Source organism: Corynebacterium mycetoides, assembly GCF_900103625.1.
GTDB lineage: Bacteria > Actinomycetota > Actinomycetes > Mycobacteriales > Mycobacteriaceae > Corynebacterium > Corynebacterium mycetoides.
In genome coordinates, this window is record NZ_LT629700.1 from 111687 (window position 1) to 339013 (window position 227327).

The following is a 227327-nucleotide window of genomic DNA, read 5'->3' on the forward strand; positions in this document are numbered from 1 at the left end:
CGTACTTCTTCAACGTGATACGGTCCGGGTTGTTGCGCTTGTTCTTGCGGGTCACGTAGGTGAACCCGGTGCCCGCGGTGCTCTTGAGCTTGATGATCGGGCGGATATCGTTACGTGCCATTAGACCTTCTCACCTCGTGCGCGGATAGCGGCGACGACGGACTCGATGCCGTCGCGGTCGATGATCTTCAGGCCCTTGGCGGAGACGTTCAGGGTGATGGTACGGCCCTCGGAGGGCAGGTAGAACCGCTTCTTCTGCACGTTGGGGTTCCAACGGCGGGAGTGGCGGCGGTGCGAGTGCGAGACAGTCTTGCCGAACGACGGCTGACGTCCCGTGACCTGGCAATGTGCCGACATGGGTTGACTTCTTTCTCTTCTGCCGCCCACGCGCTGATTGCCTGTGAGGGTGGCACCGCGCTCGAGGCGTGAGGTTCCGTCGAGGGTGCCGGTGGCAATCGGTTGACGCAGGCGTAAACGTGTACTTCGACAACAGCGTGAATAAACACTACAGGCCCGTCCCCGAATTTCCTAATCGTTCGCTGTCGATTACCGCAGCGCGGCCCTATTCCGTTCCGCCTAAACTCGGACGCCCCAACGTGCGCCTGAGAAGCCCGAAATCGCGCACGTTCGGGGTGTCCGAGTTTAGGGGGAGGACACTAGGAGCACTCCCGTCGCTCCCAGCACCGCCACGGGCGCGAGCACGAGCCCGCACGCGACGTAGGTGCGCCACGGCACCGGCTCCCCGGCGCGGCGGAGCTGGTCCGCCCACAGCAGCGTGGCCAAGGACGCCCAGGGGGTGACAACCGCGCCGGCGTTGACGCCGATGAGCAGAGCAAGGAGCTCCACGGGCCCGGAAACCGCGGGCTCGAGCACAAAGAACGCGGGAATGTTGTTCACCACGTTGGCGCCGAGCGCGCCGGCGGCGGCCACAGACCACACCCCGGACACCTCCACCCCCGCGCCCAGGCTCAGCGCCGCGGTGGCGGAGGCGGACAGGGCCAGGGTGAGGGAAAGTGCCGACCAGGGGATAAGCGCGGGAGTGAGCGAGGCGCGGCCCACCGCAACAGCCATCGCCACCGCGGCGGCGGTGCTGGTTGCCCAGTAGGGCACCGGGCTGAGGAGGGCGACCATGGTGATCCCCACGATGGCGGGTACGGCGGGAGGCGGGGCAGGGGGAGGTGTGGGGGAGGTTGCGGGGCGTAAGCGGTGGGCGTCGACAAGCAAAGACGCGATCAGGGCGAGCGTGATCAGGGCGAGACCGGGAGGCAGGGCGGCGCGGATGTAGGCGCGGCTGTCGGGGAAGGAGTCGAGGGCGAGCAGGTTGGTCAAGTTCGACACCGGCAGCGGCAGCGAGGCGAGGTTGGCGATCCACACCACCGCCAGCGCCAGGCCGGCGACGGGCGCGCCGCGGCGGCGGGCGAGGTGGACGGCGAGCGGGGTCAGCATGATCGCGGTGGTATCCAGCGAGAGGAACACAGTGGAAATCGCACACAGAAACAGGAAACCGGCGCGGTTGAGGCGGGCGGCGACCCACCCGAACAGGCCGGCGCCGGCGGCGAGGTTGACCACGACGGACATGCCCGCGGCGAAAGTGAGCACGGGGAGCAGCCGGCCGAGCAAGGTGGCCGCCGCGGCGGTGTCGACAGCGGTGAGAAACGCGACCGCAGTCAGCGCCGCGGGGATCGCCGGGGAGATTAGGTATTTATGCACGTCACCTGTAGGATACTTCGAGTTGTCCTGCGCGAGCCGGACGAGAGACCATTTTCGCACCCAACTCAGGCACGATCCTCGACCAACTGCGGGGAACCGACCTGAAGTTCAATCCTGAGGGAGACGAATCCGAACATGAAGAATGATATTCACCCGGATTACCACCCGGTGATCATCCAGGACGGTAACACGGGAAACAAGTTCCTGACCCGCTCCACGATGACCTCCGATCGCACCGAGCAGTGGGAGGACGGCAACGAGTACCCGCTCATCGTCGTCGACGTGACCGCCGAGTCCCACCCGTTCTGGACTGGCGCGCAGCGCCTCATGGACACCGCCGGCCGCGTTGAGAAGTTTAACCAGCGCTTCGGTGGCATGGCCCGCCGCAAGAAGAAGTCCGCAAACTAACAGGTCGAAGGAGGAGAATACGACATGGCTGTACAGAAGTTCCGTAAGTCCCGCGCCAACACCCACGCGCGCCGTTCGCAGTGGAAGGCCGACAATCCCGACCTGCAGACCGTCAAAATTGACGGCCAGGAGGTGCGCATCCCGCGCCGCCTGGTCAAGGCCGCCAAGGCAGGCCTCATCGACGTCGAGCAGTTCTAACGCACTAACACTCTTAGCCGGGTCCCCGCTCGCGGGGCCCGGTTTTCGCGTACAGAAAACATTCAGGAATTGTTACGCTTGGCGCGTCGTGAAGCGCAGTCGCACCGCAGGCGAGCCGGGCACAATGAGGGGCTATGAACAATCCCATACAGGCCACGCCCCGCTCGGCTGTCGGACCCGCCGTTGCCGTCGCGCTGGTCACCTCGCTGCTCGCTGGCGCCGGGGCCGGTTACGTCGCCGGAAAATCCGCGGGCGGCTCGGCATCCGCGTATGTAAATGAGGCGCTCGACGCCCAGCCAGCGACGAACCCCGACCCCGCGCCGGAAGGCTCGGTGGAGGAAGTGGCGGCCACAGTCCTCCCCGCGGTGGTCTCCATCACGGTCACGGGCCCGCGCGGGAGAGCGGAGGGTTCGGGGTCGATCATCTCGGGCGACGGCTACGTGCTGACGAACCACCACGTCATCGCCGAGGGGGAAAACGGTGCGGGGATTTCGGTCACGCTTAACGACGGCTCCACGCACCCGGCAACCTACGTCGCCTCCGATGTGAACACGGACGTCGGCGTGCTGAAGATCGAAGGGGTGGACAACCTTCCCGTCATCCGGTTCGGCGACTCCGACGAGCTGCAGGTGGGCCAGGAGGTCGTGGCGGTGGGTTCCCCGCTCGGGTTCTCCGCGACCGTGACCAGCGGGATCATCTCCGCTCTCAACCGGCCGGTCCGCGCCTCCCAGGGTGGGGGCGAGAGCTCGCTCATGGACGGCATCCAGACCGACGCGGCGATCAACCCCGGCAACTCGGGCGGCCCGCTTGTGGACATGAACGGCAACCTCGTTGGAATGAACTCGGTGATCGCGTCGATGTCGTCCGGCCCGAAGGGCGGCGCGGGCTCGATCGGCCTCGGGTTCGCCATCCCGTCCAACTTCGCCCAGCGCGTGGCCAAGCAGCTCATCGAGACGGGCGAGTCGCGCCAGCCGATGCTCGGCGTGCAGGTGAGCATCGTGGACCCCACAAGGGGCGCGGCCGTCGCCGCGGTGGAGCCCGGAAGCCCGGCGGATCAGGCGGGGCTCAAACCCGGCGACGTGATCACCCGACTCAACGATCGCCCCATTGATTCGGCCGACGCGCTTATCGCTGCGACCCGGTCGCGCGATTTCGGGGAGACGGTGACGCTGCAGGTCCAGTCCGAGGGGAGTGACAGCCCCAGATCGGTAGATGTCACGCTGAGTTCGGAGTAAGTTCTTAAGCGCACAGCGCACATTCGCCCCCGGAAACAAAGAAGGAAAGCCTTATGTCAGACACACTTGACGCGTTGGAGCTCACCGAGCCGGACGACGCTTTCCTGCTGGCCACGGAGATGCAGGACAACGCGCCCGTGCCGCCGTGCGCGCTGGTGGTGCTGGTCTCCGACCACAGCTTTGAGGACCCGGAGGACGATACCTACCGTCTCGTGGGTGAGCTCCTGCTCGAGGCCGGGTTCCAGGTGGACGCGGTGGTCCGGGTCAAGTCGAAGAAGGCCGACATCCGCAAGGCCATCGAAACCGGCGTCGTGGGCGGCGTCGACCTGGTCCTCACGGTCGGCGGAACCGGTGTCGCTGCCCGCGACAAGACGCCGGAAGCCACCCGCGCGGTCATCGACAAGATGGTCCCGGGGGTGGGCCAGGCGATCCGCGCCTCCGGCCAGGCGTGCGGCGCGGTCGATGCCGCGACATCGCGCGGTATCTGCGGGGTTTCGGGCTCCACCGTGGTGGTCAACCTGGCGGCGAGCCGCCAGGCGATCCGCGACGGCATGTCCACCCTTCAGCCGCTGGTCACGCACCTCATCGCTGACCTGAACAAGCACAGCGTCTAATCCGTCTCAACTGGGGCCAGAGTGAAGGATCGCAAAAGGCGGCGCGCCAAGCGCACCGCCGAGGTGGACTACGACCGCGACGCGGACATCGCGGTACCGCGCGAACGGGGCGACGACCGGTTCGTCGTCTTAGATGAGGACGCCGCGCCCCCGCTTGACCTTCTGGAATATTTGGAGGACGAGCGCCCGCCACACTACGGGGCTTGAGTCGGGTTCTTTCCTGCCAGCAGGTCGCGGATCTCGGTGAGCAGCTCGGTATCGGTGGGAGCGGGCTCGTCCTCGCTGATGCCGCGGTGGCGCTTCTGCATCTCGTCGAGCTTGTTCATCGGGGCGACGATGAAGAAGTAGACCACGGCGGCGATGAGCAGGAAGTTGATGATTGCGGTGAGCAGCGCCCCGAAGTTCAGCGTGGTGGCCTCGTTGCCGGGGATGATCTGGTAGCCGAACCCGAACTCGGCTCCGCCGATGGTGGAGATGAGCGGGTTGATGATGTTGTCGGAAAACGCGGTGACGATGGACGTGAACGCGGCGCCGATGACGACACCGACCGCCAGGTCGATGACGTTGCCGCGCATGATGAAGTCTCTAAAGCCTTTGAGCATAAGGGCAAGTGTAGACGGTCAACCGCCGCGAGGAGGGCTAAGAACGAGCGTCAGCGGCGAGGACAGTGACGCGGCGGCCACCGCCGCGGCGTCCGCGTTTGGTAGCAGCAGCATCACCGTGCCCTCCTCGCCGCCGGCGAGGACAACGCGGCCGCCGGACGCGATCGTCGCGGGGCGGGTGCCGTCGGGCATGACGGTGATAACGTCGACAGTGGCGCCGTGGCGCAGCATGGGGATGATGTCGGGTTCGGCCAGGGCGACCGGCACCATGGAATAGGACTCGGGTGGCTCGCCGGCCACGAGCTCGCGCGTGAGATCGGGCCCGACCAGGCGCGTCGACGTCACCACCTCCCCGCGGGATGCGGGGGCGGCGAGGATCTGCCCCTCGGCGGCGCTGAGCTCCCGCAGGGCGTTGTCCGGGATCACGCCGCCGGGCATCCGGGTCAGCTGCAGGTGGGCCGCGCCCACGACCTCGCCCGCGCCGACCGGTTGCGCGAACGTGACCACGAGGGGGTCGGCGCCGCGCTGGTGCGCCACGTTGATGCCGGCGGCCACAACGAGCCCGGCGGCGATAACCCGGCGGACCGCGACGTTTCGGCGGTAGCCCGGTTCGCGCGCCACCTCGAGCGCCCTGTCAAACCCTTTCACAGCCCTATTTGACGGCCGCGGGGCGCGGACGGTTCCCTAGAGCTGGCGGACCCCGGTTTCCGTAATCACGGCGGCGACGGGGATGTCGTGGGATTCGTGGGGGACCACGTCGACGAGCTCCCGCTCGTAGACGACGGCGACGGTGGGGGCTACCACGCCGTGCAGAGCGCGGTCGTAGTACCCGGCGCCCTTGCCCAGCCTCATGCCCGCGGCGTCGACGGCGAGCGCCGGCACGATAATCGCGCTCATCGAGTGCAGCACCCGCGAGGTAAAGCGGGCGCCCCCCGGCTCGGCGATGCCGAACGCTCCGGCCACCGGGGCGCCGGTGTGCGGCGACCAGCGCAGGGTGCCGTCGTCACGCGAGACGGGCAGGAACACGCGGCGGCTCGCCCGGGCCAGGGCGGGGAGGAAACTGTCGCCCCCGGGTTCGAGCGGCAGCGGCGCGTACGCCGCGACGTTCCCGGCGCCCAGCGCGGCGAGGTAGCGCGCCGCGTGCCGGGTGATCGCGGCATCCAGGTCGCGCTTGCGGGCGGGGTGGGCGCTGAGGTGGCGTCGATAAGCGAGGTGCTCCTCGCGCAACGACTGTTTGTCGGACATAGGGGAATACTCTCACAGCGACCGCGCCCGGGTAAGCTGCTATCTCATGCGGACAACCAGTGAGAACCTTTCGCCCGGCATGAGGACTGTCGTCGTTCCGGCCGCCGGCATGGGGACCCGATTCCTCCCGGCGACCAAGACAGTGCCGAAGGAGTTGTTGCCCGTGGTGGACACGCCGGGCATCGAGCTGATCGCGGAGGAGGCCGCCGAGGCTGGTGCGCAGCGGCTGGTGATCATCACCGCCCCCGAAAAGCAGGAGATCATGCGCCATTTCGGCGAGTTCGAGGCGCTGTGCGAGACGCTGTCCGAGCGGGGCAAGACCGCCCAGGTGGAAAAGGTCGCGCGAGCCGCGAAGCTTATCGACGCCGTCTCGGTGGTTCAGGAAAAGCCCCTCGGCCTCGGCCACGCGGTTGGCTGCGCGGAATCCGCGCTGGATGACGACGAGGATGTCGTCGCCGTCATGCTGCCGGACGACCTGGTGCTGCCGACCGGTGTGATGGAGAAGATGATGCAGGTGCGCGAGCGCCTCGGCGGTTCCGTGCTGTGCGCGTTCAACGTCACGCGCGAGGAGGTGTTCAACTACGGGGTGTTCGACGTGGAGGAGATTGATGCCGGCTTCGACGGTTTCGCCGTGAAGCGGGTCCGCGGCATGGTGGAAAAGCCCGCCCCGGAGGACGCACCCTCAACCCTGGTTGCCACGGGCCGCTACCTGCTCGACCGCGGGATTTTCGACGCGCTGCGGCGCATCACCCCGGGGAAGGGGGGCGAGCTGCAGCTCACCGACGCCATCGAGCTGATGATCCAGGAGGGCCACCCCGTGCACGTCGTGGTGCACGAGGGGAAGCGCCACGACTTGGGCAACCCGGGCGGCTACATTCCGGCCAACGTCGATTTCGGGTTGCGGGATGAGAAGTACGGGCCGGCGCTCTACACCGCCATCAAGGCGATCCTGCGCGAGTACGAAGCCGAAATGTAGTCTGCCTGGTATGTCCCCTATGCGCAGTGTTGAGGACCAGTTGGCCATCGTGGTCGACGCCGCGCCCGTCCCGGAGCCCATCCGCGTCGGGATCACGGACGCCCTGGGGCTGATGTGTGCCGAGGAGGTCGCCGCCGCGCACCCGCTCCCCGGCTTCGCGCAGGCGGCTGTCGACGGCTACGCGGTGCGCGCGGTGGACGTGGGTGGCGAGGCGCCGCTCGGTGCGCAGCACGTCCCCCCGGAGCGCTCGCTGCCCGTCGTCGGCGAGGTGGCCGCGGGCTCGCAGAAGCCCTTGCGCCTGCAGCCGAAGCAGGCGGTGCGCGTCGCCACGGGCGCGCCCCTGCCCACGCTTGCCGACGCCGTGCTACCGCTCCAGTGGAGCGACCGCGGCCGCAAACGCATGACGCCCACGCGGCCCGTGCGCACCGGCGACTTCGTGCGCAAGGCGGGCGACGACATCCAACCGGGCGACGTCGCGGTGCGCCAGGGTTCCGTCATCGGGCCCGCGCAGATCGGGCTGCTGGCCGCAACGGGGCGCGACAAGGTGCTGGTCTACCCGCGTCCGCGCGTCACGGTCATGTCCTACGGGCTCGAACTCGTCGACATCGAGCGCGACCCCGGCCTGGGCCAGGTCTTCGACGTCGCCTCCTACGCCGTCGCGGCCGCTGCGAGGGAGGCGGGCGCCGCTGTCACCCGCGCCGGCATCATTAACGCGGAGCCGCGCGCGCTGAAGGAGACGGTCGCCCACCAGGCGTCGAGAAGCGAAATGCTCATCATCACCGGCGCGGTCGGCGGCAGCGGGGCGGAACCCATGCAGGAGGTGCTGCGCGAGCTGGGCGACCTCGACACCACGCGGGTGGCCATGCACCCCGGCTCGGTCCAGGGGTTCGGGCTCATCGGCGAGGAGCGCGTGCCCGTCTTCCTGCTGCCGTCGAACACGGTGAGCTCGCTGGTGATCTTTGAAACGCTCGTGCGGCCGGTCATCCGCATGTCGCTGGGCAAGGCGGTGCCGACACGCAGGACGGTCAAGGCGCGCTCGCTCGGCCGCATCGAGTCGCTTCCGGGGCGCCTCGGTCTTGTGCGGGGACGCCTCATGCGCGACGCCGACACCGGCGACTACCTGGTGCAGGGGCTTGGCGGGGCGGAGGGCGCGCCGGCGCACCTGTTGGCGGGGTTCGCCGAGGCCAACGCGCTCGTCATTGTCCCGGTAGATGTCACCGAGGTACGCCCGGGTGACCTCGTGGACGTCGAGTTCCTCCAGCAGCGCTAGCGGCGTGCACACAGTGCTCACTCTTTTCGGCTTCGGCTCGCCCGCCCGCCCGCCGGGCTGGCCGGAGGCCACCGCGCAGGTCACGCTCGCCGCGGGAAACACGGTGCGCCTGCGGCCCCTGCGCTCGAGCGACGGGCGCGACTGGTCGCGCTACCGCCTCGCCGACGAACGCTGGCTCAAACCCGTCGAGCCCACAGTGCCCTCGACGTGGGCGGCCGCCCACACCCCGGCGGCGTGGCGCGCCACATATGCAAACCTGCGCGGGCTCGCCGGCGACGGCGCGGTCGTCCCGCTCGCGATCGAGGTCGACGGCAGGTTTGCCGGTCAGGTCACCCTCGGCAACATCCAGCACGGCTCGGTCGGGGAGTGCTGGATCGGCTACTGGGTCCACTCCGCCTTCATGGGCCGCGGTGTGGCCACGGCCGCGTGCGCGCTCGGCACCGACCACGCCTTCGGCCGGGTGGGGATGCACCGCGTGACCGCGACCTACCTTCCCTCCAACCCCGCCTCGGGCCGGGTTCTTACGTCCTGCGGTTACCGCGCGGAGGGCTACATGCGGGAAAACCTCCACATCGACGGCCGGTGGCGCGACCACCACTTCGTGGCGCTCAACGTGGACGACTACGCCACCACCGCCGTGGAGAGACTGAAGTCCGCCGGGAAAATTCGGCGTGCCTGAGCGTGTCGCGGTCGCCGGGCAGATAGCCTGAACACGGATTTTCCCGTTCGCCCCGCTGCAGAAAGGTGGCCACCCCTATGGGCAGCCTCAGCCTGATCATCGTGCTGATCATCGTCGTCTGGGTCATCGTGCTAGCGCCCATCGTCATGGACAGCACGAAGCCGATCCGCCACTCCGGCGACGGCTACGACGCCACGCGCGTGCTCCACTCCGGTGGCAGCGAGCCGGTCGCGCCCCGCCGCCGCCCGAAGCTGTCCACCGCCGACGTGCACCAGCACGATCATGACGACGCCGGCGACTTCGAGGTCGTCGAGGCCGTCGAGGTTGTTGATGCGGTGCAGCCCTCCCGGGAAACCGTGCCCGCCGTGGCGGACAACCTCGTCGAAGGCGAGGTCGTTGGCGAGGTCGTTGCCGAGGAGACGGGTGGCTCCACCGCCCTGTCGGTGCTGCGGGAACGCGACGCCGCCGATGCGGAACACGTCGAGCCCGTTGAGCAGGGCTACTACGACCTCGCGGAGTCCTACTCCTCGCCGGCTGATTACGGCTACGGTGACGACGCGGTAGAAAATGCGGTGGAAGATGCGGTAGAAGCCCAACCAGAACCCGACACCGAACCCGACACCGTCCCTGAAATCGAGTCCGAGGGCCAGGACTCCTCCGGCGAGCTCACGGAGGAGGAGATCGCCTTTGCCCAGAACCGCCGCGGGCGCGGCGGCTGGGATCCCGTCCGGGAGCGCGCGGCGCGCGCGGACCGGTTCCAGCGCCGCCAGCGCACGCTGCTGGGCCTGATCATCGCCGACGTCCTCGCGTTCGTTGCGGCGTTCGTGGCGGGCGGCTGGGTGTGGGCTCTGCCGGCGCTGACGATCGCCCTGACGGTCTGGTACATGGTGGCGCTGCGTTCCGTCGTGCGCCAGGAACGGGCGTTGCATGCACGCCGCGTGCGCCAGCTCCGCCGCGCCCGCCTGGGCGTGGTCACCGCGCAGCCCGGCCAGCGCCGCGTGCCCGGCGCGATCATCGTCGAGCTTGATGATGAGAGCCCGGATTTCGCCAACCTCGCGAGCAGCCAGCGCGCCGCCGTGCAGTACGAGTACGACGACTACCACCGGGCGAGCTAGTGCGCCGCGCGGTTTTAACGGCTGCGCTTCTCAACCTCGCGTACTTCATCGTCGAGTTCGCCGCCGCCCTCGCCCTCGGGTCGGCGGCACTGTTCGCCGATTCTGTCGACTTCCTTGAGGACACCGCCATCAACCTGCTCGTGTTCTTCGCCGCAGCGTGGCCGCTCGCCCGCCGGCAGGTGGCGGGGCGGGTGCTGGCAGGCCTGATCCTCGTGCCGGCGTTCGCCGCGCTCGGCATGGCGGTGTACAAGATCGTGCACCCCGTGCCCCCCTCGGCCGAGGGACTGACGCTCATCGCGGTGGGAGCGTTCGCGGTCAACCTGCTGTGCGCTGCCATTCTCGCGCAGGTGCGCGGCACGGGCGAGTCGCTCGCCACCGGGGCGTGGCTCGCCGCGCGGAACGACGCCCTGGGCAGCATCTTGATCATCGCCGCCGGCCTGCTCACCTTCGTCTATCCCACCGCGTGGTTCGATATCATCGTGGGGCTGATCATCGCCGCGGTGAACTTCTCGGCCGCCAAGGAAGTGTGGGAAGAAGCTAGCGCTACTGAACGTCTGAGCTAGGCCCACACGCCGGAGGCGCCGCGGCGCCACGTGCCTATCAGGTTGGTGTCGACAATGCCGGTGGACTCCATCAGCGCGTACATGTTGACGGGGCCGACGAACGTGAAACCGCGCGCCTTGAGATCCTTTGCCAGCTTCTCCGACTCGGGGGAAAAGGTCGGGATCTCCTCCACGGTGCGCGGCGCGGGCGTGTCGGCCGGCTGGTAGGACCACACAAACTCGCCCAGATGCGTGCCATCATCCCGCAGCGCGACCGTGGCCCGCGCGTTGCGCACGGCGGCCTCGAGTTTGCGCCGGTTGCGTATCAGCTTGGCGTCGTCGATCAAATGCTCCACGGAATCCATGGCCGCCACCGCGTCGGGGTCGAAGCCGTGGAAGGCCGCGCGCAGGGCGTCGCGTCGTTGCAGGACGAGGCGCCAGGACAGGCCGACCTGGAAGCCTTCGAGGCACAGCCGCTCGAACATGCCGCGCTCATCTCTCACGGGCATGCCCCACTCGGTGTCGTAGTAGTGGCGCAGCAGGGGGTCGGTGGCCGCCCACGGCGGGCGGGCGAGGCCGTCCTCGCCGATGACGGGACCGGAATCAGGAAGTGTCATGTCCTATCTGACTGTAGTTCGCCCCCGCGGGTTCCGCGGGTAATCTGGTGCGCATGAACAGGCCCGCGGTCCGCGACTTCGCACTTCTCCTGCTGCGCGTGGTGCTCGGCGCCGTCTTTGTGGGGCGCGGCTACCGCCGCTGGTTTGAGACCGGGATGGGCGAGACCGCCCGCCAATTCGCGCAGTGGGCCGTCCCGCAGCCGCGGGTAAGCGCCTACCTGGCGGGAACGGTGGAGCTCATCGGCGGCTCCCTGCTCATTATCGGGCTGCTGACCACCCTGGTCGCCGGCGTGCTGGCGCTGTTGGCGGCCTCTGCGGCGTACTTCGTGCACATGGGCAACGGCTTTTTCGCCGAGGCCGGCGGCGTGGAATACCCGCTCGTGCTGGTTGCGGCGCTGTTTATCGTGGTCGTGTTCGGCGCGGGGCGGGCGAGCCTCGATGGGGTGCTGACGCGTGCTTAGCCATGAGGAGGTGCGGGCCGCGCTGTCGGCGCGCGTGGACGGGGAAGACACCGGGCTTGATGATGACGTGGTCGACGCCCACGTCAGCCACTGCGCCTCCTGCCGCGCCTATTACGACCGCGTGCTGTCGCTGTCGCACAACTTGCGGTTCGTGGAGGCGGACGGCGGGATGGCCCCGCCGGAGGACTTGTCACAGCTGATCTTGGACGGGGTGGACGACGAGTGGCGCAGAATCTCCCGGCGCCGCACGGTGTGGCTTGCCCTGGGCAGGGTCGCGCTCGTTGTTCTGGCGCTCGTGTGGGGCGTGTGGGCGGTTGACGGCCTGGTCCAGTCTCCGGCCCAATCCCTCGGCGCGGTCGAGCAGGCGGCGGGCAAGCTCGGGGTGGCCAGCGCGCTGCTGTTGTCGGCGGCCCGGCCGGGCCAGATCCCCGGTGTCGCGCTCGTGGTGGGGACGATGTTCACGTTCAGCCTGGGGTTCGCGATCCTTGATGGCGAGCTGGCGGGCCACCTGCTGGTCCTGCTGCCCACCCTCGTTGCGCTCGTGGGCATGCTGGCGGTCGACCGCTGGCACCGGGTGAGCCACGTCTGGCGGATGCTCGGGGCGGACCCCAGGGGCTAGGTCCAGCTGGGAAGCCACATGATGGCGTTGTAGGAGCTCTCCGGGATGCGTAGCCCGTAGAGGATCGGCGCGAAGTAGACGAACATGCCGATCACCAGGGCCATGTAGCCGATCACGGCGAGGTGGCCCGAGGTGATGGGGTAGCCCGCGGCGCGGCGCACGAGTGCGCTGCGGACGGGGCGGCCGAGGCCCGCCACAGCGCCCAGCGCAAGCGCGATGAGCACGATGGAAAAGGGTGCGAGAGCAGCGGCGTAGAAGAAGTACATCTGGCGGTCGAACGCCGCGAGCCAGGGGATAAAGCCCGCCGCGAAGGCCACGACCGGCACGATGACGCGGTAGTCCCGCCGGGTGAGCCACACCCACCCCGACCACGCCAGCACGGGCACGGTGACCCACCAGATCGCGGGCGTTCCGAAGAGGAAGATCATCTCGCGGCATGTCGAGCCGCCGCACTCGATGTCGGTGGCGGAGGAGTACAGGATCGGCCGCGCGCCCACCAGCCACGCCCACGGCTTCGAGTCCCAGGGGTGCGAGTGCCCGCTTGACGACGTCAGGCTGGCGTGAAACTCCGCCACCGAGAGGTGGTAGTACAGCCAGCTGGCCACCGCGTCCGGCAGCGCGCCGAGCCAGGGCCAGTCCGACCCGGCGACGGTGCCGTCGACGGCGGCGTGGCGGTACACGGACGTCTCCGAGGCGAACCAGGCCCGCCAGGACCAGATGTAGAGCAGGGCGGGGACGAGCACGATCGAGGCGAGCGCCGGGGGGACGTCGTGAAGCAAGGTAGACCTGACGGGTCGGGCCTCGCCGCGGCGCCGGCGGAGCCACAGGTCCCAGAACGACGAGAGCAGGCCGAAGAACGCGATGTAGTACAGGCCGGACCATTTCACGGACAGCGCGAGGCCGAGGAGCACCCCGGTGGCGAAACGCCACCAGCGGACGCGGCGCGGGGCGAACGCAGCCTGCCGCATGTCGCCGGCGAGGGTCCACGCGGCGGCGACGACGAAGAAGACCTGGAACACGTCGAGCATGCCGAACTTGGAGGTCACCAGCAGCACGCCGTCGAATACGGCGAGAAGGCCGGCGAGAAACGCCAGTGTGGTGGACTGGCTCAGCCGCCTGGCCAGCAGGAAGGTAAACACCACGATGCCGACCCCGAACAGCGCCGGCATGACCCGCCAGCCGAGCGGGGTGTAGCCGAAGAAAACCTCACCAATGGCGAGCAGCTGCTTTCCCAGCGGCGGGTGGACCACCAGCCCGAAGGCCGGATTGGACTCGATGCCGCCGATAACGGGGTTGCCCGCCGAGCGCACCACGTCCCACGCCTGGGGCACGTAGTGCTTCTCGTCGAAGATCGGGGTGCCCCCGGCCGTCGGCTGGGTCAGGCCCAGAAATCGGGTGAACAGCGCGAAGCCGGCCACGATGGCCAGCGCCACGGTGTCGCGCCGCGCCCACCGCACCGCCGCGGGCAGGATCACGGGTCTGGGGGAAATAACCGGAGTCACCCCCGGGATATTACCCTTGGACCACATGGGTATCGTTCTGGCGGCCACGCCGCTCGGCAACCTCGGCGACGCCTCCGCCCGGCTCGTCGAAGCCTTGGAGTCGGCCGACGTCATCGCCGCCGAGGACACGCGCCGCACGCGCCAGCTCGCGGCCGCCCTCGGAATCGAGCTGAAAGCCAGGGTCGTCTCCAACTTCGACCACAACGAGGACAGCCGGGTCGCCGAGCTTATCGACGCCGCCCGCACCGGCACCGTCGTCGTTGTCACCGACGCGGGCATGCCCCTCGTCTCCGACCCCGGCCACTCGGTCGTCTCCGCCGCCCACGACGCCGGCGTGCCGGTCACCTGCGTCCCGGGGCCGTCCGCGGTGACCACCGCGCTGGCGTTGTCGGGCCTGAACGTGGGCCACTTCATCTTCGACGGCTTCGCCCCGCGCAAGGCGGGCGCGCGTCGCGCCTGGCTGGAAACGCTCCAGGGCGAGCACAGGGCGGTGTGCTTCTTCGAGTCCCCGCACCGGATCGCGGCCACGCTTGCCGACGCCGCGGACGTCCTGGGGCATGCGCGGCGCGCGGCCGTGTGCCGGGAGCTGACGAAGACCTACGAGGAGGTCCGGCGCGCGCCGCTGGGGGAGCTCGCCGCGTGGGCGGCGGACGGGTTGCGCGGCGAGATCACGGTGGTGATCGAAGGCGGGGAGGCCACCACCCCGGACAGCGCCGCGCTGACCGACCTCGTTCTCGAGCGGGTCCGCGCAGGTGAGCGGCTCAAAGACGCGGTCAAGGAGGTCGCCCGGACCCACGGGGTGAAAGCCGGCGAGCTCTACGATGAGGCGCTCGTCACCCGAAACTCCAATTAGCTTTCCCCTATCTTTCGGGTAACCTGCCTATCGCCTGAACACCGTCAGAAGGAGAGCAGGAATGTCAGAAAGAGTTTCAGAGACAGGAGAGGCAAGCGCCACCAGCGAGCTGGCTGCGCTCATCGAGGCGGACGGCCGCGGCGACACCGGGCCCGTCGCGCCCGAGGGCACGGTAGAGCTGGCGGCCGAGGACTCCAACGCGCCGATCGACTACAGCATCGTCATCCCGCTGGTGCTCGTCGTCGCGGCCGTGGTGGCGTGGGGCCTGCTCGGCACCGCCAACTTCTCCGAGTTCGCCGATGCCTCGTTTACCTGGGTGATTGAGAACTTGGGGTGGGCCTTCGTCCTCTTCGGCACCGTGTTCGTCGGCTTCGTGATCGTGATTGCGCTGTCGAAGTTCGGCTCCATCCGCCTCGGCGGCGCCGACGAGCAGCCGGAGTTCTCCACGACCTCGTGGGTCTCCATGATGTTCGCCGCCGGCATGGGCATCGGCCTGATGTTCTACGGCGCCTCCGAGCCGCTGAGCATGTACCGCGACGGCGTCCCGGGGCGCCCCAACCACGAGGTCGGCGTGTCCATGGCGCAGACCATGTTCCACTGGACGCTGCACCCCTGGGCCGTCTACGCGGTCATCGGCCTCGCCATCGCCTACTCCACCTTCCGCCTCGGCCGCAAGCAGCTGCTGTCCAGCGCCTTTGTCCCGCTCATCGGCCAGAAGGGCGCCGACGGCGTCCTAGGCAAGGTGATCGACGGCCTCGCCATCTTCGCCACCATTTTCGGTACCGCCTGCTCGCTGGGTCTCGGCGCGCTGCAGATCACCTCGGGCCTGAAGGCCTCCGGGTTCGTCACCTCCCCGTCGACCCAGCTCACCATTGGCATCGTCTCGGTGCTCACGCTGGCGTTCCTGCTGTCCGCCGTTTCCGGTGTCGGCCGCGGCATCCGCTGGCTGTCCAACTTCAACATGGTCATCGCTGCGGTGCTGGCCATCTTCGTCTTCGTCGTCGGCCCGACCGTGAGCATCCTCAACATGCTGCCGACGGCGGTCGGCTCCTACATCGACCAGTTCTTCGTCATGGCGGCACGCACGGCGGAGAGCGCCGACGGCGAGGCGGGGGAGTTCCTCTCCGGGTGGACCATCTTCTACTGGGCGTGGTGGATTTCCTGGTCGCCGTTCGTCGGCATGTTCCTCGCCCGCATCTCCCGCGGGCGCACGATCCGCGAGTTCTGCCTCGGCGTGATGCTCGTGCCTTCGGTGCTGTCCACCATCTGGTTCTGCATCTTCGGCGGCTACGCCATCAAGCTGGAGCAGGAGGGCAACTCCATCTACGGCTCTGGTGCGGCCGAGGAGCAGCTGTTCAACCTGCTGCACACCTTGCCGGGCGGCTTCTTCATGGGCGTGTTCGCGGTCATCTTGCTCGGCACCTTCTTCATCACCTCGGCTGACTCCGCCTCCACCGTGATGGCCTCGATGTCGCAGAGCGGCAAGACCAACGCCAAGCCGTGGCTGGCCGCCATCTTCGGGCTGGGCACCGCCGCTGTCGGGCTGATGCTGCTGGTCAGCGGCGGCAGCGACGCGCTCAACGCGCTGCAGTCCGTCACCATCGTGGCCGCCACCCCGTTCCTGATTATTCTGGTCGCGCTCATGGTGGCGATTGTCAAGGACGTGTCCAACGACACCATCTATCTGGATAAGAAGGAGCAGGAGCGTTTCGCCCGGCAGCTCGCCGTGGAACGCCGCCGCCACCGTGAGCGCTTGGCGTCGCGGAGGCGTCGGTAAGCTTAGGTGCCATGACTACTGATGAGACCTCGGTGAACGTCCTCGTCTGCGTGGCCTGGCCCTACGCCAACGGCCCGCGCCACATTGGCCACGTCGCCGGATTCGGCGTCCCCTCCGACGTCTTCGCCCGCTACCAGCGCATGGTGGGCAACAATGTGCTCATGGTGTCGGGCACGGACGAGCACGGCACCCCGCTTCTGGTCCAGGCGGACAAGGAGGGCGTGACGGTCAAAGAGTTGGCGGACCGCTACAACGCGCAGATCGTCGAGGACCTCGCGGGCCTCGGCCTGTCCTACGATCTGTTCACGCGCACGACAACGCGCAACCACTACGCCGTCGTGCAGGAGCTGTTCAAGGGCCTGCACGCCAACGGATACATGGTCAAGGAGACCACCAGCGGGGCGATTTCCCCGTCCACGGGCCGCACCCTGCCCGACCGCTACATCGAGGGCACCTGCCCGATCTGCGGAGCAACCGACGCCCGCGGCGACCAGTGCGACACCTGCGGTAACCAGCTCGACCCGGCGGACCTTATCAACCCGGTGTCCAAAATCAACGGGGAGACGCCCGAGTTCGTGGAAACCGAGCACTTCATGCTCGATCTGCCCGCGCTTCACGACGCCTTGAAGGCGTGGCTGGAAACCCGCGAGGACTGGCGCCCCAACGTGCTGAAGTTCTCGCTCAACCTGCTCGAGGACATGCGCCCGCGCGCGATGACCCGCGACATCGACTGGGGCATTCCGATCCCGGTCGAGGGGTGGCAGGACAACCCCTCGAAGAAGCTCTACGTGTGGTTCGACGCGGTGGTGGGCTACCTGTCCGCCTCCATCGAGTGGGCGGCGCGCTCCGGGAACCCGGACGCCTGGAAGGCGTTCTGGCAGGACCCGGCCACCGAGGCCTACTACTTCATGGGCAAGGACAACATCACCTTCCACTCGCAGATCTGGCCGGCCGAGCTGCTCGGCTACGCCGGCAAGGGCGCGGCGGGCGGGACCGCGGGGAAGCTCGGCGAGCTGAACCTGCCCACTGAGGTCGTGTCCTCGGAGTTTCTCACCATGTCGGGTTCGAAGTTCTCCTCGTCGAAGGGCGTGGTGATCTACGTCAAGGACTTCCTCGCGGAGTTCGGCCCCGACCCGCTACGCTACTTCATCGCGGTCGCCGGGCCGGAGAACAACGACACGGACTTCACCTGGGATGAGTTCGTCCGCCGTGTGAACAACGAGCTCGCCAACGGCTGGGGCAACCTGGTCAACCGCACCGTGTCCATGGCCCACAAGAACTTCGAGGAGGTCCCGGCGCCCGCCGAGCTCACGGAGTCGGACCAGCGCATCCTCGACTTGGCGGAGAGCACCTTCGCCGAGGCCGGCGCGGACTTGGGCGAGGCGAAGTTCAAAAACGCCATCACCAAGGTTATGCACGTGGTGGGCGAGGCCAATGCCTACATCGCGGAGAACGAGCCGTGGAAGCTGGCCAAGGACGCCTCACAGCGCGACCGCCTCGCCACCGTGCTGTGGACGGCGCTGCAGGTGGTCTCGGACTGCAACGCCATGCTCACCCCGTTCATCCCGCACACCGCGCAGAAGGTCCACGAGACCCTGGGCCGCGACGGCGTGTGGGCAGCGTCCCCGCGCGTGGAGGAAGTAGTCGACGATGTCCACGCGGAGGGCGTCGAGCTCGTGGGGGTGGGCCTGCCCGAGGAGGGCCAGACCTACCTGACCATTACCGGCGACTACGCCGGGCAGAAGGCGACGTGGGGCCGCGTCGAGGTGACGCCGGGCACGACGCTGCCCAAGCCGCAGCCGCTCATTGCCAAGCTCGATCCGGAGCTGGGGGAGACCGGCCCCGCGTGGGCGCCGGTGCAGTAGCGGCGATGTCGATCGTCCTGCGGTTCGTGGCGGTGTTTACCGCCGCGATCAATCTGCGCGCCGGGATGGCGTCGATAGGCGCCGTGCTCGACGACGTCGTGGCCCACTACGGCGCCCCGGCGTCGCTCGGCGGGGTGATCACCGCGATGCCGGGCGCCATGTTTTGCATCTTCGGCCTCGCCGCGGTGCCGCTGGCCCGCCGGGTGGGCCTGTCGCCGACGCTGCTCGCCGCGGGCGTGGCGACGGCCGCCGGGCTCCTCCTGCGCCCGTTCGCCCCGCTGATGTCCCTGTTCATTCTGGGCACGGTGTCCGTCGCCGGCGGAATCGCGATGGTCAACGTGCTGCTGCCGGCGTGGATCAAGAAGTACGGCGGCCGCCACATGGTGGCGATGACCGCCACGTACTCCGTCGCGCTGTCCCTGTCGGCGGCGTTGGGCCCGCTCAGCGCCCTGTTCACCGACTCGTGGCAGGTCGCGCTGGGAGCCTGGGCGTCCACCGCGCTGCTCCAGGTCGCGGTGTGGGCGGTGGTGGTTGGCCGCGCAGGTGACGACCGCCCCGAGCAGACGGGCGCCGCCGGGGCGGCGGGGATGCACCGCTCGCCGACGGCGCTGGCGCTCATGGTGTTCTTCGGGCTGCAGTCCATGAACGCCTATGTGCAGATGGGGTGGCTGCCCTCGATGCTCACCGAGCAGGGCGTGTCCGCCTCGACGGCCACGCTGGGCCTCGCGCTAATCGGCCTGCTCGGCGCCGGGGGCGGCCTGCTCCTGCCGGCCGCGGTGGCGCGAATACGCACGCTCACGCCGCTGGTCATCGCGTTCGGCCTCGCCAGCGCAGCGGGCTACGTCGGCATCCTCGTCGCCGCGGAGGCCGCGCCCATCGTGTGGTGCGTGCTGCTGGGGTTGGGCGGCTGGTGCTTCCCGCTCGCGCTGGCTCTCATGCCGGCACGCACCCGCACGGTGCTCGGCACCGCCCGCCTGTCGGGGTTCGTGCAGCCGGTCGGCTACGTGCTCGCGGCCGCGGGACCCCTGCTCGTGGGCGTGGCCTACGGCCAGCTCGGGTCGTTCGGCCCCATCCTCGTGGTGCTCGCCGCGCTGTCGCTGGTCATGGGCGCGCTCGGGATTGTCGCCTCGCGCAGGGTGTTTATTGAGGACGAGCTCGCAGGAAATGAGTGAGGAAAGCGGTGAGCCGCCCCGGCTCGTCGTCCTCGAAGCGGGCGTCCACGACGACGATGGGGGCGGTGTAGCGCTCGGGGCTCTCGGCGACCACGAGGTCGGTGCCGTAGTCGTCGCTGAGCAACTGCCAGGCGAACCCGTAGTCGCGCACGAGGCTTTCCCCGAGCGCGGTGCCGTAGACGCGGGCGACTTCGCCCCGGGAGAAGGTGCGTTTGAGGTCGGGGTCCCGGGAGAGGTACTCCGTGATCACGGTCTCGAATGACGCGGCGACGGCGTAGGCGTCGCCGCCGATGCCGCGGGCGGCGGCCTCGTCGAGGTCTCTGTCAATCTGGGAGCGGGTGGCGGAATCAATGTCGGTGAAATTTTCGGATGCCATAAGCTTCATCCTATGAGCAGAAAGCCCCGCCCGATTCCCGTTCCCGCCGAGCCCGTCGCCGGGCTTGTCGACGCCCACACGCACCTCACCTCCGTCGGGGACGCATCCCGGCTGGCAGGGCTGGTGGAGCGCGCCGCCGCGGCTGGGGTGGAGCGCATGTGCACCGTCGGTGACGGGCTGGAGGAAGCGGAGGCGGCGCTTCAGGCCGCCCACGACAACGAGCGCGTGTGGGCGGCGTGCGCGATTCACCCGACGCGCGCGGGCGAGCTGGACGCCGCCGCCCGCGAACGCCTCACCGCGCTGGCCGCCGACCCGCGCTGCGTGGCCGTGGGGGAGACCGGCATCGACACCTACTGGCTCACCCACGACCCGGAGAACACAGCCTCCCTCGAGGTGCAGGAGGAGGCGTTGCGCTGGCACATCGATCTGGCGGTGTCCACCGGCAAGGCGCTCATGATCCACAACCGGGAGGGGGACGCGGAGCTGCTGCGGATTCTGGCCGATTCCCCGCGCCCGCGCGAGGTGATGCTGCACTGTTTTTCCTCCCCGGTCGACGTGGCGCGGGAGGCCATTGACAGGGGTTACGTGCTCTCGTTTGCGGGCAATGTGACGTTCAAGCGCAACGCGCACCTGCGCGAGGCGGCGGCGCTGGCACCGGCGGGGCAGCTGCTCATTGAGACGGACGCGCCGTACATGACACCGGAGCCGTTCCGCGGCGCACGCAACGAGCCCGCGCTCATCGGGCACACCGCCACGGTGGTCGCCGCCGAGCGGGGAGTGGCGCCCGCGGAGCTGGCCGCGCAGCTGGGCGAGACCTTTTCACGGGTGTTCGCGGTCTAGCCGGCGGCTTGTAAACACCCTTTCGTTACCGTATTGTTACAGCGACTGCCGTACCAAGCACCAACCTGAGGGATATTTTTCATGGCTGCGAAGCGCATCAACTCCACCACTGCTACCTCCTCCGCCGCGTCCGCCGCGCGCCGCGTGCTCGCCGGGAGCGTCGCGGGGGCCGTCGTCGTCGGCGGCGCGTCCGTCGCCGTCGCCGCTCAGAAGAACGTCACTGTGGACGTCAACGGCGAGGCATCGACGGTGCGCACCTACTCCTCCGACGTCGAAGGCGCATTGCAGGCCGCTGGCGTGCAGGTCGGGGCCGCCGACCTCGTCTACCCCGCGCCCTCGGACGCGGTGAAGTCCGGCGACACCGTCACCGTGCGCACGGCGAAGCCGGTCGCGCTCGTGGTCGACGGGGTGGAGCGCCAGCTGACCTCCACCGCGGCCACCGTGGCAGACCTCGTCGATGAGGCCGGCCTCACCGCCGCCTCCGCCGTCGACGTCAACCCCGACCAGCCGGTCAGCGACGGGATGACCGTCGACGTGACCACGCCGAAGATCGTGTCCATCAACGACGGCGGCACCGTGATCTACACCTCGGAGGCCGCGAAGTCCGTGGGCGACTTGCTCGCCGCGCGCGGCATCACCTTCGATACGAACGACCGCCTCAACCACCCGCTGGACGCCCCGGTGGAGCCGAACATGCAGATCGTGCTCGACCGCGTTGACGTGTCCGAGCGCGCCGAGACGGTGGAGTTCGACGCCCCCGCCACCTACGTTGACGACGCCAACCTCGCCGCGGGCACCGAAGAGGTGCGCAAGCAGGGGGTCAAGGGCGTCAAGCAGGTGATCCACCGCACCGTGACCGTCAACGGCGTCGTGGAGTCCACCTCCGTGGCGAAGGAGAAGGAGACCCGCCCCGCGGTGCCCGCCACAGTCGCCCGCGGCACCAAGGTTGCAACGACCGCCGCATCCCAGCCCGCAGCAGTCGCATCTGCGTCCGCGCCCGCCGTCGCAGGCGGGTCCGTGTGGGACACGCTCGCGCAGTGCGAGTCCGGTGGCAACTGGTCCATTAATACGGGCAACGGCTACCACGGCGGCCTGCAGTTCAGCGCCGGCACGTGGGCGGCCTACGGCGGGACGCAGTACGCGCCCACCGCCGACCTGGCGACCCGCGAACAGCAGATCGCCATTGCGCAGAAGACCCAGGCAGCGCAGGGCTGGGGCGCGTGGCCGGCGTGCACGGCGAAGATGGGGCTGCGCTAGTAGTGGCAGATTCCCACCTGCTCGGCCCCGTCGAGGTGCGCCAGCTCGCCGGGGAGCTCGGGGTCACGCCCACGAAGAAGCTCGGGCAGAACTTCGTCCACGACCCGAACACGGTGCGCCGCATCGTCGCGGCGGCGGAGCTGACGGGCGACGACGTCGTCGTCGAGGTGGGCCCGGGCCTGGGCTCGCTGACCCTCGGCCTGGTGGACACCGTGTCCCACGTCATCGCCGTCGAAATCGACCCCAGGCTGGCGGGGCGCTTAGCCCAGACCGTCGGCGAGCGCGCCGCGGAGTACGCCGGGCGCCTCGAGGTGGTCACCACCGACGCCCTGCGTGTCACGCGCGCGCAGGTATCCCGAATGCCCACGGCGCTGGTGGCCAACCTGCCCTACAACGTATCCGTGCCGGTGCTGCTGCACATGCTGGAGGAGTTCCCCACGATCCGCCGAGTCCTCGTCATGGTGCAGAAAGAGGTCGCGGACCGGCTCGCCGCGGAACCCGGCTCGAAAATTTACGGGGTGCCCAGCGTCAAAGCCTCCTTCTACGGCCGCGTGAGCCGCGCCGGGGTGATCGGCAAGAACGTGTTCTGGCCCGCCCCCAACATCGAGTCGGGGCTCGTGCGAATCGACGTCGACGCCTCCGTCGACCGTTCACTGCAGCCCCGGGTTTTTCCGCTTGTCGACGCCGCGTTTGCCCAGCGCCGCAAAACCCTGCGCTCCACGCTGTCCGCCGCCTTCGGCTCCACCCAGCGCGCCGAGGAGGCGCTGACCGCCGCCGGGATCGACCCCGGCCTGCGCGGCGAGCGGCTCTCGGTGGATGACTTCGTCCGTCTCGCCGAGGCGGGTGTGAACAGGTGATCGTCGAGTTCGCTGCGTCGGCGCCCGCCAAGGTCAACCTCCACCTGGGCGTGGGGGACGTCCGCGCGGACGGGTACCACGACCTGACAACCGTGTTCCAGGCGGTCAATGTGCGCGAGACCGTGCGCCTGACGGTGGACACCGAAGCGGAGCGGGTGACACAGGGTCCGGTTGTGACCGGCATGTCGACGCGTTTCCGGATCCGCGAGCCCGGCGAGGACATTGACACCGAGAAGAACCTCGCGTGGCGCGCCGTCGAGGCGGTGGCGGCCGAGCACCGGCGCACGTTTTCCGCCCCGCTGCCGCCGGTGCGGATCGCGGTGGACAAGCGCGTGTTCGTCGCGGGAGGGATGGCCGGCGGTTCCGCGGACGCGGCCGCGGCGCTCGTGGCCGCCAACGAATTCATCGCGGAGTTCGGCGGCGGCCGGCTCACCGATGACACCCTCGTGCGTCTCGGCAAAACGCTCGGCGCGGACGTTCCGTTCTGCCTGATGGGCGGCACTGCGCTGGGCACGGGCCGCGGAGATGACCTCGTGGAGATGATGGCGCGCGGGGAGTACGCGTGGGTGTTTATCAACCCTGGCCTCGCCCTGCCGACGGGGCAGACGTTTTCGCGTCTCGACGACATGCGCCACGACAACCCAGCGCTGGTTCCGCACATGGACACCACCGCACTCGCGCAGGCCCTGGTCACCGGCGATCCGCGCCGCGTGGCCGCTGCGCTGCACAACGACCTCGAACCCGCGGCCGTGGCGCTGCGCCCCCAGCTGCGGCGCCTGCTTACGGTCGCGTCCGAGTACGGTTTGAACGCGGTGGTCTCCGGCTCGGGCCCGACGGTGGCGTTTTTGGGTGCCGACTTCCTGAAGGCGTCCAACGCCTGCAACGAGATCCTGGACAACTACCACGAATACGAGGCGGTCGTGGCCGCCGGCCCGGCTGAGGGAGCCCATGTCGAATCTGATTAACCTTGAGAACGTGTCCAAGTCGTGGGGGCTAAAAACCCTGCTCGACTCCGTCTCGCTCGGCGTGCAGACGGGCGAGCGCATCGGCATCGTCGGCGTCAACGGCGGCGGCAAGACCACCCTGCTCGAGGTGCTCACCGGCATCGAGGCACCCGACGCAGGGCGCGTGTCCCACACCTCCGATCTGCGCATGGCCGTGGTCACCCAGCGCTTCGATCTCGACGAGGACCTGAACATCGGCCAGGCCGTGGTCGAGCCGCTCGGTGTGCACACCTACCAGTGGGCCTCCAACGCCAAAGTGCGCGAGGTGCTCGAGGGCACCGGCGTGGCCGAGCTCGGGCTGGACACGCGGGTGGGGGATCTCTCGGGCGGCGAACGCCGCCGCGTCAACCTAGCCGCGGCCCTCGTGCAGGATCTCGACCTGGTGGTGCTGGACGAGCCGACGAACCACCTCGACGTGGAGGGCGTGCAGTGGCTCGCCGAGCACCTGCTCGCGCGCAAGATCGCGGTGGTGGTGGTCACCCACGACCGCTGGTTCCTCGACACCGTGGCTACGCTGACGTGGGAGGTCCACGACGGCACCGTCGACGTCTACGAGGGCGGTTACAACGATTGGACGTTCGCCCGCGCCGAGCGCGCCCGCCAGGCCGACGCCATCGAGCAGCGCCGCCAAAACCTGGCCCGCAAGGAGTTGGCCTGGCTGCGCCGCGGCGCTCCCGCGCGCACCTCGAAGCCGCGCTACCGCATCGAGGCGGCCGAGGCGCTCATCTCGAACGTCCCCGCGCCCCGCGACACCGTCGAGCTCATGGCGTTTTCACGGCAGCGGCAGGGCAAGATCGTCATCGAGCTCGAGGACGCGCGCGTGGAGACGCCGGACGGCCGGATGCTCGTCGACCACCTGACGTGGCGCCTCGCGCCGGGCGAGCGCATCGGTCTCGTCGGCGTCAACGGCTCCGGCAAGACGACGCTGCTGCGCACGCTCGCCGGGGAGTACCCGCTGGCCGCCGGCAGGCGCGTGGAGGGCAAAACCACCCGCATCGGGTGGCTGCGCCAGGAATTGGACGATCTCGACCCCTCCCGCCGCGTCATCGACGCAGTCGAGGACGTGGCCAACTACATCCAGCTGGGGAACAAGGAAATTTCCGCCTCCCAGCTCGCCGAGCGCCTCGGGTTCTCGCCGAAGCGCCAGCGCACGCCCGTCGGCGACCTCTCCGGCGGTGAGCGCCGCCGCCTGCAGCTCACCCGCGTGCTCATGGGCGAGCCGAACGTTTTGCTTCTCGACGAGCCCACCAACGACCTGGACATCGACACGCTCCAGGAACTCGAGGACCTGCTCGACGGCTGGCCCGGCACGCTCGTGGTGATCTCGCACGACCGCTACCTCATCGAGCGCGTCACGGATGTCAGTTACGCGCTGTTCGGCGACGGGACGCTCACGAACCTGCCGGGGGGAATCGAGCAGTACCTCTCCCGCCGCGCCGCCGACGCCGCGCAACCGGTCCCGGCCGATGCCGGGGAGAAAGAGCGCGGGGCGGGCGTCGAAAAGCACAAGCACGAGCTGCGCAAGCAAATGAACGCGGTTGAACGCAAGATTGCCAAGGCCGATGGCCAGGCGGAGGCGATCGAGGCGGAGATCGCGCAGATGTCGGCTCTCGCGAGCCCGGACTTCGCGGCGATCGGGGACAAGACCGCCGAGCTTTCCCGCGTGCGCGCCGAGCGCGAGGAGCTGGAGACGGAGTGGCTGGAGCTGGGCGAAGCGCTGGAGGCCTGAGCCGCCCGCGTACGCTTGGCACCATGATCCTGATCAACGTCAAGTTCCAGCCCCTGCCCGAAAACGTGGACAACTTCCGCGAGCTCGTCACCGACTTCACCGACGCCACCCGCGCCGAGGACGGGTGCCTGTTCTTCGACTGGTACCGCAGCGAGGAGAACCCCGCGGAGTACATCCTGGTCGAGGGCTTCGAGGACGACGCCGCGGAGGCCCACGTCACCTCCGCCCACTTCAAGCGGGCGCAGGAATACTTCCCGACGATCCTCGCGCGGACCCCGCAGATCATCAACACGCTCATCGAGGGCAAGCGCGACTGGGACACGATGGCGGAGTTCACGGTTGAGTAAGCTTTCACGACAGGCATACGAAAAGGAGCTGGCGCGGCTGCAGGCCGAACTTGTGGCCATGCAGCACTGGGTTGTCACCACCGGCGCGCGCCTGGTCATCGTCATGGAGGGCCGCGACGCCGCCGGCAAGGGTTCCGCCATCAAGCGCATCACGCAGTACCTCAACCCGCGCACCTGCCGGATTGAGGCGCTGCCGAAGCCGACCGAGCGCGAGCGGGGCCAGTGGTACTTCCAGCGCTACGTGGAGCGGCTGCCCGCTGCCGGGGAAATCGTCATCTTCGACCGCTCCTGGTACAACCGCGCCGGGGTCGAGCGCGTCATGGGCTACTGCACCTCGCAGGAGTATCGCCGTTTCCTCCACCAGGCCCCGATCTTCGAGCGCCTGCTCGTCGAGGACGGCATCATGCTGCGCAAATACTGGTTCTCCGTGTCGGACGAGGAGCAGTACGACCGTTTCGTGGCGCGCCGCGACGACCCGCTGCGCCGCTGGAAGCTCTCCGCGACGGATATCGAGTCCATCTCCAAGTGGGAGGACTACTCGCGCGCGAAGGACGAGATGTTCGTGCACACCGATATCCCGTCCGCGCCGTGGTACACGGTGGAGTCCGATGACAAGAAGCGCTCCCGGATCAACGTCATCTCGCACCTGTTGTCCACGATCCCCTACGAGCACCTCGAACAGGACCTGCCGGAGATCCCGCCGCGGCCGCCGTCACACGGGTACGAGCGCCCCCCGCGCACTGAGTTCCGTTACGTGCCCGACGTCGCGGCCGAGCTCGAGGCCAAGAAGAAAAAGAAGAGCTAGCGCCGCCGGGGCCCGGAGACCGTCGGATCCCCCGGGATCCAGAACCGCAAGGGGGCGTCGGCGTTCTTGGAGATGCCGATGCGCGGGCCGGCGACCCACTCGGGCTCGGCGGTGCGGGGCAGAAGGGTGACGGGGGTGCCGTTGTCCTCGAGCGCGAGCCCCAACGCCTTGCCCAGGTTGCCGGGGCCGCGCGCCAAGTTCTCGGCGCGCTGGCGTCGGGCGAGGGCGAGTTCCACGCCGTCGACAACCTCCCCCGCGCGCATGAGGCAGCCCTGGCCCGTGCCCTCGGGGGCGCACACGATGTTGCCGTTGAGGTGGATGCCGTAGGAGAGGTAGACGTAGAGCCGGCCGGGCGGGCCGAACATCGCGGCGTTGCGCCGCGTCATCCCCCGGAAGGTGTGGGACGCCTCGTCGCCCGCGCCCAGGTAGGCCTCCACCTCCGTCAGACGCACGGTGACCCCCTTGTGCTGGATGTAGCACCCGAGCAGCTGCGGGGCGACGACGTCGGCGCTGCGCGAGAAGTCGATCACTGCTCCAGCCACCGCCCGATGCGCCGCAGCGCGCCGTTCTCGTCGTTGGTCTCCACCACGTCGTCGGCGATGCGCTTGAGGTCCTCGTGGGCGTTGCCCATCGCCACCGCCCAGCCGGCGGCCTCGAGCATGGCGTAGTCGTTGAGGTAGTCGCCGATCGCGGCGGTGTCCTCGCGGCGCACACCCAGCTTCTCGGCCAGCGTCCGGAGCGCGACTCCCTTGTTCACCTCCGGGGGCATGATGTCGATCCAGTGCTTCGAACTGACCACGGGGTTGAGCTCGGGGACCAGGCGCTGGAGGTCGGGCAGGACGTCGCGCTCCGCGTCCCCGGCGGCGTAGACGGCGATCTTGACGGTGTCGTCCGGGTCGCCTGCCAGGGCGTCGGCAAGCGAGCTCACCTGCTGGTTGGCCAGGTAGTATTTGTCCACCTCGGCCTGGAACTCCGGCGGCATGCCCGCGCGGGTGTAAGACACCTCCGGCTTGCACAGCACCGCCTGCTCGAGCGCGTCGACGACGCGGCGCACCGAATCGACCGGCAACGGCCGCACCGACACGATCTCTCCGCGGTGCCACACGACGGCGCCGTTCTCGGCGATGAAGGTGTCGGGCTCATCGCGGGAGAACATGGCGCGCAGCGTGGCCAGCTGGCGCCCGGAGGCGGGGGTGATGGCCATGCCCGCCTCCCGCGCGCGGGGGAGCAGATCCCAGAACGCATCCGGGATAGATCCGGTGGAGTCGAGGAGTGTTCCGTCCATGTCGAGTGCGACGATTTTGGGTGCGGGCATGCCCACCTTTCGTGTAACACTGGTGATTATGAACCAGCCTGTGATAACGGACGTTGTGAACCATACCGGAGTGCTCACCCTCGACCGCCCCAAGGCGCTGAACTCGTTGAACCACGAGATGGTGCGGCTGATCGCGGAGGCGCTGGAGCGCTGGCGTGACGACGCCTCCGTCCACCAGGTCGTGATCCGCTCCTCGAGCAAGCACTTCTGCGCCGGCGGCGACGTCCGCGCGGCGCGCGACGGCGTGCTCTCCGGCCGCACTGACGAGGTCGACGCCTTCTTCAGCGACGAGTACGCGCTGAACCTGGTGATAGCAAACTACCCCAAGCCCTACATCGCTCTGGCCAGCGGCGTGATTATGGGCGGCGGACTCGGCGTGAGCGCGCATGGCTCGCACCTAGTTGTCACCGAGGACGCGTTCGCCTCGATGCCAGAGATGAACATCGGCTACATCACGGACGTGGGCATGAGCTGGAAGCTGCAGCACCTGCCGAAGATGCCCTCGCAGGCCCTGGGTACCTATCTCGCGCTGACGGGCTACCGGCTCACGCCCGACGACATGCTCGCCACCGGGCTGGCCACCCACAAGGTCTCAACCCTCGACGGGCTGGTGGAGCGCATTGCCGACGAGGGCGTGGGTGCGCTGGACGCCGTCGCCCTCGAGCCGGGGCACTCGGCGCTCACCGACCGCCTCGGCGGCATCGAGGAGCGCTTCAGCGGGTCCTGGGCCGAGATCTCCGGCCGCCTGAACGACGAGGACAAGGAGCTTCTCGCGCAGGCGTCCCCGTCCGCGCTAGTCGCGGCAACCCAGCTCTTGCGGGCCAACGCCACGCTCGACCTCGCGCAGGCCCTGGACAACGAGCGCGCCCTGGCCGCCGTGATGTACCGGGAGCCGGATTTCGCGGAGGGGGTGCGGGCGGTGCTGGTGGACAAGACCAACGACGCGCGCTTCGCCCCCGAGCCGAGCCCGGAGAAATACCGCGACGCCCTCGTGCACGGAGGTAGCAATTAAGGGGTAAAGGAAGGGGTAAAGGCCGTCTCACCATGCCCGATTGGCTAGACTAGGGGGGGTCTCAACCGTACCCCCGCTACCACCAAAGGAAACCGCGCCGTGACTGCACCTGCCGCATCGACCGCTCCCCAGAACGATTGGAACCACAAGCTCACCCTCGCTCAGGAGATGCTGCCGCTGATCAGCCAGCTCCACCGCGAGAACAACGCTGTGACCTCCATCTACGGCCGCATTCTGGTCGGGGTGACCGACGTCGACATCATCAAGGCCCACCGCTACGCCCGCCGCATCGTCGAGCGCGAGCTGTCCCTGGATGAGACGCTGCCGATTTTGAAGGAGCTCGTGCAGCTGGACCTGGGCACCAGCTCGATCGACCTGGGCCGGCTGGCCAAGAACTACTCCCGCACGAACGGCGCCGACCTGCGCTCCTTCCTGGAGGAGGAGCTCGCCGGCGCGATCGGCACGGCGAAGAAGACCGAGCCGCGCGATGTGGTGCTCTACGGTTTCGGCCGCATCGGACGCCTCCTGGCGCGCATCCTCATCGCCCGCGAGGCCACCTACGGCGGCGTACGCCTGCGTGCCGTGGTGGTGCGCAAGAAGGGGGACGACGACATTGTCAAGCGCGCCTCCCTGCTGCGCCGCGACTCGGTGCACGGCGCCTTCAACGGAACCATCACCGTCGACCACGACAAAGAGATCATCTGGGCCAACGGCACCGCCATCCAGATGATTTACTCGGACGACCCGGCCTCGATCGACTACACCGCCTACGGCATCCACGACGCAATCGTGGTGGACAACACCGGCAAGTGGCGCGACCGCGAGGGGCTGTCCAAGCACCTGGAGTCCAAGGGCGTGCAGAAGGCGCTGCTCACCGCGCCGGGCAAGGGCGACGTGCGCAACATTGTCTACGGCGTCAACCACCAGGACATCACCGACGATCCTTCCGACAACGTCCTGTCGGCCGCCTCCTGCACCACCAACGGCATCACCCCCGTGCTCAAGGTGATCAATGACCGCTACGGCGTGCGCCACGGACACGTGGAAACCGTCCACTCCTACACCAACGACCAGAACCTGGCGGACAACTACCACAAGGGCCCGCGCCGCGGCCGCGCCGCAGGACTGAACATGGTGCTCACCGAGACTGGCGCGGCTAAGGCCGTGTCCAAGGCGCTGCCGGAGTTCGAGGGCAAGCTCACCGGCAACGCGATCCGCGTCCCCACCCCGGACGACTCCATGGCGGTGCTGAACCTGGAGTTGGACAAGGAAGTGGAAAAGGACGAGGTCAACGAGTTCCTCCGCCGCGTCTCCACCGATTCCAACCTGCGCCAGCAGATCGATTACATCAATTCCCCCGATATTGTCTCGACCGACCTGCTCGGCTCCACCCACGCCGGCGTGGTCGACGGTTTGGCCACGATCACCTCCGGCAACCACCTCGTTCTCTACGTCTGGTACGACAACGAGTACGGCTACTCCAACCAGGTGGTCCGGATCGTGGAGGAAATCGCGGGAGTGCGCCCGGAGATCTACCCCGAGCGCAAGGATCCCGCCGACATCCGCTAGCGGGTTCGCGCGTTCCTGTTGTTCAGCAGGGCGTCCACGCTGTAGAGGCCGGCGCCGGCCGCCGCGAGCGCGAGCGAGGCCGCGGCGATGGCGCCGACGAGCTCGACGGTCGCGGCGATGGCGCTGGTGAGGCCCGGTGCGGGCACGCCCATTCCGGCGAACGCCTCGCTGGTGCCGGCCAGGGTCCACTCGTTGAACCTCTGCCAGCCGTGGGGGATGAGGATCACGCCCAGGAGGACGCGGGAGAGAAGCAGGGAAATATTCTTGAACGTTGTCATGTCGACAATAAAGGCATGTGACGTGTCAACGATCAACTTGGCGGGCCGCGATGGCCTTCCCGTACAGCTCCACCAGGCGGTTCGTGGACGCGGCCCACGACCAGCGCAGCGCCTCCTCGCGCGCCGCGCGGGACATCCGGGCGCGCAATGGGGCGTCGACAAGCAGATCGCCCAGCGGCCCGGCCCACGCGGCGTCGGGCAGCTCTGGGTCGACGAGAAACCCGGTCACGCCGTCGGCGATGACGTAGGGCAACCCGCCCGCCCGCGCGCCGACCACCGGCACCCCGGAGGCGAACGCCTCCAGCGCGGCGAAGCCCAGCGTCTCGGTGGTGGAGGGAAACAGCAGCGCGTCGCCCGAGGCGTAGGCCTGCTGCAGTTGCGCCCCCGACATGTAGCCGGTGAACGTGATCCACTCGCGGTTCATGGTCTTTTTTAGCTCGTCGAGCTGCGGGCCCGCGCCGATGACCGCCAGGTGCGCGTCGGGCACACGCTCGCGCAGCGCCTCCATGATTCCGAGCGTGCGGGCCGTGGATTTTTCCGCCGACACCCTGCCCACGTAGGTGACCAGGGGGGCGTCGGGATGGCCGTCGGTAAGCATGGCGCGCATCTCGCGCGTGCGCTTGGCCGGATCGAAACCATCGGTGTCCACGGCCTTGGGCCAGATCTCGACGTTGTCGATGCTGTACTCCGCGGCCTTGTCCAGCATCGGCGCGGACGTGACCAGGTTGACCTGCGCCCTGCCGTGGAACAGGCGGATGCCCCACTTCGCCGGGCCCGACAGCCACCCCGCCCCGAGGCGCACCGTGTACTCGGGCACGTCGGTGTGGAAGGAGGCGAGGATGGGGTAGCCTAGGCGGTCGGAGACGAGCGTGGCCGCCCCGGCCGTCCACATCGGATTGACCGCGTGCACTACGTCCGGGGCGAACTGCTTCAGGCGCCGGAATACGCCCGGGGTGGGCAGGCCGACCAAGTTTTCCGGGTAGATGGGCCAAAACGGCACCGCGGGGATCCGCACGACCTCGAAGCCCGCGTACGTCGTCGGGCCCGTGCCCGGCGCGAACACCATGACCTCGTGGCCCATCTCCGCCAACTGGTCGAGCGTGCGCGTCACGCGCGTGACAATGCCGTCGATCTTCGGCAGGAAGACCTCCGTGAAGAGGGCGATGCGCATTGACTACTTCTCGCCGGAGGGAACGCCCTCGGACTGGTTCTGCGTCCACAGGGAGCGCGCGGGGATCTTCGAGCGGTCGACGCGGTCGGCGTAGCGCTTGGCCACGTCTTCAACCTCCTGCAGGAGGCCCTCCGCGAGTTTCGTCGGCTTGAGCCCCAGGTCGAGGAACGTATCGTTGCTCACGTACAGCTCGTTCTCGGCGGCCTCCTTGCGGGGGTTGGGCACAAGCGCAAATTCGGTGCCCGAGATCTTCGAGACGAGCTCGGCGAGCTCGCGCACGCGGTGGGTCTCGGTCATCTGGTTGAGAATCATCACCCGCTCGCCGCGCGCCGGCGGGTTGTTCAGGGCGATCTCAATGCACTTCGCCATGTCGCGGATGTGGATGAACGCGCGCGTCTGCCCGCCGGTTCCGTGCACCGTCAGCGGGTAGCCGATCGCGGCCTGCATGAGGAAGCGGTTGAGCACGGTGCCGTAGTCGCCGTCGTAATCGAAGCGGTTGATCAACCGCTCGTCGCGCTCGGTCTGAGGGGTGTGGGTGCCCCAGATGATGCCCTGGTGCAGGTCGGTGATGCGCAGCTCGTCGTTCTTGGCGTAGTAGGCGAAAAGATTCTGGTCGAGCACCTTGGTCAGGTGGTAGACCGAGCCCGGGTTGGTGGGGTAGAGGATCTGCTGCTCGACGGTCGTTCCCTCGTCCGTGTCCACCGTGATGTCGAGGTAGCCCTCCGGGATTTTCATTCCGGCGGTGCCGTAGCCGTACACGCCCATGGTGCCCAGGTGCACGACGTGGATGTCCAGGCCGGATTCCACGATGGCGACCAGCAGGTTGTGGGTGGCGTTGACGTTGTTGTCGACGGTGTAGCGCTTCGTGCGCTGGTTCTTCATCGAGTACGGCGCGGCGCGCTGCTCCGCGAAGTGGACGACGGCGTCGGGCTGGAACTCGTTGATAAACGCGGAGAGAGCCTCGTAGTCCCAGGCGACGTCGACGTTGCGGAAGCCGATCTCCTTGCCGGAGACCTCTTTCCACGCGGCGAGGCGCTCCTCGATCGACGCGATCGGCGTCAGCGACTCCGCCCCGAGCTCCTCATCGATGCGGCGGCGCGACAGGTTGTCCACGATGACGACGTCGTGGCCGAGGTCGGAGAGGTGGAGGGACGCGGGCCAGCCACAGAACCCGTCTCCGCCCAGAATCGCAATCTTCACTATTGACAACCTTTCTCGTCACACACACGCGCCCGGGACGGGGCGCGGGTTTCCCGTCAACGTTACCCGGGGTAGGTGCGGGTCGCCGGGTGAACCCGAGGCGCGCCAGGTGAACGTCTGATTACATTTCCAATTCGCGGACAGATGACATTTCCGCTGGGTATCGTGTGTCACATGAACCCGGGCACAGCAAGAGATGTCACTCCTGACGCTAACAAGGTCATCATCGTCGGCACCGGCCTGGCCGGCCTCGTCGCCGGCTACGAGGCCCAAAAAGCCGGACGCCATGTCATCTTCGTCGACCAGGAAAGCCGGGAGAATCTCGGGGGTCAGGCGTTTTGGTCGCTCGGCGGCCTGTTCATGGTCGGCTCTCCCGAGCAGAAGATGATGCGGGTCAACGACTACGAAGAGCTCGCGTGGATGGACTGGGAGAACTCCGCCGACTACGACCCCGGCGACAACGACACGTGGCCGCGTAGATGGGGCCGCGAGTTTGTCCGCTTCGCCACCCACGAGATGCACGGCTACCTCAAGGGCCTCGGCCTGCGCGTGCTGCCCACCATCGGCTGGGCCGAGCGCGGCTCCGGCGACGCCTCCGGCCACGGCAACTCCGTTCCCCGCTTCCACGTCACCTGGGGGACCGGCCCCGAGGTCGTGCGCGTGTTCCGCGAGCCGCTTCTTCAGGCCGAGAAGGAGGGCACGGTGGAGTTCCGCTTCCGCCACCGCGTCGACGACATCGTCGTCGAGAACGGCCGGGCGGTGGGGGTGACGGGCGTCGTGCTTGCCGACGACCCCGCCGTGCGCGGCGCCGCCTCCAACCACGACGAGACAGGCGCGTTTGAGCTTCGGGGCGCGGGCGTCGTCATCGCCACCGGCGGAATCGGCGGCAACCTGGACAAGGTGCGACGGATGTGGCCGGACGACCGCTGGGGCCCGTGCCCGGAGAATCTGGTCACCGGCGTGCCGGATTGCGCAATGAACGCGCGGGTGACGGTGGTCGAGGTGGAGGAGATCGTGCCCCGCGGCGCGCTGGACCCCGCGAGTATCCACACCCCGTCCATTTACGTCGACCGGATTGTCCCGCTGACGTACGAACAGAGCCAGTACAAGCCGATTGAACAGGTGACGCTTTACAGCGAGGACGAGGACACCCACACCCCGGACTCGCAGTCTGGGCCCGGCTGGTCGCGCGAGCAGATGGCGCAGCGTGCAGCCCACGAGCTGCGCGACGGGGAGTACGTGAACCTGGGGATCGGCTTGCCCACCCTGGTTCCGTCGTTCGTGGACGACTCCACGGGCGTGTGTCTGCAGAGCGAGAACGGGATTCTGAAGACAGGCCGTTTCCCCGCGACTACGAGTTGGACCCGGACACCATCAATGCGGGGAAGCAGACCGTGACGGTGCGTCCGGGAGGTTCATTCTTCAGCTCGTCCTCGAGCTTCGCGATGATCCGCGGCGGACACATCGACACCGCCATCCTTGGCGCGTTCCAGGTGAGCCAGTCCGGGGACATCGCCAACTGGGGAATCCCCGGCAAGAACATGCGTGGAATGGGCGGCGCGATGGACCTCGTCGAGGGCGCGCGCCGGGTGATTGTGCTCATGGAACACACCGCCCCCGACGGCGGCTCCCGCGTCCTGCCAGAGTGCACCTACCCGCTGACCGCCAAAGAGGCGGTATCGAAAATCATCACCAACCTCTGCGTGTTTGAGGTGGACCCCGGAGCGGGGGCTCACCCTCGTAGAGCTGGCTCCCGGGGTCTCCGTGGAGGACGTCGAGCGCGCCACCGAGGCGGATTTCGTCTCCGCCCTCCACTAGCCCTCCACTAGCCCTCCACTAGACCTCGACGACGAGCGCGAGGTGGATGCTGCTCAGCTCGTACTCGCCGGGCCCGGCGGGCAGCTCCGCCAGCTCGGCCGCTGTGGCGCGGCTGACGGGGATGACCCACCCGCGGGCCGGGTCGAGCACGGGGACGGCGTCGCGGCCGGCGCGCTCAAAGGTGACGGCGCGGCCATCGGAGGGAAGCAGGCGCAACGGGGCGTCGAGACGCGACAGGCGGGCGAGAGCCTCGGCGGTCAAGGTCACGATGACCAGCTTCTCGTCCGTGTCGGGCGACAAGTTCGCGGTACGCACCTCGACCTCGGAGGGGAGGTCCACCGGTGCGGGGCCCACGAGGGCGCGCAGAGAACCGAACAATCCCATGTCCCAAGGGTATAACCTCACAGTCATGAGCAACAACGACGCTAATAACCTGACGGTAAGGCCGCCGAGGTAATGGGCTCTCACCGCGCGGAGCTCGTGTTGCCCTACGGCCCGGGCGAGGCCGTCATCCTCGAACCCCCGCACAGCCACGAGAATCCCCTGACATTGCGAGCCAACCGCCTGAATGCCCATGGCTGGAAGCTGGTGGGCAAGCGGGTGCTTATGGACTTCGGCATGGACGCCATGGTGGACCGCGCCGCCGCGTTGACCTACTACGCCATTTTGTCGGCCGCCCCGACCGTGCTCGCGCTGTACTCCATCGCCACACTTCTCCTGCCGCGCGACAGGGACGATGCCGCCGAGTTGTTTACGGAGTTCGTGGCGCGCTACGTCCCGGACGAGCTCGAAGCCGATGCGGTTCAGTTTCTCCTGAACGTGGTGGGGACGCCGTCGCAAAGCACAGTGGCCCTCGTTGTGTCGGTCCTCATCTCGCTGCTGTCAGCATCCGCCTACGTGCGGTCGTTTTCCCGCAACGCGAACGTGATCTACGGCCGGGCGGAGGGGCGCACGCTGCCCGTTATCTGGCTGACCATGTGGCTGCTCACCATCGTGCTGGTCAGCGGCGTGGCCGTGCTCGTTTTCGCTTCCTTACTGCGCGAGCCCCTCGTTGTCGGCGTGCTCCGCCCCTTCGCGGAACCCTTCGGCCTGACCGGAACGGTGGAGTACCTCACGGAGAAGTTCTTCCCCGTGTGGCAGTGGCTGCGGCTGCCGGTCATCGCCGGTGTGTCGGTGCTGCTCGTGTCGTTGCTGTATTACTACGCGCCGAATGTGCGTCCCGGGCGCTACCGCCTGCTCACGCTCGGGTCCTTTCTCGCGCAGCTCTTCATCGCCGGTGTGTGGCTGCTGTTAGGGCTTTATTTGTCCGCCTTCGGGGTGCGCAGCGCCTACGGGGCGTTCGGGATCGTCCTGGCCGTTTTGGGTGTCGTCTGGGTGATGAACGTTGTTCTGCTGCTCGGGCTGAAGATCGACGCGGAGATTCTGCGCGCGAAAGAGCTGCAGGTCGGCCTCGATTCTGAGACGACGATCCAGGCCCGGCCTCGGTCGACGGAGGCCGTGAAGTTCCGGTTGCAACTCAAACGCTGGGCCGGCCGCTCCGCCCGGGAGATCAAGGGGCGCAACGCATAACGCAGTATTAACGCGTACCCTCGTGTCACATGACACTTACAGATCCGCGTAAAAAGTACCCAGTTATCTCCCCGCCCGAGCAGACCCAGGACAACCCCGGCCTCGACGCCGACATGGTGCCTACCGCTGACCACGGCGAGGATTCCTACTCAGGCTCCGGCAAGCTCGAGGGGCGTAAGGCCCTGATCACCGGCGGCGACTCCGGTATCGGCGCCGCCGTGGCCATCGCCTACGCCCGCGAGGGCGCCGACGTCGCCATCGCGTACCTGCCGTCCGAGGAGGAGGACGCCAAGAACATTGTCCGGCTCATCGAGGACGCCGGCCGCACGGCCGTTGCCCTCCCCGGCAACCTGGAGAGCCGCCAGGAGTGCTTCGACACCGTCGACAAGGCCGTGAGCGCGCTGGGCGGCATCGACATCCTGGTCAACAACGCCGGCCGGCAAATCGCCCACGAGGACTTCCTCGACATCACCGAGGAGGAGTACGACAAGACAATCAAGACCAACATTTACGCCCCCTTCTACCTCGTCCAAGCGGCCGTGCCCCACATGGCGCCGGGCAGCTCGATTATCTTCACCTCCTCGATCCAGGCCTACGAGCCGTCCCCGCACCTCGTGCACTACGCGGCGACCAAGGCCGCGATGAACAACATGTCCAAGGGTCTGTCCATGGCCCTGCTGGGGGATAAGGGCATCCGCGTCAATGCGGTGGCACCCGGCCCGATCTGGACCCCGCTGCAGCCGTCGCACGGCCAGCCGGTGGACAAGCTGGTCCAGTTCGGCCAGGAGTCCGAGATGGGCCGTGCCGGCCAGCCGGCCGAGCTCGCCGGGGCGTACGTCTTCCTCGCCTCCGAGGCCGCCTCCTATGTGTCGGGTGAAACGCTTGCCGTGACGGGCGGGGCGGTAACCCCGTAATCTGTAGGGCATGATTGACGCCCGCGACACCGCCCTCATCATCGAAGGGGGCGGGATGCGCAATTCGTACACGGCCCCCGCCATCGTCAAGCTCATTGAGGAAGACGTGCAGTTCGGGTGGGTCGGGGGAGTCTCCGCCGGCGCGACGCACACGCTGTGTTACGCGTCGCGCGACGTCGACCGCGCGAAGTGGTCGTTCACTGAGCTTGCCGCCCACCCCGAGTTCGGCGGGTGGCGCTGGTTCGTGCGCGGCAAGGGGCTCCTCCACTCGGATTTCATCTACGACGGATCCGCCAAGGTCAAGCCCCTCGACTTCGACTCCTTTTCCACCACCACCGAAGAGCTCCACATCGAAGCGACCCGCGCCGACACGGGTGAGACTGTGGTGTGGAACCGCGCGGACCTCGCCGAGATCGACTCGCTGACCTTGGCGGTGCGCGCGTCCTCGACACTGCCGGTGATTATGCCGCTGACCGTCATCGACGGCGTGCCCTACGTCGACGGGGCGCTCGGCTCTTCCGGAGGCCTGCTTATCGACGCCGCTCGGCGCGCCGGGTACGAGAAGTTCCTCGTCCTAGCCACGCGCCCGCGCGACTATGTGAAAGAGGCGCCCTCGCGCCAGAAGCTGCTGCGCCGCGTGCTGCGCAGGCACCCGGCCGTGGTGGACGCCATGATGGGGCGCCCCGACCTCTACAACGCCGCGAAGCGCACGATGCTGGAGCTCGAGGCCGCGGGACAGGCACAGATCTTCTTCCCGGACAACATGTTGGTGGAATCCACGGAGATGGCGGTGGACAAGCTCAACGCCAATTACGCCACGGGCGCGCGCCAGGTGGCGCGCGAGTGGCCGGCGTGGCAGGACTTCCTGCGATGATCGACGCCCGCGACACCGCGCTCATTGTCGAGGGCGGGGGAATGCGGAACTCGTACACCGCGCCAGCCATCGTCCGCTTCATCGAGGAGGGGCTGCATTTCGGCTGGGTGGGCGGCGTGTCCGCGGGCGCCGTGCACGCCGGCAACTACGCCTCTCTGGATGCGCAGCGCGCTACCGCGGCGTTCACGGATTTTGCGACGCACCCGAAGTTCGGCGGCTGGATCAAGCTGGTCCGCGGCCAGGGATATTTCAACTCCGAGTTCATCTACGGCGAGTCCGACGACCTGCTGCCCTTCGACTTCCCCGCGTTCGAGGCGGCGGGCATCGAGCTGCACATCGAGGCGATGCGCGCCGACACCGGCGAGACCGTGAGCTGGACGCGCGACGATTTCCTGCGGGACCCGGCGCTGCTGCGCGTGGCCACGCGGGCGTCCTCCACCGTGCCCAAGGTCATGCCGATAACGCTTATCGACGACGTGCCCTACGTCGACGGCGCGCTGGGAGACTCCGGGGGCCTGCTTTTCGACGCCGCACGGCGCGCCGGCTACGAAAAATTCGTCGTCCTGGGCACGCGGCCCCGCGACTATTGGAAGAAACCGGTTGCCCAGCTGCCCGCCGTGCGCCGCTTCTTCCGCAAGCACCCCGCCATCGCGGATGCGCTGGCGATTCGCGCGGAGCGCTACAACGTGGCGAAACGCGCGATCTTGGAGGCGGAGGAGTCGGGTCGGGCCGTCGTCCTGTTCCCCGAGCACATGCAGGTGGAGTCGACCGAGCGCCGGCTTTACCGCCTCAACGCCAACTACCTGGCCGGGAAGGCCCAAGTGGACCGCGAGTGGGATGCCTGGGTCGACTTCCTCGCCGGATGAGTCGGCTCAGTCGGCTCAGTCGGCTCAGTCGGCTCAGTCGGCGATGAGCGCCTCGATGGTCAGCTCCGGATGCTCTTTCTCAATGAAGGCGAGCTTCCACTTGTCGCCGAATAGTGCGATGAGCTCACCGTCGGAGCGTGTGAACACCTCCACGCCGCGCTGGCGGCCCAGCTCCACGGCGGAGTCAGCGTCGGTGCGCCGGGCCACGGAGTAGGGGACGGGTTCGGTAACGGTTTCGACGTTGTACTCGTTTTCCATGCGCGCCTGCATGACCTCGAACTGCATGGGGCCGACGGCGGCCATGACGGGCGCGGCGTCCCCTCTCAGATCGTTGCGCAGGATCTGCACCACGCCTTCGGCGTCGAGTTGCTCGAGCGCCTTGCGGAACTGCTTGTACTTGCCCAGGGACTTCGCGCGCAGCGTGCGGAAATGCTCGGGCGCGAACTGCGGCATGGGCTTGAACTGCACGTTGCGGCCGGCGTAGATCGTGTCGCCGGGGGCCAGGGACCCGGCGTTGACCAGCCCGATGATGTCGCCCGGGTAGGCGGTTTCCACGGTGTCGCGGGTGCGCCCGAACACGGTGAGCGCGTACTTGGTGGAGAAGGTGCGGCCCGACTGGGCGTGGGTGACCTGCATGCCGCGGTCGAACTCGCCGGAGACCACGCGCATGAACGCCAGGGTGTCGCGGTGGTTCTTGTCCATGCCCGCCTGCACCTTGAACACCACGCCGGAAAAGTCGGCGTCAAGCGCTCGGGGTTCGTCGAGCGATTCGCGCGGGGCGGGGGAGGGGGCGATGGCGCACAGGGTGTCCAGGATCTGGTGCACGCCGAAGTTGAGCATGGCGGAGGCGAAGATCACCGGGGAGGTGACGCACTGCTCGAAGAGTTCCTGGTTGTGCACAGCGCCGTCGGCGGCGAGCAGTTCGGTTTCTTCGACGGCTGTTTCCCAGGCGCCGCCTTCCTTGGCCAGGGCCGCCTCCGGGCCGTAGTGCTCTTCGGGGGCGATGGTGGAGCCGCCGGCGGTGCGGATGAAGTGGATGTAGTTGTCCGGTTCTCCGTCGTCGCCGATGTGCGCCAAGCCGCGGAAGTCGCCCGCCTCACCCACCGGCCAGTACAGAGGGGTGGGCTGCAGGTCAATTTCGGTCACGATCTCGTCGATAAGCTCGAGCGGCTCGCGGCCGACGCGGTCCCACTTGTTGATCACGGTGACGATCGGCAGACCGCGGGCTTTGCACACGCGGAAGAGCTTGAGGGTCTGCGGCTCGAGGCCCTTTGCGGCGTCGATGAGCATGACGGCGGCGTCGACGGCGGAGAGCACGCGGTAGGTGTCCTCCGAGAAGTCGGCGTGGCCGGGCGTGTCGACGAGGTTGATCACGTAGGGCTCGATCGTCTCTGCACCCTCCGGCAGGTACTCGAACTGGAGCGCCGACGAGGCGATCGAGATTCCGCGGTCTTTTTCCATCTCCATCCAGTCGGAGACGGTCGCCTTGCGGTTGCCCTTGCCGTGGACCGCACCCGCCTCCGAGATGACGTGCGCGTGCAACGCGAGCGCCTCGGTGAGGGTGGACTTGCCGGCGTCGGGGTGCGCGATGACGGCGAAGGTGCGGCGGCGTGCGGCCTCGGAAAGGGTGCTCATAGTTGCACAACGATAGTCTGTGTATAGTGAAACCCGATAATTGTAGATACATCAACAAGAGGGGTTTACCATGACCATCGGCATCATTCTCGGTTCCACCCGCGGCGGCCGCGCCGGCGAGGCAGTCGCCCACTGGGTGGCCGACGCAGCCCAGAACCGCGAGGGCTTCGACTACCGCCTTCTGGACCTGAAGGACTTCCAGCTGCCGCTGAACGAGTCCGAGACGGTGCCTATGGCGGCGAACAAGAACTACGACTCCGCGGAGATCACCCGCTGGTCCGAGGCCATCGACGCCTGCGAAGCCTTCGTCTTTGTCACGCCCGAGTACAACCACTCTGTCCCGGCCGCCTTCAAGAACGCCGTGGACTCGCTCGGCTCCGAGTGGGCGGGCAAGCCGGTCGCCTTCGTCGGCTACGGCGCGAACGGCGGTGTGCGAGCCGTCGAGCACTGGCGCCAGATCACCGCGAACTTCCAGATGCCCAACGTGCGCAGCCAGGTCGCGATCTCGATCATGACCGAGTTCCCCGAGGGCCGCTTCACCCCCGCGGACTTCCAGGCAGGGAGCCTGAGCGCCCTGTTCGCCGAGCTCGAGGCCCTGCTCACCCGCCTGCGCTAGCGCGAGTGGATCTCGTTTTGCGCCTTCGCCAGGCCGTCCGCGGTAATGAGCCGCACGGCCTCGGCGGCCAGCGCGATCTGGCCTGAGATATCTCCCTCGACAGGGGAGAGCACCCAATCCACCACGGTCGTCCCCTGCGGGGGGCGGCCAATTCCGATGCGCACCCGCAGATAGTCACGGGTGCCAAGGTGCTCTGTAATCGACTTCAACCCGTTGTGCCCGTTCTCGTTTCCGCCGCGCTTGATGCGCACCGTTCCCGCCGGCAGGTCGAGCTCGTCGTGGCAGACGATGATCCGCTCCGGGGGAACACCCAGTTTGCGCGCGCGGGGCGCGACGTCCTCGCCCGAGGAGTTCATGTACGTCGACGGCTTCATGCGCACCACACCCTCCAAGCCTTCCGGGCCCTCGAGCTGATCGATAACCATGTAGCCCACGTTGTGCCGGGTGTCGGCGTACTCGGCGCCGGGGTTGCCCAAGCCGACAACGAGCCAGTCGGCGGTTTCGGTTTGCGGCTTCCAAAACTTCCACACGCAGGACGACTATAGCGCCCTGACTCCCTAGACCACGCGTGTGGTGTTCTCGATCGCGCCCAGCCCCGCGATCTCGACGCGAACCACGTCCCCGTCTTTCAGGTACCGCCTCGGCTCGCGCGCGTGCAGCACGCCGGCGGGGGTGCCTGTCGCGATGACGTCGCCGGGGTTCAGCGGGTAGAACCCAGAGATAAAGGAGATGAGCTCGGCGGGGCTAAAGACGAGGTCGTCGGTGGGGGCGGACTGCATGAGCTCGCCGTTGAGCCAGGTCTTCAGCTCCGGCCCCGGTCTCCACTCGGTGTCGATCCACGGCCCGAACCCGGAGGTCTTTTCCAGTGATTTGCCCTGGTGCCACTGCTGGGTGCGTTTCTGAAAGTGTCGCTGGGTGTAGTCGTTGATGATCGAGTACCCGGCGATGCAGCCCGCCGCCTCGGCCTCGCTCGCGTGGCGCGCCCGGGAGCCGATCACCACCGCCAGCTCCCCTTCGAAGTCGAGGGTCTCTGCATTGACGGAGGGCACCTCGGCGTCGTCATGTGCCCCGATGAGTGCGTCGGCGAATTTCACGAACAGGGTGGGAACATCCGGGCGCGCATGCCCCATCTCCGCGATGTGCGCGGCGTAGTTCAGGCCCACGCAGATGATTTTCTCCGGCCGCGGCACCACCGGCGCCAGGTCGGCGGGGGAGTAGGCCACGCCCTCGCCCGGCTGCGCGGCGATCGCGCGCCAGTCGGCGTGACGCAGGAGCGTGCCGACGTCCGCGTGGCCGGGGATCAGCGTCGCCGTCCCGGGGGCGTCGATACGCGCTGCGGACGTGCCGGACGCGGTGCGCACTGTAGCGAGTCTCATAGGGCAAGCATAAGCGCGTCGACCGCGTCGGCGGCGATGATCGGCAGCTCCTCGGATTCCTTCTTGCTGAAGGGTTTGAGCACGAAGTCGGCCGGGGACATGCGCCCTGGCGGCCGGCCGATGCCGACGGCGAGCTTGTTGTACTCGCGCGTGCCCAGCGACTGGGAGATGGACTTCAGCCCGTTGTGGCCGTGGTCCCCGCCGCCGGGGCGCAGCGCGACCTCGCCGAACGGGAGGTCCAGCTCGTCGTAGACCACGTAAATGTCGGCCGGGGCAACCTTGAAATACCCGGCGAGGGCCCTGACGGGGCCGCCGGATTCGTTCATGTACCCGCGGGTGCGGGCGGCGACGCGCCCGCCGCTCAGCTCGGCGACCTCGGTGTTGGTTTTCTTGTGCGCGCTCAGGCGCGCGCCCTCCCTCTCCAGAAGTTCCGAGAGGACGAGCACGCCCGCGTTGTGCCGCGTGGCGGCGTAGGAAGGGCCCGGGTTGCCGAGCCCGACGATGAGAGCAGTCACACGAAAGAGACTACTCGGATGCGCCCTCGTCGCCCTCGCCGCCATCGGCGATCTCGACGTCCTTGGCGTTGTCGGCCTCAGCCTCGCTGACGTCGGTCTCCGGCTCCGACTCCTCCTGGAAGAAGGTGACGTTGACCAGGAGCGTCTCGGGGTCGGTGATGAGCTCCGCGCCGGACGGGAGGGTGACGTCGGCGGCGGTGATCTGGTCGCCGATCTCCTTGCCCTCGATATCGACGGTGATCTCTTCCGGGATGTTCAGCGCGTCGACCTCGATCTCGAGCACGTCCGCCTCCTGGAGGACCACGGCATCCTGGGCGGCCTCGCCGACGGTGACGACAGGCACCTCGACGGTGACCTTCTCGCCGCGCTTGACACCGAGCAGGTCGACGTGGTCGATCTCGAGAGTGAGGATGTTCTGGTCGACGTGCTTGACCATGCAGAGCAGCTTGTCGCCGTCGATGTCGAGCTGGAGGATGGCGTTGGTGCCTTCGTTGCGCACGAGCGCGGTCAGCTCAATGCGGTCGACCGCGAAGTGGACGTTCTCTGCCCCGGCCTCGTAGAGGACGCCGGGGACCATGCCGTCGCGGCGCAGGCGGCGGGATGCGCCCTTGCCGAACTCTTCGCGCTTCTGCGCCTTGATGACGGTCTGGGTGGATGCCATGTGAAACTCCTTGTACGTGAGTCGGCCACAGGCAAAGCCTGCGACCACGGGGGACGAAATATCGATCTCGCCGAGTGATCGCAGGCTTAGAAAATCAAGTCTGGTAATCGCAATCGCGTCGATAACGGCCCGCATGGCGGACCCTCGCCGAGACTGCTACATCCTAACAGGAGCTTTTTGCCAGACAAAATGGCCGGTGGCCTGCTCGTCTTCGTGCTCGTGGCCCAGCGGGATGCCGGTTCGCTCCCGGATGAGCAGGGAGACGATGAACCCGATGACTGTCGCCGTCATGAGGTAGACCGTGATCGCCCCGGTGGAGCCGGTGGCCTCGCGCAACGCCGCCGCGATCGTCGGCGCGAAAGCACCCCCCAAAATCGCGCCGATGGCGTAGGTGATAGACGCCCCGGACGCACGGATAGAGGCGGGGAAGAACTCCGCGAATAGGGCGCCGACCTGGCCGTAGGTCAGGCCGAGGCCGACGGCGAGGAAAATCAGCGCCGCGTAAAGATTCGGCAGCTCGGCTGTGTTGACGAGCGGGAACAGCAGCGCCACGGCGATGCCCTGGACGATGAAACCGATCACGAGGGTGCGCTTGCGTCCGATGTAGTCCGAGATCCAGCCGGTGAACGCGGTGGAGATCATCCACGCGGCCCCGGAGGCGGTAACGGCCCAGAGGACGTCCCCGCGGGGCATGCTCAGCTCACCTGTGGCGTACTTCTGAATGTAGCCGCCGGTGGTCATGTACCCCACGGTGCCGTTGGCGGCGAAGATCAGCGCGCCCGTGAGCACCAGCGGGCTAAACCTGGCAAAAAGCGTACCGATCGGGTTCTTCGCCTCCCCCGCGCGGTCGGCCGCCATCTCCTCATAGACGGGGGACTCGTCCACCCCGACGCGGATCCACCAGCCGATGAGCATGAGCACGAAGGAGAAGAGGAACGGCACGCGCCACCCCCATTCCATGAACGCGTCCCCGGGCGCGACGATGTTCATCACCGCGAGCGCGGCCGAGGAGAGCAGCAGGCCGGCCGGCGCGCCGACCTGGGGACCCGCCCCGTACAGGCCACGCTTGTTGCGCGGGGCATGCTCCACCGACAGCAGCACCGCCGAGCCCCACTCTCCGCCGGCGGACACGCCCTGGATGATGCGCAAAATGATGAGCATCACCGGCGCCGCGATCCCCGCGGTGGCGTAGGTGGGGAGCAGACCGATCAGGGTCGTGGCCGCGCCCATCATGATGAGCGTGACCATGAGCACGGTGCGCCTTCCCACCCTGTCGGCGAAGTGCCCGGCCATGAACGCGCCGAGCGGTCGGAACAGGAAGGACAGCCCCACGGTGAGGAAGGAGACGATTGTCGCCGCGGCGGGCCCGATGGGCCCGAACATGAGATCCTTGAACACCAGCCCGGCGACTGCGGCGTACAAGAAGAAGTCGTACCACTCGATAGCGGTGCCGATGGTCGTGGCGGCGATGGCCCTGCGCCGCTCTGTGGCCGTGGCGTTCATTGGGCTTACGCCTGTCCCTCGAACAGGGTGGTCACGGAGCCGTTTTCGAAGATCTCGCGGATCGTCTTGGCCAGAAGCGGGGCGATGGACAGCACGGTGAGGTTGTCCCAGCCCTCGGTGTTCTGCGGCAGGGTGTCGGTGGTGATGACCTCCTCGGCACCGCACTGGCTGAGGCGCTCGCGCGCCGGGTCCGAGAACACGCCGTGGGTGCAGGCGATCAGCACCGACTTCGCTCCCGCGTCCTTGAGAACGCCGACGGCGCCGGCGATGGTCCCGCCGGTGTCGATCATGTCGTCCATGAGGACGCAGTCCTTGCCCTCCACGTCGCCGACGACGCGGTTGGAGACGACCTTGTTGGCGGCATCGATGTCGCGGGTCTTGTGCACGAACGCCATGGGGGCGTCGCCCAGCGTGTTCGCCCATTTTTCCGCCGTCTTGACGCGGCCGGCGTCGGGAGAGACCACGCACAGGTTGTCCATCGAGTACTTGGACTTGATGTACTCCGTCAGGATCGGCATCGCGTGCATGTGGTCGACGGGGCCGTCGAAAAAGCCCTGGATCTGGTCGGTGTGCAGGTCGACGGAGACGATGCGGTCCGCGCCCGCGGTGGCGAGGAGGTCGGCGACCAGGCGGGCGGAAATCGGCTCGCGGCCGCGGTGCTTCTTGTCCTGGCGGGCGTAGGGGTAGAACGGCACGATCGCGGTGATGCGCTTCGCGGAGCCGCGCTTCAGGGCGTCGATCATGATGAGCTGCTCCATCAGCCACTTGTTCAGCGGCTGGGCGTGCGACTGCATGACGAAGCAGTCGGCGCCGCGCACGGACTCCTCGAAGCGGATGAAGATCTCGCCGTTGGCGAAGTCGCGGGCGGTGGTGGGAACGAGGTCGATGCCCAGTTCAGCCGCCACCGCTTCCGCGAGCTCCATGTGGGCGCGGCCCGAGAAGACCTTGAGGTCCTTGTGGTTTTCGGTGGTATATCCGGTCATAGGGGATCCTTTACTTCTCGTGCGTGGCGGCGGCCGCCGCTCTTGCCGCGTCCGTGCCTGGGCGGTTGTGCTCCACCCAGCCTTCGATGTTGCGCTGGCGCCCTTCCTTGATGGCCAAGGCCCCGGGGGGCACATCTTTCGTGACAACAGTACCCGCGCCGGTGTAGGCGCCGTCACCCACGGTCACCGGGGCGACAAAGGTGGTGTCGGAGCCGGTGCGGACATTGTTACCGATGGTGGTGTGGTGTTTGTTCACGCCGTCGTAGTTGGCGAAGACGCTGGAGCAGCCGATGTTGGAGTTGTCGCCGATGGTGGCGTCCCCCACGTACGTCAGGTGCGGGATCTTCGAGCCAGTCCCGATCACGGCGTTCTTGGACTCCACGAAGGTGCCGAGCTTGCCGCCCGCGCCCAGTTCGGTGCCCGGGCGCAGGTAGGTAAACGGGCCGACGGTGGCGTCGGCGCCGATGACGCTGAGCGATCCTTGGGTGCGCGTCACCGTGGCACCCGGGCCGACCTCCATGTCGGTCAGGGTGGTGTCGGGGCCGATCTCGGCTCCGTTGCCAATGACGGTGGAGCCCCAGAGCTGGGTGTTCGGGTGGATCACCACGTCGGAGCCAATCTCCACCTCCACTCCGATCCATGTGGTGGCCGGGTCGATGACGGTAGCCCCTCCGCGCATGGCGCGCTCCACGAGGCGGCGGTTGAGCTCCTTGCCGGCCTCGGCGAGCTGGACTCGGTCGTTGACGCCGGCGAGCTCGCGGGCGTCGGGGGCGGTGAAGGCGGCCACGGTGCGGCCGTCGGCGCGGGCGATGCCGAGGACGTCGGTGATGTAGAGCTCGCCCTGGGCGTTGTCGGAGGTGATCCGCGTCAAGGCGTCGCGGAGCACGGCCCCGTCGAACGCGAAGACGCCGGAGTTGACCTCGGTGACGCGCTTCTGCTCCTCGTCCGCGTCCTTCTCCTCGACGATCTCGACGACGCCGCCGTCAGCGTCGCGGATGATGCGGCCGTAGCCGGTGGGGTCGTCGAATTGGAGGGTGAGTACGGTCACCGCGGCGTGGGCGTCCTCGTGAGCGTGGATGAGTTTCTCAATGGTCGCCCCCCGCAGCAGCGGCACGTCACCGTTGGTGACCACGACGGTGCCGTTGAAATCCGGCACGGCGGTAAGCCCGACCTGCACGGCGTGGCCGGTGCCCTTCTGCTCCTCCTGCACGGTCTGCAGAATCTCGATACTCATCTGCTCCGCGATCTTCTCCACTTCGGGGGAGACCTGGTCGCGCTGGTGGCCCACAACGGCGATGACGTGTTGCGGGGACACCTCCGCGGCCGCGTGCAGTGAGTGCGACAGCAGGCTGCGCCCGCCGATTTCGTGCAGCGTCTTCTGCTTGGCTGATTTCATGCGGGTGCCGGCGCCGGCCGCGAGGACGACGACGGCGCAGGGGGTCTGCTCATTCATGCACACAGCATAACGCCAGACATCTCGCTAGGCGGAGACGTCCTTGAGGTTCCACGCGCCCACGACGCCGGCCGCGCCGAGGACCGCCAGGAAGAGGAGCGCGGCCTGAGTGCCGTAGGCGGCCACGGCGGAACTGATCGCGCCCACGACCAGCAGCACGACGCCCATCACGGTGTTCGAGGCGCCCGTGATCAGGGTGCGCCGCTCTCCCTCGGCCATGTCCACGAGGTAGGTCTTGCGGCTCACACGCACGGCTGTGTGCGCGAGGTTGACGGCGAAGAATCCGGCGGGCATGACGAACGCATTCACGCTTGTCGACGCCACATTGGCGCTCACCACCAGAAGAACAATCACCACCGAGGCCGCGGCGGCCGCCCACGCCATCGTGAGCCGGGAGGACCTGTCGGACCAGATGCCCGAGATGCGCCCACCCACCAGCGCGGCCCCGCCGGAGGCGATAACGAAGGCTCCGAGATTGGACAAGTTGGCACCTTGCTCCTGGGCCAGAACGACGATGAACGGGGTTGACAGGGCGGTGACCAGCATCAGTGAGCGGACGAGAAGGAAGCTGCGCAGCTGAGCGTCTTGGGACACGAGATCCCAGGTGACCTTGATCCAGTTTTCGTCGGGGGCCTCCGCACCGTCCTCCGGTTCCGGTTCCCGAATCCCCTGGAACACGAAGGAGGCGAGGGCCCACGTCGACGCGCCGGCTAAGAGGAGGGCGACCACGACCCACCGGGGGAGGTCGTTCGGCAGAAACGCCAGGGCGAGGCCGATCGCCAGGGTGAACGCGCCGGAGAGGGCGGTGGCGCGGCCTGTGATGAGGCCGCGCCTGCCCTTGTCGATGGTGCGGCCCTGGACGTCCTTTCCGGCAATGGAGCACAGCGCGCGGAAGACGCTCAGCGCGGCGAGGCAGGCGATGACCCCGACGCCCAGCGCGACACCGCTTAAGGTGGCAGCGGCCACCGCGATGCCCACGGCGGAGATCGCCTGCCCCCAGGAGCCGATCAGCCACACGCGCTTGCGGCTCGACTGCGAGCTGACCCAGGGGCTCAGCGCGGCCTGGGGGAGCATGGAGCCGGATTCGCGCACGGGCACGAGAAGGCCGGTGAAGAAGGCAGGGACACCGGCGACGGTGAACAGCCACGGAAGCAGGGTCTTCGCGGCGACGATCTGATCCCCGATGCCTTGCAGCCCGTTGGCCCAGATGAACCGTTTGGCATTGTATTCTTGGTTCTCCACGCCCACAGACTACTCTTGGACCCGACTTAACCTGGTAAGAGAGCTTCTGGTGGCTGCTTTCCCGTTGACGCGTCTGGCCAGAGCTTGTCTATTCTTCGACGTCCCTAGAAGCTGCAACAGGATGCTCGGATGAAGACTTCTGCTGATCACGGTTGAGGAACGTCCTCACGAGGGGTGTGAGAGATGCGAGACCTAGGATCGTCGCGCCGATGAGCGACTCTGGAGGATCTAGGAAGAACAGACAGCAGAGAATCCCGACGATTGAGCCGATCGAGATGGTGGTCGCGACTATAAAACCCGCTTTGGCTTCCCAGATGGCGTGATCAAATGCCTTCCGCGCTATGCGGCGATCCTCCACGGTGTCGTCATGTGCATCATCGAGAATGCGTTTGCCGAGCCCGGGTTGAATGCTTTCGTAGCCCTCAATGATGTGGGGCGGGGGAACAGGGCCCGAGTAGGAGTGACCAATGATGTGGCCGCGATCGGTTAATTGCCCTTCAATCCCCGGGATTGCTGGCTGATTCGGCGGCTGATATTGCCCCCAACTTGGTTGAACGCCCGGATTTGTCTGGTCTGGGTACTGCGACGGGCGGTCCTCAGGGCCTTGTCCACTTGGCTCGAATGGGTGAAAGCGATCTTGTCCATCCCGCGCATTGTGGAGTGGAACATCGTCATGGCTCATACCATACCTTTTCTGAGTTCTATCTGTCTCATTTGCACAGTGTAAGGCGAGATCTGGCGGGATGTGCACCGCAAGATATGGGGTTACGACAGCGCAATCGTCTTTGTATCCGGCACGCCACTATCTAACCGTTTTAGAGCGAGGCTTCTTGGGAGGGGAACAATTTTGCGTTACCAGCCGTATTGCTCGGCCTTCTGAGCGACAGCCGCGCATAACTCTTGGTCATCGATGTATCCCTGTTCGCATCCGTGCATGGTTTGAAGCTCGCCGGAAGACGGGTTCGGGTTTCTGTTGGCATCGTGGCCGTACCCGCACTTGTACGCCGGGCACGTGCCCCCGTCCGCCATTGGTATTTCGTCGAGGCGTTGTTCCTCCTCCAAGGCGCGAAGTTCTTGCTGAGCATTAATGGCTGCAGCGGGCCCGAATTGGGTGTCGTAGCTCGGGTCTGCACCGAGGTTTGCCGCGGTGCAGTTGGCCGGATCCAAGACGTATGCATCCGTGCCGGCGCATCGGTACCCGTTCCCGGGGGTTGTGAAGATCGGGGCAGTAGCCACGGTCTCGGTGGCAGACGCCTTAGTTCCCGTCTCCACGCCTGAGGACGATATCTCCGTCGTGGTTGTGGCCACGGCGGAGGTGGTCGGTCTCGTAGTGGTCGGGATCGAAGATGGCGGGGCCGTCTCACTCGTTGCCGAGGTGGAGTCGCTCTCCGCGGAGCCACAGGCCGCGAGTGCCCCTGTAAGAATGACGGTGCAGAAGAAATGCAGGACGCGTTTCACGATTGTGTCTTCCGGTTCAAGGTCTTTTGAGTGTGCGCATTGTAGGCCACAATAGCGCCCCTGCAGTACTGGCCCCGTACTCCGCACCGTCATCAGATGTTCCAGGCAGGGAGCGTGTGGCGACATAAAAGCCCGAGGCACGCGAGTAGCAAGACTTGCCTCTGCCCGTGGTGGGTGGGGCGCGAGGCCACGACATTTCCACGACATATGGTGTGGAAACGCGTCAAAATCGACCTAAATCGGGGTCTGAGCGGAGCCTTCGAAAACCGTCTTTCACCAGCGAAAATGCCACTTACACGAACACAGCAAAAAGCTTCCCCACCAGGACTCGAACCTAGAATGACGGTACCAAAAACCGTAGTGTTGCCAATTACACCATGGGGAATTATTAGGCGATAGTGTAGCGCACGGGGACGCAAGTAAAGTATCGGGTATGGCTCGTCAGCGAATGACCGGTACGCAGCGCCGGGAGCAACTTGTCGGCGTGGGCCGGGCCGCCTTCGCGGAGCGCGGCTTCGACGGAATTTCCGTGGAGGAGATTTCCTCACGCGCCGGGGTGTCCAAGCCCGTCGTCTACGAGCACTTCGGGGGCAAGGAGGGGCTGTACTTAGCCGTCATCGAGGCGGAGCAGGAACGCCTGCTCACCTCCATCATGTCCTCCATCGGCGAGGGCCGGTGGCGCGAGCGCATCGAGCGGGGGATCGTGGCTCTGTTGTCGTATGTGGAGGATCACACGGACGGTTTCGTCATTCTCGTGCACGGCCAGGTGCCGGGCGGGGAGCAGACGTACTCGACGCTTCTGAGTACATTTACTGCCCAGGTGGCGGATTTGTTGGGGAGGCGTTTAGCCACCGCGGCCTCGACCCGGAGCTGGCACAGCTGCACGCCCAGGCGATCGTGGGCGCGGTGTCGATGACGGCGTTGTGGTGGCTGGACCAGCGCTCGCCGGACAAGTACGCTGTGGCGACCCATGTGGCCAACCTGTGCTGGAATGGGTTGTCTGGGCTGGAGTCGCAGCCGAAGATCATTGAAACGGTGGGGGGAACAAACGTGAAGGGATCTAACTAGTGTCCGATACCGCTCCCGCGTTAGGCGGGTTGCTTACCCGTGCCCTGGCCGACCCGAAGCTGAAAGGGCTGGTCAACAACATTGGCGCTGAGCGCCTGCATGTCACGGGCATCGACCAGTCCCGCGCGTGGGCCGCCGCGGCGTTGGCGCGGGAGGTTCCGGTCTTGGTGGTCACCGCCACCGGGCACGAGGCCGAGGATCTCACCGCGGAGCTGAAGGCGTTGCTTGGCGTCGATAAGGTGGCTCATTTCCCGTCGCTGGAAACTCTGCCGCACGAGCGGTTGTCCCCGGCGGCGGACGTTGTGGGCGCTCGTTTCAAGGTGCTGCATGACCTTCCCCGCGTCATCGTCACTGCCGCGCGGGGTGTATGCCAGCCGGTGCTGCCCGCAGTTGACCCGATTTCCGTGGTCCGCGGCGCGGAGTACGACTTCACGCAGCTCACCCAGGACGTCACCCACTTCGCCTACGAGCACGTGGACATGGTGACCAAGCGCGGGGAGTTCGCCACCCGCGGCGGGCTGATCGACATTTTCCCGACCACCGCCGAGCACCCGGTGCGCATCGAGTTCTGGGGCGACGAGGTCACCGACATCCGCGCGTTCGCCGTCGCTGACCAGCGCACCTTTGAGGGCGAGGACGGCGACGTCACCGAGGTCGAGCTGTTCCCCGCCCGCCAGCTGCTTATCGACGCCCCCGTGGCCCAGCGCGCCGAGGAACTCGCCCGCAACCACCCCTCGAATCCGACGCTCGTGCAGATGCTGACCCGCGTTTCGGAGGGCCACCACGCCGACGGGATGGAGGCGCTCATTCCGGCGCTGACGGACAAGCCTTTCCGCGTGCTGCCGGAGCTCATGCCGTCCGGCTCGGTGGTGCTGGTGACCTCGCCGGAGAAGGTCCGCGCCCGCATCGCGGATTTGGAGGCCACCGACAAGGAGTTCTTGGAGGCCGGGTGGGAGGCAGCCGCGATGGGGGCGGAAGGCCCGGTGGCCGTCGAGGGCCTCGACGTCTCCGCGTCGGCGTACCGTTCGTTCGAGTCGCTCGAGGTCTCGGCGCTCAAGGCGGGCAATTCCTGGTGGACGTTCGCCCCGCCGGGGATGTTCGCCGCAGACGATTCGCAGACTCTGCCGCTGGAGTTCGACGCGGCGCCGGCGCCAAAGGGCGACCCGAAGGCCATCGAGCAGCTCTACGCCACGCTGAAGCTCCACGTGCAGAAGAACAACGGCACCGCGGCGTTCGTCGCCCCGGCGAAGGGGATCGTGGAGCGCTTCGCGGAACGCCTGCGCGAGCACGGCGTCTCCGCGCGGATTGCCACGCCGGGGCTGGAGCCCGTCGACGGCCAGGTCACCCTCTACCAGGCACTCTCGCACGCCGGCCTGGTGTTTCCGGGGCCGAACCTGGTCGTGGTCACCGAGACGGATGTGACGGGCAACCGCGTCGGCGACATCGCCGGCGCGAAGCGCCGCGCCCCGAGGCGCCGCAACAGGGTGGACCCGCTGGCTCTCACGCCCGGCGATTTCGTGGTGCATGACACCCACGGCATCGGCAAATTCGTCAAAATGGCGGAGCGCACCATCAAGGCGGGCGACGAGGACTCGCGGCGTGAGTACATCGTGCTCGAGTACCAGCCTGCGAAGCGCGGCCAGCCGAATGACCAGCTGTGGGTCCCCATGGAATCTCTCGACCTGTTGTCGAAGTACTCGGGTGGGGAGCAGCCGTCGTTAAGCAAAATGGGCGGCTCCGATTGGAAGAACACCAAGAAGAAGGCCCGTGCGGCGGTGCGCGAAATCGCCGGGGAGCTGGTGGAGCTCTATGCCAAACGCCAGGCCGCGCCGGGTCACGCGTTCGCCCCGGACACTCCGTGGCAGGCGGAGATGGAGGACAACTTCCCGTTCGTGGAGACGGAGGACCAGCTCGCCGCCATCGAAGCGGTCAAGGACGACATGGAAAAACCCGTGCCCATGGACCGGGTGATCGTGGGTGACGTGGGCTTCGGCAAGACCGAGGTCGCGGTGCGCGCGGCGTTCAAGGCGGTGCAGGACGGCATGCAGGTCGCGGTGCTGGTGCCCACGACGCTGCTCGCCCAGCAGCACCACGCCACCTTCACTACCCGCATGGACGGTTTCGGGCTGACGATCCGTGAGCTCTCCCGTTTCACCTCGTCCAAGGAGTCCAAGGAGATTCTCGCCGGGCTTGCCGACGGCTCCGTGGACATCGTCATCGGCACCCACCGCCTCCTGCAGACGGGTGTGCAGTGGAAGAACCTGGGCTTGATCGTGGTGGATGAGGAGCAGCGTTTCGGCGTGGAGCACAAGGAGCACATCAAGGCGCTCAAAGCGCACGTGGACGTGCTGACCATGACAGCGACGCCGATCCCGCGCACGCTCGAGATGTCGCTGACCGGCATCCGCGAGATGACGTCGATCACAACCCCGCCGGAGGACCGCCACCCGGTGCTGACGTATGTGGGGCCGCAGGAGGAAAAGCAGATCGCCGCCGCGATCCGCCGCGAGCTGCTTCGCGACGGCCAGGTGTTCTACATCCACAACAAAGTCTCCGACATCGAGAAGGCGGCGCGCCGGATCCGGGAGCTGGTGCCGGAGGCGCGCGTCGTCGTCGCGCACGGGCAGATGTCGGAGCAGCTGCTGGAGCAGACGGTGCAGGGCTTCTGGAACCGCGAGTACGACGTGCTGGTGTGCACCACGATCGTCGAGACTGGTCTGGACATCGCCAACGCGAACACCTTGATCGTGGAGAATGCCCAGAACATGGGCCTGTCGCAGCTGCACCAGCTGCGCGGCCGCGTCGGCCGTTCCCGCGACCGCGCGTATGCCTATTTCCTGTACCCGAAGGACAAGACTCTCACGGAGACCTCCTACGACCGCTTGGCCACGATCGCCCAGAACAACGACCTCGGATCCGGCATCGCCGTGGCGCAGAAAGACCTGGAGATGCGCGGCGCCGGCAACGTGCTGGGCGCCGAGCAGTCCGGGCGCATCGCGGGCGTCGGGTTCGACATGTACGTGCGCCTGGTCGGGGAGGCCGTGGAGACGTACAAGGCGTTGATGACCGGGGAGACCGTCGACGCTACCGACAAGGGGCCGAAGGAGATCCGCATCGACCTGCCTGTCGACGCCCACATCCCCGAGTCCTACGTCAACTCCGAGCGCCTGCGCTTGGAGATTTACCGCAAGCTCGCCGAGGCGCGTGACGACGCCGACCTGCGCACCGTCGCTGATGAAATGGCCGACCGCTTCGGGCCACTGCCCACCGAAGTCGAGCGGCTCCTGGCGGTCGCCCGCCTGCGCCATCAGGCACGCCGGGCCGGGGTCACTGACATTCTGGTGCAGGGCACCCGTATAAAGTTCCAGCCCGTCGAGCTGCCGGATTCCAGGCAGGTGCGGCTCAAGCGCCTCTACCCGGGTGCCACCTACCGCGCGGCGGCGAAGGTGCTGCAGGTGCCGTTCCCGCGCGCGGCCAAGGGCGTCAACCAGCCGAATCTGCGCGACACGGAGCTGCTGCAGTGGGTTTCGAACTTCCTGTCCGACATGTTCGACGTGGAGAATGTCAAGGTGTTCTCGGTCAGCGAGTAAGGTGTCAGGGCACGCCCCTATAGCCCAATTGGCAGAGGCAGCGGACTTAAAATCCGCGCAGTGTGGGTTCGAGTCCCACTGGGGGCACCGCGCGGGGCCGCCCGCGGTGCGTACACTGGCGCCCATGGATACTCACGAGATGACCAAGAGCGACATTGTCGAGATCATGCGCGGCAAGTCCATCGGAATGCTCACGACCGTGGGCGGCGACGGCGGGCTCTACTCGCACCCGATGGACACCCAGGAGGTCACCGACGACGGTGACGTGTACTTCGTGGTGGGCAAGGACAGCGAGCAGGGGCGCTGGCTCAAGGACACTCCCCAGGCGAACATGGCGTACTCGGACGCGGGATCTTGGCTGTCCGTGGCCGGCACGGTCCGCTTCCTCGAAGGGGAGGAGCGCGCCGAGAAGATCGACCAGCTCTGGGACGACTCCATGTCCTCCTACTTCGACGGCAAGGAGGACCCGAACTTGGGCGTGGTGCTCCTCGATTCCGAATCCGCCCAGTTCTGGGGCCACAAGGACGGCCGGGTCGCGGCCCTGTTCGATCTCGTCCGCACCCGCGTGACCGGCGAAGAGTCCGGGGACGGCACCGCAACGGTCGAGCTTTAAGCCCGTTCAGCGCTCCGGGGGGCGCTTTTTTCGGCCCGTTGTCGCATTCGAACGTGTCCACTAAATTGCACCTGAAGAATCTGGCAAATACCCTTGCTTGCGATTGTGTGTTCGATTGTTGTGGGTGGTGATCGAAGGGGGGATCATGGTTGACGGTACACATGGGGTGGTCATGCCCGAACGTTTCTTCCGCACGCAGCGCCCGGGTGATGCTGTGTGCGCGCTTGGGCAGCGCAAGCGCGACGCGGAGTACGAGTTGTATGGCGTGTGGGCGGACCCGGCCTACGACGTGTCCGATTTCGAGTGCGAGGTCACCCGGATCGCGGAGGCGGCGGGCGAGTCGCGCAGCGGGGTGGAAAAGGCGATCTTCGCCTACCGGCGCCTGGCGGACCTGCCGTGGCTGCGCGCGGTTCACGACGCCACACGCGTGCTCGACGTGCGCAGGCTGATCGCCGTCGACGCCGCGATCGCGGAACTCGGCCCGGATCTTGCCGGTGAGATACTCACCGCACTCGACGAGTTCGCCGCGGCGATGTTCACCCCGACAAAGGCCAACCAGCCGCTGCCGACGCCGAAGGCGATCACCCACCGGATGCGCAGGTTCATCGCCACACTCGACGAACAGGTGGGCTACAACCCGGCGGACAGGAAGCGGCGCACCCGCGACAACGACGCGTTCGCGGTGCACGATTTCACCGCCGGCACCCGCTCAGGTGTCACTATCGAGTGCGATAACGCCACCCACGCGGCGATCAGGCAGTTCCGCCGCCAAATCGCCCGCGAGCGCAAGGTCAGCGAGGAAGAAGCCACCAGGCTCATCCTCACCGGCCGGCTCACCTGCGATATCACGGTCACCCTCTACGGCTACGCCCCACTGACACCCGACAAACAGGTGGTGGCGGGCGCGGCGATGTTCTTCCCCGGCAGCGGCTGGACCGATAGCGCGGCAGGCGCAGTCCTCGACGACATGACAGGCGGTACCCCGCCGCGCATCATTGATCTGGACAGTGTCGCCGATGATGAGGCCGCAGGCTACACCCCGACTGCCGGGATGCGCGCTTACGCCACCGCCCGCGACGGTGTGTGCATATGGCCCGGGTGCACCACGCCTGCGCAGCACTGCCAGCTCGACCACCGCGTGCCCTACCGCGACGGTGGTGCCACCGTCGCGGGCAACCTGTACTCGCTGTGCCAGACGCACCACAACGCCAAGACCGACCGGCGGGCCTACTACCTTGTCGACCCGGCCACCGGCGATGTCGTGTGGCTGTTCGCCGACGGGACCTACCACTTGTGCGAACCCGAAGGGTTCATCGGCTCCCAACTCGGCGTATCCACCCCGAGGTGGAACACCGATGTGGATACCCGCCGTAAGAAACGCGACCGGATGAGCACCTTCTTCGCCCGCGGCCACGCATTACTCGACACCTACGACACCACCCACGATTACCCCGCCTGCGCACGCGCCCTGACCGAGCTGGAAGAAGAATACGGCATGACATTTCCCTACCCGCCCGAACCACCCACACCACCCACACCAGTGGTCCACCACAACGCGGGACTAGCAGACGAATGCACCGAACCCCTCGACCACTACGAAGCCCGAATCGAACGCCTCATCGCCAACGACCCCTACCTCACACACGGAAACACGATCTACTGAGGCGGGAACACGAAGAACAGGACCGAAACGGTGATCACCCCTCCCGTGGCGAAGTTCAGCCAGAGGAACACCCGCCACGCGCGGTTGACCGAGGCCGAGGTCTCGTCCGTGACGTTGGCAAAGCGGGCGGTGTTCACCGCGTAGCCCACTCCCAGCAGCGCAACGACCCAGCCGGGGAAGGGCAGCGCCAGGCACAGGGCCGCGGAGACGAGGTAACCCGCGCAGGCGAGGCGAGTGGTGGTGCGCGCACCCAGGCCGGTGGCAACCGAGCTCAACCCGCCCTCCCTGTCGGCGACGACATCCTGGACCGCGCCGAGCGCGTGGCTCGACATGCCCCAGAGGAAGAAGGCGGCCGCGGCGAGCCAGAAGCCGGGTTCGACGCGCGGGTCCGCGAGGGTTGCGCCGACAATCGCCGGAAGGGTGAAGTGCGAGGACGAGGTGATCGAATCGAGGACAGGCACTTCCTTGAAGCGCAGGGGCGGGGCGGAATAGGCGTAGACGGCGAACAGCGCGAGGCTGAGCCACAGCGCCGAGGTGGCGGTGCCGTGGAGGTAGAGGAAAAGCGCTGGCGGGAGCGTCGTTAAGCCTGCCGCCAGGAGGAGGGGCCTGTGCAGCGATTTTGGCAGCACGGCGCCCTCGATGCCGCCCTTGCGCGGGTTGCGGATGTCGGATTCGTAGTCGAAGACGTCGTTGATGCCGTACATCGCGATGTTGTACGGCACGAGGAAGAACAGGAACCCGAGCCAGAACAACCCGTCGAAGCGGCCGGTGTCCAATAGGTACGCCAGGCCGAACGGAACGGCGGTGTTGACCCAGCTGATCGGGCGCGAGGCGGCGAGGATCGAGCGGATCATGGCTTCCTTCCGGGCCACAGCGCGGACACGGCGAGGCAGGCGAACACCGCGTAGAAGAGGTCTTCGACCGGGATGAGGCCGAGGTAGATCCCGAGGTTGTTCGCGGCGGCGTACCCCATCAGGCCGGCGGCCACCATGAGGTTGTCGAAGAGGATGGTCAGAGTGAGCAGAACCGCGGCGACAATCGCGGTGGCCTTGGTCTGCGAGGCGTACGCGTGACGACGCGCCCACCACAGGCCCGCCGCGCCCACCAGGAACGGCAGGCTGATGAGCAGGTACGTCACGGCTGCACCACCTTCCGGGCGGCAGAGGTCAGGTTCATGGTCAAGTACGTGAGGAAGAACAGGAAGATCGGTTCCTCGAGCGGCATCTCCGGGGCGAGCTCGACGCCCGTCATGTAGGGGGAGTCGCCCCGGTAGAACGTGCCCGTGGCGATCCCGGCCGCGTCCCACGCGAGGAACAGGGCGACGAGGGACAGCGAGAGCACCGCGGCGCGGCGCGGGTCGAGAAAGAAGGCGAGCCGCCAGCGCCGGTCGCACAGCACCATGCAGGCGATGCTGAGCAGGAGGAACGCGAGGTAGAACAGGTGCATCATCGTTCCTCCGCGAGCGGGCCGGGGGAGCGGTCGCCGCGCAGGCGCTTGACCACGTTCTCCGCGGAGATCAGGCACATCGGAACCCCGACGCCGGGCAGCGTCGTGGCGCCGGCGTAGTAGAGGTTGCCGAGCTTCTTCGATGCGTTGCGCCCGCGGAAGAACGCCGACTGCCGCAGGGTGTGGGCGGGGCCGATGGAGCCGCCCGACCACGCCCGGTAGCGCTCGGCGAAATCGGACGGGCCGAGGGTGCGCATCACGGTGATGCGCTCCCGGAAGTCGTCGATGCCGCACCACCGAGCGATCTGGTCGACGGCCGCCTGGGCGACCGCGTCGACGGCGGGCGACGCCTCGGGCTGGTAGAGGTCGCCGTGGCCGAAATCGGTGGCGGCCGGCACGGGGACGAGGACGAACAGGTTCTCGCACCCCTCGGGGGCCGTCGACGGGTCGGTGGCAGAGGGCATCGACACGTAGATGGAATGCGAAGAATCGAGCGGGCGTTCCGCGACGGGGCCGTCGAACACCGCATCGAAATCGGTGTCCCAGTCCTCGCCGAACAAGAGGTTGTGGTGGGCCAGCTGCGGCAGCTTCGAGTCGGTGCCGAGCATCACCAGCACCGTGCCCAGCCCGGGGTCGCGGGCGCCGAACCACTTCTCGTCGTAGGTGCGTTTCTCCGGCGGGAGCAGGCGCGTCTCCGTGAAGTGGAGGTCCGCGGCGGAGACGACGACGTCGGCGCGGAGGAGCTCGCCGCCGACAAGCCTGACCCCCGTGGCGCGGGAGCCGGAGTACGTGATGGCGCCGACGTCCGCGCCCAGCCGGAACTGCGCCCCGTTCTCCCGGGCGAGCTCGGCGAGCGCTTCCACCACGGCCGCGAAACCGCCCTGCGGGTACTTCACGCCCTGCACGAGGTCGGTGTGGCTCATCAGGTGGTACATCGACGGCGTCCGCGCGGGATGCGAGGACAGGAACACGGCCGGGTAGGTGAGCATCTGGCGCAGCCGGGTGTCGGCGAAGCGAGCGGCGACGAACGAGTCCAACGGGACCGTGAGCAGGCGGGCGAGGTCGAGGTAGCGGCGCCGCAGCCCGGGGGCGACGAAGGGGCGCGCCGAGCTGAACGTCGTGTAGAGGAACCTCTCGACGGCCATGTCGTAGGTGTCGCGCGCCGAGTCCAGGTAGTCGGCCAGGGCGGCGCCGGCGCCGGGCTCGAGGGCGTCGAACAGCGCGATCGCCTCCCCGCGGCCCGATTCGACGTCGATGGGGTCGCGGCCCTCGGGAAACAGGCGGTAGGCGGGGGTCAGATCGACGAGGTCGAGCACATCCTCGGTGCGCTTGCCGAACAACGCGAAGAAGTGGTCGAAAGCGTCCGGCATGAGGTACCAGGACGGCCCGGTGTCGAAGCGGTAGCCCGCCACGACTTCCTCCCCGGAGCGTCCGCCCAGGGTGTCGAGGCGCTCGACGACCGTGACGCGGTACCCCTCGCGCCCGAGCAGGGCGGCGGAGGCCAGGCCGGCGACGCCGGCGCCGATCACGATGGCGGATTTATCGGGCACGGGACCTCCTCAGGGCGCGGGCGGTTACGTAGAGCTTACGGTGGCGGGGAACGGAAATGCGGGTGGTGGTCACGGTGGCGGCGGGGGCGGCGTCGATACGCGTCGCGAGCTCGGAGAACAACGCCTCCGCGGCGGCGACGGCGCCGCGGGCGGAACCGGGGATCAACGGGATCGCGCGGCGGGCGCGCTCGAGGTCGCGGCGGATGTCGGCGACGAGCGCGGCCTTGGTTTCGCTGGTCAATTCCCCCGCGTCGAGCTCGGGGAAGTAGGCGCGACCCAGTTCGCCGCGGTCCTCCGCAAGGTCGCGCAGGAAGTTGACCTTTTGGAACGCCGCGCCGAGCGCCCGCGCCCCGGCGTCGAGTTCCGCGCGATCGGCGGCGGAAACCGGTTCCTGCGCGACGAAGGCCGCGACGCACATCAGGCCGATGACCTCCGCAGACCCGTAGACGTAGGCGTCGAAGTCCGCCGGCGTGTACGCGAATTGGGTGACGTCGCGGCGCATGGAGTCGAAGAACGCAGTGACGTGGGCGTCGTCGAAGCGGCAGCGGCGTGCGCTGTTCGCCCAGGCGTGGATGACCGGGTCGGTGTGGAACCGGGTGGCGGGGGCGGCCAGGACCTGCGCCTCGTAGGCGTCGAGAAGCGGCGCCGCGTCGCTGCCCGCCGCGCCGTCGACGATTTCGTCGGCGATGCGCACCATCGCGTAGAGGTTGCGGATGTCGGTGCGCACGCGCGGCGCGAGAAAGCGCGTGGCCAGGGAGAAGCTCGTCGAGTACTGGGCGATCACCTGCGCGGCGGCGCGGTCGCACATCCGGTCGTAGAGGGCCAGTGCCCGGGGGGATTCCATGCCGCCCAAGCCTAGACGCGCTCCACCAGTCGGCGGTGCGGGGGCGAGACCGCGAACCCGCGCCGCATGGAGTGCGTCCCGCGCGCGAAGCGGCGCGCGAGCTGCCGGGCTCCGTACAGCGCGCGGGGATCCATGCCCACGGCGAGCTCGGGGCGGAACACGACGGTTTCGTGCGGCCGCACCGCGAAGGAGAGCTGGATATCGTCGTGCGACTCGGTGTCGGCGGGGTCGAGGGCGCCGCGAATATCGCACCACCACGAGGTGGTTAACGAGCAGTTGGTGCCGAAAAACGGCGGGTGGCCGAGCGCGGCGCCGACGCTTAACCGGTAGGCGCCCAGGTAGGCGCGGCTTGCGATGCGGCCGCGCCAGCCGGGGATGTCGAAACGCGCGGAGCCGGTGATCCCGACGACCTCCTTGCGCGGCGCCCGCGCCTGATCCCACGCTTGCAGCAGCCGCGCCGTGTACGTCGGGTCGGCCCACGCGTCGGCGTCGGTGCGCACGATCAGGTCGAGGCCCAGGGCCGCGGCCTCGTCGTAGCCTGCGCGGGCGGCCCACGTGATGCCGCGGCGCGCCTCGGCGACAACCGTGGCACCCGCGCTGCGCGCCACGTCCGCCGACTCGTCGGTGGACCCGTTGTCCACCACGATCACGCGGTCGAACGGGCGCGTCTGGCTGGTGAAGCTGTCCAGACAGCGGGCGAGCAGCGCAGCGTCGTTGAGGCACGGGACGACGAGGCCGATCGTTGGCTGGGGCTGGCGGAGCACAGCCGAAGTATAGCGCGGCCGCGAAGCCGCGGCGTCGTTTTCGCGTACCCTCGGGCCAATGGCATCCAAGAATTCCCGCGAGACCTCCCACAAGATCCTCACCGACGGTTACATGTACGCAGCCAACCAGCGCAAGAACGCGGGCGTGGCGCCCGAGTCCATGTGCCCCGTGTCCACGAAGCTCCTCGGCGAGGGCGCGACGATCGTCCGCGGCAGCGAGGGGATCGACCTGTTCTACAACGAAGACCTGGTCAAGCGCGAAGGCGCGATGCCGTCCGTAATCGGCGATGCCCTCGTGGGCAAGGGCGCCGTGCACAACCTCGACGGCGAGGCGCACAAGACCCGCAAGGCGCAGATGGCGGCGATGGCGTACGAGGACGAGCGCGTCGCCGAGTTCGCCCCGCTCGTAGCGGAGGAAGTCGAGCGAACGGTGGCCGCCTGGAAGGGCACCGAGGGCAACGTCTTCCACGACATGTCGCTCGCCTTCGGCCGCGCGGCGTTCCGCTGGGCGGGAATCGACCTGCCGCAGAAGGAGACCGACGAGAAGGTCGAGCGGATGATTACCCTGCTGGACACCTTTGGCAAGGCCGCTGGCACTCCCAAGGCGTTCTGGCAGCGCCGCCAGCTGGACAGCTGGGCCGGAGAGCTGATCACCGAGGTCCGCGAGGGGCGCGTCACCGCCCGCCCCGACTCAGTGCTCCAGCACATGGCCGACTTGAAGGACGAGAACGGCGAGCTTGTCGACGCCACCACCGCCGGCATCGAGCTCCAGAACCTGACACGCCCCACCGTCGCCGTGGGCATCTTCGCCTCCTTCGCGGCGGTGGCCCTGGCGGAGAACCCGCAGTGGCGCGAGCGCGTCAACCACGCCGAGACCGACCGCGAGGCCATCGCGTTCGCCCAGGAGGTGCGCCGCTTCTACCCGTTCGTGCCGATGTTCCCGGCCAAGGCCATCAAGGACACGGAGTTCAAGGGGTGCCCGATCCACGAGGGCGAGCGCGTCATTCTGGACTTCACCGGCACCCTGGGCTCGGACGAGGAGTGGGAGAACCCGGCCAGCTTCGACCCGGAGCGCTTCATGCAGTTCGCCAACCAGTCCGAGGCGGAGTCCGTCAAGGCCTTCATCCCGCAGGGCGGGGCGGACGTGCGCACGGGCCACCGTTGCCCGGGCGAGAAGATCGCCGTCACCGCGCTCTCGACCGCCGTCGCGGCGATGGCGCGGCCCGAAGTGAAGATCTCCACCGAGGCGAACGACATCAACTACTCGCTGACCCAGATCCTCACCCGCCCGGAGACCGGCGTGCGGGTGACGGTGACGCAGTAGCGCCTCTGCCGCGGAGCTAGAAGAACAGGGGGAGGATGCAGAGCATCCCCACGCTCCACGTCAGATGCAGCGCGATGGGGGAGAGCAGCCTGCCGCTGCGCACCACCTCGTAGTGGGCCAGGGCGCCCACGCACGCGGCGGCCAGGAGGAGCAGCGGGACGCCCATCGCCGCGGTCACCGCGCAGTACAGGGCGACTGAAAAGACCCCTGCGGCGAGCGGGCTGGCAACCACGCGCCGGGCGAGGAGTTGGCTCGGCACCACGTCGCGGTAGACCAGTTCCTCGCCGATGCCGTTGATGACCAGCACCGCCAGCGTCGGTATCCACCCGCCCTTGTCGGTGGTGGACAGCAGCTGCTCCACCGGCTCGGCGAGGAAGGGGATCCGGCTGACCACGACGGCGCCCGCCACGAACAGGGCGGCCAGCGCCGCGCCGAGTGCGATACCCCGGGCGATCTCGCGGCCCCGGCGCGGGCCGGAGAACGAGGCGCGGGAGCCCCACGCCCACCACGCGGCGAAGTAGATCGCCGCCGTGACGACGGTGGCGGCGTAGAAGCCGGGCGTGCCGTCGCCCGCCTGGCGCGCCACGAAGAGCCCCGCCGCGCCGGCGGCGCAGGGGAGCAGGAACGCGAATGCTGAGGGTGCCATCGCCGTAAAGTGTAGGCTAACTCGTATGAGACTCGCTCTGGTTACAGGCGCAACCGGATTCATCGGACAGCGCGTCGTCGTCGAACTCGTGGACCACGGGTGGGAGGTGCGCTGCCTGTGCCGCAGCCGCGATAAGGCTATGGCCATGCCGTGGGCTGACCGGGTGGAGTCCGGGGAGGTCGAGATCGTCGAGGGCGACGCCGGGGAGCGCGCTGACGTCGAGCGTGCCCTCGACGGCGTCGATTGCGCATGGTACCTGCTGCACTCGATGTCCTCCGGCAGCGGGTTCGCGGAGCAGGAGGCGGCGATGGCGCGCCAGTTCGGCGAGGTGGCGGCGGAGAAGTCGGTGAGCCGCATCGTGTACCTGGGCGGGCTGCACCCCGAAGGGCCGGAGGCCGAGGGCATGTCGGAGCACCTCGCCTCCCGGGGCCGGGTCGGCGAGGAGCTGCGGGCGGCGGGCGTGCCGACGGCCGCGCTGCAGGCCGGCGTCGTCATCGGCGACGGCTCGCTCTCCTTCGAGCTGCTGCGCCACGTGTCCGAGCGCGTGCCCGCCTTCGCGGCGCCGCGCTGGATCACCAACCGCATCACGCCGATCTCGGTGCGCGACGCCGTGCACTACCTCGTCGCCGCGGCCGATTTGCCGCCCGAGCACGACCGGGCCTTCGACATCGGCGGGCCCGACACGATGCCGTACGTGGACATGATGCAGCGCTACACGCAGGTCGTGGGGGTCAACCGCCGGCCTTTCCTGGCCGCCCCGATCATGACGCGGCGGCTCGCCTCGTTCGGCCTGTCTCTGCTCACGCCCTTGTCCATGCGCGAAATCCTGCCGATCTTCGACAGCGTCTCCTCCGACACCGTGCTCAAGGAGCGGGACCTGGAGGCTCTCGTGGGCACCCCCGAGGGCGGCAACCAGACCTTCGACGAGGCCGTCGCGGTGGCCGCGCAGGGGACGAACCCGGGGCGCTACGGCAAGATCGCCACGACGGTCCACCTCGCCGTGCTGGCGACCGCGATCGCGGGCTCGCTGCTCACGGACCCGGATTCGCGCCGCTACAAGCGCCTGAGAAAGCCTTCCTGGCAACCCCCGGCCGCGGCGTTTCCCCTCGTGTGGACCCTGCTCTACGTTGACCTCGCGGTGATCTCGTCGACGACCATCGCGGACTCGCTGGAAGCGGGCGAGCCGGCTGCGGCGCGGGCGGACGCGGCGGCGCTGGCCGGCAACCTGGTGCTCAACGCCGGGTGGAGCGGGGTGTTCTTCCGCTCCCACAGGCGGGGTGTGGCCGCCGCGTGGGCGGCGGCGCTCACCGCGTCCTCCGCAGACCTGGTGAGGCGCGCGTACCGGCGCTCACCCACCCGCGCCGCGCTGCTGGCGCCCTACCCGCTGTGGTGCGCGTTCGCGACCGCGCTGACGGCGCGGATCGCGCGTCTCAACCGTTCCTGATGTCGTCGTAGGCGGCCAGGGCCGCGCGCCGCGACTGCGCGACGTCCACCATCGGCTCCGGGTAGAGCGGGGTGTTGACCTCCGGGACCCAGCGGCGGACGTAGTCGCCGTGCGGGTCGAACTTCTCCGCCTGGGTCAGCGGGTTGAACACCCGGAAGTAGGGGGCGGCGTCGTCGCCGGATCCGGCGACCCACTGCCAGTTGAAGGCGTTGGAGGCCTCGTCGGCGTCGACAAGCGTGTCCCAGAACCACTCCTCGCCGTGGCGCCAGTGGATGCCCAGGTTCTTCGTCAGCCAGGAGCCCGCCACCATGCGCACCCGGTTGTGCATCCGGCCGGCGGCCCACAGTTCGCGCATGCCGGCGTCGACAAGCGGGACGCCGGTGCGCCCCGACTGCCAGGCCGCGAGGTCGTCCGGAACCTCGCCCGGCGTCCACTCCCAGTCGAAGCGGTCGAACTGGGGTCGCACGTTGCGCGTCGCCATATCCGGCACGTGGTAGAAGCGGTGCCACGCGAAGTCACGCCACACGAGCTGGCGCAGGAAGGACCACGCCCCGGCTTCCGCGGCGGCGTGCCACACGGCGGCCGGGCTGATCTCCCCGAAGCGCAGGTGCGGTGACAGCCCGGAGGTGAGCCCGGCCAGCGCGTCGTTGTCGTAGGCCTCTCCCGCCGCAATCTCCGCCAGGAAGGCGCTGAGGCGCTGCTCGGCGGCGGACTCGCCTGGGGTGTTGTGCTCAGCGAGCGAGGCAGCCCACGACGGTACAGCGTCCCGCGGCGGCGCGACCGGTTCGACGCCGGCCGGGGTCAGGCCGGGCGCGGGCTGGGGCGTGGGAGGGGCGTCGCCAAGCAGCGACTGCATAGCCTTGAAAAACGGGGTGAAGACCCGGTAGGGCCCGCCGGCGCCCGTGCGGACCTCCCACGGCTCGGCGAGGAGGAACCCGGGGTGCGTCACTGCGCCTGTGGCCTCCTTGATCTCCGCGTCGACCTCGATGAGGCGGTAGCGGCGGTTCCACGTCACCTCGGCGCCCAACTCGCGGGCGAGCGCCGGCACGACCTCGCGCGGGTCGCCCGCAACCTCGATGAGCGGGGCGGAAAGGGATCCGCGCAGGGAATCGAGGCTGCGGCGCTGCCACCACGCGGCCGCAGCGCCCAGGGGACGCCCGACAGTCTCGTGGACGAATAGGCAGACCACCTCACCGCGCTCCGCCGCCCATGTGAGAGCCGCGTTGTCGGCGATCCTGAGGTCGTCGCGGAACCAGACGAGAGTGCGAGTTGCCATCGGGAGACATCTTAGGCGCCCGGCGTTAATGTACGGCACTGGGAACTAAAGCTGCTCCCGCGTCGTTATAGAGCGTGTACTGAAAAACAAAGGAAAGGAAACCGGGGATAGTGAAAAGCAACAACCCTGTTTTGACCCGCCTCCCGCAGGCGGGTGCCGAGGCGGGCTACGGGTACCAGCAGGGCTACCAGCCTGGATACCAGCAGCCTTACAATCCGGCCGAAACAACCCGCCCGATGACGGTCGATGACGTTGTCACCAAGACCGGCATCACCCTCGCCGTCATCGTCGCGTTCGCGCTGCTCAACTTCGGCATCGCGCTTGCCGGGCGCCCCGACCTCGCGGTCATCCTCACCTTTGTCGGAGCGATCGGCGGGTTCATCACCGTGCTCGTCCACGCCTTCGGCAAGAAGTTCGGCTCCCGCACCGTCACGCTGGTCTACGCCGCGTTCGAGGGCCTCTTCGTCGGCGGCTTCTCGCTCATCCTCTCCGGCTGGATGGTGGGCGGGACGGATGCCGGGGCGATGATCTTCCAGGCCATCCTCGGCACCGTGGGCGTGTTCATGGGCATGCTGTACGTGTACAAGACCGGCGCCGTGCGCGTCACGCCGCGCTTCAACCGCATCCTCACCGGCGCCATCTTCGGTGTCGCGATCATGGCCCTGGGCAACCTGGTGTTGTTCCTGTTCACCGGCGCGAGCCCGCTTCGCGACGGCGGTCCGCTGTCCATCGTCTTCGGCGTGGTGTGCATCGTCCTCGCCGCCCTGTCCTTCCTCCAGGACTTCGACCTCGCTGACCGCCTCGTGCGCACCGGCGCGCCGGCCCAAATGGCGTGGGGTGTCGCCCTCGGCCTCGCCGTCACCCTCGTGTGGCTCTACACCGAGATCCTCCGCCTGCTGTCCTACGTCAACCGGGACTAATCCCGCGGCAAGGCAAAAAGAATCCCGCGCGGTCTGCACGACCTGCGCGGGATTTTTGCTGCCAGGGTGTAGCCCGGCAGTACTGGCTGGACCTAGTACTGGCTCTCCGGGTTCACGGAGATGCCGTCGACGGTCACGGTGGTGAACTGCATCTTGCCGTTGACGTCCTGCGGGTTGCTCAGCACGATCTGGATGTCCTCTTCGCGGCGGTCCGGGTCGACGGTGACGCGGGTTCCGGTGCCGGAGGCGATGGAGTCGGTCCACTCGGTCCAGGAAATCTCCTCGACGAAGTCGTTCTCATCCTGGCACGCGAGCACGATGCGATCCGGCTCCGTGCCTTGATCCTTGCCGCAGTTCGTGTAGGTCGGCTGCTCAGCGCCCGCCGCGGCGGTGCTCGTCGCGGCACGCGCGGAGGATGCCTGCGCGACGTTGGAGCGGGTCGCCGACGCCTGCGTCTCCTGGCCCGAGCCCGCGAGGGAATCGGGGTTCTGGCTGGTCGCGGTGTCGACCTTGTTGCCGGAGTCGACCTGGTGGGGAGGCGAGCAGGCGGCGAGGCCGAGTGCGGCCAGAGCGAAGAATCCGGCCGCCGTGGCCTTACGGGTGGTGCTGATGTTCACGGGTGTGGGTGTCCTTTCCTAGGATCGCGCGCGCGGGGTAGCAGCCTTGTCTGAATCATACGGCTCGGCGGAGACAATGGTGACCGAAATCTCGCGGCCGTTGGGTGCACTGTAGGTGCGGGTCTCGCCCTCGGAGGCGCCGATCAGGACGGAACCGAGGGGGGAACTCTCGGAGTAGGTCTCCAGATCCTTGTTGTCGGTCGAGGCCGCGCGGGTGCCGATGAGGAAGGTCTCCTTATCGTTTTCGTCACCGTTGTAGTAGACGTGGACGACGGAACCCACCTGAGCTACGCCCTCGACGACGCCGGAGCGCTCGGTGGTGGCGTTAGCCAGGATCTCGGAGATCTGCTTGATGCGCGCCTCCTCCTGATCCTGCTGCTCGCGGGCGGCGTCGTAGCCGGCGTTCTCCTTGAGGTCGCCCTCCTCGCGGCGCTCGTTGATTTCTGCGGCGATGACGGGGCGATTGTCAATGAGCGCCTGGAGTTCGCGCTCGAGCTTCGCCTTCATTTCCGGGGTGATGTACTGCTTTTGGGTCTCAGCCATATGTTCCAAACCTTCCGTCACGTGCCAATACTGGGCCGAATTCTATCACGCTCACCGGGCCGAATACGCCGCGGTGTAGGTCTGCGAGGTGTCCATGTAGAAGGGGATGTCCTCCGAGCAGCCGTAGATCCGGCCGGACACGGCGGGGTGGCGCACCGGCAGGTCAACGCCGACGTGGATGAGCTCCTCGCCGCCCGCCGGGACGATGACTTCTCTGCGGCCGACCTCGGCGAAGTCGTAATCCACGGCGGTGACGATGCAGTAGGTGGGCACGGAGGTGTCGCGGCGGGTGACGTCGATCCACAGGCGCGTGGTGTGGTCGTCGATAGCCTCCTGCGTGACAAAGCTCGCGGTGACCGGGACCGCCTGGCGCTGCATGTAAGTGCGAGCCCCGGCGACGATGACCAACAGCAGCATGAGCGCCGCCGCGATGGCGAGGACTTTGCCGCCGATGCCTGAGGTGGGGTTGGGCGTTGTGCGGTCCCCGTAGCGGCTGGCGGGGCGGTCGAGCTCGTTGGTCACGGTGGGGAACATCCTCGGCTTGTGGCGGTAACGGCGGTAATGGCGTTAATGACTTTCCCGTCGATAGTACTAAGATGGGCCCGAGTTCAAGGAATACTAGATGGTTGGAGATGCCGAATGCGCCTGATGGCAGTCCACGCCCACCCCGACGATGAGTCCTCGAAGGGCGCGGCGACGATGGCACGCTACGCGGCGGAAGGCCACCGCGTGAAGGTGATTACGTGCACCGACGGACAGCGCGGCGACATTCTTAACCCCGCGATGGATCGCCCCGGCGTGCTGGAAAACATGATGGAGGTGCGCAGGGAGGAGATGGCGCGCGCGGTCGCCGCGCTGGGGATCGAGCACGAGTGGATGGGCTACCAGGATTCGGGGCTTCCCCAGGGCGACCCGCTTCCGCCGTTGCCCGAGGGGTGTTTCGCGCTCGTCGATACGCGTGAGGCGACGACGTCGCTGGTGGCGGCCATCCGCGAATTCCGCCCGCACGTGATCATCACCTACGACGAGAACGGCGGCTACCCGCACCCCGACCACCTCAAGGTGCACGAAATTTCCATGGAGGCGTGGGACAAGGCCGGGGACCCGGAGTTCGCGCCGGAGGCGGGCGAGCCATGGACCCCGCTGAAGCTGTACTACTCGCACGGGTTCATCCTGCAGCGCATGATGCTGCTGCACGACAGGCTGCTCGAGCAGGGAAAGCCCAGCCCGTACGGGAACATGATCAAGCGGTGGCAGGAAAACGAGGCCGACGTGATGAGCCGGGTGACCACCCGGATCGAGTGCAGCGCCTACTTCCCCAACCGTGCCGAGGCGCTCACGGCGCACGCCACGCAGATCGACCCTGCCGGGGCGTTCCTCGCTAGCCCGGTGGAAGACCAGCAGGCGGTCTGGCCGACTGAGGAGTTCGAGCTCGCACGCACGCGCGTGACAACGCACCTGCCGGAGGACGACCTGTTCGCGGGCCTGGAACAGATGGAGGATGACCGATGAGCGACATCGCATCCGCCACGATCGCGGTCGTGGCGCAGGCGCCACCGCAGACACCGGTGGGGCCGGAGTTCGGCAAAGCGTCCCCGATCGGGATGCTCATCATCGTCGCCTTGGCGGTGGTGGTGCTGAGCCTGGGGTACGCTTTCCACCGCCGGCTCTCGCGCTTCAACCGGCGCCGAATGTTCGCCGAAACCCACGGTATTGACCCCTTCGACCAGGAGGCTGTGGACAAGGCAATGGCGGAGGCGGGAGTGTCGGACCGCCGCCGCACGCAGTACCTGTAAAGACCTGTACTTCACGGGACATCACATATGCGCAGAAAAGTAGAGCGGAGGGGTGAGCGTGCTGGAGAAAGTCCTCTACCCTCTCTACGAGGCCCGGCTTAAGCGCGAGCTGCGCGGCAAGAAGCGGCCGCGGCACATCGCCGTGATGGCGGACGGCAACCGCCGCTGGGCGCGCGAGGCGGGGTACACCGATGTGTCCCACGGCCACCGCGCCGGCGCCGCGAAGATCGGGGAACTGGTGCGCTGGTCCGCGGAGATGGACATCGACGTCATCACCATCTACCTGCTGTCCACCGAAAACCTGCAGCGCACCACCGAGGAAGTCGAGCTTCTCTTCGCCATCATCTCCGATGTGGTCAAGGAGCTCGCGGCGGAGGACTACTCCTGCCGTATCAAACTCGTGGGCCACCTCGAGCTGCTGCCTGACGACGTCGCGGCGGGCATGCAGCGCTCCGCCGCGGCGACCTCCGAGAAGGGCGGGCTCAGCGTCAACATCGCGGTAGGCTACGGCGGGCGCCAAGAGATTGTCGACGCCGTGCGCACCCTGATCGCCGACGAAATCGCCGCCGGCACCCCCGCGGGCGAAATCGCCCGGAAAGTGACCGCCGAATCGATCGGCGACAACCTCTACACCTCCGGCCAGCCCGACCCCGACCTGGTCATCCGCACCTCAGGCGAGCAGCGGCTGAGCGGCTTTTTGCTGTGGCAGGCCGCCTATTCCGAAATCTGGTTCACCGACACGTACTGGCCGGCGTTCCGCAAGATCGACTTCCTGCGCGCGCTGCGCGACTACTCCCAGCGCTCGCGCCGCTTCGGCAAGTAGCCCTTCACATTTTGCGCATCCGCACCCGCTCGACTGAGTGGTCGGCGCCTTTGCGCAGCACCAGCGAGGCGCGCACGCGGGTGGGCAAAATGTTCTCCACCAGGTTCGGCAGGTTGATGGACTGCCAGATTTCGCGGGCCTCGCGAGTCGCGTCGGCATCGCTCAGCTCGGCGAACCTGGCGAAGTGCGCGCCCGGCTCCTTGAAAGCCGTGGTGCGCAGCTCGAGGAAGCGGTCGATGTACCACTGCTCGATGTGCTCGGTTTTCGCGTCCACGTAGACGGAGAAATCGAAGAGGTCCGAAATCATGAGCGTCGGGCCTGTTTGCAGGACGTTGAGGCCCTCGATGATGAGGATGTCGGGCTTGTCAACGAGCTGGTGCTCGTCCGGGATGACGTCGTAAAGCTTGTGCGAGTAGACGGGCGCCTTAAGCCCGCCCGCGCCCGATTTGACGTCGGTGACAAACCGCATGAGGTTGCGGCGGTTGTAGGACTCGGGGAAGCCCTTGCGGCCCAGCAGGCGGCGCTCGCGCAGCACCGCGGTGGGGTAGAGGAAACCGTCGGTGGTGACCAGGTCCACCCGCGGATGGGAATCCCAGCGCTGGAGCAAAACCTGCAGCAGGCGGGCGGTGGTGGACTTGCCGACGGCCACCGAGCCGGCGATGCCGATGATGTACGGCACCCGCATCGATTCGCCCAGGAAAGTCGCGGTGGCGGCGTTGAGGCGCTGGGCGGCCTCCACACGCAGGTGGATGAGGCGGGAGATGGGCAGGTAGATGTCCGCGACCTCACCTAGATCGATGTTCTCGCCGATGCCGGCGAGACGGGCCAACTCCTCGGAGGTGAGCACCTGGGGCATCGCCGCGCGGCGCTGGCGCCAGTCGTCGCGGTGGAAGTCAACGTACGGGCTGGAATCGACAGCGCGGGACATGGGCACCATTGTGTCACCCGCTGCATATACTAGCTCGAAAGGCTCCCCGAAAGAGACTCCCGAACAAGAAGAAAGGACCCGGATACCGTGTCTGAAGATGTGCGCTACCAGGACCTCGCCTCGCTCGACCCCGAAGTCCACGCCGCGATTGTCAGCGAGCTCGGCCGCCAGCGCGACACGCTGGAAATGATCGCGTCCGAGAACTTCGTCCCGCGCGCCGTGCTGCAGGCGCAGGGCTCCGTGCTCACCAACAAGTACGCGGAGGGTTACCCGGGCCGCCGTTACTACGGGGGTTGCGAGTACGTCGACGTGATCGAGGACCTCGCGCGCGACCGCGCGAAAGAGGTGTTCGGCGCGCAGTACGCCAACGTCCAGCCGCACTCGGGTGCCCAGGCCAATGCGGCGGTGCTCATGGCCCTGGCGGAGCCGGGCGATACCATCCTCGGCCTCGACCTGGCTCACGGCGGCCACCTCACCCACGGGATGAAGATCAACTTCTCCGGCCGCCTCTACAACGTCGCCGCGTACCAGGTGGAGGAGGACACCCACCTGATCGACATGGACAAGCTGCGCGCCCAGGCCCGCGAGGTGAAGCCGAAAGTGATCATCGCCGGTTGGTCGGCCTACCCGCGCCAGCAGGACTTCGCGGAGTTCCGCTCCATCGCGGACGAGGTTGGCGCCTACCTGTGGGTGGACATGGCGCACTTCGCCGGTTTGGTCGCCGCCGGGCTGCACCCCTCCCCGGTGCCGCACGCTCACGTGGTGTCCTCCACCGTGCACAAGACGCTGGGCGGACCGCGCTCCGGTTTCATCCTCACCAACGACCTGGAGCTGTACAAGAAGCTCAACTCCGCCGTGTTCCCGGGCCAGCAGGGCGGCCCGCTCATGCACGCGGTGGCAGCGAAGGCGACCGCCTTCAAGATCGCGGGCACGCCCGAGTTCAAGGACCGCCAGACCCGCACGCTGGGTGGCGCCCGCATCCTGGCGGAGCGCCTGACCCGCGAGGACGCGAAGGCGGCCGGCGTGGATGTCGTCTCCGGCGGCACCGACGTTCACCTCGTGCTGGTGGATCTGCGCAACTCCGACATGGACGGCCAGCAGGCGGAGGATCTGCTGCACGCGGTGGGTATCACCGTCAACCGCAACGCCGTGCCGTTCGACCCGCGCCCGCCGAAGGTCACCTCCGGCCTGCGCATCGGCACCTCCGCGCTGGCCACCCGCGGGTTCGGCGACGAGGACTTCACCGAGGTCGCCGACATCATCGCCGAGACGCTGATCAAGGGCGAGGGTGCGGACCGCGAGGCGCTGGGCGCGCGCGTCGACAAGCTGGCTAAGAAGTACCCTCTGTACCCGAAGCTGGAGAGCTGGAAGATGCTCTAGCTTCTCGGGCGGCGCGCAGCCACTCGGGCTGGTCCTGCAGCAGCTGCGCGATCTCCTCGGTGGTCAAGGGCTTGTCCATCCCGTTCTTTTTCAGGGCGGTGATGGAAATCCCCAACTTGCGGGCGACCTCGGGGCGGGGGTGGGGCCCGGTCAGGCGCAGCTGCCGCAGCCACTCCGGCGGGTTGTTCTGGAGCTCACGCAGCTGCGCGTGGGTGACCGCGCTGTCGCGGAACTCCTCGGGCGCGGCCGGCAGATAGATCCCCAGCTTGTCCGCAGCGGTCGACGGCTTCATGGCGGTGCCGGACGGTGCGAGCCTGGTGGGCTCGGTGGGCTCAGTGGGCTTGTCAGTCATGGCTCCGACGGTAGCATTCAGGCATGCTCACACTCGCTTTCGCAACCGGCACCGAGCCCGGCAAATGGTTCCGGCGCTACCTCGAGGCCACCGACCACGGCTTGGACGCGCGCGGCGCGGACGACCCGCTGTCGCTTCTTGAGGCCGGCGAGTGCGTCGTTGCCTTGATGCGGCTTCCGGATGCGCGCGTAAGCGAGGAGCACCACCGGGTGATCCTCTACGAGGAGGCCCCCGGGGTCGCGGTGCCCAAAGGGTCGCTCTATGCGGAACTCGGGGAGCGCGTGCTTATCGACGACCTTGCCGACGAACCGGTGAACTTCGCCTACGCGCCGGGGGCCGAGATAGACCAGTTGCGCGCTGCGCTACAGGTGGTTGCCGCGAATGTCGGGGTGGCGTTCGCCCCGAAGCCGCTGCTCAAGGCGCTGTCCAAGAAGCAGGTCACGGTGCTGGACGTGGAGGGTGAGACGACCCCGGTGGCGCTGGTGTGGCGCAAATCCGACGACGGGGACGCGGTGCAGGACTTCGTCGGAATCGCGAAGGGGCGCAGCGTCAGATCGTCGCGCAACGCCCCGCGAAAAGCGCGGACGAGGAAATATCGTTAACCTGGAGTTCGCACAGTGTTCTTCTAATAAGAAAGGCTTGATATATGACTATCAACCGCAAGCTCACAGCAACCCTCGCGGCCGCCGCCCTGGCCACCGGCCTGACGGCGTGCTCCACCGAAGGCGGCTCGGAGGAGACGACCGTCGCAGAAACCGCCACCGAGACCAACACCGAGACCAACACCGAGACCACGACTGAGGCTCCGGAGGGCACCGAGACCACTGCGGGCACAGTGCCGGTGACCACCGCCGACGGCGCGCAGGCAATGGTCCCCGCCGGGGTCAAGGAGGCCATGGACACCCACGCCCAGCCCGAGTGGGGCGAGCCGCTCAGCGTCGAGGAGACGGAGGGTGGCTGGATCGTCGCGTACGACGACGGCCACTACGTCACGTGGAACGAGAACACGGGCGGCGCGCCGACCTGGGGCGAGATCGCCAACAACTGGCTGACCACCGTCGAGCCCGAGCAGGGGCTCGGCTTCCCGGTCGCCGCCGAGACGCAGCTCCCCGACCAGTCCGGCTGGGTCCAGGAGTTTGAGCACGGCACCATCGAGTGGACCCGCGGTGAGGACGGACTGTTCCAGGCGAACGTGAACGTCACCCACTAGAGTTAGGCACCATGTCAGATCCGACACGAAACGGTTTCCAGCTCCGCCCCATCCGCCCCGAGGACTACCCGCAGGTCCGGGAGATTTATGAAATGGGCCTGCACTCGGGTCACGCGACGTACGAGACGAAGGGGCAGAACTGGGAGGAGTTCCGCTACAAGAAGATTATGGAAACCGTCTTCGTTGCCGTCGACGTCGAGGACGACGCGCGGATCCTCGGCTGGGTGTCGGCCGCCAAGGCGTCGACACGCAGCGTGTTCCACGGGGTGGTGGAGGATTCCATCTACATCCACCCCGACGCGCGCGGCAACGGGGTGTCCGGCGCGCTTTTAGACAAGCTGATTGAGACCTGCATCGCCCTGGATAAGTGGTCCATACACTCGTGGATTTTCCCGGAGAACGAGGGCTCGGCCCGGCTGCACGTCTCCCGCGGCTTTGTGAAGGTGGGGACGTTTAGCCAGATGGCGAAAATGACGTACGGCGAACTCGAGGGCCAGTGGCGCGACACCGACGTCTACGAGCTCCTGCTGCCGACTCCCGACGAGAAGAGCCGGCAGGCTTCCCAGTAACCCCCTTTTAAGAAAGGGTCTCCTTCAGCGGCTCTTCCTTCACCGGCAGGAGGAGCGCCAATGCGAAGAGCGTCATTGGCACCATGAGCAGGAAGACGGGTGTCAGGCCGTCGTTGTAGCTCGAGACCACGGCGGTGTGCAGCGGCTCCGGCAACGCCGCCACAGACCCGGGGGTGAGGCTGTTGAACCCCCCGCCGGAGGGGAGCAACTCGGCGGGCAGCCGCTCCTCCAGGTTGCGGCGCACGTTGTGGATGAACAGGGAGCCCACCAGCGAGGCTCCCACCGCGGAGCCGAGCTGACGGAAGAAGTTGTTCGTCGCGGTCGCCGTGCCCACCACCGCGAGCGGGAACGAGTTCTGCACGATGAGGACGAGCACCTGCATGACCAGGCCGAGTCCGAAGCCGAAGATGAACATGTAGGTTCCCAGGACGACGAGGCTCGACGAGGCGTCGAGACGCGAAAACAGGAACAGGCCGAGCGCCATGATCCCCATGCCGACGATCGGGTAGATCTTGTAGCGCCCCGTGCGGGCGATGACAAACCCGATGGCTACGCCGACCACGAGCAGGCCAATGACCATGGGGACCATCATGAGGCCGGCCTCCGTCGGGGTCAGGCCGTGCACCATCTGCAGGTAGGTGGGCAGGTAACCCAGCGCGCCCATCATGGCGAAGCCGAGGACGATGCCCGCGGCGGTGGTCAGAGCCATGTTTCGGTTGGCAAACAGCTGCATCGGGATGAGCGGGTTCGCCGCGCGCAGCTCCACGAACACGAACAGGGCGGAGGACACGATGGCCACGATGATGAGGCTCACGATGGTGGCCGAGCCCCACTCGTACTGCGTTCCGCCCCAGGTCGTGGTGAGGATCGTGCTCGTCGTTGCCGTGACCATGAGCAGGGTGCCCAGCCAGTCGAAGTGCAACGGCTCGTCGCTGCCCGTGCGCAGGTGGAGCACGATCGTGCACACCGCGATCGCGGCCAGGCCAAGCGGGATGTTGATCCACAGACCCCAGCGCCAGCCCGGGCCGTCGGTGAACCAGCCGCCGAGCACGGGGCCGAGCACCGAGGCCACGCCGAACACGGCGCCGATCGCTCCCATGTACTTGCCGCGCTCACGCGCCGGGACGGTCTCGGCGATAATCGCCTGCGAGTTGACCATCATGCCGCCGGCGCCGAAGCCCTGGACGGCGCGGCCGACGATGAGCAGCCCCATCGTGTCGGCGAAGCCGCCGATCGCGGAGCCGATGACGAACAGGGTGATGGAGCCGATGTAGAGCCACTTGCGGCCCAGGCCGTCGCCAAGCTTGCCGTTGAGCGGCATGGCGATCGTCATGGTGACCATGAACACCGAGATGACCCAGCTCATGTGCTCCACGCCGCCGAGCTCGCCGACGATGGTGGGCAGCGCGGTGCCGAAGATCATCTGGCCCAGCGAGCTCATGAGCATCGTGAGCATGAGGGCGCCGAAGATAATTCCGATTCGGGGTTGTTTGGTTACCATGCGAGCTCCTTGCACAGGTCTGAATAGATGCGGGCTGCACTGCGCAGGCTCGCGAGCGGGGCTTCCCCGTCGGTGGGGAAGTGGGGGTTGGTCAGGTACAGCGACAGGGCGCTGCGGTACATCTCGATGATGGCGTGGATTTCGACCTCCACGGGCACATCCGCCAGTGTGCGGTCGTCGGGGAAGTGCTCGAAATGCTTGCCGACGCTCTCCGCCAACGCGGTCAGTCTCTCCACCCGCCGCGTGTGCACGGCGTGGGCCAGCGACGGGTCCTCGGCCAAGAGAGTGCGGCGGCGCGCGGACAACTCCGGGTCGTGCCTCTGGTCGCGTTCGCGCAGCTGGGAGAGGACAAGTTCCACCACGTTGTCTGTTTGGGTGGTGGCGATGGTGTCCAGGGCGGCGTCATCAAGCTCGAACGGGAAGGTGCCGATGACGGCCTCGTCCTTGGACGAGACGTAGTTGAAGAACGTGCGCCGCGAAATGTCCGCGGCGTCGCAGATATCCTCCACGGTCACGGAGTCGAACCCGTGCCGTTCGACGAGCTCCAGGGCTTCGTCTGTGATGCGGCGCTGCGTTGTCAGGCGCTTGCGCTCGCGTAAACCTGACGATTTTGTCACGGGGTGCAACATTACACCCCGTGCAAAATTAGCGCATTAGTTGCGGTCGGTGTTCGCCATCGACAGCACGTCCAGGCGGCGGTCGAGCTCCTCCTCGGTGAGCTTGTCGCCGTCGACGAAGCCCAAGTCGATCACCGTCTCGCGGATGGTCTTGCCGTCCTTCAGCGCGGTCTTGGCCACCTTCGCGGCGTTTTCGTACCCGATCGCGGAGTTCAGCGGGGTCACGATCGACGGGGACGACTCGGCCAGGGTGCGCATGCGCTCGACGTTCGGCTCGATGCCGTCGACAAGCTTGGTGGCGAACTGGCGGGCGGTGTTCGCCAGCAGGCGGGCGGACTCGAGCACGTTGCGCGCCATCACCGGGATAAACACGTTGAGCTCGAACTGGCCCTGGGTGCCGGCGAACGCGACGGTGGCGTCGTTGCCGATGACCTGCGCGGAGACCTGGGTGGCGGTCTCGCACAGCACCGGGTTGACCTTGCCCGGCATGATGGAGGAGCCCGGCTGTAGGTCCGGCAGGTGGATCTCGCCGAAGCCGGCGAGCGGGCCGGAGCCCATGAGGCGGATGTCGTTGGCAATCTTGTACAGGGAGACGGCCACCGAGCGCATCGCGCCAGAGAACTCCACGAGCGCGTCGCGGTTGGCCTGGGCCTCGAAGTGGTTCTTCGCCTCGGAGAGCTCGTTCACGCCGGTGAGCGACTTGAGCTCGGCGGTGACTTTCGCGCCGAAGTCGGCCGGGGTGTTGATGCCGGTGCCCACGGCGGTGCCGCCGATGGCGAGCTCGCCGAGGTGCTCGAGGGTGGACTCGATGCGGCGGATGCCCAGCTCGATCTGGCGGGCGTAGCCGGAGAACTCCTGGCCCAGGGTGACCGGGGTGGCGTCCATGAGGTGGGTGCGGCCGGACTTGACCACGGTGTGCCACTCGCGCGCCTTGGCCTCGAGGGAGGCGTGGAGCACCTGCAGGCCCGGGATCAGGTCTTCGACGGCGGCCTCGGTGGCGGCGACGTGGGTCGCGGTGGGGAAGGTGTCGTTGGAGGACTGGCCCATGTTGACGTCGTCGTTGGGGTGGACCTCCACGCCGTTCGCCTTCGCAATGGAGGCGATGACCTCGTTGGCGTTCATGTTCGAGGAGGTGCCCGAGCCGGTCTGGAAGACGTCGATGGGGAACTGGTCGTCGTGCTGGCCCTCGGCGATCTCCTTCGCCGCCGCGATGATCGCGTCCGCCTTGGCGGCATCCAGGTTGCCCATGTCCTTGTTCACCTGGGCGCAGGCGGCCTTGAGCAGGCCGAGGGCGCGGATCTGCTGCGACTCCAGGCCGCGGCCGGAGATGGGGAAGTTCTCCACGGCACGCTGCGTCTGGGCGCGCCACAGCGCGTCCACCGGGACCTTGACCTCGCCCATGGTGTCGTGCTCGATGCGGTATTCCTGTTCAGCCATTGTGACTCCTTTTCGTGTGTTCGTTTCGCTTCTCGGGGTTTCTTATTCTGTCGGATCAGAGTAGTCGACCACGGAAAACTCCTGCAGCTTGGAAAGCTGGTGGAGCGACTCCACGTAGCGCACGGTGCCGGAGGTGCCGCGCATCACCAGAGAGCGGGTGGTCGCGCCGTTCTTGCGGTAGGACACCCCGCGCAGCATGTCGCCGTTGGTCACGCCCGTGGCAGCGAAGTAGCAGTTGTCGGTGGAGACGAGGTCGTTGATGGTGAGCACGCGGTCCAGGTCGTGGCCGGCGGCCAGAACACGCTCACGCTCCGCGTCGTTCTGTGGGGCGAGCTGCCCCTGGATCTCGCCGCCGAGGCACTTGAGCGCACACGCCGCGATGACGCCCTCCGGGGTGCCGCCGATGCCCATCATCAGGTCGATGGAGTTCGTGTCCTGTGCCGCGGCGATGGCGCCTGCGACGTCGCCGTCCATGATGAAGCGGACCTTCGCGCCGGCGTCCCGGATCTCCGCGACGAGCTTCTCGTGGCGCGGGCGGTCGAGCACCACCACGGTGACCTCGGAGGGTTTGACACCCTTGGCGGACGCCACGGCGCGCACGTTGTCCGCCACCGACGCCGTGATGTCGATCTTTCCGGCGGCCTCCGGGCCGACAGCGATCTTGTTCATGTAGAACGCATCCGTCGGGTTGAACATGGAGCCGCGCTCGGCAGCGGCGATGACCGAGATGGCGTTGGGGCGTCCCTCCGCCATGAGCCGCGTGCCGTCGACAGGGTCGACCGCGAGATCGACCTTGGCGCCCTCGCCGTTGCCCACCTTCTCGCCGTTGTACAGCATCGGGGCCTCGTCTTTCTCGCCCTCGCCGATGATGATCACGCCGTCCATGGTCACGGAGTTGATCATCTTGCGCATGGCGTCGACCGCCGCGCCGTCGCCTTCGTTCTTCTTGCCGCGGCCCACCCAGCGCCCGGACGCGAGCGCCGCCGCCTCCGTGACGCGCACGAGCTCCAGCGCGAGGTTGCGGTCCGGGTTCATGGGGTCCCGTGCGGTCTGGTCAGTCATCGAAGGCAGCCTCCTGAGGTTGTGAAAATGTCAAAGATTTCCCCCCATTGTGACACTTAAGGCATATTCTTAGGTGTCCGCGCTGCCAATTCGGGGGTGAGCGGGTGGACATGCGATACTGAGGCTCGTGTCAGGCGAGAATAAACCCCGCATTTTCCAGGACGGCCGCGACATGCTGATCAACGTGGTGATCATCGTCGCCGCCATGCTCGTCGTCGTTGGTTTCACCGGGCTGTGCACGTTCGACCCGGGCGCTCCCGAGCAGGGGCCGGTGCAGGAGGTGGACGCGCGATCGTTTCTGGACCTCGAGTCGCGCGCCGTCGACTTCCCCGTGCGCTACCCGGAGATGCCGGAGGGGTGGACCACCAACTCCGCCCGCCGTGGCATGATCGCTGGCGCCCCCGCGCCCGTCATCGGCTGGGTCACCCCGGGCGGCGGATACCTCCAGCTGACCCAGACGGGCGCGCCGCTTGACGACGCCGTCCGGTCCCTCGATCCCGATCCCCGCCAGCTCTCCGGGACGCAGGAGGTGGGCGGCGCGGTAGCCAGCATCTACACCTCCGACAGCGCCGATGTGCGCGACGTGTGGGCGGTGGACACGGGAGACGCGCGCCTGCTCGTCACCGGCGCCGCGACGCCGGAGGAGTTCCGCGAGCTCGTCGGCGCGGCGGTGCGCACGGCGCCCCTGACGGGCGCCTGACCCACTTAAGACTTAAGACTCTGAAGTGCCCGATTCAGCCCCGCCGATGGCTTGCTCGACGCGTGCGGAGGCGCCGTCGAGAAGCACCTCGCAGCGTTTGGCGAGCGCCTCGCCCCGCTCCCAGTACTTCAGCGATTCGTCGAGGCTCATCTGGCCCAGCTCGAGAATCTTGACCGTCTCAACGAGCTCGTCGCGCGCCTGCTCGTAGGTGAGCGTGGCGGGGTCGGGGAAGGCGTTGTCGCCGGCCTGGCCGGAGCCGAAGGTGTTCTCGGACATTGAAAGGGGTACTCCTTGATCAGTTAATCGGCGGGGGTGGTGGACATGGAGACGGCGGTGACGGAGCCGTCCGCCACGCGGATGCGCAACTGCGAGCCCGGCGGGGACTGCACGATGCCGGTGACAACCTCGGGGCCGGACCCGTCGCGCGGGATGACCTGGACGACCGCGTAGCCCCGCGCCAGCGTGGCCGACGGCCCCAGCGCTGCCACCTGGGAGCGCAGGGCCGCCACGCGGTTGGATTCCTGGCGCAGGAGGTAGTCCACGTCGCGGCGGATGAGAGCCACTGCGCGACCGACCTCCTCGCGGCGGCGCGTCAAGGAGGACATCGGGTCCGCCAAAACCGGGCGGGTGCGCACGGCCTGTAACGCGGAGCGCTCGCGGTGAACCCAGCCACGCAGGGCGGCGTTTTTGCGCGAACGCGCCTCCGTAATAAAGGCGAGCTCCTGGGCGGCGTCCGGCACGACGCGCTTCGCGGCGTCAGTGGGCGTGGCCGCGCGCAGGTCCGCGACGTTGTCCAGCACGGGGTTGTCGGGCTCGTGCCCGATCGCGGAAACAACGGGGGTGCGTGCCGCGGCGACGGCGCGCTGCAGTGCCTCCTCGGAAAACGGCAGCAGGTCCTCCACCGAGCCGCCGCCGCGGGCGATGATGATGACATCGACGTCTCGGTCGGCGTCGAGCTGCCCGAGCGCGGCCACCACCTCGGGCACGGCGTTGGCGCCCTGCACGGCGGTGTTGATCACGCGGAAGCGCACGGCCGGCCAGCGCGCCTGGGCCACCGACATCACGTCGCGCTCCGCTGCCGAGCCCTTGCCCGTGATCAGGCCGACCGTGGTGGGGAGGTAGGGCAGCGGGCGTTTGCGGGCAGCGTCAAAAAGGCCCTCGGCCGCAAGCTGCTTGCGCAGCTGCTCGATGCGCGCCAGCAGCTCACCCTCGCCGACGTGGCGGATGTCCGTGATGTACATCGAAAACGACCCCCGGCCCGCGTAGAAGCTGGGCTTGCCCAGCACCACGACGCGGTCGCCGTCTTTCAGGGGGGTGGGAAGTGAGCGCAGCAGTGCCGTCTCCGCGGTCAGCTGCACCGAGATCTGCTCCTGGGTGTCGCGCAGCGTGAGGTAGGACATCTTCCACGTGGGCTTGACGTTGATCTGCGTGAGCTGCCCCTCGACCCAGAGCCAGCCGAGGCGTTCGATCCACTTCTTCACCGTGCCGTTGAGCTTGGACACGGGCCACGGATTCTCGGGCGAACTCTTCGGTTCCGTCATCTGCGCCCCCTTTCTCGTCCACCTGCGAAGCTACAGATTCTAGCGCGCTACGGCGCCGTCTATCCTTTTAGACTCCTTTTGGATACCCTAGGTTCCATGACTGAACAGGGAAAAAACGTCCTGCTGGCCGCTCCCCGTGGATACTGCGCCGGCGTGGACCGGGCCGTTGAGACCGTGGAGAAGGCGCTGGAAATGTACGGCGCCCCCGTCTACGTGCGCAAGCAGATCGTGCACAACCAGTACGTGGTGGAGACCCTGGAGAAGCGCGGCGTGATCTTCGTCGAGGAGACCGACGAGGTCCCCGAGGGCGCGCACCTGGTGTTCTCCGCGCACGGGATTTCCCCGGCGGTGCGCGAGTCCGCCGTCCAGCGCAACCTGCTCACGCTGGATGCCACTTGCCCGCTGGTGACCAAGGTGCACAACGAGGCCAAGCGTTTCGCCCGCGACGGCTACCACATCCTGCTCGTCGGCCACGAGGGCCACGAGGAAGTCGAGGGAACCGCCGGCGAGGCTCCCGAGGTCACCCACCTTGTCGACGGCGTGGGCGGCGTGGACTCCCTGCCCGATTTCCCCGCCGACCAGAAACTGGTCTGGCTCTCGCAGACGACGCTGTCGGTGGACGAGACCATGGAGATCGTGAACGAGCTGCACGCGCGCTACCCGCACCTGGAGAACCCGCCGAGCGACGACATCTGCTACGCCACGCAGAACCGCCAGGTGGCGGTGAAGTCCATCGCCCCCAAGTGCGATCTGATGATCGTGGTGGGGTCCCAGAACTCCTCGAACTCCAAGCGGCTGGTCGAGGTCGCTCTCGAGGCCGGCTCTCGCGCCTCCTACTTGGTGGATTACGCGCACGAGATCGACGAGGCGTGGCTGGACGGGGTGGAAACCGTCGGTGTGACCTCCGGCGCGTCCGTGCCTGAGATTCTGGTGCGCGAGGTCATCGAGTTCCTGGATGACCGCGGCTACACCAACGTCGAGCAGGTCACGACAACCACGGAATCCATTACGTTCGCGCTTCCGCGCGACCTGCGCGCCGCGCGCGTCTAGCGACTAGTCACCGTAGAGGTTGTCGTTGAGCGGGCGGCGGGCGCGCTCCCGCCGCTCGACGATTTCCTGCAGCTCGCTGACCGTGACGCGTTCCCGCGCCCGGCGCCCCTCGCTGGATGTGCGGCGGTTGCTGCGCGCCACGCGGCGTCGTTCCGCTCTCTCCTGTCGGGCGACGTTTTCGTTGTGCCGTTTCAGCAACTGCAGGCGCACCAGCGCGATCACGACCGCCCCGAGGGTGGTCGCGGCGAGCACCGGGAACGTCTGCAGCATCGGGTAGGCGATGACCAGCACATCCGTGCGCGATATCCCGACTCCGCCCGCGGTGGACCCGCTGGCGATGAACAACCCCGTTGCCACGATCGCGAGCGCGTAGAGCAGGGGGGTCAGCGCGACGGTGAGAAAGAGCCCGCGGGGGTTGACCGCCGTTGCCACGACGATTGTGGCGACGGCGAACAGGGTGAGGAACGGCCAGGAGATGTCCCCCGCGTACACCGACAGCAGCCCTCCGGTGAACAGAGCGGCGCACACGATGGCGATGGCTGACCCGGTGGGAAAGCCCTCGAAGGTGGCGCGGGGTTTTCTGGGAGAGGCGTGTGACACGGTGATTCACCTTACCGGGTGGGACGGGTCATTTAGGGCTCGGCGGCGTGCCGCGGTGCGGCGGAAATGTTCTCCAGGGCCTGATTCCGGGCGCGCCGCGCGCTGACCACGCCGAGCTCCTCGAACTTCCGGGCCGTGACCATCACGCGCGAGTCCATGGAGGCGAGCGTGGCGTTGAACGCGTCGACGGCGCGTTCCAGCGACTGCCCGACCTTGTTGTAGTGCTCGCCCATTGTGCCGAGGCGCCGGTAGAGCTCCGCCCCGAGGCGCTGGATCTCCTTGGCCTGCTCGGTCGCGGCCTCCTGGCGCCAGCCGAGGGCCACCGTGCGCAGCAGGGCGAACAGCGTGGTGGGGGTCGCGATGACGACGTCGCGGGAAAACGCGTAGTCGAGCAGGTGGGGGTCGATGTCCAGGCCGGCGTCGAGGAAGGGGTCGGCGGGCACGAACATCACCACGAACTCCGGGGTGGGCTGGAACGCTCCGACGTAGGACTTCGACGACAGCGTGTCCACGTGCGAGCGCAGCAGGTGGGCGTGCCGGCGCAGGTAGCCCTGCTTCTCCTCCGGGTCGTCGGTGTTGAGGGCGTCGAGGTAGGACGAGAACGGCACTTTGGCGTCAACCACGATGTTGCGGCCTTCCGACAGGCGGATGACCATGTCGGGGCGGACGTGCGCGCCGTCGACAAGCGCAGTGGCCTGCACGTCGAAGTCGCAGTGCTCCACCATCCCGCCGAGCTCGACGACGCGCTGCAGCTGCATCTCGCCCCAGCGGCCGCGGGTTTGCGGGGAGCGCAGGGCGGAGATGAGCTGGTCAGTGCGGTCTGTCAAGCGTGTCGACGTCCGCGTGATGGCCTGCACGTGGCTCGCCAGAGCCGACATGGCGACTGAGCGGTCTTCGTCCATCTCGTCGAGCTGGCCCTCGAGCCGCTCCAGGGCGAGCGAGACGGGTGTGATGTCCAGCTCAGGCGCCGGCGCCGGGGCTGGCGCTGGTTGGCTGCGCGTGAGAGCGTAGACGAGGCCGGCGCCGATCAGGGCGCCGAAGAGCACGCCGAGGACGAAGATGACAAGGACTGTTGCAACCTGCATGGGGCTTACTTAACCCTAAACTCTGCTCAATCTTTCGATCCGAAACGTTTGCGCAGCTGGCTCGGGCGGGCGAGGTTGAGCAGCTGCCCGCTGCGCCGCAGCACCTCCCAGCTGGCGCTTCCCTCCGGTGGGGCGACCGCCTCCTCGGGGGGCACGGGGGCGGCGGCCCAGTCGCGGTCGCCGCGCCATTCCTTGCGCTCGTAGACGGATTCGCGCTCCTCCAGGTCCGCGATGGCGCGGCCTTCTGGGGTGGCGTAGTCGATGTCGTCGGCACGCTTCTCGCCCGAGTGGATCTTCATCACGTCCATCAGGTAGCGGAACACGACCGCGATCATGGCCGCGGCGGGCACGGCCAAGAACGCTCCGACGAGGCCGAAGAGCCCGCCGCCCACGGTGACGGAGACGAGCACGATGACGGGGTGCAGGTCCATCGCCTTCGACTGCAGCATCGGGGAGAGCACGTTGCCCTCCAGCTGCTGCACGGCGATGACGATGACGAGCACGATGAGGGCTTTGGTAAAGCCCAGCGAGACGAGCGCGATGAGCACCGCCAAGGCGCCGGCGGCGACCGCGCCGACAATCGGGATGAAGCCGGCGATGAAGGTGATCACGGCGAGGGTGAATGCCATGGGCACGCCCACGAGCCAGATCCCGACGCCGATGAAGAAGGCGTCGACAAGCGAGACGATCGCCTGGGCGCGGATGAACCCGGACAGTGTGTTCCACGCGCGAGTGAGCAGCTCGGTGGCGTGGAGCCCGGGGCGCCCGCCCGCGGTGGCGCGCAGCCAGGGCAGGAAGCGGTGGCCGTCTTTGAGGAAGAAGAAGGTCAGGACCAGCACCACGCCGAGGGTGACTACGAGGCCGGCGGCGGTGCCGATTCCGGCGAAGACGCCGCCCGCGATGGTGGCGGCCTGGTTCTGCAGCCACTGCGCGATGCTGTTGACGGCGTCGTTGAGCTCATCCGGGTTCATGTTGAGCGGTGGGCCCTGCAGCCACAGCTGGAGGCGCTGGACGCCCTCGAGCGCCTGGAGGTAGAGGATGCGGGAGTGGGCGGCGATGTCGGGGGCGATGAGCAGGATGAGGAAGCCGAGGAGCCCGAAGAACAGCAGCAGTGATAGGAGGGCGGCTAGCGCGGAGGGGACGTGGGAACGCCGCAGGGCGCCTGAGATGGGCGCGAGCACCGTGCAGACGATGAGCGCGAGCACAACCGGCAGGATGCCCTCCCAGAACGCGCCGACCAGGCGGCTGAGCGCGTAGAGGAACACCGCGATGACGAGGACGCGGAGCGCGAACATGGCGGCGGATTTGAGCCAGCTGTTTAGCACGACCCCTCGGTCGACGAGGTCCGGCGGGGTGTCCTGTGGCTGTTGCGCTTCATCGTTGCTCACCCGCACCATCTTGCCCGATAGGTTCAAGGGGCGTGGCGTGAGTGGGATAGGATGTGACCCCGTGAGCCTTACTCTTGGAATCGTCGGTCTGCCCAACGTGGGCAAGTCCACCCTGTTCAATGCCCTGACGCGCAACGATGTCCTGGCCGCGAACTACCCGTTCGCCACCATCGAGCCGAACGTGGGGCTCGTCGAGCTGCCGGATCCGCGTCTTAACCGGCTGGCGGAGATCTTCGGTTCCGAGCGCATCCTGCCGGCGACGGTGTCGTTCGTGGACATCGCGGGCATTGTCAAGGGCGCGTCCGAGGGTGAGGGCATGGGCAACGCCTTTTTGGCCAACATCCGCGAGGCCGACGCGATCTGCCAGGTGGTGCGCGCGTTTGCCGACGACAACGTGATCCACGTCGACGGCAAGGTCGACCCCGCCAACGACATCTCCGTGATCAACACGGAGCTGATCCTCGCGGATCTGCAGACCATTGAGAAGGCCCTGCCGCGCCTGGAGAAGGACGGCCGCAAGGACAAGGACGCCGCTGCGGCCGCCGCCGAGGCGAAGAAGGCCCAGGCCGTGCTCGAGGACGACCGGACGCTCTTCGCCGCCGCCAAGGCCGGCGAGATCGACCTGGCCCTGCTGCGGGACCTGCACCTGATGACGGCCAAGCCGTTCCTCTACGTGTTCAACTCCGACGAGGCGGTGCTCACGGACGAGGCGCGCAAGCAGGAGCTGCGCGATCTCGTCGCCCCGGCGGAGGCCGTCTTCCTCGACGCCCAGACCGAGACCGAGCTGCTCGAGCTTGACGACGATGACGCGGCCGAGCTCCTCGCCGCCGTCGGCCAGGACGAGCCGGGCCTGTCGACCCTGGCCCGGGCCGGGTTTGAGACCCTCGGCCTGCAGACCTACCTCACCGCCGGCCCGAAGGAGTCCCGCGCGTGGACCATCCGCCAGGGCGACACCGCGCCGAAGGCCGCGGGCGTGATCCACAGCGACTTTGAGAAGGGCTTTATCAAGGCAGAGATCGTCGCGTTCGACGACTTGGACGAGCTCGGCTCCATGGCGGAGGCGCGCGCCAAGGGTAAAGTGCGCATGGAGGGCAAGGACTACGTCATGGCCGACGGCGACGTGGTCGAGTTCAAATTTAACGTGTAGTTACGCGTCGGGGCTCGATGCCGTGCTTGGTCGCGCTCCGTCGGACCTCCATTTTAGATTGCGTTCTTTAAGGCCTCGTCGGCGCAGCGTCTCCACGTCGTAACCGTTTTCGGCTTCGGTAACCCACCTGTCAATTTGCGCCTCGCTCACAGGTTGGCAAATAGCGAACTATGGGTTTTTGGGCTTCTCTGCTTCACCAATGGGCTAGCTGAATGCGGTACCCGACCAAACCCTCGTAACCTTCGTGACGTTTCGCCAAAATCACATAGTTGCTGGATGATTCCATGGCTGAGGCAACCTCTCGATACGCCGAATTGCGGGCTGTGAGGCGGAAAATCTTCCGCCCATCTGTCGAGGTAGCGATGATGTGTGGTTTAGCCGAAGAGCCTTTCGGGACAGGTAAATATTCTAAATTCGCTTCTTCGAACACCCATTTCGCTCTATCGCGGAGTTGCTCGTGGTCGTCTTCGTCCCATTCGTTAAAAAGAATCGTTTGAGCGGTGCCAGGGATCCTTTTGTTCAGCTCATAGTTTTCAATGAGTCGGCGGGTCTTGGTCCAAGAATCGGGTAAGTGGATCGTGAGACCGCGTATGTTGCCGTGTTCGGGGAGCTTTTCCCCGACGGTCGCGTTTGCGAGGAGCCGGATCCCATTGGTGTAGGCGAATTTGGCATGCTCTTTGCCGAAGAAGATGACTCCTACGGGGTGGCCTCGATGGAGTAGGCAGACAGCGTCCGATTCTCGAGTATCGATTTCTGAGCCGGACTTCTTACTTTTCAAATAGGCTTCCCCAGCGAAGAACTCGACCTGGATGTCGTCTCCATATTTTGCTGAAGAGAAGGCGGAATCATCGTAGACGTAAAGAGTGAAACCGGACTCGTCGGGTAGCTCGAGAGTTTTTTCCAACGGTTTCTGTGGCCATGGCGCTAACCTGGCGTTTCCTCGGACGCTGTGTTTGGCCGGTTTCTCGGAAGTTTGTTTGTTGCCAAAAAGTCGTGCGAAAAATCCCATGATTAACCTAAATCTCGGAGCGAATCTCCGCTTCATCTTCGCACATAGATGTGTAGGATGTAGGTTTCGTTACCCGATCATCGGTCATGGGGATGGTGGTCGCATCGGCTCGTTCTATGACTGCGTAGGCGGGGCAGCGTCGACCCGATCTACGGCAGCTGGGGCTTACGCCTCGTCGACTTCAACTCCGAGCGCCGCTTCTTCGCTTCGAGACGGCGCCGCACCGAGCCGCGCGTCGGCTTCGTTTTCCGCCGCGGGGGAGGCGGTGGGGCGAGCGCCTCGCGCAACAAGATGGCCATGCGTTCCCGCGCCTCGGCACGGTTGCGGACCTGCGACCGCTGCGTCGATGCGCTCACGGTGAGCACCGTGCCGTCCAGGCGGTGTTCGAGGTTGTGGAGGGCGCGGCGGCGTTGAGTGTCGGAAAGCGATGCGCATTCCGCGATGTCGATGGAGAGCTGCACCTTACTGTCGGTGGTGTTGACGCCCTGGCCGCCCGGGCCCGATGCCTTCGCGAACCACTCCGACAGGTCCGCCGCGGCGACGACGAGGCCGCCGGGGATCCCCGGGCCGGGCGCGATGGTCAAGTCCTGCATGCCGCCCATACTACGTTCTTGCGTCCTGCGTCAACCAACCCAGACCGCAGCCCAGTTGCAACGTAAGTCTCAGCGACCGACCTCCCGGTAAATCTCATCCATCGTGAACTTCCTACCGGAGTCAATCTCGACGGCTGAGCGAAGTTCCTGCAGATTTTCGATTCTTTCCGCGATGGCGGATCGAGCACAGCTCGGAAACAGTTACGCCCTCAGCACGCGCAAGCTTCGTTACGAGTGATGCTTCCTCGCTGCTCAAACGGATTCTCAGGAACATAACTGCTACCTATCTCGTGGAGAAAACCTCTATGCTTTCTTCTCGTCTCGACGGAAACGTAAACCGCGTCGCGTTGTGCGGGTTTCTGTCGCAGATTGATCTTCGTCGTCGGTTGATTCGAGCGCTCTTTTCTCCTTTTTCTCCCGCCGGGCTTCGATTTCAGCGGCCTTCGCAAGCAGCCGGTCGTCGTTCATGTCGCGAATTTTCTCGGTGGCCTTCTGCGCCTGATCCACCGCTGACTGACGGGCGCGGTTCGCGGCATCGACCGTGTCTCCCGCTAGCGACATCACAGATTGACGCCAGCCTTGGACCTGGAGACGTTCCGCATCCTCCACACTCATCCGCACATGCTGCGCGAACACACTAATAATGTCGTGAATACTGTTCGCGTGAGCAGTGATGTGGCGTGCGCGAATCGGGTTGGTCACCCAGACCTGATTGCTCAACTTGGCTGTCTCACGGACGGCTGTATCCATCTCGAGCAGACGTCGGGTGGTCGATTCCAATCGATCCTTGCGCGCGTCGTGGATTCCCTCTCGGTGAGAATCCAGCTGGCGGGGCTCAAACTCGTTCACGTGGGCGATCTCCAAGACATACATCCGATCATGGAGGTAGATGCTCCGAGCAGCCACACCCAGCCAAAGCGGCAGATCGCCTTTCAACCCAGCTAGGAGGGTTTCAAGTTTCTTGGAGTTGTTCTTCTGCTTCCGAAGTTGATCAACTGCGTCATCGAGTTGTTCGATGGCGTAAGACTCGATGCCATTCAGCTCTGATCCTAGGTGGGCGACCTTCGACCAAGTGGTTGCCGAAACGCTGTTATCGCGTCGGTAGAGTTAGTCAGCTTCTTCAATCGTGTACTGGATACCGCCAAGCTGGGCCAGCGCATCAATTCTGCGCTGGCGAAGGAGAACGTCGAGCTTCTCATTGATAACCTCCAAATACTCCTTGATTTCCGCGAGCGGCTCGGGCTGGCTCCGAGCACGTGGGTGCGGACCGTCGTACGCGATGCCCTCCACGCCTCCCGCTCGGAGCGAGGAGTTGGACGCCGCCGTGGCCGCGCACCTGCTCGGGGTCGAGGCGCGTGTGCAGGCGTCGGCGGACGCGCGCGAGCTGGCCGCGCAGATCCGCCCGCTGGCGATCAACGTCAACGACCTGGACCACCGGGCACGTGCCGGTGAGGCGGTGGCGCTGTCGTCGGAGGTGCCCGAGCTGATCGAGCTGCTGCGCGAGGTCCGCGCCCTGCTCGGGGATCGGACGGTCGCATGAGCACCACCCACTACAGCCCGAGCACCAGCGCCGCCGACACCGAGCACTATATCCGCGGGAAGGAGGACGAGCGGGGCGTCGCGATCACGTGCGAAGTGCCGGGAGGCCCCGGCGCGTTCTCGGCGCGCGCACGGGCGCTCACGCAGAACACGACGCGCGAGGTCGAGGCGCTGCACTACCGCCAGTCGTTCAGCGACGAGGAGTTCGACCCGAAGAACCCCGAACACGTGCAGCGGGTGAACGACCTGGGCTACCAGCTCGCCAAGAAGATGCACCCGGATTCCGACTGCCTCGTCGTCAGTCACGTGGATGGGCGGGGAAAGAAGCCGCACAACCATATTTTGGTTCTCAATCACAACAACCGCACGGGAAAGGCGCTCTCGGACTATCGCACGTTCCACGACCGCAAGGCCGGGAATCAGAAGGGCGTGCAGTCGGCGAACGACGAGCTGATGCGAGAGCACGGGCTCTCGGTCGTGAAGCGGCTGGAGCACGCGCCGAAGGACTGGGAGCTGCGCCGCGAAGACTTCGCCGAGGGGTCGCTCGACCGCGAGATGGGCGACCGGATGAGCGCCGCACTGGCCGATCCCCGCGCGGTGGACAAGGCCGGTCTGGTCTCGGTGATCGAGGAGCAGAACCAGCAGCTCGGTGATGACGGGGATCGGGTGCCACGGATGCGGCTGCACAGCCCCGTCAGCAAGAAGGGCAAACGCGCCGGGCAGGAGACCTGGACGCTCTACATCGAGGACCGCCGCGGCGAGTCCGGGCGTGCCGAGCGCCGCAAGCGCACGAGCGCACTCTCGGCGGACTTCACCCCGGAGGGCGCGCAGGCGTTCTTCGACTACCACCAGCAGCAGATGGAGCAGGAACATGAGCGCAGCGCTCGACAGGCTGAAGCAGCAGAACGGGCCCGTGCAGTCGCCGCAGCCGCTCGGCAGTCCGGAGACGATGGAGCTGTTGACCTCGATCCTCGCCGCCGTCGAGGCGCAGAATACGAGGATCGCCACGCTGACCGAGCAGCAGAAGAAGCTCGCGGGGTTCGTGAAGGTGGACAGCGAGGAGCAGGAGAAGCAGCTCTCCGCGATCTCGCATCAGCTGACCTCAACGTCGCCGCCGCCGGAGTCGAACGAGAACAGCGAACTGCTCGCCGGAATCGCGTCCACTCTCGCGGGTATGAGCGTGAACCTCAACGGGGAGAGTCTGAAGGGCTCAGCCTCTAAGTCCGAGGCTGCCGCCAAGCATCTCGATGAGAGCCGGGCTAAGTTCGAGCGGGCCGCGAACGGTGCGCAGAAGGCCTGGCGGGAGTCGATCACCCAAGCCAGCGCCGAGGCGACGAGCGCGATCAGCACGGCCCGGGATCAGGCTGTGCAGTCGATCGAGAGGGCCGCTGCCGACGCCGGGGCCGTGGCAACAGCCAAGATTGACGCCGCGAACGAGCGGGCCGAAAAGATCATCGCCACAACGGCGAAGCTGGAGGCCCGTCAGCTTTGGTCTGTCGCCGCGTCGATGTGCCTCGCGCTGCTGCCGGTCGCAGTGATCGTCGTGGGTGTTTGGATGGCCGTCGCCGGGCTTATCACGGGCGCTCAGTGGGCCCTCGACGTGGACGGGAGCGTGTGGCTCGGGATCGGTCGCTGGCTCGTGGTCTCCATGGGCCTCGCCGGGGCCGGCTACGGACTCTTCGCGTCCGTCCGCTGGGTCGCCGGTCTCGTGGAGACTTGGAAGGGCCGCGGGATGCCGAGGTGGCCCCGTTGGCGGTGATGGCTGGATCCGATCGAGCTACCGGTTCCGATCAGCAGTCGAAGGATTTTCGCAGCAGCCAGTCCTGCGGCCTCGGTGCCGCCGCCGTAGCCTGACGAGCATCCCGGCCGTGACGGCCATCGCGACGGCGCTCCCGGCACCGATGATCCAGGGATTGCCGAGGAGCCCTCCGACGCCTGCGAGTGCTCCGCCCGCCGCGATGAGCGGCAGGCCGCAGCAGAGCAGCAACGGAAGCGCGCAGCATGCCAGTAGGAGCAGCCCGGTCCCTGCGGCGACGATGGGACCGGCGCGCCGTTCGTCGCGGTCGTGATCGGCGCTCATCGTCTGCACCTCTTCCGGATGAGATCTCCCCGATTGCATGCGTTGCCGTTCATGCGCAGCACGAGAGCAGTGACGGGTCGGTGGTGAAGGACTTCGCGGCGATCCGGATGCCTTCGGTCATGGTCAGGTAGGGGGCCCAGGCGTCGGCGACTTCGGCGATGGTCTTGCCGAGCACGTGGACGCCTGCGGCGGCGAGTTCCCCGGCGTCCTTGGCGACGGCGGTGAGGCCGAGGATCTCGCTCGTATCGGCGTTCACGACGATCTTGATGAACCCGCGGGTGTCGCGGTTGATCACCGCCCGGGGCACATACTCCAGGGGCAGCACGCGGCAGTCGCAGCGGATCCCCGCGGCGACGACCTCCTTCTCGGTCATCCCGACCGCGCCGATCGCCGGTCCGGTGAACGTCACCCGCGGCAGATGGGAGTAGTCGACGGACCGGTCGGCGTCGGCGAACGCGTTCTCGGCGACGAGGGTGCCGTGGTGGGCCGCGACGTAGACGAACTCCGGGTGCCCGGTCACGTCGCCCGCGGCCCAGATCCGCGGGTTCGACGACTGCAGATGGTCGGAGACGACCACCTCGCCGGAGTCCCCGGTCTTCACCCCGACCGCATCGAGGTTCAAGCCGTCGGTGACGGGACGGCGTCCGAAGGCGACGAGCACCTGGTCGGCGCGGAACTCCTGCGAGCCGCCGGACACGTCCGCGGTAACCACGACCTGCCCGGTCGCCGCGTCCCGGGACACCCGGGTCGGCACCGCGCGGCGGACCACCCGGATGCCCTCGTCGGCGAACACCTCCTGCAGTGTCCGGGACACCTCCGGCTCCTCCTTCGACGCGAGCCGGGACCGCACCAGCAGCGTGACCTGGGAGCCGAGGCGGGCGAACAGCTGCGTCTGCTCCAGGGCGACGTAGCCGCCGCCGAGCACCAGCATCGACTCGGGGACCTCGGTCAGGTCCATCGCCGTGGTCGAGGTCAGGTACCCGGCCTCGTCCAGGCCGTCGATCGGCGGAGACCACGGCCGCGCACCGGTGGCGACCAGGTAGTGCTCGGCCTCGATCGTCTCGACCGCTCCGTCTGCGGCGGTGACCTCCAACACCGGCGCGTCCGGGGTGCCCGCGAACCCGGCGTCTCCCCGCCGGACGTGCCACCCGTATGAATCGGCGACGTCGGCGTACTTCTCGCCCCGCATCGTCTCGACCAACGCCTGCTTCCCGGCGATCAGCGCGGGCATGTCCACTGGGCCTGCCGTCGTCGCGATCCCCGGGAACCGGTCGGCGGCGTCGGCGGCGACGTGCCGTGCATCGGCGGCGGCGATGAGGGCCTTCGACGGCACGCAGCCCGTGTTCACGCAGGTGCCGCCGAGCGTGCCACGCTCGATCATCACCACCGACTTCCCGAGCGTGCTGGCGCGGATCGCAGCGGCGAACGCGCCGCCTCCCGATCCGATGATGGCGAGATCGTACTTCGTAGGCATCGCTGCTCCTGTCAACTCTTGGCTTTCTGCTCTGTCTCAGCCATACTGGACCTTCCAGTGCAGGGGAAGGTCAAGCGCGGCCACGGAGGGAGACAGCAATGCGGATCGGAGAACTCGCCGAGAGGGCGGGCACTACCGCGAAGACCCTTCGCTTCTACGAGGAACAGGGCCTTCTGCCCCCGACCGAGCGCACGCCGTCCGGATACCGCGACTACGCGCCCGAGACGGTCGCTCGGATCGACTTCGTCCACCGCGGCCAGGCCGCGGGCCTCACCCTCGCCCAGATCCGCCAGATCCTCGACATCCGCGACGGCGGCCATGCGCCCTGCGAGCACGTGCGCGACCTGCTTGACGTGCGCCTCGCTGAGATCGAGCAGCAGATCGCGCAGCTCTCCGTGCTGCGCGACACTATCGCGGACCTCAGACAGGACGCCGCGCACCCGGACCCTGAAACGTGCAGCCCCGATCAAGTGTGTAGGTACTTGTAGACGACGGGAGTCAATGACTCAAACGCTACAACCCCGATATGCGCTAGCGCATGTCGATGCCGCCGGTGCCCACCTCGATGTTTTTGGTGGTGGCCGCGACAGCACACTGCAGCGGCATCGGGGCGGAGGCCTGCAGCGCGAAGTGGTGGACTCGGAAGGACGCGTTGTTCACGCCGATTTCGTCCGCAGCCTGGGTGATCTCCAGATGAGTCTTGGCGATCTTTTCCGCAGATGGCCCGCGCTAGCTGCCGAAGGCGTAATGCCCGAAGCTTAAGAAGCCGAACGCTTTCATTGGATAACACTCCTTTTGATGGTGTTAACGAGAGGGAGTAACTTTGCAACGAGATGCCGTGGAGTTCAAGTTCAACGTGTAACGCCGGGCGTTAATGACGCTTCGCGTTATTGGGGTTGTTTGAAGCGTAGCTCAGTAGTTCACCGACAAGGACGCTAAACGACTGTGGAATCGAGAGCGAGGTGGAGATTTTGACTACCACTGCCAAGCTCCCCCTATACATGAACTAGCCCCCGAAAGTTGGACTGGTTTAATTCGAGGCGGTTAGGGCTTCACGGGTCTGATTCCGATACTGCATCGGGGTCAGGCCCTTGAGTCGTTGTTGGACGCGTTCGGTGTTGTACCACCCGATGTACTCGTAGATCGCTTGGTTGAACTCTGCGACAGTGTCGAAGACTTCACCGTGGTACATCTCGGTTTTCACGTGCCCGAAGAAGTTCTCCATGACCGCGTTGTCGTAACAGTTGGCTTTTCGCGACATCGACTGAACACCTCCGTTATTGCCGATCAGGTTGCGCCAGGAGGAATGCTGGTGCTGGAAGCCTTGATCGGTGTGCATCATCCACCCGGGTTCAGGTGCACATGCCGCGATTGCCTTGGATAAAGAATCGGCGGTAAAGGCTATCGACGGCGATGTGGCAACGGTGTGAGCGACGATGGAGCGGTCGAACAAGTCCATCACCGGTGACAGGTATATCTTGCGGCCTGCAACCCTGAACTCGGTGACGTCGCTGACAAAGACGGTGTTGGGCTTGTCCGGAGTGAACTTGCGATCGAGCTTGTTGTCAGCGATGTGGCTGATCGTCCCAGCGTAGGAAACATAAGGCCTGCGTTGGCGGATCTTGGCTCGAAGCCCCATCTCATGCATGAGTTTGTAGACGAGTTTGTGGTTGACCACCCAGCTCTGGTTACGCACGCAGGTCCAGCAGCACCCGCCGGTAGCCGTAGCGATGCTTGTTGCGTTCGAAGCTTTCCCGAATCGCGTCTTTGAGCACAGCATGTTTATCTGGCTCGCTGAGTCGTTTTTGGTGGTAGAAGAATGTCGACCGTGCCATGCCGGCCGCATCCAGGAGGTACTCCAAGCGGTGGTGTGACTTGAGGATGACGATCGCCTGGGCTTTTAGGCGTGTCCCTGGTTCCTCAAGTCCCGCAATTTTTTTAAGTAGGCGTTTTCTGCTTCCAGTCGCGCAACCTGGCGGCGCAGCCGCTCCTCTTCGAGCGTGTCAAGTTGTTTGTGTGTGGGGCGTGATTATTAGAGGTAGGGCTCGAAGCGGTCAGGGTAAGCCACAGACATCTGGTTGATGGCCTGCTTCCAGTTCGTCACCCGCCTGCCCTCGATCAGCCGGCCGCTGGTCGCCGCGGCCCGTTTGCCCTGCTTAGCACGCTTGGCGGCCCGTTTGTCCTCAATGTTGCAGATCATCAACCACAGGGTTTTGATCGCAGACTCATCGTTGGTGAACTGCACCCGATTCCGGGTGGCTTTACGCAGCTCGTTGTTCATCGACTCAATCGAGTTCGTGGTGTAGATCACCTTCCTAGCCATCGGTGGGAACTCCAGGAACGGGATGAACCGGTCCCACGCATCGCGCCACACCTTGACTGACTGCGGATACTTTTCCCCCAGCTCGGAGGCCTCGAGCTCCGTCAACGCCGCCAGAGCGGTTTGCTCGGTGGGGGCGGTGTAGATCTTCTTCAACTCGGCGGACACCGCCTTACGATCTCCATAGGCCACCCACCGGTTTGCTGCCCTGATCAGGTGGACGACACAGGTCTGGACCATCGAATCCGGCCAGGTGGCTTCCACAGCCTCCGGCAGACCCTTGAGCCCGTCACAGCACACGATGAACACATCGTGCACTCCGCGGGTAGCGAGGTTGGCACACACCTGCGCCCAGAACGAGGCTCCTTCCTCTTTAGCCAGCCAGATACCCAGGATGTGTTTGATCCCCTCCATGTCCACCCCGATAGCCAGGTACGCGGATTTGTTGACCACCCGGCCCCCGTCACGGACTTTGATCCGTAACGCATCGAGGAAGACCACGGGGTAGAACTCATCAAGTTGGCGGTTCTGCCAGATCATGACCTCCTCAAGGACCGCATCGGTGATCGCGGAGATTGTTTCATGGGAGATGTCCACGCCCATGGCGGTGGCCATGTGGTGCTGGATGTCTCGGACGGTCATGCCACCGGCATAGAGACTGATGATCATGTCGTCGACGTCGGTCAGCCGGCGGGATCCTTTGGGCACCATTGTCGGCAGGAAGGATCCGTCACGGTCCCGGGGAACGGCGACATCGACCGGTCCGTAGTTCGAATCGACCCGCTTGGGGTAGGAACCGTTACGGGAATTGTTCTGACCAGCGGCTTCCTTGCTGTTCCGGTCGCCGTGCTGGTAGCCGAGGTGGGCATCCATCTCGGCGTTGAGGCCCCGGTTGATCGAGGCCTGGAGCAGGCCCCGGACGAGATCGTTGGCATCCGTGGTGGAGGTGCCGAGCTCGTCGATCAGCTTCGCCATCTCAGGATTGGCGAGGAGCTTTTCCTCGATCGCTTTGATCTTTGCGGAGTCCTCTGGGTTTCGTCGTGCCACGGTAGTCATTCTGGTTCATCTCCTTGGTGTGAGGGGAATCCCTCACACACAAACCATCTGACACCCTCCTTCCTTCTTGATTTCGAACGAGTACTGCTGCTTTGTCGGTTTCTCCACAAGACACAGCCTGCCATGCAGCTGAAACCGCCGATAGAAGTGGCGTGTTGCACTTGTCGAACCCCCGACCATGTTCGCAGCTGCTCGGTATCCCATGCCCTGCTCGAAACACTCCACCAGCTGCTCGCGCTGATATTCGCTCAGCGAACTTCGTGCTCTCAATGAAAACTGCTCCCCACTAGTCGGTAACTGATTTCTCAGTCCAACTAATGGGGAGCAGTTCACCCAGGCTGGCGGGGTTTTTATTTGCGCTCATTGCTGGCCACCGCCCAGGGGCCGAGCGAGACGGTGGATCTGCTGATCACTCAGCGGGGGAGCAGCGGCGGCGATGCGGCTCACGGCCGACTCGATATCCTCAAATGTCGGCTGGCGGCCGGTGGGGCGTTTGAGGGCCTCGAGGTCAGCCCTCTCGATCTTGATGCGCCCACCGATTTTGCTGGCGCGCAGATACCCCTCGGAGATGTACTTGCGGAGGGTGGAGCAGCCGCCGAAACCTTCGGCCACCGCATCCTGCATGGTAAGAAGTGTTTTCTCGTCTTCTAGTGACGGTAAAGCGAATGCGCCCATGGAAACTCCCGGTAGCGTTTCTCCTTCCGTCAAGAAGGCGCTACCGGAGCCAATCGGCGCTCCGGCCCGGGGTCCATCCCCTCAGGCGTGTTCGGCGAGCCCGTTCCGTCGCGCGGGCCAGTGGCGACCATTGTCGCCAGACGTCCAATCCAATGACGGACCTGACCCCTTGTTGGTGGACATAGGCTAGCCCCGGTTGACAGCCGGAGGAGGGTAGTCTCAGTTCATGCCTCGTAAGTCCTATACTGAGGAGTTCAAGCGCGACGCGGTCGCGATGTATGAAGACACAGACGGTGCGTCTCTTAATTCGGTTGCTCATGATCTCGGTGTTAACCGTGGCAGTCTCGCTGCCTGGGTCAAGCGCTATGGCACGGGCAAAAAAGCCCGCGCGATTGATGCTGCAGCTCGAGCCCGGACATCATCGGATTTAGAGCGGATCCGACAACTCGAGAAGCAGAACCGGCTTCTTCAAGAAGAGCGAGACATCCTTCGCAAGGCGGCGCAGTATTTTGCGAAAGAGATGGGCTTGTGATCCGCTTCAAGTTCATCCGGGACCATCGCACCGAGTATTCGGTCAAGCGGATGTGCCACGTGCTGAAGGTGCGGCGATCTTCCTATTACAAGTGGAAAAACACACAGGCCGCGCGCCGCCAGAAGGTTCTTGACGATGCTGTTCTCGGTGCTCGTATCCGCACTGTGTTCCGTGAGGAACACGGACTCTACGGAGCTAAGCGCATCGCCGCGGCGTTGAACGATCCTGATTCGGGGGCGCATGCGGTGGTCAATCACAAACGCGTCGCACGCATCATGAAGACTATGGGTATCCAGGGGTTCACGAAGAAACGCCGCGTGCGCACCACCGTGGCAGATGCTGGCCGTGGTGTCTTTCCAGATCTTGTTTGCAGGCAGTTTCATGCCCCGGCGCCGAATCGCGTGCTCGTCGGCGACATTACCTACCTGCCGGTATCCGGTGGCGGCAATATGTATCTTGCCACCGTGATCGATTGTTATTCCCGCAGGCTGGTGGGATTTTCTATTGCTGACCACATGCGCGTCGATCTGGTTATCGATGCGCTCCGCTGGACTCAGCACAGCGCGCCCGAGGCAGTCTGAAAGGAGCGATTTTTCATTCAGATCACGGCAGTGTCTATACCTCGAAGGCATTTAGCTCACGATGCACGATGCTAGGGGTGACCCAATCGATGGGAGCGGTGGGAACCAGCGCAGACAACGCGCTAGCGGAGTCGTTCAACGCGACATTGAAACGCGAGGTGCTGCAAAACCGGAAATGCTTCGACTCACTGCTGCACGCCAGACGGGACGTCTTCGCGTGGTGTGTGCGCTACAACCAGAAGCGCAGACACTCATGGTGCGATTATCTGTCGCCCCTCGAGTTCGAAAACCGCACCTGCGGTAAACTCACCTTGACCGCATAAGTTCAATTCCCTGTGTCCACTTTCCAGGGGTCGGGCCCGGTTTCTTTGCGCCGACACGCCGTGGAGTTCAAATTCAACGTTTAGCGTTTAACGCTGTTACCAGCGGAGGTACTCTCCCACCACAGCGCCTCCGAGTTCGTTGAGGTCGGGGGCGACGACGTTGGCGCCGGTGCGGTTGGCGAGGGCATCGATAAGCGAAATAAGCCCTGGATCATCCCCGAGGCGGAAGAAGGTGATCTTCGTCCCGCGTTTGGTCACCGTGTCAAGCGCATCGACTGTGCGCGCGAGCGTGATGCGGTCGGTCGGCCAGTTGAAGTAGGCCTCGCCCCATTCGGTCAGGATAGAGGTCGGCTCGCCGTCGGTGACGATGAGAAGCGTCGGGTCGTAGTCGGCGTGGCGGGTGAAGAACTCGTTGGCGAGAAGCAGCGCGTGCTGCAGGTTGGTGCCCTTTTCCTGCATCGGCGGCAGGGCGGTGAGTTCTTCGATCGTCAGCGTCTGCGCGTAGAGGCCGAAACCGATCAGCGCGAGCTCGTCGCTGCGGAACTGCGTGGTGATGAGGTGGTTCAGCGCTAGCGCGGTCTGCTTCATCGGCGTCCAGCGGCCTTCCATCGCCATGGAAAAGGAGGTGTCCACAAGGAGTGCAACGGCGTTTTTCGTACGCGCTTCGGTTTCGACCACTTCGATGTCGTTCACGGTGATCGCGAACGGCTCGCCGCTGGCGGCACTGCGCTGGAGCGCGTTCGTGATGGTCCGGGTGGTGTCCCACGCCGGAGTGTCGCCGAATTCCCAAGGGCGGGTGCCACCGGTGGGTTCGCCCTGCTGACCGGCGAGGCGGGAATCGCGCTGGCCACGGGATAACTGGGAGGTCGCGCCCTTCAACAGCTCCTTGCCCAGCATACGCAGCGCTTTCGGGGACAGCTGCAGCGAGCCGGACTCGCTCTTGTTCAGCAATCCGGAGTCGCGCAACGCTTTCTCCAAGTCGCGCAGATGTTTAGCGCTGGTGGCGGCGTCAGCGCCCAAGAGGTCGGCGACGTCGTCCAAGTCAATGTCTCCGGGGCGTTCACCTCCGAGGGTGGCAGCGAGCTCGTCGAGGCGCCCGAGGTCGCGCATCGCGCGGGTGGCTTCGCCGAGGCCCATGCCGCCCGATGTCCCGTCGCCGTCGAACGGTTCGGACCCGGTCCAGTCCAGGTCGGGGCGGATGCCGCGCAGGTTCGCATCCAGCTCGCCAACGAGGTTCATCAGCTCCTCCGAGCCGAAGGCCTCGGCCGCGAGCTGCATGAGCTCGGCGCGCTGCTCGGGCGTCATGGAGTTGAGCAAGCGCTGGGCTGCCGCCGATCGCTGCGCAAGTAGCTCCACCAACTCCTCGATGTTGCGGGGGTTCTCCGGAAACTGATCCCCGTGCTTGGCCATGAAATCCTGAAAGTCCTGCTCCGTGGCCATGCCGGCGCGATGCTTGCCCAACAGCACGTTGAGATCGCGAAGCATCTCGGCGACGGATGCGCGATCTTCATCGGTGGCACCTTCCAGCGCCTCTTTCATGCCGGCGAAGCGCTGGTCTAAGAGTTCGCGGCCGATGAGGTCTTTGATCTGCTGGTACTTCTCGCGCGCTTCTGAGGAAGCCCAGTCGTAGCCGTTCAGTTCGGTCACCGCCGCCGCGGGAGAGACGGGCAGGTTGTCGAGTGTCATCTCCCGCATTGTGCGGTCGAGATCGTCCATATCCACATCGCGGGCGAGTTGGCCGCGTTCGGCGAGCACCGCTTCGTCGAGAAGCTTCTTCGCTTCCTGGAGCGTGCCCCCGAGGTTGGTCTTGTGCAGCAGCTCCTTGCGGCGCTCCGCGATTTGGCGCAGGAAGTCGTCGTAGCCCTCGCGGCGCAGATACTCGCGCATGGCCTGCTCGGCGGAGTAGCCGTACATGACGTCGTCGGCAATGGCGCGCACCGCCTTGGTCAGGTCGGGCGGTGGGGCGAGTGGATCCGGGCCCGGGGTGTACCTGCGGTACCTGCGTTGCTTAGCCATAGATGCTCTCACCTTCGCCGGAGTCCTTCGAAATCTTTTGGGTGAGGTAGAGTGCCTCCACCGCGAGCTCGATGGCACTAGCGCGCTCGCCCTCGCTCTCGGCGCCGAAGGTCGAAGCAATGTCTCCGTACAGCGTGCCTTCGAGCTGGGGCAGGCCGTTGAGGAACTCCGCCGCCGTAATGTTTTCTCCAGTGGTGATGAAGGTGGAGCCGTCGAGCGCCTCGATCAGCGGGGCGAAGTCGAGTCCCTTGATCCGGGGGCGAAGAGTCTGAGCAACGGAGTTGCGCAACAGGTACTCGAGGATGTCCCACTCGCGGCCTTCCTCGCCGTGCTCGAACTCCACCTTGCCGCCGAGCACGTCGACGGCAGCCTCCAGGTCCACTAGGCGCGCGACCGGGTCCTCCCCGGTAATGGCGGCGCGGCGGGCGGCGGAGGCTGCGACTGTCTCGGCCCCGGCGATAGCGAAGCGGGCCGAGACACCGGCGCGTTGGTTCACCGCGTCGGATTCGCGCAGCGCGCGGGTGAACCGGGCGAGGGCTTCCATAATGGGTTGCGGCACAGTGGCCGTGAGCTGCGATTCTTGCTCGATGACGCGGATCTCGTCGTCCAACTCGATGGGGTAGTGGGTGCGGATCTCCGCGCCGAAGCGGTCTTTGAGCGGGGTGATGATGCGCCCGCGGTTGGTGTAGTCCTCCGGGTTCGCCGACGCCACCACCAGCACGTCCAGCGGCAGGCGCAGCATGTAGCCGCGGATCTGGATGTCGGCTTCCTCCATCACGTTGAGCATGGCCACCTGGATGCGCTCCGCCAGGTCCGGCAGCTCGTTGATGGCCACGATGCCGCGGTTGGAGCGCGGGATGAGGCCGTAGTGGATAGTCTCCGGGTCGCCCAGGCGGCGGCCCTCGGCCACGCGCATCGGGTCCACGTCGCCGATCAGATCCGCCACGGAGGTGTCCGGGGTGGCCAACTTCTCGGAGTAGCGGGCCTCGCGCGGGATCCAGACGATGGGCAGCGCGTCTCCTTCATCCTCGACGCGGCGCTTCGTGGCGTCCGTCAGCGGGTTCAGGGGGTGTTCGCGCAGCTCGGATCCTTCGATGACGGGCACGAAGGCGTCGAGAAGCAATGGAAGCGTGCGAAGCAGGCGGGTCTTGCCCTGGCCGCGCTCGCCGAGCAGCACGATGTCGTGGCCGGCGATGATGGCGCGCTCGACCTGCGGCAACACGGTGTGCTCGAGGCCGTGGAGGCCGGGCCACGGGTTTTCGCCGGCGCGCAGTGTGGCGATGAGGTTGTCGCGCATCTCTTCGCGCACGGTCTTGTAGGTGTAGCCGGCGGCCTTGAGCTCGCCGAGGGTGGTGATGGATGGCCAGGAGTTGGGCGCTTCAGTCATGCCGGCCAGGGTACGCGGGTTCCGCGATGGCTTACCATCGCTTCATGGCCACCATCTACCTCATTCGCCACGGCGAGACCCCGACGACCGGCAAAATCCTTCCCGGGCGCGCGCCGGGGTTGCACCTTTCGGAGAGGGGGCGCATGCAAGCCGCGGCTGTGGCCAAGCAACTCGCCAGCGTCGACGCGGTGTATTCCTCACCGCTCGAGCGCGCCCGGGAGACCGCTTTACCCACCTGCGAACGGTTCCACAAAGAGCTCATGCTTGACGACGGCCTCCTGGAAGCCGATTTCGGCACATGGACCGGCGAATCCTTGGCCGACCTTGCCAAATTGCCCGAGTGGCAGGTCGTGCAGAGGCGGCCTGGGGAGTTCCGCTTCCCTGGCGGCGAGTCGTTCGTGGAGATGCAACACCGCGTAGTGGGTTGCGTGCGCACGATCGCGGCGCGGCACCCGGGCGAGGCGGTGGCCTGCTTCACCCACGCCGACCCGATCAAGGCGGCGTTGGCGCATTTCACGGGACGGGGGTGGGGCGCGTTCCAGCAGATCCCGGCGGAACCGTGCTCAGTGTCGGAGCTTGAGCTGTGACCGCGAATGAGCTGCTTGAACTGCTTCAACACGGCGAGGTCGGTTTCGTAGGCCAGCTCGCGGAGTCCTCGAACCTCACGGTGGTTGTGGACCTCACGCTAGCTCGCGACGATGGCCGAGAGGACTACTGCTGGGGCATCTTCAAGCCTGAGGCGGGGGAGCGCTACCTCCACGATTTCCCGGCGGGGCTGTGGCGGCGCGAGCGGGCTGCGTACCTGCTCAGCGCGTGGCTGGGCTGGGACATCGTGCCGCCCACGGTGGTGCGCGAGGTGGGCCCGCTCGGTGTCGGGTCGTTGCAGTACTACGTGGACAACGACGGCTCCCACTATTTCCCGCTGTTCGAGACCCGCCCCGACCTGCATCCCCAGTTACTGCGCATGGCTGTTTTCGACTTATTGGTGAATAACACGGACCGTAAATCGGGCCATGTTTTGCTCGCCCGCTCGCAAAACGAGAACCGCGTTGACCACGTGTGGGGCATCGACCAGGGACTGTGCTTTCACCATGATCCGAAGTTGCGCACCGTGATCTGGGACTTCGCGCACGAGGCGATCCCATCCGAGCTGGTGGATGCGGTCGAGCCGCTCACGGGGGAAGTGCCGGAGGAGGTGGCGTCATTGTTGACACCGGAAGAGGTGGCGGCGTTGAAATCGCGCGCCTTACGCATCGTGCGCCTGCCGTGGTTGCCCGAGCCCCAGTCCGAGTTTCCTTACCCCTGGCCCCTGGTGTAAGCGCTATTCCCGCGCGGGGTAGCGCACGAGGAGGTCGTCGCCGACCACGGCACCGTCGTTAAGCGTTGCTTTGCGTATCGACGCACCTTCGGCCCCCAACCCCAGCACGTGCTCCACCTCGTCCCCGTGGGCGAGGAGGTGATCAGCGATGATGCGGCGGTGGCAGCGCCACCACACCGCCTCGGAACACATGATGGCGGTCGGCGTGTGAGCGGCGTGCTGGCGCAGTTTCTCCAATGCTGTTGAGAATTCTTCACCCAGGGCGTGGTCGGCGTAGTTGTGAAAGCTGCGGTTTTGCCAGTTGGCGTTGACCTCGAACGGGATCGTCTTGGATACGTTGCGCCGCCCCGCCAGCCCCTCGTTCTTCATGTAGGCGATGCCGTGTGTGGGGAGGCGCTGGGTGAGGGAGTCGTCGTTGAACCACGGGTACTTCCGTGAACCGGTCAGCTTGCGCACATCGACGACTGCCGCGACCCCGGCTGCCTGAAGCATGCGCACGAACTCGTCGAATTCAAGGTTGGAGTGGCCGACGGTGAAGATGCGCATGGGTGCAACCGTACCCCGAACCCGAGGTGCTCTTGAGCGGAGCCGCCTGAATCAGACCCGCTGGGCGAGATCAGGGTAATGTACGACCACTCCGTCACTGTCCACTTCTAATTCGACATCGACTCCACGTGTTCCACTTGCGTAGCGGACTGTCTTAGAGTCGATTGAGCTGTAGTACTGGTCCGAAGCGATCACTTCTAGCGATGGCATATCAATCCAGGCCATGATGAGTTGCGTCTTAGGAACCTGAGCTTCCAAAAGCCCCAAGCGGCGAATGGGCATCGTGTTCGTGAGCGGGCAAAGGCCGAGGTCGCAATCCAGCGCGTCTTCCAGGTCTGCTGAACGAACAATTCCGGGGGAGGGCAGATTTGTTGGCGGGGTCCCCTCTTCTTTGGTCTGCGACGACCATACGCCCTGCTCGGACCTGACGAGTTTGAGGCTCCGCTCCCAACCATCGCCTTCAACGTTCACCGTCACATTCTGGGTGGCCCAGTTCTCCGTGGCCTCTAGTGCCCAGGTTGCCTGGTAACCCTCTCCGTATTGCACTCCGGTGGCCGATAAACCGGCTCCGTGAAGCCGAACCGTAGCCTCGTTCTGGATGACGGGGTTGTCGATGTGCACCCACCCGTAGCTACGTTCCATGGTGGTTAGTCTATCGAGAGACCGCGCATGGGAAAGCGGGTAGTCGACTGCAACTGGGCCCGAGAAGAGTGTTGCGGGTTCTGCAGTTTTTCGGGGGACGCTGGCTACACTCGCGGGCATGAAGCGCTTGTCCATCAGAATGGTGGCGGAGATTGTGGCCTCCGCCGGTGTTGTCCCGCCTGCGTGCGGTGGCCCGCGCCAGAATGACCGTCAGGCGGCGCTTGAGGTCCCTGCGGGTGCAATGGCGGTGCTCTCCAATGACTGAGCACCACACTGCCATCGTCGTCGGCGGTGGCCAGTCCGGTTTAGCCACGGCCTATTATCTGCGGCGCTTCAAAGTGGATTTCCTGGTCCTGGACAACCAGGAAGAAGCTGGCGGAGCATGGTTGCACGCATGGCCTTCGCTGACGCTTTTCTCTGCCGCGGGGTTCTCTAATCTGCCCGGCTGGCCTATGCCGCACTACCCGGGGTATCCGCCGGCACACCATGTCATCGACTACCTGGAACACTACGAACAGCGCTACGACATCCCAGTTAGGCGCCCCGTACACGTCCGCAGCGTGTCTTGTGATGGTGGGGTGTTTCATCTGGACACGTCTGCGGGTCAGTTCACAGCGGAGCACGTTGTCGCGGCCACAGGCACGTGGTCCGCGCCTTTCGTGCCCCACTATCCCGGCACCTTCCGTGGCCGCCAGTGGCACTCGTCGATCTACCCCGGGCCGGAACCATTCCGCGGTGCGAAGGTCGCGGTGGTCGGTGGGGCGAATTCGGGTGCTCAGATCGCCGCGGATCTCATCGGGACGTCGGAGGTCACATGGTACACACGTGAGCAACCGCGCTGGATGCCTGACGACATCGATGGCCGCGATCTCTTTCTCAACAGCCGCCGCCGGATTCTCGGCGGCGATTCCGGCCCGAACCTCGGGGACATTGTTGCGCTTCCTCATCTACGTGAGCTCCGCAACTCCGGTCAGCTCACCGCTACCCCCATCTTCGATAGCTTGAACGAGCTCGACCACGACCACCTGATCTGGTGCACTGGTTTTCGTCCGGCCCTCGGCCCATTCCGCCACCTCATGCGCGGCCGCGAACCTGAAGTGGGGAATCTGCATCTAGTCGGTTACGGCAACTGGACCGGCGACGGCTCGGCAACGCTGATGGGTGTGGGGCCCTTTGCCAAACACACTGCCCAGGTAGTCGCGGGCCGTGTCGATGAAGCTCCGCATCAAATGTTTTGAGATGTCGCTTGCTCCCTGAGCAGCTCGATCCTTCCAAGATCCGCGTTGGAGAGCCAGCGCGCTGGGCGAAAGTGTGGCTCAGCGCTTCGCTTGCGCAGCCCGCAGGCCGTTCAAGATCACGATGACTTCGGCGACCTCGTGAACCAACACGACGGCCGCCAGGCCCAGCATGCCGCTGATCGCCAGCGGCATCAACACGATGATGATGGCCAGAGACAGCACGATGTTCTGGTTGATGATCCTGCTGCCTCGGCGGGCGTGCTGCAGAGTCTGTGGGATCAGCCGGAGGTCATGGCCGGTGAAGGCGACATCAGCGGACTCGATCGCGGCGTCGGAGCCAGTCGCTCCCATCGCTATGCCCACCGTCGCGCCCGCCAGTGCCGGCGCGTCGTTGATGCCGTCACCGATCATCGCCGTCGGCGTCTTGGAGGAGAGTTCGGCTACGATGCTCGCCTTGTCCTCCGGGCGCAGCTCGGCGCGCACGTCGTCGATTCCGGCGATTTCAGCCAGTGCCCGGGCGGTGCGAGTGTTGTCACCGGTGAGCATGCTCACTTCCACGTCGTTGGCGTGCAGGGTCTGCACGGCTTCGGGCACCTCGGGCCGCAGCTCGTCGCGGACCCCGATCGCCCCGGCAAGGGCGTCATCGACGGCGACCAGGACGCAGGTCTGCCCCTCGGACTCCATGCGCTCAACATCGGCCTTCAGTGGCCCGGCGTCGATCCATCGGGGGCTGCCCACCAGCACCCGTCGACCTTCGACGGTGCCACTGATGCCATGCCCGGATTCCTCGCTGATGTCCAGGGCAGCGGGCGCTTCGGGCCCCGCCGCCGCGATCGCCGCGGCGAGGGGGTGCGTCGATTGCTGCTCAACTGCCGCCGCAAAAGCAAGCACTTGCGCCCGATTGAATCCGTCTGCCGGGACCACGCCGGTAACCTCGGGCTGGTTGCGGGTGAGGGTTCCAGTCTTGTCCACCGCCAGGTGACGGATGCCGCCGAGCCGCTCGAACGCCGCTCCGGACTTGATGACCACGCCAAACTGGCTGGCTGCGCCGATCGCGGCCACGACCGTCAGCGGCACGGAGATTGCCAGCGCGCACGGCGACGCTGCAACCAGGACCACCAGTGCACGGGTGATCCACGTCTCGGGGTCGCCCAGCAGCGAGCCGATCACGCCGACCAGCACCGCCAGGATCATCACCCCGGGCACTAAGGGTCGGGCAATCCGGTCGGCGATCCGGGCGCGGTCGCCCTTTTCCGCCTGCGCCTGCTCGACCAGGTCCACGAGTGCGGTCAGTGAGTTGTCCGCTCCAGCTGCGGTCGTCTCGACCTCCAGCACACCGGCGGAGTTGATCGCTCCCGCGGGCACCTCGTCGCCGGGCGCGACCTCCTCTGGAATGGATTCTCCGGTGATCGCTGAGGTGTCAAGGCTGGAGCGTCCGGAACGAATGATGCCGTCCGTGGCGATCCGCTCCCCGGGGCGCACGAGCATCAGCTCGCCAACCACGAGGTCTTTCGCTACGACCTCGACCGCCGTGCCGTCGCGCAGCACCGTTGCGGTCTGCGGCACCAACTTCAACAGTGCCCGCAGTCCGCCCTGGGCCCGGTCCATTGCCTTGTCCTCCAGCGCCTCAGCGATCGAGTACAGGAACGCTAGCGCCGCGGCCTCTCCGACGAAGCCGAGGATCACCGCGCCGACCGCGCTGATCGTCATCAGCAAACCAATGCCGAGCTTGCGCTTCGTGACAAGGCTCCGTATTGCGCTGGGCGCGAACGTGTATGCGCCTAGCAGCAGACCGACCCAGAACAGTATCGTCGCGGGTGTCTCCAGCCCGGACCAGTCCAGCGCCAGGCCTATGCAGAGGGCTACGCCGGAGAAGATCGGCAGTAGCAACTCGGGGTCCTTCCACCATGGCCGATCGAGCTCTTCAATCTCCGTGGCGGTTTCGTGTTCGCATCCACACGCCGAGCTCATGCGTCCGCCCCTTTTCACCGCAGCCGGGCACCGAGCACTCAGGGTCGATGCACGGGGCGTTTTCGTCGACAGCCAACGTTGCGTTCACCAGCGCGTCGAGCGCTGCCGCGAGGTGCGGATCGGCGATTTCGTAGCGAGTTTTGCGGCCCTCTGGCTCGGCGACGATGATGCCGCAGTCGCGCAAGCAGGTCAGGTGGTTCGAGACGTTCGAACGGGTCAGGTCAAGGTCGCGCGCAAGCACGGCTGGGTAGCTCGGGCCGTCGAGTAGGGTCATCAGGATTCGGGAGCGCGTCGGATCGGCCATAGCCCGGCCGAGCCGGTTCATGACGTCGAGGCGTGAAGCAACCTTTGTGGTTCGGCTGCCACCCAACGCGGGAGCGACGTGGGCGGCGAGGTTCTCCAGAATCTTCACGTTGACGTCCACGCCATCCCGCAAAAGCTTTACGTGTTTCCATGCGCCCATATGTTCTCTGTGTACTGACGCAATTACTGTTTTCTGATTGTTGCAGGCTAACGAGAAAGTAACTTTGCAACTACATACCGTCGAGTTCAAGTTCAACGTCTAGGGGCCTGCCCGGACGCGGTTAGGCTCGGTGTCATGGTTGACACGAGACTGACTGTCCTGGGCGCGGCGGCGGCCGCCGCGCTCGCGTACACCGCGTACCGTTCGCGACACAACGCACGTTCTTTCCGGCGCGGAGCCGGCACCACGAGCGCCGCCGCCCGCGAGCTCGCCATTCCCGAATCCGCCGTGGGAACGGTGCTGGAGAAAGAACAGCTGGACAGCGACCGGATCATCTCCGCCCCGGGCGGTGCGGCCACGTTCCTCGTCCGGTATGGCTCCCGCAACGCGCACGGCGAGCCGATCGCCGCGACCGGGTTGGTCACCCTCCCGCGCGGAGACGCGCCCGAGGGCGGGTGGCCGGTGCTCAGCTGGGCGCACGGCACGACGGGCCTGAGTAAGCGCGCCGCCCCCTCGACGGCGCTGGACACCCACCCGGACGAGGAGACGCTCGTGCTGGCGGCGCGCGACTACCTGCAACCCTGGCTGGACAAGGGCTTCGCGGTGATCCAGCCCGATTACGAGGGTCTGGGCACGGTGGGCAGCGGCACCTACACGGACCGCCACTCGCTGGCCTCGGCAGTCAATGAGATGGTCCGGGCGACGCGCGGGGAGTTCTCGTTCGGGGAAACCTGGTACAACACCGGGTGGAGCCAGGGAGGCTTCGCCGCCGTGGCCGCCGCGTCGGCCGATGACGTGCCGTCGGGACTGCGCAGGACGCTGGCGATCGCCCCCGGCGACAGCTACGTCCCGAAGACCCCCGTCCCCTCCGTGAACTCGCTGCTCGTGCGAAAAGTAATCGGAACGATCGACGCCGAACATCTCACCTACGTCGCATACGCGGTGCAGGGCGCGGCGAATTTCAATGCGGCGATTGTGGCGAGCGATCTCTTCAACGACCGCGGCAAGGAGCTGATGCGGCTGGCCTCCAGCGAGTGCCTGACCACGTTCAAGGAGGTCAGCTCGATCTCCGGGGAGGAGATCTTTAAGGACCGGCCGGACGTTGAGGCGCTACTGGAGCACTTCTTGGCCAACTCGATGGTGAACATGCGCCCGGTTCAACCGGTGACGATCTTTATCAGCAAAGACGACGACATTATTGATTACCGCCAGATCGGCGTGGCCGCGCGCAGGCTCGCGTTGGTGCCGGGCTGCGATGTCGAGGTGGTGACGCACTCGGGCCCGTCGCACCGGGACATGGTGCGCCGCGCCGTCGCGGACCAGAAGCCCTACGTCCCGGAGCTGTAGGCCAGCCATAGAACAATCGGTCTGTAAAGGGGTTTATTTTTTAGACTGGACTGTCTAAAGTGTGGTCCATGCCCTTTGGAGAATTCCCTGAACGTGTTAATGAATACGCCTCGCGCACGACGGCCGCGCTCGTCGTCGCGCTCGCACTGACCACCATTGTGGCGTGGCTCGTCGCGCCGGCGCTCGTGGCGCTGGCGCTGAACGCGCTGCTTTTTGCAGGGTTCGCCCTGCGTTTGTACGCCGGCCCGAAGTACTCCCTCTTCGGCCAGCTCTCCGTCCGCTACCTGGCCGGCGCCGCCTTCGGCGACCCCCACATCGTCTCGGGCGCGCCGAAGCAATTCGCCCAGGGGATCGGAGTTGCCTTCTCCCTCGTCGCCCTGATGTTCGCGGCGACCGGGCACACCGTCGCCGGCCAGGTCACGCTCTTGATGCTCGTCGCGGCGGCCTCGGCGGAGGCGTTCTTGGGCTTCTGCGCCGGCTGTTGGATCTACCGCCACGGCCAGAAGGCGGGAATCATCTCACCCGACGCCTGCGAGACCTGCGCGATCTAGGCTTGCCAGCGCGTAACATGTAAACATGACTGATCCGAATAACCAGCCCGAGATGCTCGGGGCCACCGGCGACGCGCAGGACCCGAACCTGGAAAAAGACCCCTCCGAATGGGTCAGCGGCGATGAGCCGATGACCGAGGCGCAAAAGTCCTACCTGGACACACTGGCCAGGCAGGCCGGCGAGCAGATCCCGGCGAACCTGACCAAGGCCCAGGCCTCGGAGCAGATCAACCGCCTCAAGAAGCTCACCGGGAACTAACCCACACGTCGATCTCGGCGATGACGGGCTCGTTGCCGGCGTCGTCGATAAGCGTGCACGAGACGGTGACCAGCTCGCCGCCGGTCTCGCGGGTGATGAGGTCGAAGTCGGGCCACTGGGCGGAGGCGGTCACCGTGAGCCCGCCGGTGGATTTGCTGGGGTATTCCGCGCGCATGCCGCGCGGGATCCATCGGTGCGTGTCGGGAAGCGAGGCCTCGCACAACAGGCCCATGGCGGCCTCGGCGCCGTTGAGCGCGGCGATCACGTGGAAGGTGCCGATGTGGTTGTTCACGCCCCACCACTTGGCCAGGCGCACCGTGCAGTGGCTGCCGGGCACGAGTTCGCGCACCCGCGGCATGACGGTGCGGAAGTACGGGGCTTTAAACCACAGGTAGGAGGAGAACAGGCCGCGCTTGATGCGCGAATCCGCCACCTGCTCCCACAATGCGGAGATCTGATTGCTGGGCTGTGCGACTGTGTCCTGCGTCATACCGTGGATCTTATCGGGTGCGTGTCTCACGCACCCTTCTTTTTGCCCGACCGTTTTTTCTCCAGCGACGCCTTGAGCGCCTCCATGAGGTCGACCACCTCGGCGTCGTCCGATTCGGAGTCCGGTCGCTCGCCGAAGGTTTTCTCGGTGTCGATGGTGTCGCCCTCCGCGAGTTTGGCGTCGATAAGCTTGCGCAGCTCGATTTGGTAGTCGTCCTCGAAGTCGCCGGGGGTGAAGTCGGAGGAATAGGACTCGACGAGCTGGGCGGAGAGCTCGAGCTCCTTGTCGGAGATCTTCGCGCGTGACTTGGTCCCCTTGAAATCCACCGCGCGCAGCTCGTCGGCCCAGATCATGCCCTGGAGCACGAGCACCTTTCCCGCCACGCGCAGCACGCCGAGGCGGGTTTTCTGTCGCAGCGCGAACCGGACCACGGCCGTGCGGTCCGTCTTTTCCAGCGTCTGCCGCAGCAGCAGGTAGGACTTCGGTGTCTTGCCCTCGGGCTCGAGGTAGTAGGACTTTTCCAGCAGGATCGGGTCGATCTGGTCGGAGGGGACGAACTGGACCACCTCGATCTCGTTGTTGTCGGCCTCGGGCAGAGCGTCGAAGTCCTCCTTGTCCAGCACGACGGTGTCGCCGTCCTCCTCGTAGGCCTTGTCGATGTGCTTGTAGTCCACCTCCTCGCCGCACACCTCGCAGCGCCGCTGGTAGCGGATCCGCCCGCCGTCCCGGTCGTGGACTTGGTGGAAGGAAATGTCGTGGTCCTCGGTCGCCCCGTACGCTTTGACGGGGACGTTGACGAGGCCGAACGTGATGGAGCCGGACCAGATTGCGCGCATAGGATGAAGCCTATCCAAAGAAAGGGGAGCCGCATGAAGTTCCAGGTAGGCGGCCGCAGCCTCAACGTGACCAGCCTGGACAAGGTGCTCTACCCCGCGGCGGGCACGACCAAGGCGGACGTGATGCACTACTACCTCAGCGTCGCCGACGTCATGATCCCGCAGATTGCGCGCCGCCCCGTCACCCGCAAGCGCTGGCCCGACGGGGTGGAGGGGGAGAGCTTCTTCCGCAAGGACCTCGAGGAGTCCGCGCCCGAGTGGGTCACCGTCGGCGAGATCGAGCACGCGGAGTCCGTGAACCGCTACCCGCTTGTCGACGCCTCCCCGACGCTGGCCTGGCTCGCCCAGGTCGCCGCCTTAGAGCTGCACACCCCGCAGTGGCGCTTTACGCCCGACGGCTCGCGGGCGAACCCGGACCGGATGGTGCTGGACCTCGACCCCGGGCCGGGGGTGAGCCTGGCGCAGACGGCCGAGGTGGCGCTGTGGTGCCGCGAGATCCTCGACGGCATGGGCATGGACGCCGTGCCGGTGACCTCGGGGTCGAAGGGGATCCACCTCTACGCGGCGCTGGACGGCAGCTACGACTCCGACACCGTCAGCGAGGTGGCGAAGGCCTTGGCCCGCGGCCTGGAGGAGGACCACCCCGAGCGGGTGACGTCGGTGATGAGGAAACGCGAGCGCGGGGGCAAGGTGTTCGTGGATTTCAGCCAGAACAAGGCGTCGAAAACCACGGTTGCTCCCTACTCGCTGCGGGGCCGGCAGCGGCCCATGGTGGCCGCCCCGCGCACGTGGGAGGAGATCGAGGACCCCGCACTCGCACACCTCGGCCTCGACGAGGTGCTCGCGCGGGTGGGCGACGGCCTGGACCCGATCGCCGCGCTCGGCGCGCCTGCCCGCGACAAGCTGGCCACCTACCGCTCAATGCGCGACGCGCGAAAGACGCCGGAGCCGATCCCGGGCGTCGTGCCCGCCGCACGCGAAGGCGCGCCGATCTTTGTCATCCAGGAGCACCACGCCCGGCGCGTCCACTGGGACGTGCGCATCGAGCGCGACGGCGTGTTGGTGTCCTGGGCCGTGCCGAAGGGCCCGCCCGATGACCCCGCGGTCACCCGCCTCGCGGTGCAGACGGAAGACCACCCGATCGAGTACGCCACCTTCGAGGGCAGCATCCCGAAAGGGCAGTACGGCGCGGGCGAGATGGCGATCTGGGATACCGGCACCGTGGACATAGAGAAGTGGCGCGAGGGCGAGGAAGTCATCGCGGTGTTCCACGGGCGTGGCACCCCCCGCCGCTACGCGCTCATCCACACCGGCGGAAAAAACTGGCTGATGAAGCTGATGGCGCGCCAGCCGGCGCCCTCCCTGGCGCCGATGCTCGCGGTGGCGGGCAGCCCCGCGGATCTGACGCTGGGGGAGAAGGACGGCGTGCGCTACGCCTACGAAATGAAGTGGGACGGCTACCGCATCATCGCCGAGGTCGCAGCGGGCACGGTGACGCTGCGCAGCAGAAACGGCAAGGACTTCACCCACCTGTTCCCGCACGCCGGGGAGCTGGCGGAGGTGCTCGGCGGCGGGGCCGCGGACGGGGTGCTCGACGGGGAGCTGGTCGCGCTCGACGACCGGGGCCGCCCGGACTTCTCGCTGCTGCGCGCTGAAGATACAGGCTCTGCCGGCACCGAGCTGCGCTACATGCTTTTCGACGCCCTCGAGATCGGCGGCCGTTCGCTTATGGGGAAGGCGTACGTGGAGCGTCGACAAGCGCTTGAGGCTCTCACGGAGACGGAGCATGTGGCCATCCCGCCGCGGTTCTCGGGCTCGTACGAGGCCGCCGAGAAGGCGAGCCGCGCACTCGGGCTCGAGGGGGTGATGGCCAAGCGGGAGGACTCGCCGTACCTGCCCGGCGAGCGCTCGAAGGCGTGGCTGAAACTCAAGACCGAGCTGCACCAGGAGGTGGTCGTCGTCGGTGTGCGCACCGGGAAGAGGGCCGTGTCCTCGCTGCTGGTGGCCGTGCCGGACGACGCCGGGGAGCTGCGCTACGCCGGGCGCGTGGGAACCGGGTTCACCGCGGCGCAGCTCGACGAGATTGAGGGCAAGCTGCGCCGCGTCGAACGCGCGGAACCCGCGGTGGAGGTTCCGGGGCCCGACGCGGCGGACGCCTGGTGGGTCGAACCGCGGTACGTGGCCGAGGTGAAGCTGGCGGGCAGGACGCGCGGGGGCAGCGTCCGGCAGGCGTCGTGGCGCGGCTGGCGCCCGGACAAGGAGCCGGACGAGGTTCGCTGGCTAGAATGGGCACGGTGAGTACCCGCTACCGCTTCGACCTACCCAACGACGCCTGGTTCATCGGCGAGGCCCCGGAAGGCTACGACTTCATCGTCGCCCACTCCGGAAACTACCCCGCGTTCCGCCCCAACATCGGGGCGACCACCGTCGGCGTCGCGCCGGGCACCGCACTGGCCACCGTGATGGAGGATTCCGCCACGGTCACGGCCACCAACGCCACCAACCTGAGCGTGGGCGAGGACGCGATGAACGACGACGGCACCGTCGGCCGCCAAACGCTCAGCTTCGCGGTGGAGGCGCCTGCCGGCACCCTCGAGCTGACCCAGTACCAGGTGTTCTACCTGCTGCCGGACATGGTCGGTGAGGGCCGGGAACTGCGTGTGCTCTGCGTCGTCATGACCGCGGAGACGCGCGATGCGGCCGAGCTCTACGACGACTTTGACGCGTTTTTGGACACGCTGCGCTTCGTCGATGAGGAGGAGTGATGAAGCTGGGGGAGATGACCACCGACGTGGTGGTCATCGGTGCGGGGCAGGCGGGCCTGTCCGCCACCTTCCACCTCCAGCGCCGCGGCATCGACCACATCACGCTCGATGCCGCCGAGGAGCCGGGGGGCGCGTGGCTGGAGCGCTGGGACACGCTGACGGTGGACAGGGTCAACGGCATCTTCGGGCTGCCGCTGTTCCACCCGCCGGAGCTTGACCCGCAGGAGAAGGCGTCGGTGGCAGTGCCCGCATACTTCGCGGACTTCGAGCGTGCCGCGGGCCTGAACGTCATCCGCCCGGCACGGGTTCTCTCGGTGCGCAGAAGCGGCGACGAGTTCGTGGTGGACAGCACGGTGGGGCGGGTGCGCGCGAAGGCCGTGATCAACGCGACCGGCACGTGGGACACCCCGTTGCGGGCGGATTACCCCGGGCAGAGCAGCTTCGCGGGCCGGCAGATCCACACCCGCGACTACACGGGCCCGGACGAGTTCGCGGGGATGCGCGTCGGCATTGTCGGGGCGGGGATCTCCGCGCTGCAGCACCTGGACGAGATCTCACGCGTGGCGGAGACGTTCTGGTACACCCGCCGCGAGCCCGACTTCCGGGATCACTTCGACGGGCGCGAGGTGGAACGCCGCGTCGCCGAGAATGTGGAGCGCGGCGAGCCGGCGCGCTCCGTGGTGTCTTACACGGGGCTGTTCGCGGGGGCGGACTACGTGGCGGCGGCGCGCGAGCGCGGGGCGCTGAACCGGCGCGACATGTTCCGGGAGATCGTGCCGGAGGGCGTGGTGGAAGCGGACGGGACGCTGACCCGCCTGAACGCTCTGGTGTGGGCGACGGGCTTCCGGCCGTCGCTCAGCCACCTCGAGCCGCTGGGGCTTGTCAATGACCGCGGCGGGATCGCCGTCGACGGAACGCAGGTGGTGGCGGAGCCGATGGTGCACCTCATCGGCTTCGGCCCGTCCCAGTCGACCGTCGGCGCGAACCGGGCGGGCCGCGAGGCGGCGGTGAAACTGCGCCGGGCGCTGGAAAATGTCACCTGAGTGACATCAATTGTTCGCCATAACGTTACGCGGTTGTGCTGTTATTGGCAGGTCCCCGCCAATCTCGACTATCCTTTCTGAGGTACACACCATGTCCACAAAGATCGCCGTCGCCACCGCCGTGGCACTCAGCCTGGCTGTATCTCCCGTAGTAGCCCCCGTTGCTCACGCCCAATCCAGCGCCCCGGCCCAGGGTTCGTCCTCGCCCGGATCCCCGTTTGCCGGCGCGCAGTCCGGGCCGATTTTCCGCGCTGTCACCGGCGTGGGCGCGGACGCGCAGAGCGTCAACTTCTCCTGGCGCTCCACCTACAACGGCGCCGAGGTCGTTCGCCTGCACCCGGCGAATGACCCCGCTGCGGTTTCCGAGGTCGCCTCCCGCGAGGCGGACTACGGCGCGGTGGCCTACGTCTCCCGCTTCGCCGAGGTCACCGACCTGACCCCGGGCGTGACCTACACCTACCAGATCGGTTCCGAGGCAGGCGGGTGGAGCAAGCCGCACAGCTTCACTATCGACGACGGCGACGACACCTGGAAGTTCGTCGCCGTGACCGACGCCCAGATCGGCATTGACCTCAAGGTGGCCGAGCAAGCGAACGTCTGGCGCACCACCGCCGCCAACGCCGCGGCCGCCAACCCGGACGCCTCCATGTTCGTCAGCCTGGGCGACCAGGTCGAGGGCTGGGGCGACCTGATCACCCCGCTCGGCCAGTACAACGCGTTCTTTTCCGCCCCGCAGCTGCGCGACTTCCGCTTCGCGGCCATCCAGGGCAACCACGAGACCTACCCCACCGACGTGTCCAGCCGCCACTTCCAGGAGCACTGGAACCTGCCCAACGAGCTCGCCGGTACGTCGAACTACTTCTTCGAGCAGAACAACGCCCTGTTCATCGCCCTGAATTCCAACCTGAAGGACGACGCGGGCCTGGAGCAGCAGGCCCGGTTCGTGCGCGACACGGTCGCGGCCCACGGCGGCGACAAGGACTGGATCATCGTGCTCAACCACTTCGCGTTCCACTCTCACGGCGGCCGCTACACCGACAGCGACATCGTGCGCATGCGCAACAAACTCAGCCCCGTGTTCTCGGAGGTGGGCGTCGACCTGGTCCTCAACGGCCACGACCACATGTACAACCGCTCGCACCTGATGAACGGCCCGACACCGCAGGTGCCGGACGCCTACGCGGCACCCGGCGACGTGCTGTCCAAGGACGACGGCGAGGTGCTCTACCTGACCCTCAACACCGCCGGCGGCGGCAAGTACTACGAGTACGAGGGCAAGGACGGCAAAGAGTACCCGGGCATGACGCTGGAGGAGTCGCGCGAGAAAGGACTGAACCAGCCGACCATCGCGTTCTGGAACCAGGACTACACACCCGACTACTCCGTGGTGGACGTCAGCGGCGACGCGCTGCGCGTCCGCAGCGTCAACGCCGCGGACGGCTCGCTGGTAGACGACGTCACCCTCGTCCACTCCGGCGAGGCGGCGGCCCCGACCGCCCCGACCACCCCCGCGCCGGAAGCGCCCGTGGCCGCCGGCTCCTCCCCGCTGCTCGCGGGAACCGGGATCGCCGTGGCCATCCTCGGCGCGTTGACCGCGTTGGTTGCCAACCTCCCGCAGGCCCGTGCCCTCATTGACCAGGCGATTGCCCAGATTTCCGCACAGTTCGGGCTTTAGGGACTAACCCCCTAAATCGCCGCGGAACTCTCCGGGCCCGCGGTGGGTGAGGGGGACATCCGCTCCTGCCACGACGACGTTGCCGTAGGCGCGGCCGTCGAGCATCTCGCGCGTAGCGACGGCCGCGACATGCCCGAACACCTCACGCATCCCCACGAGCTCGGCGCGGGTGGCGGGCAGGCCGTGGCCGTCGCCGATGTTGGCCACGTAGACGCCCCCGGGCGCGAGCGCGCGGTGGGCGGCGCGGTAGAACTCCACCGTGGTCAGCGGGCGCGGGGTGTCGGGTCCGGCGAAGACGTCGCGCACGATCATGTCCTGCGACCCCGGTTCCAGCGCGTGGGTGAACGCCTGCGCCTCCGCCACCCGGATGGGAACCTCCGGTTCGAACGCCCAGCGCACGAGCCGGGCCAGCGCGCCGTCGATTTCCACCGCCGTGTGGGCGCCGCCCCACCGCTGCGAGAAGTACGACGGTAGCGCGCATCCCGCGCCGCCGAGGTGCACGCTGGTGAAGGGGCCCGTGGCCGTGACGAACCCCGCGATCCACTCCATGTAGTCGAATCCCAGCACCTCGGGCGCGCCCAGGACGACGTACGAGGAGGGAACGTTGTTGACCTCCAGGGTGTAGCCGCCGTCGCGGTCGGGATCGGCCACGATGCGGGCGCTGTCGGAATCGATGGGGTAGGTGCCCTCAATGCGCTTTTTCGGCGTGCGGGGTTTGCGCATCGTCTGCTGGACCGGCCTAGCCCAGGAACGCCTTGTCCGACAGGGTGGCTCCCTTGATCGCGGCGAACTGGGCGATGAGATCGCGCACCGTGAGCTTGCGCTTGTCCTCTCCTGCCGCCTCCCACACGATCTGGCCGTCGTGCATCATGATCAGGCGGTTTCCCACGCGGATCGCCTGCTCCATGTTGTGGGTAACCATGAGCGTGGTCATCCCGCCGTCCTCCACGATCGTGTGGGTAAGGGTGGTCACCAGATCGCTGCGCTCAGGGTCCAACGCGGCCGTGTGCTCGTCGAGAAGCATGACCTTGGGGTTGGTGAAGCCGGCCATGAGCAGCGACAGCGCCTGGCGCTGGCCGCCGGACAGGAGCCCGACCTTGTGGCCGAGGCGGTCTTCCAGGCCGAGCTCGAGGGTGGCCAGCCGCTCCCGGAACAGCTCGCGCCGCGCCTTGGTCAGGGAACGGCCGAGGCCGCGGGACGCGCCGCGCAGGTAGGCCAGCGACAGGTTCTCCTCGATGGTGAGGTTCGGGGCGGTGCCGGCGAGGGGGTCCTGGAAGACACGCCCGATTAGCTTCGCGCGGGTGTGCTCTTTGAGCCCGGTGACGTCGCGCGCGTCGATAAGCACGCTGCCCGCGTCGGGCTTCAGGCGGCCCGCGATGGTGTTGAGCAGCGTCGACTTGCCCGCGCCGTTGGAGCCGATGACGGTGACGAAGTCCCCCTCGTCAAGCGTGAGGCTGACACCCTTTAACGCGGCGCGCTCGTTGGCGGTGCCGGGGAAGAAGGTCTTTTTGACATCACGGATTTCAAGCATGGGCCTTCCCCTTAGCTCGGGAGGTCAGTTTCGGCAGAAGAAGCGCCGCGACCACCAGCACCGCGGACACGAGCTTCATGTCGTTCGGGTCGAGGCCGACCTGGAGGGCGAAGAAGATGATGAGGCGGTACGCGACCGCGCCGACGACCACGGCGATGATGCCCTGCAGCAGGTGGCGCTGGCCGACGATCGCCTGGCCGACGATGACGGAGGCGAGGCCGACGACGATGAGCCCGATGCCCATCGAAATGTCCGCGAAGCCCTGGTACTGGGCAACCAGCGCGCCGGTCAGGCCGACCAGCCCGTTGGACAGCGCCAGGGTGAGTATCTTCGTGTTGTCGGTGGCCACGCCGAAGGAGGTAATCATCGGGCCGTTGTCGCCGGTGGCGCGGATGGCCAGGCCGAGGTCGGTGGTGAGGAACCAGTAGACCAGCAGGCTGAGCAGCACGATCGCGACGGCGAGCAGGGCCACGCTGGCCCAGGTGCCGAGCAGCCCCGCCTGGCGGAGTGGGGTGAATAGGGTGGTCTCGCGCAGCATGGACAGGTTCGCGCCGCCCATGATGCGCAAGTTGATCGACCACAGCCCGATCTGGGTGAGGATGCCGGCGAGCAGGCCGTCAATCCCTCCCTTGGTGTGGAGCAGGCCGGTGACTACCCCGGCGAGGAAGCCGGCGACGAAGCCGGCGGCCGTCGCGGCGAGCGGGTTGACGCCGCTGGTGATCAACACCGCTGCGGTGCCCGCGCCGGTGGTGAAGCTGCCGTCCACCGTGAGGTCCGCGAAGTTGAGGACGCGGAACGTGAGGTAGACCCCGAGGGCCATCACCCCGTAGATGAGGCCTAGTTCAAGTGCGCCGATCATTGCTGTTAGACGCGCTCGGCCTGGTCGAGGATGTGCTGGGGAATGGTGACACCCTGCACCGTGGCGGCGTCCTCGTTGACGTAGTAGGAGAACTGGTTGGCGGTCTCCACCGGCATGGTGGCGGGGTCAGCGCCGTCGCGCAGGATGCGGATGGCCATCTCGCCGGTCTGGCGGCCCAGCTCGAAGTAATCGATGCCGATGGTGGCCACCGCGCCACCCTCGACGGTTCCCGCCTCGGCGCCGATCACCGGGGTGTTCTTCTCCTCCGCGGCCTGGACCAGGGAGGAGATGCCCGAGACAACCATGTTGTCGGTGGGGACGTAGAAGGCGTCAACGTCGCCGAGGGCGGCCACGGCCTGCGGGATCTCGTTGACGCTGGTGATCGTCTGCGTTGCGACGGAGATGCCGCGGCCCTCGGCCTCCTTTGTCGCCTCGTCGACCTGGATCTGGGAGTTGACCTCGCCCGAGGAGTAGATGATGCCGATGGTGGACACGTCCGGCACGAGCTCCGTCATGAGGTCGAACTGATCGGCCAGCGGGGTCTTGTCGGAGGTGCCGGTGACGTTGCCGCCCGGCTCCTCCAGCGAGGCGACGAGCTGCGCCTCGACGGGGTCGGTCACCGAGGTGAACAGCACCGGAATGTCCGCGACGTTTTGCGCCATGGCCTGCGCCGCGGGGGTCGCGTTGGCCAGGACGAGGTCGAGGTCCTGGTTGGCGAACTGCTGGGCGATGGTCAGCGCCGTCGCCTGTTCGCCGTTGGCGTTCTGCTCTTCCCACTCCACGTCGATGCCCGCGTCATCGAAGGCCTGCTTGAAGCCCGCAGTGGCGGAATCGAGGGCCGGGTGCTGAACCAGCTGGGAAATGCCGATGGAGTACGACTCCGCGGAGCCGGACCCTGCCTGCGATGACCCCGACTCGGATGAGCAACCGGCCAGCGCGAGGGTGGCGGTGGCCAACGCGGCTGCTGCAATGCGGGTGCGGTGTGTGAACGTCACGGGTTCGTTCCCTTCGGTGAAGTGTCGGTGAAGTGTCAATGATTGACGTAGAGCCTAAACGAGAAGCGTCCACTATATGGAATTTTCGTCCCAAGTCGGTTACCGGGTGCCCCCGCGCCCTGTGGCGTAATCTCATCTGTGGTCCCAGCCCAACACCTGTCGAGGAGCCCCGATGGCTATTCGCACTTTCCCGTACATCTCCTTCCACGGCAACGCCGCAGAAATGCTGCGCTACTACCAGTCCATTTTCGGCGGCGAGCTGGAACTCATGACCTACGGTGACCAGATGGTCAACGGTGCCGAGTTCCCGTTTGAGGCGCCGCGCGAGGCCGTCGCCCACGGCAAGCTCACCGGCGTCTTCAACCTCACCGGGGGCGACGACATTCAGGACCCCTCTGGGGTTCTGGACTGCGGCGCCTTCTCCTTCGTCGTTGAGGTCGACTCCGTGGAGGAGGGCACCCGGATCGTGGGTGAGTTGACCGCAGACGGCGGCGCGGTGACCATGCCGTTCCAGCAGGCTCCGTGGGGCGACTACTACGGCCAGTGCGAGGACAAGTACGGCATGGCCTGGCACATCTCCACTGTTTAAGCTGTTTACGCTTTACGACGCCTCATCGGCGTCGCCCCACGACTTCGTCCGCGCGAACCCCGTGGCCACCGCCGCGCCGACAAGGACGCCGATGGCGGGCAGCCACAGCGAGTTGCTCATCGCCTGGGCCACACCGGCGGGGTCGGGGGCGCCGACCGGCGCGGCGTAGCGGTTCAGCTGCGCCGTCATCAGCGCGGCAATGGCGGCGGAGCCTATCACCGCGCCGACCTGGCGCACGGTGTTGTAGACCGACGAGCCGGCGCCCGCCAGACGCGGGTCGAGGTTGCGGGTGGCGATCATGGACAACGGTCCCCACATCATCGAGTTGCCCAGGCCGTTGACGACGGAGATGGCGAGCAGCCAGTGCGGGTTGATCGTCGGGTCGGCGATCAGGGCCATGAGTGAGACGGACAACCCGGTGAGCGCGAGGCCCGCGATCGCGAACGGCTTCGGCGACCGCGTGTTCGTCAGCTTGCCGATGTACGGGGCCAGAACCGCGGACACAACGCCTGCCGGCAGGATGAGCAACGCGGCGTGCGTGGGGGAGAAGCCCTGGACTTGCTGGATGTAGATCATCCACGGGATGGCGAAGGTGGACACCGTGAACCCGACGGTGGCGATGGCGAGCGCGGCGAGGGTGTAGTTGCGGTCGCCGAACAGCTGCGGCGGGACGAGAGGCTCCCCTCTCATGCGCCGCTGCCAGGACACGAAGCCCGCGAGCAATACGACGCCGGAACCAATGAGCAGCCAGGCCGGCCAGGACCATTCCAGCCGCTCGGCTTCTTGGATGCCGAAGATGAGGCAGAACATGCCGACGGCGCTGATGGCCACGCCGAGCCAGTCGAGGGAGCGGGCTGTGTTCTCAAGCACGGGGACGAAGCGGATCGCAAGGATGAGCCCGACAACGCCGATGGGGACGTTGACGAAGAAGATCCACGCCCAGCCGGCGGCGTCGACAAGCAGTCCGCCGAGCAGCGGGCCCGTGATCGTGGCCACGCCCGCCGTCGCGCCCCACACACCCATCGCCCCACCGCGTTCGCGCGGAGAGAAGGTGCGGATCATCATGCTCATCGTCTGCGGGGTGACCATCGCTCCGCCGAGCCCCTGGACGGCGCGCGCGGCGATGAGGGCCCCGATGCCGCCCGCGAGGCCGCAGGCGAGCGACGATACGGTGAACAGGGTGAGGCCGATGAGGTAGAGGGTGCGCGGACCGAACCGGTCGCCGAGCCTGCCGGTGATGAGCAGCGGCACCGCGTAGGCGAGCAGGTAAGCGCTGTTGACCCAGATGACTTCGTTGTAGGTGGCCTGGAAAGCGTCCGTAATGGCCGGAATGGCGACGGCCACAATGGTGGAGTCGACGAGGATCATGAAGAAGCCGACCATCATCGTCCACAGGGCGGGCCACGGTGAGGTGCGGGGTGCGGAATTCACCGGCGCAACTCTACTCCCCGCCGGTTACTTGCGTAATTTGGCGCGTTTGCTTAAGTGGAACAGTGCGGGATCCTCATCGAGCGTGTCGTAGATCTTGCTCGGCTGCCAGGTGCGCAGGGCGGAGTCGAGGTCGCGCGTGGCCGCGGCGAGGAAGTCGGCGGCCTGCTCAATCACCGGTGGTTCTATGGTGGGGCAGGAGTTAACCTCGTAGACAACGAGACCACCGGTCCGGGTGTTTTCCCCGATGTCGATGCCGCCGATGAGCGTGCCCAGCGCGCGGGACGCCTGCTCCGCTAGCGCGGCAATGTCGGGCGTCAGCGGGCACATCGCGATGCCGCCGCCGGCGCGGACGTTGGTGATCCACCCGCCCTCCGGCGCGTAGCGGTACATGGCGAAGATCGCGCGGTGGTTGATGGTGTTGACCCTGATGTCGCGGCCGGGGTTGTCGATGTAGGGCACGGCGTAGAAGCTGGCGGGGGCGTGAGCATGCTTATCGACGACCTCCCGGGCGTCCGCCGGAGAACTGATAAGCGTCAGCCCCTCGCCGCCGAAGCCGGAGAGGGGTTTCATCACCGCCGCCGCGTCGAGTTCTCTCAACCACGTTTCGAGGATGTCGGCCTCGCGGCCGGTGATAGCCGGGTACCCCGCGATGCCGCGGGCCGCGAGGTGCGCACTGCAGACGTACTTGCTCTGGGCGCGAAACAGGGTCAGTGCATCGTTGATGACGGGGATGCCGGCCGCGGCGAAGGCGTCGAGGTGCGACATGCCGATGGGGAGGAGGTCGTCGAGAACCCAGCCGAGGACCAGGGCGGGGTTGAGCTCGAGTCCCGCGGCGGAGAAGCGGATGGCCGTATCGTCCATCTCAACCGTGAGTTCGTGCGGGTGGATGCGGACAACGGAGATGCCGCGGGCGCGTAGGGCGGGGAAGAGGAGGTCGTGGTCCTCATCGTCGATGTTGTCACCCAGCACCACGATGAGGGGGTGGTGGGGGTTGGGCTGTTCGTCGATCCGGCTCAACATATAAGGAGTCTATAATATATTGACCTCTTTTGTGAGCCCTTAAAAAGCACCAGGGCCGGCGACCCGTGATGGGCGCCGGCCCTGGTGCTTTACGCGGTCTAGGTGCGCGTGAGGTTTAGAACGGGAATCCCGGGATGATGGAGCGCAGGAAGACGAGGATCTGCGGCAGGAAGCCACCGATGGCAGCTGCGATGGCCGCCGCGACACCGGCGAAGACGGTGGCCGCGCCGGCGAGGAAGCCGCCGCCGAAGCTGGAACCCGGGGCCGGTTCAGGGGCCGGTGCATTTGTGGAGTACACGGTCACGGGAACCGCGATGTCGGTGCCAGCGTCGGTGGTGATGCGCAGGGTCTGCTGTCCAACGAGGTCAGCCGGGATATCGAGGGTCACGGTGGCCTTGCCGGCCTCGTTCAAACCAGCCTCGCCGAAGTCGGGGTCGATAGCGACGGTGCGCCGCACGTCGCCAAGCTGGACGGTGACGGTCTCGGCAGTCTCGCCCTGGGTGTAGATCAGCGAGGTCAGCTCGAAGGTGGTCTCCTTGCCAGCGACGAGCGGCTCAGCGTAGCGCAGGCCGATGTCAGCCTGGCCGGTGCGCGGTGCAGGTGCGTCGCCGTCGTTGAGGTAGGCGTCCAGGTACTCCGTGAACGCGGAGATGTCCAAGTAGCCAAGCTGCGCGAGATCCGTGCCGTTGGTCAGGGCGGTGAACCCGTCGCCACCCTCAAGGAGGAACGTCGAACCTGCGACAACGTACTCGGCGTCCGGGTCGATCGGCTCGCCGTCGACGATAACGTTCGTGATGCGCTCGCCGTAGGCGCGGGTGGGGTCGTAGGTGTAGGAGACGTTGTCGGAGACACCGAGCGACAGGCGCGGGCGGGAAGCCTCCGGGTCGGTGTCCTTCCACTGCTGCTCGAGAGCTTCGATGAAGTCGGAGCCCTTGAGGGTGGTGTAGGTGATCTCGTTGCCGAACGGCTGGACGGAGAACGCTTCCGCGAAGGTGACGTCGCCCTCGAGGAGATCCGCGCGCACGCCACCCGCATTCATCACCCCGATGTCTGGGGTGACCTGCGAGTTCTGGGCGACTCCCCACTTGGCCACGTTGGCGAGCAGGTTGTTGAGCTGGGACTCGACACCGCGGTTGGAGCCGCTGTCCGCATCGGCGTTCTTGCCGCGGTAGAGGGTCTCGCCGAGGGTGCCGATGACCTTGGAACCCTCGACCTCTGCCTCGTCGAGCGCCGCGTCGATGACGGTCTGGATCTCAGCGTCGGGGGTGGTGCACGCCATGATCGTTTTAGCGTCCAGCAGTTCCGCCTTCTGGACGGTCAAATCGTCTGTTGCGGAATCGTATGCGAAATCGATGTTGGCGAGACCCTTGGAGTACTCGCCTGCCTGGAAGATGATGGGGAATGTTTCGGTATCTGCCGGCTGGATGAACTCGTGGGTGTGGCCCATGAAGACGGCGTCGACGTTCTCCGACCATGCGTCAGCGGGGATGTTACCTTCGTGGGGCAGGGCGATGACGACGTCAGCCTCGTCGGAGTTGGTCAGCTCATCAGCGAGGGTGTTGATCGACTCAACCGGGTCCTGCCAGGTGATGCCCTCGATGCCGGACGGGGAGACGAGGTCGGGCATGTCGTCGGTCACGGAACCGATGAAGGCGACCTTAACGCCGCCGAGCTCCATAATGCGGTAGTCCTCGATCTCGCCCTCGTTCTTCTCCAAGCCGTCCGCGTTGGCAGCGAGGTAGGTCCAGTCAGCCTCGCGGACGACGCGTTCGGTCAGGTCAGCCTGGCCCTTGTCGAACTCGTGGTTGCCCACGGCCGAGACATCCAGGCCCATCATGTTCATGATCTGAATGGTCGGTGCGTCGTCCAGAATCATGGACGCAAACGGGGAAGCACCGATGAGGTCGCCGCTGGAGGTAAACGCGTGGTTACGCCCCTCCGCAGCCTCGTCAACTGCGCACTTCAGGGCAACGGCACCGGGAATGCCGTCCTTTGCGTCTTGTTTCCAACGACCGTGGAAGTCGGTGATGTTGGAGATAGTGAACTCGCCGTCGGTCTGAGCCGAGGCGAGGGGTAGACCGGAGATCGCGAGCGCGCTGACGGACGCAGCAGCGACGGCCGTGAGCGAAGGGCGGAACCGCATGGGGAATCCTTTCAATAAAGGGCGGGTTGTTGTGCGGTTGTAACAATAAGATTTCGAGGTTGCTAACAGGCGCCTATCAGTTGAACTTCCGGTTAAGCCTGTTGCCGGAGGTGAACAGGTATCTTCGACACCATGACCTACCTGGATTCCGAGTACTTGGCGGGGCAGTCCTCGCTGACTGGACAAGCCCCCGACTTCGATACTGACAACCTCCCCAGCCACCCTTTTGAGCTGTTCGCCCAGTGGTTCGACGCTGCCGTCGCCGCTGGTTGTGAGGACGTCCGGGCAACGACGCTCGCCACGGTGGATGAAAACGGTCTGCCGGATGCTCGAATGATGACCCTGATGGAGCTCACAGACAACGGTTTCTGCTTCGGCACCGGCGCGGCTTCGACGAAGGTCAAGCAACTGCGCGATAGCCCGGTCGCAGCGCTGAACTTCTGGTGGCAGCCGCTGAATCGTGCAGTGCGCGTGCGCGGCACCGCGCGCCTCCAGGATGCTCCGAACGAGCACTTCCATGTGTGGCGGATTGAGCCCATGCGGCTTGAATTTTTCCAGGCTGTGGACGCGCGCAACGCAACACGAGTCGAGTACAACTTCGAGGCGAACGGGTGGGTGGCCACGGTTCTTGACCACTAATGAGCACAAGTCCTAACTAGTGGAACGCGCCTCCCGGACGCTGGGATATTGTGTATGCGTCCCAGTACTTACGGAGGTTCACTTGACTACTCACCCACCGTCCGCCCCGCAGGAAGTCAGCCGGGCAGACCGATCGGCCGCGATCGCCGTCACCGCTTTCCCCGCGTTCATCCTCGCGGGCGCGGCGTTGGCGTTCTTCGTTCCCGAGCCCTTCGCTCCGCTCAGGTCCTATATCACCTACTTCCTCATGATCATCATGTTCGGAATGGGGCTGACCCTGACTATCCCGGACTTCAAGACGGTGGCGAAACGGCCGATCCCGGTGGTGATCGGCGTCGTCGCGCAGTTTGTCATCATGCCGCTCGGGGCGGTTGCGGTGGCGAAGCTGCTGAACCTAGATTCCGCGATCGCCGTGGGTCTGTTGATGCTCGGTTCGGTTCCCGGCGGCACCGCCTCCAACGTCATCGCCTACCTGGCCAAGGGCGACGTTGCCCTCTCGGTGGCGATGACAAGTGTGTCCACACTCGTCGCACCCATCATGACCCCGATCATCATGCTGCTCCTTGCCGGGGAGAATGTCGACGTCAACGCTCGGGGAATGGCGTGGACCCTGGCCCAGACGGTCCTGCTTCCGGTGCTGGGCGGCCTGGTCCTGCGGTACTTGCTCGATGCGTGGATGGAAAAGATCGCCCCGGTTCTGCCGTGGATCTCCATCATCGGTATCGGCGGCGTGGTTTTCCCGACGGTCGCGGCCAACCGCAGCGCGTTGCTCTCGGTCGGCTTGATCGTGTTCGTCGCCGTCATCCTGCACAACGTGCTGGGCTTCCTGCTGGGCTATTTCTCCGCGCGCTTCACGGGCCTGCCGGAGAGTTACCGACGCACAGTCGCCATCGAGGTAGGCACCCAGTCCGCGGGTCTCGCCTCCGGCATGGCGGGGAAGTTCTTCACCCCGGAAGCCGCGCTGCCGGGCGCAGTTGCGGCCGTGATGCACAACATCAACGGCGCGATCTACGCGTCGATTGTGCGCAGGTTCCCTACGGAGCGTGACGCGGGCGTCGATAAGCGAGAAGCTGTTACCGCGACTGCTCGGTGATCTCCGGCTGCTCGAGGAGTGAATCCTCGAGCACCTGCTCCGGTACCACCGCTGCCGGCTGTTCCTCGACGCTGAGCACCTCCGTCGTCTCCACCGCCGGCTGGTTGATGCCGAAGAAGGTATCGAGGCCCTTGACGTTGAACTGCGTGGAGTTGTAGCGGCTGTTGTTGTAGGTGTTCCACTGGGAGATGACGAGGTCCATGTTCGCCAGCGTGGAGCCGGGAACGATGTATGCGCCGTAGGGCTGGGAGAAGTTGAGCGGCGTCTGCTCCTCCTGCCAGCGGCCGTTTCTTGCGATTACGGCAATGGGCACGGCGCTCCAATCCTGGGCGAGGGTGTCGGAGATGCGGACCTCGATCTGCAACGTCTCCTCGTTGAACATAGCCAGGACCCAGTGGCCCTCGATGAAACGCAGGTTCATCTCACCGGCCTGGACGTTGTCCTTCAGAATCGGCGTGCCGGAGCTCGACCACACACCCGTCGACGGGTTGTAGAGTTCCCACTTCGAGCGGTTTCCAATGTCCTCGAGCTGGAAGCGCGACAGGTAGACCGGATGGTCGCGCTTAAATGACGACGACACCACGTAGATGTAGCCGTCCTGTCCGCGCTCCCACGAAATGAGGTCTCCCATCCCGCCCATGTACGAGGTGGAGGTTTTTCCTACGCTTGTCCAGTTGCGTCCGTAATCTGTGGACTTCCAAATCTCTGTGCGCTGGACGTTGCCGATGCCCTTGTTCCACATGCCCTGCATGTACAGTGTGCCGTCGATGTTGATGATGTCGGAGGGGATCAGCGTCAGATTGTCGACGTGCTCGTAGTCGAGCAGTTGCTCGACGCGGTCGCCCGCATTGAGAGGGCGGATGATCTCGATAATGCCGTTGACGAGCTCGGCAACGACACCGACCGGGCTCATCCACTCGCCGCGCAGGCCGGTCTCGCGGAAGGAGTCGCCGAAGATGAGCGCGAAGGTGCCGTCGTCAAGCGGGGCCATCACGCCGAGATCTCCCGAGCGGAACCCGACCAGGTCCGAGATGCCGGGGCCGAGGATGTCGCCCATGATCTGCACGATGTACTCGCCGGGCATGACCACCGGCGCACCGGGCCCCTTCTGCGTGGGGTCCGGCAGCTTCGGGCGCGGATTGCTCGAACCCCTGGAGCTCATGGAGCTCAAGGAGCTCTGTGCGGCGGCCGTCGGTGCAGTCATGAGGCCGGCGGCCAGGGCACCGGCGGTCAAGAGGGCAAGTGTGCGGGAGGGCAGGCGCATCGTCGAACTCGCTTAGAAAGAGGGGCCAGAAAAACACTTCGACACTAGCAAACACTTAAGGATGTCGCCGACGATGACGGCCGCCGCGTGAGCGTCCCTGATGTTCGCGGCGTAGGCGAAGCTTTTCCATCTCGGTGAGGTAAGTTGCCGACGAGGCGCGGAAGCTGGTGGTCGGGGTGAAGTCGACGGAGGGCGCGGGTGCTGTGGTGGCACCGTCGGCGGTAGGGCTGGAGACTGGGCGGGAGTGGGCCGTCGGCGTGGAGATGTCGTCTGCGTCGACGGCGGCGTTACGCTCGACCGTGATAGACCACGTGCCGTCGGGGAATGTCGTCACCGTCCACGCCCGCTTCGGCTCGTCAGCAGGAATCGTTAAAGGTGGGACGACATCCGGGTCGGGGGAGGGTTCCGATACGTCGAGTCCGACCATGCCGTCGACGATGTGGGCTCGGGCGAAAACCGTTTCTTCGCCGACGAAAGCCGATAGAACGGTATTGTCTTGGTCGCTGAAGGTGCCCAGCACGCGGCCGTCGAGCGTGGCCACGACAGCGTCGCCGAGTACGGTCAGTCCGACGAGCCACTGCCCTGGTGAACGCATGTCGAGTTCGCCGCCCGTGAACTCGCCCGCGGAGGTGTCCACGACAAACATGTCCCCCGGCGGCAGCACCACGGCCCCGGTGGGCGCATTGTTGCGCGGCACCGACACGAGCGCCGGAGGGAGAAAGACGTCCACCGCGAAGCGGCCTAGTGCTGGGTCTAGGCGTACGCCGGCGAGCGTGGCGGGCACGAGACCGGAGCCGTGGACCCGCTCAAGGGGAGTGAAGCGGCTGCGGTGGGACGCCGCGATGCCACCGATCACGGAGTCGCCGCTGCGCACGCGCCAGCCACCCGTCAACGGGTCCGGCTCCAAGTGGACGTTGATGTACGAGGTTCCGTACACGCTGGGAGTGTCGGAGACAACGAACGCTTGGACTACGTTGTCGACCGGGATTTCTTCCGCAGCCCCCCACGCCGACGGCGCGAGGGGGTAGACAGTCGAACCATTCACGCTCTAGTGCTCGTCGGCGTCAGCGTCCGCCTTGGTGGCGTGGAAGGTACCGGGCTTGTGCTCCGGTGGTGCGTAGATGGAGTAGAGTTTCGCCGGTTCATCTCCCTCGTTAACGAAGTTGTGCCACTTGCCCGCGGGGACGAAAATGGCGTCGTCGCCGTGGACTGTCTCGTCGAGCTCCAACTCCGACTCACTGGTTCCGATCATGGCGCGCAGCGATCCCGACTCGAGGCGGAGGAATTGATCGTGGCCGTCGTGGATTTCCGCTCCAATCTCGCCTCCCGGCGGGATGGACATAACGGTCAGCTGCAGATTCTTGCCCGTCCACAGCGTGTCGCGGAAGGCCTCGTTGTCCACCGTGGCCTTTTCGATGTTGACCGCGTACGGGTTCGGACCCTTGTCGCTCTTGCTTTGGGACATGAAGTTTCTCCTTACGTAACCGGGGAGGTGTGCCATCTAGGGTACGCGGATATCTACGCGGTGAACCGTTTCACGTGCTTTCCGGTCACCGAATGTGGGTGGCCCGCAATGGCGGATGGCGTGCCCTGCGCGACAACGCGTCCGCCTGCAGATCCCGCGCCGGGGCCGAGGTCGATGATGTGGTCGGCCCGGGTGATCACTGCGGGGTTGTGCTCGATGACGATGACCGTCGCCCCCTTGTCCACGAGGCGGTCGAAAAGGCCGACCAGCGTGGCGGAGTCCGCGACGTGGAGGCCGGTAGTTGGTTCGTCGAGCACGAACATCGTGGCCTTGTCGGTGAGGTGGCTCGCGAGCTTGAGTCGCTGGCGCTCGCCACCGGAAAGCGTGGTCAGGGGCTGGCCGAGCGTGATGTAGCCCAGCCCCACGTCGACAAGGTGCCCGGCGATGCGCGCGGCGGCGGCGACCTTGTGCTCTGCGTCCGCGAAGAACTCGGCGGCCTGGGAGGCGGGCATGTCCAGCACCTCGGCGATGTTTAGGCCCCCGAAGGTGTGCACGAGCACGGCGTCGTCGAAACGCTTGCCCTCGCATACCTCGCAGGGCACGTCGACGCCCTGCATGATGCCCAGATCGACGTAGACCACGCCCGCGCCCTTGCAGTTGGCGCACGCGCCCTCGGAGTTGGGGGAGAACAGCGCGGGTTTGACGCCGTTTGCTTTAGCAAAAGCCTTGCGGATCGGGTCGAGCGCTCCCGTGTAGGTGGCGGGGTTGGAGCGGCGCGACCCGGAAATGGGGGACTGGTCGACCCACACGGTATTCTCGTCCAGCGGGATCGTCAGGGCGAGCGAGGACTTGCCCGAGCCCGCCACACCCGTGATCACCGTGAGCGTGCCGCGGGGGATGTCCACGTCGACGCCGCCGAGGTTGTTGGCGTCGGCGCCCCGGACCTCGATCACGCCGTCGCCGCCGCGGCACTCGGCATCAGGCTTGAGCGCGTAGCTCTCGCTCAGGTGGCGCGCTGTCACGGTGTCGGCGCTCCGCAGCTGCTCCACGGTGCCCTCGAACACGACGTTGCCCCCGGCACTACCCGCGCCCGGGCCCATCTCCACGACGTGGTCGGCGATCTCGATGGTCTGCGGCTTGTGCTCCACGACGAGCACGGTGTTGCCCTTATCCCGCAACTGCAGCAGCAGCGTATTCATCCGCTCGATATTGTTCGGGTGGAGCCCGGCGGTGGGCTCGTCAAAAACGTAGGTGACATCGGTCAACGCGGAGCCTAAGTGGCGGATCATCTTGATGCGCTGCGCCTCGCCCCCGGAAAGCGTCGAGCTGGGCCTGTCGAGCGTGATGTAGCCCAGGCCGATGGTGACGAAGTGCCCCAGCGTTTCCCGGATCGCGCCGACGAGCGGCGCCACGGCCGGAGTGTCGACACCCTCGATCCATTCGGCGAGGTCGGCGACCTCCATGGCGCACAGTTGCGCAATGTTCGCCCCGTTGATGCGGGACTCCAGCGCGTGCGGGGCCAGGCGCGTGCCCCCGCAGGCGGGGCAGGGCCCGGAGGTGACGGCGCGCTCGACGAACTCGCGCATCGCCTTTTGCAGGCCCTCTTTCTCCTTGCTCAGCAGCGACTTGGTCAGTTTCGGGATCAAGCCCTCGTAGGTGGTGTTGAAGCCCAGGTAGTCCACCTTCTGCGGCTGCGCGTAGAGCAGCATGTGCAGCTGCTCGTCCGTGAAGTCGGCGACGGGGGTGTCAGCCGGGAAGAAACCGGACTCCGCGTAGTGGCGCAGCTGCCAGGAGCCGGGCTTGTAACCGGGGACGGTAATCGCGCCGTCGTCGAGCGATTTTTGCTTGTCGACGACTTCGTCAACGTCGAAGGTGGAAGCCCGGCCCGTCCCCTCGCAGGCGGGGCACATGCCGCCGGTGCGTTTGTAGTCTCTGAGGATCTTCTTGGTACCCCTGGCGTCGGTAAGCACGCCGCCGCCGCTGACGGAGGGCACATTGAAGGAGTAGGCGCCGGGGCCGCCCGCGTTGGGCTCGGCGATACGGGAGAACAGGACCCGCAGCATGGCCGTAGCGTCGGTGGCGGTGCCCACGGTGGAGCGGGCGTTGGCGCCGAGCTGGTCCTGGTCGACCGTGATCGCGGTGGTCAGGCCCTCGAGGCGGTCGACGTCGGGACGCGCCATCGACGGCATGAACCCCTGCACGAAGGTGGAGTAGGTCTCGTTGATCAGGCGGCGCGACTCGGCCGCGATGGTATCGAACACGAGAGAGGATTTCCCCGAGCCCGACAGCCCGGCGACAACGGTCAGGCGGCGCTTGGGGATGGTCAGCGAAACGTTGTTGAGGTTGTTCTCGTTGGCCCCGACCACGACGATCGCGTCGTGCGCGTCGGCGTTCATCGCGCTGCAGCCTTCCGCGCACGGGTGACAAGGTTGAGGAGGGCGACGACCAGCATGCCTGTGATCAAGCCGACGACGAGCGAGGTGCCCGTATCGACGAGCCAGGCGGCGAGGCCGGCCCCGCCGACCGCCTCCTGCCCGGCCACGATGAGCTCGTGGAGGAAGTGGACGCCGAAGACCTCGTCCAGACCGCGGATGATCAGGTGGCCGCCGACCCACAGCATGGCGACGGTGCCGATGATCCCGATCGCGTTGAGCACGTACGGCATCGCCTTGACCAGCGCGCGCCCCAGGCGCGGCGTGCGGTCGCGGCGGATCATGCCGAGGCCGATGTCGTCGACCTTGACCAGCAGCGCGACCGCCCCGTAGACGGCGAGGGTGATGAAGATGCCCACCGCGGCGAGGACGGCCGCCTCCATCCAGATGGGCTCGTCCTTGACCTCGTCGAGGGAGATGATCATGATCTCGGCGGAGAGGATGAGGTCCGTGCGGATCGCGCTGTTGACCAGGCTGTCCTCGTCCTTCGGGTCCTTGTCCGCTGCTTTGTCCTCCGCCTCGTGCCCGCGCGGGGAGAGCTTGTGCAGGATCTTCTCCGCGCCCTCGAAGCACAAGTAGGCGCCGCCCACCATGAGGATGGGCACCAGCGCCCACGGCGCGACGGCGTTGAGCAGGAGTGCCGCCGGGAGGATGAACAAGAGCTTGTTGCGGAAGGAGCCCTTCGCGATGCGCCAGATCATCGGGAGCTCGCGGGCCGGGGTGACGTCCTGGACGTACTGCGGGGTCACGGCCGCGTCGTCGATGACCACCCCGGCCGCCTTCGCCGAGGTCTTGGCCGTCATGGCTGCGACGTCGTCGACGGACGCGGCGGCTGTGCGCGCGATCAGGGCGACGTCGTCAAGCAGGGCGAGAAGGCCACCTGCCATGGTGGGCCCCCTTTCTCGTGGAGGTGATCTGTGCGGGACACAGAAAGCCTAGTGCACCTGATGGGCTTCGGTAGGGTGTGATCATGCCTGAACTCGTCACCTCCACGGCACGGGTCGCCACCGAGCGCCCCGCGCGCTACGCCAAGCAACTGGCCAGCCACCTCGGACGAAAGATTGACACGAACTTCGACGCGGAGACCGGGCGGGGACAGCTGGTCTTTCCCAAGGACGACAACGGGGTGCCCTTGGGCACGTGCGACATGCTCTGCGGCGACGAGGTCCTCGTCCTGGCGATGGAGGCGCCGGCGGAGCACATCGACCGGGCGGAGGAGATCGTCGGTTCGCACCTGCTGCGGTTCGGCCAGGGCGATGGGCTCGAGGTGGGATGGGTCCGCGCCGCGACATAGGGGAGCAGTAGAGGGGCTATGCAGCGGAACCGGGGGTAAACGGGGGGTTAATAACACTTGCCGAAAACGGGCACGAAGTAGCGGAAACGTGGGGGACTCCCAGGAAATCCCCACATATTTTCCTGAAGACTCCCTTCGTGTGATGAAATAAGCGTAATTCGCTGCGGTGTGATTGGTCGCACTCGTTCAGGCGAATCTACATAGACACGGACAAGAAGGAGATTCGCTTTGCGCTTCGGAAAAGTAGCGGCGGTGGCCACTGCCAGCGCCCTGACACTGAGCCTGGCGGCCTGCGGCGGCTCGGACTCCGGTTCGAGCTCGAACGACGCCGGCGGCAAGGGCTCGACCGGCGGGGACGACTACGTCCTCGCCTACGGGGTCGAGCCGCAGAACCCGCTGGTTCCCGGCAACACCAACGAAAACGGTGGCGGCCGCCTCGTCGACAACATCTACTCGGGCCTCGTCTACTACGACGGGGAGGGCAAGGCGCACAACGAGCTCGCCGAGTCCATCCAACTCGAAGGGGACAAGACCTACCGCGTCACCCTGAAGGACGCGAAGTGGTCCGACGGTTCCCAGGTCACCGCAGAAGACTTCGTCAAGGCGTGGAACTACACCGTGGAGAACGCGCTGCTGGGCGCCAACTTCTTCGAGTCGATCCTCGGGTACGAGGAAGGCAAGGCCGAGATGGAAGGCCTGAAGGTCGTCGACGAGAAAACCTTCACCATCGAGCTCGACCAGCCGGAAGCCGACTTCCCCTCCCGCCTCGGCTACTCCGCCTACTTCCCGATGCACCCGAGCGCGTACGACGACATCGACGCCTACGGCGAAAACCCGATCTCCAACGGCCCGTACAAGCTCGAGGAGTGGAACCACAACCAAGACGCCATCATCGTGCCCAACGAGGAGTACGCGGGCGAGCGCAAGCCCCAGAACGACGGTGTGAACTTCGTGTTCTACGCCCAGCAGGACGCGGCCTACGCGGACCTTCTCGCCGGCAACCTCGACGTGCTCGACGAGATCCCCGATTCCGCCTTCGCCACCTTCGAAGACGAGCTCGGGGAGCGCGCCGTGAACCAGCCGTCCGCGGTCTTCCAGTCGTTCACCATCCCCGAGCGGCTCGAGCACTTCTCGGGCAAGGAAGGCGAGCTGCGCCGCGCCGCGATCTCGCGCGCCATCGACCGCGAGCAGATCACCGACACCATCTTCGAGGGCACCCGCACCCCGGCAACCGACTTCACTTCGCCGGTGATCCCGGGCCACTCGGACAGCCTTACGGGCGCCGAGGTTCTCTCCTACGACCCGGAAGAGGCCAAGCGCCTCTGGGCCGAGGCGGACGCGATCTCCCCGTTCACCGGCCAGTTCTCCATCTCCTACAACGCCGACGGCGGCCACCAGGCGTGGGTCGATGCGGTGGCGAACTCCATCCGCAACACCCTCGGCATCGACGCGGTCGGCAACGCGTACCCGGACTTCAAGTCGCTGCGCGACGAGATCACCAACCGCACCATCAACGGCGCGTTCCGCACCGGCTGGCAGGCGGACTATCCGTCGCTGGGTAACTTCCTCGACCCGCTGTACGGCACAGGTGCCGGCTCCAACGACGGCGATTACTCCAACAAGGAGCTGGACCAGCTGCTCGACGACGCCGCTGGCGCCGACGACCTCGAGGCGGCGACCCCGATCTACAACCAGGCCCAGGAGATCCTGCTGACCGAGCTGCCCGCGATCCCGCTGTGGTACGCCAACGTCACCGGCGGGTACTCCGAGAACGTCGACAACGTCACGTTCTCCTGGAAGTCGCAGCCGGTCTACTACAACGTCACCAAGAAGTAGCTCGCCACGCACTCCCGTGATTGCCTCGCACCCCGCACGCTTCGCGCTGGCGGGGTGCTAGGCTATCCGCGGCAAATAGTATTCACCCAACTGCAAATATAAATTTTAAGAATAGGAGAGCCCGCGACCATGCTGCGTTATATCGGGCGACGCCTCCTCCAGATGATCCCGGTGTTTTTCGGCGCGACGCTGCTGCTGTACGCGCTGGTATTCCTCATGCCGGGCGACCCCGTGGCGGCCCTCGGCGGCGACCGGGGGCTCACAGAGGCGGCGCGTGCGCGCATCGAGGCCGAGTACAACCTCGACAAGCCCTTCATCGTCCAGTACCTGCTCTACCTCAAGGGCATTTTCACTGGTGACTTCGGCACAACGTTTTCCGGCCAGCCCGTGTCCTCGGTGATGGCCAACGCTTTCCCCGTCACCATCAAGCTCGCGCTCATGGCGCTGGTCTTCGAGGCCGTCTTCGGCATCATCTTCGGCGTGATCGCGGGCGTGCGACGCGGCGGGATCTTCGATTCGACCATCCTTCTCGTCTCCCTGTTCGTCATCGCGGTCCCGTCGTTCGTCATCGGCTTCGTCCTGCAGTACCTTGTGGGCGTGAAGTGGGGCCTGCTGCCGGTGACGGTGGGGCGCAACGAATCCTTTACCGCCCTGCTCATGCCGGCGGTGGTGCTCGGTGCGCTCTCGTTTGCCTACGTCATCCGGCTCACCCGGCAGTCGGTCAGCGAGAACCTGCGCGCCGACTACGTCCGCACCGCCCGCGCCAAGGGGCTGGGCGAGACCCAGGTAATGACGCGCCACGTGCTGCGCAACTCCCTGATCCCGGTGGTCACCTTCCTCGGCGCCGACCTCGGCGCGCTCATGGGCGGCGCGATCGTCACCGAGGGCATCTTCGGCATCAACGGCGTGGGTGGCACGATCTACCAGGCCATCATCAAGGGCGAGCCCGCGACGGTCGTGTCGTTCACCACCGTGCTGGTCATCGTCTACATCGTGGCCAACCTCATCGTCGACCTCCTCTACGCCGTTCTCGACCCAAGGATTCGTTATGCATAAGCCGAAGCTTGTCGACGCCCGCCTGCGCCGCGGGCAGGAATACTTCATTGCCGACACCGACGAGACCGGCCTCGGCGCCGTCGACGCGGTGCCGGACGATTCCGCCCCGTCGAGCCAATGGGGCGAGGCGTGGCGCTACCTGCGCACCCGCCCGCTATTCTGGGTTTCCTCCGTTCTCATCCTCCTGGCGCTGGCGATGGCGATCTTCCCGGGCCTGTTCACCAGCGTCGACCCTCGGGAATGCATGCTATCGCGCTCGCTCGCCGGGCCCGAGTCCGGCCACCCCTTCGGCTTCGACCGCCAGGGGTGCGACATTTACTCGCGCACCATTTACGGCGCCCGGGCGTCGGTCACCGTGGGCGTTCTTACCACGCTGCTGGTCACCCTCCTCGGCGCGTTCGTCGGCGCCATCGCCGGCTTCTACGGCGGGATCTGGGACACGATCCTGTCGCGCTTGACCGACATCTTCTTCGCCGTGCCGCTCGTGCTCGCCGCGATCGTAGTGATGTCCGTGTTCAAGAACCACCGCTCCATCTGGATGGTCGTCCTCGCCCTGGCCATGTTCGGCTGGACCCAGATCGCCCGCATCACCCGCGGCGCGGTGATGGGCGTGAAGAACGACGAGTTCGTCACCGCGGCCCGCGCGCTCGGCGCCTCGGACGCGCGGATCATCACCTCCCATATCATGCCCAACGCCGCCGCGCCGATCATCGTCTACGCCACGGTGGCGCTGGGCACCTTCATCGTCGCGGAGGCGACGCTGTCCTTCCTCGGCATCGGGCTGCCGTCCACGGTGGTGTCGTGGGGCGGTGACATCTCGGCGGCGCAGGCGTCGCTACGCACCCAGCCGATGGTGCTGTTCTACCCGGCGATCGCGCTCGGGCTGACCGTGCTGAGCTTTATCATGATGGGCGACGCCGTGCGCGACGCCCTCGACCCGAAGGCGAGGACCCGATGACCGCACCCGCAGAACAACCCCTGCTGGAGATCTCCGACCTGAAGATCACGTTCGAGTCCACGACGGGAACCGTCGAGGCCGTGCGCGACTTCGACCTGACCATCTACCCGGGCCAAACCGTGGCCATCGTGGGAGAGTCCGGGTCCGGCAAATCCACCGCCGCCATGAGCGTGCTGGGGCTGTTGCCCGGCACCGGCAAAGTCACCGGCGGCTCCATCGTCCTCGAAGGCGAGGAACTGACAGGGCTGGACGAGAAGGGCTGGCAGAAGATCCGCGGCAGCCGCATCGGGCTGGTCCCGCAGGACCCGATGAGCAACCTCAACCCGGTGTGGCGCATCGGCACCCAGGTGGAGGAGTCCCTGCGCGCCAACAACGTCGTGGAGGGCTCGCAGCGCCACCAGCGCGTCGTCGAGCTGCTTGAAGAGGCCGGGTTGCCGGACGCGGAGCGCCGCGCCAAGCAGTACCCGCACGAGTTCTCGGGCGGCATGCGCCAGCGCGCGCTCATCGCCATCGGCCTGGCCGCGCGCCCGAAGCTGCTGATTGCGGACGAGCCGACTTCCGCACTCGACGTCACCGTGCAGAAGAAGATCCTGGACCACCTGGACACCCTGACCGACGAGCTCGGCACAGCGCTGCTGTTTATCACCCACGACCTGGGGCTGGCGGCTGAGCGCGCCGACTACCTCGTGGTCATGCACCGCGGGCGCATCGTGGAGAAGGGCCCGAGCCTGGCCATACTGCGCAACCCGCGCCACCCCTACACAAAGCGGCTGGTTACGGCGGCGCCGTCTCTGGCGTCGGCACGCATCCAGTCCGCGAAGGCGCAGGGCCTGGAATCCTCCGAGGAGCTCAACACCGGGCGGGGCTCGAGCGAGGTCGTCGTCAGCGTGAAAAACCTGGTCAAGGAGTTCGACGTGCGGGGTCAGCGCGGCGACAAGAAGGTGTTGCGCGCCGTCGACGACGTCTCCTTCGACCTGCGCCGCGGCACCACCCTGGCGCTGGTGGGCGAGTCCGGGTCGGGCAAGTCGACCGTGGCCAACATGGTGCTGTCGCTGCTGGAGCCCACGAGCGGATCGGTGACATTCGAGGGCCGCGACGTTTCCGCGCTGAAGGGCAAAGAGCTGTTCGACATGCGCCGCAAGATGCAGGTGGTGTTCCAAAACCCGTACGGCTCGCTGGACCCGATGTACTCCATCTACCGCTGCATCGAGGAGCCGCTGACGCTGCACAAGGTGGGAGGACGCAAGGAGCGCGAGGCGCGCGTCGCGGAGCTGCTGGACATGGTGCAGATGCCGCGTTCGGCGATGCGGCGCTACCCGAACGAGCTCTCCGGCGGCCAGCGCCAGCGCATCGCGATCGCTCGCGCCATGGCGCTCAAACCGGACGTGATCGTGCTGGATGAGGCCGTCTCCGCGCTCGACGTGCTCGTGCAGAACCAGATCCTCACGCTGCTAACCGGGCTCCAGGAAGAGCTGGGCCTGTCGTACCTGTTCATCACCCACGACCTCGCCGTGGTGCGCCAAACCGCCGACGACATCGTGGTCATGCGCCAGGGCAAGGCCGTGGAGCAGGGCGCGGCCGACGCCATCTTCAACGACCCGCAGACCGAGTACACCCGGAATCTGATCAACTCCGTGCCCGGGCTCAACATCGAGCTGGGCACGGGGGAGGATCTGGGGATCGATGTGAGGTAGGCAGGCCGGTGCCTGTACCCTAGCTGTGGCGCGTGTAAAATCTGCGCCACAGCGAGACACAATTGCATACGCACATACGCATATACGGCACGGGTGCTCCCCATGAGGCGGGGGGCTGAGATGCGGACGGAGCTGACACCGCCGCGAACCGTTGAACCTGATCCGGGTAATACCGGCGGAAGGAAGGACTGATTTTCATGGAACAATCGCGTGCGCGCTGGCGGGTCGTCGACATTGTCACGGCCGCCGTGCTGGGTGTGGCCTGCGGGCTGATCTTCTGGGTGTGGAACACCATCGGCTACGCCGGGTTCACCGCCATGGACGCGCTGACACCGGGACTGGGCGGCCTGTTCAGCGGCGTCTGGTTCATCGGGGGAGTCATCGGCGGGCTGGTCATCCGCAAGCCCGGCGCTGCCATCTTCGTGGAGGTGCTCGCCGCGAGCGTGTCCGCCGCTCTCGGCAGCCAGTGGGGCATCGAGACCCTCTACTCCGGCCTCGCCCAGGGGCTGGGCGCGGAGCTGGTCTTCGCCGCCTTCGCGTATCGACGTTTCAGCGCCGACGTCGCCGTGCTCTCCGGCATGGGCGCCGGCCTCGGAGCGTTCATCCTCGAACTGTTCACCTCGGCGAACCTGGCCATGAGCCTCGCCTTCAACGTGATCTACCTCGTGTGCACCGTGATTTCCGGCGCGGTGCTCGCGGGCGTGCTCGGGTGGATTCTCGTGCGGGCGCTCGCGCAGACGGGGGCCCTGGACCGCTTCGGCCCCGGCCGCGAGCGATTCACCCAGCCAGCCGAATAGACCGGGTCGGGGATGGAGGTTCTTTCCGCCCGCGGGCTGGGTTACAGGCACGCCACCCGCGCGACTGCCGCGTTCTCCGGAGTCGATCTGGCAGTCCGCCGCGGCGAGCGGGTCATGATCACGGGGGATTCGGGGTCGGGGAAATCCACCCTGCTCGCGGTCATCGCTGGGCTAGCCGGTGACGACGAGGACGGGCACCGCACCGGCATCGTTGAGGTGTCGGGCGTGGTGGGCATGGTCATGCAGGACCCGGAATCGCAGACCATCCTGTCGCGGGTGGGCGACGACGTCGCCTTCGGCGCGGAAAACCTCGGGGTGCCCGCCGAGGACATCTGGCCGCGGGTGCGGTGGGCGCTGGACGCAGTCGGCCTCGACGTGGAACCAGACCGCAGCACCGCTCACCTGTCCGGCGGGCAGAAGCAGCGCCTCGCGCTCGCCGGGGTGCTCGCGATGGGCGCGGACATCATCGTGCTGGACGAGCCGACGGCGAACCTGGACCCAGGCGGGCGCCGCGACGTGATCGAGGCCGTCGACACGGTGTGCGCCCGGACGGGGGCCACGCTCATCGTGGTGGAGCACCGCCCCGCGGACTGGGCGGGGGTTATTGAGACCTACTACCGGCTCGACGCGGCGGGGCTGCACCGGATCGGCGTGGGCGACCTGCCGGGCGCGCCCGTGCTCCCCGCCGCACACCCCGTGCCCGCGGGCACCCCCCAGGCTGTCACCGCCGAGGCCCTGCGCACCCGGTTCGGTCCGCCGCGCACACTGGCGATCCCGCAGGGCCACTCCACGGTGATCACCGGGGTCAACGGCTCGGGCAAGACGACGCTCGCTCTAGCCCTCGCGGGTCTCACCGCGCCCGTGGAAGGTCGGCTGACCTATAGCGAGGACATCGCCCGCGGCTTGACCACCCCGCCGCACACGTGGTCCTCCACCCACTTGGCCCAGCGCATCGGCTACGTGTTTCAAGAGCCCGAGCACCAGTTTGTCACCCCCACCGTCCGCGCCGAGATGGAGGTGGCCGGGGCGCCGCCGCAGCGGGTCGCCGCGCTGTTGGAGCGTCTGCGGCTCGACCACCTGGCGGCCGCGAACCCGTTTACCCTTTCGGGCGGGGAGAAGCGCCGCCTCTCGGTTGCCACGGCGCTGGTCAACGCCCCGCGGCTGGTGTTTTTGGACGAGCCGACCTTTGGGCAGGACGACACCACCTTCACCGAGCTGGTGCACCTGATCCGCGAGCTCACCGACTCTGGCGTGACCGTCGCCTCCATCACCCACGACGAGGCGTTCATCGGCGCGCTCGGCGACCACGTGCTGCGCATCGGCGGGGAGGCGGCGTGAACCTTCTCGCAGGTGTCAATCCCGTCACCCGCATCCTCGGGCTCGCGCTGGTGACAACCCCGCTGCTGCTGACCTTGGATGTCGTCTCCGCCGCGTCCGTGGTCGCGCTGACGGTGGCGGCCGCCCCGCTGTGCGGGGTGCCGTGGCGGAGGCTGTTGCACCGGGGTTGGCCGCTACTCATCCTCGCCCCTATCGCGGGCATCCCCATGGCGCTCTACGGGCGCAGCGGGGGAGAGGTTTACTTCAGCTGGGGGCTCATCAACGTCACCGAGCTGTCGGTCAGTCTGGCGGTCGCCGCGGCGGTGCGCGTGCTGGCCGTGGCGCTGCCCGTGGTCGTGTTGTCCGCCGACGTGGATCCAACGGATCTCGGCGACGGCCTGTCCCAGGTGCTCAAACTCCCGGAGCGCTTCGTCATCGGGGCGGTGGCCGGGCTGCGCCTGGTCACCCTGCTGCGCGAGGATTTGGAGGCCATGCGGATGTCGCGGCGGGCCCGGGGCGTGGCCGACACTCGCCGGGTGCGCTACTGGTTCTCCCTGGCCTTCGGCGTGCTGGTCATGTCCCTGCGCCGCGCCGGCACGCTCGCCACCGCGATGGAGGCCCGCGGTTTCGGGACGGGCCCGCGCACCCACGCCCGCACCTCCACTCTGGGTACGCGCGACTGGGTGGTGATGGCCGCGTGCCTCGCAGCGGCCCTCGCCAGCCTCGCGCTCGCGCACTACACCGGCTACCTCCGGCCCGTCTGGGCGGTGTCGCGCTAATGTCCCGCTACACGCTGCTAATCGACGGCCCCTCCGGCGCCGGGAAAACCACCCTGGCGAACCTGATGGGCGAGGTCATGGGCCTCAAGGTGGTGCACTTGGATGACTTCTACCCCGGGTGGTTGGGGCTGGCGGAGGGGGCGCGGATGGTCGCGAACGACGTGCTCGATCCACAGCGCCCCGGCTTTTGGCGATGGGACTGGGAGCGCGGACGCCGCGCGGAATGGGTTGCTCTCGACCCGGGGGAGGACCTCATCGTGGAGGGGGTCGGGGCGGTGACGGGGGCGTCGATACGCGCTGCGAAAAGGCTGGGGGACGCAGACACCCTGCGGGTGGTCGCGGACGCAGAGCTGCGCAAGGCGCGCGCGCTGGCGCGGGACCCGGGTTTTTGCGAGTACTGGGACATGTGGGCGGCCCAGGAGCGCGTCCTGGAAAGCGTGCCCGCAGACGTCACCGTCCGGGTGGTTTAGGTTTACCTCAAGACAATGGGGCGAGCTCGACCGTCTCCGCCCAGGTCAGCTCGATGCCGAGGGTACGCAGCCAGCGCATCGCGTCGTCCCCGTGACGCGTGATGCCCTCGACGGCGTTGAGGGTGACGTCGATCGCCTTCTCGGCCTCCTCGGCGGTGATCAGTCCCGCGGAGGTGGCGGCGGCGAGCTCGTCGATGTCGAGGACATCGATCGGGTTGCCGGTGAGTGAGACGAGGTCGACGTAGAGGTCGCGGGTGCGCCACACGCTGCCCTCGACGTCGATGTTGGCCACGTCGAAGTAGAAGTCCTGCCGGCGCTCGGCGCCCTCGCGGAAGTGGAAGATGTTCGCCCGCAGCCCGAGGCTCGGCAGCAGCCAGCTCTCGAGGTAGCCGAAATCGGGGTGGTTCGCGCCGCGCGCCATGTAGAGGCCGAAGTCCGTGACCCTGAACGTGTCGACCTCGCGCAGGAACCCCTTCGGGTCGGTGTTCGTGTTCGACGCGGTGTCGAACGTCTCCTGCTTCACGGGATGAAGGTCGGCGCTCATGATTACCTCACGTGGAAACTAGTGGCGGTCGGGGCGAAAGAACAGACGTTCTCGGTGGTGCGGACCTGGCCGTCGACGACGGCCAGGATGCGTCCCGAGCCCGTGTCCGCGGTGGCGGACAGGGTGGCCGGTCCTGCCGGGTTTATCTGATTGTTACCTAACGGTGTTACACCGGTGCGGAAAGTGTTCAGGTTGACCCAGTACACGTTCATTAATCCCTGCTCGTCGGCGGCCGGCGGAGTGCCGAGCGCGGTGAACACGAACACCGTCTGGCCGGCGCCGGCGCCGGGGGCCGGGATTGCGGCGGGCCCGTCGACCGCGATGACCGAGGCCGTGGAGTGCAGGCCCGGCCCGATGCAGTGGGAGGACACCGTGGGCCAGAGGAACTGGGTGAAGCTCGGGGCGGGGTCGGGCAGCGGGGGCCCGCCGATCTCCCCGGTGCCCGCGAAGAACCCGACCGCGGTGCGCAATGCGTCGGCCACGCGCGGGGGGACGAACGGCTGGTCGGCGAACTCGTTGACCTTGGACACCGTCAGCGGGGTGGGCCGGCCGAGGCTGTCGATGTACTGCGAGGATGTCTCTGCGGCGCGGGCGGGAGCCGCGGTGCACGACAGGGCGAGCAGCGCGGCGGCCGCGAGCGCGAGCGGGCGCAGGTGTGCGGAAGCGTGGTCGGGCACGGCAGTATTCCTTTTGGATGGAAAATTATTAACAGAGTCGATCTTTTTTAACGATAGTCACAATAGTCACATCCCGCGCGCAGTCAAGCGCTCCGCCGTCGCCGAAAGTGCACCCGCCGGGCAATGAGAGTAGGGTTTAGACGTTATTTCCCCTACCCCTTCAAAGGAGCACCGGCTCAGTGTCGCATCCTGAATTCCGTAACGTCGCCATCGTCGCGCACGTTGACCACGGCAAGACCACACTCGTCAACGGCATGCTGGAGCAGTCCGGCGTTTTCAGCGACCACGGCGAACACGGGGACCGCGTCATGGACTCCGGGGAGCTCGAATCCGAGCGCGGCATCACCATCCTGGCCAAGAACACCGCCATCCGCCGCGCGGGCGCCGGCAAGGACGGCCGTGACCTGGTCATCAACGTCATCGACACCCCCGGCCACGCCGACTTCGGCGGCGAGGTCGAGCGCGGCCTGTCCATGGTGGACGGCGTCGTGCTGCTCATCGACGCCTCCGAGGGCCCGCTGCCCCAGACTCGCTTCGTGCTGGGCAAGGCGCTCGAGGCGAAAAAGCCCGTGATCATCTGCGTGAACAAGACCGACCGACCCGACGCCCGTATTGACGAGGTCGTCGAAGAAGCCCAGGACCTCCTCCTTGAGCTCGGCGCCGGCCTGGAGGACCCGGAGGCCGCCGAGGCCGCCGAAAACCTCCTCGAGCTGCCCGTCCTCTACGCCTCCGGCCGCGCGGGCCGCGCCTCGCTGAACAACCCCGGCAACGGCCAGCTGCCGGACAACGAGGACCTGCAACCGCTGTTCGACGTCATCTACGACACGCTCCCGGAGCCCTCCGCTGACATCGATGCCCCGTTCCAGGCGCAGGTGACCAACCTCGACTCCTCCTCCTTCCTCGGCCGCATCGCGCTGATCCGCGTCTACCGCGGCTCCGTGAAGAAGGGCCAGACTGTGGCTTGGATCCACTACGACGAGGAGGGAAACCAGCAGGTCAAGAACGTCAAGATCGCCGAGCTGCTGGTCACCCAGGGCCTCGACCGCGTGCCCGCCACCGGCGACGTCGTCGCGGGCGACATCGCGGCCGTCTCCGGCATCGAGAACATCATGATCGGCGACACGCTCGCCGACCCGGAGCACGCCGACGCGCTGCCGCGCATCAAGGTCGACGACCCGGCGATCTCCATGACCATCGGCGTGAACACCTCGCCGATGGCGGGCCGCAACGGCGGCGACAAGCTCACCGCGCGCGTGGTCAAGGCCCGCCTGGACCAGGAGCTCATCGGCAACGTGTCCATCCGCGTCCTGCCGACCGAGCGCCCCGACGCCTGGGAGGTCCAGGGCCGCGGCGAGATGGCGCTGACCGTGCTCATCGAGCAGATGCGCCGTGAGGGCTTCGAGCTCACCGTGGGCAAGCCGCGCGTGGTGACCAAGGAGATCGACGGCAAGGTCCACGAGCCCTTCGACCACCTCATTGTGGACACGCCGAGTGAGTACCAGGGCGCCGTGACCCAGCTTCTGGCCAACCGCAAGGGCCAGATGACCGGCATGTCCAACACCGGTTCCGGCGACTGGGTGCGCATGGAGTTCGACGTGCCCTCCCGCGGCCTCATCGGCTTCCGCACCACCTTCCTCACCGAGACCCGCGGCGCGGGCATCGCCAACTCCTACTCCATCGGGCACCGCCCGTGGGCTGGCGAGATCAAGGGCCGCCCCACCGGGTCGCTCGTCGCCGACCGTTCCGGCCAGGTCACCGCCTACGCCCTGATGCAGCTCGCGGACCGCGGGGACTTCTTCGTCGAGCCGGGCGCGGACGCTTACGAGGGCATGGTCGTCGGCGCGAACTCGCGTGATGAGGACATGGATGTCAACATCACCAAGGAAAAGAAGCTGACCAACATGCGCTCCGCCACGGCCGACGCCACGGTCACCCTGGCCAAGGCGCGCACCCTCTCGCTGGACGAGGCCATCGAGTTCTGCGACGAGGACGAGTGTGTCGAGGTGGCGCCGGAGGCGATGCGCGTGCGCAAGATCATCCTCAACGCCACCGAGCGCGGCCGCGCCCGCTCCCGCGCGAAGCAGCTGAACAAGTAAGCCCTGCCGGTGTACCGGACGAAGGCGGCATGCGCGGCGGCGGCAGCTCTCGTGGCACTGGCCGTCTCCTCGTGCGCCGCGGACCCCGGCCCGCCGCCCCTGGTCCAGCAGGAAGAGCTGGCGGAACACGACGCGGCCAACAACCCCGCGCCCGAGCGGAAAGAACGCACGCAGATCCAGGTGGGCGCGGAGCCGCTGCGCGACGGGCTCAACCCGCACCTGCTTGCCGACGACACCTCGACGGTGCAGGCGATCGCCGATCTCACCCTCCCCAGCGCGTTCGTGGGCGGGGTCCGCGACCCCAATCTGCTGCGCGGGGCGACGGTGCGCGCCACCTCGCCGGGCGCGATGACGGTGCGCTACGTCATCGCGCCCGAGGCCCAGTGGTCCGACGGCACCCCGATTACGGGCGCGGACTTCGCCTACCTGTGGCGCGGGATGAGCTCCACCCCGGGGGCGATTGCCCCGGCCGGCTACCGCGCCATCTCGAACGTGCGCGTCTCCGGCCCGGCGGGCAAGACGGTGGACGTGGACTTCTCCGCCCCGGTGCACGACTGGCGCGCGCTGTTTAACCACCTGCTGCCCGCGCACCTCTTGGCGCCGGACGCCTCCGATTTCGCCACCGCCGCGAGCGATACGCTGCCCGCCTCCGCCGGCAGGTTCATGGTCAACAGCGTCGACCGCGGCCGCGGCACGATCGTGCTCAACCGCAACGACCGGTTCTGGGGTGCCGACCCCGCCCGGGTGGACATCCTCACCGTCAACGCCGCACGCAGCACGACGCAGATCGCGGACCGGCTGCGCGCCGGCCAGCTCGCCTTCGTGGACACGGTGCCCGAGGAGACGACAAAAGACGTCTTCGACCTCATCCCCGGCATCGACGTGCGCTCGGTCGACGGCCCGCGCACCCTCGGCGTGACGTTGTCGGCCACCTCTCCGCTGCTGGGGGACCGGGCCGCGCGCGAGGAACTGCGCTCGCTTATCGACGTCCCGTTGATCGCGCGCCTGGCCGCCGGCCGCTCCTCCGAACTTCTCGTGGCGCAGCATGAGCCCCCGGCACTGCCGGACCCGGTTGTCCTGCCCCAGCGCGTGACGGAGAGCAGGCCGCTGCGCGTCGCCGCCGACGCGGCGGACCCGGCGGCGTCCGCCGCCGCGCGCTCGCTGGTGGACCTGCTGGAGCAGCGTGGCGTGTCCGCCCGGGTGGTATCCACCGACACGGCCAGCATCCTGTCCCAGGGGCTGCCGTCGGGCACGGTCGACGTGATGGTGCACTGGGACCCGGGCGCGGGCAGCGCAGCTGAGCTCGCCAGCCGCGTGCAGTGCCCCGCGGGTGAGTACAGGGCCGGCAACCTCTCGGGGATCTGCTACCCGCAGCTCAATGCGTTGTCCGCCGACATCCTGGCGGGCCGGGTGTCCGGAGACGCCGCGCGGTCGGGCGTCGATACGGCGCTTGAGGCGGAGGCCGTGTGGGTGCCGCTGCTGCACGAGCGCCGGGTACAGGCCCGCGGCGGCGGTATCGTGGCGGAGGAACCGGACCTGGCCGCCGCGGCGGCGTGGCAGGTCGATGAGAGCCAAGAACAGGGAGAACAATGAGCACGCGGCGCGATCTCGCGGAGTACAGGGTCATCGCGGTGCACGCGCACCCGGACGACGAATCGATCTCGACGGGCGGGGCGCTCGCGCACCTCGCCGCGCGGGGGGCGGACGTGGAAGTGGTCACGTGCACCCTCGGCGAGGAGGGGGAGGTGATCGGGGAGAAGTACGCCTCGCTCATCGCCTGGGACGCCGACCAGCTTGGCGGGTTCCGCATCGGCGAGCTCACCCGCGCCTGCGAGGTGCTCGGGGTGCGGCAGCGTTTTCTCGGCGGGGCGGGCCGCTACCGCGACAGCGGGATGGCGGGGGCGAAAACGAACGACCACCCGCGCGCCTTCGTCAACAGCGGCGAGCAGGCTGTTGCGGACCTCGCGGCGATCTTTGAGGAGGTCTCGCCGCACCTCGTTCTCACCTACGGCCCCGACGGCGGCTACGGGCACCCCGACCACATTCGGGCGCACCAGATCACCCACGCCGCCGCTGAGCGAACGGGGAACGTCGGGCGCATCCTGTGGGCCGTCCGCCTGCGCGAGGAACTGGAGGCGAACCTGCCGGCAGAGGTGCCGCAGGGGTGGACCCGGCCCGCGCCGGGCGAGCTCGACGCCGTGGGGCACTGTGACACCTGGGTGGAGCTCGACGATCTCGCCTACACCGCTAAGGTGGAGGCCATGCGGGCACACGCGACGCAGGTGTGGATCGGCGACGGGCTCGCCTCGGAGACCAACCCGCACGCGGCGCGGGCCGCAGGCCCCGTCACGGCCTACGCGCTGTCGAACCTGGTGGCGCAGGCGGTGCTGCGCCGCGAGCACTACCAGTTCGGCGCGGGCGTGCCCATCGAGCACGGCGCGGACCTTCTCAGTGGGCTCAGTGGGCTTAGTGGCCTCAGCGGGTGGGGCGCGCTGTGAGCGAGCCCGTGGTGCGCGACGACTTCTCGCGCGGGGAGGCGATCGGCGGGCTGGTCTGGCTCAGCGTGGGCGCCGCCGTCTCCGTGCTCTTGGAGGTTGTCTACTTATCGGCGACGGTCTTCGGGGTGCCGTTCCCGGTCAGCATTCTCGTCGCGTTCCTGTTCAACATGGTGCTCACCCGCACGGCGCTGCTGTGGACCCCCTCGCGCGCGCTCGCGCTCATTCCCGCGGCGGTGTGGATCGGCGGATTCATGGTGCTGCTCGCCGTGCTCCCCGCGACGGGCAACACGCTGGTGCCCAATAATATTCTCACCGTCTTCTTGATGTTTGCGGGCATCGCCGGAGGCGTGTGGCCCGTTGCGCGGCGCGGGTGACATAATAACGGGCATGACGTACATCATTGCTCAGCCGTGTGTCGACGTGCTGGACCGCTCCTGCGTGGAAGAGTGCCCCGTCGACTGCATCTACGAAGGCAAGCGCATGCTCTACATCCACCCGGACGAGTGCGTGGACTGCGGTGCCTGCGAGCCGGCGTGCCCGGTGGAAGCCATCTTCTACGAGGACGACACCCCGGAGGAGTGGGCGGAGTATTACGACGCCAACGTGGGGTTCTTCGACAACCTCGGCTCCCCGGGCGGCGCGATGAAGCTCGGCCCCCAGGACTTCGACCACCCCTTCGTGGCTGCGCTGCCGCCGCAGAACCAGGAGTAGCAGAAACAGTATGACGCGCATTCCGTTGGGCTCCCAGCTGCCTGATTTTCCGTGGGACACCATCTCGGATGTCAAGGCGCGGGCCGTCGCCCACCCGGACGGCATCGTCGACCTCTCCGTGGGCACGCCCGTGGACCCGGTCAACCCGTCGATTCAGCTGGCGCTGTCGGTCAACGCCGCGGAGCCCGGCTACCCGCAGACGGCGGGCACGCCCGAGCTGCGCGCCGCCATCGTCGCGGCGCTTGAGCGCCGGTACAACGCCGGAGGACTGAATGACGCGTCCGTGCTGCCGGTGATCGGCACGAAGGAGGCGATCGCCTGGCTACCCACGACACTGGGGGTGCGCGGCACTGTGGTGGCGATCCCCGCGGTGGCGTACCCCACCTACGAAGTCGGCGCGCTTATCGCGGGCTGCACTGTGGTGCGCGCGGACTCGCCCGCGGAGGCGGCCGGGGCATCGCTCGTGTTCATCAACTCGCCGTCGAACCCGACGGGGCAGGTGCGCGGCGTCGACGAGCTGCGCGCGTGGGTGTCGTTCGCGCGCGAGACGGGCGCGATCATCGCCTCCGACGAGTGCTACATGGGGCTGGCCTGGCAGGCGGAACCCGTCTCGCTGCTGGACCCCCGCGTCACCGACGGCGACAATACCGGGCTCGTTTCCATCCATTCGCTGTCGAAGACCTCGAACATGGCCTCCTACCGCGCGGGCTTCCTCGCGGGTGACGCAGCCCTCATCCAGGAGCTGCTGCTCGTGCGTAAGCACGCGGGCCTCATGGTGCCCGGGCCCATCCAGCACGCCATGGTCGCGTCCCTGACCGAGGACTCCCACGAGGAGCTCCAGCGCCTCACCTACGCAAAGCGGCGCGAGCAGCTTGTCGACGCGTTGTCGCGCGCCGGCTTTATCATCGACCACTCCGAGGCCGGACTGTACCTCTGGGCGCGGCGCGACGGAATGGGAGCGCGAGAGACCCTGGATTGGCTTGCGGATCGCGGCATCCTCGCCGCCCCCGGCGACTTCTACGGGCCAGCCGGCGCGCAGCACGTGCGTATCGGGCTGACCGCCACGGACGAGCGGATCGCCGCCGCGGCGGCGCGCCTGGGGGAGTGACGTGCCCAGTACCGCAGTACGCCTGCGCGCCAGCGCGCGCGAATTTGTCAAGTTCGGCATCGTCGGCGGCTCCGGCGTGCTGGTCAACTTCGTCGTGTTCTACCTGGCCAAGAAGGCCATCGATTCGGGGCTGGGAATCCACGAGTCCGACGTGTTTGTCAACATCCTGGGCACGCGCTTCAACGTGCGCTGGTACCACGTGCTGTCCACCCTGGCGTTCGTCGTGGCCAACGTGTGGAACTTCCAGCTCAACCGCTCCTGGACGTTCCGCCACGTGCCCAAGCGCAATTGGTTCGCCGGGTTCTTCCCGTTTTTGGCCACCGGGGTCCTCGCGTTCGCGGTGTCGCTGACGCTGATGACGCTGCTGATGAACCCCACCTCGCCCATCGCCCTGCCGGAGCACATTTTTGACGACTCCTCCGGCCTGCGCACCAAGTCCTACTGGGCCCAGGCCATCTCCACGCTCATCGCCATGCCTGTCAACTTCGTGGTGAATAAGTTCTGGGCGTTCCGCAAGCCGCGCGTCACGCCCATTTAGAGCCAGCTAGTTCTTGTGCAGGTCCTCGTTGAGCTCGACGCCCTTGGCGCGGGTGGCTTCGACGGCCCCAGTCAGCGAGTTGCGGCGGAAGAGGATGCCGCTCTTGCCCGACAGCTCGAGCGCCTTGACCTCCGCGCCCTCTTCGTAGCCGTAGGCGGAGGCTATGTCGCCGGTGACGCGCACCCGGGTGCCGGCGGTGACGTAGAGGCCGGCCTCGACGACGCAGTCGTCGCCAAGCGAGATGCCGATGCCGGCGTTCGCGCCGAGCAGGCAGCGCTGCCCCAGGGTGATGGTCTCCTTGCCGCCGCCGGACAGCGTGCCCATGATGGAGGCGCCGCCGCCGATGTCGGTGCCGTCGCCCACGGTCACGCCCGCGGAGATGCGGCCCTCGACCATGGAGGCGCCGAGGGTGCCGGCGTTGAAGTTGACAAAGCCCTCGTGCATCACGGTGGTGCCCTCCGCCAGGTGGGCGCCGAGGCGGACGCGGTCCGCGTCACCGATGCGCACGCCGGAGGGAACGACGTAATCCACCATGCGGGGGAACTTGTCCACGGAGAAGACCACGACGGGGCCCTTCGCGGCGAGGCGGCCGCGGGTCATCTGGAAGTCCGAGACCTCGCACGGGCCGTAGTTGGTCCACACGACGTTGGCGAGCAGGCCGAACACGCCGTCCATGTTCGCTCCGTGCGGCCGGATGAGGCGGTGGGAGAGCAGGTGGAGGCGCAGGTAGACGTCGTAGGCGTCCACGGCGGGCGCCGAGAGATCCTGGATCGAGGTCTCCACCTGCACGCGGGCGACCCCGCGGTCCTCGTCGGGGCCGACGAGGTGGGCAAAGCGGGCGTCGGGGGTGTCGATCCGCACTGTCCCGGTGGAGTCGACCGGCTCGCCCAGCTTGGGGGCGGGGTACCAGACGTCGAGGACGGTGCCGTTGTGGGTGACGGTGGCGATGCCTTGCGCGCGTGCGGAGTTAGTCATGCCAGTAACCATAGATCATTTCTCCGCGCGACCCCGGGTACGCCTGCCACCCAGCTGAGAGAGGAGGACCAGAAACGCGGAGAGGGCGAGGACGGCGATGATCTGCCCGCGCGCGGCGGCGTCGAAAAGCATGAGCGCGACAATCGCGACGAGCGCGGCGAGGGTGACCCACGGCAGCCACCGCGGGCTCACGGCGATGTCGTCGCCGGCCAGCGTCGGGCGAAGCTTGGCGTAGCTGAGCGTGATCATGATCCAGGTGACCATGAGGCAGCCGCCGACCGCGCTCATCAGGAACGCCAACAGGCCCGGCGGGTTCCACCACTGCAGGCCGACGGAGACGAACGCGAAGAAGACGGACACCAGCACCGAATTGATGGGCACGCCCTGGGCGTTTGTGCCGCGCAACCACGCTGGGGCGTTGCCGTCGAGGGCGAGCTGGTACGCCATGCGGGAGGTGCCGTAAATCTGCGCGTTGAACGCCGAGAGCAGCGCGAGCACGATGACCGCCTCCATGAAGCCGACGGCGCCGGGGATGTTGGCCATGTCCAGCACCTGGGTGAAGGGGGAGTCGGCGGCGGAATCGGCGGCGTCGATACGCGAATACGGCAGGAGCAAGATGATGACGATGACGGACCCGATGTAGAACAGCCCGATGCGCCAGATGATCGAGCTCACCGCCCGCTTGACGGCGCGGGCCGGGTTCTCGGACTCCGCCGCCGCGATCGTGACCACCTCGATGCCGCCGAAGGCGAACGCCACGGCGAGCAGCCCGGCGGCCACGCCGGAAAGACCGTTCGGGGCGAAGCCCGACTCGGCGATGTTGCCGAAACCGACGAAGCTCGTGCCCGGGAGCAGGCCCAAAAAGAGCGCGACGCCGACGATGATGAAGCCCACGATGACGACGACCTTGATCATGGCGAACCAGTACTCGAACTCACCGAACCCCTTGACCTGGGACAGGTTGATCGCCGCGAAGAACACCACCGTGACCAGCGCCGGAACCCACTGCGGGACGTCGAACCAGGCGGACATGATCGCCGCCGCGCCGGTGATCTCGGCACCGCCGACCATGATGAGCAAAAACCAGTACAGCCAGCCGAGCAGGAAGCCGGCCCAGTCGCCGAACGCTTTGCGGCCGTAGGTGGCGAATGAGCCCGGGGACGGGTCGGCGGCGGCCATCTCGCCGAGCATGCGCATGACGCACACCACGATCGCCCCGGCGATGAGGTAGGCGACGAGGATGGCGGGCCCGGCGGCGCGGATGCCCGCGCCGACGCCGAGGAAGAGCCCCGCGCCCACGGCCATGCCCAGGCCCATGAGCGTAAGGTGGCGCGACTTGAGGCCCGTGCCCAGCGTGGGGCTCTGGTTGGTACCCGCTTTAGTACTCATGGCTTCCCCTCTCGCGTGCAAAGGCGTCCGTGCGGGTCCAGAGCACACCGGCGAGCGCGATCACGCCGACCACGACCGCGACGGCCAGCATCTGGAAACGCCCCTCGGCGGTGGTGAGCATGAGGACGACGATCGCCCCGGCCAGCGCGATGGTGGCCCAGGGCAGGACGCGTGGTGCCCACATTCGCACGTCGGTGATCTCCCCGCTGGCCTCCAGTTGGGGGTGCAGGCGCACGAACGAGAAGGCGATGGCGAACCACAGCACGATGAGGCAGCCGCCGACGGCGTTGAGCAGGAAGGCCAAGAGCCCCGGCGGGTTCCAATACTGCAGCGCCACGGCGACGAAGCCGAAGAACACCGAGACCAGCACCGCGCGCAGGGGCACGCCGCGGGCGTCGGTCGCGCGGAAGAACGCGGGCGCGTCGCCGCGGTGCGCCAGGTTGTGCAGGAAGCGCGAGGAGCCGTAGATCTGGGTGTTGCAGGCGGATAGCAGCGCGACGACGATGACCGCCTCCATGATTCCCACGGCGCCCGGGATGTTAGCCAGGTGCAGCACGGAGGTGAACGGGGATTCGGCGGCGTTGTCGGCGCCGCCGATCGTGTCGTAGGGCAAAAGCAGGGTGATCAGCAGCACGGCGCCGATGTAGAACACGCCGATGCGCCAGATGATGGAGCGGATGGCCGAGTGCACCGCCACCTCGGGGTCCTCCGACTCGGCGGCGGCGATGGTGACCATCTCGATGCCGCCGAAGGCGAACGCGACAGCCAGCAGGGCGGTGGCCACGCCGCCGATGCCGTTCGGCATGAAGCCGACCTCGGCGACGTTGGACAGCCCGACAAAGTCCGTGCCCGGCAGAATCCCCAGCCAGAGGGCGACGCCGAGGGCGAGGAAGGCCACGATGACGGCGACTTTGATGAGTGCGAACCAGAACTCGAACTCCCCGAAGTTGCGCACCGCGGCGAAGTTGATCACGGTGAACACCACGATCGCGGCCAGGGCAGGGATCCAGGGGGACACGCTCAGCCAGCTCGCCACGATGCCGGCGGCGCCGGTAATCTCGACCGCCATGATCATGATCATCATGAACCAGTACAGCCACCCCACGGCGAACCCGGCCCACGGTCCGAAGGCCTGCTCGGCGTAGGTGGAGAAGGTGCCTGACGACGGCCGCGCGGCGACCATTTCCGCCAGCATCTGCATGACGCAGACGGTGATCGCCCCGGCGATGAGGTAGGCGATGAGCACGGCGGGGCCGGCGGCTTGGATGCCCACGCCGGTGCCGAGGAAGAGCCCGGCCCCGATGGCGGAGCCGAGGCCCATCATGGTCAGGTGGCGCGTTTTCAAGCCGCGGCGCAACGCTGTGGGTGCGGCTGCGGGCGCCGGTGTGGGCGCCTGCGCGGGCGCCGGAATGTTGTCGGACATGCAGATTACATTAAACCGCGGCGGGCGGAAACGATGAGTGGGGTTTAGCGCGGCCTGAGAACGGGGCAGGAGGAGTCCGGCTCGTTGGTGATGATGATGTCGCTTAGCCCCGCGATGGCCCCGGCCGAGATCTTCGCGCCAGAGCGGGTGTCCAGGATCGTGGTGTCGCGCTCGAGCATCACGTTCACGCCGATCTCGCAGCGGTCGCCTAAGTCGATGCCGATCACGCCCGCCGACGGCCGCAGCCGGCAGTCGCGCCCGAGGCGCAGCGGCGTGCGGTTGCGCCCCGACGAGATGGTGGCGATGAGCGTGGCGGACGACCCGATGTCGGTGCCCTCGTCGACCACCACCGACGAGGACAGTCGCCCCTCGATGCGCGCCGGGCCGAGCGAGCCCGCGTTGAAGGAGACGTAGCCCTCGCGCATCACCGAGGTGCCGGGGGCGAGGTAGGCGCCGAGCCGCACGCGCTCGGCCTCGGCGATGGAGACCCCAGAAGGCACCACGTAATCCACCATGCGGGGCAGGCGCTCGATGCCGTAGACATGGATCTGGCCGCGGGAGCGCAGCGACGCCCGCACGAACTCGAAGTTGTCGGACAAACACGGCCCCTTGTTCGTCCACACCACGGGCACGAGGTGGGTGAGGCAGTCCGTCATGTTCACCTCCAGCGGTTTGACCAGGCGGTGGGACAACAGGTGCAGCCGCAGGTACACGTCGTGGGCGTCGACAGGCGGGGCGGACAGATCGGCGATGGCGGTGTGCACGGGCACGAGCTCGACGAGCCGGTCGCGGTCCATTCCCACGATCGCGAGAAAGCGGTCGGACAGATCGCGCGCGCTGACGCGCCGGGTCCCGGTCACAAGGGCAGAGACGGCTTCCTCGTCCTCGATGAGCTTCGGCGACGGGTACCACGTGTCCAACGTCGTCCCGTCCATGGCGATGTTGGCGATTCCGGTCGCCTCGGCTCCTATCGGCATGCGCCTCATCTTAAACGTAGGGTTGGTGGGGTGGCTTCACTGAATCTTTTTGCGGACCCCGTCGCCCTGACGGCGGCGCTGATTGACATCGAGTCCCCCTCGCACCACGAGCGCGAGATCGCGGATGCGATTGAGGCGCAGCTGCGCGAGTTGCCGGCGGTCGAGGTCATTCGTGGCGGAAACACCGTCGTCGCGCGCACCCATCACGGGCACGCGCAGCGCGTCGTGCTGGCGGGCCACGTGGACACCGTCCCGCTCGCCGGGAACACCCCCCACCGGCTCGAGGGCGACGTGCTCTACGGCTGCGGCGCGGTGGACATGAAGTCGGGCCTGGCCTGTTACCTCGGGGCGTTCGCGCGCCTGTCCGCGCCGGGCGCGGGCGCCTTCGACCTCACCCTCATCGCCTACGAGGGCGAGGAAGTCTCTTCCGAGCACAACGGCCTCTACCACCTCGAGCGCGACCGCCCCGAGCTCCTCGCAGGCGACGTCGCGCTGCTGGGCGAGCCCTCGGGAGCGATCATCGAGGCCGGGTGCCAGGGGACCATCCGGGTGTTCGTCGACGCGAAGGGCACCCGCGCGCATTCGGCACGCAGCTGGCTGGGGGACAACGCCGCCCACAAGCTCGCCGGGGTGCTCTCCCGCGTGGCCGCCTACCGCCCGCGCAGCGTGACCATCGCCGGGTGCGAGTACCGGGAGGGGTTGAACGTGGTGGGCATGGACGGCTTCGTGGCCACCAACACGATCCCGGACGCCGCGCGGTTGACCATCAACTTCCGCTACGCGCCGGACCGCTCCGTCGAGGAGGCGAAGGCGCACCTCGTCGAGGCGCTCGCGTTGGAAGACGGCTTAGAACTGGTGTGGGACGACATCGCGCCGGCCGCGCTGCCCGGGCTGGATCACCCGGCGGCCGCGGGCCTGGTGGAGGCCGTGGGCGGAAACTTCCGCGCCAAGTTCGGATGGACGGACGTGGCCAGGTTCTCTAACCTGGGAACTCCGGCCGTGAACTTCGGGCCGGGCGATCCGGGCTACGCCCACAAGGTGGACGAGCAGTGCCCGACAGAGCAGATTTATACCGTCGCGCGGGTGCTCGAGCAGTACCTCGCGGCGAAGAACTAACAGACCTACAGACTTTTCTTTAAGGCGGAGGCAGAGCACACAGTGGCGCCCCACAAAACCCCCAAACCAGAGCGCGACCGCAAGCTGCGCGGCCCGATCATGCTGCGCAGCGACCAGCAGCAGCCCACCACATACGACCAGCGGCTGCTGGAGTCCATGGGCAGCAGCGACCACGATTGGAAGCACGCCGACCCGTGGCGGGTCATGCGCATCCAGTCCGAGTTCGTCGCGGGCTTTGACGCGCTGTCCGAACTGCCGAAGGCGGTCACGGTCTTCGGCTCTGCCCGGCTGGGCGAGGGCACCCCGGAGTATGAGCAGGCGCGCCAGGTGGGCGAGGCGCTGGTCAACGCCGGCTATGCCGTCATCACCGGCGGCGGGCCGGGGCTCATGGAGGGCCCGAACCGGGGCGCGCACGAGGCAGGCGGCCTGTCGGTCGGCCTGGGCATCGAGCTGCCGTTCGAGCAGGGGCTCAACGACTGGGTCGATCTGGGTCTGAACTTCCGCTACTTCTTCGCCCGCAAGACCATGTTTTTGAAGTACTCGCAGGCGTTTATCACCCTGCCGGGCGGTTTCGGCACCTTGGACGAGGTCTTCGAGGTGCTGTGCATGGTGCAGACCGGAAAGGTGACCAACTACCCGATCGTGCTGTTGGGCACCGAGTTCTGGGGCGGGCTGGTGGAGTGGATCCGCGGCCAGCTGCTCGCGCGCGGGCTCATCTCCGACGGGGACGAGCGGCTGTTTTTGGTCACCGACTCGGTTCAGGAGGCGGTCGACTACATCACCGACGCCCACAAGGTCATGACGGACGAGCGCCTCAAGTACGCCCAGCGGGGTGTGGAGTAGCCGTTGCTCTCACAGCCCGCACAGCCCGCACAGCTCGCCCGGGTCATGGCGATAGTCAACCGCACCCCCGACTCCTTCTACGACAAGGGCGCGACATTCGCACTCGAGGCCGCGCTGTCGCGTGTCGACGCCTGCGTGGCCGACGGCGCGGACATCATCGACGTCGGAGGGGTCAAGGCCGGACCTGGGACTACCGTCACGGCCGAGGAGGAAATCGACCGGGTGGTCCCGCTCATCTCCGCGGTGCGCGGCCGCCACCCGACAATCGGCATCTCCGTGGACACGTGGCGTGCGGGCGTGGCCGAGGCGGCCATCGCGGCCGGCGCCGACCTCATCAACGACACGTGGGCGGGGTGGGACCCCGAGCTCGTCGAGGTCGCCGGCGAGCACGAGGCAGGCTACGTGTGCTCCCACACGGGCGGCGCCACCCCGCGCACGCGGCCGCACCGGGTGCACTACGACGACGTGGTGGCCGACGTCATCGCCGACACCACGGCGCTGGCGGAGCACGCGGCCGCCTGCGGCGTGCCGGAGGACCGCGTGTTCATCGACCCGGCGCACGACTTCGGCAAAAACACCTTCCACGGCCTCGAGATCCTGCGCCGGGTGGACGAGCTGGTGGCCACCGGCTGGCCGGTGCTCATGGCGCTGTCGAACAAGGACTTCGTCGGGGAGACGGTGGGCCGACCCGTGGGCGAACGCGTCGCCGGGACGCTGTCGGCTACGGCATGGGCGGCCGCCCACGGGGTGGCGGCGTTCCGCGTCCACGAGGTGCGCGACACCGTCGACGTCATCCGCATGACCGCGGCGATTCGCGGGTCGGCCGCCCCGCTCAACACGGTGCGTGGGCTGGCGTGAGCGCGAGCGTGAGAGTCAGTGTTGTCATCCCCGCCTTGAACGAGGAGGCCACCGTGGGCGCGGTCGTGCGCGCCTGCCTGGCCTCGCGCGCCGACGAGGTGATCGTGATCGACTCCGACTCCACCGACTCCACCGCCGCCGTGGCCTCGGCAGCCGGGGCGACGGTGGTCAACTGGGTGGACGCCTACCCCGCGGTTCCCCCGCGCCCGGGCAAGGGCGAGGCGCTGTGGCGCGGGGTGCTCGCCGCCTCCGGCGACGTCGTGGTGTTCGTCGACGCCGACGTGACCTCGCTGGAGCCGTGGTGGGTCGACGCGCTGGCCGCCCCGTTTGCCGACACCTCGGTCCACCTCGTCAAGGCCTCCTACCAGCGCGGCATCGACGGCCGCGAGCGCGGCGGCGGCCGGGTCACCGAGCTGACCGCCAAGCCCCTGCTCCGGGCCTTGTTCCCCGAGCTCGCGGACGTTGACCAGCCGCTGGCCGGCGAGTACGCGATCCGCCGCTCGACGGCCCTTGCGCTGCCGTTCGTCGACGGCTACGGCGTCGAGGCGGGCCTGCTTATCGACGTCTTCACGGCGCACTCCCGCCGCGCCATCGTCCAGGCGGACCTCGGCGTGAGACGGCACCGCAACCGCCCCCTCGACGAGCTGGCCCCGATGGCCCAGGTCGTAGCCGAGACCATTCTGGCCCGGGCCGGGGTCGCGGGCGCGGACGTGCCACAGCGGCCGCCCTGGGCCCGCGTTAGGATGTGACGCATGCTGTCTTGGATCCTGCTCATCCTCGTCATCGCCTTCGTGTGCCTTCTGGGGGTGGCGGCAAGCGTGCATCTTTTCGGCCGCGGGGAGGCGCTGCCCCCGCTGGGGGAGACCACCGACGTGATTGCGCATAACCGCCGCGCGGTCGAAGACGGCGACCTCGACGCCGTGCGCCTGGAGGTGGTGCACCGCGGCTACAAGATGGACCAGGTGGATGCGCTGATCACCGAGCTCGCTGACCTGCGTCGACAAGCGGGCGGCCCGCAGGCCGCGGTTGCGGCGGCCGAAATCGGGGTAGAATCGGGCGAAACGCCTGCGTTCGAAGGAGAGTCACACAATGGCAGCAATGAAGCCCCGCACCGGTAACGGACCGATGGAAGCCGTGGTAGAAAGCCGCAAGATCGTCATGCGCATCCCTTCCGACGGCGGTGGCCGCCTCGTGGTGGAGCTCAACTCGGAGGAAGCCTCCGAGCTGGGGACGCTGCTGCTTGAGGCGGCGGGGCAGTAGGAAGCGCTTCGGGCATGTAGCGCTTCAGGGGGTAGTATCGCTGCATGCTCAATCACATCGTCGACGTCCTCGCTGATCCCATCGACGGCTCGCCCCTGACGGGCGCCGACGACTTTTCCCGTTTGGTGTCTGCGTCCGGCCACTCGTTCGACGTGGCCAAGCAGGGCTACGTCACGCTCTCGGGCGGTTCAGGGCTCAACCACGAGGGCGACAGCCTGGAGATGGTCACCTCCCGCGAGGTCTTTCTCTCCCAGGGACACTTCGCGCCGTTCGTCGAGGCCGTGACAGCCAGCGTTGAGCGGGCCCTCGAGGCCCCGGCGGCAATGCACACCGCGGAGCCCGTGGTGCTGGAGGTCGGCGCGGGCACCGGATACTACCTGGCGCACACGCTCGACAGCATCGAGGGCGCGAGGGGAGTGGGCCTGGACATCTCCGTCCCGGCGGCCAAGCGCCTGGCCAAGGCGCACCCGCGCCTCGGCGCCGTGGTGGCGGACGTCTGGGAGGGCCTGCCCCTGCGCTCGGGCTCGGTCGACGCCATCACGGTCGTCTTCGCTCCGCGCAACCCCGCGGAGTTCGCCCGCGTGCTCGCCCCCGAGGGCGAGGTCATCGTCCTGCTCGCGGACCGCGGGCACCTAGATGAGTTGCGCGATCCGCTCGGCATCCTCGGAGTGGAGGAGGGAAAGATCGAGCGCATGCTGGAGCAGGCCCACGGGCACCTCGTCGCGGCCGGGGAGCCGGAGTTGCTCGAGTTCCCCATGCGGCTGGATCGGGAGTCCATCGCCGCGCAGGTGGGGATGAGCCCCTCGGCGCGGCACATAGAGCCGGCGACGCTGCGCGAGCGCCTCGACGCGCTGCCCGACCACATGGAGGTCACCGCGCGCGGCGCCCTGGTGAGGCTGCGCAGGGCCTGAGCTTTAAGCTCCTCTGTGCCACTCGTTGAGGATCTGCGCGGCGCCGTCGGTGGTGAGGCGGATGCCGGAGCAGCCGCCGGCGGGCCAGAAGCGCGACGAGAGCGCCACGGCGCCGCCGCCTGCGAACACCTCGATGGTGGAGCTGTCGACCAGGATGGTGATGTTGTCCTCGTCGTCGTCGCCAAGCGGGGCCGAGGCGGGCGCGCCGTCGAGGCGGTCGAGCGTGATCTCGTCGCCGGTGTGCGTCACCACGGCGGCTACTTCGCCCGCGCCGTCGAGGATCTCGGCCTTGACCGACCCGCGGGCGCCCACGGGGACCTCGCACAGGCCGGTCCACAGGCGTGCGCGCTCGGTGTGCGACACGGCGTCGGGAAGCCCGCGCGGCGGGGTCTGGTACAGGGCGCCGTTCTGCAGGGTGAGGCGGCGCGGGACCGTCAGCGTGTTGGCCCAGCCCTCGGCCTCCCAGTTGGCCTCCCGCGTCGGATCACCGCCGCGGCCGATGTCCGTCATGAGGCCGTAGATGTAGGCGTGGCCTAGGCGCTCTTGTTCGGTGATGCTGCCGGGGGTGTAGTTGGTGCTGCGCGGGCGGGTGAAATCGTGGCCGAAGTCGATGCGGCGGGCCTCTTTCGCCACGGTGAACTCGGCACCGTGCAAGGTGCCGACGATGTAGCCGGTGGTGTCCTTGCCGCGGCGCTCCAGTGAGAACATGAGCACGTCGTAGATCTGCCCGTCCACCTCGTCGCGCAGCCTGATGATGCGGGGCGCGACCAGGATCTCGTCGTCGACGGAAAAGCCCGGGTCGCCGTTAAACGTCAAGGCGCCGAGGACCTTCCAGGTGGATCCGTCCTCGGAGGTGAGCACGACGGGCACCGGTGCGTCCGGCTCGCCCGTCATCGCCAGCATCAGCCAGCCGGCCTGGCCCTTGTCCCGGTCGCCCGCCTCCTCCCAGTTGGGCACGACGCAGGGGGAGCGGAAGCGGGAGAAGCCGCCCTCGTCGGAAACGACGTCGCCGATGCGGTGGATCGCGGGATCCACCTGGTAGTCCTCGTCCACGTCGTCGCACAGGGCGTCGAGGTCGTCGGCGCGCGACACCTGGATTGACATCCCGGCCTCCGTCACGGAGGTGAAGTACAGGTCCGTGCCCTCGTCGTGGGCGACGACGGAGCCGGCGCGCACGCTGGTCTCGCCACCGACGGGGACGACGGTGTCGTTGCACTCCACCCAGTCGAACGCGTTGCCTTCGGAGATGCTGTGGCCCCAGCGGCTGGGGCTGTCCGGCCGCGGGCGGTACTGGTAGAAGATGTGCCACGTGTCTTCGCCGGCGGCGTCTCCGTCGCGCAGGATACCGGCTGCGGCATCGAGGATGCCGGTGTCGACGGTGACGTGCAGTTCGGGTCTAAAAACGCTCACGGAGGTTCCTTCTTAAATCAAGCTTTTGTAGATGTCAACGGTTTGGCGGGCGATGGTGTCCCACGTGAAGTGCTCTTTCACGCGCTCGAGCCCGGCCGCGCCCATGCGGCGGGCCCGCTCGGGGTCGGCGGCGACCGCGTTGACGGCCTCGGCGAGCGAGCGCTCGAAGGTGGCGGCGTCCGCGGGGTCGTAATCCACCAGGGTGCCCGTCTCTCCGTTCACGACAACTTCGGGGATGCCGCCCACGCGGGAGGCGACGACCGCAGTCCCGCACGCCATGGCCTCGAGGTTGACAATGCCCAGCGGCTCGTAGATGGAGGGGCAGACGAACACGTCCGCGGCCGCGTAGACCTCGCGGATCTTCTCGCCCGGCAGCATGTCCTGGACCCAGAAGATTCCGTCACGCTGCTGCTTGAGGTCCTCGACGAGCCCCTTGGTCTCCTCGGCGATGTCCGGGGTGTCGGGGGCGCCGGCGCAGAGGATGAGCTGGATGTCCTCGTCGAAGTGCGCGGCGGCCTTGAGCAGGTGCGCCACCCCTTTTTGGCGGGTGATGCGGCCGACGAACGCCGCGATGGGCCTCGAGGTGTCTACCCCGAGCTCGTCGGCGATGGTGGCCTGCCCGGGGAACCACCTGGCGGTGTCGACTCCGTTGAGGACGACGTGGACCCGGGATTCGTCGATACGCGGGTAGGCGGCGAGAATGGACTCCTTCATGCCGGCGGACACGGCGATGACGGCGTCTGCGTACTCCATCGCGTTGCGCTCCGACCAGGAGGAGACGTCGTACCCGCCGCCGAGCTGCTCGCGCTTCCACGGCCGGTCCGGCTCTAAGGAGTGGGCCGTTACCACGTGGGGGATGTCGTAGAGCGTGCCTGTTAAGTGCCCGCCGAGGCCGGCGTACCAGGTGTGCGAGTGGGCGACGTCCAGGTTGCTGGCGGCGTTGGCGATGCGCAGGCCCGTGGACAGGGTCTTGAGCGCGCCGTTGGCCTCGGCCAGCTCGGGGTCGACGCCGTGGACGAATACGCCGGCCTCGTCGCGCGGCTGCCCCATGCAGTGGACGTCCACGTCGACGCCTGAAATCTGGCGCATGAACCGTGTCAGCTCGGTGACGTGCACGCCCGCACCGCCGTACACCTCCGGGGGATATTCTCGGGTCATCATTCCCACTCTCATGCCCGCCGAGTTTAGTGAGGATTTGAAGGGCCTGCAGAAGCCTGCCCCGCCGCGGCCGATTCCCCGTGCACCGCGCCTGCCGATTCAATAGGCTGGGGAAGTGTGAAAACACAGCCGAGAGTTCTTGCTATCGTCCTCGCGGGAGGAGAGGGGAAGCGCCTGTTCCCCCTCACCGCAGACCGCGCCAAGCCCGCCGTGCCGTTCGCGGGCAACTACCGCCTGATCGATTTCGTCCTGTCCAATCTGGTCAACGCCGGCTACATGCGCATCGCGGTGCTGACGCAGTACAAGTCGCACTCGCTCGACCGTCACGTGGCCACCGCGTGGAACGTCTCGGGTCCGACCCCGCAGTACATCGCGTCGGTGCCCGCCCAGCAGCGCCGCGGCAAGCGCTGGTTTTCCGGCTCGGCCGACGCCATCGTGCAGTCGCTCAACCTGATTTACGACGACAAGCCGGACTACGTGCTGGTCTTCGGCGCCGACCACGTCTACCGCATGGACCCGTCCCAGATGGTGGAGGACCACATCGCCTCCGGCAAGGACGCCACCGTCGCGGGCATCCGGGTGCCGCGCCACGAGGCCACCGCGTTCGGGTGCATCCAGGCCGACGCGGACGGCACCATCACGGAGTTCTTGGAAAAGCCGGCCGACCCGCCCGGCACCCCGGATGACCCGGAGGTGACGTTCGCCTCCATGGGCAACTACGTCTTTTCCACGGAGCCGCTGATCAAGGCGCTGCTGGAGGACGAGGAGAACGACGACTCCGACCACGACATGGGCGGCGACATCATCCCGTACTTCGTGCGCAAGGGCCAGGCCAACGTCTACGACTTCTCCGGCAACGAGGTGCCGGGCGCGACCGAGCGCGACAAGGGCTACTGGCGCGACGTGGGCACCATCGACTCGTTCTACGAGGCCCACATGGACCTGATTTCCTCGCTGCCGATCTTCAACCTGTACAACAAGGCGTGGCCGATCCACTCCACGGAGGAGGACAACCTGCCCCCGGCGAAGTTCGTCATGGGCGGCATCGCGCAGGAGTCCATCGTGGCGTCCGGGTCCATCATCTCGGGCGCGACGGTGCGCAACTCCGTGGTCTCCACCGACGTGCTCGTGGAGGAAGGCGCGACCGTCGAGGGGTCCGTGCTCCTTCCGGGCGTGCGCGTGGGCAAGGGCGCGGTCGTGCGCCGCGCCATTTTGGACAAGAACGTCTACGTCTCCGACGGCGAGTACATCGGCGTAGACATCGAGCGCGACCGCGGCCGCTTCACCATCTCCGACGGAGGCGTCGTCGTGGTGGGCAAGAACGAAGTGATCTAGCGCTTCGTCACCAGCGTCCACCCGCCGTCGAGCGGGAGGTGGGTGACCACGGCGTTGTCATCCGCGGCGAGCTTATCGACGTCCGCCTGCGCCGCGCGCGCAGCCTCGGTGGGGCGGTCGCGGCGGGTGGCGTCGGCCACTGTGCCGTCGAGAAGCGAGCCGGCGAGCACCAGCGTGCCGCCGGGCGCGAGCAGCGGCCAGGCGACCGCGACAACGGCGCTGAGCTCCGCTGGCTCGACGTCGGCGAAGACGAGGCGGTAGGACGCGGGCGCCAGGCGGCCCATCACATCGAGCGGGCGCGCGGTGAGGAAGCGGGCCCGCGAGGGTGCGAACCCGCCGAGGCGGAAGGACTCTTTCGCGCTGGCGAGGTGGGCGGCCTCGGGGTCGATGCAGGTCACCGTCGCCTTGTCGGGCAGGCCCTTCAGGATGTGCAGGCCCACCACGCCCGCGGCGGGGGTCACGGCCACCGCGCCGTGGGTCGACTGCCCGGCCGCCGCCAGGGTGGACAGCAGCGCGCCGGCGGCCGCGCCGGGGACCGGCAGGTGGTTCTCCTCGGCTTCGGTGCGCGCCCGCGCCAGCCCGGCGCCGATCGGCTCGGCGACGGGGCGCGACGCGATATACGAGGTCATGGAAACGTAGGCGGATTCAGTCACGCCACCCATACTAGGCCCCACCGGGGCATGAGAGTGCGGGTCACGGAGTTAGCGGATTGTTACCCGTTCACAGGGTGTTTGCACCGAACTTTCCTGGCTTTTACATCCCATGCGTGAAAACATGTACACATGGATCCTCTGCCTGACGCTCCCGACACACCCACCGGCCCGGATGGCCTGACGGGAACAGCCGCGTTCGACGCGGGCACGGGGGAAATGCCGTCGTGGTCCGAGCTGGTGGCCGAGCACGCCGACAGCGTCTACAGGCTCGCGTTCCGTCTCTCCGGCAACCAGCACGACGCGGAGGACCTGACGCAGGAGACCTTCATGCGGGTGTTCCGCAGCCTCAAGAACTACCAGCCCGGCACCTTCGAGGGCTGGCTGCACCGCATCACCACCAACCTCTTCCTCGACATGGTCCGCCACCGCGCGAAGATCCGGATGGAGGCCCTGCCGGAGGACTACGAGCGGGTCCCCGGCACGGACATGACCCCGGAGCAGGCGTACTCGGTGGCCAACCTGGACCCGGCGCTGCAGAAGGCGCTCGACGAGCTCAGCCCCGATTTCCGCGTCGCCGTTGTCCTGTGCGACGTGGTGGGGATGAGCTACGAGGAGATCGCCGATACGCTCGGGGTGAAGATGGGCACGGTGCGCTCGCGCATCCACCGCGGCCGCACCCAGCTCCGGGCGAGCCTGGAGGCCCAAGCGGTGAGCGACGAGTCCGCGAAGGAGCTCATCCGGGCGCGTTGAGGGCGTGTCGGTGGATAAATCCCGCGGGAGTGCGTTGAATGGGGAGTATTACACTGCCCGGTGATGTTGTGAGGTGCCAAAGGAGGTTCGTGATGGCGATGCGCCTGCCCGGCCCGGCGCCGCGGAAAAAGCGGAAGTTCTCCTCGACCGAGCATTTGAGCCCCGAGGCGGTGGCGGCGTTCGCGGACGCCGAGTTGTCCCAGTCCGCACTGCACCGCGCTCGAGTGCACATCGTGCAGTGCCCGGAGTGCCGCGCCGAGGTCACCCAGCAGCGCGCGGCGGCGGAACAGCTGCGTTGCCGCAACGCCGACGAGTCCGTCCGCGCGCCCCTGTCGCTGGTGCAGCAGCTCACGCAAATGACCGAAACCAACGCAGGGTTCGACGAGCGCGGTGCCGAGTCGGACGCCCGGCCGAACCTAGCGGGCATCGTGGACAGCGCGTACCGCGCGCTCAAGCGCCGGGGGTAAGGTGTAGACGTGTTTTCCAACATCGGATGGGGCGAGATCTTCTTCATTCTCGTCATCGGGCTGATCATCATCGGCCCGGAGCGGCTGCCCGGGGTGATTCAGGACGTTCGCGCCGCCATCTACGCCGCGAGAAAGGCGATCAACAACGCCAAGAAGGAGCTTGACGGCGAGCTCGAGGGCTTCGGGGAGTTCCGCCAGCCGCTGAACACCGTGACGGAGTACGCGGCCATGGGCCCGCGCCGGGCGATGGCCAAGGTGTTCTTCGACGGCGACGAGCAGTTCCTCGACGAGTTCGACCCCCGCACGCAGCTCGATAACACCCCGAAACCGGCCAACCCCGGGCCGCGCCCCGCGAAGTCGGGGTCAGCGGGGTCCACAAAGGTGGACCCCGACAAGCAGGGCGGCGGGTTCTCCTGGGCTGACATCACCTAGAGAATCACCTAGGGCTGACGCCTAGTCCCTTCCCCACGAGGGAGGAGCGGCGCGTCTTCAGCTTGGCGGCCACCTCGTGGATCGCCCGGGCAGCGGGGGAGTCCGGCTCGGAGAGGACGACCGGGTGGCCGTCGTCGCCGTGCTCGCGCAGCTTCTGGTCGAGCGGGATCGACCCGAGCAGCGGGACGTTGTCGGTGTCCGTCAGGGCCGTGAGCCGCTCGGCGACCTTCTCGCCGCCGCCCTCGCCGAAGATGGTGAATACGCTGCCGTCGGGCATGACCATGCCGGCCATGTTCTCCATCACGCCGGCGATTGTCTGGCCGGTCTGCTGGGCAATCGTGCCGGCGCGCTCCGCCACCTCGGCGGCCGCGGCCTGCGGGGTGGTCACGATGATCAACTCGGCGTTGGGCACCAGCTGCGCCACGGTGATGGCCACGTCGCCGGTCCCCGGCGGCAGGTCCATGAACAGCACGTCCAGGTCGCCCCAGTAGACGTCGCTGAGGAACTGCTGGATGGCGCGGGTGAGCATCGGGCCGCGCCATACGATCGGGGCGTTGCCCTCGACGAACTGGCCGACGGAGATGTGGCGCACACCGTGGCTAATCGGGGGCATGATCATGTCGTCGACGACAGTGGGGGCCTTGTCGGTCGAGCCCATGAGCCCGGGCACCGAATGGCCGTAGATGTCGGCGTCGAGTACACCCACCGTCAGGCCCTGGGCGGCGAGCGCGGTGGCGAGGTTGACCGTCATGGATGACTTGCCCACGCCGCCCTTGCCGGAGGCGACCGCGTACACGCGCGTGCGGCTGTCCGGGTCGGCGAACGGGATGGTGGGGGTGGTCTGCTCGCCGCGAAGCTTGAGGCTCAACGCGCGGCGCTGCTCGTCGCTCATGGTGTGCATGTGCACGTCGACGGAGCCGACCCCGTCGAGCTCTTCGAGCACGGCGCGCGCGTTGGACTGGATGGTGTCGCGCATAGGGCACCCGGCGATGGTGAGGTAGACGCCGACGGAGACGTCCGCGCCGTCGATAGTGACGGACTCGACCATGTCGAGTTCGGTGATGGGTCGGCCGATCTCCGGGTCCTCCACGCGGGAGAGCGCCTCGCGGACCTGTGGTTCAGTAAGTGAAGTAGCCATTTGGTTGCAAGTATAGGCAGCCGATGTCGCGCCACCGCAGGCCGTCCCGAATAAAAATCATTATGATTGGACACATGACAACCTCTTTTTCCCAGGCAAACAATAATCCGTCCCGCCAGCGCACCCGCCCCACCGGGTGGCCGGTGGGCTCTTTTACGACGTACGAGGACGCGCAGCGCGCGGTCGACGGCCTGTCTGACCAGGAGTTCCGCGTCGAGGACTTAACCATCGTCGGCGTCGACCTGATGCAGGTGGAAAACGTCACCGGCCGCCTGACGTGGCCGCGCGTGCTCGGCAGCGGCGCGCTGTCCGGTGCGTGGCTGGGTATCTTCATCGGCCTGATTTTCTCGCTGTTCGCGCTCCCGGGCGCCGGGTGGGCCATCTTCCTGTGGTCGATCCTCATCGGCGCCATCTTCGGCCTCATCTTCGCGGCCGTGGGCTACGCGTTCACGGGCGGCAAGCGCGACTTCTCCTCCATGACCACCATCGTCGCCGGGCGTTACGACGTCCTGTGCGCCCCCGAATCCGCGCCCAAGGCGCGCGACCTCATCGCGCAGATGAACATCGCCCCGCCCGCCCAAAGCACACAGGCTACCCAGGCTAGCCAGACTAGCCAGACTAGCCAGACTGACTAAGCTGGCCGCATGCTCAGCATGCCCCCACGCGTGACACGCACTTTCTTGGCAACCACCGCAGCCGCGGCGGTTGCCGTCGGCATCTCTGGATGCGGCGGCCAGGCACCGGCGGAACCCGAGCCGTTCGTCGTGGGCATCCAGCCCGACTCGACCGAGCAGAAACTGCTCGGAGAGCTGTATCGGGTGCTCCTGCTCTCCGTGGGTCAGCCCGCCGTGGTCGAGGAGCTCGAGCAGTCCGACACCCCGGCCACAGACGCCGTGCGCTCCGGGGACGCGGACATGGCGATCGCGTGCACGGGGGCCTTGCTCGAGCAGCTCAACCCGCAGCTGGCCGCCGAGGCTGTGGAGGACACCACCGACTCCAACCTGAACAGCGACACGTTCTCCGAGACCGTGTACGAATACGCCGTCGCATCTTTTCCCGGCACGGTGATGACGGTGGATCCTTCGCCCGCCGAAGGATGCGCGGCCGCAGGCGAGAAACCGGGGGAGGGGGAGCTGCCGGACAATATCATCCCCGTGTTCAACAAGGGCGAACTCAACCGCGGCCAGGTCAACCGCCTCAACTTCGTCAACCGGGTGCTCACCACCGAGGAGCTGGCCGAAATGGTCGAGGAGGTCGACGCAGGAGCGGACGTCCGCGACGTCATGGCGCAGTGGCTCCTCCAGCGCACCAAGGTATCGGTAGACACAGGGAACACCAGGTCCGAGGACGAAGGCGACGAGGGGGCCTCCGACAACGTCATAGAACAGCCCCCCGTGTAAGCAAACACGGGGGGCTGCTGGCCCGAGGGGAGGGCTTAGTCGGCGAAGGCTTCGTCGATAAGCTGCTGCTCCTCCTGCTGGTGCACCTTGGCCACGCCGGTGGCGGTGGTGGACTGGGAGCGGCGCGACACGCGCACCATCTCCGGCATGTTGTCCACGAAGTTGCGCAGGTGCTCGCTATAGAACGGCCACGGGCCCTGGTTGGCGGGCTCGTCCTGCACGAAGCGGATCTGCTTCGCGTTGGGGTAGTTGGCAAACGCGTCGGACAGGCGGTTGAACGGAATCGGGTGGAGCATCTCGATGCGGATGATCGCGACATCATCGCGCTTGTCCTTCTGGCGGCGCTTGTCCAGCTCCCAGTAGATCTTGCCCGAGCACAGCAGGATGGTGGTCACCTTGGAGTGGTCCGCGCCCTCGATCTTCTTGTTGCCGCGGGCGACGAAGAAGGGGTCGTCGATGACGGATTGGAAGCGGTCGACCTCGATGAAGTCCGCCGGCTGGGACACGGCCGCCTTGTTGCGCAGCATGGACTTCGGGGTGAAGACGATCAGCGGGCGCTTCATGTCCCCGAGGGCCTGGCGGCGCAGCAGGTGGAAGTGGTTGGCCGGCGTCGACGGCTGGGCGATCGTCATGGAGCCCTCCGCGACGAGCTGCAAGAAGCGCTCGATGCGGGCCGAGGAGTGATCCGGGCCCTGGCCCTCGTAACCGTGCGGCAGCAGGGAGATGAGGCCGGAAAGCTGGCCCCACTTCGTCTCGCCGGAGGCGATGTACTCGTCGATGATGGTCTGGCCGCCGTTGGCGAAGTCGCCGAACTGGGCCTCCCACGCGACGACCGCGTTGGAGTTGCCGATGGTGTAGCCGTACTCGAAGCCCAGGCCCGCGTACTCGGTCAGGGCGGAGTTGTACACCTCGAAGCGGCCCCCGTTGTCCGCCTCCTGCGCGTTGTAGTCCAGCGGGTTGAAGCTCTCGCCCGTCTCCGGGTCGTAGAGCACCGCGTGGCGCTGCGTGAAGGTGCCGCGCTGGGAGTCCTCGCCGGCCAGGCGGACGAACTTGCCCTCCTCGGCCAGCGAGCCGAAGGCGAGCAGCTCGCCCCAGCCCCAGTCGATGTCGCCGTCGGTGAGCGAGGAGCCGCGCTTCTTGATCACCGAGCCCAGGCGCTTGTTCGGGGTGAAAGCGTCCGGCAGGTCCGCGTACGCCTTGGCCAGGCGCGCGAAGGTCTCCTCGGTGATGTTGGTGTCCAGGCCCAGGGTGAGCTCCTGCGCCTCGGTGATGCCGGTCTGCTCGCTCGGCTTGCCCTCGCTCGCCTTGACGTCAGAGAACACCGAATCCAGCTGGTCGTGGAAGTCCTGCGCTGCGATCTCCGCTTCTTCCGCGGTGATGTCGCCGCGGCCGATGAGGTCGTGGGTGTAGCGGGTGCGCACCGACGGGTGGGACTGGATCTGCTCGTACATGAGCGGCTGAGTCACCGTCGGGTCGTCGGCCTCGTTGTGGCCGCGCAGGCGGTAGCAGATCAGGTCGATGAAGACGTCCTTACCAAACTCGCGACGGTACTCGGTGGCCAGCTGCGCCACCCAGGCCGCGGCCTCCGGGTCGTCGCCGTTGACGTGGAAGACGGGGCAGTCGAAGCCCTTAGCCAGGTCGGTGGCGTAGAAGGTGGAGCGGCCCGACTCCGGGGTGGTGGTGAATCCGATCTGGTTGTTCACCACGATGTGGACGGTGCCGCCCACGGTGTAGCCGGGCAGGTTGGCCAGGTTAAGTGTTTCCTGCACGATGCCCAGGCCGGCGAAGGAGGCGTCGCCGTGCAGCATGAGCGGCACGATCGGGTGGTCGGTGCGGCCCTGGGTGTGGCGCAGGGCGTCGTCCTTGGCGCGGGCGATGCCCACGAGCACCGGGTCCACGGCCTCGAGGTGGGAGGGGTTGGCGGCCAGGGAGACCTTGATCTCGCCGTCGCCGAACATCTGGATGTGCTCGCCCTCGAAACCGAGGTGGTACTTCACATCGCCGGAGCCGCCCTGCTGGGCGGACTGCATGTTGCCCTCGAACTCGTTGAAGATGGTCGAGACGGGCTTGCCCACGATGTTGAACAGCACGTTGAGGCGGCCGCGGTGCGGCATGCCGATGACGACTTCCTCCAGGCCCTGGCCGGCGGCGGTGTCAATCACCGCGTCCATGAGCGGGATGAGCGTCTCCGCGCCCTCGAGGGAGAAGCGCTTCTGGCCCAGGTACTTGGTCTGCAGGAAGTTCTCGAACGCCTCGGCGGCGTTGAGCTTCTGCAGGATGTACTTCTGCTCCGCGCTCGTCGGCTTGGGCATGCCGGCCTCGATGCGGTCGCGCAGCCACTCGCGCTCGTCGCGGTCGAGGACGTGGGTGTACTCGGCGCCGACGTGCAGGGTGTAGGCGGCGCGCAGGCGGGAGAGCACCTCGCGCAGCGTCATGGTCTCCTTGCCGCCGAACCCGCCGACGTGGAAGGTGCGGTCCAGGTCCCACAGGGTCAGCCCGTGGGTCTCCATCTCCAGGTCGCGGGAGTCCGGCTTGGGCAGGCCCGGCTGCTTCCAGCGCAGCGGGTTGGTGTCCGCGATGAGGTGGCCGCGGGAGCGGTACGCCTCAATGAGCTGCATAACCCGGGTGTCCTTGTTGATGCCCGAGTTCGGCAGGTCCTGGGCCCAGCGCAGCGGGGAGTAGGGGATGCCCATGGAGGTGAAGATGTCGTCCCAGAAGGCGTCGTCGATAAGCAGCTGGGAGATGGTGCGCAGGAACTCGCCCGATTCCGCGCCCTGGACCACGCGGTGGTCGTAGGTGGAGGTCAGGGTGACCAGCTTGCCCACGCCGAGCTCGGCGAGGCGGTCCTCGGAGGCGCCGGCGAACTCGGCCGGGTAATCCATGGCGCCGACGCCGACGATGGTGCCCACGCCGTTACTCAGGCGCGGGATGGAGTGGCGGGTGCCGATGCCGCCCGGGTTGGTCAGCTGGATGGTGACGCCCTGGAAGTCATCCACCTTCAGCTTGTTGTCGCGGGCGCGGGCGACGATGTCCTCGTAGCCGTCGACGAACTTATCAAAGCTGAGCCGCTCGCACTCCTTGATGGCCGCGACGACGAGCGCGCGGGTGCCGTCCTTCTGCGGGAGGTCGATGGCCAGGCCCAAGTTGATGTGCTCCGGCTGGACCACGTTCGGCTTGCCGTCGACGACCTTGTAGTTGACGTTCATGCCCGGGTGGAGCTGGGTGGCCTTGACAATCGCGTACCCGATGATGTGGGTAAACGAGATCTTCCCGCCGCGGGTGCGCTTGAGGTGGTCGTTGACCAGGGAGCGGTTTTCGAACATGAGCTTGACGGGCATGTCGCGCACCGAGGTGGCCGTCGGCAGCGACAGCGACTCGTCCATGTTCTTGGCAATCGTCCTGTAAATGCCCTTGAGCGGCTTCTCGCCCGTCTCCACGTGGACCGAGGGGATCTTGTCCAGCGGGGACTGCTTCGGCTTCGGCAGCGCCTTGGCGGGCTTCGCGGCGGCAGGTGCCGCGGCCTCGTCCACCTTCGTCTTCCGGCCGTCCTGGCTCGGGGCCGCGGTGGTCTTGGCAACCTGCGGGTCGGTCTTGGCCGTCGTGGCCGGCTTGGCCGACTGAGCCGATTGGGCCCGGCTCGCCTGCCCCGTGGCGGGCGCGGGGGAGACGCCCTTGCCCCCGTTGGCGGTCTCCGGCGCGCCCTCGCGCTCGAAGAGTTCGCGCCACTCCGGGTCAACGGAGTTGGGGTCCTCCTTGTACTGCTGGTACATATCGTCGACCAGCCAGTCGTTTTGCCCGAAAGTACTGTCGCTGCTCACGGCAGGTGCTCGCCTCACTATCTTTGTTCGTCTGCTTCGTGTGAATGTTTTTACAGGGGTAACTTTTATCGACTCTATTGACTGTTCCGCGCGAGGGCTAACTCGCCTCTGGGCTTCTGCGCCAATCGGGCACGGGCTACCCCCATTATCGGTGAGCCGCCCACAATCGGGCGTATTGTCCACCGGTTTTCAGGAGCTGCTCGTGGGAACCGTCCTCTATGATACGTCCTTCGTTGACAACGAGTATCCGGTGTGCCCGTCTCGCCGTCGCCAGCCGGTGCGCGACGATCACGGAGGTGCGGCCCGCCGTGGTGTTTTCGGCGGCGTCCAGCACGGCGCGCTCCGTGGCGGGGTCGAGGGTTGCGGTCGCCTCGTCCAGGAGCACGACGTCCGGTTCGAGCATCTCGGCGCGGGCGAGCGCGATGATCTGGCGCTGCCCGGAGCTTAGTCCCCGCCCGCGCTCCCCGACGTCGTGGTTGAAGCCGCCGGGGATGGTCGCGATGACCCCCAGCGCGCCGATGCGGCGCACCGCGTCCTCAATGTCGGCGGGTGTCGCCCCGTCGACCCCGTACGCGATGTTCTCGGCCACGGTGCCGGGGAAGAGGTAGGACTCCTGCGGCACCTGGGCCAGCGCGCGGCGCCACTGCCTCAAGGGGAAGTGCGCGATATCGCGTGACGACGCCCGCACGTCGCCCTCGACCGGGTCATAGAAGCGGGCCAGCAGCTTGACCACCGTAGACTTTCCCGCCCCTGTCGGCCCGACGAGGGCGACGGTGCGCCCGGGCTCGAGTGTGACGGTGACGTCGTCCAGCACTGTGGTGGGGGACGCGCCCTCCGGGTCGTAGGAGAAGGAGACGTGGTCGAACTCCAGGGGGCCTGCCGCCGCGGCGGCGGCGCCGGGGTCCGTCCCCGTATCGGGCACGGTGGTGCGGGTGGCCAGAAGGTCCGTGATGCGGGTGAAGCTCACGGTGGCCTGCTGCCAGGCGTCGAAGGTCTGGCCGAGTTGCTGGATCGGTCCGTAGAGCTGGCCCAAGTACATGGTGAAGGCGACGAGCACGCCGACGGAGAGCTCGCCGCTTGCCACCCGTCCCGCGCCGACGCCGACGACGATGGCCGTCATCACCTGGGAAATGGCCTGCATGCCGGGGAAGTAGAGCGCGAGCAGGTTGACCGAGCGTATCCGGTAGCGCCGGTAGGTGTCGGACTCGCGGGCGAACGCGGCTTCGGCCACGGGCTCCGCCAGGTGCATCTGCGAGATGCGGATGCCGCCGATCAGCTCGGCAAACTCCCCGTTGACAAGCGAGATCTGTGCGCGTGCCGCGTTGTAGTAGCGCTTGGACAGGATGCGGAACACCACGGTGGCGGCCACGATGAGGGGCACGGCCGCAAGCGCGATAAGTGTGAGCTGGCCGTCGGTGGCCACCAGCATGACGGTGACACCGATGAGCGTGCCCACCGCCACGATCGCCTGCGCGAGCCCGGTTTGCAGGAAGGAGGACAGGGTGTCGATGTCGGTGGTCATGCGCGTCATGATGCGCCCCGACAGGTTGCGCTCGAAGTAGCTCAGGCCCAGCTGCTGCAGGTGCGCGTAGCTGCGCAGCCGCAGCCCGTAGAGCAGCCGTTCCCCGGACCGGGCGCTGAGCACCGTCATGGCCACCTCCGCGGCCCAGGCGATGACCACCACGCCGAGCGCGAGCCCGCCGACGGCCCACAGGGTGGCGGTGTCCTGCGGGGCGATGCCCCGGTCGATCGCCGCGCGGATGAGCGTCGGCAGGGCGAGGTCCGCCAGCACCCCGATGACGAGGAGGACGACGGTGGCCGCGATGAGCCACCGCACCGCCCGGAACAGCCCGGAAACCTTGAACGAGGAGGTCGGCCGGCGCAGCTCCTGAAGCTTCGCGTCGCCGAGCTTCGGCTCCTCCGTCGCCGGCGGGAGCGCGTCTACGCGGGCCAGCAGGTCGTCGGTGGCGGCGATCGAGCGGCCGTGCCCGGAGGTGGAGAAGTGCTCGCGCCTGACGTGGCTGACCTCCGGCCACAGCTGGGCGTGCGTGGGCTCCGCCGGGAGTGTGGCTGTGTCGGTGTCGAGCTCGTCGGGCTCGTCGGGGTCCATCAGCGCGCGGTAGGCGGCGGTGGCCACGATCTCGTCGCGCGGCCCGTCGGCGACCACGCGGCCGGAGTCGACCACGACGACGCGGTCGGCGTGATCCACCGTGGATTGGCGGTGCGCCACCGCGATCACGGTGACGCCGCGAAGGTGGGCGCGCAGGTTGGACAGGATGGCGGCCTCGTTGTCGGCGTCGATGGCGCTGGTGGCGTCGTCGAGCACCATGATGGCCGGGCGCGACAGCAGCGCGCGGGCGAGCGCGACGCGCTGGCGCTGCCCGCCCGAGAGGGTCAGCCCGCGCTCGCCCACGAGCGTGTCGTAGCCGTCCGGGAGGCGGTCGATGAACTCGTCCGCGCGGGCGAGGCGCGCCGCCTCGGCGACATCCGCGTCGGACGCATCCGCGCCCATGATGATGTTGTCGCGGATGGAGGAGGAGAACAAGAACGCCTCGTCGAACACGCAGGTGACCTTCTCGCGGATGGATTCGGGCTGCATGCGTGAGTAATCGGTGGCGTTGGCGGAGGCGTCGACAAGCGAAATGCTCCCCGAGTCCGGGGTGTAGAAGGCGCCCGCGAGCTGGACGGCCATGGACTTGCCCGCCCCCGCGGGGCCGACGACCGCGACGTTTTCGCCGGGGCGGGCCTCAAGCGTGAAACCGTGCAACACCTCGTGACCGCCGGAGGAAAAGTGCACGTCGCGGAAGCGGATGCCCACGGCACCGGGCTGGGCGGGCAGCGGGTCTACGGGTTCGGGGCGCTCGGGGGAAAGCGTGAGCACCTGGTCGAGGCGGTTAACGGAGCTCATGCCCATCTGCAGGCGCACGTACTGGTTGGTCAGCATGGACATCAGCGAGGACATCGACGTCAGATAGGCGGTGAACGCCACGAAGGAGCCGATCGTGATCGCCCCGGACACGGCGATGAGCCCGCCCGCGACGATCGTGATCACCAGCGCCATCTTGGGCAGCTGGGATAACACCGGCTGGAACCGCGCGGTGAGCTTGGCGGAGCGCATCTTCACCGCGTAGAGGCGCCGGCCGAGGACGTCGAGGCGGTCGATCTCGCGATCCTCCCGGCCGAACGCCTTGACCACGCGCACGCCCGAGACGGTCTGCTCGACGTGGCTGGCCAGGTCCGCCGCCGTCTGCTGGTTGACCCAGGTGGCGGCGTAAAGCGCGGTGCGGGAGCGGTTCGCCTCCCACAGAATCAGCGGCATGAGAGCCAGCGAGAGCAGCGTGAGGCGCACGTCCATGGTGAACATGACCACCACGGTGGCGGCCAGCTGCAGTGCGCGGGTGAGAAACATCGGCAGTGAGGCCAAGACCATGTGGAACTGGTTGAGGTCCGAAATCGAGCGCGAGACGATCTGGCCCGTGACAATGTCGTCCTGGCCGGGTCCGTCAAGGCGGTGCAGCGTTTTCAGCAGGAGCACGCGCACCCAGTGCTGCGAGTTGGAGGCAAAGAGCCCCGAGGTCCGGCGCCGCACCCAGCTCAGCGCGTAGGTGACAAGTGCGAGGCCCACCATGGTCCACGCGATGGCGCGCACGGAGCCGGAGGCCGCCCCCGTGGCCACGTCGATGGCACGGCCCGTCAGCGACGGCAGCGCCACTTGCGCGACCGCCGCGAGCACCGCGCTGCCGAACGCGAGCGCCGCGGCGGTACGGTTGGCGGCGAGCGCCCGCCGGGCCAGCGCCGGGCTAGCCACGGTTGCGGCGCGTGGCGCGCTTGCTGCGCTTGTCAGCCTTGTCGTCCGTGCCGCCGACGGCGCGCCGGACAAAGGAGATGAACTCGCGCGGGCTGGAAGAGCGCTTGACCTCGACCTCCGCCTCCGATTCCGCAGAGGGCAGCGCCTCGGCAAAGCGCTGCGGAAGCGGGCCGAGAGAAGCGGCGACGTTGTCCGCCACCACGGCGGCGAGCTTGCGGTTGGCGATCGTGCCGGCCACCGCGCCGATTCCCAGCGGGAGGAACTTGCCCAGCCACGTGCGGCGCAGCCGCTTGGTCACCGAACGTATCGCCGTGCGGGTGAGGATGTTGTTGGCCTCCACAAGCGTGGGCCCGGAAAAGCGCGAGAGCATGTTCACGCTCGGCACGCCCCCGCTGGAGCCGAGGATGGAATCCACCACGGCCAGCCCCTGGGTACCTGTCAGCGCCACGAGCACAATGGTGCGGCGGCGCTCCGGGTCGTCGATGTCCACGCCGCGCAGGTACGCGCTGGCCACGGTGTAGAAGGCGGCGAGGTCGAGGAAGACCACGGACTCGCCCGCCACGGCCGCCGCGCCGGTGATCAGGCCGATGCCGGGCACTGCGGCGGTGAGACCCACGCCGGCGCCCGTGCCGGAGACGGTGGTGCGGAAGTGTCGGTCCATCTTCGCCTGCACCTCGGCGGGGCTCGCGCCGGGGTTTTGGCGGCGCAGCCAGTTGACGTACGCCTTGATGCTGCCGGCCTGCAGGTGGACGGCCTTGTCCACCGCGGCGATGAACATTTTGCCGATGCGCCCCGCCTCCTCCTCCAGCTTGCGTGGATCGGAGCCCAGGGCGTCGGTGATGATCTCCTGGGCACCGGCGTCGCTGTCCTGGCGGCCGCGGTTTAAGGAGCGGTTGGAATCCGAGCGCCCGAAAATCATTGTGTTCTCCTTAGGGTGAGTCAACTAAGCTCGCCCAAGTTTAGAAGATCGCGTGGATTAGGTGGAAGGACCGCGGGTGAGGCAGCCGGAAGTGCGCACCACGTCGGGCGCGGTCCGCGGAGTGGTGGACCCCACCACCGGCGCGCGGACGTGGCGCGGCGTGCCGTTCGGCGATTCCACCGCGGGTGCCCAACGCTTCCGCGCCTCCCACCCGGCGCCCGAGTGGGAGGGCGTGCGCGACGCCGCGATGTACGCCCCGCCCGCCATGCAGACCACCTTCAGCTTCAAGGACACCGTCATCGGCTCGGAGGATTGCCTCACGCTCGACATCGTGCGCCCCGACACGGACGACGTTTTGCCGGTGGTGGTCTACTTCCACGGCGGCACGTTCATCACCGGCTCCTCGCACGAGAAGGTGCTGCAGGGGCACTTCCTGGCCGAGGCCACCAACGTCGTCTACGTCTCGGTGAACTTCCGCCTCGGCGTGCTGGGCTACCTGGACATGCGCTCGGTGGGGGAGGACTGCGTGGCCAACCCGGCGATCTATGACCAGGTCCTCGCGCTGCGCTGGGTGCACGAGAACATCGCCGCGTTCGGTGGTGACCCCGGCTCAGTCACGCTCATGGGGGAGTCCGCGGGCGGGGCGGCGGTGATTCATCTCATGTGCGCGCCGGCGGCGAGGGGGCTGTTCCACCGCGCGGTGGCGCAGTCGCCGCCGTCGGCAAGCGTGCACTCGCGCGTCCAGGCGGCCATGTGGGTCCGCAGGCTTATCGACGGCCTGGGGATGCCCCGCACCACAACCCTTACCGACCTGCGTGACGTGGACGCCCACGAGCTCGTGCGCGTGAGCCGCTCGATGATGCTCACGGGCAAGGAGGTGGTGCAGTTCAACACCGCGTTCATGCCCACGGTGGACCAGTCCATGCTGCCGGCGCACCCGATCGACATGTTCGAGGCGGGGGAGGAGGCGGCGGTTCCGCTGATCATTGGCACGAACTCGGATGAGGCGAGTTTTGCCAAGGCGATGTACCAGACCACGAAGTCGCGGCAGCGCGCCGCGCGCCGGGCTCTGGAGGCGTTCGACGCGGATAACGCCCATTTGGTGATGGAGGCCTACGGGTATGCCGGCGGCCGCGCGGACTTCGCCGATTTGATTGCCGACGCCGTGTTCTGGGCGCCCTCGGTGATGCTGGCCACGGCGCACCGCCGCCAGGCGCCGACGTGGATGTACCGCTTCAATTACGCCTCGGCGGCGATGCGCATGCTGGGGCTGGGGGCGATGCATTCGGCGGACCTGGTCGCGGTGTTCGGCGACCCGTTCGCCACCCGCATGTCGCGGCTGGACCGCTTCGGCTCACGGGAGAGCTTCGCGGAGGTGAGCCGCTCGATGCAGGAGCACTGGGGGAGCTTCTTCCACACGGGCCGGCCGGGGGAGGCGTGGCCGATCTATGGCTTTCGGCGTGACGACGTCCCGGGGCGCGCCACCGCGGTCTTCGGCAGCGAGCGCACCGTGGAGTACGACCCGAAGAGCGCGCAGCGCTTGGCGTGGGAGGGCTTCGACATGCGGGAATGGGGCAACAACCGCGCGGACTTGATGGAGTCCCTGGCGGAGTTCTTCGGGTTCGACCTGCCGGACGGCGGCGTGCCGGACAGCGACGACGAATAGTTTTCCGGGCGCGGCGGGGACGTTCTTCGCTAGGCTGGGGCCGACATCGACGAGTTTGTCAGCCGCCCACCCGGAAGGAATGGTTCGCCGTGAGCTTTTTTGAGGATATCGCCGCCGCCCTCGACCGCGATGGCATTGAATCGCGCGTCCACGACGAAACGATGTTCGTGCCCATCACGGCCGATGTCGAGATCCAGTTCGTCGAGATCGACCCCCACTTGCCCGCCGCGAACGTCTACATCGCGGCGGCCGACGTGGACGAGGACGACGACGAGTTCGAGGCCGTGCTGGTCTCTGTCGTGTTCTCGGTGGAGGACGCCGTGGCGACGGTGCGCGAGCACGTGGCCACCGACCAGGTGGTCACGGTGCTGCGCGACTTGCACGAGGCGACCGACGAGCGCATCAGCGACCTCGAGTTCTTCCCCGACCCGGTGAACAACCAGCTGATGCGCGCCGAGGTGGGGGAGAGCGCGGAGCTGCACGTGCTGGTCGAGGTAGTCGACGGCGAGCCGTGCGCGTCCGTCACCTTCGTTGCACTGTCGGATAACTACGACGATTTGATGGACGACGCCATCGGTGAGCTGTGGGAGTCGGATGGGGATGCGGAGCTGACGGACGAGGACCGCCTGCGCCTATTCGAGACGATCCACGCCGAGGCAGTGTCCGAGTCCGAGGTGCTGGAGCTGGGCACGTTCGCCGACTTCGATCGACTGTTTGACGTGCTCTCGCTTGCGGCCGATCAGGCCGAAGAGTGGGAATCCCAGCTCCTTCCCGTGGAGGACGACTTCGATGAGCCCGAAGTGTTCGATATTTTCGGCCGCGACGGTCTCGACGAGGAGCTCGAGGATGACGATGACGTTGAAGACGACGACTTCGACGAGGACGACGAGGATGACCTCGACGATGATGACGACGAGGACGACGCCATCGACGCCGATGACGCCGGCACGGTGAGGGCCGCGTCAGCCCTCACCCCGGATCCGTCGGAGGCGGCGTCGGCGCATCGGATCCGACGCACCGACATCGACCCGGATGACCAGGTCCCCGTCGCCGACGAGGTGTGAGCGCGGAGTACCTACGCTGCCGTCATCCCGTCGAACATCGACGCCGGCGAGGAGACCGGGGTGAACGAGCCGTCCACCAGCCACACGTAAGTCACGGCGCGCGGCGAAGCGATTTCGTGCACGGATCCCGCGTGGTTGTCCGTCACCAGCGCGCGTACCCACGCTTCCGTCAGGTGAGGGTCCACGAGAGCGCCGGAGGCGTCGGTGAAGCGAAGCTCGATGAGGTAGGCGGGGACGTGGGGCTCTCCCCAGCCCTGGATTCTCGCCCTCGCCCGGGGCCCCACGCGGCGACGGGTGACCGCAGCCGACAGGTGCGGTCCGGAGTCTGGCGCGGGGAGGTCTTTCACGGGCGGGCGCCACGCAGCGGACGGGCGGGCGAGTGAGCGGGGATGGCGGATGATGGTGTTGAGGTCGTCGAGGGCGAGCGGATGGCGTGTTTCAATGCTGTTTGTCATGCCCAAGAAGATAGAACACGGGTGCGACACCGCCATCGCGAAACTAGAACACACGTTCTAACACGGAGGCCGGGAAACCGCTCTGGCGCACAAAGGGCTAGCCTGTCTTCGGTATGTCTGAATCTCTCGCACCGGGCTCCCCCAACACGCCGCCCACGCCCACAATCCCGCGCACCATCTGGGTGCTCGCCTCGGCGGCTTTCGTCATCGCGCTGGGCTACGGCTTCATCGCGCCCATTTTGCCCCAGTTCACAGCCAGTTTCGGCGTCTCCATGGCCGCGGCCGGCGCCGTCGTGTCCGTCTTCGCCGCAGCGCGGCTGATCGGCGCACCGGGGGCCGGCCTTTTGGTAGACAGGCTCGGCTCCCGTCCCGTCTACGTCACGGGTCTGCTCATCGTTGCAACGTCCACGTTCCTCATCGCGTTCGCGCAGGCATACTGGCACGTCTTCGCGCTCCGGTTCATCGCCGGGTTCGGCTCCACCATGTTCACGCTCTCGGCGCAGGCTCTTATCGTGCGCGTCGCCCACCCGCAGATCCGCGGGAGGGCCAGCGCGCTGTATGCCTCGGCGTTTCTCTTGGGCAACATCTTCGGGCCCATCATCGGGGCGCTTTTGGCGTCGTTAGGCTTCCGCATCCCGTTCGCTGTGTACGGCATCGGGGTGGGAGCGGCGGCGCTGGCGGTATGGATCTTCACCTCCACTCCGCGGGGGCGGGTGCCTCTGCCGCCGAAGCTCCCACCAATGCGCTTTTCCGAGGCCATCCGCCTGCCTACCTACCAAAGCCTGCTCACCTCGGGCTTTGCCAACGGCTGGGCCAACCTCGGCGCACGCGTCTCGGTGCTGCCCCTGTTCGCCGCCAGCGTGTTCGCCAACGGCTCGGCCGCGGCCGGTCTCGCGCTCACGGCGTTCGCCTTCGGCACGGCGGTTGCGCTGCAGTTCTCGGGCAGGCTTGCCGACGCCGTCGGGCGCAAGCCGCTCATCATCGCCGGCCTGGCCACCACGATCGTGTTCACCGGCTCGCTGGGCCTGGCCACTAGCGTGTGGTCGCTCCTACTCATGTCGGTGCTTGCCGGCGCCGGGGGAGGGCTGATGAACCCGGCCCAGCAGGCCACGCTGGCGGACATCATCGGCAACGACCGATCCGGCGGCAGGGTGCTGTCCACGTTCCAGATGACCATGGACGCCGGGCAGATCTTCGCCCCGATCGTCGTCGGCATGCTCGCCGAGGCCTACGGCTTCGGTGTCGCGTTCGCGTCCTGCGGGGCGGTCGCGGCCGTGGCGCTCATCATGTGGCTGGCGCGCGGCCAGGAGACGCGGCAGGAGACGGCATGAAGCGGGTTATTGTGGATTGCGACCCGGGCGTCGACGACACGCTGGCCCTCATCTACCTCGCCGCCGCCCACCACGAGGGCGCGGCGGAGCTGGAGGCCGTGACCACGACCGCGGGCAACGTCGACGCGGTGCAGTGCGCCATCAACGCGGCGTGGGTGCTCGCCCAGTGCGGGCTGCGCACGGTGCCGCTGGCCGCGGGCATGCCGGGCCCGCTGTCCGTGCCGCTGACCACCACCCCCGAAACGCACGGCCCGACCGGGCTGGGCTACGTCACCGCGCCCGCGCGCAACGTCGAGACGGACTGGGACCTGCTGTGGTGCGACGCCATCGACCGCGGCACGGACGACCTGCACCTGATTGTCACCGGCCCGCTGACAAACCTCGCCGCGTTCCGCACGATGCACCCGGACCATTTCGCGCGCCTGCGGCACATCACCGTGATGGGCGGGGCGCTGGAATACCCGGGCAACACCACGGAGACCGCGGAGTGGAACTTCTGGGTGGACCCGCACGCCGCGCGCGATGTACTCGCCCACACCCCGGTACCCGTCACGCTGTGTTCCCTGGGTGTCACGGAGCAGATGGTCATCAACCCGGACGTGCTGCGCGAGATCGTTAGCGCTTTGGGCCCCACGCCGATCGCGGCCCATCTGGGCGAAATCATGCGCTTCTACTTCGAGTTCCACGAGTCTGAGGGCGAGGGTTACCTGGCCCAGGTCCATGACCTCCTCACCGCCCAAGTCGCTCTCGGCGCCGTGCTTATCGACGCCCCCCTGACGCACCTCTTAATCCTCACCGACCCCGATGAGCAGCGCGGCACCTCCATTGCCCAAGGACTCGCGGCCGGGCCGCCGAACGCCCGCGTTGTCACCTCGGCGGACATTAGAGCGGCGCACGCGGACTTCTTGCGAGCCTGCGGGGTCCACGCCCGCTTCTTCGGTGGCAGCGCGGAGCTGGACGCCGCCCGCAACGCCCGCGCGGAGGACTAGGGCGTGTGGGCGTGGTTGGCTAAACCGGGCGAATTGCTGAGAAGGTGCAGGGTCGTAGCGGAGACGCGGTGGCGGGCCGATTAGGTCCTTGTTTTCTTTGACGGTGCAGGAGGATGGGCCGGGCGGCGGGCGTAGCGCGGAGTATTACGATTATGTCGTCACCTTTCCTGGCAGGAAGGCGCATTAGGGTACGCGACGATGCCAGCGAAACCGCCCTCGTACCGTGGGCTTTCTTCGTTCCGGTGCTTCGGAGTGGCTGGGCCACAATCGAGCTGGTTTAGCTCGGGAAATGTAGCTATTAGTTATTCTGAACTTAATAATTTCGAATTCAACCCAGAAAAGAGTCACGGGTCACCTAGTACGAACCGGGTTCCCGTAGCGGCGAATGTACACCTTGGCGGGGGTAGCCTACGATTAGGAATTAAGTCGATTATGCGAGGTCACATGCACCAGAAAATTGAAATTTTTCACTCAGCCAACTTCCTATCTCTGGAGAATCAATTAACTGATTCGATCAAAACCGCTTCCGCGGATGGCGCAAGATGGATGGACCAGAAAGTCACTTTCGACAACCTGCATACCATTGCCAATGCTGTCGATCTCGCCGTGCCGAACGAATCCACTTTCACGCGCTTCACGATACAGGATTCACGTTCCTTTCAAGCGATCGTAACCCGAGAGTATGGGAAACCCTCTTCGTACGAAGAAACAGCGCAGAACGAATATGACAAATTCATTTTGCAACCCCTTTGCATGTTAGCTTTCGCTGGTGTGCTTTCGTCCGAAAACCGGCGAACTCGCCAATTCACGGTTCGGAACCGACCCCTTCTCCGAACCATCGCCACAAGTGAATCGGAGGCGCGAACCTTTTTAATTTCCTATTTGGAAACTGTCTTACGCGAATGGGGCTGGTGGAATCGAATCTCAAGTTACTTCGAGTCAGCCCAAACCGAGGAAGACCTCCGGGTTCTGAAGCGTCAGTTTCATTACCTAATGCTTGAGAAGACTCGGGTTGGTTCGCGCGGTAGCAAGGATCCGAGAGTTGAGATTAATAGGATTTTTACCAAGGTAGTGAACCCTCTCGCTTATGCATATGGGGCCAGGGGCACTGAGCGGGGGCATGTGATGAAGTCGATACCCAGCAGGCACGACTTGATATACAACCGCCCGAACTTTTCCGACGCAAGGGTGCAGAAACCCAAGAATCTAACCCGGCGACAGTTCGAGGAGATTCTGGACAAGAAAGCTAGTCAGTATCCTGAGGAGAACAATCTCTCGAGAGTCATGAGGGAGGTAAGGTCATATCATCGGGAAGTATCCGAAGTACCGTCGACCGTTGGGGGTAAAGCCAGGCATGTTCACCATATCTTTCCTAGGTCCTCTTTCCCGAAAATCGCTGATTACCGAGAGAATTTGATCGTTTTGACCTCGGCTCAGCATCTTTTTGAAGCACACCCGTATGGCAATACGACCGAGGTCGACAAGATCTACCAGCGCAACGCACTTCTCTACAAGCTCGAGTCAATCAAGAAGAGTGTTGACCAAAATGACGGAATGTACAGCTACGACAGTTTCGCGAGGGTTGTCTCGCTTGGCTATTCATTGACGGTCCCAGAAGCAACCTATATGGGATGTAAGAACGCGATTTTGGGGCAGCTTGTTTAGTTATCGATTTTCAGTGGGGTACGCCCCACCAGAACGAGAGGCTGTCGTCGAGGTTGATTGATCTCGTCGCGAAATTGCACGCAATTCGGAAAAAGTTTGTAAATTCTTCCGAATTGCAGAAGTCCAGCAGGCGGCTTTCCTCCTCTCGGCTTAGGTTGCCGAACAGCACTGCTGCGCTGCCGTCTGGAATTCCATCTGCTTCGTCTCGGCGCACCAAGCGCGGATAGTAGGACAGGTTTGGTGCATAAAATAATGTTCCGTAAGTTTTTTCCCCAATTTTCTTGTTAACGGTATTTGCTATAGCTTCTTCGACGAAATAGTCGTCTTTCGTAGCGACTATTTGGTTCGGCTGCAGATTACGACCGCGAATAACCCGTGTTCCTTCTGGGCGCGACATCTTGCGCGTGATTGTCCGATCACGCCATGCAGATAGTTTGCCGAGTGACAAGTGATTGAGAACTCGGTCAAATTCTGGACCCCGGTAGATGACCCACGTCGGAAACTTGGGGTCAAGGCAGTAAGCCCTTTCACAGCTGCGTTGGGACTGTCGGGGCCAACTCTTCACCGTTATGAGATCTGAGCCCTTGGGTCGTGACGCTGTGGCTAGGCAAAGACCGATCGTTTCCACCTGAATTTCAGGAAAGCACAGCTCGCCATAATCGAAGATGGACTCGACAACGGTCGCGGTTGCTAGCACGTTTCGCAGACCGCGATATGTAGAGGCGTGTAGCAGCGCTTTCGGAAGAACAAAGCCAACCTGGTCTCCCTCTTCGATAGCTTTGCACACGAACCGAATTGCCATTTCCTGATGAACCGACCACGGGCTTGAAGGGTCCAGTGCTTTCCGGCCGAACGGAGGGTTTCCGATTATCAGGTCGAACTGTTCCGTTTCTAATTTGAGGTAATCGCCCACTTTGTACGCGATTCTCAAAAATGGATAGTTTGAATTCTGGATAAGTTCTTTCTGAAAGTTGATCGCCGACGTGTCGATATCCAAAGAAGTTATCTCCAACTCCTTGCCAATTAAGTTGCTTAGTTGGCCCAAGAGAACGAGGAATACCCCACCTCCGGAGGACGGTTCGAGAACCGACACTCTCTTGCGAGAGGCCAATTTCCAGGACTGGTTCAACACCGAAAATGCAACGAGTGGCTGGGTGTAATATGCTGCCAAGGTTGATTTATGCGTCGCTTTTAAGTTCCGGTAGGCGGCGGATTGTGCATCCGTTTCCCAGGGGCCAGCTTTCAGCAAGGGTTTGCCGGCTCGGAACCGTGATAGGTTCCAAACGGCGCTCCTAATTTTCGATGCGATGGCGTAAGCAATTGGGTAAGGTACGGCCTCGCCCAGACATTGACGAATGTTGGGAGCATGCTTCTTAAGGGTCACCGTGAGCGGCACGTCTGAAGACTCGAACCACTTAAAGTTGTCTGGAACTCCCATCATGCGCATCAGCTCACGAATACTGAAGACGCGATCATCCTTGGGGTGAACTGTATTCTGAGAGGCGAGGATGTCATTTCGGGTGTGGACGCACGGGCCAATTGCGTCCCAGAAGACTCGACGATATTTGTCACCGTTCTTTCGAACGTTTGGAACGATCTCTCCATTTATAACTCTATGCGGCCTTGATCCGGGGTCGGGGTTGTCGAAAGCGGACATACCTTCGGGTAAACCGCTGATCCATTGACGCATTCTCTCTTGGTAGGGGCGGAATGCGTGGAGGGGATCGTCCGGATCAATCTCACCCATAGTGGTGAGCGGGCGCAAGTCTCCGATCAATTCACGGAGTGTGGGTGCCGACTTCCTATCGGGAAACAAGTCGAGCGGACTTGCCCAGAGAACATCGTTTCTGACGCCAATAGTGATCGATCGCTTGCGGCTTGAGGGTGACCCGAACTTTTCGAGTCCCAAGACGACTGAGAAGAATTCGTAGGAGCTAGAGAGGACCCTTGAAATTTCTTCGCCAATGGACCGGTCGTGGCCGTCCATGCCGGTGCAGGCCGTCCTCATAAAAGCAGGAACGTTTTCAAACACAAAAGTGAGGGGCTTGAGAATCTCCACGGCTTCAATTGAGCGGACAACCAGCGAATTTCGGTCGAGCTCGTCACCTTTCTTGTGATTGGCGACAGACATACCTTGGCATGGTGGTGTGGCTAGTAGGCACGTTATCGGTTCTCCCCAGTCGGATTTCCATCTGTGCCCGCGATCGAGGACTTTTTGAAAGACTGAATCGACCCTCAGATCGCCGCAAATCAAATCCTCCGGATCAGCAATATTGTTGAGGGCTTGCACCTCCAGCCTTCTCGAGATTAGCTCGGCGCTGGCGACGCAATGGAACCCAGCGTTACGAAAAGCGAAGTCGCCTATTCCTCCGGAGCTGAACAGGCTTACATACGAGGGTGCTGGTGCGGATGCCATGAAAACATGGTAGCCATGAAGGAAAAGAAAAGCGAACTCGAAAAATTTTCCTTCAGGTCCGCTTTGGTGGGATTATACCGCAAATGGGCCGGTGAATTCTAGAAACTCGAGCTCGGTGATTCGAGACCACAGCTCAAAACTAATCGATTGATCCGGACTCGTCGTCGGGGGTCCCACTGAGCGCCTGAATCTGATCCAATGCGCCGAATAGTAAACTCGCCGCATGTCGCGTATGGTGGGGAAACAATGAGCACTTCCGAAAACGCTACCGGCAGCGAGTTTGAGCCGGACATGAAATTGTCGGAAAATCAGGACACCCCGCAGGTTGTCGCGGAGGCCGAAAACGCCCCCGCCGCTGAAGACACCAGGGATGCGGGAGTTTCTGAGGACACCGGCGCTTCGGTAGAACCCGAAGCCACCGCAACTGAGAGCACCGAGAACGCTGAGAACGCTGAGCGCACCGAGAGCGCTGAGAACGTCGAGAGCGTAGACGCAGAGCAGGACGAACCGGCCCAGGCAGCAGCGCCGGAAGAACCTGAGGCCCCCGCGGAGGCCGTGCCGGAGCCCGAGCCCGCGAACGGGTTCGAGGCTCTCGGCCTTCCGCAGAGCGTCATCGACGCCGTGAAAAAGGTCGGCTTCGAGCAGCCGTCGCCCATCCAGGCCGAGACCATTCCGCTTCTGATGGAGGGCCGCGACGTCGTCGGCCTCGCCCAGACCGGCACCGGCAAGACCGCCGCGTTCGCGCTCCCGGTCCTTAGCCAGATCGACCCGCAGCTGCGCCACCCGCAGGCCCTCGTTCTCGCCCCCACGCGCGAGCTCGCCCTGCAGGTCGCGGACTCCTTCCAGTCGTTCGCTGACCACCTGGGCAAGATCCAGGTCCTGCCGATCTACGGCGGCCAGGCCTACGGCATCCAGCTTTCCGGGCTGCGCCGCGGCGCCCAGATCATCGTCGGCACCCCGGGCCGCGTCATCGACCACCTGGAGAAGGGCTCGCTGGACATCTCCAACCTGCGCTTCCTCGTCCTCGACGAGGCCGACGAGATGCTCAACATGGGCTTCCAGGAGGACGTCGAGCGCATCCTCGAGGACACCCCGGACACCAAGCAGGTCGCACTGTTCTCCGCGACGATGCCGAACGGCATCCGCCGGATTTCCAAGCAGTACCTCAACGACCCCGCCGAGGTCACGGTCAAGTCCGAGACCCGCACCAACACCAACATCACGCAGCGCTACCTGTTCACGGCGCACCGCAACAAGCTCGACGCCATCACACGCATCCTCGAAGTCACCGAGTTCGAGGCGATGATCGTCTTCGTGCGCACCAAGCACGAAACCGAGGAGCTGGCCGAGAAGCTGCGCGCCCGCGGATTCTCCGCAGCCGCCATCAACGGCGACATCGCCCAGCAGCAGCGTGAGCGCACCGTCGATCAGCTTCGCGACGGCCGCCTCGACATCCTTGTCGCCACCGACGTCGCCGCCCGCGGCCTCGATGTCGAGCGCATCAGCCACGTGTTCAACTACGACATCCCGAACGACACCGAAAGCTACGTCCACCGAATCGGCCGCACCGGCCGCGCCGGGCGTACCGGCGAGGCGATCCTGTTTGTCACCCCGCGCGAGCGCCGCATGCTGCGCTCCATCGAGCGCGTGACCAACGCGACGATCGAGGAGATGGAACTGCCGACCGTCGACGAGGTCAACGAGAGCCGCAAGCTCAAGTTCATGGACTCCATCACCGCCTCGCTCGAGTCCAAGGACCAGGACGTCTTCAAGGCGATGGTCCGCGAGTACTCGAATGCGAATAACATCCCGATGGATGACATCGCCGCGGCACTCGCCGCCCAGGCGAATTCGGCCGGCGACTTCTTGATGAAGGAGCCGCCGAAGGACAAGCGCGACCGGCGCGACCGTGACAACTGGGATCGCGACGACCGTCGCGATCGGGACCGTGGTGATCGCGGCGGGCGGCGCGACCGCTTCGACCGTGGGGACCGGGGAGATCGTGGAGATCGCGGTGGCCGCGGACGCCCGAACGACAGCGAGAACTTCGACACCTACCGTCTCGACGTGGGCAAGCGCCAGCACGTGCGCCCGGGCGCCATCGTCGGCGCTCTTGCGAACGAAGGCGGGCTGAACTCGCGCGACTTCGGCCGCATCACCATCGGCGGCGACTTCACGCTGGTGGAGCTGCCCAAGGGCCTGGACTCGTCTGTCCTCGACCGCCTCGCGGACACCCGGATCTCCGGTCAGCTGATTAACATCCAGCGCGACAAGGGCGGGGCTGCGCGCAGCTACGGCGGCGACCGTGGGGATCGCGGTGGGCGCGGCGGTTTCGGCGGCCGTGGCCGCGGTGGACGCGACCGGGACGACCGTGGCTTCGGCGGCCGCGGACGTGGCGGCCGTGACCGCGACTGGCGCGACTAGAAGCTAGCAACGACGCAAGGGGCGGGGAGAGGAATCTCCCCGCCCCTTTTTCTGTCCCGTGGCGCTTCGTTTGATCACATGCTGGCCAACAAAAACGGCCCGCCCCCAACGCCGGGGACGGGCCGCGCACGCGCGCCGAGGAAGAACTTAAGCGAAGATGCCGGACGGCAGGTACATCAGGATCAGGATGATCATGACCAGCAGGTTGAAGATGCCCGCGCCTGCGGTGGCCTTGGCCTTCGCGCTCTCGAAGTTGGCGGTGTAATCGCTCGGGTCGGCCTCCGCCGGGTCCAGGGCGTTGAGGGAGCCCATAATCTTGCGCTGCTGCGGGATGACCATGCCGAACAGGATGCCCCAGGCGATAACCGCCAGCACGATGGCGGTGTGGAGGAAGTAGTTCGTCTTGAAGTGCTCCCAGCCGAAGATGAGCACCACGACGCCCAGCAGGGGAACGAGGACGGAGATCATGCCGTAGGTGGAGGTCAAGCGCTGGAGAACTGTCGCGCGGCCGACTGCCTCCTGGCTTCCGGTGCGGGCCTCGGCGGACTGGCGGGGGAACATGGAGGCGGCCACCATGACGGGGCCGAGCAGCAGGATGGCGGCAGCCACGTGGAGGAGTACGAAAACAGTAGTCATGTCCCACACCTTACAGGGTGGATGCGCCGATCAGCCCGGCGAAACCCGAGCACGCGCGCCGCGCCGCACGCAGGTCGGGCGCGGGCAGCGCCAGCTCGTAGTCGCGGGCCACGGCGACGAGCTGGCGCGCGTAGGCGCAGCGGGCGCGCGGGGCGGGCGGGAGCCACTCACTGGGCAGCTGGTCCGACTTGTCCCGGTTGGCGGTGGCGGAGGTGACCACGAGGTTGCGGGGGTCGTTGGCGAAGCGGACGCGGCGCTCGCGGTTCCAGGAATGAGCCCCGGTGTCCCAGGCGGCGGCCAGCGGCACCACGTGGTCGATCTCCACCTCGGCTGGGTCTAGGGGCGCGCCGGTGTACGGGTCGGTCACGCGGCGCATCGTGCGCGGGTCCCACTTTCGTTGCGGCACGGCGCAGTGAGCCGCACCGAACTCCTGCGCAATGAGCACCGTGCGGGTGTCGCAGCCCCCGGGCGCGGGCGCCCAGCCGGGGCCGAAAGCGTCGCGCGAGTAGCCGATGACGGTGGCCCGCTGTGGGGGAGGCGCGTTCGTGGGGGCGTCGATAAGCGAGCGCGGGGTGGGGAAGGGAAGGACGGCGAGGGTTACAGCGACAAGGAGGGCGAGGAAAAAGCGCACACCCACTTAGACGGACGGGGAGCCCCCGCGGTTCCGCTCGAGGGCCTCGGCGAAGGTGGCCTCGGGGTGGCTCACGGCAAAGCTGTTCACGCGCAGCGCGGTGTCGAACTCGTCCGCGACCCCCGGCCGCGGTCGGGTGGCGAGCGAGACGGCGACCATGACGGCGGTGGCCAGGATGACGCCGGGGACGATCTCGTAGAGCTCAGTCAACGGCGAGTCCACCGAACCCCAGATGAACACGGTCAGCGCGCCGACGATCATGCCCGCCAGCGCGCCCTGGGCCGTCAGGCGCTTCCAGTACAGCGAGGCCACCACCACGGGGCCGAAGGCGGCGCCGAAGCCCGCCCACGCGAAGCCCACCAGGCCGAGGATGGTGTCGGAGGGGTTGACGGCCAGCGCGATGGCCACGAGGGCGACGAGCACCACCATCGCGCGGGAGAGCAGAAGCAGGGTTTCGCCGCTTGGGCGGCGCCGGCCGGCGACGCGGTAGAGGTCCTCGATCAGCGCGGAGGAGGTGATGAGCAGCTGGGAGGACATTGTCGACATGATCGCGGCGAGCACCGCGGTCAAGATGATGCCGGCCACGAGCGGGTGGAACAGCACCCGGGCCATGTCCAGGAAGATGGTCTCGCCGCTCGGGTCGGTGACCGACGCGCCCGTCTGGGTGAAAAATACCGTGCCCACCAGCGCGGTGAGGATCGCCCCGATGTAGCACAGGGTGACCCAGAAGGTACCGGTGCGGCGCGCCGAGGCCGCCTCCGCCGGCGAACGCAGCGCCATGAAGCGGGTGATGATGTGGGGCTGGCCGACGTAGCCTAAGCCCCAGGCGAGGTTGCCGATGATGGTCACCGCGGACACCCCGGCGAACACGTTGAAGTACGTGGTGTTCGGCTCCGGGAAGGGTCCGTAGGGGTTCTCGGCGGCGAAGGAGAAGATGTCCGCCGGGTTGTCCAGCGTGAACAGGGCCATGACGGGAACGATGAGCAGCGCCAGGAACATCAGGGCGCCCTGCACCACGTCGGTGTAGCTCACCGCGAGGAAGCCGCCGACGAAAGTGTAGATCACGGTGACCGCGCCGACGATGAGCATGCCGGTGACGTAGTCGCCGCCGAAGGTTGACTCGTAGTACTTGCCGCCGGCCACCATGCCGGAGGAGACGTAGAAGGTGAAGAAGAAGATGATGATCACGGCGGCGGCGATGCGCAGCGCGCGGGAGGTGTCGCGGGTGCGGTTTTCAAAGAAGCTCGGCAGCGTGATGGAGTTGCCGGCGACCTCGGAGTAGGAGCGCAGGCGCGGAGCGACCCACTTCCAGTTGGCCCAGGTGCCGATGAGCAGGCCGATGACAATCCACAGCTCACTCATGCCGGTGACGAACAGCGCGCCCGGCAGGCCCATGAGCAGCCAGCCCGACATGTCGGAGGCGCCCGCGGAAATGCCCGCGACGAACGGCGGGAGGTCACGCCCGCCGAGGACGTACTCGTCGTACTTCTTCGTCCTGCGCCAGGAGTAGTAGCCGATGGCCAGCATCACGCCGAAGTACAGCACGATGGCCACGATCATCCACACATTGTCCACGCTTGTGACCGTCACTTTCCAAGGTTGGGTCGAACCCGTTTCCGGGTGCTCGAACTGTCCCCACAGGGTACTTCACACCGCAGGGGCCGGCTAAACCCGCAACGAACTGTGCAGGAGACGGCGTCGGGGGCGCGTGGTATAAGGGTGGTTATGCCAAAATTCCTCCTGCACGGACTCTGGTTGCCCGAGTCCGGCCTCAACCTGTGGGTTGAGCAGGTCGAGGGGCACAAGATCGTCCTGCCGTCCCAGGTCCCGGCCGGCACGTTTCCGCCGGTGGTGGAGGCCCAGTTGGATGACGCGCGCTTCCGCCACCGGGCGCGGGTGCGTCTGCAAACGCCGCGCGGGAAGCAGGTGGAGCTGCGGGCGCCCACGGCGGCGTTCGCCCCCAACGAGGCGATCTCGTTTCTGGCGTCGCTGGCGTTTTTGGACGAGGATTCCCCGGCTGTAACCAATGCGACCAAGGAGACCAGGCAGCAGCGCGCCGCCATCGCGCCCGATTTGTACTGGCTGATCCGGGCGTACGTGGGGTTGCGCGCGTTCGTCCGTGCAGGCCGCGTGAGCATCCACGTGCCCTACCGCGACGGGTTGTGGTACGCGGAGTGGCAGCTGGGCACGGGCGTGGAGGAGCGCGGCTGGCTGGCCGAGATGCTCGCGGCCGCCCCGGGCGTGCTGACGGTGAACAACCCGAGCCTGGACGAGGACATCGCGCAAACCCTCGTGCACTGGATCGCCAGCGCCCAGCTCGCGGCCTCGGAGCGGATGGAGGAGGATTCCCGGCCCTACCCGTGGCACGACTTCGTCCACTCCCTGCTCAGCGCCACGCCGCTGCGCCGCGGCGGGGCAGAGCTCACGCGCCAGCTCAGCGATTGGAACGGTTCCATCACGGCGGTGAACCTGCAGCTGGTCTTCATCGTGGAGCAGCCCGCCGAGTCCGCCGACGTCGAGCGGGCCGGCGCCGCGCAGTGGCCGGTGCGCGTGCAGGTGCGCTCGGGCACGGACGCGCCGCGGCCGGTGCGCCTGCACGAGTACGACTCCTCCACGGCCCAGACCCTGCGCCGCGACCTCTACCGGGCCACCGAGGTCACCTCCCTGGTCGACCACGACGCGCACCCCCGCCGCGCCGGCACCCCGCCGCTTGACGACGGCGACTGGGACGTCTACCTCACCACCGACGAGATCGTGCAGTTCGTCCGCGTCGACGCCGCTAAACTACGCATGAACGGGTTCGCGCTCATGCTCCCGCGCGCCTGGTCGCAGGCGGGGACCACCGCCAGGCTGCACGTGACGCAGGAGGCAAACCCCCACGATTCTTCCACGGTGACGCACCTCGGCTTCGACACACTGGTGACGTACGACTGGCGGGTCTCCATCGGCGACCTCGAGCTCACCGACGCCGAGATGGAGGAACTGGTCTCGTCCAAGTCGGGCCTCGTGCGGCTGCGCGGGCAGTGGGTGCTTGCCGACGGCGCCGCGCTGGCAAACACCAAGCGCTACATGGAGAAGCTGGCGGACAGTTCCCTGACGCGGGCGAAGCGCGAGGCGGAGGCCGCGCGCACCCGCGCCGAACTGGCGGAGGCCAACGGCGACCCGGACGCCGGCCGGCTCGCCGCCGAGGCGCGGCGCCTGCGCGAGGAGTACGAGCAGATGGCGGAATCCGGCGGCGCCGAAGGGCTGGTCTCCGCCGCCGAGCTGCGCGATCTCGCGGTCGAATCGGCCGCCGAGGCGGAGACCCCGGTGGAGTTTTCCGGCTCGCAGTGGTTCACCTCCCTGGTGGCGGGCACCGAACGTCCCGCACCGGAGCGTATCGACATCCCGGAGTGGGTCAACGCCGAACTGCGTGAGTACCAGCGCCGCGGGGTGGATTGGCTGTACTTCATGTCGCGGTCCAACCTGGGCGCCGTGCTGGCCGACGACATGGGCTTGGGCAAGACGCTGCAGCTTCTCACGCTGCTCGCCGTGGAGCGCGAGCGCGGCGAGCGCACCGGCCCCACCCTCGTGGTCGCGCCGACGTCCGTCGTGGGCAACTGGGCGCGCGAGGCGGCCCGGTTCGTGCCCGAGCTGAAGGTCGCCGTGCACCACGGCTCGCACCGGCTCACCGGCGACGAGCTCTTCGCCGCCATCGACGCCGCCGACATCGTCATCACCTCCTACGGCGTGGCGGGCCGCGACGTGAAGGACCTCTCGCGCATCGGCTGGGACCACGTGGTGCTGGATGAGGCGCAGGCGATCAAGAACGCGGGCACGAGGGCGTCGAAAAGCGTGCGCGCGATCCCCGCGCGGCACCGCATCGCGCTGACCGGCACGCCGATTGAGAACAAGCTCTCCGAGCTGCGCAGCCTGCTCGATTTTGTCAACCCCGGCATGCTGGGAAGCCAGACGTTTTTCCGCAACCACTTCGCCAAGGCGATCGAGTCGCGCCGGGACGAGGCGCTGGCGGACGAGATGAGCGAGCGGCTGCGGCGGCTGACCACCCCGTTCATCCTGCGCAGGCTGAAAACCGACCCCGCCATCACCGGCGACCTGCCGGAGAAGAACGAGCACATCGTCGCCGTGGACATGACGCCCGAGCAGGCGGCGCTGTACTCCGCGCTGGTGCGCAACGTGGAACGGGAGCTCGAGCAGCGCGAGGGCATGGCGCGCAAGGGGCTCGTGCTGGCGACGATCACGCGCATCAAGCAGATCTGCAACCACCCGGCGCACTTCCTCGGCGACGGCTCGGCCGTGACGGTCAAGGGCAAGCACCGCTCCGGCAAGGTGGCCATGCTCATGGAGCTTTTGAACGAGGCGGTAAGTTCCGGGCAGCGCGTGCTCATCTTCACCCAGTACAAGGCCTTCGGCGCGATCCTGCAGCCCTACCTGTCGGACCGGCTCGGCGAGCCCGTGCCCTTCCTCCACGGCGGGGTGAGCAAGGACGCCCGCGACGCCATGGTGGTCGGGTTCCAATCCCCCGACGGCCCGCCCGCGATGCTGCTCTCACTCAAGGCGGGAGGCACGGGGCTCAACCTCACCGCGGCGTCGGTGGTCATCCACATGGACCGGTGGTGGAACCCGGCGGTGGAGAACCAGGCAACGGACCGCGCCTACCGCATCGGCCAGGACAAGGACGTCACCGTGTACAAAATGATCACCCGTGGCACGCTGGAGGAGTCCATTCAGGACGTGCTCGACGGCAAGATGCACCTAGCCGGCGCCGTCGTCGGGGAGGGCGAGGGCTGGATCACCGAGCTGGACACCGAGGACCTCGCCCGGCTGATGAGCTACCGTGCGGAGGAGGATTAACATGCCCAGACCACGCGAAGACAACGTGATCTACGCCAACTTCGGGGCGCGCCGCCGCGTATCGACGCCGGAGGAGGTCGGCGCCCCGCACGAGCGCGACACCCGCGCCCCGAACTACTCGCCGGCGGCGATGCGCCTGTTCAACGCGGCCGTGCGCCAGACGGAGCCCGGGCGCATCAAGCGCGGGCGCCAGTACGCCGCCGACGGCCACGTCATCGACATCACCGCGCGCTCCGGCGGCTTCGACGGCCTGGTCGCCGGCAGCCAGAACGACCCGTTCTCCGTGTCCATCCAGCTGCCGCGGCGCTCGGCCGCCGACGTGCAGGAGGCGCTCGACGTGATGGCGCGACGGGCGAACTCGGTGACGCGGGCGCGCACCGGCGACTTCGACGACGACGTGCTCGACATCTTGCTCGCGCCCGACCCGACCGCGATCCGCTTCCAGTGCACCTGCCCCGACTCCGCGCCCGTGTGCAAGCACTGCGTCGCCGTCGCCGACAAGGCCGCCGAGCTCATCACCGCCTCCCCGGAGGTGTTGTTCTCCCTGCGCAACCTGAGCCTGAACACGTTCGAACAAGGTGTGCGAAACCGCGCGGCGGCCGTGGCCAAGGAGAACTCGGAGGCCGGATCGAAGTACTTCTGGGCCGGCCGCGAACTGCCGGACGTGCCACAGCCCAAGGTCGCGCCCATGATCGAGGACTCCGACATCGACCTGTTGCACCGCGCGATGCAGACCGTCTCGTTCACCAACATCGACCAGCTGCGCGCGGTCGCGGACATCGAGGACCTCTACGACGAGCTGACGCGTCAGTGATGTCGACACCGTTTGGTATGAGTAAGGGCATGAGCGAGCTGACCTTCATCCACACCTCCGACCTGCAGCTGGGCATGACGCGGAAATTCCTGTCGCCCGAGGCGCAGTCGCGTTTCGACGACGCCCGGCTACGCGCCGTCGACAAGCTCGGCGAACTCGCCCGCGAGCGCGGCGCCGAGTTCATCGTCGTGGCCGGCGACGTATTCGAGCACAACGCGCTCGAACAGCGGACCTTGGGCCGCGCGCTGGAGGCGTTTTCTCGCCTGCCCGTGCCGGTGTACCTGCTGCCCGGCAACCATGACCCGCTGGTGGCGGACTCGATCTTCCACCGTACGGAGGCGGTGGGAAACGTCACCGTGCTGGACTCCAACGAGGTGGTCGAGGTGCGGCCCGGCGTTGAGCTGGTCGGCGCCCCGCTGACCGCGAAGTACGCCTCCGAGGACCTGTGCGCCCGGGCGCTGCGCGACCTGGAGCCCACGGACGCGATCCGCGTGCTCGTCGGGCACGGCCAGGTGGAGGCGCGCACCGGGGAGGCCGCCGCGGACCTCATCGACCTGGCCAACCTGGAGGAAAAGCTCGCGAGCGGGGTCGTGGACTACGTGGCGCTGGGGGACACGCACTCCACCCGGTCGCTCGGCACGTCCGGGAAGGTGTGGTTCTCCGGGTCGCCCGAGACCACCGATTTCCACGATCTGACCCCCGGGGTGACGGGAGGCGAGGTGGATTCCGGCAACGCCCTGGTGGTGCGGCTGAACGCGGGGACCGCGAACGTGGAGAAGGTCGCCGTAGGCACCTGGGTGTTCGAGGCGCTGCACTGGGACGTCACCGGCGCGGGCGACGTGGACGAGATCCTCGCCCAGCTGCGCGCCTACCCGGACAAGGAGCGCACCGTGATCAAGTACGCGATCGTGGGCACCCTCGGCCTGGAGGACACGCGGCGCCTAGAGGAGGGCCTCGCCGAGCTGGAACCGGTCTTCGCCTCCCTGCGCGAGCGCACCCGGCTGATGGATCTCCATCTCGAACCCGGTGAAGACGAACTGGCCGACCTGCCGCTGACCGGGTTCGCCGCGGACGCCATGGAGGAGCTCGCGGGTTCCGCGGCCGCGGGTGACCCGGTGGCGCGCGACGCGGTCAACCTGTTGTTCCGCCTATCAAGGGAGGTCTCCGCGTGAAAATCCATTCCCTGACGCTGCACAACGTCCGTGCCATCGAGCACCTCGAGCTCACCGATATCCCGGACACGGGGGTCATCCTCATCCACGGCGAGAACGAGGCCGGCAAGTCCACCATCCTCGACGCGCTCGACGCGGTTCTCAACTTCAAGCATTCCTCCAGCGACTCCCGCATCCGCGCGCTGCGCCCGGCGGGCAAGGACGTCGAGGTGGAGGTGGCCCTGGAGGCGACGGTCGGGCCGTACACGTTTACCGTGCAGAAGCGGTTCTTGCGCGGGAGGCGCTCGTCGCTGACGATCACCGCCCCGCGCCGGGAGCAGTACACGGGGCGGGAGGCGGACGACAAGCTCGCCGCCATCCTCGATGAACACCTAGACCAGGCCCTGGCGTCCACCCTGTTCCTCCGCCAGGGCCAGCTGTCCCCGGGGGTGAAGGCCGCGGGGATCCCGTCGATCACCCGCGCCCTGGACCAGGGCGGGGAGGAGGACGCGGGGGCTGCCGGGACGGACGACACCGCGCTTATGCAGCGCATTGAGACGGAGTTTGCGCGCTACTTCACCAAAACCGGGAAGAAAGCCGCGTCGTACGCGGCCCTGGAAAAGCAGGTGGATGCCGCGCGGGACAGGCTCGCCGACCTGCGCGGGGACGTCGCGCGCCTCTCCGGGTTTGTCGATGAGGTGGCTAGGCGCGAGGCGGAGATCGCCGCTATCCAGCAGGAACTGCCGGACGCGGAGAGGGAGGAGGCGGCGCGAGCGGAGGAGGCTGCCGCGGCTCGTGCCCTCGCGCAGCAGGCCGCCGCCGCCGCGAAGGAGGAGCAGCGCGCCGGCGTCGACCTCGAGCGGGCCGAGGCGGACGTCCGCGCCCGCGCCGAAGCGCGCGAGCGCGTTGCCACCTTGGAAAAGGCCGCCGACGAGCTCTCCGCGCAGCTCGATTCCGCCCGCGAGGCGGCAGAGACCGAGGCGGGGCGCATTGCTGAGCTCACCGCCCTGCGTGACGACGCCAAGCGCAACGCCGCCGCCGCCCGCGAGGCCGTCCGGCAGGCCGAGCGCGCGCGCCAGGGTGTGCGTGTGCGCGCGCACGCCGAGGCGCTCGCCGCCTCCGTCGCGAGCCTGGACGCGGTGGACGCGGAGCTCGCCGGGCTGCGCGCGCGGCAGCCGGAGCGCCCGGTGACGGATGCGGACGTCCGGGCCCTGGAAAAGGCGCGCGAGGAGGTCGCGCTGCAGCGCCGGCTGCGCGATGCCGCCTCGGCGAAAATCGAGGTCTCCGGCCCTGAGGGCGCGCGCGTGCTTGTCGACGGCACAGGCGTGGAGTTCCCCGGCTCCGCCGTCCTGCCCGTGCACGACCGAACCCGGGTGACGCTCGGCGACTTCGACGTGGTCTACCGCGCGGCCCACGGCGCCGATGATTCCTCGGCCGATCCCTCGGCGCGCCTGGAGGCCGCCGAGCGCGAGCTGGGGCAAGTGCTCGAGGAGCTCGCGTGCGCGGACATCGACGAGGCCAGGCGGCTGCGCGACGAGCACGCCGAGCTCGCCTCGGCGCTCGATGCGGCCCGGCGCCAGCGCGAAGAGATTCTTGGCGGCCGCGACGCCGACGACCTGCGCGCGGATCACACCCGCGCCGAAGCGCAAGCGCAGGAGGCCGGGGCGGGGGAGACCTCGGAGGACGCGGCCGAAGAGGAGCTATCGCGAGCGCAGTCCGCGCTTGATGACGCCGAGGAAGCCGCCGAGCGCGCGGAGGCCGCGCTCAAGCCCTGGGCGGAACGCAAAGAGGCGACCGCGCTCGCCGTGGCCGAGGCGAAGGCCGAATCCAAGGCGGCGGAGTATGCGTCGGCGCGCGAGGAATGGGCGGCCGCCGAGCGCACGACCCCGGGTCTCGTCCAAGCGCGCGACGCGGCCGCGGCGGCGCACGCCGAAGCGGCGGCAGAGTCCGCGAAGCTCGCGGGCGAGCTCGCCGCGGCCAACCCCGAGCTTGCCAGCGACCTGTACGCCGGGGCCCAGACCCGGCTGCGCAACCTGCGCAGCCGGCAGGTGGAGGCGGACAAGCGCATCGCCGAGCTCACCGGGCGCATCGAGCAGGCCTCCGGGGTGGCGGAGCAGGCGGACCGGGCCGAGGCGGAGTGCGACGCGGCGGAATTCGCGCTGGCTACCGCGCGGCGGCGCGCCGACGCCGTGAGCCTGCTGCGCGAGACGATGCTGCGGCACCGCGAGGCCGCCCGGGCCCGCTACGCGGCGCCTTTTGCCGAGGCGCTCAACCGCTACGCCTCCCGCGTGTTCGGCCCGGACGTGGAATTCACGCTGGGGGAGTCCCTGGAGATTGAGGCGCGCACGCTCAACGGCGCGACGGTGGCGCTCGACCAGCTCTCGGGCGGGGCGCAGGAGCAGCTCGCCCTGCTCGTCCGCTTTGCGATTGCCGAGCTCGCGGGCAGCAGCCCGGTGCCCGTCATCGTCGACGACGCGTTGGGAGCGACCGACCCGGCGCGCCTGGCGCTGATGAACTCGCTGTTCAATCAGGTGGGCAAGCACTCGCAGGTGTTCGTGCTCACGTGCTTCCCGCAGCGCTTCGACAGGGTGGAGGCGGCCAAGGTGGCGCACATCAACGAGCTCGCGGGAGGGGAGAAATGACAACACCCCGCGCGAAGCGGGGTGTTGCTGCTTACGACGTGAGGCTTACGCCTTGATGCCTACGCCTTGATGGCGGAGCCCTCAATCGCGATCTTGATATTGTTGGAGACGAGAACACCGCCGGAGTTCAGGGGAGCCTGGAAGTTGATGCCGAACTCGGTGCGGTCGATGGTGGTGTCGGCCTCGAAGCCGACGCGGACGTTGCCGAAGGGGTCCGTCTCGACACCGAAGGTCTCCACCTCGAGGGTGACCGGCTTGGTGGTCTCCTTGATGGTGAGGTTGCCCTCGACGGTGCCGTTGCCGTTCTCGTCGACGTTGAAGGCGGTGGACTCGAAGGTCATCTCGGGGTACTTCTCCACGTCGAAAAAGTCCTCGCCGCGGACGTGGCCGTCGCGGTCAGCGTTGCCGGTGGAGATGGAGGCGGTCTTGATGGTGGCGGTCGCCTTCGATGCCTGCGGGTTGTCGCCGTCGATAGTGACCTGAGCGTCGAAGTCTGGGAAGTTGCCGCGGACCTTGGTCACCATGGCGTGGCGGGCGACGAAGCCGATTTCGGAGTGGGCGGGGTCGAGGTTCCAGGTTCCGGTGAGCTGAGACATGTGGTTCTCCTTGAGGGTTGTTGACGTGTTAACAAGCACCAGCATACCGCGACTTAGTGACGTGTCAACTGTTTCTGGGATTTCCCTTTTCCTGCTGGTCAAAATGGGTGGAGACGAAAGTAGATCGCTAGTGATGACCATTTCTCCGGCGCGGGGTAAAGATGTAATGTCAACATTATGGCTGAACAACCCCGCTGGCTAAATGATAACGAACAAGCACTCTGGAGGCTCCTGCTCGCGGCGACCCGCAAGCTCGACAGAGTGATCGATGAGACCCTCCAGGCAGGGTCGACCCTGTCGTCATCGGAGTTCTCCGTCCTCGTCGCCTTATCCGAGGCCAAGGGACACGAACTGCGCCTGCGCGACCTCTGCGCCCAGCTCGACTGGGACCGCTCCCGCACCTCCCACCAGGTCACCCGGATGGAAAAGCGCGGCCTGCTAACCAAGTGCAAGTCCCCGGGAGACGCCCGCGGCGTGCTGGTTCAGCTCACGGACGAGGGTATGGAGCGTGTCGCCCAGGCCGCCCCCGATCACGTGGAAAGCGTCCGGCGCATCGTGTTTGACCACCTCAACCCCGACGACGTGCCCGCGTTGCAGCGGTTTTTCACCGGGATTATGGAGGTTGACAACCTTCCGGGCATTCCCACGTGCAAGGAAATCCGCGCTGTCGACGAGTAAACGCTAGGAATCAGGGTCGAAATCAGGGTAAACCCCGTTGCCGTGGCCCCGACGGGAACGTTGAATGGGGAGTGTCAAGGAAACCAGCCAACCGAAAGGACCTCACCCCATGTCAACGACCAACGCATCCAACGCAACCCCCCGCAAGCGACTCACACGTTCCATGACTGATAAGTGGATCGCCGGTGTCTGCGGGGGCGTGGCCCAGTACTTCAACATCGACCCGGTGCTCGTGCGCCTGCTCTTCGTCGTCCTCGTGCTCGCCGGCATCCTACCGGGCGTGCTCCTCTACATCGTGGCGTGGATCATCATGCCCGCTGAATACTAGGAGACTCGGCCGATTTATTCCCCGCGAGACACGGGTGATAGTGTCTAATGCGCACCGCGAGGTGCGCATGTCTTCGTAGCTCAGTGGATTAGAGCATCGGTTTCCGGTACCGAAGGTCGCAGGTTCGAATCCTGTCGGGGACACAGTTGTCGGGGGGTTCACGAAATTGTTCCAATCTTTTCACGAAACCTCCTGCCGGCCGAAGGGAAACGGCCGCGAACACAAAAGTGACCCGCTTCGCGCGTTCGGAGGGGTCATTTTTCATCGTCTGAAAACCGTTTTGGGCCGCATTTCGGCACTCGCCCACGACATCTAGGCCACGGGCTTCGTCCTCGTTGTTTGAGGACCAGCCGGTGGCCTTGGTCGGGCTATGCCGCAAGCGGTGGTGCGTTGGGGAAAGCGTCGGTGCCAGTCTCGTCGCGTCCGCGGGTCTTGCGACCGCCTGGAGGGGTGGTGGGAGGCGTGGGCTTCTTCGGGAAGCGCCAGCGCGACTCTGCCGAGAGCAGACCAATGTTGGTCGCGACTGCGGACATGACAGCCGAAATGGCCTGTGCTGCCCAGCCACGCATAAGACGCATGGTGGGGTCGCCGTGGCCTTGGTGGCGGGAAGACTTCACGCGGTCATTGCGAGACTCAATGGTGTTGCGACGGTGGTACTGCTCCTGCCACTCCTTGGTGCCGTAAGGCGCGCCCTGGTTGAGGTACTTCGCACCGTCCTCGGGCGTGTTCTGCACGGTAATGGAGGTCTGCTTACAGACCGCACCGCACATGCCAGACGTCGGCACCTCGCTTTCCAGCAGAGGCTCCTTCGCACGGTTGGGGTGCTTCTCCTTCGAGCGTGCAACCAAAGGGCAGGTGACCTTCGCGCTCTTCGAGCGTGCATGGCACTGGAAACGCTGCTTGCCGTCGCCCTCGACGGGCTTGCCGAGCGGTGCCAACTGGAGTTTCTTGCGCTCGTCAAGCAGCGCGTAATACTCGTCCTCGCCTATGCGGCCGTTTTGGAAGTCGGCAGTGGCGTTGACCAGGCGCTGACGCGCCTTCATTACCGGGCAGTAGAGCTGGCCGTCCACAACAACCGCGCCAGAGGCGAGCTCGGTCTGGAGTCCCAGCTGGATTTTCTTGTAGTCGCCAATGAGGTCGTAGCCAGCCTTACGCAGCGGGACCTGGAGGTTCTCGGCCTTCTGGCCTGGCAGGTACAGGCGGTCTCCCAAGAAGCGTCCGCGGGGCAGTTCGGGACGGGCAAACACGTTGGTCAGCGAGCGCAACGCACGCTGCCACGGCTTAGCAGCCGGGCGGTGGAAGGACATGCCGAGAATAAGAGACGGCAGTCCCCCTTCTTTGCCGACTCCGTTGCCTTCCATAGTGGCGAAGGTGGCCTCTCCTGCCCACATGTTGTCGCCCTTGGAGGGCTTCGCGTCGCCGTTGTGGTCGTCCGCGCCCTTCGAGTAGTTGCCGAGCGTCGGCGTGGACGCAACCTTGCGGTGACCGGGCACGTGGCCTGCCAACATGTCCTGCTTGTTCGGGTTGCCGTTGGCGGGGACCTTAAAGGCGGTGCCGTCTACGGCTACGTCGCCGTTCCAGGACCCAAGTTTGTCGCCGAACTTCTCGACGGTGGCCCACAGCAGGCGGTTGGAGAACTCGTCGCAGCGCGCCATGCGCTTTTCCGCCAGCAGTTCTTCCTCGGTCGGCTGGTAACTCTTCTTCGACGTTTTCTTCGAGTCGAGCCCGAAGAGGTCCATGAACTCAAGCCACTCGTCAACCGTGTGGCGGCCGTGTCGGGAGACCTGCGGGTACGGCTCCATGGTCGCACGCACGCGCTCAAGAGCGCGCCAAATGCGGTGGTACCAGTCGTTGTTGTAGTCCATGCGGCCGTCACGGGTGGAAAGGTCCACGTTCGCGTTAACGAGCGAGAAGTAGTCGCGAATGTACGGCTTCATGCCGAAGGCGACCACCTCCGACATGCGGGCGACCAACTGCGGGCGCTTGGTAAGCGCCATGTGGACCCAGAGCACAATGGCGGTGCGAATGGTCACGTACTGCGGGCGACCACCGCGGCCGGTCTGGAGCCCGTCCTCAATACGCCAGTTCTCCACCAGTTCGACCACACCGGAGGCGTCAACGAGGTCGGCGGCGTAGTTGAGTTGGGAGAAGTTCTCTTGGGTCTGCGGGTACAGGTTCGCCATGTCGTTGTCACCTCCTTGTGCTGGTTGTTTTTGGCAATAAGAGACCAACCTGGCGTCGCCACCAGGGAAAATAGGGTTGTTCAGCGCGCGCCCTGAATAAGGGTCAGACCGCTACGAGCCTCGCTCACGCGAGTGCCGTGGAGTAGCGCTCGGACGTGGTCGGCGCTGTGCTCCGGGGCGGACAAAAACCGCCTGTAGTGCTGCAAGTCGTGAAGTCCTGCGGCCTTGAGCACCGCGGTCTCCGGCACGCCCTTGCGGACTTGGTTCACAACCCAGGTGGTGCGTGCGCGAGCGACGTCCACTGCGTCTTGAGGGTGGAACGAGCGCTTCGTAAAGGTTGCGACCGTGCCGTGGCCGGCCGTCGTGCGACGGGGGCGAAAAAGCCAGGAGTCCCCACCGGCAGCGTGCTCGACCGCTTCGGCAACGGTGTCTGCCCACTCGTTTTCGACGGGCACGACTCGCTCGCTTGCACCCCGGTAGCCGGAGGCGAGCAGCGTCAAGCCCAGGCTGTCTTGCGACACGTCGCGTGCCGTCAACCCCGCGACCTCGCAGGAGCGAAGGCCAGCCCCGAGCGTCAACGCCAGCAGCAGATGTGCTTGCTTGCGTCGCTCCTCGGTGCGCTCGCCGTTCGCCCAGACGCGCAACGCCGAGACCTCGCCGTCGTTGTACGGCGCGGAACCGGAGCCGGAACCGTATTCGGGGCGAAGGCGCGGAGCGTCAAAGTCCGGGTTGTTGGCAAGACCGACTGTGCGCAGCACCGCACGCGAGGAGCCGCGGACATGGGTGGTGTCGGAGGTCAGCTCGTTGTGCGAGAAGGCGGACACCATGCCGTCGGTGAAGACGGCCTCGACCGACAAGTCTCGGCCAGTAAGAAGAACGAAGTTGCAGAGTTTGGTCACTAGGCGCAGCGCATTTCGGGTGCGATCTGCGGTCCAGGTGTCCTCGACGGTGTTACCTACGGCAGCGCGGACAAAACCGGACAGTTCGCTCCAGCGCTCCTCGGTGACAACCTTTGGTGTATAGGCAGTAATGATCTCAAACGGGTCGGTGCGTTTGACGGTGTTCATGTTCAATTTGCCCTGTCCGACCAGGCAGGTGGTGGTCGCCCGGTCTTGTTCCATGGTGGAGGAATTGGACACAAGCCTGGGTCGACATCTTGTCCCGAAATCATGAAGTCTCGAGACATCGTTCCTACGGTGTCTCGAGATTTTTGTTTTCGGGTTTCCCGGGGGTGGGTGAGTTCGTTGTGCGTCTTGTTGTAGTAGATGAACAGAAGAGGCGCTTGCACTCAGAGACTGTGGCTTCGTTCGCTCGATGGCGGGGTTTTGCAGCGTTCCATGGCGGTCTTGTTGCTGCGATCACGCAGGACTGGCTGCGGGTAGTTGTTGGGGTCTGAACCGAGAGGGGTACGCCCGGTCGGGGCCGTTTGGAACGCTGCCGCTACGTCAGAGCCCGAAGGCTCCGCCGCTGACGAGGATCACGATGCCGAGGCCGATGAGAACGATGGGAAAGAGGATGTCCTCCCAGCGTTCGAGCACTTCCGCGATCGGGGGGCGGGTGGCGACGAACTTTGCCAGGGCCACCAGGACCGCAACGAGCGCGAGGAAGATAACGCAGTAGGCGACCACTGCGAGAGGTTCCACGCTAAGGAATACAGGGGTGTAGACACCGATGTTGTCGCCGCCGTTGGCAAAAGTGACGCCTGCGACTGTCCCTATACCGACTTTCTTGCCGGCAACCTTGGCCTCATCGTCATCGTCGTCATCGTCTCCGCGCCAGGCCTCCCATGCGGCCCAGAGGCCGAGGCCCAGAGGGATGAGACCAAAGTATGGGATGGCTGCCGGGGGCAGGAATGCTCCGGCACCGATGGTCACAAGGATCGCGGCAGCGAGGATGCCGGCAAATCCGAGGTACTGGCCGGCCAGAATACGGGCGGTGGTGCCGCGCTGGCCTGCCCCTCGCGCGAAGAAGAGGGAGAGCACGATGATGTCGTCGATGTTGGTAGCTGCGAACAGGCCTATCGCCTGCAAGACCGTGGTGAGGATCATGCGTCCTCCCCAGCTGCGTAGCACCCGGGAAGCGAGCAGGCGGGATCGATGCACGGGGCATCTTCATCTACTGCCAAGGTGGCATCGACCAATGTAGTCAGCGCCTGCGCCAGGTGCGGATCGGCGATCTCATATCGCGTCCGACGCCCCTCGGGCTCGGAGACGACAATCCCACAATCGCGCAAGCATGCCAGGTGATTGGACACGTTCGAGCGTGTCAGGTCCAGATCTCGGGACAGTTCCGCCGGGTAAGCGGGATGGTCGAGCAGGGTCAAGATGATCCGGGATCGAGTGGGGTCGGCCAGTGCACGACCCAGGCGGTTCATCACGTCGAGACGCGAAGCAATAGTCAGCATGCACTGAACTATACAGCGAGCACTGAACTAGTCAAGTTCCGGGTAGCGGTGCAGCCGTGTGTGCTGCTCAAGAGACAGTGGAAGTAGCAGAGATGGCAGAGATTCCGGCAAAGTTGCGAAAACAGCGTCGCCAGCTCGAGATTCAAGTTGCGCACGAGCCTGGCGTAGTTCGCGAGATCCGTTTTCAGGCCCCAAGCAATGCCCCGAACGGGACAACTCTCGATGGCCTCATCATCTTGAACCGGGAAGGCTCGAACAAACTTATCTACCTCATCCGCAGCCTAGACTCGATTCCCGTTTGCAAAGGGGGCACCTCGGGGTTCGACGACGGTTCGCGCCGCCAAGGAGAGCCTTGCCGGATGGATTGCCGAGAGGGACAACGAGAGACAACATCGGCGACGGTGCATACTTGGTTGAACCACGCTCGTTTCTGGTGATCGGCCCATGTGCGATTTGTGCCGCGCCGAAGGCAACCTAATTGGCTCGAAGTTCCGTAGCTTTGAACGTTTCCGCTCGAACCGTAAGTCACCGGAGGTGCTCACCTTTGACGAACTTGTCGAGCGTTCACGGTGGAGCGTGGAGCTTGCCGAGAGGCAGGAAGAGGCGGAAGCGGAATTTCCTGACTTCCCGTTCCAAGGAGCGCTCCTGTTCACGTCATATAATTGACTTCTGTCGTGTAACCGGGGGCGAAACCCGGTGTAACCGGGGTGTAGCCACGAACCCGCTACAACTGGTCGGGGAGTTTACTGAAAGCTCCTCCGGCCCTTGCTGCGCCCCTTCCCCCTAAACTCGGACACCCCGAACTTGCCCTGAGTTTAGGCGGAAGAGGGGGATGTTGAGTGTTCCGAGTTTAGGCGGAGGCACGGGGCAGCGCGGGGGCGTGGCGCGCGGCGGAAGAGGGGGATGTTGAGTGTTCCGGGTTTAGGCGGAAGCACAAAGGAAGTACAAAGGAAGCGCCTCACTGCGCCTGAAAGTACCCCGGGGCGTCCGTCGCCTCCGCGCGGCCCGTGCGCAGGTAGTCCACGACGATCTGGTCAACTGCCTTGTTGCCCAGCCCCACGTGGCCGTGGCCCGGGCCGTGGACGGTGACCACGTGCGCCCCCATCGCGGAAGCGATTGTGCCGTGGCCGGAGTAGACGGTCTGCGGGTCGCCGGTGCCGTTGATCTGGAGGGGGCGAACGGCGAGCCGGGAGCCGTCGAGAAGCGCGAGGCCTGTGACAGGGCCGGCTCCGGCGCAGTACATGCCCGAGCCGATGACCGCGTTGGGCATGGTGAACAAGTCGCCGGTGACGTAGACCGACCACAGGGCGGCGGGCAGCAGACCGTAGTCGGGCGGGGTGACGTTTTCGTTGCACATCTGCACGGCCTGGAGCTGGTTGAGGGCAACCTGCTGCGCCTTGAGCTCCTCGACGAGTGCGTCAGGAAGGGTGGCGTCGCTCTCGGCGTCGAGCGTGCCGTTGGTCAGGCGCGCGAGTGTGTCCCACCCCTGCGGCTGGGGCAGGTTCAGGCGGGTGGCCAGCAGCAAGGGGGACTGGAGCTGATTCGCCCCCGGGTTGAGCAGGCGGGAGACGATGCCGTCGCCCTCCGCACGCGCCTTGCCCGTGGCGGTGATCGCGTCCGCGCCGGCCTGGCCCGCGAATTCGAGGCCAGGGGGAAGGTCGCCCACACGCGCCGGGGGAGGAGTCACCGTCGGGTTCGTGCCGGACTCGGCGACGATGCGGTCGGACCAGTACTGGTACGCCTTCAGGGGTGTGTCGCCCATGCGGTAGGTCGCGTCGTTGTCGGCGACGAAGGTGAAGTAGTCATTCAGCGCCCGCTCGTAGCCGCCCTGCTGGGTGCGCATCAGCGCCTGCCAGCTCAACTGCGGGTCCATCGCGGAATCGAGCACGACGCGGTCGGTGTGCTCGGGGAACATCGAGGCGTAGGCGGCGCCGAGGTAGGTGCCGTAGGACAGCCCCATGATGGAGATCGTGTCATAACCGAGCGCGCGGCGGGCCGCGTCCCAGTCGCGGGCGTTGTTCTCGGTGGTGATGGTCTCCGGGTAGCCCGGGCGCTCGCCCTGGCACAGGGACCTGGTCAGCCCTCCGCCGGCGACGGTGGACTCGATCTGCAGGCGGGCGACGTCGACCGGGGTTTGCGGCGCCGGGGCCTGGCAGTTCAGCGGCGTGGAATGCACCAGGCCGCGGGGTTGGACGGCCACGAGGTCGAACTCGTTGCGGATCTCGTCCGGCCAGTCGAATGCGAGCCCCTCAGTGCCGAAGTAGGAGTAGGCGTCCCCGCCCGGCCCGCCCGGGTTGCCAAAGATCGCGCCTTTGCGTGACGACGCCTGCGCCGCCGGGATGCGGACGTAGCCCACCGAGATCGAGGGGCCGTCCGGGTCGTCGTAACGCATGGGCGTGTCGAAGCGGCCGCATTCGGCGCCGGCGACGTTGACGGTGGCGGGGCAGGCCTCACGCGCGATCACGGGCGCCGGCTCGGCGGCGGCCTGGGGCGCCACGAGCGCGGCGCTGACGGCGGCGGCGCTCAACGCCGCGGCGAGAAATCTCCTGGACATGTTGCGGGGCCTTTCCTGGCGACGGTAGCGGGCGAACTCATAGTACCTATACCGGGCGCCGACCGCGCGGCGAGGTGATGCACCCATGGAGATAATGTCCGGGCGCTGAATTAGACTGTCCACCCATGACGCCAGCTGACCTCGCAACGACCATCAAGCAGGCCGCCACCTCCGTTTTGAGCGAGCACGACCTCGACGCATCCGTTGTCCCCGACACGGTGACCGTCGAGCGCCCGCGCAACCCGGAGCACGGTGACTACGCCACCAACATCGCCCTCCAGGTGGCCAAGAAGGCGGGGACGAACCCACGCGATCTGGCGGGCTGGCTCGCCGAGGCACTCAGCTCCGACCCGGCCATCGAATCCGCGGAGGTCGCCGGCCCCGGCTTCATCAACCTGCGCCTGGCGGCCGACGCCCAGGGGCAGCTCGTCGCCGAGATCCTCGCCGCCGGCGACGCGTTCGGCCACTTGGACATTTACGCGGGCGAAAAGGTCAACCTGGAGTTCGTCTCCGCGAACCCGACCGGGCCCATCCACCTCGGCGGCACGCGCTGGGCGGCCGTGGGAGATTCGCTCGGCCGCGTGCTGGAGGCGGCCGGGGCGCAGGTGACCCGCGAGTACTACTTCAACGACCACGGCGGCCAGATCGACCGCTTCGCCCGCTCGCTCGTCGCGGCGGCGAGAGGGGAGGACACGCCCGAGGACGGCTACGGCGGCGAGTATATTTCCGAGATCGCCGCCGCGGTCGTCGAGAAGCGGCCCGATGCCCTGACGGGCACCCCCGACGAGGTACAGGAGACGTTCCGCGCCGAGGGCGTGGAGATGATGTTCGACCACATCAAGCGCTCCCTGGCCCAGTTCGGCGTGGAGTTCGACGTCTACTTCCACGAGAACTCGCTGTTCGAGTCCGGCGCGGTGGACAAGGCCGTGGCCACCCTGAAGGACAACGGGAACCTGTACGAGAGCGACGGGGCGTGGTGGCTGCGCTCGAGCGACTACGGCGACGACAAGGACCGCGTCGTGATCAAGTCCGACGGCAACGCCGCCTACATCGCCGGCGACATCGCCTACGTGGCGGACAAGTTCGACCGCGGCCACACGCTGGCGATTTACATGCTCGGCGCCGACCACCACGGCTACATCGCGCGCCTGCGCGCGTCCGCCCAGGCGCTGGGCTACAACCCGGACGCCGTGGAGGTACTCATTGGGCAGATGGTCAACCTCGTGCGCAACGGCCGTCCCGTGAAGATGTCGAAGCGCGCCGGCACCATCATCACGCTCGATGACCTGGTGGACGCCATCGGCGTCGACGGCGCCCGGTACTCGCTCGTGCGCTCCTCGGTGGACCAGACGCTCGACATCGACCTGGACCTGTGGACGAAGCAGTCCTCCGACAACCCGGTGTACTACGTCCAGTACGGCCACGCCCGCCTGTGCTCCATCGCGCGCCGCGCGGCCGAGGCGTCCGTGGGTTACGACAACCCCGAGCTGGGGCTGTTGGATCACGAGAAGGAGGGGGATTTGATCCGCACCCTCGGCGAGTTCCCGGCGGTGGTCAAGGCCGCCGCCGAGCTGCGCGAGCCGCACCGCGTGGCCCGCTACGCCGAGGAGCTGGCGAGCTCCTTCCACAAGTTCTACGACGCCTGCCAGATCCTGCCCAAGGCGCAGGAGGAGGCCCAGCCCATCCACTCCGCCCGCCTCGCCCTGGCCATGGCGACGCGCCAGGTGCTGGCCAACGCGCTCGGCCTCGTGGGCGTGAGCGCGCCGGAGAAGATGTAGATGCCCTTCAACGAGCTTCCCGCCCACGTCTGGCCCCGCCAGGCGGCGCGCCAGGAGGACGGCGTGGTCACCATCGCCGGGGTGCCACTGCCGGAAATCGCCGAGGAGTACGGAACCCCCGTCATGGTGGTGGACGAGGACGACTTCCGCTCCCGCTGCCGCGACATGGCGGCGGCGTTCGGCGCGCCGGAAAACGTCCACTACGCCTCGAAGGCGTTTCTCACGCGGCGCATCGCGCGCTGGGTGGACGAGGAGGGCTTGGCGCTCGACGTGGCGTCCGAGAACGAGCTGCGCATCGCCCTGGCCGCGAACTTCCCGGCCGAGCGCATCACGGTCCACGGCAACAACAAGGCCGATTCCTTCCTCCGCTTGTGCGTCGAGGCGGGCGTGGGCCACGTCGTCATCGATTCGCACCAGGAGCTCGGTGAACTCAACGCCGTCGCCGGGGAGCTGGGCGCTGTCCAGGACGTGTTCATCCGCGTCAAACCCGGCGTGGACGCGCACACGCACGAGTTCATCGCCACCAGCCACGAGGACCAGAAGTTCGGGCTCTCCCTGGCGTCCGGTTCCGCCCACAAGGCGGCGGTCGACGCGATCGGCGCCGCGAACCTCTCGTTGGCCGGTCTGCACTGCCACGTGGGCTCGCAGGTGTTCGACGCCGAGGGCTTCAAGCTCGCCGCGGAGCGGGTGCTGGGCCTCTACGCCACCATTTTCACCGAGCAGGGTGTCGCCCTGGATTACCTCGACTTGGGCGGCGGTTACGGCATCGCCTACGTCGAGGGCGAGGAGCCCCTGGATGTCGCCGGGGTCGCGCGCGACCTGCTCGGCAGCGTGCGCCGCGTGGCCGACGAGCTCGGCATTCCCGCGCCCACGGTCGTGGTGGAGCCGGGCCGGGCGATCGCCGGGCCGTCCACGGTGACCGTCTACCGCGCGGGCACGATCAAGGACGTGCACACGTCCAACACGGCGACGCGGCGCTACGTCTCCGTCGACGGCGGGATGAGCGACAACATCCGGCCGGCCCTCTACCAGGCGGAATACGATGCCCGGGTGGTCAACCGCTTCGTCGACGGCGCGGGCGTGCCAACCCGCCTCGTGGGCTCGCACTGCGAGTCGGGCGACATCTTGATTGGCGACGCGGTGTGGCCGGAGGACGTCGCCAGCGGCGATCTCGTCGCACTCGCCGCCACCGGAGCGTACTGCTATTCCATGGCCTCGAATTACAACGCGTTCGGCCGGCCGGCCGTGGTCTCGGTGCGCTCCGGCCACGCCAGCGAGATGGTGCGGCGCGAGACGGTGGAGGACATCCTCTCCCGAGATATAGACTAAGCGGTACACTAAAACGACGTGTCACGATGGTAAGGACTTGCTAAGGAATATGGGAGTATGACTGTATCGAGCGCAGAGAGCTGCAACGGAAACTACCCGGGCAAGGGGATCGGCGAGCCCGTCGGCGTGGCCGTCCTGGGCAAGGGCACCGTGGGAACTGAGGTGCTGCGCCTGCTCGCAGAGTTCTCCGACAACCTGGAGCACCGCATCGGCGGCCCGATCGAGGTGCGCGGCGTGGCCGTGTCCAACCTGGACAAGCACCGCGGCGCCCCGGACGTCGAGGGGATTTTCCTGACCGACAACGCCCGCGAGCTGATCGACCGCGAGGACGTCGACGTCGTCGTCGAGCTCATCGGTGGCATCGAGTACCCCCGCGAGCTCGTGCTCGAGGCGCTCAAGCGCGGCAAGTCCGTGGTCACCGCCAACAAGGCGCTCGTGGCCGCACACGCCGACGAGTTGTCCGAGGCAGCGAACGCCGCGGGCGTCGACCTGTACTACGAGGCGGCCGTCGCCGCCGCCATCCCCGTCGTGGGCATGCTGCGCCGCTCGCTCGCGGGCGACCAGGTGCAGCGCATCTCCGGCATCGTCAACGGCACCACCAACTTCATCCTCGATGCCATGGCCGCCAGCGGCATGAGCTACGAGGACGCGTTGGCCGAGGCCACGCGCCTGGGCTACGCCGAGGCCGATCCCACCGCGGACGTCGAGGGCCATGACGCCGCCTCCAAGGCTGCGATCCTCGCGTCGATGGGCTTCCACACCCGCGTCACCTACGGCGACGTGTACTGCGAGGGCATCACCAAAATTACCGCCGACGACATCGCGGCCGCCAAGCAGTCGAACCAGACCATCAAGCTCCTCGCTATCTGCGAGCGGCTTGTCGACGCCTCGGGCAACACAACCGGAGTCAACGCCCGCGTCCATCCCACCCTGGTGCCGAACGACCACCCGCTGGCGAGCGTGGACAAGTCCTACAACGCGATCTTCGTCGAGGCAGAGGCCGCCGGGCGGCTGATGTTCTACGGCAACGGCGCCGGCGGCGCCCCGACCGCCTCCGCCGTGCTCGGTGACCTCGTGGGTGCGGCGCGCAACAAGATCCACGGCGGGCGTGCCCCGGCGGAGAACCCCTACGCGAACTACGACGTGGTCGAGTTCGGCGAGGTGTGCTCCCGCTACCACGTCAACATGACAGTCAACGACCGCGTCGGGGTGCTCGCGGACCTGGCCCGGACGTTCTCCGAGGCCGGCGTGTCTCTGTCGGCGGTGCGCCAGGAGGAAGGGGCCGACGGGGCCCACCTCATCGTGGTCACGCACGCGGCGCAGGAAAAAACGCTGCGCGGGATCGTCGACACGCTGACCCAGCACGCCGACGTGCAGGCCATCAACTCCGTCATCCGACTCGATTCCTAGAGGTTAAATACTGCATGCCCACCGATCTGCCCGTCGGCCTGAAGGCCACCGTCAGCGTCCCCGGCTCGTCCGCCAACCTCGGCCCCGGCTTTGACACGCTGGGGCTTGCCGTCGGCATCTACGACACCGTCGAGGTGGAGACCATCCCCTCCGGCCTCGAGGTAGAGATCTTCGGCGAGGGTGCCGGAGACCTGCCGCGCGACTCCTCCCATCTCGTGGTCAAGGCGCTGCGCGCGGGGCTCAAGGCCGCGGATGTGCAGGCGCCGGGGCTGCGCGTGGTGTCCACCAACTCCATCCCGCAGTCGCGCGGCCTCGGGTCGTCGGCGGCGGCGGCGGTGGCGGGGGTGGTCGCCGCGAACACGCTGGCCGGCGACCCGCTGGACGCTGACACGATCGTGCAGCTGTCCTCTGCGTTCGAGGGCCACCCCGACAACGCGGCGGCCTCCGTGCTCGGCGGGACGGTGGTGTCCTGGACGGACGTCCCCGTCGACGGTGTGACCGACCCGTCCTACCGCGCGGTCGGCGTCGAGGTGCACCCGGACATCCGCGCCACCGCGCTGGTGCCCGACTTCCACGCCTCGACGAACGCGGTGCGCCAAGTCCTGCCCAGCCACGTCACCCACACCGACGCCCGCTTCAACGTCTCCCGCACCGCGGTGATGACGGTGGCCATTCAGCGCCACCCCGAGCTGCTGTGGGAGGGCACGCGCGACCGTTTGCACCAGCCGTACCGCGCCGACGTCTTGCCGGTGACCGCCGAGTGGGTCAACCACCTGCGCAACCGCGGCTTCGCCGCCTACCTGTCCGGGGCGGGCCCGACCGTGATGGTGCTTCACACCGATCCGATTCCGGAAAAAATCCTCGACTCGGCCCGCGAGGCGGGGCTGCGGGTTATCGAGCTGGATGTCGCGGGCCCGGTGAAAGCCTCCCTGAGCCGCGCCTAGCCGGCGTTGCGGTTGCCCGGGCCAGGCAGCGCGATGATGTCGTAGCGGTCGTTGGCCAGGTGCTTGCGCAGGTCCTTCTTGTCGAACTTGCCCACCGAGGTCTTGTCGATGGAGCTGACAAACGTCCAGTACTCCGGCGCCATCCAGCGCGGCAGAGACGCCGACAGTTCACTGCGCAGCCGCGCCGCGGTCTCCGGCGTGGGGGGAGCGTCTGCGCTGAGCACCGTGATGGCGAGGGGGCGCTCGCCCCATGTGGCGTCGGGGTAGCCGATGACCGCGCACTCCACCACCTCCTCGAACGCCATGATGAGGTTTTCCACCTGGGCGGAGTAAATCCACTCGCCGCCGGAGCGGATGACGTCGCGGGCGCGGTCGTAGAGCGTCATGAAGCCGTCGTTGGTCACGGTGCCCACGTCGCCGGTGCGCAGCCACCCGTCGGCGGTGAACGCCTCGCGGGCGTCGACAACCTGCTCGCCGCGGTACTCCCCGGCAATCCCGCCCGGCTCCTGAGTTGGGGAGTGGTAGTAGGAGGCCGCGACCATGTTGCCGCGCACCTGGATCTCGCTCTGGGAGCGGTCGGTCGACGCCATGACCTTGCCGTCGTTGACCACCCGGTACTCGAGCCAGGGGGCGAAACGGCCCTGGGAGACGCGGAACGCCTGGCGGGCCTCGCCCGAGACGCCTGAGGGCGCGCGTGCGACGGTTCCCACTGTCGACGTCTCCGTCATGCCCCACACGTGCACCACGTCCACGCCGTAGCGCTCCTCCCACGCCTTGATCAGCGCGGGCGGGGCGGGGGAGCCGCCGACAAAGATCTCGGTCAGGCTCATGCGCTCCGGCGGGTGCGCGGCGTAGTGGATGATCAGCTGGATCTACAAAGTGGGTACGCCGTGCGCCACACGCGGGTGCGTCGCGGCGATGAGCTTCGCCAGCGTCGGCGCCGACACGTCCGAATCCGGCAGCACCAGCGGGGTGCCCACCAGGAACGCGGCGAACGGAACGCCCCAGCTCAGCACGTGATAAATCGGGATCCCGCACAGGAAGGTCTCGCCGTGCGTGATCGCCATCGAGTCGGTCGCCCTCAGGCTCATCGCCTCCAGCCAGATCGAGCGGTGGGAATAGGCGACGCCCTTCGGCGCCCCCGTCGTGGCGGTGGAATACACCAGGGCAGCCGCCGTGTTCTCCGGCAGGACGGGCCAGTCGTACACGGTGGAGCGGCCGTCGAGAAGCGACTCGTAGCTGCGCACTTCGATGTGCTCGGGCAGGGACTGTGCGAGTGAGGCGGGAAAATCCAGGCCGGTAAAGCAAACCGTGGTCACCAGCGGGCAGAGCTCTAAGACGCTGCCCAGCTTGTCGGCGAGCCGCGGGTCGGCGACAATCACCTTCGCCTCGGAGTGGTTGATCACATAGGCGATCTGGTCCGGCACGAGCTGCACGTTGAGGGGGGTGAACACCGCGCCTTTCGATGCCACGGCGAACATCACCTCGAGGTGCTCCGCGCAGTTGTACAGCAGCGTGGCCACCCGCTCATCGCCGGTGACGCCCAAATCATCATGCAGTGCGTGGGCGAACGCCGCTGCGCGCGCCCCGACCTCGCCGAACGTAGACTCCTCCACCTCGCCCGAGCGCCAGGTGGTGATGCGGGTGGTGGAGTGGATCGTCTCCCCGTAGGTGAGGATGCGGGAGACGGAAAAAGGCACTTCCTGCATGGTGGAAAGCATGCGACCCACTCTAGCGCGCCCATATCAGGGGCTGGATCCGCGCCTCGAGCGGGTCATGGGTTACAATCGCTGGCAAGATCGCCGCTGCACATGCGGACACACCCGGCCACATCTTTGACGGGTAGCGGTCTTCCCCTCGTACACTTCGCCTCCACAGGTCGCGAGTACACCGTTGAGCTGCTTAATTTGTAGCCAGCACCAACGTCGGGGCACACGCGGGTTACACCCACTTCAAGCGCAGCCCGCGCGAGATAAGCACAGATCAAACTGCACACGAAAGCTTCCAGCAGGCGCGCACTCCGCGCGCACGGATCGCGCCGCACCCGATTGCTACGGTGCCGCCCGACCACGGAAGCGACGAAAGGACATTCGTGACCGAAACAGGTAACGCCGCCCAGGGTCGGCCGGACCTCGCCTCCCTCAAGCTCCCCGAGCTGCGCAAGATGGCCGCGGAGATGGGGTTGAAGGGCATCTCCGGACTGCGCAAGGGCGACCTGATCCAGGCTATTACCACTGGTGAGCTGCCACCTCGGGCAGCGGCGGCCGAGGGAGAGACGAGCGCGCCGCGCCGCCGCGCCACCCGCCGTTCGGACGCTGCCTCCGCACAGGAATCGGCGCAGGAATCGGCCGAGGAATCGGCGCAGGGCCGCGGCCAGGATGACGGTACCTCCTCCGCGCCGGACACGGCCGACGTGTCCATGAAGTCGGACAAGGAAACCGGCGGCGCACCCGAGAGTTCGAGTGATGAACAGCGTGATGAGCAGCGCTACGAGTCCCGCTCGGCCGCCCGCCGCGCGCGCCGCAACCGCGCGCGCAACAGCAGCTCCGACGGCTCGGGGGACAGCGGGGACAATGGGGCCAACGGGGCCAACGTGGACGCCGCCCCGCGTTCGGGAAACCAGGGCGAGCCTGAGAATACCCAGAACACAGAGCGCACCGGCGAGGACCGCACCGGCAACAACGAGCAGCGCGGCAACCGGAACAACGGTGACAAGCGGGACAACCGGGACAACCGGGATAACCTGGACAACCGGGATAACGACGACAACGGCGACAACCGAGACAACGGCGGCAACAGGGACAACCGGGACAGCGACGACCACGGCGACAACCGCCGCGGGCGCCGCAACCGGCGCAACCGGAACCGCAACGGCCGCGACAACAACCGCGATAACCGTGACAACAACCGCGACAACAACCGCGGCGGCCGTGACAACAACCGCGACAACAACCGGGACAACAACCGGGACAACAACCAGAACCAGGACCTCAACCCGGAGGACCTGCAGGAAGTCGCCGGGATTGTCGACGTGGTGGACAACAACACCGCCTTCATCCGCACCACGGGCTACCGCGCCAACCAGGCCGACGTGTTCGTCCACAACCGGCTCGTGCGGCAAAACGGCCTGCGTTCCGGCGACGCCGTGATTGGCCAGGTCCGTGCCAACGGCCAGAGCCACTCCCACGGCAACGGACGCAACCGCCAGCGCTACAACCAGCTTGTGCGCGTCGATTCCGTCAACGCCATGAGCCCGGAGAACGCGAAGCAGCGCAAGGAGTTCCACAAGCTCACCCCGCTGTACCCGAACCAGCGCCTGCGTTTAGAGACGGAGCCGAACATCCTGACCACGCGCGTGATCGACCTGGTCATGCCGCTGGGTAAGGGCCAGCGCGCGCTGATCGTCTCCCCGCCCAAGGCCGGCAAGACGACGATTCTGCAGAACATCGCGAACGCGATTGCCACGAACAACCCGGAGTGCTACCTCATGGTCGTGCTTGTCGACGAGCGCCCCGAGGAAGTCACCGACATGCAGCGCTCGGTTAAGGGCGAGGTGATTTCCTCGACGTTCGACCGCCCGCCGTCAGAGCACACCGCCGTGGCGGAGCTGGCGATCGAGCGCGCGAAGCGCCTGGTGGAGATGGGCCAGGACGTCGTGGTCCTGCTCGACTCGATCACCCGCCTGGGCCGCGCGTACAACAACTCCTCGCCGGCGTCGGGGCGCATCCTCTCCGGCGGCGTGGACTCCAACGCGCTGTACCCGCCGAAGCGCTTCCTGGGCGCCGCCCGCAACATTGAGGAAGGCGGCTCGCTGACGATCATCGCCACCGCCATGGTGGAGACCGGCTCGGCCGGCGACACCGTGATCTTCGAGGAGTTCAAGGGCACCGGCAACGCCGAGCTCAAGCTCGACCGCAAGATCGCGGAGCGCCGCGTGTTCCCGGCCGTGGACGTCAACCCCTCGGGCACCCGCAAGGACGAGCTGCTGCTCGCGCCGGAGGAGGCCCGCATCATGCACAAGCTGCGCCGCATCCTGTCCGCGCTCGATCCGCAGCAGTCCATTGACATGCTGATCAAGCAGCTGAAGAAGACGAAGTCGAACGGCGAGTTCCTCATGGGTGTCGCGCAGTCGGCCCCGATGGCGGCCGATCAGTCCGAGGAGGAGTACCTCTGATGGCGGGCGATGTTTCGATCGTTGACGACTACGTCTCCGAGTACGAGGGCATCCAGGCCCAGATGGGCGACCCGGATGTGGCCGGCGACGCGGAGCAGTTCCGCAAGTTGTCGAAGCGCTACGCCGAGCTCCAGCCCATCATCAACGTGTACAACCAGCTCAGCGAGGTCCGAGAGAACTACGAGGCGGCCTCCGAGATGGCGCACGAGGACAAGGAGTTCGCCGAGGAGGCGGCCCGCCTCGAGGGTGACATTGCGCGCCTGGAGGAGGAGCTGGCGGACCTGCTCGCCCCGCGCGACGAGCACGACGGCGATGACATCATCATGGAGATCAAGGCCGGCGCCGGCGGCGAGGAGGCGGCACTGTTCGCGGGCGACCTCGCGCGCATGTACCAGAAGTACTGCGAGAAGCACGGCCTGACCTGGGAGGTCCTGGACATCGCCGAGTCGGATCTCGGCGGCGCGAAGGACATGACGGTGGCGGTGAAGTCCAAGACGCCGTCGCGCGACGGCGCGTGGTCCAAGCTGAAGTTCGAGGGCGGGGTCCACCGCGTCCAGCGCGTGCCCGTCACGGAGTCGCAGGGCCGCATCCAGACCTCGGCGGCGGGCGTGTACGTCTTCCCTGAGGCCGAGGAGGTCGCGTCCGTGGACATCGACGAGAAGGACTTGCGTATCGACGTCTACCGCTCCTCCGGCAAGGGCGGCCAGGGCGTCAACACCACCGACTCCGCGGTGCGCATCACGCACCTGCCGACAAATATCGTTGTGACCTGCCAGAACGAGCGCTCCCAGATCCAGAACCGCGCGCGTGCGATGCAGGTGCTCCAGGCCCGCCTGGACCAGCTGGAGCGCGAAAAGGCGGAGGCCGAGGCGGCCGAGGGTCGCGCGTCCCAGGTGCGCACGATGGACCGCTCCGAGCGCATCCGCACGTACAACTGGCCAGAGAACCGCATCTCGGACCACCGGATCAACTACAAGTCGAACAACCTCGACTCGGTGCTCGACGGCAACATGGACGACCTCATCGCCGCCCTGCAGAAGCACGAGCGCCAGGAGCGCCTTGAGGCCGAATAAGACCCGGCACCTTGTCGCCCGCGCCGCCGAGATTCTCCGCGACGCGGGCGTCGACACGCCCGAGGTCGACGCCCGCGAGCTGGCGGCTTTTCTTCTCGACGTCGCGCCGCTCGCCGTCTTCGCCACCGATCCGCCGGAGGGTTTCGAGGCCGATTACGCCGCGGCCGTCGCCCGACGTGCCACCCGCGAGCCGCTGCAGCACATCACCGGCGCAGCCTATTTCGGCCCGCTCGAGCTGTCGGTGGGCCCGGGGGTGTTCGTGCCGCGCCCCGAGACGGAGGTTCTCGCGGATTGGGCGGTGCGCGTGCTCGAGGGCGTCGACAAGCCCATCGTGGTTGATCTGGGGACCGGGTCGGGGGCACTCGCCATCTTCATCGCGCACGCGCGTGCCGACGCCTCCGTGACCGCCGTCGACCTGTCACCCGCCGCGCGCCGGTACGCGGCGTCCAACGCCGTGCGCAACGGCGTGGGTCTCACGGTGGTCGAAGGCGACATGACCGACCCCGGCCTGCTGGCGCACCTGTCGGGGACCGTGAACCTCGTGGTGGCCAATCCGCCGTATGTGCCCGAAACGCCGGACCTGAGTCCGGAGGTGTACTTCGACCCGCACGAGGCAGTGTTCTCCGGGGCGGACGGGATGGAAGCGATCCGCGGGCTCGTGCCCGTTGCCGCGCGCCTCCTGGCTCCCGGGGGCCGTCTCGGCATCGAGCACGACGACTCCACCTCGCGTGCTGTGGCGGACGAGGTTCGCGCGCACGGGGCTTTTGGCCCGCCGGATGTGCTCGACGACCTCACCGGCAGGGCGCGGTTTGTCACCGCGAGTAAAGTGAACCGGTAACCGCGCCCGGTATCGTGCTCGAAGTTAAGGAGATTCATGGCCAGCACAACGTATGACTGCCTCGCCGACGAGGGTCGAGCAGAAGGAATCGCAGCCGCCGTCGACGCCATCCGCGCCGGCCAGTGCGTCGTGCTGCCCACCGACACCGTCTACGGCATCGGCTGCGACGCCTTCAACAACGACGCTGTGGCCAAGCTACTGGCCACCAAGCGCCGGGGCCCCGACATGCCGGTTCCCGTGCTCGTCGGGTCGTGGAGCACCATCCAGGGGCTTGTCCGCGAGTTCTCCGACACCGCGAAGACGCTCGTGGAGGCCTTTTGGCCCGGCGGGCTGTCGATCGTGGTGCCCGAGGCGCCGTCGCTGCCGTGGAACCTCGGCGACACCCGCGGCACCGTGTTGCTGCGCATGCCGAACCAGCCGTTGGCCATCGAGCTGCTGCGCGAAGTCGGGCCGATGGCGGTGTCGTCCGCGAACCTGACCGGCCACGAGCCCCCGGTGACAACCTCGGCCGCCCGGCAGCAGTTCGGCAACGCCGTCCCCATCTACCTGGACGGGGGCAGGGCGACGGTGGGGGAGCCGTCGACCATCATCGACATCTCCGGACCGGCTCCCGTGATCCTGCGCGAGGGCGCAGTCCCCGCCGAGCGCATCGGTGAAGTCCTCGGACTTGACGCGGAGAGCTTGCGGAGGAAGTAGATGTCGGGAGCGGGTGTGCCGCTGCGCGAGCTGGGGCTGGTGCTGCTCGTCGCGGCCGCGATCACGTACCTCTCCACCGGCCTGGTGCGCTCACTGCTCGTGCGCACGGGGCGCGTGGCGGAGATCCGCCAGCGCGACGTGCACACCCAGCCCACGCCGTCGCTCGGCGGGGTCGCGATGTTCACCGGCTTCGGCTCCGCAGTCTTCCTGGCCCAGCAGCTGCCGGCGCTCACGCGCGGCTTCGCCCCCGTCACCCCGGAGATGACGGCGGTGGTGGCCGGCGCGTTCGCCATCGTCGTGGCGGGGGTGATCGATGACCTCTACGAGCTCGGCGCGATGACCAAGCTCATTGCCCAGTTCTTCGCGGCCACCCTCATGAGCCTGCTCGGCCTGGTGTTCACCGTGTTCTACCTGCCCGGCGGGGGAGGCACGACGCTCATCTTCGACCAGGTGCAGGGGGTGGTGGTCAGCTCGGTGTTCACGGTGCTGCTCATCAACGCGATCAACTTCGTCGACGGCATCGATGGCCTCGCCGCCGGGCTGGGGATGATTGCCGGAGGGGCGATTCTGCTGTTTTCCCTCACGGTCCTGCACGACCAGGGCGGGGCCGTTTCCGCCTACCCGCCCGCGATTATCTGCGCGGCGCTGGTGGGGATCTGCGGCGGCTTCTTGCCGCACAACTTCGAACCCGCCCGCATTTTCATGGGGGATTCCGGGGCGATGCTCATCGGGCTTCTGCTCGCGGCGGCCTCCATCTCCGCCTCCGGCAAGATCAACATGTCCCTCTACGGGGCGGCTGATTTCGTGGCGCTGATCAGCCCGATCGTCGTGGTGCTGGCGGCGGTCGCGCTCCCGGTGCTCGATCTCATCTGGGCGGTGGTGCGGCGCACCGCGCGCGGACAGAGCCCGTTCGCCGCCGACGCCGGGCACATCCACCACCGCCTGCTGCGGTTGGGGCACACGCACCGCCGCACCGTGCTCGTGCTCTACCTGTGGGTCTCCGCCGTCGCCTTCGGCGCGGTGAGTTTTTCCATCTTCCCCGTGACCTGGGCTGCCGGGTTCACCGTCGTGGCCCTCGTCGGGGCGGCGGCGCTCACGGCGGTGCCGCTGGTGAGAGGCACGATCGGACCCGGGGCGCACTAGCGCGGACGCAGCAGCGCGGGCAGGGAATCAGTGTCCCTGCCCGCGCTGAGTACGAGCCGAGTACTAGCTATTTACTAAAAGAGTGTTCCTTAGGAGAGGAACAGATCCTCGACCGGAGTCTCACCGTCGTTAAACTCGAAGACCCTGTTCAGCCGGGCGGCTCCACCTGCGGGGCCATGCTCGACGGCCGCAGCAATCATCGCGGCGACGTTGCCGCGGCTCGTCTCCTCAGCGGAGTTCGACGTAACGTCCACCTTGCCCGTGCCCTCGTCATCGTTCAACGTGCTGGGGCGCAGCAGCGTGTAGCTCAGCACGGAATTCTCCAGGTGGGCGTCCGCCTCGGACTTCGCCTCCGCGTAGGTGTAGAGCGCGTGGTCCTCGGACAATCCGTGGTTGGGGCCGGCGCCGAAGAAGGAGACCATCACGTAATGGCGGACACCCGCCTCGACGGCGGCATCCATGGAGCGGATCGCCGCGTCGCGGTCCACCGCCATCGTGCGCTTGGGGTCGCCCCCGCCCGCACCCGCGGACCACACGAGCGTGTCGACGCCGCGGGAGCGCAGCAGCCCCTCAATGTCCGACTGCTCGGCTGCCTCGATATCAAACACCACCGGGGTGGCGCCGTCCGCCTCGACGTCGCTTGCGTGGTCGGGGTTGCGGATGATGCCGACAACCTCGATGCCCTGCTTGGCGATCCTCGGGATGGCGAGACGGGCGACCTTGCCGTGGGCGCCGATAACAGCGACAGTGCCGGCGGGCACAGTCTGATTCGTGTTTTCCGGAACAACTTCATTATTTGGCGTAGTTATAACGTCCTCCTGTCTCGTGTTTACGTTGTGCCAGCCAGGGTAGGCCTCGTTGTGGACGCGTGCAACGATGCTCCCGAGTGCTAGACAGTGCTCGCCAGTGCTCGTCAGTACTCGTGGTTCCTCATCACAGGGGCCCGGCGGTAAGGTGTGCGACTGTGAACACTTCCTCGAACCCTTCCTCGCGGGACGACGCGCGGGATGACGACGGACGCGGCGCCACGGGGGCGTCGACAAGCGGCGGCGAGCTGGTGGCCGCCGACACCACCGACTTCGACGACCCGCGCCGCCCCCTGATCCGGGCGCTGCGCCTCGGCGGCTGGATCTTGGTGGGCCTGACGGTGGTCTCGCTGATGGGGTGGGGGGCCGCGCGCGGTCTTCCGGGGCTGTGGGCGGTCCTGCTCGGCGCGGTTATCGGCGGGGGGTTCGTGCTCCTGACAGCCGCCTCGGTGCTGGCGACGTCGGGCACCTCGCCGTCGACGACCATGGCGATCGTGCTGGGCGGGTGGCTGGTCAAGATGGTGATCTTGATCATCGTCCTGCTGCTCATCCGCGACATGCAGTTCTACGACCACACGGCCTTCGGCGTCACCGCGATCCTCGCGCTCGTGGTCGTGCTCGCCGCGGAGGCGTGGGGCGTGATCACCTCGCGTGTGAGCTACATCGGCGGCTGAAGCGGGGAGGGGGCGAAACGCTCACCCCCTGACACGCCGGAACGGCCGTCGACCTGTTAGGCTATCCGCTGGGTTTGCTTGAGGTAGCTTTTGGCCTGCTTGCGAGTCGGCGTTGAACTGCCTTAAAAAACATCCCCTGTCCCGCGGTCGCTGATGTGCGACGGAGTCCGCCGCGGTGACAGTCTTCTTGAAGACGTCCATCGCACCGCATTGCCGTTTACGGAATGCGGCCCGAGAACGGGAGAGAACGCTGAGCGTTACAACTTTGGCCGAGGGCTTTAAGGGGTCATTCCACGCGCCCTCACTTGGTCCAGAATTTTTCCCGGGGCAAACGTACGGCCACATGATTGGCGAGGACTTCGCCAACGGGTGGTTCGCACTCGATCGCATCATGATTGTCCGGCTCTTCGTCGCGGCGATCCTGGTGCTTCTCTTTGTTATTGCTTTTAGGAAGCCTCAGCTGGTTCCTAAGGGTTTGCAGAACTTCGCCGAGATGGGCGTGGACTTCGTGCGCGTCAACATCGCCGAAGACACACTGGGTAAGAAAGATGGGAAGCGTTTCCTTCCGGTCCTCGCCACCATCTTTTTCACGATTCTGTTCATGAACGCGGCCACAATCATCCCGGGGCTCAACATCTCGCCCAACGCCCGCATCGGCATGCCGATCGTGCTGGCGGTTGTCGCCTACATCGCGATGATCTACGCCGGAGTGCAGCGCTACGGCGCGAAGTACTTCAAGCACTCGCTCGTGATTCCCAACCTCCCTCCGCTGCTCCACCTCTTGGTGGTGCCGATCGAGTTCTTCTCGACGTTCGTTCTGCGTCCGGTCACGCTGGCTCTTCGTCTCATGGCGAACTTCCTGGCGGGCCACATCATCCTCGTCCTTCTGTACTCCGCTACCAACTTCTTCTTCTGGCAGCTGAACGCCTGGACGGCGGTGAGTGGCCTGACCCTGATCGCAGCGCTGCTCTTCACCCTGTACGAGTTGATTATCATCTTCCTGCAGGCGTACATCTTCGCTCTTTTGACCGCGGTGTACATCGAGCTTTCGCTGCACGCTGATTCGCACTAACAAAGCGCGAAACCACAGGCCAAACTGAATAACCCCACTCAAATGTCACCTGCCTGACTGCGATAAAACCTCCTCGCAGCAGCGCACCTAGAAAGGGAACGACTTTCAC

At 66.9% G+C, this 227327-nt stretch carries 215 protein-coding genes, 2 tRNA genes and 8 pseudogenes (1 of these 225 only partly in view); 122 read left to right on the plus strand and 103 right to left on the minus strand.

Going from position 1 to position 227327, the window contains the following annotated elements; genetic code table 11:
• The 3 genes from rpmG to BLS40_RS00585 form a co-directional block, all read right to left on the minus strand.
• Window positions 1-121, minus strand: the 5' portion of a protein-coding gene (rpmG, locus tag BLS40_RS00575) for a 50S ribosomal protein L33 (RefSeq protein ID WP_006841072.1). Its footprint begins 44 nt before the window's first position; the window shows 121 of its 165 coding nt (coding positions 1-121); it begins with the start codon at window positions 119-121; the stop codon falls past the left edge of the window.
• Window positions 121-357, minus strand: a complete 237-nt coding sequence (rpmB, locus tag BLS40_RS00580; protein ID WP_092147367.1) for a 50S ribosomal protein L28 — start codon at window positions 355-357, stop codon at window positions 121-123. Before rpmB ends, rpmG begins: the two co-directional genes overlap by 1 nt.
• A 285-nt stretch (window positions 358-642) precedes the next feature.
• A complete protein-coding gene (locus tag BLS40_RS00585) occupies window positions 643-1710 on the minus strand; it encodes an SLC13 family permease (protein ID WP_231908471.1) in 1068 nt (355 codons plus the stop codon).
• Between the two features lie 135 nt (window positions 1711-1845).
• On the opposite strand from BLS40_RS00585, the gene BLS40_RS00590 reads away from it, so the two are divergent.
• From BLS40_RS00590 to BLS40_RS00610, 5 genes are all read left to right on the plus strand, one after another.
• Complete coding sequence (locus BLS40_RS00590) at window positions 1846-2118, plus strand: type B 50S ribosomal protein L31 (RefSeq protein WP_092147370.1); 273 nt, start codon at window positions 1846-1848, stop codon at window positions 2116-2118.
• Between the two features lie 24 nt (window positions 2119-2142).
• Window positions 2143-2316: a 50S ribosomal protein L32 gene (gene rpmF, locus BLS40_RS00595; protein ID WP_092147374.1), complete on the plus strand. Its 174-nt coding sequence runs from the start codon at window positions 2143-2145 to the stop codon at window positions 2314-2316.
• 134 nt (window positions 2317-2450) lie between these two features.
• Window positions 2451-3551, plus strand: a complete 1101-nt coding sequence (locus BLS40_RS00600; RefSeq protein WP_092147377.1) for a S1C family serine protease — start codon at window positions 2451-2453, stop codon at window positions 3549-3551.
• 53 nt (window positions 3552-3604) lie between these two features.
• Window positions 3605-4165: a MogA/MoaB family molybdenum cofactor biosynthesis protein gene (locus BLS40_RS00605; protein WP_092147380.1), complete on the plus strand. Its 561-nt coding sequence runs from the start codon at window positions 3605-3607 to the stop codon at window positions 4163-4165.
• A 21-nt stretch (window positions 4166-4186) separates the two neighbouring features.
• Window positions 4187-4372, plus strand: coding sequence for a hypothetical protein (locus tag BLS40_RS00610; RefSeq protein WP_092147383.1), 186 nt, complete (start codon window positions 4187-4189; stop codon window positions 4370-4372).
• On the opposite strand, the gene mscL is transcribed toward BLS40_RS00610, so the two are convergent.
• Genes mscL through BLS40_RS00625 form a run of 3 tightly spaced genes read right to left on the minus strand, consistent with a single transcriptional unit; the run spans window position 4360 to window position 6012 of the window.
• A complete protein-coding gene (gene mscL / locus BLS40_RS00615; RefSeq protein ID WP_092147386.1) occupies window positions 4360-4767 on the minus strand; it encodes a large conductance mechanosensitive channel protein MscL in 408 nt (135 codons plus the stop codon). The genes BLS40_RS00610 and mscL overlap by 13 nt on opposite strands.
• Window positions 4768-4785: 18 nt before the next feature.
• Complete coding sequence (locus BLS40_RS00620) at window positions 4786-5415, minus strand: SAF domain-containing protein (protein ID WP_092147389.1); 630 nt, start codon at window positions 5413-5415, stop codon at window positions 4786-4788.
• Window positions 5416-5451: 36 nt separating this feature from the next.
• The gene (locus BLS40_RS00625; RefSeq protein ID WP_092147392.1) at window positions 5452-6012 is read right to left on the minus strand and encodes a 5-formyltetrahydrofolate cyclo-ligase; all 561 of its coding nucleotides are present in this window, start codon (window positions 6010-6012) and stop codon (window positions 5452-5454) included.
• A 46-nt stretch (window positions 6013-6058) separates the two neighbouring features.
• On the opposite strand from BLS40_RS00625, the gene BLS40_RS00630 reads away from it, so the two are divergent.
• The 5 genes from BLS40_RS00630 to BLS40_RS00650 all read left to right on the plus strand — a co-directional run bounded on the left by BLS40_RS00630 (window position 6059) and on the right by BLS40_RS00650 (window position 10615).
• A complete protein-coding gene (locus tag BLS40_RS00630) occupies window positions 6059-6988 on the plus strand; it encodes a UTP--glucose-1-phosphate uridylyltransferase (RefSeq protein ID WP_092147395.1) in 930 nt (309 codons plus the stop codon).
• Window positions 6989-7007: 19 nt separating this feature from the next.
• Window positions 7008-8258, plus strand: a complete 1251-nt coding sequence (gene glp / locus BLS40_RS00635; protein ID WP_092147398.1) for a molybdotransferase-like divisome protein Glp — start codon at window positions 7008-7010, stop codon at window positions 8256-8258.
• Between the two features lie 13 nt (window positions 8259-8271).
• The gene (locus BLS40_RS00640; protein ID WP_231908472.1) at window positions 8272-8937 is read left to right on the plus strand and encodes a GNAT family N-acetyltransferase; all 666 of its coding nucleotides are present in this window, start codon (window positions 8272-8274) and stop codon (window positions 8935-8937) included.
• A gap of 77 nt (window positions 8938-9014) precedes the next feature.
• The gene (gene sepX / locus BLS40_RS00645; RefSeq protein WP_092147404.1) at window positions 9015-10052 is read left to right on the plus strand and encodes a divisome protein SepX/GlpR; all 1038 of its coding nucleotides are present in this window, start codon (window positions 9015-9017) and stop codon (window positions 10050-10052) included.
• Window positions 10052-10615 carry a cation transporter gene (locus BLS40_RS00650; protein WP_092147407.1) on the plus strand — a complete coding sequence of 188 codons (564 nt, stop codon included), beginning with the start codon at window positions 10052-10054 and terminating at the stop codon, window positions 10613-10615. The genes sepX and BLS40_RS00650 overlap by 1 nt, the downstream gene beginning before the upstream one ends.
• On the opposite strand, the gene BLS40_RS00655 is transcribed toward BLS40_RS00650, so the two are convergent.
• Window positions 10612-11211 (minus strand): DNA-3-methyladenine glycosylase I, encoded by a 600-nt coding sequence (locus BLS40_RS00655; protein ID WP_092147409.1) that lies wholly within the window; start codon window positions 11209-11211, stop codon window positions 10612-10614. The two genes, BLS40_RS00650 and BLS40_RS00655, sit on opposite strands and share 4 nt — an antisense overlap.
• 53 nt (window positions 11212-11264) lie before the next feature.
• Here BLS40_RS00655 and BLS40_RS00660 point away from each other — a divergent pair, with 53 nt between their 5' ends.
• Complete coding sequence (locus BLS40_RS00660; RefSeq protein ID WP_092147412.1) at window positions 11265-11672, plus strand: DoxX family protein; 408 nt, start codon at window positions 11265-11267, stop codon at window positions 11670-11672.
• Window positions 11665-12291 (plus strand): zf-HC2 domain-containing protein, encoded by a 627-nt coding sequence (locus BLS40_RS00665; RefSeq protein ID WP_092147415.1) that lies wholly within the window; start codon window positions 11665-11667, stop codon window positions 12289-12291. The genes BLS40_RS00660 and BLS40_RS00665 overlap by 8 nt, the downstream gene beginning before the upstream one ends.
• Here the strand turns inward: BLS40_RS00665 and BLS40_RS00670 are convergent.
• On the minus strand, window positions 12288-13820 hold the full coding sequence (locus BLS40_RS00670; RefSeq protein ID WP_092147418.1) for a dolichyl-phosphate-mannose--protein mannosyltransferase: 1533 nt from the start codon (window positions 13818-13820) through the stop codon (window positions 12288-12290). The genes BLS40_RS00665 and BLS40_RS00670 overlap by 4 nt on opposite strands.
• On the opposite strand from BLS40_RS00670, the gene rsmI reads away from it, so the two are divergent.
• The 4 genes from rsmI to BLS40_RS00690 all read left to right on the plus strand — a co-directional run bounded on the left by rsmI (window position 13819) and on the right by BLS40_RS00690 (window position 19460).
• Window positions 13819-14646, plus strand: a complete 828-nt coding sequence (gene rsmI / locus BLS40_RS00675; RefSeq protein WP_092147421.1) for a 16S rRNA (cytidine(1402)-2'-O)-methyltransferase — start codon at window positions 13819-13821, stop codon at window positions 14644-14646. The genes BLS40_RS00670 and rsmI overlap by 2 nt on opposite strands.
• 61 nt (window positions 14647-14707) lie before the next feature.
• A complete protein-coding gene (locus BLS40_RS00680) occupies window positions 14708-16423 on the plus strand; it encodes a BCCT family transporter (RefSeq protein ID WP_092147424.1) in 1716 nt (571 codons plus the stop codon).
• A gap of 11 nt (window positions 16424-16434) precedes the next feature.
• Window positions 16435-18288: a methionine--tRNA ligase gene (gene metG, locus BLS40_RS00685; RefSeq protein WP_092147427.1), complete on the plus strand. Its 1854-nt coding sequence runs from the start codon at window positions 16435-16437 to the stop codon at window positions 18286-18288.
• A 5-nt stretch (window positions 18289-18293) separates the two neighbouring features.
• Window positions 18294-19460, plus strand: coding sequence for an MFS transporter (locus BLS40_RS00690; RefSeq protein WP_092151987.1), 1167 nt, complete (start codon window positions 18294-18296; stop codon window positions 19458-19460).
• Here BLS40_RS00690 and BLS40_RS00695 read toward each other — a convergent pair.
• Window positions 19429-19836, minus strand: coding sequence for a DUF3806 domain-containing protein (locus tag BLS40_RS00695; RefSeq protein ID WP_092151989.1), 408 nt, complete (start codon window positions 19834-19836; stop codon window positions 19429-19431). The two genes, BLS40_RS00690 and BLS40_RS00695, sit on opposite strands and share 32 nt — an antisense overlap.
• Before the next feature lie 12 nt (window positions 19837-19848).
• On the opposite strand from BLS40_RS00695, the gene BLS40_RS00700 reads away from it, so the two are divergent.
• The 7 genes from BLS40_RS00700 (at window position 19849) to ppk2 (ending at window position 26675) form a co-directional block, all read left to right on the plus strand.
• The gene (locus BLS40_RS00700; protein WP_092147430.1) at window positions 19849-20676 is read left to right on the plus strand and encodes a TatD family hydrolase; all 828 of its coding nucleotides are present in this window, start codon (window positions 19849-19851) and stop codon (window positions 20674-20676) included.
• A gap of 81 nt (window positions 20677-20757) precedes the next feature.
• Complete coding sequence (locus BLS40_RS00705; RefSeq protein ID WP_092147433.1) at window positions 20758-21933, plus strand: resuscitation-promoting factor; 1176 nt, start codon at window positions 20758-20760, stop codon at window positions 21931-21933.
• Window positions 21934-21935: 2 nt separating this feature from the next.
• Window positions 21936-22790 (plus strand): 16S rRNA (adenine(1518)-N(6)/adenine(1519)-N(6))-dimethyltransferase RsmA, encoded by an 855-nt coding sequence (gene rsmA / locus BLS40_RS00710; protein WP_092147436.1) that lies wholly within the window; start codon window positions 21936-21938, stop codon window positions 22788-22790.
• The gene (locus BLS40_RS00715; protein ID WP_092147439.1) at window positions 22787-23755 is read left to right on the plus strand and encodes a 4-(cytidine 5'-diphospho)-2-C-methyl-D-erythritol kinase; all 969 of its coding nucleotides are present in this window, start codon (window positions 22787-22789) and stop codon (window positions 23753-23755) included. The genes rsmA and BLS40_RS00715 overlap by 4 nt, the downstream gene beginning before the upstream one ends.
• On the plus strand, window positions 23739-25523 hold the full coding sequence (locus tag BLS40_RS00720) for an ABC-F family ATP-binding cassette domain-containing protein (protein WP_092147442.1): 1785 nt from the start codon (window positions 23739-23741) through the stop codon (window positions 25521-25523). The genes BLS40_RS00715 and BLS40_RS00720 overlap by 17 nt, the downstream gene beginning before the upstream one ends.
• 23 nt (window positions 25524-25546) lie before the next feature.
• The gene (locus tag BLS40_RS00725) at window positions 25547-25870 is read left to right on the plus strand and encodes a putative quinol monooxygenase (RefSeq protein WP_092147445.1); all 324 of its coding nucleotides are present in this window, start codon (window positions 25547-25549) and stop codon (window positions 25868-25870) included.
• Entirely contained in the window at window positions 25863-26675 is an 813-nt protein-coding gene (ppk2, locus tag BLS40_RS00730) for a polyphosphate kinase 2 (RefSeq protein ID WP_092147448.1), read from the plus strand. Before BLS40_RS00725 ends, ppk2 begins: the two co-directional genes overlap by 8 nt.
• On the opposite strand, the gene BLS40_RS00735 is transcribed toward ppk2, so the two are convergent.
• Window positions 26672-27205, minus strand: coding sequence for a DNA-3-methyladenine glycosylase (locus BLS40_RS00735; RefSeq protein ID WP_092147451.1), 534 nt, complete (start codon window positions 27203-27205; stop codon window positions 26672-26674). The genes ppk2 and BLS40_RS00735 overlap by 4 nt on opposite strands.
• Window positions 27202-27990, minus strand: coding sequence for an HAD family hydrolase (locus tag BLS40_RS00740; RefSeq protein WP_092147454.1), 789 nt, complete (start codon window positions 27988-27990; stop codon window positions 27202-27204). The genes BLS40_RS00735 and BLS40_RS00740 overlap by 4 nt, the downstream gene beginning before the upstream one ends.
• 28 nt (window positions 27991-28018) lie before the next feature.
• Here BLS40_RS00740 and BLS40_RS00745 point away from each other — a divergent pair, with 28 nt between their 5' ends.
• Both BLS40_RS00745 and BLS40_RS00750 read left to right on the plus strand, forming a co-directional pair.
• Entirely contained in the window at window positions 28019-29002 is a 984-nt protein-coding gene (locus BLS40_RS00745) for a 3-hydroxyisobutyryl-CoA hydrolase (RefSeq protein ID WP_092147457.1), read from the plus strand.
• Window positions 29003-29101: 99 nt separating this feature from the next.
• Complete coding sequence (locus BLS40_RS00750) at window positions 29102-30571, plus strand: glyceraldehyde-3-phosphate dehydrogenase (RefSeq protein ID WP_092147460.1); 1470 nt, start codon at window positions 29102-29104, stop codon at window positions 30569-30571.
• Here BLS40_RS00750 and BLS40_RS00755 read toward each other — a convergent pair.
• The 3 genes from BLS40_RS00755 to BLS40_RS00765 are packed head-to-tail and all read right to left on the minus strand — an operon-like array spanning window position 30568 to window position 33220.
• Window positions 30568-30849: a DoxX family protein gene (locus tag BLS40_RS00755; protein ID WP_092147463.1), complete on the minus strand. Its 282-nt coding sequence runs from the start codon at window positions 30847-30849 to the stop codon at window positions 30568-30570. The two genes, BLS40_RS00750 and BLS40_RS00755, sit on opposite strands and share 4 nt — an antisense overlap.
• Window positions 30850-30874: 25 nt before the next feature.
• Window positions 30875-32020: a glycosyltransferase family 4 protein gene (locus tag BLS40_RS00760; protein WP_092147466.1), complete on the minus strand. Its 1146-nt coding sequence runs from the start codon at window positions 32018-32020 to the stop codon at window positions 30875-30877.
• 3 nt (window positions 32021-32023) lie between these two features.
• Window positions 32024-33220: an NAD-dependent epimerase/dehydratase family protein gene (locus BLS40_RS00765; RefSeq protein ID WP_092147469.1), complete on the minus strand. Its 1197-nt coding sequence runs from the start codon at window positions 33218-33220 to the stop codon at window positions 32024-32026.
• Between the two features lie 174 nt (window positions 33221-33394).
• Between BLS40_RS00765 and BLS40_RS00770 the strand changes: the two are divergent.
• The 3 pseudogenes from BLS40_RS00770 to BLS40_RS00775 all read left to right on the plus strand — a co-directional run.
• Window positions 33395-34186, plus strand: a pseudogene (locus tag BLS40_RS00770) (FAD-binding protein); the annotation flags it as partial.
• Window positions 34181-34288: pseudogene (locus tag BLS40_RS11345) on the plus strand (CoA-transferase); the annotation flags it as partial. The pseudogenes BLS40_RS00770 and BLS40_RS11345, both read left to right, overlap by 6 nt.
• Before the next feature lie 129 nt (window positions 34289-34417).
• Window positions 34418-35038 (plus strand): annotated as a pseudogene (locus tag BLS40_RS00775) (3-oxoacid CoA-transferase subunit B).
• 18 nt (window positions 35039-35056) lie between these two features.
• Here BLS40_RS00775 and BLS40_RS00780 read toward each other — a convergent pair.
• The gene (locus BLS40_RS00780; RefSeq protein ID WP_092147472.1) at window positions 35057-35422 is read right to left on the minus strand and encodes a hypothetical protein; all 366 of its coding nucleotides are present in this window, start codon (window positions 35420-35422) and stop codon (window positions 35057-35059) included.
• Between the two features lie 72 nt (window positions 35423-35494).
• On the opposite strand from BLS40_RS00780, the gene BLS40_RS00785 reads away from it, so the two are divergent.
• Genes BLS40_RS00785 through BLS40_RS00800 form a run of 4 tightly spaced genes read left to right on the plus strand, consistent with a single transcriptional unit; the run spans window position 35495 to window position 39261 of the window.
• A complete protein-coding gene (locus tag BLS40_RS00785) occupies window positions 35495-36607 on the plus strand; it encodes a YihY/virulence factor BrkB family protein (RefSeq protein WP_092147474.1) in 1113 nt (370 codons plus the stop codon).
• 29 nt (window positions 36608-36636) lie between these two features.
• Complete coding sequence (locus BLS40_RS00790) at window positions 36637-37521, plus strand: SDR family oxidoreductase (RefSeq protein WP_092147477.1); 885 nt, start codon at window positions 36637-36639, stop codon at window positions 37519-37521.
• Between the two features lie 10 nt (window positions 37522-37531).
• The gene (locus tag BLS40_RS00795) at window positions 37532-38395 is read left to right on the plus strand and encodes a patatin-like phospholipase family protein (RefSeq protein WP_092147480.1); all 864 of its coding nucleotides are present in this window, start codon (window positions 37532-37534) and stop codon (window positions 38393-38395) included.
• Window positions 38392-39261 carry a patatin-like phospholipase family protein gene (locus BLS40_RS00800; RefSeq protein ID WP_092147483.1) on the plus strand — a complete coding sequence of 290 codons (870 nt, stop codon included), beginning with the start codon at window positions 38392-38394 and terminating at the stop codon, window positions 39259-39261. The genes BLS40_RS00795 and BLS40_RS00800 overlap by 4 nt, the downstream gene beginning before the upstream one ends.
• Window positions 39262-39294: 33 nt before the next feature.
• On the opposite strand, the gene BLS40_RS00805 is transcribed toward BLS40_RS00800, so the two are convergent.
• Complete coding sequence (locus BLS40_RS00805; protein WP_092147486.1) at window positions 39295-40896, minus strand: peptide chain release factor 3; 1602 nt, start codon at window positions 40894-40896, stop codon at window positions 39295-39297.
• A 70-nt stretch (window positions 40897-40966) separates the two neighbouring features.
• On the opposite strand from BLS40_RS00805, the gene BLS40_RS00810 reads away from it, so the two are divergent.
• Window positions 40967-41512: an NADPH-dependent FMN reductase gene (locus tag BLS40_RS00810; protein WP_092147489.1), complete on the plus strand. Its 546-nt coding sequence runs from the start codon at window positions 40967-40969 to the stop codon at window positions 41510-41512.
• Here BLS40_RS00810 and pth (BLS40_RS00815) read toward each other — a convergent pair.
• The 10 genes from pth (BLS40_RS00815) to BLS40_RS00860 all read right to left on the minus strand — a co-directional run bounded on the left by pth (BLS40_RS00815) (window position 41509) and on the right by BLS40_RS00860 (window position 50517).
• The gene (gene pth, locus BLS40_RS00815) at window positions 41509-42042 is read right to left on the minus strand and encodes an aminoacyl-tRNA hydrolase (protein WP_092147492.1); all 534 of its coding nucleotides are present in this window, start codon (window positions 42040-42042) and stop codon (window positions 41509-41511) included. The two genes, BLS40_RS00810 and pth (BLS40_RS00815), sit on opposite strands and share 4 nt — an antisense overlap.
• A 27-nt stretch (window positions 42043-42069) precedes the next feature.
• Window positions 42070-42888, minus strand: a complete 819-nt coding sequence (locus BLS40_RS00820; protein ID WP_092147495.1) for a fumarylacetoacetate hydrolase family protein — start codon at window positions 42886-42888, stop codon at window positions 42070-42072.
• Complete coding sequence (gene pth / locus BLS40_RS00825; protein ID WP_092147498.1) at window positions 42885-43448, minus strand: aminoacyl-tRNA hydrolase; 564 nt, start codon at window positions 43446-43448, stop codon at window positions 42885-42887. Before pth (BLS40_RS00825) ends, BLS40_RS00820 begins: the two co-directional genes overlap by 4 nt.
• The gene (locus BLS40_RS00830; protein ID WP_092147501.1) at window positions 43414-44064 is read right to left on the minus strand and encodes a 50S ribosomal protein L25/general stress protein Ctc; all 651 of its coding nucleotides are present in this window, start codon (window positions 44062-44064) and stop codon (window positions 43414-43416) included. The genes pth (BLS40_RS00825) and BLS40_RS00830 overlap by 35 nt, the downstream gene beginning before the upstream one ends.
• A 156-nt stretch (window positions 44065-44220) precedes the next feature.
• Window positions 44221-45567, minus strand: coding sequence for an MFS transporter (locus BLS40_RS00835; protein WP_092147504.1), 1347 nt, complete (start codon window positions 45565-45567; stop codon window positions 44221-44223).
• 5 nt (window positions 45568-45572) lie between these two features.
• Entirely contained in the window at window positions 45573-46550 is a 978-nt protein-coding gene (locus BLS40_RS00840) for a ribose-phosphate diphosphokinase (protein ID WP_092147507.1), read from the minus strand.
• Window positions 46551-46560: 10 nt separating this feature from the next.
• Window positions 46561-48003, minus strand: coding sequence for a bifunctional UDP-N-acetylglucosamine diphosphorylase/glucosamine-1-phosphate N-acetyltransferase GlmU (glmU, locus tag BLS40_RS00845; RefSeq protein WP_092147510.1), 1443 nt, complete (start codon window positions 48001-48003; stop codon window positions 46561-46563).
• A 27-nt stretch (window positions 48004-48030) separates the two neighbouring features.
• Window positions 48031-49245, minus strand: coding sequence for an MFS transporter (locus tag BLS40_RS00850; RefSeq protein WP_092151991.1), 1215 nt, complete (start codon window positions 49243-49245; stop codon window positions 48031-48033).
• Between the two features lie 88 nt (window positions 49246-49333).
• On the minus strand, window positions 49334-49927 hold the full coding sequence (locus BLS40_RS10905; RefSeq protein ID WP_157672420.1) for a DUF2335 domain-containing protein: 594 nt from the start codon (window positions 49925-49927) through the stop codon (window positions 49334-49336).
• Between the two features lie 170 nt (window positions 49928-50097).
• A complete protein-coding gene (locus tag BLS40_RS00860) occupies window positions 50098-50517 on the minus strand; it encodes a hypothetical protein (RefSeq protein WP_092147516.1) in 420 nt (139 codons plus the stop codon).
• 634 nt (window positions 50518-51151) lie between these two features.
• Between BLS40_RS00860 and BLS40_RS00870 the strand changes: the two are divergent.
• The 5 genes and pseudogenes from BLS40_RS00870 to BLS40_RS00890 all read left to right on the plus strand — a co-directional run bounded on the left by BLS40_RS00870 (window position 51152) and on the right by BLS40_RS00890 (window position 57637).
• Window positions 51152-51771 (plus strand): annotated as a pseudogene (locus BLS40_RS00870) (TetR/AcrR family transcriptional regulator).
• Window positions 51771-55361 (plus strand): transcription-repair coupling factor, encoded by a 3591-nt coding sequence (gene mfd / locus BLS40_RS00875; protein WP_092147519.1) that lies wholly within the window; start codon window positions 51771-51773, stop codon window positions 55359-55361. The pseudogene BLS40_RS00870 and the gene mfd overlap by 1 nt, the downstream one beginning before the upstream one ends.
• 13 nt (window positions 55362-55374) lie before the next feature.
• Window positions 55375-55448, plus strand: a tRNA-Leu gene (locus BLS40_RS00880).
• A gap of 37 nt (window positions 55449-55485) precedes the next feature.
• Complete coding sequence (locus BLS40_RS00885) at window positions 55486-55974, plus strand: pyridoxamine 5'-phosphate oxidase family protein (protein ID WP_092147522.1); 489 nt, start codon at window positions 55486-55488, stop codon at window positions 55972-55974.
• 172 nt (window positions 55975-56146) lie between these two features.
• Complete coding sequence (locus BLS40_RS00890; RefSeq protein ID WP_231908473.1) at window positions 56147-57637, plus strand: HNH endonuclease signature motif containing protein; 1491 nt, start codon at window positions 56147-56149, stop codon at window positions 57635-57637.
• Here BLS40_RS00890 and BLS40_RS00895 read toward each other — a convergent pair.
• From BLS40_RS00895 to BLS40_RS00920, 6 genes are read right to left on the minus strand one after another with little or no spacing between them, the layout of a single operon-like run.
• Window positions 57631-58491: a prenyltransferase gene (locus BLS40_RS00895; protein WP_092147525.1), complete on the minus strand. Its 861-nt coding sequence runs from the start codon at window positions 58489-58491 to the stop codon at window positions 57631-57633. The genes BLS40_RS00890 and BLS40_RS00895 overlap by 7 nt on opposite strands.
• Window positions 58488-58775, minus strand: coding sequence for a lycopene cyclase domain-containing protein (locus BLS40_RS00900; RefSeq protein WP_092147528.1), 288 nt, complete (start codon window positions 58773-58775; stop codon window positions 58488-58490). Before BLS40_RS00900 ends, BLS40_RS00895 begins: the two co-directional genes overlap by 4 nt.
• Window positions 58772-59083, minus strand: coding sequence for a lycopene cyclase domain-containing protein (locus tag BLS40_RS00905; RefSeq protein WP_092147531.1), 312 nt, complete (start codon window positions 59081-59083; stop codon window positions 58772-58774). The genes BLS40_RS00900 and BLS40_RS00905 overlap by 4 nt, the downstream gene beginning before the upstream one ends.
• Window positions 59083-60633 (minus strand): phytoene desaturase family protein, encoded by a 1551-nt coding sequence (crtI, locus tag BLS40_RS00910; RefSeq protein WP_092147534.1) that lies wholly within the window; start codon window positions 60631-60633, stop codon window positions 59083-59085. Before crtI ends, BLS40_RS00905 begins: the two co-directional genes overlap by 1 nt.
• Complete coding sequence (locus tag BLS40_RS00915; RefSeq protein ID WP_092151995.1) at window positions 60623-61477, minus strand: squalene/phytoene synthase family protein; 855 nt, start codon at window positions 61475-61477, stop codon at window positions 60623-60625. The genes crtI and BLS40_RS00915 overlap by 11 nt, the downstream gene beginning before the upstream one ends.
• Before the next feature lie 11 nt (window positions 61478-61488).
• Entirely contained in the window at window positions 61489-62241 is a 753-nt protein-coding gene (locus BLS40_RS00920; RefSeq protein WP_092147537.1) for a glycosyltransferase, read from the minus strand.
• 58 nt (window positions 62242-62299) lie between these two features.
• On the opposite strand from BLS40_RS00920, the gene BLS40_RS00925 reads away from it, so the two are divergent.
• Window positions 62300-63565: a cytochrome P450 gene (locus BLS40_RS00925; RefSeq protein WP_092147540.1), complete on the plus strand. Its 1266-nt coding sequence runs from the start codon at window positions 62300-62302 to the stop codon at window positions 63563-63565.
• A gap of 16 nt (window positions 63566-63581) precedes the next feature.
• Here the strand turns inward: BLS40_RS00925 and BLS40_RS00930 are convergent, their stop codons facing one another.
• Window positions 63582-64211 (minus strand): CPBP family intramembrane glutamic endopeptidase, encoded by a 630-nt coding sequence (locus tag BLS40_RS00930; RefSeq protein WP_092147543.1) that lies wholly within the window; start codon window positions 64209-64211, stop codon window positions 63582-63584.
• 25 nt (window positions 64212-64236) lie between these two features.
• On the opposite strand from BLS40_RS00930, the gene BLS40_RS00935 reads away from it, so the two are divergent.
• Window positions 64237-65655 carry an SDR family NAD(P)-dependent oxidoreductase gene (locus BLS40_RS00935; protein WP_092147546.1) on the plus strand — a complete coding sequence of 473 codons (1419 nt, stop codon included), beginning with the start codon at window positions 64237-64239 and terminating at the stop codon, window positions 65653-65655.
• On the opposite strand, the gene BLS40_RS00940 is transcribed toward BLS40_RS00935, so the two are convergent.
• Complete coding sequence (locus tag BLS40_RS00940) at window positions 65642-66931, minus strand: cryptochrome/photolyase family protein (protein WP_092147549.1); 1290 nt, start codon at window positions 66929-66931, stop codon at window positions 65642-65644. The two genes, BLS40_RS00935 and BLS40_RS00940, sit on opposite strands and share 14 nt — an antisense overlap.
• A gap of 110 nt (window positions 66932-67041) precedes the next feature.
• On the opposite strand from BLS40_RS00940, the gene BLS40_RS00945 reads away from it, so the two are divergent.
• Window positions 67042-67851: a Bax inhibitor-1/YccA family protein gene (locus BLS40_RS00945; protein WP_092147552.1), complete on the plus strand. Its 810-nt coding sequence runs from the start codon at window positions 67042-67044 to the stop codon at window positions 67849-67851.
• 92 nt (window positions 67852-67943) lie between these two features.
• On the opposite strand, the gene BLS40_RS00950 is transcribed toward BLS40_RS00945, so the two are convergent.
• From BLS40_RS00950 to BLS40_RS00960, 3 genes are read right to left on the minus strand one after another with little or no spacing between them, the layout of a single operon-like run.
• Complete coding sequence (locus BLS40_RS00950) at window positions 67944-68468, minus strand: hypothetical protein (RefSeq protein ID WP_092147556.1); 525 nt, start codon at window positions 68466-68468, stop codon at window positions 67944-67946.
• 18 nt (window positions 68469-68486) lie between these two features.
• The gene (gene greA / locus BLS40_RS00955) at window positions 68487-69011 is read right to left on the minus strand and encodes a transcription elongation factor GreA (protein WP_092147559.1); all 525 of its coding nucleotides are present in this window, start codon (window positions 69009-69011) and stop codon (window positions 68487-68489) included.
• A gap of 51 nt (window positions 69012-69062) precedes the next feature.
• Window positions 69063-69533, minus strand: coding sequence for a DUF4307 domain-containing protein (locus BLS40_RS00960; protein WP_231908474.1), 471 nt, complete (start codon window positions 69531-69533; stop codon window positions 69063-69065).
• 117 nt (window positions 69534-69650) lie between these two features.
• Here BLS40_RS00960 and mca point away from each other — a divergent pair, with 117 nt between their 5' ends.
• Genes mca through BLS40_RS00975 form a run of 3 tightly spaced genes read left to right on the plus strand, consistent with a single transcriptional unit; the run spans window position 69651 to window position 71630 of the window.
• Window positions 69651-70523 carry a mycothiol conjugate amidase Mca gene (gene mca / locus BLS40_RS00965; RefSeq protein ID WP_092147564.1) on the plus strand — a complete coding sequence of 291 codons (873 nt, stop codon included), beginning with the start codon at window positions 69651-69653 and terminating at the stop codon, window positions 70521-70523.
• Window positions 70520-70807 (plus strand): hypothetical protein, encoded by a 288-nt coding sequence (locus BLS40_RS00970; RefSeq protein WP_092147567.1) that lies wholly within the window; start codon window positions 70520-70522, stop codon window positions 70805-70807. The genes mca and BLS40_RS00970 overlap by 4 nt, the downstream gene beginning before the upstream one ends.
• A gap of 52 nt (window positions 70808-70859) precedes the next feature.
• Window positions 70860-71630, plus strand: coding sequence for an isoprenyl transferase (locus tag BLS40_RS00975; protein ID WP_092147570.1), 771 nt, complete (start codon window positions 70860-70862; stop codon window positions 71628-71630).
• Between the two features lie 4 nt (window positions 71631-71634).
• On the opposite strand, the gene coaA is transcribed toward BLS40_RS00975, so the two are convergent.
• Window positions 71635-72558: a type I pantothenate kinase gene (gene coaA, locus BLS40_RS00980; protein ID WP_092151997.1), complete on the minus strand. Its 924-nt coding sequence runs from the start codon at window positions 72556-72558 to the stop codon at window positions 71635-71637.
• Between the two features lie 87 nt (window positions 72559-72645).
• On the opposite strand from coaA, the gene glyA reads away from it, so the two are divergent.
• Entirely contained in the window at window positions 72646-73938 is a 1293-nt protein-coding gene (gene glyA, locus BLS40_RS00985) for a serine hydroxymethyltransferase (RefSeq protein ID WP_092147573.1), read from the plus strand.
• Here the strand turns inward: glyA and BLS40_RS00990 are convergent.
• On the minus strand, window positions 73889-74290 hold the full coding sequence (locus BLS40_RS00990) for a DUF5997 family protein (protein WP_092147576.1): 402 nt from the start codon (window positions 74288-74290) through the stop codon (window positions 73889-73891). The genes glyA and BLS40_RS00990 overlap by 50 nt on opposite strands.
• Window positions 74291-74313: 23 nt before the next feature.
• Here BLS40_RS00990 and BLS40_RS00995 point away from each other — a divergent pair, with 23 nt between their 5' ends.
• The 3 genes from BLS40_RS00995 to BLS40_RS01005 are packed head-to-tail and all read left to right on the plus strand — an operon-like array spanning window position 74314 to window position 76069.
• The gene (locus BLS40_RS00995; RefSeq protein WP_092147580.1) at window positions 74314-74892 is read left to right on the plus strand and encodes a LysR family transcriptional regulator substrate-binding protein; all 579 of its coding nucleotides are present in this window, start codon (window positions 74314-74316) and stop codon (window positions 74890-74892) included.
• A 44-nt stretch (window positions 74893-74936) separates the two neighbouring features.
• Window positions 74937-75500 (plus strand): LGFP repeat-containing protein, encoded by a 564-nt coding sequence (locus BLS40_RS01000; RefSeq protein WP_092147585.1) that lies wholly within the window; start codon window positions 74937-74939, stop codon window positions 75498-75500.
• 11 nt (window positions 75501-75511) lie between these two features.
• Window positions 75512-76069, plus strand: coding sequence for a GNAT family N-acetyltransferase (locus tag BLS40_RS01005; protein ID WP_092147588.1), 558 nt, complete (start codon window positions 75512-75514; stop codon window positions 76067-76069).
• A 7-nt stretch (window positions 76070-76076) separates the two neighbouring features.
• On the opposite strand, the gene BLS40_RS01010 is transcribed toward BLS40_RS01005, so the two are convergent.
• Genes BLS40_RS01010 through glpX form a run of 4 tightly spaced genes read right to left on the minus strand, consistent with a single transcriptional unit; the run spans window position 76077 to window position 80686 of the window.
• Window positions 76077-77570, minus strand: a complete 1494-nt coding sequence (locus BLS40_RS01010) for an MDR family MFS transporter (RefSeq protein WP_092147591.1) — start codon at window positions 77568-77570, stop codon at window positions 76077-76079.
• Window positions 77564-78187 (minus strand): TetR family transcriptional regulator, encoded by a 624-nt coding sequence (locus tag BLS40_RS01015; RefSeq protein ID WP_157672421.1) that lies wholly within the window; start codon window positions 78185-78187, stop codon window positions 77564-77566. The genes BLS40_RS01010 and BLS40_RS01015 overlap by 7 nt, the downstream gene beginning before the upstream one ends.
• 36 nt (window positions 78188-78223) lie before the next feature.
• On the minus strand, window positions 78224-79624 hold the full coding sequence (locus BLS40_RS01020; RefSeq protein ID WP_092147597.1) for a class II fumarate hydratase: 1401 nt from the start codon (window positions 79622-79624) through the stop codon (window positions 78224-78226).
• Between the two features lie 42 nt (window positions 79625-79666).
• On the minus strand, window positions 79667-80686 hold the full coding sequence (gene glpX, locus BLS40_RS01025) for a class II fructose-bisphosphatase (protein WP_092147600.1): 1020 nt from the start codon (window positions 80684-80686) through the stop codon (window positions 79667-79669).
• 127 nt (window positions 80687-80813) lie between these two features.
• Here glpX and BLS40_RS01030 point away from each other — a divergent pair, with 127 nt between their 5' ends.
• A complete protein-coding gene (locus BLS40_RS01030) occupies window positions 80814-81386 on the plus strand; it encodes a DUF4245 domain-containing protein (RefSeq protein WP_092147603.1) in 573 nt (190 codons plus the stop codon).
• 12 nt (window positions 81387-81398) lie between these two features.
• Here the strand turns inward: BLS40_RS01030 and BLS40_RS01035 are convergent, their stop codons facing one another.
• Window positions 81399-81662: an exodeoxyribonuclease VII small subunit gene (locus BLS40_RS01035; RefSeq protein WP_092147606.1), complete on the minus strand. Its 264-nt coding sequence runs from the start codon at window positions 81660-81662 to the stop codon at window positions 81399-81401.
• A 23-nt stretch (window positions 81663-81685) separates the two neighbouring features.
• Entirely contained in the window at window positions 81686-82927 is a 1242-nt protein-coding gene (gene xseA / locus BLS40_RS01040; protein ID WP_092147609.1) for an exodeoxyribonuclease VII large subunit, read from the minus strand.
• 96 nt (window positions 82928-83023) lie between these two features.
• Between xseA and BLS40_RS01045 the strand changes: the two genes are divergently transcribed.
• A complete protein-coding gene (locus BLS40_RS01045) occupies window positions 83024-83977 on the plus strand; it encodes a 4-hydroxy-3-methylbut-2-enyl diphosphate reductase (RefSeq protein WP_092147612.1) in 954 nt (317 codons plus the stop codon).
• A gap of 3 nt (window positions 83978-83980) precedes the next feature.
• Here the strand turns inward: BLS40_RS01045 and BLS40_RS01050 are convergent, their stop codons facing one another.
• From BLS40_RS01050 to BLS40_RS01060, 3 genes are read right to left on the minus strand one after another with little or no spacing between them, the layout of a single operon-like run.
• Window positions 83981-84577 carry a DUF6542 domain-containing protein gene (locus tag BLS40_RS01050; RefSeq protein WP_092147615.1) on the minus strand — a complete coding sequence of 199 codons (597 nt, stop codon included), beginning with the start codon at window positions 84575-84577 and terminating at the stop codon, window positions 83981-83983.
• Window positions 84578-84609: 32 nt separating this feature from the next.
• A complete protein-coding gene (locus tag BLS40_RS01055; protein WP_092147618.1) occupies window positions 84610-85662 on the minus strand; it encodes a DNA recombination protein RmuC in 1053 nt (350 codons plus the stop codon).
• Window positions 85663-85688: 26 nt separating this feature from the next.
• Window positions 85689-87050, minus strand: coding sequence for an AI-2E family transporter (locus BLS40_RS01060; RefSeq protein WP_231908475.1), 1362 nt, complete (start codon window positions 87048-87050; stop codon window positions 85689-85691).
• A gap of 61 nt (window positions 87051-87111) precedes the next feature.
• Between BLS40_RS01060 and ychF the strand changes: the two genes are divergently transcribed.
• Entirely contained in the window at window positions 87112-88197 is a 1086-nt protein-coding gene (gene ychF / locus BLS40_RS01065; protein ID WP_092147625.1) for a redox-regulated ATPase YchF, read from the plus strand.
• Between the two features lie 193 nt (window positions 88198-88390).
• On the opposite strand, the gene BLS40_RS10910 is transcribed toward ychF, so the two are convergent.
• From BLS40_RS10910 to BLS40_RS01085, 4 genes are all read right to left on the minus strand, one after another.
• Window positions 88391-89206 carry a hypothetical protein gene (locus BLS40_RS10910; RefSeq protein WP_157672422.1) on the minus strand — a complete coding sequence of 272 codons (816 nt, stop codon included), beginning with the start codon at window positions 89204-89206 and terminating at the stop codon, window positions 88391-88393.
• Between the two features lie 149 nt (window positions 89207-89355).
• On the minus strand, window positions 89356-89799 hold the full coding sequence (gene arfB, locus BLS40_RS01075) for an alternative ribosome rescue aminoacyl-tRNA hydrolase ArfB (RefSeq protein WP_092151999.1): 444 nt from the start codon (window positions 89797-89799) through the stop codon (window positions 89356-89358).
• 303 nt (window positions 89800-90102) lie between these two features.
• Complete coding sequence (locus tag BLS40_RS01080; RefSeq protein WP_231908476.1) at window positions 90103-90735, minus strand: hypothetical protein; 633 nt, start codon at window positions 90733-90735, stop codon at window positions 90103-90105.
• Window positions 90736-90906: 171 nt separating this feature from the next.
• Window positions 90907-91089, minus strand: coding sequence for a hypothetical protein (locus BLS40_RS01085; protein WP_092147628.1), 183 nt, complete (start codon window positions 91087-91089; stop codon window positions 90907-90909).
• Here BLS40_RS01085 and BLS40_RS01090 point away from each other — a divergent pair.
• The 3 genes from BLS40_RS01090 (at window position 91079) to BLS40_RS01100 (ending at window position 93097) form a co-directional block, all read left to right on the plus strand.
• On the plus strand, window positions 91079-91339 hold the full coding sequence (locus tag BLS40_RS01090) for a hypothetical protein (RefSeq protein ID WP_231908477.1): 261 nt from the start codon (window positions 91079-91081) through the stop codon (window positions 91337-91339). The genes BLS40_RS01085 and BLS40_RS01090 overlap by 11 nt on opposite strands.
• A complete protein-coding gene (locus tag BLS40_RS01095; RefSeq protein WP_092147631.1) occupies window positions 91336-92559 on the plus strand; it encodes a relaxase/mobilization nuclease domain-containing protein in 1224 nt (407 codons plus the stop codon). The genes BLS40_RS01090 and BLS40_RS01095 overlap by 4 nt, the downstream gene beginning before the upstream one ends.
• 145 nt (window positions 92560-92704) lie before the next feature.
• Window positions 92705-93097, plus strand: a complete 393-nt coding sequence (locus tag BLS40_RS01100) for a hypothetical protein (RefSeq protein ID WP_197672619.1) — start codon at window positions 92705-92707, stop codon at window positions 93095-93097.
• A gap of 370 nt (window positions 93098-93467) precedes the next feature.
• On the opposite strand, the gene merA is transcribed toward BLS40_RS01100, so the two are convergent.
• Complete coding sequence (gene merA, locus BLS40_RS01110) at window positions 93468-94892, minus strand: mercury(II) reductase (protein ID WP_006840951.1); 1425 nt, start codon at window positions 94890-94892, stop codon at window positions 93468-93470.
• Between the two features lie 98 nt (window positions 94893-94990).
• On the opposite strand from merA, the gene BLS40_RS01115 reads away from it, so the two are divergent.
• Window positions 94991-95380 (plus strand): heavy metal-responsive transcriptional regulator, encoded by a 390-nt coding sequence (locus tag BLS40_RS01115; RefSeq protein WP_006840950.1) that lies wholly within the window; start codon window positions 94991-94993, stop codon window positions 95378-95380.
• Window positions 95381-95426: 46 nt separating this feature from the next.
• Here the strand turns inward: BLS40_RS01115 and BLS40_RS11320 are convergent.
• The 4 genes and pseudogenes from BLS40_RS11320 to BLS40_RS01135 all read right to left on the minus strand — a co-directional run.
• Window positions 95427-95672 (minus strand): annotated as a pseudogene (locus tag BLS40_RS11320) (LLM class flavin-dependent oxidoreductase); the annotation flags it as partial.
• Window positions 95673-95922: 250 nt separating this feature from the next.
• A pseudogene (locus tag BLS40_RS01125) lies at window positions 95923-96888 on the minus strand (IS3 family transposase); the annotation flags it as partial.
• Window positions 96889-96924: 36 nt separating this feature from the next.
• The gene (locus tag BLS40_RS01130; protein ID WP_092147637.1) at window positions 96925-98268 is read right to left on the minus strand and encodes an IS256 family transposase; all 1344 of its coding nucleotides are present in this window, start codon (window positions 98266-98268) and stop codon (window positions 96925-96927) included.
• Window positions 98269-98628: 360 nt separating this feature from the next.
• Window positions 98629-98943: a helix-turn-helix domain-containing protein gene (locus tag BLS40_RS01135; protein ID WP_092147640.1), complete on the minus strand. Its 315-nt coding sequence runs from the start codon at window positions 98941-98943 to the stop codon at window positions 98629-98631.
• 226 nt (window positions 98944-99169) lie between these two features.
• On the opposite strand from BLS40_RS01135, the pseudogene BLS40_RS01140 reads away from it, so the two are divergent.
• Window positions 99170-100379 (plus strand): annotated as a pseudogene (locus BLS40_RS01140) (IS3 family transposase).
• Between the two features lie 96 nt (window positions 100380-100475).
• Here the strand turns inward: BLS40_RS01140 and BLS40_RS01145 are convergent.
• Window positions 100476-102395: a vWA domain-containing protein gene (locus BLS40_RS01145; protein ID WP_092147643.1), complete on the minus strand. Its 1920-nt coding sequence runs from the start codon at window positions 102393-102395 to the stop codon at window positions 100476-100478.
• The gene (locus BLS40_RS01150; protein ID WP_092147646.1) at window positions 102388-103782 is read right to left on the minus strand and encodes a MoxR family ATPase; all 1395 of its coding nucleotides are present in this window, start codon (window positions 103780-103782) and stop codon (window positions 102388-102390) included. The genes BLS40_RS01145 and BLS40_RS01150 overlap by 8 nt, the downstream gene beginning before the upstream one ends.
• 44 nt (window positions 103783-103826) lie before the next feature.
• Here BLS40_RS01150 and BLS40_RS01155 point away from each other — a divergent pair, with 44 nt between their 5' ends.
• Both BLS40_RS01155 and BLS40_RS01160 read left to right on the plus strand, forming a co-directional pair.
• Window positions 103827-104369 carry a histidine phosphatase family protein gene (locus tag BLS40_RS01155; protein ID WP_092152007.1) on the plus strand — a complete coding sequence of 181 codons (543 nt, stop codon included), beginning with the start codon at window positions 103827-103829 and terminating at the stop codon, window positions 104367-104369.
• On the plus strand, window positions 104366-105100 hold the full coding sequence (locus tag BLS40_RS01160) for an SCO1664 family protein (RefSeq protein ID WP_092147649.1): 735 nt from the start codon (window positions 104366-104368) through the stop codon (window positions 105098-105100). Before BLS40_RS01155 ends, BLS40_RS01160 begins: the two co-directional genes overlap by 4 nt.
• A 3-nt stretch (window positions 105101-105103) precedes the next feature.
• On the opposite strand, the gene BLS40_RS01165 is transcribed toward BLS40_RS01160, so the two are convergent.
• Window positions 105104-105646, minus strand: coding sequence for a DUF488 domain-containing protein (locus tag BLS40_RS01165; RefSeq protein ID WP_092147652.1), 543 nt, complete (start codon window positions 105644-105646; stop codon window positions 105104-105106).
• 51 nt (window positions 105647-105697) lie between these two features.
• Complete coding sequence (locus tag BLS40_RS01170) at window positions 105698-106288, minus strand: putative glycolipid-binding domain-containing protein (protein WP_092147655.1); 591 nt, start codon at window positions 106286-106288, stop codon at window positions 105698-105700.
• A 257-nt stretch (window positions 106289-106545) separates the two neighbouring features.
• On the opposite strand from BLS40_RS01170, the gene BLS40_RS01175 reads away from it, so the two are divergent.
• Complete coding sequence (locus BLS40_RS01175; protein WP_092147660.1) at window positions 106546-107526, plus strand: NAD(P)-binding domain-containing protein; 981 nt, start codon at window positions 106546-106548, stop codon at window positions 107524-107526.
• A 78-nt stretch (window positions 107527-107604) separates the two neighbouring features.
• On the opposite strand, the gene BLS40_RS01180 is transcribed toward BLS40_RS01175, so the two are convergent.
• Both BLS40_RS01180 and cmtR (BLS40_RS01185) read right to left on the minus strand, forming a co-directional pair.
• Window positions 107605-109497, minus strand: a complete 1893-nt coding sequence (locus BLS40_RS01180) for a heavy metal translocating P-type ATPase (protein WP_092147663.1) — start codon at window positions 109495-109497, stop codon at window positions 107605-107607.
• Window positions 109451-109867, minus strand: a complete 417-nt coding sequence (gene cmtR / locus BLS40_RS01185) for a Cd(II)/Pb(II)-sensing metalloregulatory transcriptional regulator CmtR (RefSeq protein WP_456236290.1) — start codon at window positions 109865-109867, stop codon at window positions 109451-109453. The genes BLS40_RS01180 and cmtR (BLS40_RS01185) overlap by 47 nt, the downstream gene beginning before the upstream one ends.
• 228 nt (window positions 109868-110095) lie before the next feature.
• On the opposite strand from cmtR (BLS40_RS01185), the gene BLS40_RS01190 reads away from it, so the two are divergent.
• From BLS40_RS01190 to BLS40_RS01200, 3 genes are all read left to right on the plus strand, one after another.
• Complete coding sequence (locus BLS40_RS01190; RefSeq protein ID WP_092147666.1) at window positions 110096-111307, plus strand: lipase family protein; 1212 nt, start codon at window positions 110096-110098, stop codon at window positions 111305-111307.
• Window positions 111308-111375: 68 nt separating this feature from the next.
• Window positions 111376-111858: a DUF4395 domain-containing protein gene (locus tag BLS40_RS01195; protein WP_092147669.1), complete on the plus strand. Its 483-nt coding sequence runs from the start codon at window positions 111376-111378 to the stop codon at window positions 111856-111858.
• 25 nt (window positions 111859-111883) lie between these two features.
• Window positions 111884-112117, plus strand: a complete 234-nt coding sequence (locus BLS40_RS01200; protein ID WP_092147673.1) for a DUF3072 domain-containing protein — start codon at window positions 111884-111886, stop codon at window positions 112115-112117.
• On the opposite strand, the gene BLS40_RS01205 is transcribed toward BLS40_RS01200, so the two are convergent.
• Together BLS40_RS01205 and ku are read right to left on the minus strand one after the other, a co-directional pair.
• Complete coding sequence (locus tag BLS40_RS01205) at window positions 112104-112607, minus strand: hotdog fold domain-containing protein (RefSeq protein ID WP_092147676.1); 504 nt, start codon at window positions 112605-112607, stop codon at window positions 112104-112106. The two genes, BLS40_RS01200 and BLS40_RS01205, sit on opposite strands and share 14 nt — an antisense overlap.
• Window positions 112608-112633: 26 nt before the next feature.
• Window positions 112634-113443, minus strand: a complete 810-nt coding sequence (ku, locus tag BLS40_RS01210) for a non-homologous end joining protein Ku (RefSeq protein WP_092147680.1) — start codon at window positions 113441-113443, stop codon at window positions 112634-112636.
• A gap of 33 nt (window positions 113444-113476) precedes the next feature.
• On the opposite strand from ku, the gene BLS40_RS01215 reads away from it, so the two are divergent.
• From BLS40_RS01215 to BLS40_RS01230, 4 genes are all read left to right on the plus strand, one after another.
• Window positions 113477-115741: an ATP-dependent DNA ligase gene (locus BLS40_RS01215; protein WP_092147683.1), complete on the plus strand. Its 2265-nt coding sequence runs from the start codon at window positions 113477-113479 to the stop codon at window positions 115739-115741.
• Entirely contained in the window at window positions 115738-116208 is a 471-nt protein-coding gene (locus BLS40_RS01220) for a hypothetical protein (protein WP_157672424.1), read from the plus strand. The genes BLS40_RS01215 and BLS40_RS01220 overlap by 4 nt, the downstream gene beginning before the upstream one ends.
• Complete coding sequence (locus tag BLS40_RS01225) at window positions 116208-117251, plus strand: flavin-containing monooxygenase (RefSeq protein WP_092147689.1); 1044 nt, start codon at window positions 116208-116210, stop codon at window positions 117249-117251. The genes BLS40_RS01220 and BLS40_RS01225 overlap by 1 nt, the downstream gene beginning before the upstream one ends.
• A 91-nt stretch (window positions 117252-117342) precedes the next feature.
• A complete protein-coding gene (locus BLS40_RS01230) occupies window positions 117343-118926 on the plus strand; it encodes a purple acid phosphatase family protein (protein ID WP_092147693.1) in 1584 nt (527 codons plus the stop codon).
• 3 nt (window positions 118927-118929) lie between these two features.
• Here BLS40_RS01230 and BLS40_RS01235 read toward each other — a convergent pair whose 3' ends face one another.
• The 4 genes from BLS40_RS01235 to BLS40_RS01250 are packed head-to-tail and all read right to left on the minus strand — an operon-like array spanning window position 118930 to window position 122311.
• Window positions 118930-119649, minus strand: a complete 720-nt coding sequence (locus BLS40_RS01235) for a spermidine synthase (RefSeq protein ID WP_092147697.1) — start codon at window positions 119647-119649, stop codon at window positions 118930-118932.
• A gap of 16 nt (window positions 119650-119665) precedes the next feature.
• On the minus strand, window positions 119666-120457 hold the full coding sequence (locus BLS40_RS01240; protein WP_092147700.1) for an ABC transporter ATP-binding protein: 792 nt from the start codon (window positions 120455-120457) through the stop codon (window positions 119666-119668).
• The gene (locus tag BLS40_RS01245) at window positions 120450-121316 is read right to left on the minus strand and encodes an ABC transporter permease (RefSeq protein WP_092147703.1); all 867 of its coding nucleotides are present in this window, start codon (window positions 121314-121316) and stop codon (window positions 120450-120452) included. Before BLS40_RS01245 ends, BLS40_RS01240 begins: the two co-directional genes overlap by 8 nt.
• A gap of 5 nt (window positions 121317-121321) precedes the next feature.
• The gene (locus BLS40_RS01250) at window positions 121322-122311 is read right to left on the minus strand and encodes an ABC transporter substrate-binding protein (RefSeq protein ID WP_092147706.1); all 990 of its coding nucleotides are present in this window, start codon (window positions 122309-122311) and stop codon (window positions 121322-121324) included.
• A gap of 172 nt (window positions 122312-122483) precedes the next feature.
• Between BLS40_RS01250 and BLS40_RS01255 the strand changes: the two genes are divergently transcribed.
• Window positions 122484-122900 carry a VOC family protein gene (locus BLS40_RS01255; RefSeq protein ID WP_092147708.1) on the plus strand — a complete coding sequence of 139 codons (417 nt, stop codon included), beginning with the start codon at window positions 122484-122486 and terminating at the stop codon, window positions 122898-122900.
• A 12-nt stretch (window positions 122901-122912) separates the two neighbouring features.
• Here BLS40_RS01255 and BLS40_RS01260 read toward each other — a convergent pair whose 3' ends face one another.
• The 3 genes from BLS40_RS01260 to BLS40_RS01270 form a co-directional block, all read right to left on the minus strand.
• Window positions 122913-124331 (minus strand): DHA2 family efflux MFS transporter permease subunit, encoded by a 1419-nt coding sequence (locus BLS40_RS01260; protein WP_331710852.1) that lies wholly within the window; start codon window positions 124329-124331, stop codon window positions 122913-122915.
• 24 nt (window positions 124332-124355) lie between these two features.
• Window positions 124356-125351 carry an ATP-grasp domain-containing protein gene (locus BLS40_RS01265; protein ID WP_092147714.1) on the minus strand — a complete coding sequence of 332 codons (996 nt, stop codon included), beginning with the start codon at window positions 125349-125351 and terminating at the stop codon, window positions 124356-124358.
• 115 nt (window positions 125352-125466) lie between these two features.
• On the minus strand, window positions 125467-127494 hold the full coding sequence (locus BLS40_RS01270) for a bifunctional metallophosphatase/5'-nucleotidase (protein ID WP_092147717.1): 2028 nt from the start codon (window positions 127492-127494) through the stop codon (window positions 125467-125469).
• 132 nt (window positions 127495-127626) lie between these two features.
• Here BLS40_RS01270 and BLS40_RS01275 point away from each other — a divergent pair, with 132 nt between their 5' ends.
• Together BLS40_RS01275 and BLS40_RS01280 are read left to right on the plus strand one after the other, a co-directional pair.
• Window positions 127627-128133, plus strand: a complete 507-nt coding sequence (locus BLS40_RS01275; RefSeq protein WP_092147720.1) for a pyridoxamine 5'-phosphate oxidase family protein — start codon at window positions 127627-127629, stop codon at window positions 128131-128133.
• An 82-nt stretch (window positions 128134-128215) separates the two neighbouring features.
• Window positions 128216-129226 (plus strand): bile acid:sodium symporter family protein, encoded by a 1011-nt coding sequence (locus BLS40_RS01280; RefSeq protein WP_092147723.1) that lies wholly within the window; start codon window positions 128216-128218, stop codon window positions 129224-129226.
• Here the strand turns inward: BLS40_RS01280 and BLS40_RS01285 are convergent.
• Genes BLS40_RS01285 through BLS40_RS01310 form a run of 5 tightly spaced genes read right to left on the minus strand, consistent with a single transcriptional unit; the run spans window position 129207 to window position 135274 of the window.
• The gene (locus tag BLS40_RS01285; RefSeq protein ID WP_231908478.1) at window positions 129207-130490 is read right to left on the minus strand and encodes a DUF4185 domain-containing protein; all 1284 of its coding nucleotides are present in this window, start codon (window positions 130488-130490) and stop codon (window positions 129207-129209) included. The genes BLS40_RS01280 and BLS40_RS01285 overlap by 20 nt on opposite strands.
• A 55-nt stretch (window positions 130491-130545) precedes the next feature.
• Window positions 130546-131535: a hypothetical protein gene (locus tag BLS40_RS01295; protein ID WP_092147729.1), complete on the minus strand. Its 990-nt coding sequence runs from the start codon at window positions 131533-131535 to the stop codon at window positions 130546-130548.
• 3 nt (window positions 131536-131538) lie between these two features.
• On the minus strand, window positions 131539-131955 hold the full coding sequence (locus tag BLS40_RS01300) for a cupin domain-containing protein (RefSeq protein ID WP_092147732.1): 417 nt from the start codon (window positions 131953-131955) through the stop codon (window positions 131539-131541).
• A 53-nt stretch (window positions 131956-132008) separates the two neighbouring features.
• On the minus strand, window positions 132009-134351 hold the full coding sequence (locus BLS40_RS01305; protein WP_092147735.1) for an ATP-binding cassette domain-containing protein: 2343 nt from the start codon (window positions 134349-134351) through the stop codon (window positions 132009-132011).
• Window positions 134348-135274 (minus strand): DUF808 domain-containing protein, encoded by a 927-nt coding sequence (locus BLS40_RS01310; RefSeq protein WP_092147738.1) that lies wholly within the window; start codon window positions 135272-135274, stop codon window positions 134348-134350. Before BLS40_RS01310 ends, BLS40_RS01305 begins: the two co-directional genes overlap by 4 nt.
• Before the next feature lie 83 nt (window positions 135275-135357).
• On the opposite strand from BLS40_RS01310, the gene BLS40_RS01315 reads away from it, so the two are divergent.
• The 9 genes from BLS40_RS01315 to BLS40_RS01355 all read left to right on the plus strand — a co-directional run bounded on the left by BLS40_RS01315 (window position 135358) and on the right by BLS40_RS01355 (window position 144588).
• Window positions 135358-135681 (plus strand): DUF2218 domain-containing protein, encoded by a 324-nt coding sequence (locus BLS40_RS01315; RefSeq protein WP_092152013.1) that lies wholly within the window; start codon window positions 135358-135360, stop codon window positions 135679-135681.
• Between the two features lie 252 nt (window positions 135682-135933).
• A complete protein-coding gene (locus BLS40_RS01320; RefSeq protein ID WP_231908479.1) occupies window positions 135934-137517 on the plus strand; it encodes a peptide ABC transporter substrate-binding protein in 1584 nt (527 codons plus the stop codon).
• A 129-nt stretch (window positions 137518-137646) separates the two neighbouring features.
• The gene (locus tag BLS40_RS01325) at window positions 137647-138573 is read left to right on the plus strand and encodes an ABC transporter permease (protein WP_092147743.1); all 927 of its coding nucleotides are present in this window, start codon (window positions 137647-137649) and stop codon (window positions 138571-138573) included.
• Window positions 138566-139531 carry an ABC transporter permease gene (locus BLS40_RS01330; RefSeq protein ID WP_092147746.1) on the plus strand — a complete coding sequence of 322 codons (966 nt, stop codon included), beginning with the start codon at window positions 138566-138568 and terminating at the stop codon, window positions 139529-139531. The genes BLS40_RS01325 and BLS40_RS01330 overlap by 8 nt, the downstream gene beginning before the upstream one ends.
• Window positions 139528-141225: an ABC transporter ATP-binding protein gene (locus BLS40_RS01335; RefSeq protein ID WP_092147748.1), complete on the plus strand. Its 1698-nt coding sequence runs from the start codon at window positions 139528-139530 to the stop codon at window positions 141223-141225. Before BLS40_RS01330 ends, BLS40_RS01335 begins: the two co-directional genes overlap by 4 nt.
• Window positions 141226-141422: 197 nt before the next feature.
• Complete coding sequence (locus BLS40_RS01340; RefSeq protein WP_092147751.1) at window positions 141423-142022, plus strand: ECF transporter S component; 600 nt, start codon at window positions 141423-141425, stop codon at window positions 142020-142022.
• Window positions 142023-142034: 12 nt separating this feature from the next.
• Window positions 142035-143360 carry an ABC transporter ATP-binding protein gene (locus BLS40_RS01345; protein WP_092147754.1) on the plus strand — a complete coding sequence of 442 codons (1326 nt, stop codon included), beginning with the start codon at window positions 142035-142037 and terminating at the stop codon, window positions 143358-143360.
• A complete protein-coding gene (locus BLS40_RS01350; protein WP_092147757.1) occupies window positions 143357-144118 on the plus strand; it encodes an energy-coupling factor transporter transmembrane component T family protein in 762 nt (253 codons plus the stop codon). The genes BLS40_RS01345 and BLS40_RS01350 overlap by 4 nt, the downstream gene beginning before the upstream one ends.
• Complete coding sequence (locus BLS40_RS01355) at window positions 144118-144588, plus strand: nucleoside/nucleotide kinase family protein (RefSeq protein WP_092147760.1); 471 nt, start codon at window positions 144118-144120, stop codon at window positions 144586-144588. The genes BLS40_RS01350 and BLS40_RS01355 overlap by 1 nt, the downstream gene beginning before the upstream one ends.
• Window positions 144589-144595: 7 nt before the next feature.
• Here BLS40_RS01355 and BLS40_RS01360 read toward each other — a convergent pair whose 3' ends face one another.
• Window positions 144596-145132: a DUF402 domain-containing protein gene (locus tag BLS40_RS01360; protein WP_092147763.1), complete on the minus strand. Its 537-nt coding sequence runs from the start codon at window positions 145130-145132 to the stop codon at window positions 144596-144598.
• Between the two features lie 2 nt (window positions 145133-145134).
• On the minus strand, window positions 145135-145809 hold the full coding sequence (locus BLS40_RS01365) for an Rv1157c family protein (protein WP_092147766.1): 675 nt from the start codon (window positions 145807-145809) through the stop codon (window positions 145135-145137).
• 179 nt (window positions 145810-145988) lie between these two features.
• Here BLS40_RS01365 and typA point away from each other — a divergent pair, with 179 nt between their 5' ends.
• From typA to BLS40_RS01400, 7 genes are read left to right on the plus strand one after another with little or no spacing between them, the layout of a single operon-like run.
• Window positions 145989-147905 (plus strand): translational GTPase TypA, encoded by a 1917-nt coding sequence (gene typA, locus BLS40_RS01370; RefSeq protein ID WP_092147769.1) that lies wholly within the window; start codon window positions 145989-145991, stop codon window positions 147903-147905.
• A gap of 9 nt (window positions 147906-147914) precedes the next feature.
• Entirely contained in the window at window positions 147915-149498 is a 1584-nt protein-coding gene (locus BLS40_RS01375; protein WP_231908480.1) for an ABC transporter family substrate-binding protein, read from the plus strand.
• Window positions 149495-150403 (plus strand): N-acetyl-1-D-myo-inositol-2-amino-2-deoxy-alpha-D-glucopyranoside deacetylase, encoded by a 909-nt coding sequence (gene mshB, locus BLS40_RS01380; protein WP_092147774.1) that lies wholly within the window; start codon window positions 149495-149497, stop codon window positions 150401-150403. Before BLS40_RS01375 ends, mshB begins: the two co-directional genes overlap by 4 nt.
• A complete protein-coding gene (locus BLS40_RS01385; RefSeq protein ID WP_231908481.1) occupies window positions 150400-150777 on the plus strand; it encodes a hypothetical protein in 378 nt (125 codons plus the stop codon). Before mshB ends, BLS40_RS01385 begins: the two co-directional genes overlap by 4 nt.
• Before the next feature lie 13 nt (window positions 150778-150790).
• Complete coding sequence (fdxA, locus tag BLS40_RS01390) at window positions 150791-151114, plus strand: ferredoxin (protein WP_092147777.1); 324 nt, start codon at window positions 150791-150793, stop codon at window positions 151112-151114.
• A 10-nt stretch (window positions 151115-151124) separates the two neighbouring features.
• Window positions 151125-152222 (plus strand): succinyldiaminopimelate transaminase, encoded by a 1098-nt coding sequence (gene dapC, locus BLS40_RS01395; RefSeq protein ID WP_092147780.1) that lies wholly within the window; start codon window positions 151125-151127, stop codon window positions 152220-152222.
• A 1-nt stretch (window position 152223) separates the two neighbouring features.
• Window positions 152224-152760 (plus strand): GtrA family protein, encoded by a 537-nt coding sequence (locus tag BLS40_RS01400; RefSeq protein ID WP_092147783.1) that lies wholly within the window; start codon window positions 152224-152226, stop codon window positions 152758-152760.
• A gap of 6 nt (window positions 152761-152766) precedes the next feature.
• On the opposite strand, the gene dapD is transcribed toward BLS40_RS01400, so the two are convergent.
• Genes dapD through BLS40_RS01420 form a run of 4 tightly spaced genes read right to left on the minus strand, consistent with a single transcriptional unit; the run spans window position 152767 to window position 157524 of the window.
• The gene (gene dapD / locus BLS40_RS01405) at window positions 152767-153735 is read right to left on the minus strand and encodes a 2,3,4,5-tetrahydropyridine-2,6-dicarboxylate N-succinyltransferase (protein WP_092147786.1); all 969 of its coding nucleotides are present in this window, start codon (window positions 153733-153735) and stop codon (window positions 152767-152769) included.
• Between the two features lie 15 nt (window positions 153736-153750).
• The gene (locus tag BLS40_RS01410) at window positions 153751-155124 is read right to left on the minus strand and encodes an amino acid permease (protein ID WP_172807981.1); all 1374 of its coding nucleotides are present in this window, start codon (window positions 155122-155124) and stop codon (window positions 153751-153753) included.
• On the minus strand, window positions 155114-156547 hold the full coding sequence (locus BLS40_RS01415) for an amino acid permease (protein ID WP_092147789.1): 1434 nt from the start codon (window positions 156545-156547) through the stop codon (window positions 155114-155116). The genes BLS40_RS01410 and BLS40_RS01415 overlap by 11 nt, the downstream gene beginning before the upstream one ends.
• Window positions 156548-156591: 44 nt before the next feature.
• Complete coding sequence (locus BLS40_RS01420; protein WP_092147792.1) at window positions 156592-157524, minus strand: succinyltransferase; 933 nt, start codon at window positions 157522-157524, stop codon at window positions 156592-156594.
• Between the two features lie 30 nt (window positions 157525-157554).
• Here BLS40_RS01420 and dapE point away from each other — a divergent pair, with 30 nt between their 5' ends.
• Genes dapE through BLS40_RS01455 form a run of 7 tightly spaced genes read left to right on the plus strand, consistent with a single transcriptional unit; the run spans window position 157555 to window position 162512 of the window.
• On the plus strand, window positions 157555-158640 hold the full coding sequence (gene dapE / locus BLS40_RS01425) for a succinyl-diaminopimelate desuccinylase (RefSeq protein ID WP_092147795.1): 1086 nt from the start codon (window positions 157555-157557) through the stop codon (window positions 158638-158640).
• 42 nt (window positions 158641-158682) lie between these two features.
• The gene (locus BLS40_RS01430; RefSeq protein ID WP_092147798.1) at window positions 158683-159483 is read left to right on the plus strand and encodes an LOG family protein; all 801 of its coding nucleotides are present in this window, start codon (window positions 158683-158685) and stop codon (window positions 159481-159483) included.
• A gap of 45 nt (window positions 159484-159528) precedes the next feature.
• The gene (folP, locus tag BLS40_RS01435) at window positions 159529-160341 is read left to right on the plus strand and encodes a dihydropteroate synthase (protein ID WP_092152019.1); all 813 of its coding nucleotides are present in this window, start codon (window positions 159529-159531) and stop codon (window positions 160339-160341) included.
• A gap of 8 nt (window positions 160342-160349) precedes the next feature.
• The gene (locus BLS40_RS01440) at window positions 160350-161090 is read left to right on the plus strand and encodes a glucosyl-3-phosphoglycerate synthase (RefSeq protein ID WP_092152021.1); all 741 of its coding nucleotides are present in this window, start codon (window positions 160350-160352) and stop codon (window positions 161088-161090) included.
• Between the two features lie 3 nt (window positions 161091-161093).
• On the plus strand, window positions 161094-161459 hold the full coding sequence (locus BLS40_RS11155; protein WP_231908482.1) for a hypothetical protein: 366 nt from the start codon (window positions 161094-161096) through the stop codon (window positions 161457-161459).
• Window positions 161431-161601, plus strand: coding sequence for a DUF3117 domain-containing protein (locus BLS40_RS01450; protein WP_092147801.1), 171 nt, complete (start codon window positions 161431-161433; stop codon window positions 161599-161601). Before BLS40_RS11155 ends, BLS40_RS01450 begins: the two co-directional genes overlap by 29 nt.
• Window positions 161602-161645: 44 nt before the next feature.
• Window positions 161646-162512 carry a methyltransferase domain-containing protein gene (locus BLS40_RS01455; RefSeq protein ID WP_092147804.1) on the plus strand — a complete coding sequence of 289 codons (867 nt, stop codon included), beginning with the start codon at window positions 161646-161648 and terminating at the stop codon, window positions 162510-162512.
• A gap of 3 nt (window positions 162513-162515) precedes the next feature.
• On the opposite strand, the gene BLS40_RS01460 is transcribed toward BLS40_RS01455, so the two are convergent.
• Both BLS40_RS01460 and glgA read right to left on the minus strand, forming a co-directional pair.
• Window positions 162516-163922: a GH32 C-terminal domain-containing protein gene (locus BLS40_RS01460; protein WP_092147807.1), complete on the minus strand. Its 1407-nt coding sequence runs from the start codon at window positions 163920-163922 to the stop codon at window positions 162516-162518.
• Between the two features lie 12 nt (window positions 163923-163934).
• Window positions 163935-165095, minus strand: coding sequence for a glycogen synthase (gene glgA / locus BLS40_RS01465; protein ID WP_092147810.1), 1161 nt, complete (start codon window positions 165093-165095; stop codon window positions 163935-163937).
• Between the two features lie 102 nt (window positions 165096-165197).
• On the opposite strand from glgA, the gene glgC reads away from it, so the two are divergent.
• Window positions 165198-166415: a glucose-1-phosphate adenylyltransferase gene (gene glgC, locus BLS40_RS01470; RefSeq protein WP_092147813.1), complete on the plus strand. Its 1218-nt coding sequence runs from the start codon at window positions 165198-165200 to the stop codon at window positions 166413-166415.
• Here glgC and BLS40_RS01475 read toward each other — a convergent pair.
• Window positions 166412-167077 carry an O-methyltransferase gene (locus BLS40_RS01475; protein WP_092147816.1) on the minus strand — a complete coding sequence of 222 codons (666 nt, stop codon included), beginning with the start codon at window positions 167075-167077 and terminating at the stop codon, window positions 166412-166414. The two genes, glgC and BLS40_RS01475, sit on opposite strands and share 4 nt — an antisense overlap.
• Window positions 167078-167197: 120 nt before the next feature.
• On the opposite strand from BLS40_RS01475, the gene sigE reads away from it, so the two are divergent.
• From sigE to tatB, 3 genes are all read left to right on the plus strand, one after another.
• Window positions 167198-167818 (plus strand): RNA polymerase sigma factor SigE, encoded by a 621-nt coding sequence (sigE, locus tag BLS40_RS01480; protein WP_092147819.1) that lies wholly within the window; start codon window positions 167198-167200, stop codon window positions 167816-167818.
• A 92-nt stretch (window positions 167819-167910) separates the two neighbouring features.
• Window positions 167911-168285: an anti-sigma factor gene (locus tag BLS40_RS01485; protein ID WP_092147822.1), complete on the plus strand. Its 375-nt coding sequence runs from the start codon at window positions 167911-167913 to the stop codon at window positions 168283-168285.
• Window positions 168286-168294: 9 nt separating this feature from the next.
• Window positions 168295-168717, plus strand: coding sequence for a Sec-independent protein translocase protein TatB (tatB, locus tag BLS40_RS01490; RefSeq protein ID WP_092147825.1), 423 nt, complete (start codon window positions 168295-168297; stop codon window positions 168715-168717).
• Window positions 168718-168721: 4 nt separating this feature from the next.
• On the opposite strand, the gene BLS40_RS01495 is transcribed toward tatB, so the two are convergent.
• A complete protein-coding gene (locus tag BLS40_RS01495) occupies window positions 168722-169855 on the minus strand; it encodes an Mrp/NBP35 family ATP-binding protein (protein ID WP_092147828.1) in 1134 nt (377 codons plus the stop codon).
• Window positions 169856-169929: 74 nt separating this feature from the next.
• Here BLS40_RS01495 and BLS40_RS01500 point away from each other — a divergent pair, with 74 nt between their 5' ends.
• Entirely contained in the window at window positions 169930-170490 is a 561-nt protein-coding gene (locus BLS40_RS01500; protein WP_092147831.1) for a general stress protein, read from the plus strand.
• A gap of 30 nt (window positions 170491-170520) precedes the next feature.
• A complete protein-coding gene (locus BLS40_RS01505; protein WP_157672425.1) occupies window positions 170521-171255 on the plus strand; it encodes a type 2 periplasmic-binding domain-containing protein in 735 nt (244 codons plus the stop codon).
• A gap of 35 nt (window positions 171256-171290) precedes the next feature.
• On the opposite strand, the gene BLS40_RS01510 is transcribed toward BLS40_RS01505, so the two are convergent.
• The 3 genes from BLS40_RS01510 to BLS40_RS01520 all read right to left on the minus strand — a co-directional run bounded on the left by BLS40_RS01510 (window position 171291) and on the right by BLS40_RS01520 (window position 179800).
• Entirely contained in the window at window positions 171291-175073 is a 3783-nt protein-coding gene (locus BLS40_RS01510; protein WP_092147837.1) for a multifunctional oxoglutarate decarboxylase/oxoglutarate dehydrogenase thiamine pyrophosphate-binding subunit/dihydrolipoyllysine-residue succinyltransferase subunit, read from the minus strand.
• 145 nt (window positions 175074-175218) lie between these two features.
• Window positions 175219-178881, minus strand: a complete 3663-nt coding sequence (locus tag BLS40_RS01515) for an ABC transporter ATP-binding protein (RefSeq protein ID WP_092147840.1) — start codon at window positions 178879-178881, stop codon at window positions 175219-175221.
• A complete protein-coding gene (locus tag BLS40_RS01520; protein WP_092147843.1) occupies window positions 178874-179800 on the minus strand; it encodes a hypothetical protein in 927 nt (308 codons plus the stop codon). Before BLS40_RS01520 ends, BLS40_RS01515 begins: the two co-directional genes overlap by 8 nt.
• A gap of 76 nt (window positions 179801-179876) precedes the next feature.
• Here BLS40_RS01520 and BLS40_RS01525 point away from each other — a divergent pair, with 76 nt between their 5' ends.
• Complete coding sequence (locus BLS40_RS01525; protein WP_092147846.1) at window positions 179877-181466, plus strand: carboxylesterase/lipase family protein; 1590 nt, start codon at window positions 179877-179879, stop codon at window positions 181464-181466.
• An 89-nt stretch (window positions 181467-181555) separates the two neighbouring features.
• Window positions 181556-182530, plus strand: coding sequence for a DNA primase (locus BLS40_RS01530; RefSeq protein ID WP_092147849.1), 975 nt, complete (start codon window positions 181556-181558; stop codon window positions 182528-182530).
• Window positions 182531-182541: 11 nt separating this feature from the next.
• Here the strand turns inward: BLS40_RS01530 and BLS40_RS01535 are convergent, their stop codons facing one another.
• Complete coding sequence (locus BLS40_RS01535; protein ID WP_231908483.1) at window positions 182542-182985, minus strand: hypothetical protein; 444 nt, start codon at window positions 182983-182985, stop codon at window positions 182542-182544.
• A gap of 113 nt (window positions 182986-183098) precedes the next feature.
• Here BLS40_RS01535 and BLS40_RS01540 point away from each other — a divergent pair, with 113 nt between their 5' ends.
• The 3 genes from BLS40_RS01540 to BLS40_RS10915 all read left to right on the plus strand — a co-directional run bounded on the left by BLS40_RS01540 (window position 183099) and on the right by BLS40_RS10915 (window position 186970).
• Window positions 183099-184316 carry an MFS transporter gene (locus BLS40_RS01540; RefSeq protein ID WP_092147855.1) on the plus strand — a complete coding sequence of 406 codons (1218 nt, stop codon included), beginning with the start codon at window positions 183099-183101 and terminating at the stop codon, window positions 184314-184316.
• Window positions 184313-185305 (plus strand): nucleoside hydrolase, encoded by a 993-nt coding sequence (locus BLS40_RS01545; protein ID WP_092147858.1) that lies wholly within the window; start codon window positions 184313-184315, stop codon window positions 185303-185305. The genes BLS40_RS01540 and BLS40_RS01545 overlap by 4 nt, the downstream gene beginning before the upstream one ends.
• Before the next feature lie 444 nt (window positions 185306-185749).
• Window positions 185750-186970: a hypothetical protein gene (locus tag BLS40_RS10915; protein WP_157672426.1), complete on the plus strand. Its 1221-nt coding sequence runs from the start codon at window positions 185750-185752 to the stop codon at window positions 186968-186970.
• Between the two features lie 10 nt (window positions 186971-186980).
• On the opposite strand, the gene BLS40_RS01555 is transcribed toward BLS40_RS10915, so the two are convergent.
• Window positions 186981-189386 carry a DNA cytosine methyltransferase gene (locus tag BLS40_RS01555; protein WP_092147864.1) on the minus strand — a complete coding sequence of 802 codons (2406 nt, stop codon included), beginning with the start codon at window positions 189384-189386 and terminating at the stop codon, window positions 186981-186983.
• Between the two features lie 246 nt (window positions 189387-189632).
• Here BLS40_RS01555 and BLS40_RS01560 point away from each other — a divergent pair, with 246 nt between their 5' ends.
• Entirely contained in the window at window positions 189633-191810 is a 2178-nt protein-coding gene (locus BLS40_RS01560) for a DEAD/DEAH box helicase (RefSeq protein ID WP_092147867.1), read from the plus strand.
• A 147-nt stretch (window positions 191811-191957) separates the two neighbouring features.
• On the opposite strand, the gene BLS40_RS01565 is transcribed toward BLS40_RS01560, so the two are convergent.
• Genes BLS40_RS01565 through putP form a run of 3 tightly spaced genes read right to left on the minus strand, consistent with a single transcriptional unit; the run spans window position 191958 to window position 194637 of the window.
• Window positions 191958-192446 carry a DUF2269 domain-containing protein gene (locus BLS40_RS01565; RefSeq protein ID WP_092147871.1) on the minus strand — a complete coding sequence of 163 codons (489 nt, stop codon included), beginning with the start codon at window positions 192444-192446 and terminating at the stop codon, window positions 191958-191960.
• A 10-nt stretch (window positions 192447-192456) separates the two neighbouring features.
• Window positions 192457-193083, minus strand: coding sequence for an HNH endonuclease family protein (locus tag BLS40_RS01570; protein WP_231908484.1), 627 nt, complete (start codon window positions 193081-193083; stop codon window positions 192457-192459).
• Window positions 193084-194637: a sodium/proline symporter PutP gene (gene putP / locus BLS40_RS01575; RefSeq protein WP_092147874.1), complete on the minus strand. Its 1554-nt coding sequence runs from the start codon at window positions 194635-194637 to the stop codon at window positions 193084-193086. It abuts the gene before it with no gap.
• Window positions 194638-194802: 165 nt separating this feature from the next.
• Between putP and BLS40_RS01580 the strand changes: the two genes are divergently transcribed.
• Genes BLS40_RS01580 through BLS40_RS11040 form a run of 4 tightly spaced genes read left to right on the plus strand, consistent with a single transcriptional unit; the run spans window position 194803 to window position 202538 of the window.
• Entirely contained in the window at window positions 194803-197931 is a 3129-nt protein-coding gene (locus BLS40_RS01580; protein ID WP_092147877.1) for a DEAD/DEAH box helicase, read from the plus strand.
• Between the two features lies 1 nt (window position 197932).
• Window positions 197933-198745 carry an SWIM zinc finger family protein gene (locus tag BLS40_RS01585; RefSeq protein WP_092147880.1) on the plus strand — a complete coding sequence of 271 codons (813 nt, stop codon included), beginning with the start codon at window positions 197933-197935 and terminating at the stop codon, window positions 198743-198745.
• 29 nt (window positions 198746-198774) lie between these two features.
• Window positions 198775-199917: a metallophosphoesterase family protein gene (locus BLS40_RS01590; protein ID WP_092147883.1), complete on the plus strand. Its 1143-nt coding sequence runs from the start codon at window positions 198775-198777 to the stop codon at window positions 199915-199917.
• Window positions 199914-202538, plus strand: a complete 2625-nt coding sequence (locus BLS40_RS11040; RefSeq protein ID WP_092147886.1) for an AAA family ATPase — start codon at window positions 199914-199916, stop codon at window positions 202536-202538. The genes BLS40_RS01590 and BLS40_RS11040 overlap by 4 nt, the downstream gene beginning before the upstream one ends.
• A gap of 59 nt (window positions 202539-202597) precedes the next feature.
• Here BLS40_RS11040 and BLS40_RS01600 read toward each other — a convergent pair whose 3' ends face one another.
• Complete coding sequence (locus tag BLS40_RS01600) at window positions 202598-203134, minus strand: YceI family protein (RefSeq protein WP_092147889.1); 537 nt, start codon at window positions 203132-203134, stop codon at window positions 202598-202600.
• A 177-nt stretch (window positions 203135-203311) separates the two neighbouring features.
• On the opposite strand from BLS40_RS01600, the gene BLS40_RS01605 reads away from it, so the two are divergent.
• The 3 genes from BLS40_RS01605 (at window position 203312) to BLS40_RS01615 (ending at window position 204283) form a co-directional block, all read left to right on the plus strand.
• A complete protein-coding gene (locus BLS40_RS01605) occupies window positions 203312-203812 on the plus strand; it encodes a MarR family winged helix-turn-helix transcriptional regulator (RefSeq protein ID WP_092147891.1) in 501 nt (166 codons plus the stop codon).
• Between the two features lie 109 nt (window positions 203813-203921).
• Window positions 203922-204140 carry a PspC domain-containing protein gene (locus BLS40_RS01610; RefSeq protein ID WP_092147894.1) on the plus strand — a complete coding sequence of 73 codons (219 nt, stop codon included), beginning with the start codon at window positions 203922-203924 and terminating at the stop codon, window positions 204138-204140.
• A gap of 69 nt (window positions 204141-204209) precedes the next feature.
• Window positions 204210-204283: transfer RNA gene (locus tag BLS40_RS01615), tRNA-Arg, on the plus strand.
• A gap of 225 nt (window positions 204284-204508) precedes the next feature.
• Here BLS40_RS01615 and BLS40_RS11160 read toward each other — a convergent pair.
• The 5 genes from BLS40_RS11160 to BLS40_RS01655 form a co-directional block, all read right to left on the minus strand.
• Window positions 204509-206323 (minus strand): hypothetical protein, encoded by a 1815-nt coding sequence (locus tag BLS40_RS11160; protein WP_231908485.1) that lies wholly within the window; start codon window positions 206321-206323, stop codon window positions 204509-204511.
• A gap of 80 nt (window positions 206324-206403) precedes the next feature.
• Window positions 206404-207462 carry a site-specific integrase gene (locus BLS40_RS01630; RefSeq protein WP_231908486.1) on the minus strand — a complete coding sequence of 353 codons (1059 nt, stop codon included), beginning with the start codon at window positions 207460-207462 and terminating at the stop codon, window positions 206404-206406.
• Window positions 207463-207768: 306 nt separating this feature from the next.
• Window positions 207769-208371, minus strand: coding sequence for a cadmium resistance transporter (locus tag BLS40_RS01635; RefSeq protein WP_092147897.1), 603 nt, complete (start codon window positions 208369-208371; stop codon window positions 207769-207771).
• Window positions 208368-208727 (minus strand): Cd(II)/Pb(II)-sensing metalloregulatory transcriptional regulator CmtR, encoded by a 360-nt coding sequence (gene cmtR / locus BLS40_RS01640; RefSeq protein WP_092147900.1) that lies wholly within the window; start codon window positions 208725-208727, stop codon window positions 208368-208370. Before cmtR (BLS40_RS01640) ends, BLS40_RS01635 begins: the two co-directional genes overlap by 4 nt.
• Before the next feature lie 958 nt (window positions 208728-209685).
• Complete coding sequence (locus BLS40_RS01655) at window positions 209686-211281, minus strand: alpha/beta fold hydrolase (RefSeq protein WP_172807982.1); 1596 nt, start codon at window positions 211279-211281, stop codon at window positions 209686-209688.
• Between the two features lie 125 nt (window positions 211282-211406).
• On the opposite strand from BLS40_RS01655, the gene argS reads away from it, so the two are divergent.
• The 4 genes from argS to thrB are packed head-to-tail and all read left to right on the plus strand — an operon-like array spanning window position 211407 to window position 216742.
• Window positions 211407-213059 (plus strand): arginine--tRNA ligase, encoded by a 1653-nt coding sequence (gene argS, locus BLS40_RS01660; protein WP_092147908.1) that lies wholly within the window; start codon window positions 211407-211409, stop codon window positions 213057-213059.
• On the plus strand, window positions 213060-214388 hold the full coding sequence (gene lysA, locus BLS40_RS01665) for a diaminopimelate decarboxylase (RefSeq protein ID WP_092147910.1): 1329 nt from the start codon (window positions 213060-213062) through the stop codon (window positions 214386-214388). It begins immediately after the preceding gene.
• Window positions 214389-214445: 57 nt separating this feature from the next.
• Entirely contained in the window at window positions 214446-215798 is a 1353-nt protein-coding gene (locus BLS40_RS01670) for a homoserine dehydrogenase (RefSeq protein WP_092147913.1), read from the plus strand.
• A 14-nt stretch (window positions 215799-215812) separates the two neighbouring features.
• The gene (gene thrB / locus BLS40_RS01675) at window positions 215813-216742 is read left to right on the plus strand and encodes a homoserine kinase (RefSeq protein WP_092147916.1); all 930 of its coding nucleotides are present in this window, start codon (window positions 215813-215815) and stop codon (window positions 216740-216742) included.
• On the opposite strand, the pseudogene BLS40_RS01680 reads toward thrB, so the two are convergent.
• Window positions 216739-218463, minus strand: a pseudogene (locus tag BLS40_RS01680) (long-chain fatty-acid--CoA ligase). The gene thrB and the pseudogene BLS40_RS01680 overlap by 4 nt on opposite strands.
• A 371-nt stretch (window positions 218464-218834) precedes the next feature.
• Between BLS40_RS01680 and rho the strand changes: the two are divergent.
• Genes rho through BLS40_RS01705 form a run of 5 tightly spaced genes read left to right on the plus strand, consistent with a single transcriptional unit; the run spans window position 218835 to window position 224666 of the window.
• On the plus strand, window positions 218835-220916 hold the full coding sequence (rho, locus tag BLS40_RS01685) for a transcription termination factor Rho (protein WP_092147919.1): 2082 nt from the start codon (window positions 218835-218837) through the stop codon (window positions 220914-220916).
• Window positions 220916-221989 (plus strand): peptide chain release factor 1, encoded by a 1074-nt coding sequence (prfA, locus tag BLS40_RS01690; RefSeq protein ID WP_092147922.1) that lies wholly within the window; start codon window positions 220916-220918, stop codon window positions 221987-221989. Before rho ends, prfA begins: the two co-directional genes overlap by 1 nt.
• Entirely contained in the window at window positions 221976-222827 is an 852-nt protein-coding gene (gene prmC / locus BLS40_RS01695) for a peptide chain release factor N(5)-glutamine methyltransferase (RefSeq protein WP_092147925.1), read from the plus strand. The genes prfA and prmC overlap by 14 nt, the downstream gene beginning before the upstream one ends.
• A gap of 36 nt (window positions 222828-222863) precedes the next feature.
• A complete protein-coding gene (locus tag BLS40_RS01700) occupies window positions 222864-223523 on the plus strand; it encodes an L-threonylcarbamoyladenylate synthase (protein WP_092147928.1) in 660 nt (219 codons plus the stop codon).
• Window positions 223524-224666 (plus strand): MraY family glycosyltransferase, encoded by a 1143-nt coding sequence (locus tag BLS40_RS01705; protein WP_092147931.1) that lies wholly within the window; start codon window positions 223524-223526, stop codon window positions 224664-224666.
• 89 nt (window positions 224667-224755) lie between these two features.
• Here the strand turns inward: BLS40_RS01705 and BLS40_RS01710 are convergent, their stop codons facing one another.
• Window positions 224756-225427, minus strand: a complete 672-nt coding sequence (locus tag BLS40_RS01710) for an SDR family oxidoreductase (protein ID WP_092147934.1) — start codon at window positions 225425-225427, stop codon at window positions 224756-224758.
• A 293-nt stretch (window positions 225428-225720) separates the two neighbouring features.
• Between BLS40_RS01710 and BLS40_RS01715 the strand changes: the two genes are divergently transcribed.
• Together BLS40_RS01715 and atpB are read left to right on the plus strand one after the other, a co-directional pair.
• Complete coding sequence (locus tag BLS40_RS01715; protein WP_092152029.1) at window positions 225721-226146, plus strand: hypothetical protein; 426 nt, start codon at window positions 225721-225723, stop codon at window positions 226144-226146.
• Window positions 226147-226411: 265 nt separating this feature from the next.
• The gene (atpB, locus tag BLS40_RS01720) at window positions 226412-227218 is read left to right on the plus strand and encodes a F0F1 ATP synthase subunit A (protein ID WP_092147937.1); all 807 of its coding nucleotides are present in this window, start codon (window positions 226412-226414) and stop codon (window positions 227216-227218) included.
• Window positions 227219-227327 lie beyond the last annotated feature (109 nt).

Bases quoted from the DNA above. Each gene is read 5' to 3' on its own strand.
- glgA (WP_092147810.1), bottom strand. From the start codon at position 165,095: ATGAGAGTGGGAATGATGACCCGAGAATATCCCCCGGAGGTGTACGGC.
- BLS40_RS01010 (WP_092147591.1), bottom strand. From the start codon at position 77,570: ATGGTAACCAAACAACCCCGAATCGGAATTATCTTCGGCGCCCTCATG.
- BLS40_RS01495 (WP_092147828.1), bottom strand. From the start codon at position 169,855: ATGGCTACTTCACTTACTGAACCACAGGTCCGCGAGGCGCTCTCCCGC.
- BLS40_RS01270 (WP_092147717.1), bottom strand. From the start codon at position 127,494: ATGCGGTTCCGCCCTTCGCTCACGGCCGTCGCTGCTGCGTCCGTCAGC.
- BLS40_RS00940 (WP_092147549.1), bottom strand. From the start codon at position 66,931: ATGGCAACTCGCACTCTCGTCTGGTTCCGCGACGACCTCAGGATCGCC.
- mshB (WP_092147774.1), top strand. From the start codon at position 149,495: ATGAGCACGCGGCGCGATCTCGCGGAGTACAGGGTCATCGCGGTGCAC.
- BLS40_RS00630 (WP_092147395.1), top strand. From the start codon at position 6,059: ATGCGGACAACCAGTGAGAACCTTTCGCCCGGCATGAGGACTGTCGTC.
- BLS40_RS01610 (WP_092147894.1), top strand. From the start codon at position 203,922: ATGTCAACGACCAACGCATCCAACGCAACCCCCCGCAAGCGACTCACA.
- BLS40_RS00600 (WP_092147377.1), top strand. From the start codon at position 2,451: ATGAACAATCCCATACAGGCCACGCCCCGCTCGGCTGTCGGACCCGCC.
- BLS40_RS00670 (WP_092147418.1), bottom strand. From the start codon at position 13,820: ATGTGGTCCAAGGGTAATATCCCGGGGGTGACTCCGGTTATTTCCCCC.
- BLS40_RS01150 (WP_092147646.1), bottom strand. From the start codon at position 103,782: ATGACTGAAGCGCCCAACTCCTGGCCATCCATCACCACCCTCGGCGAG.
- BLS40_RS00590 (WP_092147370.1), top strand. From the start codon at position 1,846: ATGAAGAATGATATTCACCCGGATTACCACCCGGTGATCATCCAGGAC.
- BLS40_RS01455 (WP_092147804.1), top strand. From the start codon at position 161,646: ATGCTCAATCACATCGTCGACGTCCTCGCTGATCCCATCGACGGCTCG.
- BLS40_RS01605 (WP_092147891.1), top strand. From the start codon at position 203,312: ATGGCTGAACAACCCCGCTGGCTAAATGATAACGAACAAGCACTCTGG.
- BLS40_RS00745 (WP_092147457.1), top strand. From the start codon at position 28,019: ATGAACCAGCCTGTGATAACGGACGTTGTGAACCATACCGGAGTGCTC.
- BLS40_RS00625 (WP_092147392.1), bottom strand. From the start codon at position 6,012: ATGTCCGACAAACAGTCGTTGCGCGAGGAGCACCTCGCTTATCGACGC.
- BLS40_RS01520 (WP_092147843.1), bottom strand. From the start codon at position 179,800: ATGATTTTCGGGCGCTCGGATTCCAACCGCTCCTTAAACCGCGGCCGC.
- BLS40_RS01565 (WP_092147871.1), bottom strand. From the start codon at position 192,446: ATGACTACTGTTTTCGTACTCCTCCACGTGGCTGCCGCCATCCTGCTG.
- BLS40_RS00820 (WP_092147495.1), bottom strand. From the start codon at position 42,888: ATGAGACTCGCTACAGTGCGCACCGCGTCCGGCACGTCCGCAGCGCGT.
- BLS40_RS01585 (WP_092147880.1), top strand. From the start codon at position 197,933: ATGCCCAGACCACGCGAAGACAACGTGATCTACGCCAACTTCGGGGCG.
- BLS40_RS01360 (WP_092147763.1), bottom strand. From the start codon at position 145,132: ATGAGCGCCGACCTTCATCCCGTGAAGCAGGAGACGTTCGACACCGCG.
- BLS40_RS01035 (WP_092147606.1), bottom strand. From the start codon at position 81,662: ATGTCCGAGAACACCTTCGGCTCCGGCCAGGCCGGCGACAACGCCTTC.
- BLS40_RS01155 (WP_092152007.1), top strand. From the start codon at position 103,827: ATGGCCACCATCTACCTCATTCGCCACGGCGAGACCCCGACGACCGGC.
- BLS40_RS00935 (WP_092147546.1), top strand. From the start codon at position 64,237: ATGAGACTCGCTCTGGTTACAGGCGCAACCGGATTCATCGGACAGCGC.
- BLS40_RS01265 (WP_092147714.1), bottom strand. From the start codon at position 125,351: ATGTTGAGCCGGATCGACGAACAGCCCAACCCCCACCACCCCCTCATC.
- BLS40_RS11155 (WP_231908482.1), top strand. From the start codon at position 161,094: ATGCTGTCTTGGATCCTGCTCATCCTCGTCATCGCCTTCGTGTGCCTT.
- BLS40_RS01020 (WP_092147597.1), bottom strand. From the start codon at position 79,624: ATGGCTGAACAGGAATACCGCATCGAGCACGACACCATGGGCGAGGTC.
- BLS40_RS10910 (WP_157672422.1), bottom strand. From the start codon at position 89,206: ATGGGATTTTTCGCACGACTTTTTGGCAACAAACAAACTTCCGAGAAA.
- BLS40_RS00890 (WP_231908473.1), top strand. From the start codon at position 56,147: ATGCCCGAACGTTTCTTCCGCACGCAGCGCCCGGGTGATGCTGTGTGC.
- BLS40_RS01095 (WP_092147631.1), top strand. From the start codon at position 91,336: ATGAGCACCACCCACTACAGCCCGAGCACCAGCGCCGCCGACACCGAG.
- BLS40_RS00830 (WP_092147501.1), bottom strand. From the start codon at position 44,064: ATGGCATCCACCCAGACCGTCATCAAGGCGCAGAAGCGCGAAGAGTTC.
- BLS40_RS01475 (WP_092147816.1), bottom strand. From the start codon at position 167,077: ATGGGTGGCGTGACTGAATCCGCCTACGTTTCCATGACCTCGTATATC.
- putP (WP_092147874.1), bottom strand. From the start codon at position 194,637: ATGATCGTGGCCATCGTGCTGTACTTCGGCGTGATGCTGGCCATCGGC.
- BLS40_RS00840 (WP_092147507.1), bottom strand. From the start codon at position 46,550: ATGACCGGATATACCACCGAAAACCACAAGGACCTCAAGGTCTTCTCG.
- pth (WP_092147498.1), bottom strand. From the start codon at position 43,448: ATGGCGGCGAGGGCGACGAGGGCGCATCCGAGTAGTCTCTTTCGTGTG.
- BLS40_RS00660 (WP_092147412.1), top strand. From the start codon at position 11,265: ATGAACAGGCCCGCGGTCCGCGACTTCGCACTTCTCCTGCTGCGCGTG.
- BLS40_RS01190 (WP_092147666.1), top strand. From the start codon at position 110,096: ATGGTTGACACGAGACTGACTGTCCTGGGCGCGGCGGCGGCCGCCGCG.
- BLS40_RS01545 (WP_092147858.1), top strand. From the start codon at position 184,313: ATGAAGCGGGTTATTGTGGATTGCGACCCGGGCGTCGACGACACGCTG.
- coaA (WP_092151997.1), bottom strand. From the start codon at position 72,558: ATGTCCCGCGCTGTCGATTCCAGCCCGTACGTTGACTTCCACCGCGAC.
- BLS40_RS00970 (WP_092147567.1), top strand. From the start codon at position 70,520: ATGAGCGACATCGCATCCGCCACGATCGCGGTCGTGGCGCAGGCGCCA.
- BLS40_RS00925 (WP_092147540.1), top strand. From the start codon at position 62,300: ATGGCATCCAAGAATTCCCGCGAGACCTCCCACAAGATCCTCACCGAC.
- BLS40_RS01225 (WP_092147689.1), top strand. From the start codon at position 116,208: ATGAAGCTGGGGGAGATGACCACCGACGTGGTGGTCATCGGTGCGGGG.
- BLS40_RS01655 (WP_172807982.1), bottom strand. From the start codon at position 211,281: ATGTCCAGGAGATTTCTCGCCGCGGCGTTGAGCGCCGCCGCCGTCAGC.
- BLS40_RS11160 (WP_231908485.1), bottom strand. From the start codon at position 206,323: ATGGCGAACCTGTACCCGCAGACCCAAGAGAACTTCTCCCAACTCAAC.
- BLS40_RS01165 (WP_092147652.1), bottom strand. From the start codon at position 105,646: ATGCGCATCTTCACCGTCGGCCACTCCAACCTTGAATTCGACGAGTTC.
- BLS40_RS01560 (WP_092147867.1), top strand. From the start codon at position 189,633: ATGAGCACTTCCGAAAACGCTACCGGCAGCGAGTTTGAGCCGGACATG.
- merA (WP_006840951.1), bottom strand. From the start codon at position 94,892: ATGCCTACGAAGTACGATCTCGCCATCATCGGATCGGGAGGCGGCGCG.
- BLS40_RS00605 (WP_092147380.1), top strand. From the start codon at position 3,605: ATGTCAGACACACTTGACGCGTTGGAGCTCACCGAGCCGGACGACGCT.
- BLS40_RS00720 (WP_092147442.1), top strand. From the start codon at position 23,739: ATGTCGAATCTGATTAACCTTGAGAACGTGTCCAAGTCGTGGGGGCTA.
- BLS40_RS01670 (WP_092147913.1), top strand. From the start codon at position 214,446: ATGACTGTATCGAGCGCAGAGAGCTGCAACGGAAACTACCCGGGCAAG.
- prfA (WP_092147922.1), top strand. From the start codon at position 220,916: ATGGCGGGCGATGTTTCGATCGTTGACGACTACGTCTCCGAGTACGAG.
- BLS40_RS00705 (WP_092147433.1), top strand. From the start codon at position 20,758: ATGGCTGCGAAGCGCATCAACTCCACCACTGCTACCTCCTCCGCCGCG.
- BLS40_RS01145 (WP_092147643.1), bottom strand. From the start codon at position 102,395: ATGGCTAAGCAACGCAGGTACCGCAGGTACACCCCGGGCCCGGATCCA.
- BLS40_RS01450 (WP_092147801.1), top strand. From the start codon at position 161,431: ATGGCAGCAATGAAGCCCCGCACCGGTAACGGACCGATGGAAGCCGTG.
- BLS40_RS01635 (WP_092147897.1), bottom strand. From the start codon at position 208,371: ATGATCCTCACCACGGTCTTGCAGGCGATAGGCCTGTTCGCAGCTACC.
- BLS40_RS00680 (WP_092147424.1), top strand. From the start codon at position 14,708: ATGTCAGAAAGAGTTTCAGAGACAGGAGAGGCAAGCGCCACCAGCGAG.
- BLS40_RS00795 (WP_092147480.1), top strand. From the start codon at position 37,532: ATGATTGACGCCCGCGACACCGCCCTCATCATCGAAGGGGGCGGGATG.
- BLS40_RS01590 (WP_092147883.1), top strand. From the start codon at position 198,775: ATGAGCGAGCTGACCTTCATCCACACCTCCGACCTGCAGCTGGGCATG.
- BLS40_RS00885 (WP_092147522.1), top strand. From the start codon at position 55,486: ATGGATACTCACGAGATGACCAAGAGCGACATTGTCGAGATCATGCGC.
- BLS40_RS01325 (WP_092147743.1), top strand. From the start codon at position 137,647: ATGCTGCGTTATATCGGGCGACGCCTCCTCCAGATGATCCCGGTGTTT.
- BLS40_RS01045 (WP_092147612.1), top strand. From the start codon at position 83,024: ATGACTGAACAGGGAAAAAACGTCCTGCTGGCCGCTCCCCGTGGATAC.
- BLS40_RS01180 (WP_092147663.1), bottom strand. From the start codon at position 109,497: ATGAGCTCGGCGTGTGGATGCGAACACGAAACCGCCACGGAGATTGAA.
- BLS40_RS00655 (WP_092147409.1), bottom strand. From the start codon at position 11,211: ATGACACTTCCTGATTCCGGTCCCGTCATCGGCGAGGACGGCCTCGCC.
- BLS40_RS01310 (WP_092147738.1), bottom strand. From the start codon at position 135,274: ATGGCAGGTGGCCTTCTCGCCCTGCTTGACGACGTCGCCCTGATCGCG.
- BLS40_RS01345 (WP_092147754.1), top strand. From the start codon at position 142,035: ATGGAGGTTCTTTCCGCCCGCGGGCTGGGTTACAGGCACGCCACCCGC.
- BLS40_RS00725 (WP_092147445.1), top strand. From the start codon at position 25,547: ATGATCCTGATCAACGTCAAGTTCCAGCCCCTGCCCGAAAACGTGGAC.
- BLS40_RS01330 (WP_092147746.1), top strand. From the start codon at position 138,566: ATGCATAAGCCGAAGCTTGTCGACGCCCGCCTGCGCCGCGGGCAGGAA.
- BLS40_RS01005 (WP_092147588.1), top strand. From the start codon at position 75,512: ATGTCAGATCCGACACGAAACGGTTTCCAGCTCCGCCCCATCCGCCCC.
- BLS40_RS01555 (WP_092147864.1), bottom strand. From the start codon at position 189,386: ATGGCATCCGCACCAGCACCCTCGTATGTAAGCCTGTTCAGCTCCGGA.
- BLS40_RS00835 (WP_092147504.1), bottom strand. From the start codon at position 45,567: ATGAACGCCACGGCCACAGAGCGGCGCAGGGCCATCGCCGCCACGACC.
- BLS40_RS00760 (WP_092147466.1), bottom strand. From the start codon at position 32,020: ATGCGCATCGCCCTCTTCACGGAGGTCTTCCTGCCGAAGATCGACGGC.
- BLS40_RS01420 (WP_092147792.1), bottom strand. From the start codon at position 157,524: ATGCCGATAGGAGCCGAGGCGACCGGAATCGCCAACATCGCCATGGAC.
- BLS40_RS00780 (WP_092147472.1), bottom strand. From the start codon at position 35,422: ATGGGATTGTTCGGTTCTCTGCGCGCCCTCGTGGGCCCCGCACCGGTG.
- BLS40_RS01500 (WP_092147831.1), top strand. From the start codon at position 169,930: ATGACAACCTCTTTTTCCCAGGCAAACAATAATCCGTCCCGCCAGCGC.
- glmU (WP_092147510.1), bottom strand. From the start codon at position 48,003: ATGAATGAGCAGACCCCCTGCGCCGTCGTCGTCCTCGCGGCCGGCGCC.
- argS (WP_092147908.1), top strand. From the start codon at position 211,407: ATGACGCCAGCTGACCTCGCAACGACCATCAAGCAGGCCGCCACCTCC.
- BLS40_RS01135 (WP_092147640.1), bottom strand. From the start codon at position 98,943: ATGGGCGCATTCGCTTTACCGTCACTAGAAGACGAGAAAACACTTCTT.
- BLS40_RS01305 (WP_092147735.1), bottom strand. From the start codon at position 134,351: ATGAACGCCGACGCGCACGACGCGATCGTCGTGGTCGGGGCCAACGAG.
- BLS40_RS01245 (WP_092147703.1), bottom strand. From the start codon at position 121,316: ATGATCGGCGCACTTGAACTAGGCCTCATCTACGGGGTGATGGCCCTC.
- BLS40_RS01235 (WP_092147697.1), bottom strand. From the start codon at position 119,649: ATGCGCAAACCCCGCACGCCGAAAAAGCGCATTGAGGGCACCTACCCC.
- BLS40_RS01215 (WP_092147683.1), top strand. From the start codon at position 113,477: ATGAAGTTCCAGGTAGGCGGCCGCAGCCTCAACGTGACCAGCCTGGAC.
- BLS40_RS01090 (WP_231908477.1), top strand. From the start codon at position 91,079: ATGCCCTCCACGCCTCCCGCTCGGAGCGAGGAGTTGGACGCCGCCGTG.
- BLS40_RS01255 (WP_092147708.1), top strand. From the start codon at position 122,484: ATGGCTATTCGCACTTTCCCGTACATCTCCTTCCACGGCAACGCCGCA.
- BLS40_RS10905 (WP_157672420.1), bottom strand. From the start codon at position 49,927: ATGAGCCATGACGATGTTCCACTCCACAATGCGCGGGATGGACAAGAT.
- glpX (WP_092147600.1), bottom strand. From the start codon at position 80,686: ATGACTGACCAGACCGCACGGGACCCCATGAACCCGGACCGCAACCTC.
- BLS40_RS00755 (WP_092147463.1), bottom strand. From the start codon at position 30,849: ATGACAACGTTCAAGAATATTTCCCTGCTTCTCTCCCGCGTCCTCCTG.
- ku (WP_092147680.1), bottom strand. From the start codon at position 113,443: ATGCGCGCAATCTGGTCCGGCTCCATCACGTTCGGCCTCGTCAACGTC.
- fdxA (WP_092147777.1), top strand. From the start codon at position 150,791: ATGACGTACATCATTGCTCAGCCGTGTGTCGACGTGCTGGACCGCTCC.
- BLS40_RS01275 (WP_092147720.1), top strand. From the start codon at position 127,627: ATGACCTACCTGGATTCCGAGTACTTGGCGGGGCAGTCCTCGCTGACT.
- BLS40_RS01355 (WP_092147760.1), top strand. From the start codon at position 144,118: ATGTCCCGCTACACGCTGCTAATCGACGGCCCCTCCGGCGCCGGGAAA.
- BLS40_RS01410 (WP_172807981.1), bottom strand. From the start codon at position 155,124: ATGAGTACTAAAGCGGGTACCAACCAGAGCCCCACGCTGGGCACGGGC.
- BLS40_RS00690 (WP_092151987.1), top strand. From the start codon at position 18,294: ATGTCGATCGTCCTGCGGTTCGTGGCGGTGTTTACCGCCGCGATCAAT.
- lysA (WP_092147910.1), top strand. From the start codon at position 213,060: ATGCCCTTCAACGAGCTTCCCGCCCACGTCTGGCCCCGCCAGGCGGCG.
- BLS40_RS01580 (WP_092147877.1), top strand. From the start codon at position 194,803: ATGCCAAAATTCCTCCTGCACGGACTCTGGTTGCCCGAGTCCGGCCTC.
- BLS40_RS01300 (WP_092147732.1), bottom strand. From the start codon at position 131,955: ATGTCCCAAAGCAAGAGCGACAAGGGTCCGAACCCGTACGCGGTCAAC.
- greA (WP_092147559.1), bottom strand. From the start codon at position 69,011: ATGGCTGAGACCCAAAAGCAGTACATCACCCCGGAAATGAAGGCGAAG.
- sigE (WP_092147819.1), top strand. From the start codon at position 167,198: ATGGATCCTCTGCCTGACGCTCCCGACACACCCACCGGCCCGGATGGC.
- metG (WP_092147427.1), top strand. From the start codon at position 16,435: ATGACTACTGATGAGACCTCGGTGAACGTCCTCGTCTGCGTGGCCTGG.
- BLS40_RS00805 (WP_092147486.1), bottom strand. From the start codon at position 40,896: ATGAGCACCCTTTCCGAGGCCGCACGCCGCCGCACCTTCGCCGTCATC.
- sepX (WP_092147404.1), top strand. From the start codon at position 9,015: ATGGGCAGCCTCAGCCTGATCATCGTGCTGATCATCGTCGTCTGGGTC.
- BLS40_RS01170 (WP_092147655.1), bottom strand. From the start codon at position 106,288: ATGGAACGTAGCTACGGGTGGGTGCACATCGACAACCCCGTCATCCAG.
- BLS40_RS00995 (WP_092147580.1), top strand. From the start codon at position 74,314: ATGCTCACACTCGCTTTCGCAACCGGCACCGAGCCCGGCAAATGGTTC.
- BLS40_RS01195 (WP_092147669.1), top strand. From the start codon at position 111,376: ATGCCCTTTGGAGAATTCCCTGAACGTGTTAATGAATACGCCTCGCGC.
- BLS40_RS01340 (WP_092147751.1), top strand. From the start codon at position 141,423: ATGGAACAATCGCGTGCGCGCTGGCGGGTCGTCGACATTGTCACGGCC.
- rpmB (WP_092147367.1), bottom strand. From the start codon at position 357: ATGTCGGCACATTGCCAGGTCACGGGACGTCAGCCGTCGTTCGGCAAG.
- BLS40_RS00895 (WP_092147525.1), bottom strand. From the start codon at position 58,491: ATGATCCGCTCGATCCTCGCCGCCTCGCGCCCGATCAGCTGGGTCAAC.
- cmtR (WP_092147900.1), bottom strand. From the start codon at position 208,727: ATGCTGACTATTGCTTCGCGTCTCGACGTGATGAACCGCCTGGGTCGT.
- thrB (WP_092147916.1), top strand. From the start codon at position 215,813: ATGCCCACCGATCTGCCCGTCGGCCTGAAGGCCACCGTCAGCGTCCCC.
- BLS40_RS00700 (WP_092147430.1), top strand. From the start codon at position 19,849: ATGAGCAGAAAGCCCCGCCCGATTCCCGTTCCCGCCGAGCCCGTCGCC.
- BLS40_RS00695 (WP_092151989.1), bottom strand. From the start codon at position 19,836: ATGGCATCCGAAAATTTCACCGACATTGATTCCGCCACCCGCTCCCAG.
- BLS40_RS00810 (WP_092147489.1), top strand. From the start codon at position 40,967: ATGACCATCGGCATCATTCTCGGTTCCACCCGCGGCGGCCGCGCCGGC.
- BLS40_RS00790 (WP_092147477.1), top strand. From the start codon at position 36,637: ATGACACTTACAGATCCGCGTAAAAAGTACCCAGTTATCTCCCCGCCC.
- BLS40_RS01000 (WP_092147585.1), top strand. From the start codon at position 74,937: ATGACTATCAACCGCAAGCTCACAGCAACCCTCGCGGCCGCCGCCCTG.
- BLS40_RS00785 (WP_092147474.1), top strand. From the start codon at position 35,495: ATGGGCTCTCACCGCGCGGAGCTCGTGTTGCCCTACGGCCCGGGCGAG.
- BLS40_RS01200 (WP_092147673.1), top strand. From the start codon at position 111,884: ATGACTGATCCGAATAACCAGCCCGAGATGCTCGGGGCCACCGGCGAC.
- BLS40_RS01535 (WP_231908483.1), bottom strand. From the start codon at position 182,985: ATGACAAACAGCATTGAAACACGCCATCCGCTCGCCCTCGACGACCTC.
- BLS40_RS01175 (WP_092147660.1), top strand. From the start codon at position 106,546: ATGACTGAGCACCACACTGCCATCGTCGTCGGCGGTGGCCAGTCCGGT.
- BLS40_RS01540 (WP_092147855.1), top strand. From the start codon at position 183,099: ATGTCTGAATCTCTCGCACCGGGCTCCCCCAACACGCCGCCCACGCCC.
- BLS40_RS01115 (WP_006840950.1), top strand. From the start codon at position 94,991: ATGCGGATCGGAGAACTCGCCGAGAGGGCGGGCACTACCGCGAAGACC.
- BLS40_RS00740 (WP_092147454.1), bottom strand. From the start codon at position 27,990: ATGCCCGCACCCAAAATCGTCGCACTCGACATGGACGGAACACTCCTC.
- rsmI (WP_092147421.1), top strand. From the start codon at position 13,819: ATGGGTATCGTTCTGGCGGCCACGCCGCTCGGCAACCTCGGCGACGCC.
- BLS40_RS01130 (WP_092147637.1), bottom strand. From the start codon at position 98,268: ATGACTACCGTGGCACGACGAAACCCAGAGGACTCCGCAAAGATCAAA.
- BLS40_RS00930 (WP_092147543.1), bottom strand. From the start codon at position 64,211: ATGGCACCCTCAGCATTCGCGTTCCTGCTCCCCTGCGCCGCCGGCGCG.
- BLS40_RS00915 (WP_092151995.1), bottom strand. From the start codon at position 61,477: ATGGAATCCCCCCGGGCACTGGCCCTCTACGACCGGATGTGCGACCGC.
- BLS40_RS00990 (WP_092147576.1), bottom strand. From the start codon at position 74,290: ATGACTGACAAGCCCACTGAGCCCACCGAGCCCACCAGGCTCGCACCG.
- arfB (WP_092151999.1), bottom strand. From the start codon at position 89,799: ATGCAGGACTTGACCATCGCGCCCGGCCCGGGGATCCCCGGCGGCCTC.
- BLS40_RS01335 (WP_092147748.1), top strand. From the start codon at position 139,528: ATGACCGCACCCGCAGAACAACCCCTGCTGGAGATCTCCGACCTGAAG.
- BLS40_RS01415 (WP_092147789.1), bottom strand. From the start codon at position 156,547: ATGTCCGACAACATTCCGGCGCCCGCGCAGGCGCCCACACCGGCGCCC.
- dapC (WP_092147780.1), top strand. From the start codon at position 151,125: ATGACGCGCATTCCGTTGGGCTCCCAGCTGCCTGATTTTCCGTGGGAC.
- BLS40_RS01230 (WP_092147693.1), top strand. From the start codon at position 117,343: ATGTCCACAAAGATCGCCGTCGCCACCGCCGTGGCACTCAGCCTGGCT.
- BLS40_RS01285 (WP_231908478.1), bottom strand. From the start codon at position 130,490: ATGCGCCTGCCCTCCCGCACACTTGCCCTCTTGACCGCCGGTGCCCTG.
- mscL (WP_092147386.1), bottom strand. From the start codon at position 4,767: ATGCTCAAAGGCTTTAGAGACTTCATCATGCGCGGCAACGTCATCGAC.
- xseA (WP_092147609.1), bottom strand. From the start codon at position 82,927: ATGACGGAACCGAAGAGTTCGCCCGAGAATCCGTGGCCCGTGTCCAAG.
- BLS40_RS01240 (WP_092147700.1), bottom strand. From the start codon at position 120,457: ATGCTTGAAATCCGTGATGTCAAAAAGACCTTCTTCCCCGGCACCGCC.
- BLS40_RS00905 (WP_092147531.1), bottom strand. From the start codon at position 59,083: ATGCACCTGTTCTACCTCGCGTTCCTCCTGCTCAGCATCGCCTGCATG.
- BLS40_RS01705 (WP_092147931.1), top strand. From the start codon at position 223,524: ATGTCGGGAGCGGGTGTGCCGCTGCGCGAGCTGGGGCTGGTGCTGCTC.
- mca (WP_092147564.1), top strand. From the start codon at position 69,651: ATGCGCCTGATGGCAGTCCACGCCCACCCCGACGATGAGTCCTCGAAG.
- BLS40_RS01485 (WP_092147822.1), top strand. From the start codon at position 167,911: ATGGCGATGCGCCTGCCCGGCCCGGCGCCGCGGAAAAAGCGGAAGTTC.
- BLS40_RS01205 (WP_092147676.1), bottom strand. From the start codon at position 112,607: ATGACGCAGGACACAGTCGCACAGCCCAGCAATCAGATCTCCGCATTG.
- BLS40_RS01315 (WP_092152013.1), top strand. From the start codon at position 135,358: ATGCCTGAACTCGTCACCTCCACGGCACGGGTCGCCACCGAGCGCCCC.
- BLS40_RS10915 (WP_157672426.1), top strand. From the start codon at position 185,750: ATGCACCAGAAAATTGAAATTTTTCACTCAGCCAACTTCCTATCTCTG.
- glp (WP_092147398.1), top strand. From the start codon at position 7,008: ATGCGCAGTGTTGAGGACCAGTTGGCCATCGTGGTCGACGCCGCGCCC.
- BLS40_RS01600 (WP_092147889.1), bottom strand. From the start codon at position 203,134: ATGTCTCAGCTCACCGGAACCTGGAACCTCGACCCCGCCCACTCCGAA.
- folP (WP_092152019.1), top strand. From the start codon at position 159,529: ATGGCGATAGTCAACCGCACCCCCGACTCCTTCTACGACAAGGGCGCG.
- BLS40_RS01700 (WP_092147928.1), top strand. From the start codon at position 222,864: ATGGCCAGCACAACGTATGACTGCCTCGCCGACGAGGGTCGAGCAGAA.
- dapD (WP_092147786.1), bottom strand. From the start codon at position 153,735: ATGACTAACTCCGCACGCGCGCAAGGCATCGCCACCGTCACCCACAAC.
- BLS40_RS01055 (WP_092147618.1), bottom strand. From the start codon at position 85,662: ATGCAGGTTGCAACAGTCCTTGTCATCTTCGTCCTCGGCGTGCTCTTC.
- rpmF (WP_092147374.1), top strand. From the start codon at position 2,143: ATGGCTGTACAGAAGTTCCGTAAGTCCCGCGCCAACACCCACGCGCGC.
- BLS40_RS00800 (WP_092147483.1), top strand. From the start codon at position 38,392: ATGATCGACGCCCGCGACACCGCGCTCATTGTCGAGGGCGGGGGAATG.